Consider the following 230,686-nt stretch of genomic DNA (forward strand, 5'->3'; position numbering starts at 1 on the left):
CGTCGTTGTCGTGCTTGTGCCCGGCTTCGCAACGGGCCTTGAGATCGAGAGAGGCCAGGCGGCCCTGGTGCTCGCCGACCAGACGCAACACCTTCTCGTCCTTTGGCGTGAGGTGCTTGAGGCGGTCGCGTAACGCCACACCGGACGGGCCGACAGCAACGAACGGCGGGTCGATGGTACGGAGCTGCTTCTTGTCAGCCATCGGCAGCCGCCGCTTCCAGTGCCTTCCTGGCACGGTTCTTCGCACTGCGGCGGCCGTACAGGCGGGCACAGAACGAGGTCAGAACCTCCGCCATGTCGCGCACCAGGTCGTCTTCGACCTCGCCGTCATCCAGCACAACGAGTCGACGGCCGGTTGCAGCCAGAGCGGCCTCAACGAGTTCGACGTTCATACGGCCCAACCGGTCTTTGTGCTCCACCACCACGGTGGTCACCGCAGGGTCGGCCAGCAGGCGACGGGCCTTGGCGCGGGCGCCGTTCATGCCCGAAGCGATCTCGGATTCGACGCGCACGACCTTATGCCCGGCCTTCGCGGCCCATGCCGACAAGCGTGCGGTCTGCCGCTCCAGGTCGGCCTTCTGGCCGTGGGAGGAGACGCGGGCGTACAGGCCCACGCCACCGGTCACGGACGGTGAGGTGTTCGCGTCGATGTTCACCAGGATCGTGCGCGGCCCCACTCGCTCCGCAGGGACCGGCAGCGTGCCCTCACGGAACCAGCGGTACGCAGTACGCGGGGCGACCCCCTGCGCGCGCGCCCATTCCGTCAGGTTCATACACCAGATCATACGACACTCGTGACACCTGAAGGACACTCATGGACACTTAGTCGAGAGCAGTTCCTGACCCCCGGGACGGCTACAGGCCCTGGTGCGGTTCGCCAAGGCCGCCCGCTCCCAGGCCGTCTCCGACCTGAGAGGAGACCGGCGCCCGGCCACCCTGGTCGCGTTCGCCGCGGTCATGCCAGAACTCGCCGCGGACGAGGCGATCGAGGTCTTCGACCTGGTGATGGGCGACATCATCCGCAGCTCCGCCACCACGATGACCAAACAGCGGCTGCGGACCCTCAAGGACCTGGATGCCGCGGCGATCGAGCTGCGCACAGCATGGCTCGGGTGCTGTCACGTTGTTGGGTGTGTGCCCGGCCGAGGGGGTGCCAGGGTGTGGTGGGGCCGGTCCCGGGTCCTGGTTCAGACCGCGGCGGGCAGGCCGATGCTCTGAGTGACGTGGTCCCAGACGGTGAAGCGGACGATCATCTCGAAGCGGTGTTCGGCGGCGGTGCGGAGATGGGCTGGGCGAGGCCGTGGTCGTAGGCGAAGATCACGGCTTGGATGCGGTCGCGGGCGCCGATTTTGGCGAGGACGCGGCCGACGTGGGTCTTGACGGTGGACTCGGACAGGACGAAGCGGGTGGCGATCTCGCCGTTGGTCCAGCCCTTGCCGACGGCGACGAGGATCTCGCGTTCGCGGTCGGTGAGGGAGCCGAGTCTCGGATCCTCGGCGGAGTCTTGGCGGTGGGCAGGGACGTAGCGGGCGAACTCGTCCAGGAGGCGGCGGGTGAGGGCGGGCGCGATGACGGCGTCACCGGCGGCGACGGCGCGGATGCCGGCGAGGAGTTCTTCGGGGCGCGCGTCCTTGAGGAGGAAGCCACTGGCGCCGGCGCGGAGGGCGGCATGGACGTACTCGTCGAGGTCGAAGGTGGTGAGCACGAGGATGCGCGAGCGGTCGCCGGCGGCGACGATGCGGCGGGTGGCTTCGATGCCGTCCATGCCCGGCATGCGGATGTCCATCAGGACCACGTCCGGGCGCAGTTCGGCGGCCTTGCGGACGGCCTCGGCGCCGTGGGCGGCCTCACCGACGACGTCGGTCTCGGCGACGGAGTCCAGGAGCATGTGGAAGCCGTAGCGTTGCAGCGGCTGGTCGTCCACGATGAGCACGGTGGTCATCGGTCACCGCCTTGGGGTGTGAGGTCGAGTACGGCCTCGACGCTCCATCCTCCGCCGCCGGTCGGCCGCGCGCTGACGGTCCCGCCGTACAGAGCCGCTCTCTCCCGCATGCCCACCAGGCCGTGTCCTTCCTCGTTCGGCGGTCCGGAGGGTGTGACCGAGCCGGTGTCCTGGACCCGGATGTTCAGCCGGCTGTCCTCGACGAGGATCGCCAGGTGCACCCGGGTGCCGGTGTCGGTGTGCTTCAGGGTGTTGGTGAGGGCTTCCTGGACGATGCGATATGCCGTCAGCTGCACGCCACTGTCCAGGGCGTCTACATCGCCGGAGGTCCGGTAGACGACCTCAAGACCGGCGGCGCGCACCTTGGCGCACAACGCTTCGATGTCCGCGATGCCGGGCTGTGGGCTGAGTTCGGGTCCGCCCGGGGGACCGTCCGCCGCCTCGCGTAGCACGCCGAGCACGCGCCGCAGCTCGCCGAGGGCCTGTCGGCCGGTGTCACCGATAAGCTGGAGGGCCTCCTTGCCGCGTTCGGGGGCGATGTCGGTGGCGTAAGCGCCGGCGTCGGCGAGCGTGATGATGACGGACAGGTTGTGGCCGACGATGTCGTGCATCTCGCGGGCGACACGGGTGCGTTCGGTGGCCGCGGCCAGCCTGCTGCGCTGGTCGCGCTCGATCTCCAGCCGGGCGGCCCGTTCTCGCAGTCCGGCGAGCTGGGCCCGGCGGATGCGTACCATCAGGCCGAGCGCGAGAGCCGCGGTCGCCGTGCTCAGCAGGAAGAACAGCGCGTCCCAGACGGACACGGCCGAGGACGTGCGTACCGCGACCAGCGCGATGGCGCCTGCCATGGCCGCACAGGCCCACGGCAGGTGCCGCAGCTGCCCGTGCAGGGCCAGGCTGTACAGGGCGACGAAGAGGGCGATGTCCGCGCGCAGCGCCGCGCCCAGGGACCATTGGAGGACGAACACCGCGGCGATGACACCGAAGGCCGCCACGGGCTTGCGCCGCCGCCACAGCAGGGGCAGTACCAGTCCGGCCTGCAGTACCAGCATTCCCGCGACGGGCAGCTGGGTGAAGGCGAGCCGGAACCGGCGCGGGCCGTCGCCGTCGTCCACACCGCCGTGGAGCAGGTCGGGCAGGCAGAACATGAGGAAGACCAGGACCACGACCGCGGTGTCCAGCACCCACGGATGTGCCCGGTCGGCCTGCCTCAACCGCTGGCCGCCCCGGGACAGACGGGCGACCAGCGGTCCCATCCCGCTGATGTCATCGGTGGTCACGGACGTCACCTGTCCATGGTGCAGGCGTCAGACGTCGCTGCGCGCGAGCCGGTACGCCGCGCCCGCCAGCGCCAGTGCCGTCCAGCTGAGGAAGACCAGCAGCCCTGCGGCCGGCGACAGGGTCGTGGAGTCGTGGGTCAGCGCGAACATCGACTCTCCCGCGTTGGACGGCAGGTAGGGGCTGATGTCGTCCTGCCAGGAGCTCGGCAGCAGGGAGATCAGGCCCGGGATCAGCATCAGGGTGGCCACCAGCACCGAGATCCCGCCGGCCACCGACCGCAGCAGCGCGCCCAGCGCGGCGCCGATCACCCCGACCATGCCGAGATACAGCCCGGCGCCCAGCAGACTCCGCAGCACACCCGCGTGCGAGAGGCCCATGGCCGCGGGCGTGCCCGAGACGATCCCGCTCCCGACCAAGAAGGTGACGAACGCACCGACGGTCCCCAACGCCAGCGCGACCAGCCCGAACACGGCCGCCTTGGACCACAGCACGGGCAGCCGGCGGGGCACCGCCGCGAGCGTCGAGCGGATCATGCCGGTCGAGTACTCCCCCGCCGTGACCAGCACGCCGAGCACGCCCAGGGCCAGCTGGGCGAAGTTCGTACCGAAGAGGGACAGGCTCACGGCCGTCGAATCGGCGAAGTCCCGGTCCAGGTGGCCGGAGTTGATCCCCGACTTGTAGCGGCTCGCGGCGATCAGGCCGAAGGCCACCAGGAACAGCAGGCCCAGGCCCAAGGTGATCCAGGTCGAGCGCAGGGACCACAGCTTGGCCCATTCGGAGGAGAGCACGCGCCGTCCGGTCACCCGGTAGGCGGGGCGGGCGGGGGTGGTCCGGGGTTCCTCGACGGTTGCGGCGAGGGTGCTCATGCGGGCCTCCCGAGGGTCTCGATCCCGGTCGTGGAGCCGTGGTACTCCACGGCATCCCTGGTCAGGTCCATGAATGCCTCCTCCAGCGACACGGTCCGCGCGCTCAGCTCGAACAGCGCAATCCCGTGCTCCGCGGCCTTCAGCCCGATCTCGCGGGCGGTCAGCCCGGTCACCTGCAGCTCCTCGGAGCCGATCCGGCCGGTGACGTCGACGCCAGGCCCCGTCAGCACGTCCCGCAGCCGCGCCGGGTCCTGCGTCGCCACCTTCACTGTGTCGCCGCCCGCCTCGCGGATCAGGTCTGCCACGGTCGTGTCGGCCAGCAACTGCCCGCGCCCCACGATGATCAGGTGGTCCGCGACCAGAGCCATCTCGCTCATCAGGTGCGAGGACACGAACACCGTCCGGCCCTCGTCGGCGAGCGTCTTCAGCAGGTTGCGGATCCAGAGCACACCCTCCGGGTCCAGCCCGTTGACCGGCTCGTCCAGCATCACCGTCTGCGGATCGCCCAGCAGCGCCGCCGCGATGCCCAGCCGCTGGCCCATCCCGAGGGAGAAGGCGCCGGCCCGCTTTTTCGCCACGCTGCCCAGTCCGGCGAGGTCGATGACCTCGTCGACCCGGCGGCCCGGAATGCCGTGGGTCAGCGCGAGGGCCCTGAGGTGGTTGTACGCCGAGCGGCCTGGGTGGATCGACTTCGCCTCCAGGAGGGCACCGACCTGCTGGAGCGGCGCCTGGTGGTGGGCGTAGTGGTGGCCGTTCACGGTGACGGAGCCGCTCGTCGGGGCGTCGAGGCCGACGATCATGCGCATCGTCGTGGACTTGCCCGCGCCGTTGGGCCCCAGAAAGCCGGTCACCGTGCCCGGCCTCACGACGAAGTCCAACCCGTCGACGGCCGTCTTCTCGCCGTACCTCTTGGTCAACTGCCGTGCGTCGATCATTCGCGTTCTCCCTGTCGGGCTCCGGCGTCCGTCGCTTCCGACGTCTCACCGGCCACGCTAGGAGCCGAATCACCCCAATCCGGTGGTACCGGGAGGCTGAACTACGCCGGGCGCGTAGTACCGCGGTACTACGCGACTACCTGCGGTGCCTTCCGTGTTCGTCGGCCGCCCCCAGGGCCTGGCCTGCCTTCCAGACTCCCAGGCCAACTCGTCCACCAGGCAAACAAGGGGGTGACCTCCCAGATCTCCCTGAGAGGGCGTTCAGCTTGGGCGAATTGCCTCTTATGCCCTAGTGGGTTCCTTGCCAGGTTGGTGCGGTCACGTCCGTCATGCGCTTGGCGAGGTTGTCGATAAAGGCGACGTGGATCATGGCTTCGGAGCTGGCAGTGAACGCACTGAACCCCGCCCGCACCCTGGCCGACGCCGGCCCCGGGTACGGGCGAAAATTCAGCGGTCGCGGGGCGAGTACGTCCGGGGGCGCGGCGGGGGCGGCACGGGGCAGCGGCCCCTGTGGAGGTAGAGCGTGCAGCCTGTGCCGGACTCGCCAGGCATGTCGCGGGTCTCCGTCTCGGCCGGAGTCATTGGGCGGTCGCAGATCATCGGCCCTCCCCCGCGCGCCGCTTCGCCACCCGGTACACCCGCCGCAGTTCACTGGCATCCGCGCAGTCCACGCCTCCCGTGCGGCACTCGGTGCACGCCTGGGTGTGGCGGATGAACCCGCTGTATGCGGTCTGGACGGCGGCGTCTTCGGCCCTGCGCTCGGCCGCCATTGGGCCGGTGTTCTCAGGCACGTCATCAGCTCCCACTGCCGGTGTCCACACCCCCGGGGCCGTGCCATCGGCTGCGGAGAGGGCCTTCGCGTGACTGCAGCATAGCGTGCTACGGCATGCTCGGTATGGCATGTCTCGCGTGATGCGCTATGGCCTGCCTAGCTTGGCCGGGTGATCGAATTTGCTCCTGACCAGCCACGGTGGCGCCAGGTCGCCGAAGTGATCCGGCAACGGATCGCGGACGGCACCTACGCGCCGCGCACCCGCGTGCCGTCGGTGCTACAGCTCCAGGCCGAGTTCGGGATCGCCGCGGCGACCGGGCAGAAGGTGCACCGGGCGCTGCGCGAGGACGGACTGATCTACACGGAACCCGGGCTCGGGTCGTTCGTCGCACGCCCTCTGCCGCCGGCTGGCGGCGCATCCCAGGAGTGACTTCACTTCACCGCGGCCAGCAGCCCGAAGGATGCGGCGACAGTTACACCCAGGCGTGACTGTCGCTGCTCGGCCTACTGCACGTTCGTGACGATGTGCAGCTGGTACGCGGTCCCGCCGGCGGAGCCTGACATTGAGGCGTGCCAGATCTGCACCCCCGCAGACCGGCCTGGCTGAGGGCCGACATCCTGGCCAGGATGCGGGATCTTCCTGCCTCCCACGCCCGCCGGGGAGAAGGCATGGCGGAAAACCGCTGCCGAAACTGCAGCAACAAGCCCAGCACTGGCCACAGCCACTGCCTCGAGTGCCCGGAGCGCGCAGCCTGCGGTGCCGAGGCGACAGCTGGCGGCCCCCGGAGCTCATGACGTCGAGCGGAACTGTGGGGGCCGCCCTCCGAGCGCCCCCAACCGGGCAGTGCACGCGCAAAGGTGGCACCGCCCGCAGAGCTCGCCTTGGGGAGTGCCGTTCAGACGGCGGGGCTGGATCAGGCGTTGAGGTCCAGTACGCGGACCGGCTCGCCCTGCCACCGCTTCGGGGCAGAGCCGGAACGTGCCCGGGGCGGGCTTCCCGTCCGCAGAGCGCGGCCAGTACGTCCAACGGGCTCGGACCGTCAGACAGGTAGACGGCGCAGTCGGAGAGCAGCGCGATCGGCATCAGCGCGTCCTCACCGAACCGACCGATCCGCGGCACGATCTACTTGGCCTGCAACGGTCCCGGCGCATCGGCGATGACCTCCACGATGTCCCGGTACACATCCGGCAACACCGCCACGACCAGGCCCTCCCACCACGGCGGCACCGTCATCACCCCGATGCCATGAGGCGCCGCCGTCTCGTTCGGTTCAGCTCCGCCAACACCTGCGCGACGGTCTCCCGCGTGATCTCCAGCCGCAACAGATCCTCCCGCGCCTTCTCCAGTCGGAGGGCCAACTTCGCAGCCTCAGCCTGGAGTTCCTCTACTCGCTGCCGAGCAGCGACCTCCCGCGCCTGAAGCTCGTCGACCAACGACACCGTGAGCGCTCCCTACTCCACCGCCACGGTAGAAGGAGACAGCCCGCCGCCACACCCCAATGCGTGTTCTCCTCGCTCGGCGCCGACAAGCCGAGGGCCTTCCCAGCGGCAGGACCGCCGGGAAGGCCCCGGATACCTGCACCCGCTCGGCTCGCCGCAGCGGGCCAAGTTCATCAGCAGGACCAGGGAGAAGAAATGTCACACCTGTTGAAAGCCACACCCGATGCCTCTGGGTGGGCCAACCATACGAAGGGCTCGCCCGGTCCCGGAGAAGAACGTAGGGAAGATTGACCAACGACGTCGACTGCTCAGGTCGAGAGGCCGCGGCCAGTCTGCCTCGACGACGTCCAGTGCGACGCCCTTTGGGCGCCGTTTTGCCGGACCGGCAACAGGAGTGGCGTGACCGGGACGCGGCGGGCGACGGTGGGCCCGTGACCGACAACATCGCAGCAGGATCGCCCGCGTCCGACACCCCCTTGCCTCTCGACGGATACGTCGGAGACCCCGCGGTGCGGGCGGAGTGGGACAACCGGTACGCCGACCGACAACAACTGTGGAGCGGCCAGCCCAATGGCGCGCTCGTGGCCGAGGTCGCCGGGCTCACACCCGGGCGCGTGCTCGACGTCGGCTGTGGCGAGGGCGCGGACGCCGTCTGGCTCGCGCGCGGCGGCTGGGACGTGACCGCGCTCGAGGTCTCGGGCGTGGCGCTGGAGCGGGCGGCCGGGTACGCGCGGGACGCCGGCCTCGCCGTTCGCTGGATACACGCCGCACTCACCGAGGCCATGCTCCCGCCAGCCTCCTTCGACCTGGTCTCCGCACAGTACCCGGCCTTGCTGCACACCCCCGACGCCGCGGCCGAGCGAGCGCTGCTCGCGGCCGTCGCGCCCGGCGGCGTGCTGCTGCTCGTACACCACGCAGGGATGGACACTCAGGCGCACGAAAGCGGCTTCGACCCGGCTGACTACGTCTGGCCCTCGATGGTCGCCGATCTACTCAACGAAGACTGGGAGATAGAGGTGGACGAGCAGCGACCACGGCTGGCACCCGACGGTGGCGCCGGCGCCCACCATACCGACGACCTGGTGCTGCGCGTGCGCCGGCTGCGCTGAGCCACTCACACCGAGCACCGACGGCACCAGCCACCTCCACGAGCCGGACGAGCGGACGAACCACGCCCATCTCCCCCGCCGCCGACCTGAGTTCACGCCCTCCCATCCCGAACTAAACGATCACGTTCGGAAAGCAGATGGCGTCTTATGTCACAGCCAGGACGGGAAGGTCCTGTTCGGCCCAGATGGTCTTGCCGGGCCGGGTGTACCGGGTTCCCCAGCGCTGGGTGAGCTGGGCGACCAGAAGCAGGCCGCGTCCGCCCTCGTCGAACTCCCGGGCGCGCCGAAGGAGATCGATGTCGGCCAGGGTGCGCACCGCAGTGCGCAGCCGGCCCATGGCGGCCGACGCGTGGATGCCGTGGCCGACGACGTCCCCGATGGCCAGGGCGACCCGGGCGCCGGAAAGTGGGATGACGTCGAACCAGTCGCCGCCCACCCCTGCCTGAGCGCTGGCGGGCAGGTAACGGGAGGCGACCTCGAGTGCTGTCTGCTCGGCCAGCCGCTGGGGCAACAGGCTGTGCTGGAGGGTCACGGCGGTCGTGCGCTCGCGCGTGTAGCGGCGGGCGTTGTCAATGCAGACAGCCGTTCGGGCTGTGATCTCCTCCGCCAGCAGCAGGTCGTCTTGTTCGAAGGGCTCCGGGCGTCGATGGCGGAGGAAGACGGCCGTTCCCAGGGTGGCACCGCGGGCCCGCACTGGCACCACCATCACCGAATGGGTCCCCACGTCGCGGAGCCGGGCGGCCTGGACCGGTTCGTGATCGGCCCATCTAACGAGGGCAGGGTCGGTCATCCGGTATGCGGCCGGCCACTCGGCAGCAGGGGAGGACGCGGCATGGGTGATGGTCTCTCCCAGTCCGACCGCGGACTCAGGCACGCCCTGAAGGATGGACTGCCGGGCAGTACGGCGCATGGTGACCGGGCCCGTCACCGGGCCAGGCGGCGGCTCCCCGCCGGCATCGATACTGGTCAGCAGATCGACGCTGGCAAAATCCGCAAGCCGGGGAACGGCCAGGTCGGCCAGCTGCTGCGCGCAGACGGTCATGTCCAGGCTGGTGCCGATGCGGCTACCCGCCTCGTTGAGGAGCAACAGCCGCTGCCGGGCCTCGTACTGCTCGGTGGTGTCCTGCGCCGCGAAGCACACCGCACACAAGCGGCCGGCCGGGTCGTTCAGCGGGGCGAGATGGATCGCCCACGCATGCTGACGGCTCTCGCCCGCAACGCGCAGGTAGACCTCCAGGAACTGCCGCTCCCCCGTTGCCACCACGCGGCGCATGGCGTGCTCGATCCTCTCGCACTCCGGGTGCGGTACCGCCTCCGGCATGCGCATCCCACGCAGCTGCTCCCCGGTGAGGGCGACCGCGCGCTCCTCGTCGGCGTTCGTCCGCACAAACCGCAGATCCGTGTCGAAGATCGCCAAAATGCACGGCGACTGGTCGAAGCACCACTGCACCGGAATGCCGTCCCCCGGCAGGCGCGGCCCCCGGGCCGTGCCCCACACAAGGAGCCAGTCGCACCCGTTCTGCGCCACCCGACGATGCGCGAGCAACTCACCCTCCACACGGCGACCGTCCCGGTGCCGCACCACCACCCGTCCGCTCCAGCTCTGCCGCCCGACGAGGGACTCCCTGACAGCCTGGACATCCTCAGCCAGAAGCTCGGCAACCGGCCGCCCTACGACATCCTCAGGCCGGTAACCGAGCAAACGCCGGGCCCCCTCACTCCACCCGGTCACCATGCCCTGCTCATCGGTCGTGGCCGTGACGACATCCGCCGCATCGAAAGGACGATCAGCGGGCAGATCTTTGGAAGTGATGCCGTGTCCCGTCATGGCAACTCCTACGCAGCAGATCTTTCCCTGACAGGCATACCCGCGCCTGGGCATGAGCAGCGCAGCGCCACGGCCAACGGGATTGCGGGTGCCGATAAATCATCCGCCCAGGCCACAGCTTGATCGTCGGTGCGGCTCACACGGAGGCGTACGGGCGTGCCCCGCTGGCGGGCGGAACGCGACCGCCCCAGCGCCATCCGATGTGTGGCGGGACAGAGATAACGGTGTCGCCGATAGCGCCCTGCCCGGCGCGCGCCTCGCGCTAGGCAGGGCGTTGCGGCGGGCCACGTCCTGCGCAGCTACAAGGGGAAGCTTCAGGGTGAGTCTGTGCCACGCATGTGGCCGCCGCAACACCGGTGAGAGGTTGCGGGTGGTGGCGGAGTCGGGACGTCAGTTGCTCCGGTCCTGCGGGCCTGACCCTATGTGGCGACGCCGCACGTGCCACGCGATGAGCCCGCCCACCACGATCACCGCGACAACAATCGCGACGACTTGCCCGGCGACCGCCTCGACTCGCTGGTAGGCGGAGCCTGCGAAGTAGCCGAGCAGGGTGAAGCCGACTCCCCAAACCAGGCCCCCGAGGGCGTTGAAGAAGAGGAAACGGCGGTAGGGCATGAGGGAGATACCGGCGAGCGCGGGCATCATGGCGCGGAAGAATGCGATGAAGCGACCGAGGAATACGGCTTCGGGTCCGCGGCGGCGGATGAAGTCCTGAGCGTTCTCGATTCGTTCCTGGTGGCGGCGCAGCGGTCGGGTCGTCAAGATCTTCGGGCCGTAGTGATGACCTACCTGGTAGCCCACGGTGTCCCCGGCGATTGCGGCGAGGACTACGGTCAGCACCAGCCAGTAGACCGAGACCTGGCCTTGGCTGGCGAGTACGCCGCCCAGGACGACGGCTGTCTCACCGGGCAGGACAAAGCCGAAGAACAGCGCGTCCTCGGCGAACACGAGGGCGCCGACGACCGCGTAGACCAGGGGACCGGACAGGCCACCGAGCCAGTCGGTGATTGCGTTCACGTGTGATGTCCTCCGGGGCGTGGTCCCCGTATTCCAGTTTGAGGAACTCGGGGCAGTGGGTGTGCAGGGCGGCTGTGTACCGCGTGGCGCACGGGCGCCCCACACGCTTCAGCTGACCGTCAGGCGTTGAGAGCTCCGGTTCCCAGCAGTGCGAAGAGCAGTGCGCCGACAACGATGCGGTAGACGACGAATGCGTTGAAGGAGTGCCGGGCGACGAATTTGAGGAGCCAGGCGATGGAGGCGTAGGCGACGACAAAGGAGACGGCCGTGCCGACGACGAGGGGTGCGGCGCCGACTCCGGTACCGACGGCGTCCTTGAGTTCGTACAGGCCCGCACCCGTCAGGGCGGGGATGCCCAGGAAGAAGGAGAGGCGGGTCGCGGCGACGCGGTCCAGGTCGAGGATGAGAGCGGTGGACATGGTCGCCCCCGAGCGGGAGAAGCCGGGGAAGAGCAGCGCGAGGATCTGCGAACAGCCCACCAGCATGGCGTCCTTGAACGTGGTGTCATCCTCGCCGCGCTTGTGACGCCCCATCTGGTCGGCCGCCCACATCACCCCGCTGCCGACAATGAGCGATCCCGCCACGACCCACAGGGACGCGAGCGGCCCCTCCACCAGCGGTTTCGCCGCAAGACCGACGATCACGATCGGGATGGTGGCGTAGATGACCCACCACGCGAACTTGTAGTCGTGGTGGTAGCGCTCCTGCTTGTTGGTCAGTCCTCGGCCCCAAGCGCTCACGATGCGCACGATGTCTTTGAAGAAGTAGACGAGTACTGCGGCGATCGCGCCGACCTGGATGACGGCGGTGAAGCCGACGACGGAGGTGTCGTCGACGGGGATGCCCATCAGCCCTTCAGTGATCTTGAGGTGGCCGGTGGAGGAGACCGGGAGGAATTCGGTGACTCCTTCCACGACTCCGAGTAGGGCGGCCTGGCCGATGCTTATGACGCTCATGGGTTCCGTCTCTGGTGGGCGGCGGATGGGGCGGGTTGTTGCTCAGTGGCGCGGTGTTGGGCGCAGTCGGCGCACGGATCGGCCGATGCGGGCGCGCGACCTGCCGCTCCCGCGCTGCCAGGCGCGGGAGCGGCGGGTCGCGGTCAGTTGGGTGAACAGTGCGTCGTAGGTCGCGGCGATGGGGGTGGGGTCGAAGCGGCGTGAGGCGGCCCGTGCGGCGTCGCCCATGCGGCGGCGGGCGTCTTCGTCGTCGATCAGGTCGCGCAGCGCCGCGGCGAGCGCTTCGGCGTCGCCGATGGGGACCAGGCGGCCGTCTATGCCGTCGTGGATGATTTCGGCGGGGCCGAGTGGGCAGTCGGTGCTGACGACGGGCACTCCGCAACGCATTGCCTCGACCAGGGTCATGCCGAACGACTCTGCGTCGGATGCGCTCGTCACGATGGATGCCTGGGCGAACTCGGCCTCGATGTGTGAGGTCGCACCCATCAGGCCCGCCCGCCCGGCCAGGCCGCGGTCGTTGATGAGTTCCTGGAGTCGATCCTTGTCGGTGCCGGTGCCGTAGATGCGCAGGGACCAGTCGGGGCGCTGGGCCGCGACCTTGGTGAAGGCCTCGATCAGCAGGTCGAACCGCTTGGCACGGACCAGACGTCCGGCCGCGGCAATGACCTGGGTACTGCCGCGGGTGGGCGACACGTGGGGTTCGGGGACGCTGTTGGCAATGGTCTGGATGTGCACGCCGGGCAGGCGCATCCCGGTCCGGTAGGCGGTGGCGTCCGCTTCGGTGGTGGTGATCACAGCGTCCAGGTCGCGGTAGTGCCGGGCGATTTGGCTGCGCAGGCGTTTGCTGTGGGTGTCGTGGGCGAGGTGCTCCTGGGCGATGCGCAGCGCGTGGTGGGGTGCGAAGAGCGCCAGGTAGACATTGATCCCGGGGCGGGTGCCAATGATCACGTCGGCGTCGCAGGTGCGCAGGTACTCCTCGGCCCGCAGGTCGGTGAGGCGGCTGTACTGCTTGTAGCGCTTTTCCGCGGCAGGGAAGGCCTCGGCCGGTTGGTGCAGCCGTGGGTCGGCGGCGTCGGCGGTTTCCTTGCGCAGGTCGACGAGTGGCACCAGGGTCACCCGCTCGTCGATGGTGAACCGGGGCTGGTGCGGTGGCGCAGCATCGAGACGACCGTCACCTCGCGGTGGTCCGCGAGGGCCGAGGCGAGATTGAGCGTGGTGCGGATGGTGCCGCCGATGCCGTAGACGTTGTGGATCAGGAAGGCGATCTTCACTCGGCGGGGCCCCCTTTTCGTGTACTGAACCGTTGCGCTGCGCATGGGGACGCGTGGCACACTCGGACCACGGCAATGTTTACACGGCTGTAGACGCTCAAGATTTACACGACTGTAGAAGATGATTGAGGGAACGCAAAACCCATGGCTGCTGACGGGCGGGGACGGCTACCGAGGCGGGCCAACGGAGAGCGGGGGGCCGAGGTCCTTGCCGTGCTGCAGCAGGCGGGCGAACCGCTGATCCCCAGTGAGGTCGCCGAGCGCATCGGCGGCGAACTGGCGTACAGCACGGTGGTGACGATCCTCACGCGCATGTACGCCAAGGGTCTACTCACCCGCACCCCGCGCGGGAGGGCTTTTGCGTATGCTCCGGTCACCGACGAGGACGGATTCGCCGCCCGTCGCATGCGCGGGGTTCTCGACGAGCGACCGGACCGCGAGGCCGTTCTGAGCCGTTTCGTCGACGAGCTCACGGGCACGGACGAGGAACTGCTGCGCCAGCTCCTCGACCCCGACACCGGCCCCGGACGGTAGAGGGCACGGCGCGCATGCGTATCGCCGTCTATCTCCCGCTGCTGCTGCCCCTGCTCGCACCGCTCGGCGCGCGGCTGCTCACCGAGCGGTGCGAACCCCGCCTGGCCACCTGGCTGCTGGCCGCCGCCTCAGTGGGACTCGGCGCGGCCAGCACACTCTCACTGGCCCTGCTCGCGGCCACCGCAGCGATCCGCATCCCGCTGCTCGCCACCCTCGGGGACTGGTCGGCGAACAGCGCGCAGCGCCAGGACCCCACCGAACTGTCCGTGGCGCTGATCGCCGGGCTGCTGCTCGGCGGCGCCGTGCTCGCCGCGGCGCGGATGCTCTGGCGGCGCGCCCGCACCCTCGCAGCAGCCGCCATCGACGCGGCGTGCATGCCCGCGCGAGACGGACTGGTCGTACTCGAGGACGAGGCCCCCGACGCCTTCGCGCTGCCGGGCCTTCCCGGACGCGTCATCGTCTCCACCGGCATGCTCGACACCCTCGACCCGGCAGAGCATGCCATCCTGCTCGCCCACGAGCGGGCCCATCTGGCCGCGCACCACTACCTCTTCGTCGCCCTCGCCCAGCTGGGCGCCACCGCCAACCCACTGCTCCGCCCGCTGGCCGGCGCCGTCACCTACACCATCGAGCGCTGGGCCGACGAGAACGCGGCTGCCGCCACCGGCGACCGTACTCGCGTCGCCCGTACCGTCGGCAAGGCCGCGCTGGCCTCCCGGCACTCCCTCGCCCGCACCCCCGGCGCGGCACTCGGAATTCTCGGCCGCCGCAAGGGACCGCCGGCTGGAGCCGGCCCCGTGCCGCGCCGCGTCGCGGCCCTCCTCGCCCCGCCGCTCACCTTGCACCGTGGACTCGCCCTGGCCACCGTCGCGGTCCTCGCCATCGCCGCCTGGTCCGGCGCCGAAGCCGCCCACGACCTCCACCTCCTTCTGCGCGCCGCGGGCGCCCCATAGACGAATTGCCTCGCGCACGACTGCCCATCAGCGGGGTGTGAGCCGGGCTCGTGGGAACCCGTCGGCACTCGGTCGGACGTCTTCGCGAGATGTAGCCACGGGCAGGACTCCCGGAAGCAGCGGCTTGCGCAGAACCCTGTCCGGGTGGGTGCCAGTCAGCAGGGAATGTCGACGCTGACGGCGGAGCCCTGCCGGGTGTTCTCGGCGCGCGCGGTGCCGCCGTGAGAGGCGGCGACCGCGGCGACGAACGCCAGGCCGAGGCCTGATCCGGGGCTGGTGCGGCTCGCTTCGGCGCGCGCGAAGCGGTCGAAGGCCTTGGGTAGGAAGTCGGCTGGAAAGCCGAGCCCTTGGTCGGTGACCGCGCACTGCTGGTACCGCGAAGGCGGACCCACTTTGGCGGCCCTGACCGTGCACGGCCGTACTGGGCCCCAGGTCGCCTTCGACGGCATCGACCTGATCAGCAAGACGGTTACCACCATCGACGCGGCCCTGGTCCAGCGTGCGGAGAACGAGGAAATGGGCCTAGTCGTCGGATGCTCGGGCGATCTCGGGCCTGACGGGCTCAACATGTTCGGCCGTGGGGACCAGCGGAACAGCCAGTATCAGTGAGATTGACGGGGGTGCAGCGCATGCCCCCTCGGGCGCGGTGGGACCCCGAACAGGACCCGCACCAACGGCCCCTGCCGTACCGCTCCCTGCACTCGGCCCCTCCGACGAGGCCGCACGACGCTGCTCCGACGCCGGCACACAGGCCGACACTCCGGGCAATCAACCGGATTTCGGGCAGCGGTTGTTGCCCTTGCCGTCCGGCTGCGAGGCCGCGTGGGCGGTTCGGTCCTGCCTGCGCGGTGACACCGAGTGACCATCCCCGCCCCGGTGACTGACTTCTCGTCAATCCGCCCGCCGCGCCCCTCCGTCCATGCCGCCGGGTTACTTCTCAGTCAACCCCCCAGTAGCGAACATTGTTCGCGATCGCAACTTTTCCATCCACTCCTCTGCTTTTGATCAAGCAATTGCAAAGGGTGCTGGTCGAAGCATGGGCAGCTCGCGCCCGGTGACGACGTCGCATATGCCAAGTCGTTTCGTGTTCCATCACCATTCAACTCGCGGTCCCTGTGCGCAGCATGGCCAATCCCTATGGTCCTTGAGGCTCTTGAAGGAAAGGACCCATGGAACAACTCCTCGCAATCCGGGCTCGCGGCATCACTAAGAGTTTCGGTGACGTCGTCGCGCTCGACGGCATCGACCTCGATGTGACGCAGGGGCATATCCACGGCCTGGTCGGACCGAACGGCGCCGGGAAGACGACCTTGCTCGGTCTTCTGCTGGGGCTCGCGGTTGCCGACAGCGGTCGCCTCGAGGTCCTGGGTACACCGGTCGGGCGGGCACTCGACGCTCCCGACGGTGTCGCCGGCTTCGTGGACGGTCCCGCTCTCTACCCCTCGCTCACCCCACGGCAGAACCTCGCCGCGCTGGCCGCACTCCGCGGCCACGACGCGCGCACGGCGGGCATCGACGACGTACTCGCCGAGGTCGGCCTCACCGGCGTCGCCGACGACCGCACCCGCGGCTTCTCCCTCGGCATGCGCCAGCGGCTCGGACTCGCCGCAGCCCTGCTGACCAAGCCCCGGCTGCTCGTGCTCGACGAACCCTCCAACGGCCTTGATCCGGCGGGCAAGATGCACGTGCACGGTGTCCTCACCCGGCTCGCAGCCGACGGGACCGCCGTCGTCCTGTCGAGCCACAACATGGACGACCTCGAGGCGCTGTGCTCCGAGGTGACCATCGTCGCCACCGGACGCGTCGTCTTCTCCGGCCCCCTGAGCAAGCTGGCCGCCGACAGCCGTGAACTCGACTACCGGCTGCTCACCTCCGACCCGCAGGCCGCCCGCCGGGTGGCCGACGACGCGCCCGGGGTCCGGGTCGTCGACGACGCCGGGGTACGGCAGGACGCCGAACTGCTCGTCGTACGCGCCCTGATGCCCGCCCTCGACGACCTCGTGGTGCGGCTCGTGGAGGAGAGCGTCGCGCTGCGCGAACTCACTCCCGTGGTGTCGCCGCTCGAAGCCGCGTTCCTCGCCCTCACCGAGCAGCAGGAGGCCGGCCGATGACCGCGACCCTCACCCAGAGCCCGGAACAGGAACACGAGCCGGTGACCCGGGGCCGTCGCATCCCCGTCACCCGCGCCTGTCGCTTCGAGTTCGTCAAGCTCGTCTCCCAGTGGCGGATCCGCCTGCTGGTCCTCGCCTGCTGGATCGTTCCTGCTCTCTTCGTCGCCGGCGTGAGCCAGCAGGCCACGCTCCCCGTGGACACCCTCTTCGGGCGCTGGATGCACGCCTCCGGGTGGGCCGGCCCGCTGGTGATGCTCGGTTTCGCGGGGACCTGGGCGCTCCCGCTGCTGACCTCGGTGGTGGCCGGTGACGTGTTCGCCTCCGAGGACCGGCTCGGCACCTGGCGCCATTTGCTCGTGGCGGTCCGCTCACCTCGGCGGATCTTCGTGGCGAAGGTGGTCGCCAGCCTCACCGTCCTGCTGCTGCTCGTGGCCGGACTTGCGGTCTCCAGCACGGTCGGCGGCCTCCTTGCGGTCGGCAACCAGCCGCTGGTCGGCCTCGACGGCCACCTCCTGGCGCCGTCGGACGCCGCCGTTCAGGTCCTGCTCTCCTGGATCTGCGTCCTCGCTCCGACCCTGGCGCTCGCCGCACTCGGTTTCCTCGGGTCGGTCATGCTGGGACGGTCCCCGATGGGGCTGCTGGTGCCCGTGCTCGTCTCGCTCGCGATGGCGGTCGCCCAGATGCTGCCGCTCCCCGTGGCCGTCCGGGTCGCCCTGCCCAGCTACGCCTTCATCTCCTGGAACGGGCTGTTCACCGGCCCGCAGCAGCTCGGCCCGCTGCTGATCGGTGTCGTCGTCAGCCTCGTGTGGGCCGTGGTCGCCACGGCGCTGGCCTATGTGCTCTTCGTACGGCGCGAATTCACCAACCCGACCCACGACGGTTCGGGCCGCCGCGCCATCACCGTCGGAGTCCTGCCGCTCGTCGGGGTGGCCGCCGTGTCGTTCGCGGTCGTCGCCGCGACGACCTCGGCAACGGGCTCCGGGATCGAGCAGGACAAGGTGCAGCGTTCGGTCGCCACGGCGTTCGCGCACCTGTACCGCATGCAGACCGACGAACTCAACAGACCCGCCGTCACCGAGGCCCAGTTGAAGGCCACGGCGGCGTGCAGCAAGGGCCATGTCCAGGACCGCGCAGAGGGGCCGGGCAACGACTGGCGCTGCGTGGTCTCCTGGCATCTCCCCGGCGTCCAGACCACAGGTCAGGCCATCTACCAACTGGACGTCACCTCAGACGGGCGGTTCGTCGCCGATGGCGACGGACCCAAGGAAGTGAACGGCTACTTCCTGGTGCGGACCCCCAATGGGGACGCGCCGAACCCGATGTGGCAGTTCGACGGGAACGTCGAACTGCTCGATACCACCTCGAAGGGATAAGTCTCCATGCAGGTAATTCGGAAGCGCCAGGTCAGCCAGAAGGGCCAGTTCCACGTCCTCGGCAGACGAGTCGGGCGCCGGTCGCTCATGGTGACGGCGGGCATCGCGGTCGCCCTCGGCGTCACGGGCACGGCCGTAGCCTCCACGGCTCACTTCGGCACCCAGCAGGTCGGCCAGGTCACCGACCACGGCACCGTCGTCTCCGACGACCAGTACATCAACCCCTACGGTGACCGCACCGTCATCAACAGCGGCAAGATCATGTCGTCGGTCGTCAGCCCGGACGGCAAGCACCTGGCCGCCTCGGTCACCGACGGCGACGCCGCCCTGGTGATCATGGACCTGTCCACCGGCAAGATCGCGCAGAAGATCGGCACCAACGCGGCCGACAACCTGCGCATCAGCAGCAGCGCCGTGGGCCAGGAAGGCCCGACCTACTCGCCCGACGGCAAGTCGCTGTGGCTGGGCCAGGCCACCGGTTACACCAAGTTCACCGTCAACGCCGACGGCACCCTGGCCAACCCGGTCGCCGTGAACATCCCGACCGTGAGCGGCCACCAGGCCCTCGTGGGCGCCGCGGTGTTCTCCGCCGACGGCTCCACCGTGTACGGCGCGGTCAACGGCCAGAACAAGGTCGTCGCCATCGACGCCGCCACCGGCACCGTCAAGACGACCTGGACCACCGGCACCGCCCCGCGCGGCCTGGCCCTGGTCGGCGGCAAGCTGTATGTCTCCAACGAGGGCGGTCGCCCGGCCAAGGCCGGCGAGACCACCATCAACTCCTACGGCACCCAGGTCCCGGCGGACCGTGAGACCGGCGCCTCCACCACCGGCACGGTCAGCGTGATCAACACCGCCGACGCGTCCGCCGCCGTGGGCACCATCGATGTCGGTCTGCACCCGACCGCGGTGTACACGAAGAACGGCGTGCTGTTCGTCACCAACACCTCCGACAACAGCGTCTCCGTCATCGACAGCAAGAGCGACAAGGTCGTCCAGACCATCTCCACCAAGCCGTGGGCCGAGGCCTCGGTCGGCTACGAGCCCAACGCCGTCACCCTCACCGACGACGGCCGTCTGCTGGTGACCCTGGGCCGCGCCAACGCCGTCGCGGTCTACCGCTACTCGGGCGCGGCGCAGCCCGCCCGCTACGTCGGCCTGCTCCCGACGGACTACTTCCCGTCGGAGATCGCCTCCGTCGGTGGGAAGATCATCGTCTCCAACACCCGTGGTATAGACGCCCGTCGCTCGGCCACGGCCAAGCACGGCACCCACGACACCACGTCCAGCCTCACCACGTTCACCCTGCCGAGCGACGACGAGATCAAGTCGTACACGCCCAAGGTGTTCCAGATGAATGGCTGGCGCGGCGACTCGCTCAAGCTGTCCGAGAACAACGGCAACGTGCCCGCGGTTCCGGTCCCGGCGCGGCTCGGCGACCCCTCGACGATCAAGCACGTCTTCTACCTCGTCAAGGAGAACCGCACCTACGACCAGGTCTACGGCGACATCCCGCAGGGCAACGGCGACCCCTCGCTCACCACGTTCGGCGAGAACGTCACGCCCAACCAGCACGCGCTGGCCAAGCAGTTCGGCCTGTACGACAACTTCTACGACATGGGCACGAACTCCGCCGAGGGCCACAACTGGCTCACGCAGTCGGACAACCCGGAGTACACCGAGTCGTCCGCCGGTGAGTACACGCGCTCCTACGACACCGAGGACGACGTCCTCGGCCACCAGAAGTCCGGCTTCATCTGGACCGGTGCCAAGGCGGCCGGGAAGACCGTCAAGAACTTCGGCGAGTTCCAGACGCTGGAGCAGAAGCCGGCGGGTGCGAGCTGGCAGAACCTGTACTGCGACACCCAGGACATGGCCGCGACCGGGTCGCCGTCCAAGTACCCCATCAAGACGGGCTCGGCGATCCCCTCGCTGAACGACGCGACGGTGCAGGGCTTCCCGAAGTTCGACACCAGCGTGCCGGACGTCTACAAGGAGCAGGTCTGGGAGCAGGACTTCAAGAAGAACGGTCCCGCGAACCTGAACATGTTCTGGTACTCCAACGACCACACCGGTGGCCCGGCGAACTCCGCCGCCCAGGTCGCGGACAACGACCTCGCGGTCGGCCGCACGGTCGACGCGATCACGCACAGCAAGTACTGGAAGGACTCGGCGATCTTCATCGTCGAGGACGACTCCCAGGCCGGCCAGGACCACGTCGACGGCCACCGCGCGCCGGTCCAGATCATCAGCCCGTACGCCCAGCACGGCGTCGTCGACAGCCACTACTACTCGCAGGTCACCACGGTCCGCACCATCGAGCAGATCCTCGGGATCCACCCGATGAACCAGATGGACACCGCGGCCACCCCGATGTTCGGCGCGTTCACCAACAAGCCGGACAACACGCCGTTCACCGCCGTGCCCAACCGGACCTCGCTGACCCTCGGCGTGAACCCGGCGCCCACCTGCGGCACGGACACCCCCGCACCGCAGAACCCGGCGGCGGCCGCCGCGCCCACGACGACGGCCGTCCCGGCGGCGCAGCAGCCGCTGGCGGACGAGTGGAAGAGCTGGGCCTCCAAGCAGCGTTTCACCGGCCCGAACGCCGTGCCGGACTACGCCAACCCGGCCCAGATGGACCGCTACACCTGGTACGACACCCACAACTTCAACAAGCCCTACCCGGGTGACAAGAAGGTCTACGCGCCCAAGGACGTCCCCGGCGCCAACCTCCCGTCCGCCGAGAACGACGGCTGACGCAGTAGACCGGTCGGCATAGCCTGACCGTCGTCAGATGGCCCCTGGCCGGCATCCGCCGGTCAGGGGCCATCTGCGTTGTCGGCTTGGAGAAGGTGAGGACACCGCCGTGCTTGCGGGGCTGCCCGCCGCGCGGGGTGGAACGCCGGGGGCCTGCGTCACGGAGCATCACCCGGTCCGAGCGCAGCCGGCCGACCAGTTCGACGGGCAGGTCGGCCAGGACGTAGGCGAGGCGGGTGACGTCGTAGCCGGAGTCCATGACGACGAGGATGTCCGCGTCGCCGGGCCGCCACTGCCCGGCCCGCACGAGCCGGACGACGACGTCGCGGAGCTGGGCGGCGGTCACCGCGGTGGCGTCGTCGGCCGGGCCCAGACGGACGGCGTCCAGCACGGCGGTCCACGATGTGCGTCCCGTTTCCAGGGCGGCAACGGAAGGAGAAGGGCCAGCCGGGATGGACCGAGGCTGGCGTGTGACCGCGGCTGCACGAGGTCCTCCTGGCGGACACGGGTGATCTTGGTCGAGAACCCCTCTACCAGGAGCTTCGTCGTTCCGTGCAGCTCCTGTCTTCAACATCCTGCCGCTGCCGCCAAGTTGAAAAGGCTCAGTAGCGCAACTACTCGTCGCCTGTCGAGTGTGTGGATGCAGACTTCCTGAACCACCTCACTCCAGCGGTGATTCCTACGACGATCAGGGCGACGACCAAACCGATTGCAACCTTCGCCCCTGTGTCCATCGTTCCGTACACGGATGCTCTCCCTAATCATATTGAGCGGCAAACCATCGAGGCCCGGTGGTTAGTTTTCTGCACTTTCACCCTCACCTGTCCGAATGGTGAGGATGTCGCCGGGTTGGCACTCCAATACTTCACAGATGCGCGTGAGTGTGCTGAAGCGGATCGCTTTTGCGCGACCGTTCTTGAGTACAGACAGGTTGACATTTGTCACGCCCACCCGGGCGGCAAGTTCGGCCAACGTCATTCCACGACGCTGAAGAAGCTTGTCGAGATGAACAACGACAGCATGACCGTCGCCTTCTTCGGGGGCCATTAGACGAGTCCTTCGAGGTCTTCTCGCATCCTGGAGCCGGCACGAGTGATCCGGGCGAAAGTGAGTAGACCAAGACCAGTAAATATGGCCAGATAAGGCGCGTTCCAGGCCTGAAGCCAGGAGACGGCTGTGAGATCCACACCGCGGGCCAGTGACGCCAGGAGGGCCGCCTGCGAAACAGCAGCGATGGTCGCAGCAGCGACGCTGCCCGCGAGGAGCCACCACCCCAGCAGTCTCAGCCGGGTGGCGGTCTGAAGAGTGTGCACTCCGTCGCGTGACGCGCCGCGGAGCAGCAGGTTGAGGAGGAAGAGGCCCCCAACACTCAAGGCAAGTGACGCCAGAGGGCTGAGGCCGGCCAGGACGTTCTGCGCGGTTGTTGCGCTCTCTGCGCAGTAGCGCGGAACGGAGCCGACGCTGGCGCCCGGTTCAGGGGTGAAGTCCCGCGCCGCGTACGAGCTGTTGGAGGTCCAGTCTGTGATGCAGACACTGCCGCCACCCCAGCCGTGGACCGTGGAGAGGATGAATGCGGCGACCATCAGAGCCATGAGTAGACGCAGGGCCACCGAGACCACGGTGGCGATGGGTTCGAGCAGCTTCTGGTCCTGCATCACAGCATCCACCCCGCTTATCGATTAACGTTGTTATCGAAAAACGATACATGAGCGGGGGTGGCGAGGGAACCCCCGGATCAACGCGGTCGGGGGTGGTGCAGGCGGCGCGCACCGTCTGCACCACCCCCGGCCTGGAGACGCGGTACGGACTGCTACTTCAGGTAGCCGCCGACGAAGCCGCGGTAGTCGCCCCACACCCGCTCGCGCGCAGACCAGGAGCCGAGGCCACCCTTCCAGGTGGCCGTCCAGACGGTCTCCGACTGGGCGTTGTCGGCGGGCGGGGAGGAGATCCACTCGGACACCGCAGTGTTGGAGAACGAGGCGGCCGGGACGTAGTTGTAGTGAGAGGCGCTACCGGGGTAGACCTTGGTCGTGTCTGTGCCGTTGACCTGGTAGTTGGTGCGGACGCTGACCTTGGTGACGCGAATACCGAAAACTGTGTCGTAGACCGTGTATGAGGCCCACATGTCCCTGTAGGAGGCTGCGGCCGCCATGACAGTGCTCTTCTGGACTTGCGGTGCTAGCGGTGCGGCCTCTCCGGTCTCGGTCACGGTCTCGACCGCGTGCCCCGCGCCGAGCACCTTCGTGGACGATCCCTCTGTGGGTGGCATGTCGGCCGCCTCGTCGCCCAGCTCGCTAACCGCCTGGGTGTACGCCTGGGTCGTATTCGAGTCACTGATCACCGTGAGGAATCTGAACTGATCCATGAAATTGAGTGCCTTGAACTGCGTGGCGATGTCGGCAGCCTCGGCGTCGCCCGCAAGCGCCCTGCCCTCCAAGTAGGCGATGTAGTTCTCGGTGGTGGTGGTGGGCCCCGGAGGCTGCACGCCCCCAGCGGCGGAGGCCTGGCCCGGCAGGGCCACCAGTGCGAGGCCGGCCACCGTGGCGGCAACCACACCAGTGATGCCAGCTCGCACGGACTTCCGGTTAGAGGTCTTCAGACTAATCATTGGAGACTCCTCTTGATTGAAATGAATGACGCTTATCCGTGATGCAATTAATTCATGTAGAGATTGGGTGGCCAGGGTTCCTGACGGAATCCTCAGCGTCTGCATTTAAGGTGCATTTGGGCATCATTCAGCCCTGCTACAGAAACCTAGATTTCTGAGAACTCGATCAGAAATCCTCACCCTTGCGATTTCTTCCTTGTTCCTTCTTGCTGCCCTAAGCATTCCGTTAGGGCCACCTGTCCGGCAATTAGACTTTCGGCATAACCGGATCGGCGGTGATGCAGGAGCCGAGACGGTTCGACTCGCCCATGCCCGTAGATACGACAGCGCACGGGCACGGATTCAGATAGGAAACGGCGGTGACGGCAGCGGCTGTTCGGCTTTCCAGTCCCAGTTTCAGGAGGATGCGCCCGACATGAGCCTTAATGGTTCCCTCGGCAACGCCGAGACGTCGAGAGATCGCGTGATTCGTTCCGCCTGTTGCGAGCAGGAGGAGAACTTGGTGTTCACGCTCCGACAGCTGGGGGATTCGGCGGGCAGCCGGCCTCAGGTCAGGGAAGCCCTGTATCGGGCCTGCCTGCACATAACTGACATCTCCATACATGGCAATTCGCAATCGGTCGACGCGGATCGGTAACTGGCTTGCGCACTGGAGTGGGTCGTTGCTCTGCGGACGGAGGAAGACACGTCCGGACTCTCCTGCGGATTGCATCCCTCTGATGCCGCTGCCCTTGCCGGTGCCGGGCTGCTCGGTGCGCGTGGGGCACGAGTCAGCCGGTCATCTGCGCAGCTGTCTGCCGATGAGGCAGTGGCGGGGTGATGGCGCAAAAAGGCCGAGATCGACAGCTGTTCTGCGGGGCTAGTTACGAGTACGGGACGGGATCCCGGCGGCTGATGCCCGCCTGGGCAGCCAGCAGGGTTATCCCCAATCGAAATCGTGGGACTGTCCCGGCTTTTCGTCGCCGGCCCAGGTGCCCGCAGCGGCGGCCGGCGGGGGCGGGGTGGTCTCCGCTGTGGTGGGAATGGCGGTGATGAGGAGGGCTCCGACAACGGCGGCGGCGACCGCGGCGGCCTTGGCGAAACGGATGGCATACATGGTGAGTGACCTTTCTGGGCCATGAGCAGTAAGGGGGAGTTCACCGGCCCCAGGTCCCGCGGTGGCCTGATCTCCGGTGGTGCCGACTGAGCTTGTCGCCCTGCTGGCAACAACTACTTTCCTCGTAGGTCAGACCCCATGTAAGGGTTCTCTGGTGGACCCAACGGGCCATGGACCAATGGGGCCAGCAGCGGCGCTTCGGCCCGCACGAGCGTCCACGTGGACAACGACGGCTCCTGCCGCAGTGCGCGGTGACAGACTGCGGCTACGCGCTCTTCGGCCTGGTGCAGCGAGTCGGCCAGTACGTAGACACCGACGATGGGGTGGGGGGCGGCGCCGGGGTGGGCTGTGACGTGCTCGACCTGTTCCTGGCTCAGTGCCCATGCGTGGATGAGCTCCGCCGTTTGGTCGGTGAGCACGGCTCCCGTAGGGCCCTTGAGATGGGCATGGATGAGATACATGGTCCCAGGATTCCAACTGGGGCGAACTACTTACCACTTGATCAAGCTGGACGATTGGGGCCTTGGACTGAAGCGGCCACGTTTGCGGCTCAGCCTCTTGGCATTTACAAGATCCATGGAATTATCGCTGTCCACACCTTGAGGGGGGCCTCTTGCTGACTACGCTTGGACTCGACCAGGAGACAGAAACCCTGTATCGGGCGATGCTCACGTATCCGGCCGAGGGCGTCGCCGCGCTGTGCGAGCGACTCGGCATGCCCGAGGAATCAGTCCGTGGCGGCCTCGACCGTCTGAGCGAACTAGCTTTGGTCAGGCCCTCGCAGGAAGAGCCCGGACAGATCAGAGCGGTCAGCCCCGAAATCGGCATGGAGATGCTGCTGGCTCGCCAGCAGGCCGAGCTGGCCGCGCAGCAGCAACGTATCGAAGCCTCCCGGGCTGCCGCGGCCCGGCTCATCGCGGAGTGCGCGGACCTCAGGCCGTCTGCAGCACATCCAGGCGTTGAGCACCTGGTCGGCCTCGACCACATCCGCGACCGGCTGAACCTGCTCGAGCGCGAAGTGCGCGAGGAAGTAATGATCTTCTCGCCCCAGAACGAGCACATTGTTGCGGGACTCGAGCAGGCTCGGCCGCGCGACGAGGCGCTGCTTCGGCGGGGTGTGCGGATGCGGACCATCTATCTGGACAGTGTTCGCAACTGCCCACCCATCGTGGAGTACGCGGAATGGCTTACCTCGCTGGGCCGAGAAGCACGAACCGTCGCCGCCCTGCCCACTCGGATGATCATCATGGACCGGGCTTCCGCTGTTATTCCGGTCAACGGAGACGACACCGCGGCAGCGGCTGTCGTGCTCAGCGGCCACGGAACCCTGATCGCGCTCTGCGCGCTCTTCGAGAGCGTGTGGGCGAGCGCAACCCCACTGGGGGCAAACGCACCTCGTGATAAGCACGACCTGACCGACACGGAGTCCACGACGCTGAAGCTGCTCGCCGAGGGACACACGGATGAGGCCATCGCCAAACGCCTTGGTGTCTCACACCGGACTGCCCGCCGCATCGCCACCACCTTGATGGAGCGGCTCGGTGCTCGAAGCCGCTTCGAAGCCGGAGTGAAGGCTGTACGACTCGGCTGGCTCTAGTGATCCAGCAGGATTTCGCTGTCTGAGCTGCGGGTTTCGCTGGGCGGCTGGAGTGTAGCGGGCTGGTGGGTGGTCAGGGGCGGTCTCACGGAGACCGCCCCTCGAACGTGTGCCGCCGCCTCTGGTAGTGGCAGCGACCAGGGAAACCTCCCGGTGTGATCACCGGGCGTGCTGCCGAACACTGGAACCTCGAACTGGACGACCTCTTCCTGACCATCGGCCACCGTTTCCGCCGCGTCGAGCTCCGCCGTCGTATGCGCGACTACGTGCGCGGTCTGCTCGCCCCGGTAGCCCGGAAGAACAGCTGGCAGCCGGCCTGCTCGTCCGGCCAGGACCGCCGGGGCTCGTACTCCTCTTCCACCGCCAGGTCGCAGGAGGGCATCCTGTCCCCCGGCGGACGCACACCGTACCGGCGGCGCTGCTCGGTCCCCGTGAGCGTGGATTGCGCACGTCCTGTCCGCAGCTTCGCGCGCGAGTCGGCGCATCCGGCCCAGCCGGCCGGCGGCGGTCGGGGGCGGGAACGGTCCCCCTGGACCTTCAGCTTCCCGGGCTGGTGGTCGCGGGCTCCGCGAGCGGCGCCGCGTCGAGCAGGGCGGCCGCGGCGGCGCGGGCGGTGGTGGAGGCCGAGGGGTCGCGGTCCATCCGCGCGGAAAGTGCGGCGCCGTCGTAGAGCAGGTGCAGTTGGCGGGCCAGCCCCTCGGGGTCGGCGTAGCCGGCCTCGGTGGCCAGTTCGGTGAACAGGCCGCGCACCCAGGCCCGGTAGTCGTCAGCCGCGCGGCTGATCGAGCTGTCGTCCGGCGCCTCGGCGGTGGCCCGCACGAACGCGCAGCCGTTGTACTGGGGGGCGGTGAAAAGCTCGCCCTGTGCGTCGAAGACGCCGAGCAGGCGTTCGCGGGGGGTCCTGAAGCGGGTCAGGGTCCGCAGGATCCGGTCCTGGATGCGCGTCTTGCGGGATTCCAGGTAGGCGCAGACCAGGCTTTCCTTGTTCCCGAAGGTGTTGTAGAGGGATGCCTTGGCGACTCCGGCGTGCTCGATGATGCGGTCGATGCCAACGGTCTGCACGCCTTCGCTGTAGAAGAGCTCGTTGGCGGCCTCGAGCAGGCGCTCCCGTGCAGACGGCTTCGTTGCGGTCCTGGTTGCCATGACGATCACCCCTTCAGACAGATCGGTCTATTCTAGCCGGAGACGGTTTGCGGCACCCGTGCGGTCTGCGGTGCGGGTGCGGCCTCGGGGGTGGAGCCGGCTGCCGTCCGGAGCGCTGCCACCGGCTCCGCGCGGCGGCCGCTGAGCAGCAGGCCGGCCAGCGCAGCGGCCGTCAGCACGATGACGGCGATGCCGTACTCCCGGGCGGTCTGCAGCAGTCCGCCTCCGTGCACGACCAGCACGCCGCCGATCACCGCGGGTACGCCCAGGCCCAGGTAGGACACCACGTACAGCAGGGACAGCACACCGGCCCGCTCGTGCGGCTCCGTCTGCGGCATCACCATCCGGATGCCGCCCTGGAACCCGCTGCCGAAGCCGAAGCCGGCGATCGCGCTGCCCGCGAAGAACCCGGTCGCGGCGGCTGGGCCGCCGGTGCCCGGGCCGATGGACACCAGGGTGATCGCCACACCGGCAATCAGTGCGCCGGCGCCGAGCAGCATCACCGTGCGCGTCGAGGTACCGCGCAGCACCAGGACGGCCAGGCCTGCGGAACCGGCGAGCACGAACAGCGGCAGCCCGCCCCACACGACGGAGGTGGAGTGCACCAGGGTCCGGATGATGGCCGGGCCCAGCGCGCCGTAGAAGCCGGCCAGGGCCCACACCGCGAACAGTACGGGGGCGGCGATCGCCACCGGGGTGCGAACGGCCTTGGGCAGCTTGATCTCGGGGACCATGCCGGCCAGCGCGCCCGGCTTGCGGCTCACCGTCTCGCGCAGAGCGAGCACACCGAGCGCCTGCAGGACAAATATGCCGAGCAGTACGAAGTAGACGAGGCGGGTGGGCACGGGCAGGTACTGCACGATCAGCCCGGAGACCAGGGCGCCGCCGGCGGTGCCCACCGCGGGCGCGAAGGAGTTCAGGAACCCTCCCCTGCGCGGGTCGATGTCGAGCATGCCGGCGCCGATCGCGCCGAGCGCGGCGCCGGTGCCCACGCCCTGGACGACACGGGCGGCCAGCAGTGCGTCCACCCCGCCGGCGGTGGCGAAGACGACCATTGCCGCGGCCTGCCCGGTCAGCGCCGCCAGCAGGACCGGCCGGCGGCCGACGTGGTCGGAGATCTTGCCGAGGACCAGGAGCGAGACCAGCACAGCGAGCGCGTAGACGCCGAAGACGGTGGTGGTGGTGATCGGCGAGAAGCCCCAGCGCTGCTGGTAGATCGCGTAGAGCGGGGTCGGGGCACTGGATGCGGCCAGCAGCGACACGACGATCGAGGCGAGCAGGGCAAGGGAGGCAATGGGTCCCGGGCCCCGTCGTCGCCGGTGGGCGGCGTACGCAGGAGACCGTCGTACGGGGCTGTTCGTACGGGCGGCGTAGCGCGCAGTGGGTGTCAGGCTCATGGGTCAACCTCAGGGTTAGACAGGTCTGTCTAGTACAGGAAAAAGATTAGACAGATCTGTCTGATCCGGTCAAGCGAAAGGTTCATGCTCCAGGTCACGCGGCTCTACCGAGCGGTCTGATTGTTTTGTTCACGCAGGTTCGCGGCGGGGGCGGGCACCGGCGGCGCGGACGGGGAGCCGTCCCGGCGAACATCACGAGACGCACGTGACGCACGAGACGCACAAACCGTCATGGACACGCCCCTCTTTGCGGCCGCGGGAGGCGTCGGTGGACGGGAGGGGCCCGAGCCCCGGAGCGCACCCGGTGAGCGGGCCGCCGGGCTTGGACGACGCCACGAGACGCCGCGCGCGTGGGGCGAGACCGACGACGCCGCGAGCCCGGGCGGCGGCACACCGGCCTTTTTGCCGGGGTGTCCGGCCGGCAGCCGTCGGCACCGGTGACCGGCGCGAGTGGTCGCGACCGATGTGACTGTGCTGTCTCCGTCGTGACTCCTCCGCCCCGTGAACGGGGTGGCTTCTCGCTATGCCGGTTGGGCTTCGCGACGGACCAGCCCGGCCCGTAGGACGTTGAGAGCACCGACGGTGTCCGCGTGCGCGTTGTGGCCGCAGGCGACGCAGTGGAACGTCTCCTGTGTGGGCCGGTTCTCCTTGGCGGTGTACCCGCATACGGGGCACCGCCGGGAGGTGTTGCGGGGGTCCACGGCCATCACTTCCCGCCCGGCGCTCTCAGCCTTGGCGTTCAGGATCGCGAGGAACATTCCCCAGCCGGCATCCGATATCGAGCGGTTGAGTCCGGCCTTGGCCGCTGCCCCGTTGGGCAGGAAGCTGCCCGGCTGGTCGGGGTCGGGCTTCGGTTCGGGGGCCTTGCTCATGTTGCGGATCTTGAGGTCTTCGTGCGCGATGAGGTCGTGCTCCCGCACGAGGCCGAGGGCGGTCTTGTGGGCGTGGTCCAGGCGCTGACGGCGGACGTTGCGGTGCAGACGTGCCACCGTCTCCGCGGCCTTACGACGGCGCTTGCTGCCCCGCTTGCACCGGGCGAGGGCCTGCTGCGCGGCTTCGAGCTTCGCGGCGGCCTTCGCTCCGTGACGGGGGTTGGGCACGAACTCGCCGCCCGAGTCGGCGAGGAAGTTCGCTATGCCCAGGTCGATGCCGATCATGCTGCCGGTCGCCGGCAGCGGCTCGGGCTGTTCCTGGTCGGCGGTGAGGATGACGTACCAGCGCCGCCCTTCGCGCTTGACGCTGATCGTCTTGACCTTGCCGGCCACCGGCCGGTGCCGGTGCACCTTGACGTGCCCGACGCCCTGGAGGCGGACGCGGGTGACGGGGTCGTGCGCGGTGGCATCCCAGCGGCAGCCGTCTCCGTCCTTCGGGAAGTCCACGGTGTCGAACCGCTTGCCCGAACGAAAGCGCGGATACCCCGGCTTCTCCCCTGCCTTGACCCGACGGAAGAACGCGGAGAACGCCTTGTCCAGCCGTCGCAACGTCGCCTGCTGAGAAGAGAACGACCAACGGCCCTGACGTTCCGGGTCGAATGCCCGGATGTCCTTGAGCTGGGCGGACTGCTGCCCGTATCGGACCGTCGTCTTCGAGCTGTGCCGGTAGGCGTCACGGCGTTCTTGCAACGCGCCGTTGTAGAGCGAGCAGTGATCGCGCAGCATCTCGCGAAGGGCCTGGTCCTGCCGGGCGGTGGGTCGCAGGAGGAACTTGTACGCACGGATCATTCAGTCCACCCCCTCCGGCTCGAATCGACCTTAACCGTAGCATTGGTTCATGTCACCACGTTGGGAACCAAACCCTGACGTACGGCGCGGCCGTCACGTCGTCCACCACCTCCACGCGCATTTGGTGTTCGTCACCAGGTACCGGCGGACCGTCTTCAACGACGAGATGCTGACACGCTGCGAAGAGATCATGCGAAAAGTCTGCGAGGACTTCGAGGCAGACCTGATCGAGTTCAACGGCGGAGAAGACCACGTGCACCTGCTCGTGCATTACCCGCCGAGGGTCGCCCTGTCGAACTTGGTCAACAGTTTGAAGGGCGTGTCCTCGCGCCGGCTGAGGCAGGAGTTCACCGGCCACGTCAACCAGGCCATCATGCACGGCCGCTTCTGGTCCGGCTCCTACTTCGCGGGGTCATGCGGCGGCGCACCCCTCCACGTGGTCAAGGACTACATCGAGAACCAGAAGCGGCCCGACTGAGCGCGGCTCCGCGGGCGAGGCGTTCCGGAGCGAAACTGCGGCGCTCCGCGCCGCAGGGTTCAGGATCGGATTCCCTCCCCGCCTGAAGGCGGGGATTCCCTCCGAAGAAGAGGGATGGTTGCCGAGCTCGTCGACGGCGGTCTTGCAGGCACGGCTGTGAACACGGTGCCGGCCAAGGCTCTCGGTGCCATTCGCGGGCGGACAGCAGCCAGTGCGCAGAGTAAGGACTACTGGCAGGAGGGGGCTATTCGACCGTGCGCTGTTCCGCTCCCACCAGTAGGCCTCGATGGGCCTCGGCAGCTTGTCAGGACACCGTCGCCGGGGTGTCCCGCAGGGTGACGTTGGCGTGGCTCTCCTGGAAGCTCTGGTCCGAAACGAGGGTCAGCCGGGCCGTGGACTGGAACTCTGCCAGGGTGGCGGAACCGCAGGAGACCATCGTGGTCCTGAGCTTGGCGACGGTCAGGGCGAGCCCTTCGTTGAGGTCGCCTGCGTAGGGGACATAGCCGTCCACGCCTTCCTCGAAGACCAGCCCCTGACCGCCCTGACCGTAGCGCTGCCAGTTACGGGCACGGTTCGAGCCCTCACCCCAGTACTCCTTCACGAAGCCGTCACGGGTGGGCAGTTTCGCGCCGGCCGCCTGGTCGAATCGCGCGAAGTAACGCCCCATCATGACGAAGTCCGCCCCCATCGCCAGCGCCAGAGCCACGTGGTAGTCGTGCACCAGCCCGCCGTCGGAACAGATCGGCACATACTCGCCGGTGCGCTCGCGAAAGGCATCCCGTGCCGCCGCAACATCCAGCACAGCGCTGGCCTGGCCGCGGCCGATGCCCTTCTGGTCGCGAGTGATGCAGATGGAACCGCCGCCCACACCGACCTTGACGAAGTCCGCCCCCGCCTCGGCGAGGAAGGTGAACGCCTCGCCGTCGACCACGTTGCCACCGCCCACCGGAATCTCGGGATAATGCTTCTTCACCCAGGTCAGGGCCTGTGCTTGCCAGTCGCTGTAGCCGTCGGACGAGTCGAAGCACAACGCGTCCACGCCCGCCTCCACCAGAGCCGGAACGCGCTCCTGGTAGTCATGGGTGTTGACGCCCGCGCCCACGCGCAGGCGCTTGGCGGCGTCCACGACCTGATTCGGGAATCGCTTGTTGTCCGTGTAGTCGGATCGGAACACCAGATACTGCAGGTTGCCCTCGCCGTCCAGCACCGAGAGGCAGTCCAGCCGTTCGTCCCACAGCCGGGTGTTGGCCTCGGACAGCGTGGTGTCAGGCCCCGCATGGGGCAAGTCGGCGATGGCGGTCATCCGCCCGCTGACCGGTTCGGCCAGGTCGTGGCGTTGAGGGTGGAAATCGCGGGAGGTCACCAGGCCGAGCAGGCGGCCGGTGGCGGTCCCGTCGTGGGTGACCGCGGCGGTGCTGTGACCTGTGCGGCGCATGATGTCGACCAGGAAACCCAGGCTGTCGTCAGGCCGGACGTTCGTATCGCTGGTGACGAATCCGGCCTTGAAGTTCTTCACTTGGCAGACCGCTGCGACCTGCTCCTGGATCGACTGGTTGTGGTGCAGGAAGCTCAGACCGCCGTTGCGAGCGAGCGCGATCGCAAGTTCCGGTGTGCTGACGGCCTGCATGATCGCGGACGTGAACGGGGAGTGCAGCTCGATCGTCGACGGCTCGCCCACAATGTGCCGCACCAGCGGCGTGCGCAACTCGACCGTCGCAGGCGAGCAGTCGGTCCGGGTCCGGTTGGGCAAGAGCAGAAACTCGTTGAACGTCCGTGAGACCTCGGCGATGATCTGTGCCACTCGTTCCTCCTGGCCCGTCGGCCGGGGCCCGACTGCCCCGGCGTGAAGATCGCCCCCGGTGTCCCAGGGCCCAGGTGGGCAGGGGTCAGCACGGCAGCCGTGGAGGTGCCACAAACTTGGCAGAGCCCTGACCGGCCCGTGGATCGAACGGGGTGCGGTCGTGACCTGGCACCTTATCGATTGCCCAGCCGCTGCACGAATCGTGCCCCCTCAGCAGTAGAGGTGGCAGATCGCGCCGTCGGCGTCGACAAGCTACTCCCCGGCCTCCGGGTGCGCCTCGCGCCAGGCGGCCGCCGCCCGGTTCCAGTCGTCTCCGGTCAACGCGGTGAGCGAGGCGGGGAAGAGCCCGTCCTCCTCCTTGGCGATGTGCCGGTACAGTTCGTCCACGGCGTCGAGGAACCTCCGGCGGTCGTCCGGATCACCGAGGTCGGCCGTGGCCAGCAACTGGTCCAGTTCACGGTGTTCGCGTTCGAGGTTCGCGATGTACGCCGCGTACTCGGCGTCCTGCCGCATCACCGCGAACAGGCCGTTCTCCTCGCCGCGCCAGTGCGCCCGAAGCACTTCGGCCATGCCGCGCAGCAGCCCCTGGGCCGCGGCGGTCTCGCCTCGTGCCAGCGCCCGGACCGCGCTCCCCGCGAGGTCGGTCGCCATCTCGTGCTCGACGATGAGGTCCTTGATCAAGGAGATCTCGCGGCAGCCGCAGTAGTGACACACCCGGAAACCACCCTTGCTCAGGAGCCGATGCGCCACCACCCAGGACGCTGCGGACGCGGGCCCAGGCGTCACGGCTCGCGGCTGCGGCAGACGATGTCCGAGTGGAACGCTACTGCGGCCGGGCGCTGAACATGTGCACCAGCCGCGTGAAGGACCTGGGACGCCGGGATCGGGGAGAAGCCGGCGATCCGGCCCGGGCCATGGGTCCCGAGGGAACCCTCAGCCCCCTGGGGCGGCCAGCAAGCTCGCCCCCCCCAGGGGCTGAGGACCCGCGACCGGCCGCGTCGCTATCAGGACTGGGCCAGACGCTGGAACATGGCGTCGATCTGGGCCTGGTTGGCGATCAGGGGCAGAGTGTCGAAGTACAGCTCCCACTCGCCCGCCGGACCGAAGCGCTCCACGATCCCGAAGGGGACGTTCGTGCCCTTCGTACTGGTGACGGTGCCGTGCCACTCCACGAAGGTGTGCGTGCGGCCGAACGCGACCTGGCCCGGCTTCAGCCGGACGTCGGCGTGGTCGAAGAGCCGGCGGAGATAGGCCGCCTTGCCGTCGGCGGTCCTGAGGGGCGCGGCGAGGCCGGGCGCGGTCAGGCGGCCGGGTCCGGCGCCGCCGACGAGAGCGTCGACGTCCTCGGTGTTCCAGGCCGCGAGCCGCGCCGTGATGTCCCCGGCGCGGAAGGGGTGCGGCGCGGGGCCCCGGCCGGCGTCGGCCGCCGGGCCCATGTCCGCGTCCGGACCCGTGTCCGCGACACCCTCGAACAGGTTGCGCAGCTCCGGGGCGGCGGAGCGGAACACGGTGTACCGGTCGTAGTAGCGTCGGGCCTGGATCGTCTTGCCGTCGTCGGAGAGGACGTTGCGGGCAATCTGCGGGTAGCCGACCTTGTGGCCCTTGATGGTGACCTCGTTCCACTGGCCGAACATCACCACCGCACCGTCCGCGACGACTTCGGTGCCCCGATAGCGCAGGTCCGGTACGAGACCCAGCGAGCCGACGATGGATTTCCCGATGACGGAGTGCCCGCGCTGCGGATTGCCCCCGGCCTCCCAGAGGGTGGCCTCCGGGTCGAAGATGTCGAGATAGGCGGCGACCCGCGGGTGTTGGACCTCGCCCGGCTGCGGCGGCGTCCCGGTGGGGGTCTCGCCGAATGTGATCTGCCGCTTCATGAACGCGCAGGCGTTGGGGGTGATGGTCCCTTCCAGCGTGCCGACCTTGTCACGGACCTCCGCGCACGCGACCGAGGCCGGTGCGGCGGCGGCCGTCGCGTGCAGCGCGGCTCCCGCGTCGGTGTTCGTGTTCGTGTGTGCCGTGCCGAACGCTATCCCGGACACCATCGCGACCGTGACGGCTCCCGCACGCCCCAGCATCTGCGTACCGCGCATCTTCGACCTCTCACCCGTCGTAGGGGGAACAACCGTGACCTCAGGCCCTGGTGGTGTGCGCGTCCCGCGCTCCCCGGCCTGTGACGGCAACCCTGCCTGCGTCAGCTCCGAAGATCGATTACCTGCCAGGTAATGGGCCCCGGCCCGGGGCGGGAGGGATGACGCACGACAGGCGGTGGTGACGGGTAGGCGTGATAGGGGGTGAGTAGCTGTTTGAAGTTCCCCGTGGGGCTGGACAGCCTGATACTGGGACGGCCAGTCCCGGAGGAAGCAGTTCCCAGTAGTGAGCAAGAACAGCAACACGAGCAAGCGGTGCACGGCCGAGTTCAAGCGGGACGCGGTTGGTTTTCAGTGCGTAGGTGTGGACGGTTCCTCACCCGCCAGCAGCGCCAGTCCGAGCGGGGTCAGGCTGTGCAGGACGGACGGGCCCGTCCGGGCGGTGTCCACCAGTCCGGCGTTCCGCAGAACGGTGGCGTGCTGGCTGGCCGTTGCCAGGGAGATCCCGACACGTTCGGCGAGCACGGTTGTGGTGGCCGGGACGCGTAGAACGGCGAGCACAGCGGCCCTTGTCCGGCCCAGCAGTGGCCCCAGCACGTCGAACGAGAAGGCCGGCTCCTCGGCGAGAAGCATCGGATGGACCAGGACCGTCGGCTTCTCCGGCCGGTACATCACCAGGGCGCTCACCGCGAACCAGGACGGTACGAGCAGCAGTCCGCGGCCGCACAGTGGGATGTCGTGCCGGGATGTCGACGGGAGGGTCAGTACGGGCGCCTGCCAGCTCCATGTGGGGCTGAGCGTGGTGAGCAGGGCGTCGACCCCGCCGCGTAGCAGCATCTCGGCGCGCACCGCCCGGTCGGCCATGGCGTCGGCCCTCACCCGTGGCCACAGCGGGGCGACCGTCGAGGTGAAGTACGCCTGGAGGTCGCGCTGCAGGGCCCGCCGTGCCGCCGGTGAGCCGTTCGCGAGCTCTCGCGCCCACCGGCTCGGCTGCTCCAGGGATCCGTTCCACCCGGGTGTGTCCGCCAGGCCCAGGTCCAGGGCCAGTTGTTCGGCGGAAGTTGCGGTGACGAGGTCGAGTGCGGTGGCGAAGTCCCGGGCTGTCGGCTGTTGAAGGAAGTCCGGCAGGAATCCGTTGCGGGGAACCAGGTCGAGCAGGGCACCGGGCCGGGGGCGGGTCTCCTGCATCGCTTTGTGCCACTGGCTGAGGGCGGGGCGCGTGGGGCCCCGGGTGGCCGTCCCGCCCCGCAGACGTCGCACGCTGAGCGCCGTTTCCAGCAGGGCGTCGGGAGCCTGGGCCACCGTGACCCGGCAAAGGTCGGCGTCGGTGAAGTGTAAGCGGATCACGCCGCCTGATTATCGGCCCGGCCACGCCTTTGCGCGAGGGCCGAAAGGCGTGGCCGGATCACGTATCGGCCAGGCTCCCGTGCGGCACGCCGGTCCGTGAACTCCTGGAGGTCCCGACGATGCGCGCCACCTGACGATTCCTCTGTCATCTCCTCGCCGCCGTCTTCGGCGGTACTCCCGAGCGGGCCGTCGCCCGCCCGCTGCCTCGCACCTATGTCGTCTTTGACACCCCCGGCGTCCTGCCGGAGGGGATCGCCGTGCCGGAGGGGGCGCGGCCGCCCTGGGCAGCTCGAACCGTGGCTGGACATCCGGTCCGCGTCCGCGCAGTTCCCGGCGCAGTACTGGCTGCTCAACGGCATCGTGGCGGGCCGCACGGGCACCACGGAGACGCAGAGAACTCCGGCGCTCCGCCCCTCCGGGCCAAGGATGTGTTTCCCTCCCCGGCTGAAGCCGGGGATACCCACGCATGATCAGGGGTGGGCCTCACGCCCGTCGATCGTCGAGGACGGTGCGTGCGTCAGGGTGCTGCGCACCTGCGGCGGCTCCACCGGCTACCGTCTCCCTGCCGGCGGACAGCTGAGCGACGGTTTCGGAGGTGCCGGAGCAGACCTTGTGCCCGGGTGTTCTCGGTGCGCACCGGGAACCGTGTGAGGACGCGGGGAGTGTGGCGGTTTCGGGGCCCCCTGTCGACCGGTTGCCCGGCGGGGAGGACCGGTTGACTGGCCATGCCCGCAGCCCGGCCGGTCCGACCGTCGTCGGGCCCTCATGGCCGCCGCTCCACTGGAATGCGCTGTCGGGCGGACGGGCCTGGACCGTCGGCAACCATGTACCCCCACTGCTCGGCGAAAGCCCCCCAGAGCGTGCGCAGCCGTTTCTCCTCGCGCCCTACCTCGGCAACGACTTCGCCCGGTTCAAGGCCCAGGGCGTGCAGCGGAGCGACGTCTGCCGCGCCCCAGGTGCGTATGTCATCGGCCAGCACCTCGGGGTGGAACTGAACACCCCACACGGCCGTGCCGATCCGGTACGCCTGGTGGGTGCAGCGCTCGCTGGTGAGCAGCGGAACGGCGCCCTCGGGCAGGGTGGCCGTCTCCTCCCAGTGCCACTGCACTGCGCGCAACCAGCTGTCCTGGTCCACGAGGGGTGCGAACAGTGGGTCGGTGACGGCCGCTTGATGGGGTATCAGGTCGTTGAGTCCGACCTCGGGCAGGGCGGCGTGCCGGACCTCGCCCCCGCAGGCCACTGTCAGCAGTTCCATGCCCAGGCAGATCCCCAGTGTGGGAAGGTCCCAGGTTACGGCCTGCCGCAGCAGTTTCCGCACCTGCGGCAGCCAAGGTGCCTGCTCCTCGTCGTGCGGGCCCATGGATCCGCCGAGGACCAGCAGCCCGTCGTATGCGTCCAGGGTTCGGGGCAGTGTGTCGCCGGCCCAGGGGCGGCAGAGGTCGATCACCAGGCCCTGTTCGGCGAGGCGTTCACCGAACTGGGCCGGGCCCGTGCCGTCCTCGTGCTCCACGACGAGCACCCGCGCGCCGCTCACAGCCGCCCCGCCTCGACGATGCGGCGCAGGAAGGCGCGGGTGCGCTCCTGCTGGGGGTCGCCGAAGATCTGTTCGGGCGGCCCTTCCTCCAGCAGTACGCCCTGATGAAGAAAGCACACCTTGTTCGACACCTCCCGGGCGAAGCCCATCTCATGGGTGGCCAGCAGCATGGTCATGCCGCCCTCGGCCAGTTCGCGGACGATGGCCAGTACTTCGGCGACGAGTTCGGGGTCGAGGGCCGAGGTGATCTCGTCGAGGAGCAGTGCGCGGGGGCCGGTGGCCAGGGCGCGTACGATGGCCACCCGCTGTTGCTGACCGCCGGAGAGCCGGTCGGGCATGCTGTCGGCCTTGTCGGCCAGGCCGACGCGCGCGAGCAGGGCGCGCGCCTGCTCCTCGGCCTCGGCGCGCGGTATCCCGCGCACCTGCATCGGCGCGAGGGCGACATTGCGCACCGCGCTCATGTGCGGGAACAGGTTGAAGTGCTGGAAGACCATGCCGACATCGCGTCGCAGCCGGTCCACATCGGTGCCGCGGCCGGAGGCGACGTCACCGCCGACCCGGATCTCACCCCCGCTGATCTCCTCCAGGCCGTTGATGCAGCGCAGCAGGGTGGACTTGCCGCTGCCGGAGGCGCCGATCAGGGTCACCACCTGGTGCTGGGCCACGGTCAGGTCGATGCCGCGGAGCACGGGGGTCTGCCCGTAGCTCTTGTGTACCCCGTCGATCTCGATGAAGGCCATGTCAGGCTCCCTTGCCGCGGCGCTGCTCACGTGCCACCAGCCGGTCCACCAACCGGGCCTGCGGGATCGTGATGAGGATGAAGAGCGCCGCGACCACGGTCACTGAGGACAGGTTGAAGTGGTTGGACGCGAAGATCTTCGACTGGTTGAAGGCGTCGATGGTGCCGATGACGTTCACCAGCGCGGTGTCCTTCTGCAGGCTGATGAAGTCGTTGAGCAGTGGCGGTACGACGCGGCGGGTGGCCTGCGGCAGCACCACATGGCGCAGCGTGGCACTGTGCGAGAGGCCGAGTGAACGGGCCGCCGCGCTCTGGCCGGGTGCGATGGACTCGATGCCGGCCCGGAACACTTCGGCGACGTACGCGCCGTAGGTGAGGGTGAGCGCGAGGATCGCGAACCACACCGGGCTGAGGGAGCTGAGCACCGGCACCTCGGCGAGCGGCAGTCCGAAGCCGATCAGATAGATGACGATGATCGCCGGTACGGCGCGGAAGCCGTCGATGTACGCCGTGGCGAGCAGTCGCAGCGGGCGGCCGGTACGCCCCGGTGCCATCCGGGCGAGAGCGAGCGCCAGTCCCCAGACGAGGATCAGGATCTGCGCGGCGACGGCGATGAAGAGGTTGGTCCCGAACGCGGAGGCGGTTTCCCGCAGGCTGATCCCGATCACTTCGCCGTCGAGGAAGGTGCGTTGCACGGCACGGTCATTGGCGAACAGGAACCAGACCGCGCCGAGCAGGACGAGGGCGGCCAGGCACCAGCCCAGTACGGTCCGGGCGTCCTCACGGCCTTCGGAGGCGGCCCGCCGGGCGTCGGCCCGCCGGTCCTCGGACCAGGCCGCGGCGGCCGCGCGGCCCGAGCGCACAGCCCGCAGCGCGGGCCTCAGCAGGGTGAGCACGGCGACGGCCACGACGACTGCACCGCCGGCGACCGGCAGGCCAAAGCCGGGCAGGACCTTGCTCACGGACTGGGCAGTGGCGGCGGTCAGTGTCACGGTGACCAGGACGGCCGCCACTGCGGCGGCCGCGAGCGGCAGCGCCGGCCGGGGCGGGGTGGCCTTCGGCGGCTCGGTCCGCTCGGCCTTCAACACTGTCAACAGATCGGAGGACACGGTCATTTGGCGCTCCACACCGCGATCGTCGCCGGGTCCCCGCCGAAGGCCTCGGCCAGGTAGGTGGAGGAGAGCTTGTCGAGCGTGCCGTCCTTCTTCATCGCGTCGATGGCCCCGTCGAGGGCGGCGGAGTTCTTGCCGCCCTTGGGGTACAGCGCTCCGTACGACTCGCCGGTGTCGTACTGCCCGATCACCTTGAGCTTGCCCTTGGATTCCTGGGCCTTGCCGAGCACGATGGCGACATCGGTGAGTGCGGCGTCGATCTGGCCTGCCTGGAGCGCGGCCTGCAACTCGACATCGCCCGCGAACACTTTCGGCTGGCTCTTCGGGTGGAGGCGGTCGCGGACGAAGTCGGCGCCCGTCGTGCCCTGCTTCACGCCGAGCCGCAGGCCCCCGATGTTGTCCTTGGTCACCTTGGACCCGGACTTGACCAGCACGCCGATGTCGGAGGAGAAGTACGGCGATGAGAAGTCCACCACCTTGCGGCGGGCGTCGGTGATGGAGATCTCCGCGAGCGCCATGTCGAAGTCCTGGGCCTTGCCCGCGACGAGCGCGTCGAAGGACACATTGCGCACGGTGAGCTTGGACAGGCCGGCCCGGTAGGCGAGATTCGCGGCCATGCAGTACTCGTATCCGCTGTCGATCTGACGCACGGTGTCGCCGTTCCACCAGCCGGGGCTGGGAAGGTCACCGACCACGGTGAGAGTGCCCTTCTCGACGGTCTTGAGGTGAATCGAGCCGCGGGCGCCGGTCACCTTGCACTTGCCGTAGGCGCGGGACCCCTTGGCATCGGTGGTGTGGGTGGTGGAGTCATCGCTGCCGACCGCGGAACCGCCGCAGGACGTGAGGGCCGCGAGCAACGCGGCGGTGAGTGCGGGCAAGGCAAACGTACGGACGCTGCGCATGGAGCTCCTAGAGGAGAGGTGCCGGGAAGCAGTGGCGCCACATTGCCCAAAACGTTTTTGTACGTCAAGACCTCGAGGTCAGCGAAAGAAAAACGTTTTGGGATTCGAGGGTGCGGACAGACCGTTCTCTGGCACTCTTGAGGCCGCCGCGCGTTGGAGCTCGGTGGATGACACGGAAGGGCGACCAAAGCATGACCAGCCGGAAATCGACACGGGCCGGGGAGGTCGGCCGGCGGATCGGTATCCGCGACGTGGCGCAGGCCACCGGCCTGTCCATCACCACCGTGTCCCACGCCCTGCACGGCAAGGGCCAGATCGCCCCGGCCACCCGCGAGCGCGTCCGCCGCGCCGCCGAGGAACTCGGCTACCGCCCCGACCCCGTGGCCCGCGGACTGGTCTCCGGACGCACCGGCATCCTCGGACTGGCCGTAGGCCATATGTCGGACCGCCCGTGGGCCGGCACCTACCGCCCGTACTATGCGGCGTTCTCCGCCGGCGCCACCATGACCGCCGTCGAGCGGGACTACGCCCTCGTCGTCGTCCCGAGCGATCCGGCCTCCGGGCTGTGGGCCCGCGTCCCCATGGACGGCCTCATCATCGTCGACCCGGTACGGGAGGACCCGCTGCTCGCGGACTGCGCACGCCGCCGCATGCCGGTGGTCACCGACGGCCGCCCCATCGATCCGGGATACGAGGATGTACCCACCGTGGAGAGCGACTTGGAGCATGGCATGGCCGAAGTCCTCGACCACCTGCGGGACTCCGGCGCCAGACGGGTCGGTCTCCTTTCGGGCCCGGAACCCGACGCGTACACCCAGGACTCCGAGCGCCTCTACCGCGAGTGGTGCGCCGCGGCCAGCCGGCCGGCGCTCGTCGAGACACCGGCTGCCTCCGAGGATCCGGTGGAGGCGGCGCTACGACTTCTGTCCGGCCCCGACCGCCCGGACGCGGTCCACGGCCTCAACGAGACATACGGCCAGGCCCTGGTGATCGCGGCCCGGAGGCTGAACCTGCGCATCCCCGACGACCTGATGGTCAGCGTGATGCGCGAGAGCGACCAGTCCTGCGGCACCGAGGACTGGGATGTGCCGCTGACCGCCCTGAGCCTGGACGCGCGCCGCCTGGGCGCCGAATCCGTGACAATGCTGATCGATGTCCTGGACGGAAAAGCACCGCGCAATGTGATGGTGCCGTGCACCGTCGTGGTCCGGAGGTCCACACTCCGTACGTCAACTTCTCGGCCGTAGACGACCGAGCTTGTTGGCTCGGTCGTCTACGCCTTGTCGCGCTCCCGACTGCCCCCTACGACAGGGCGGTCACGGGTCGCATCTACCAGTCAGGGAGGTCAAGCCCTTTGTGGTACGGGTCCGTTGACGAGAACCCACGCCGAGCGTGCGCGGTTGCGCACGGTGACCCCGGCGACGTGATCGGCGGGGCCGGCGAGCCCGCACCGACGACAGGAGAAGGCGTCCCGGGTGGGACGGTTGTGTCTCGCTGTGTGTCCGCAACGCGGGCACATCTGCGAGGTGTAGCGGGCGTCCACCGCGATCACCGGCACTCCGGCCCGCCGGGCCTTGTACCGGAGATGTTCTTCGAGCTGGTGGAACGGCCAGGAGGAGAGCGTGGCCCGCCGGTCGCGGGAAGGCCGTACCCGGTCACGGATGCCGCTCAGTTCTTCGAGGGCGATCCCGCGTCCGGTGCGTTGCGCAACGGCCACGATCTCCTTGCTGATCCTGTGATTGATGTGCGCGGCGTGCCGGGACTCGCGCTTGACCCGCCGCTTGGCGCGCCGGGTGGCGGAGCGGGTCCGCTTCGCCTGGAGTTCGGCGCGCTTGCGGGCGTGCCGGCGCCGGTAACGGCCAAGACGGCGGCCCTGTGTCCATGTTCTGTGTCTGCCCAGCAGTTGTGAACCCCTTTGAGCGCTGGACATCTTCCCGAGGAGTGGGGATCGTCGATCGGTGCCAGGTCCGTCTTCCTCTCGCGAAGCCACCTCTTTGATCGCGATCGGCCCGGCCGGCGTGGGCTCGTGCTTGTCCTGCTTCCTTCTCCCCCGCATGCCGACGCTTGCCCTCATCCACCGGATCCGCGAGGAGGCCGGCCACCGTGCCTGCGTACTGTGGCCGCGGTCGGGGACGGGGTCCCGGGCGGGACACGGGTCCGGGCCGGTACGGGGCATCAGCATCAAGACCTGCGGATCGGCGGTTGCCGCGAAGGGCTCCGGCCCGCGGCCGAAATCGAGGTGCGCGTGACCTCCGGCGTTGACAAACTGCGCCGGTGAACCGTGAACAGATCTCCAGGATCGCCCATGCCGATCACCCGATAAAGTCTCCGCTCGACGACGACTCGGTGCGCCGGCTGCTGGAACGGGGGCTCCCGCGCGGCGACGAGCGTGTACTCGACCTCGGTTGCGGCGGCGGAGAGTGGCTCCTGCGCGCCCTGGCCACGCGCCCGCGCCTGCACGCCGAGGGCGTGGACATCTCCGAGGACGCCCTGGCACAGGCCCGCCGGGCCGCGAGCGACCTCGGCGTCCAAGAGCGCCTGACCCTCCATCACCAGGAGGCCGGGGACTTCGTCTCCTCGCACTCGTTCGACCTGGTGCTCAGCGTCGGGGCCACGCATGCCTTCGGCGGTCTGCTCCCCACCCTCGCGGCGGCACGCAAGCACCTGGCTCCCGGCGGCCGCGTCCTTGTCGGTGAGGGGTTCTGGGACCGTGCCCCTTCCCAGGAGGCCATCGAGATGCTCGGGGACTTCACCGACCTGGCGACCACCGTGGACCGCGTCGTCGCCGACGGGTGGGCTCCTGTCGGCGGGCACGTCAGCACACGCCGTGAGCTGGACGACTACGAATGGGCCTGCTGGGGGTCGCTGGCCTCATGGGCCCTGGACCACCCTGCCGATCCGGACAGCTCGCACGTGCTCACGACAGCCACCACCCGTCGCTCCGAATGGCTGCGCGTCTACCGGGACACCTGGGGCTTCGTCTGTCTGGTCCTGCGCCGGGCGTCCGACCGCCCGTGAACCAGCCCTGGTGCTTCAGGGCCCGTCCCGGCAGATCACACCGCTGCGACACGGCGGCCGGCCCCGCCGTCTATGGGACACTCCCACCGGATGCGGTGCCCTGCGGCGGTGCGGGGTCAGGCCGTCCCGTCCAGGGCCTGGACGGCCGCCTTGGCCGCCTTCTCCACCAGTTGGACGCCGTCCGCCATGCTGACGCTGCCCCGCGACAGCACGGCCACCAGGCGGTCGTGTCCGTCCACCCGGACGAGACCGATGCTGTTGACGTCCCAGCGGCCCGTCGCGGTCCGCTGCAGCCAGCCGTTCTTCAGGCCGGTGACGGGGCCGGCCGCCGAAACGCCCCAGTCCTGGCCTGCCGCTATGCCGCCCATGAGGCCGCGCAGATAGGCGCGGGACGCCTGGTCCAGTGGGGAGTCGGTGCCGAAGACTGCGCTCAGCAGGGCGAGCTGATCGGTCGCGGTGGTCTGGGTGAGTCCCCAGTGCCCGCCGCCGCCGCCGGTCGTGCCGGTCAGGCCGAGCCTGCGGTTGGCGGCGTCCAGGCCCGGCGCCTGGCCGATGACGCGCCACAGCGCGTCGGCGGACGCGTTGTCACTGATCCGGATCATCGACGCGGCGGACGTCTTCTCCTGCGCCGTGAGCCCGCGGTGCTGGTCCTGGGCCTTGAGCAGCAGGGCCGCCAGGATGTCGACCTTCACGATGCTCGCCGTGTCGTACGTCGTCCCCGCCTGCACGCCGTACCGTGCCGCGCGGCCGTCGGCCGGATCGAGCACCGCCACCGAGAGCGAGGCGGGGGTGGCCGCCACGACCGGCGCGAGCCGCCGGGCCAGCGCCTGGTCAGGAGCCACACCGGGAGCCACACCGGTCCCGGCGGTCCGCAGGGCCGCCACGGACACCGACGGCGAGTGCGCCACCGTGGCGGACGCGGACGGCAGCGCGAGGCTCGCGGCCGCCCGGGCGATGCCGGGCGCCGGCTCCGCCATCGGGCCCGACCGCGGGACGGCCCTGGCCCCGTCGGCCCTGGCCGCGTCGGCGAAGCCGCCCGTCGCCGCCCAGCCGGTCATGACGAGCGCGAGCGCGGCCAGGGCGTAGCGCGAAGAGTGGTGCCGGGCGAACGTGGCGACCAGCGGAGCGAACGAATGGCGAGACATGGCGCGAGGATAAAAAGACCATCCGTGAAATAGCTATGTCCCACGTAACAGCTACGTGACACAGTTCGTGATTCCGCACACACTCGCCCATAAAAGGACTCTGAGGAAGTAGCGCCCAATGAGGTCATCAGTGGACTTTTCGTGCGGGTCCAGCCGCTCACAGCGACCATGACGAGGCTCCTCTCCCACGACGGACGGGAATGACGGGAACGGCCGAGGAAGAAGCCCTTCCGCTGCTGCGGCGACTCGGTCGAGAGCGCGCGTTCGGTCGGCACGGACCGTCTCGTCCGGGCAGGACCGGATGCGCTCCTGGCCGAAGGTTCGCCGAGCGGCATGCGGCGCTGCGCACCCAGCAGGCCGGCGAGGGCGCGCCGCTCACCGGCGGAATACGAAGACGGGTCTGCCGTCGCTGGTACAACCGACGTCGAACCTCAGTCACCCGGCGGCAGGACGGACCCATGGGTTTCAGCGACAGCGGCGCGCACCAGGCCAGGGCAATCGGCCGGTACGGTCTGTGGACCACGGCTCTGCACGCCCCGGACTCGTCCCGCGATACGGAAGTCGCCGAGGCCGCCGCGGAATTGGAGGAACTCGGCTACGGCGCCCTGTGGCTCGGCGGCAGCGGCGTCGAGCACGCGGCCCCGCTGATCGAGGCGACCTCGGCCATCACCGTCGCCACTGGCATCCTCAGCATCTGGCAATACGAGGCGCAGGACACGGCCGCCCGCTGGTCCGCCCTGGAGGCCGCCCACCCCGGCCGGTTCCTGCTCGGCCTCGGAGTCAGCCACGCCGGGCTCGCCGAGCAGTACAAGCGCCCGTACGCGGCGATGAACGACTATCTGAGCGCACTGGACACGGCCGGAGTCCCGGCCGGCCGCCGGGTGCTGGCCGCCCTCGGCCCGAAGATGCTCGAGCTCGCCCGCGACCGCGCTGCGGGCGCCCACCCGTACCTGGTCACCCCGGAACACACCGCCCAGGCACGCGAGAAGCTCGGCAAGGGCCCGCTGCTCGCGCCGGAGTTCACCGTGGTCCTGGAGGCCGATCCGGACCGCGCACGGGCGACCGCCCGCCGGACGCTGGCGTTCTACCTGCTCCTGCCCAACTACACCAACAACTGGCTGCGCCTGGGGTTCACCGAGGACGACTTCGCAGGCGGCGGCAGCGACCACTTGATCGACACGCTCTTCGGCTGGGGTGACGAGCAACGGGTGCGCGAGCGGATCGATGCTTTCCTCGATGCGGGCGCCGACCACGTCGCCGTGCAGACGCTGGCCCCGGACAGCGATCAAGCCGCCCTGCCCCGGGAGCACTGGCGGCGGCTGGCTGCCGCGCTGGACCTTTGAAAGGTGCCGCAGGGGCCCGGCGGGCATTTCCAGGACCAGGCCGTGCCTTTCCCGGGAACGCTGCGGACCGTGAGCTGCGCGTCGATGCTGTGCGGGATGCCGCGGCGGGCGCTCTTCCGGGTGACCCCACGCGCGCGCGAATGAGGCGCCGCTACGTGTCGAAGTCGTAGCCGCGATCGGCGAACAGCCGCCGGGCCGGTGGCGTGGCCGGCCGCGCAAGCCCCGAAGCCATTGCAGCGACACTCAGGGCGACTGCGTCGAGGTGGCAGCCCGCCCTGCCCCACCATGATCCTCGTACAGGGGATCCGAGATCCCCCGACGGCCCCGTCGGGATCTCACCCGCGCGCCGGGCGAAGCTCGTCACATTCACGGCGTCGCGCAGCCGAGTAACTGACGAGCCATCATCATCCTTTGCGATCACGGCTGTTCACGGATCGATTACATCCTCTTGCACAGCACACCCGACATGCACATGCTAGTCATCGCGAGTTCTACTCGCAGAGATCCGCCGACGGCAACACGGTTTCATCCTGAACGCGCACCGTTCCTGGGCAGTGAGCAGGAGTGAGTCCTGGCTCACCGGCACGCCCCGAACGGTCTTGGGCGCACTGGTCCTCCGCTTTCGCGTCCCGGTCGGCGACGCATATCCCGTATGCGCTCCGTCCCGGGCGGGCGGAATCCCTACGACCTGGCCATATGGGTGTGGCCAGAGGCGACGGGGAGGCCCCGAACCATCTCGCTGGTGATACGGGGGCCCCGACTGCTGACGCCACACCCGGCGTCCCAGATCGCAATGAGTACGTTACGCACGCCCCGCCGGGCATGCCCGCAGCTCGTCGCGCCGTTCACTCCATCGTGCCCATGTTCGCCAAAACGATGTGTGTGCCCAGCAGTTGTGAACCCCCCTTCGCCGACGCCCCGCCACCACACGGGGCGCCGCACGCTCACAGGAGGAACCTTGAACAGACGTATGACGCGACGCAACGCCCTGGCGCTCACCCTGTGCGCCACGACGGTCGTCGCGCTGGCGGGCGCCGCCGCACCCGCAGCAGGCGCAGCGGCACGACCGCAGACCCCGGCGGCCGCTTCGTCGTCGACGGTGACCCGCATCGAGGACCGGACGGCAAAGGCAGTGGCCGCGTCGCTGGCGAGCGTTCAGTGGCGGGAGGAACTGCGTTCTGCGGTACTGAAGTCGAACGAGGTCGATCTACGCGCGGTGACCGCGGGCGCGGCAAGCGCGGCGGGCAAGGGGCTGGCGGGCGCGGTGGCCGGCGCCGACCGGCGGATCGTGACAGCGAAGGGGCTGGACAGCAGTGTGGGTTCACTGCTGCGGCTGCGGCTGGGCACGCAGGCGATGAAGAAGGAACTGACTGCGGGAACAAGCCCGTTGGTGGCGGTGACGACGCGGGATGACGACGCGGCGACGGTGACGGCGTACGACAGCCGGGGCCGGGCGCACACCTTGGACGCGACGAAGGCGCCGCAGCAGGCGGTGTATGTGATCGACCTGGACGTGTCCAAGGCGGTGGCGGCGGGCCTGGACCTGCTGAACAAGGAGCTGGCGAAGGACGGCCTGACCCGGCCGGCGGCCGACCGGGGGACGGCGGCGAGCGCAACGGCGGCGACCGGCGGTTTCTGGACGACCAAGGTTGACGCGGTGTACCTCAACGACGACGAGGAGCCGTGGACTTCGGGTGACGCGGAGATCTTCTCGCTGGTCAGCGGCTTCGGGCTGGACGGCAAGGTACGGGTGGACTCGGTCGACATGCCCTACCTGGACACGGACCGTCACACGTACTACCCGAACCAGATCCTGGTGAACTGGTCGAACTACAAGTACAACTTGGCCGACGTGGTGATGATGGAGGACGACGGCGACACGAACTACGCCGCGCTCACCAAGGCCATCGCCAACGCACTGCTGACGATCACCGACCAGGGCGCGTACGTGCCCCTGGTGAACGCGGTCCTGGACGCCATCCCCACGTCCTGGTACACCAACGACCTCGACTACGTGGACTCCTGGTACACACTCGCGGTCAACTCCACCGGCACCCTGCACGGAGCTCGCGGCAACGGCTGGATGCAGGTCTCCAAGTACTGGGTCCAGCAGTTCTGACGCCCCTTTCAAACCTGCGGCGCCTCCTCGCCGCCTCCAGGGCCCGGACTCTCCACCGTTCGGGCCCTGGCCCGGCTCAGGACCCACGACGCGGCGGGCGGGACGGGGCACCACTTTGTTGACGCTCTCCCTCCTGAAGGAGGGAGATTCTTACGGCTCGCGCCGTGAGACTTCCTGTTTCATCGCCGACTGCCCGCCCGGAGTTCTCCGTTGAGGTCTTACACCGGCTCCACAGGCCGACACCGCCCGTCCGGCGGCCAGCAGGTTGCGTGCGGCGTTCACGTCCCGGTCGTGGGTCGTGCCGCAGGCGCACGTCCAGGTGCGGACGTGCAGCGGCATCTTGTCCTGCAAGGTGCCGCAGACGGAGCACAGCTTGGAGGAGGGGAAGAAGCGGTCGACCGCGATCACTTCCCGCCCGTGCCACTGGGCTTTGTACTCCAGCAGGCTGCGGAACTCGGCCCATGCCGCGTCGCTGATGGCGCGGGCCACGCTCCGGTTCCTGACCATGTTTCGCACGGTCAGGTCCTCGATCACGATCGTTTGGTTTTCACGAACGAGCCGAGTGGTCAGCTTGTGCAGGCCGTCACGGCGCCGGTCGGCAATCCGGGCGTGGATCTTCGCGACCTTCAGCCGGGCCTTCCTGCGGTTGGCGCCGTCACCCCTGGCCTTGCGCGCAAGGGTGCGTTGGGCCTTCGCGAGCCGGGCACGGTCCGTGCGCTCATGCCTCGGGTTAGCGATCTTCTCACCGGTGGAGAGCGTCAGGAGGTGGTTCAGACCGACATCAACACCGACCGCCGCATCCGTGGCGGGGAGCGGCTTGACGGTGGGGTCGTCGCACAGCATGGAGACGAACCAGCGACCGGCGCTGTCCTGGGAGACCGTCACAGTGGACGGCTTCGCCCCCTTTGGGAGCGGGCGCGACCACACGATGGCCAGCGGCTCGGCCATCTTCGCCAGAGTCAGCCTGCCGTCCCGGAAGCGGAAACCGCTGGTGGTGTACTCGGCGGACTTGCGGGACTTCTTGCGGGACTTGAAGCGCGGGTACTTGGCCCGCTTGCTGAAGAAGTTGGTGAACGCGCTCTGCAAGTGCCGCAGCGTCTGCTGCAACGGCACCGACGACACGTCGTTGAGGAAGGCCAGTTCCTCAGTTTTCTTCCACGCCGTCAGCAGCGCCGAAGTCTGGTTGTAGTTGACCCGCTGCTGCCGCGTCCATGCCTCCGTGCGGGCCGCAAGCGCCAGGTTGTAGACCTTCCGCACGCATCCGAACGTGCGCGACAGCTCAGCTGCCTGCGCATCCGTCGGATAGAAGCGGTACTTGAACGCCCGCTTCACGTGGTTCGTGGTCACGCTCACAAATTAATGCGACCGCATGTAAAGATCAAACCTGCGGGTCAGAGCACTGTGATCCGCCCTGGCGGCGAATCGCAGCCCTTGCCCTGCTCCGCAGGAGTCCGTTTCCTCTCCGCCCTGAAGGGCGGAGTATCCACGGAGGAATCAGATGAAACGCTGCCCCGTCCGACCGGAATTGCTCCCGTTGCGGTGTTCGTCACCCCACCGCAGGCCCGAGACCGTTCGACGCAGTGGCTGAGGAGCTGTCCGGCGGCTTGCGCATCCCGCCGCCTTGCGCAGGTGCGAGGTCGGCCGGCTGGTGGACGTCCCGGTTCCCAGCCGGCCGAGCAGCCCCGGTCGCTCACGTGACCTGCGGAGGTGAGCCCGGCAGTCGGCCGCGGGGTGCCGGCCCGCAACCATCCGGCAAAGGCCCCCGCCGTCCCCCTACCGGCGCTCAGCCGCGCAGCCGTACCACCAGACCGGCATGATCGGACGGCCACAGTCCTGTCGGTGTGCGGTCCCGCAGTTTGTCCCCGATCACGTCGGCGAAGACCGCGGCAGTCGGCCAGGCTGGTGGAAGACATCATCGATGCGGTGGTCCAGCTGGGGCGGCACGTGGGTGAGTTCCGGGTCCTGGGCTGCGGTGAAACCGTGTTTCGTGGGGGAACCGTACGCCAGGCGTCCTTGTAGCCGCCGCCTGTGAGTCTCTGCCGGCCCCGGGGCGTGGACCCGTGATGTGCCGCTCGTCGCGGCAGTTGGGCCCTGGTGTGCGCGCCTTCGGCCTCTCGGGATGCGTACGCCTGGGCCCTGGGCCCTGGGCCCTCGGACCGGGGCCCAGCAGCATTTCCAGGGGTCAGGAGAAGCGGCGAGAACCCGGCGGCCGCCGACATACGAGAGCGGCGTGCCACCGCCCTGTGCGGGTGGTGGCACGCCGGCTCGGAAGGGCGGCACGCCGGGGTCAGAAGGTGCGCCCTTGGTCAGTGGCGGTGCAGGGGCCGGTCAGCGGCGGTAGCCCCAGGACTGGGTGTCCACGGTGCGGCCGTGGTCGTCGCGCAGGGTGGCCTTGTCGGCGTAGTTGCCCCAGATGTAGTCCCAGCTGTCCTGGTAGACATCCCGACGGGTGTCGTAGCCGTGCCCGGTGTGGACGCGGACCGTGGCGTAGCCGGGCAGGCGCAGGTCGTCGAAGCGGTAGCGGTTGCCGTCGCGGTCCGAGAGCGTCCATCCGTCCAGGTCGACCGCGCGGCGGCCGGTGTTGGTGACCTCCACCCACTCCCGGTTCAGGGACCGGTTCGACCAGTCGTCGCGGCCGGGGCTGTTGTACTGGATGTCGCCGAGGACAACCGTGGAGTACGACTGGTGACGGCCGTGCCCGTATCCGTGGCCGTACCCGTGGCCGCTGTCGGCGGATGCCGGCATCGCCGCCGCGGCGACGACGGAGCCGGCCGCCAGGGCGGTGGCGGCAATGCGGCGGACGGTACGAGAAGCAGACATTGATGTCCCCTCAAGCAAGTAAGGGCGCCCAGGGCCCGGTCAAGGGCCATGCTGCGCGGTGCGGGTCCCGGCCCCTCAGGCCGAGAACCCACAGCCTGGAGCACCTCCCCCGCCACCGGCAGCGACTCCGGTTTGCGTTACTTAATGCGGACATTTCCGTAACTCGCGGTTGTATTGTTCACACATCCTGCCCGGGCGTGCCCCTGACATCGACTGCCGGATCCACGCATCCGCCCCGCAACCGGGAGGGAGCCTTTTCCGGCCCCTCAGGTACCCCGACCGTATGGCCCGCAAGCCGCCCGTCCAGCAGCACGCCCATCGGTAACAGCCGCAATGCCGCACAATTCAGACACCCGTCGTGTGGCCGAACATCCGTCCGCGGAGTGCGGGGTTCGAGGCCGGCAGGCTCGCATGTTCGGGTGAGGAGCGGGTGGCGTTTCCGGGGCCCGATCCGGACCGGTCGTACGGATCGCCCATGTCTGAAACCGACGGTCCGCGATGACCTGCGGTTGACGGACGAGAGCGGCAATCGCCGCTCGCCGCGGACGCGTTTCGGACAGGTCAGACCAGTACGTGGGTGAGCTTGTCCGGGTCGAGGAAGGCGAAGATGCCGTGGATCCGGCCGTCTTGCCCATCGAGCGCCACCAGTTGCTCGCCGCCGTCGATGGTGGTCAGCAGCGCGGGGTGGCCGTTGGCGTCGACGAGCCTGGCCGCCCCCCATGGGCGACGGTTCGCCGAACTTCGGCATCCTCGCGGACACCCGCACGGCGACGAACGGGCCGAGTTGTAGGGAGCGGTGCGGGCGCGCGGCGATCCCGAGCGTGCAGAACCAGCGGGCGTTCACCGGGTTCCCGGCTCCGTCGTGGCGGATGCTGGACGGTGACGGGTTCTTCGTGCCGTTGCTTTGATCATCAAGCGATCTCAGCAATCCCGATGTTTCCACCGGAATGGTCCGTAACGGGTCATCGGAGCGCGAGTTGCGCGCCGGTGTCCTGTTGACGGTCTCCCGTTTCCTTCCCGGCCCGGGGGCTGTGGATCGCGCCACCTGCCCGCCCCGTCCCGGCCTTGCGGCGCGGGCGGGTGACGCGGGTCTTCCGGTCGGCTCCACGGGCTCGGGGATGGTCTGCGCGACGAGGGAGGGATTCTCCAGCGGCACCACATGGTGACGCCCGGGAGAAGAACCCGCTCGGCATGGGCGAGACGCTCGGCCGGTGCACGGTTCCGTGCACGGTGGGCACTGTCGGAGCCGGCGCCGGACACGGTCCGGGTTCCCCGGCCCGGGCCGGGCCGGGCGTGCAGGAAACCGGACAGTCCTTCTCGGCACGGCCGCAGCTGCAGCCGTCATGATCCGGCTCCGCGCATGATCGGCCGGTCAGGACCTGGAACGGCACGGACATTCTTTTCCGGGAGTTCTTCGTGCGCCCGGCCTGCCGGGTCTTCCAGAGGATCGGGAATATCCTGAACAGTAACCTCTTGTCCGGTTATGCCTATCGGGAATTCTGTTCCCTGGGACAGCCGTACGAGCCTTGGTTTCCACCAGCATGAGACCGGTCTCATGCCTCCCCCCGTCCCCTTGCCCTGCAACGGAGAGATCCATGAACACGATGCGTGTCGCCCAGGTCGGCGCCGCGGGCGGGAAGTTCGAAATCGTCGAGCGGGAACTGCCGCAGCCCGGCCCCGGCCACGTCCGGATCACCGTCGAGGCGTCGGGCATCTGTCACAGCGATGCGGGCTTCGTCTCCGCCGGCTTTCCCGGCGTGCAGTTCCCGCTGGTCACCGGCCACGAGGTCGCCGGGCGGATCGACGCCCTCGGCGAAGGGGTGACCGGATGGCAGGTCGGCGACCGTGTCGAGGTCGGCTGGTTCGGTGGCCACTGCGGCCACTGCCTGCCCTGCCGTGAAGGCGACTTCATCGACTGCCAGAACCTTCAGGTTCCCGGCTGGGCCTATCCCGGCGGCTTCGCCGACGCCATGGTGGCCCCCGATACCGCGCTCTCGCGCATTCCTGACGGATTGCCGGCCGTCCTGGCCGCGCCGCTCGGCTGCGCCGGCGTCACCACGTTCAACGCTCTGCGGCACAGCTCTGCCCGGCCTGGTGACCTCGTGGCGATCCTCGGCGTCGGCGGTCTGGGACACCTCGGAGTCCAGTACGCCAACCAGTTCGGCTTCGACACCGTCGCCATCGCCCGCGGCCGGGACAAGGAGCCACTGGCCCGGGAGCTCGGCGCCCGGCACTACATCGACAGCAGCGCCGCCAACGTCGCCGAGGCCCTCCAAGCGCTGGGGGGCGCCCGCGTCGTGCTCGCCACGGCAGCCAACTCCGACGCGATGTCCGCCACCGTCGACGGCCTGCGTCACCGTGGGCAGCTGATCGTCATCGGTGTTACCCCCGAGCCGCTGCAGATCAGCCCGCTGCAGCTGATCGGAAAAAGCCGCTCCGTCCACGGCCACCCGTCCGGCACCGCCCAGGACGTCCAGGACACTCTGGCATTCAGCGCGCAGACCGGGGTGAAGCCGATGGTGGAGACGGTGCCGCTGGAGGAAGTCGACGACGCCTTCCAGCGGATGCTCAGCGGCGCAGCCCGTTTCCGCATGGTGCTCACCACCGGCAACTGACCGCCGGCTGCAACCGGGTGCGTGGAGCGGACCGGCGAGCCCCGGCCCGCGCGGGACGGCAAACGTGGACCTCGGTGCCGGCGATGCGCAGGTCCACACCCTGGGCCCCGGCGTAGGCGAACAGGTCTTCCAGGATGCGGATGCGCAGGCCCGGGCAGTCGGGGAGACGAAGCGGCGGGCGGCGAGGATGGGGACAGGCCGCACGGGCCCAGCCGGCCCTCACAACCTGCCGAACCCGCGCGGCACTTGCTCTCTTACGGCCGCCGCGGGTCCTGCCGGGCGGTGTCCTGCCAAGGGAACGGTGCGAGGTCGGGCTCGACCCAGCCGTTCTTCGCCTGCGGGCCGGCCAGCGTTGCCGGGCGGTAGAAGCGGGTCAGCAGTCGCTTGTCGAGCAGCGCGGGGTGGTGGTCGGCGAACGCGGTGAAGTCGCTTTCGTCATGCTCGTCCGCGTGGTGCCCGACCAGTTCCACCCAGGCGCGGCTGACGGTCGCGTGGTATTTCTGGGGCGCACCCGCATATCGGGCGGTGCGCTGGATGCCGTCGCTGACCAGGCCGACCGCCGTGGGCACGCCGCACTGCCGCACGGCCAGCCACGTCAGGTGGACATGTTCGCGGTGGCCGAACCGCTCGGCGGTCGCCATCACTTCGGCCATCAACGCTTCGAAGGTGGGTGCGTCTTCGGCCTGTGTCCGGGGCTGGTGCAGGGTCATGAGGACACCTCCGTCAGGGCTTGCAGGGCAGTGCGCAGGGCGGCGACAGTGTCGGCGGGCAGGTTGCCGAGCGCGCGGCGCTCCAGGTCGGTGACGGCCTGCCGGATCGTCGTGGCGGCCAGGCGCCCGGAAGAGGTGAGCTCGATGAGCACTGCCCGGCGGTCGCCCGGGCGGGTGCCCCGGGTGATGTGGCCGCGTCGTTCCAGTCGGTCCAGCACGCTGGTCAGCGTCGTGGGGCGAGTGCCCACGGCCGCGCCCAGTTCGGACACGGTTCTCCCGCGGCCGTCAGCAAGGTTGGCCAGCGCATTGATCTCGGAGGCGGTCAGGTCCAGGTCGACAAGCTCTGCGGCAAGCACTTGCAAGGTGGCGTGGGTGGCCCGCTGGAGCGCCAGCAGGGCCGACCACTCACATGGTACGGGTTCGGATTTCACAATTTCGGACTATACGATTTCGTATAAACTGCTGCAAGTCGAGGCCCCGTCCACGACCGGCCGCCGATCGCTCCCCCGCGTCGTCGCTGATGCGGGAACGTGGCCGCGTCACGCACTGTGCGTCGCGGCACCGTCGCCGGTGAGGCGGGCGATGCCTGCGATGCCGGGCCTCCCCGACGCCGATGGCCGAGGCCACCTCCCTTTCGACATCGTCGTGGGCGGTGACGCCGGCGAGGGGCACGAAGTGCACCACGCGCTGTTGCGCGTCGCGGCTGATGACGTGCGCCAGCCGCGTCTTGCCCAGCCCGCCGGACCCGACGATGGAGACGACCCGAGAGGTGAGCAGCTCCGCCACCACCGCGATGGCGTCATCCCGCCCCACCAGCGGATTCGGCTCGTGCGGGACACCGTGCCGCACCACCGGTGCCTCGCTGTGCAACAGCTCCTGGTGCACGGCCCTGAGCCCGGCCCCCGGGTCGGTGCCCAGCTCATGACGCAGCTTGCGGCGATATGCGTCGTACCGCGTCAACGCCGCCGCCGGGCCCGTCGTCACCGCCTCGCAGCACAACAGCCGGCGCGCGTGGGTGCGAACGGGGCTGTCCGGCATGGCAAGGCCCGGGCACCGGCCGCCGCCGGGTGCTCATTTCCGTGGCGGCGGCCGGTGCCGGCTCAGCTCAGCCTGGTGGTGGCGTATGCCTCGATGGCGTCCCGCTGGTACTGGGCCAGGCCCGGCGCGATCGCCTCGTACGCCGCGCGCCACTGCTCGTTGTCCACGCAGGACCGCCCGATCGCGCGGTACTCCGCGGCGGAGACCGTTCGGAGCTCGGCCAGTGCCCGGTACTGGGCATCGATCTCGGCCTGCACCGGGCCGGCGTCGGCGGGCGTGCCGGCGGCCAGGTGCTCGGCCAGGTGGATCATCTGCGCTGTGCGCTTGCGGTGTCCGGCGTCGATCTCGGCCTGGCTCATCGTCGCGGTGTGCTGCTCGATACTCTCGGCCAGCTCCGGGAAATCACGCAGGCTCTCCGTGTACTGGGCGGGCTGGACGCCCTCGAACAGGTTCTCCGGTCGGTTGATGCCGGTCATGGGTCTGCCGTCCTTTCTGGACTGTTCCAGTTCGGTGATCGTGCGGCAGACGGTGCCGGCCAGGGCGTCAAGCCGGTCCCGCTCGGCAAGCAGTCTGCGGTGGTGGCCGCGCAGGGCGTCCAGTTCGTCGACCTGCGCGGCCAGGATCCGGCCGATCTCGGACAGTGCCAGTCCCAGCGCCCGCAGGACGAGGATCTGTTGCAGCCGCAACAGCTGGTGCGCCTCGTAGTAGCGGTGGCCGTTGGTGCCGATCCGGGCGGGTGGCAGCAGGCCGGTCTCGTCGTAGTGCCGCAGTGTCCGGGCCGTCACGCCCGGCATCCGGGCGACCTCCGCGACCGGCCAGGCCATCGCCGCCCCCTCACGAGTGCTTCACCGGGCCGGTCTCTTTGGCCCTGGTCATGGACGGTAGAAGCTGCCGCAGCGGCAGTTCCGAGCCCGGCACGCAGGATCCCTGCCCCGCCGGGCCCTTCGCGTGCGCGCACCGGCCGGCCGGCGCCGTTGGCGTCCTGTGCGGTCCGGTCTGCGTCAACCGCCCGTGGCAGCGGGGTGCGGCGGCTGGGGTGGGTGCGTCGGGAAGTGTCACCACCGGGGGCACCCACCGTGAAGTACGCCGTCTTCCTCGGGCCGGTACACCGGTCGTGAGGATGGCGCCCTCGGCGTTGCAGCGCACGTGCTGGCGCGGCCGCCGACGGCTGTGGGCACCGGCCCGCAGACGGCGGCCGCAGGCCGGGCGGTGCCGGGCGGTGTGTTCGGGCGTCCCTCGGGGCCTGCGGGTTCAGCCGAGGGCGCGGTCGAGGTTGAATGCGGCGCTGATGAGGGAGAGGTGGGTGAAGGCCTGCGGGAAGTTGCCGAGTTGTTCTCCCGTCGGTCCGATTTCCTCTGCGTACAGGCCGAGATGGTTGGAGTAGGTGAGCATTTTCTCGAAGGCCAGGCGGGCCTCCTCCAGGCGGCCGGCCCGGGTGAGGGCTTCGATGTACCAGAATGAGCAGATCGAAAAAGTGCCCTCCGTGCCCGGGAGGCCGTCCGGGCTGGCTCCCGTGTCGTAGCGGTAGACGAGCGAGTCGGCGACCAGTTTCGTGCCAAGGGCGTCCAGCGTCGCGAGCCATTTCGGGTCGACCGGGGAGACGAACTTGACCAGGGGCATCATCAGCACGGAGGCGTCCAGGACGTCGCCGTCCAGTTGCTGGACGAAGGCACCGGCCTCGGCCGACCAGCCGCGTCTCATGATCTGCCGGTAGATCGCGTCACGGCTCTGCCCCCAGCGGACCAGATCGGCCGGCAGGCCGCGCCGGGTCGCCATGCGCATGGCCCGCTCGATCGCCACCCAGCACATCAGGCGCGAGTACAAGAAGTCCCGTCGTCCCCCGCGGATCTCCCAGACGCCTTCGTCCGGCTGGTCCCAGTGGTCGCAGACCCAGTCCACCACGGCGCCGACCTCGTCCCAGCGGTGGCTGCTGATGGGCTGCCCCCACTTGTCGTACAGGTAGATGGAGTCGATGAGCGCTCCGTAGATGTCCAGCTGGAGCTGGGTCGCGGCGGCGTTTCCCACCCGCACCGGGGACGACCCCAAGTAGCCCTCGAAATGTGATAGTTCGTGCTCGGGCAGCTCGCGGCGTCCGTCGATGCCGTACATGATCTGCAGCGGTCCGGTGGTCTCGTCCTCGCACATGATGCAGGAGGACAGAAAGCCCATGAACGCTTCGGCCTCCGAGGTGAAGCCCAGCCTGAGCATGGCGTAGATGCAGAAGGCGGCGTCCCTGACCCACGTGTACCGGTAGTCCCAGTTCCGCCCGCATCCGATCTCCTCGGGCAGGCTCGTCGTCGGCGCAGCCACGATCGCGCCGGTCGGCGCGTAGACGAGCAGCTTCAGGGTCAGCGCGGAGCGGTGCACCATCTCCCGCCACCGTCCGTGGTAGCGCGAGGCGCCCAGCCAGTGCCGCCAGAAGCGGACCGTGGCCTGGAACTCGTCCTCCGCCTCGCGCCGGGCGCACCCCCGCAAAGCGACCTCTGCCCCGACCCGGTCGAGGGCGAAGACCGCGGACTCGCCTTCCAGCAGCTTGAAGTGTGACCAGACGTCCGTGCCGTCGCATTCGAGCGGCACGGTGGCCGTCAGCGCCAGGGACAGGTTCCTGGATTCGAAGTGCGCCCTGTCGCCCTCAAGGCGTGCGCTGTGCGGCTCGGTCCCGTATCCGAAGCGGGGAGCCACCCGCGCGGTGAACGGAAGCGAGCCCCGGACGCAGAGCAGGCGTCTGATCAGCCGGTGCCGGTGGGCCTCGCCCGATTCATCGCCGATGGGCATGAAGTCCTGGATCTCGCCCACCCCGTCCGGGGCGAAGAACCGTGTGATCAGCACATTGGTGTCGGGAAAGTAGAACTGGCGGGTCCGCGCGGGCACGTCGGCGGCCAGCTGAAACGATCCGCCCCGGTCCGCGTCCAGGATGGAGCCGAACACGCTGGGTGCGTCGAACCGCGGGCAGCAGTACCAGTCGATCGTGCCGTCGGTGCCCACGAGCGCGACGGTACGGAGGTCGCCGATCAGGCCGTGGTCGGCGATCGGCAGGTAGCGCGGGGAGCTTGCCCCTTGCCCGTCTCCACTGCATCCGGCACTCTCGAACGCCATGCCAGGCCTCCCTGCCACCGCGACGCCACCGCCACGAAACCGAAAATAACCCTGATAAGAGTTTAAATCGCCACGCATTTGTCCCTGGTTCTGCCGCTTCAGCCGCCACCGCCGTGTGCCGCGCCGTGACTGCGACGGCGGTTCGCCGGCCTCGCAGAGCCGGCACCATCACCGGCCGTGCGTTCATGCGGCGGGCGGCGTGGGCCGGCGCAGGTGGGCCAGATCGTCGGGTGGCGGGGTGTCGGGCCGGTGGAAGAGGGGGGTCTGGTCGACGGCGGCCGCCGGGGCGTCGGCCAGCTGGAAGCGCTCGCGCAGCCGGTGGTAGAACTCCAGCGGTGCCAGACGGGCCAGGCGCAGCCGGTACGGTGCGCGGTAGGTTGCCACCCAGTCCCCCGGCTCCAGTACTCCGCGCGTCTGCCCGTCGATGCTCACGGCCACCCGGCCGGAATGCGGCAGCACGCGAACCACCACCGCCTCGTCGGCCGCGGCTATCACGGTGCGGCCGAAGGCCATGTGCGGAGCGACCGGGGTGAAAACGATGGCGTCGGCGGCAGGGTCCAGAACCGGCCCTCCCGCGGCGAAGTTGTAGGCGGTCGAGCCGGTGGGGGTTGCCACGATCACCGCGTCGGCCGAGTAGGAGGCGAGCAGCTGCCCGGCCAGGTACACGGCCACGCTCGCCTGCCGGTCCCGGGCGAGTTTTTCCAGGACCACGTCATTGACGGCGGTGACGTCCAGAGCGACACCCCAGCCGACCGGCTGCGCCCCGGCGGGGCGCACGGCCGGGGCGGGCAGCGCGGGACCGCGCCCGTAGCACAGCACCGTGTCCAGGCCGACGGGCGTGCGAAGCGGGCGCGACGCGCGCAGGGTGAGCACCATCCGCTCCTCGATCACCGCCTGATCGCGGTGGAGAACGTCCAGAGCGTCCTCCACCTGGTCGGTGGTGATCTCGGTCAGGAAGCCGAGCCGGCCCACGTTCACACCCAGCACCGCCGCCCCGTCCTTGGCGGCGATCCGCGCCCCGCGCAAAAACGTGCCGTCACCGCCGAACGTGATGATCAGCCCGGGATGGCCCGCTGCCTCGGCCTCCTCCTGGCCTCCGTGCCGCGGTTCCCCGTCCCGCCACACGTCGATGTCGGTGCAGGCGACACCGCGCGCGGCACACCACATGCGGGCGGCCCGCGCCGCCGCGACGGCGGCGGGCCGGCCTTCGTGGACAACCAGACCCAGCCGATTCAGAGGCATCACTTCTCACCGTAGACCGCCCCCACCCGACGTGCAGATCGCAACAGATCCTCCCTGGGGGCGCACCGGCAGGAGCCGCGTGCCACCACCCGGTGCGGGTGGTGGCACGCCGGGGTCACAAGGGTGCGCCCTGGTCAGGGGCGGAGCGGGAGGGGCGGGCGCAGGAGTCCTCGCCCGCTGAGCCGGTCCGCGAGGGCGAGGCGGTACCGGTCCGCGAGGGCGGGCCGGCTCGTTGCGCACTGTGGTGCCCGCCGGGCTGCCCATGGGGGGTTCCTGCCGGACCCGGCCGGGCCGGCTTCGAGGGCTGCCGGCCGGTCCTGTGCCGGCCGTTTCGGCAAGGTCAGGCCTGCTGCCACGATGCTCATGTGCGGCCTCGCCGGCCCCGTATGAAGATCGGAATCGGGTGTACGCACGGCGGGCCACCGCCAACCGTGTTCGAGCCGCCGGTCGTGGCCGTCCCGCCGGTGCGATCCCGGTGCTCCCCGCGCCTGCGCCGTCGCCGTCCGGACCGTCCCGTTGGAGACCGCCCGCGCCCGGGGCATGATCGGTGTCGACACCAACGCCGACCACTTCGCCGCCCACCGGCTCGATGGCCACGGCAACCCCGTCGGCGACCCGCACCGCTTCGGCTACGACCTGTCCGGCTCGGCCGGCCACCGTGACGCACAGATCCGCCACGCCCTGACCCGGTTGATCAACTGGGCGGTGCGTGCCGGTGTCGCCGCGATCGGCATCGAAGACCTCGACTTCACGCCTGAGAAGACCCGCGAGAAACACGGCCGCCGCAAGCGGTTCCGGCAGCTCATCTCCGGCATCCCGACCGGCAGGCTCAAGGCCCGGCTCGTGTCCATGGCCGCCGAACAGGGCCTCGCGATCATCGCGGTAGACCCCGCCTACACCTCCCAGTGGGGTGCCCAGCACTGGCAGAAACCGCTGACCACCCCCCACCGCACCATGTCCCGTCACGATGCCGCCGGTATCGCGATCGGACGACGCGCCCTCGGACACCCGGTCCGGGATGGGGTATCCCCTGCTCGAACGCAGTTGAGAGCTTGGGGAAGGACGGCACCGCCCCCACACGACCGGAGCGATCGTGCGGGGCATCGGACCGTCCAGGCCGGACCAGGTCACCGGGGGCGTGAGGGAACCCGCCCACCCACAACGGACCGGCCCCCTGGAGGACCGTCGCCGAGCGGGACGCGAAAACGGGAACCCAGCGCATCCAACACCGTTCGGGACGCGCCCAGAACGCAACAGTGGGTCCAGGACTCACTCATGCGCACTGGTGAGGAACGGTAGGCGCGGTCCGGGGCGTTTTCTCTTCGCCGTCGGGTAGCGCCGCTGTGACACCACGGTGGCGGAACCGCTTTGCGGTCGCTCGCTGTGCGGTTTCTCGCCGTCCCCGTCAGCGAAGGCAGTGGGGACCGGCGGGTACTGCGGCCTGTGTTTCAGGCAGCCGGGCGCCAGTACGGGTCGCGTCCGACGAAGGCCAGCAGCGTGTTTGCCCGGTCGCCGCCCCGCGCCTGCTGCAGGGCCGGGGCGAAGACGCCGAAGGAATCGCGGAGCCGGTCGACGAGCTGATCCGCCGCGGCGCACAGACCCTCGGCCAACTCCTGCTCCAGGGGCAGGTCCTGGCCGGTCGCGACCGCGATGTCCCAGGCACCTCCGGCCGGGACCGGGTGTCCTGTCGCGCCGGTCCTTGACCGGTCTCACCGAAGACCGGCCGGTGCCGCGGCGTTGCGGTCGAAGCTCCCGCGCCTGCGGCCAGGAGGGGGCGGGGCCCGTCGACGTGGCGACCTGAGCCGCATGGGCCGATGCTTCCACGGCCATGTTCCAGCGCACCGGCAGGCGGATCGGCGGGCCGGAGGCCTCTTAGAGGAGCTCACAAAATGGGCGCCCGGCTCGCGACGCCTGGCACGCACGCTCGCTGCGTTGCCGAAATGCCCTGGTAGCTCCCTCCCCAAGCTCTCAGCTTCGTTCGAGCAGGGGAGACCCCATTCGAGGACCTTCCAGCGCCTTGCGATCCGCACGCACCAGACGCCGCGAGCTGATCGGACTCCCATTTTGTGAGCTCCTCTTAATGTCTGCGGGCCGGTCGACCGGGGCCACGTGTCGTTGTCCTCAGCAAGGCCGGGCCATCGCTTCAGGAGCAAAAGACTCCGATGAGACGGGACAGGCGCCATCCGCGCAGATGGGAATCGGTGCCGTGCGGGAATTCCACGCGTGCAAACGTTCAATCGCGGCGCCCACGGCTCCGAGGCGCCGGACCGAACCGGATGATCGCGACGACGGCCGCCGCCGTCGCCCCGCCCGGCGCCGCCACGGTCGTCCACCGCGCCGACAAGGGCCGGCCCGCATCCGGTCGCACGCGCTGTGACGGTCGGGGTGGTGGGGTGGGTGCCGGTGACTGGTGTTCAGGGCGGTGGGGTGAGGTTTTTCGGTGTGCGGGGCCGGGCGACATGCTGCCGACAGGGTGATCGGGCGTCATCAAGTCGCCCAGAAGGCCTAATCGTGTGCCAAATAAGCTTACTTTCACATGCATTGACGGAGTGTCATGTGCCGATCGATGGGCGGTGCGGGGCGCGCGTACACCCGGTCGGCCCCCTGGTGATACGTCCGAGATGCCAGCTAAAGGCGCCATAAGTACGTTCGTCACAGGCCGGTTGCCCGGCCGACCCTCAGAGACAAGGGAGAAGTGACATGAAGACGCGTACCGTCGCCATGACCGCTGCCGCAGTGGGCGCCGCGGTCATCGCCACTACCGGCATCACCTATGCCTCGGCCGCCGGATCCGCCCCGGCTGCTGCCCCGTCCGTTCAACAGGCCGCCCCGGCTGCTCAGCAGGCCGCCCCCGACGCGGCTCCGCTCGGTGGTGAAGGCGGTGGCAACAGCGGCAACGGCGGCAACGGCGGCAAGGGGAACGAGGGAGGCTACGGCGGCGGCTACGGTGGCGGCAACAACCGTGGCGGCAACGAGCGTGGTGGTTTCCGCCACAAGGAGGAGGGCCGGATCTTCATCAACGAGCGCTCGTACTCGGCTCGCGGTGAGGATGGCTGCATCACGGTGGTCAGCGGTCTGGGCGCCCGGAGCTTCAACGTCCGTAACGACAGCCGCCGGACCGTCGAGTTCTTCCGCGGGGCGACCTGCGACAACGGTTCCCCGGTTGCGACGGTCGGTCCCTGGAGCACCAGCAACGGTGTCTTCACCCGTCACCACGTCCGTGGCGGCGTGTTCGTCAAAAACGGTGTCGTGGGCAGCTTCCGGGTGGTCCGGGACCACTTCGACAAGGAGTGGTAAAGGGCCACTGCGACCAGTGGTAAATATCCTCCGCAGCACACGGAAACTCCGGCCCGTCGGAATCGGGCCGGGGTTTCCGGCATGCGGGGGTACCCCTCGGCACACCCCCAAACCCCCCGCACCCGCTACGCCATGCCCGCGTTCACCGAGCGCCGCGCATGTCGCCGCAGCCGGCATCCTGCGGGCCGCGGCGGATCGAACATTCCGCGGTCCCGGTTCCACCGGATCCGCGTCCGCACCGGAGGCGGCCAGGCCATCACGCCGTTCGGAGGGAATCCCTGCCTTACTGTGCGCTCGGCCGCCGGCATCAGCTCCAGTACCGCCCGCTCACCCGGGCGGCAAGGCTGCCCGCATCCGGCGCACTGCGACGTCGAACGATTGTCGGCCAGTTGGCGGATCCGCCTCCTGAGGCAGGCGGCGGGGGGCTTGAGTACGCGTACTCAAGCCCCCCGCCGCCGTGCCGCGCAAAGGTGAGGGCATGACGAAGAAGAGGACCGCCCGCTGGGTGAGGGGCACGCTCGTGTCCGCGGTGGCGGCCGTCGCCTGCTACGGGATCTGGGCGTCCCTTCGGCAATGGGCCCAGGATGTGAGCGCGGCCGATCCGGACACGATGTTCGCCGGGTCCTTCGAGCTCCTGTTGGCGGGGTTCACGGGCGTGGTGTCGATGCCGGTGCTGCTGTGGGCCGGGATGCGGGCCCTCGGGGAGCGGCGCACCCACCTGTTCGTGAGCGTCGGCTCAGTGACGTGGCCCTTCCTCGGCGGACACGTCGTCGAGGATTACGTCAGCGACGCGAGGACCGTCATGTACCTGGCTCTGTTCGCAGGGCTCTGCGGTCTGCCGGCCTTGGCCACGGCACCGGACAGACAACAGGCGCGTTGAGCCGGACCGGAGAAGTTCCGTTCCTGTCGCACGAGCCGCTGCCCGGCCGCGTCCCCCGAGTCGTCCTTGCCGTGTTCCACCCTGAGCATGCGGGGCGCAGCGGATTCCCCTCAGGGCGGGGCTCTCGACACCGGTCGTCATCTCGCAGGGGAGCCGCCTGATGCCCCGTCCGCTGATCACATGACGCGGTACCTGGCACGCAAGGAGTGTGTCCCGTCGGGCCTCACGAGCATGGTCGTCGACGTGGGGTCATGGCTGAACTGCAAGCCGATCTGCAGCGACCGTTCCTGGGCGGTGGGCAGGAGTGAGTCCTGGCTCACCGGCACGCCCCGAACGGTCTTGGGCGCACTGGTTCTCCGCTTTCGCGTCCCCGGCGGCGACGCATATCCCGTATGCGGTCCGTCCCAGGCGGGCGGAATCCCTACGACCTGGCCATACGGGTGTGGCCGGAGGCGACGGGGGAAGCCCCGAACCATCTCTCCGGTGACACGGGGGCCCCGACCGCTGACACCACACCCGGCGTCCCAGATCGCACCGAGAACGTTACCCACACCTCACCGGGCATACCCGCAGATCGTCACACCGCTCACCCCATCGTGCCCATGTTCTGTGTCTGCCCAGCAGTTGTGAACCCCTCGAACGACGGCGCACACCAGAAGATCGCGGCCCTCTGCTCCTGTGCATCGTCGAGGCCGTTCTCCGTCTCCTGCCCGTCACGCCGGCGCGGATCACGTAACAACTAGTCTGCTGTACTGATCATCGGCGCGTCGCGACGGAGTCTGATGCCCGACCAGCTGCGCGCGGTTCAAGCTCCTCCTTGACTTCGGATTTGGAGTTCCCAAAACGATCGAACCAAGGAGCACTTACATGCGTCCCGCCAACAGGACACGGGCCCAGATGAGATCTCAGCCCCGACGAGGCCGATGGGTGGCCGGCGGCACGATCGCCGCACTCACGCTGGTCCTGACTACCGGGGTGAGCAGCACGGCTGCGGCGGCAGCCCGGGCCCCTGGTGCACCCTCGATCGCCTCTGGCCCGGGGGACGGCGGAGGCGACAACTGCAAGCACAGGCCGCATGACGACAAAGGCAAGGACCGCTGTCAGAGGGGTCCGACCGGCCCCACGGGCCCCCCAGGCCCGCAGGGTGAGCCGGGTCCGGCCGGACCAGAGGGACCGCAGGGCGAGCCGGGCACACCCGGTGCACAAGGCAAGCAGGGCGAGCAGGGCGAGCCCGGTGCACAAGGCAAACAGGGCAAGCAGGGCGAGCAGGGCAAGCCCGGTGCACAAGGCAAACAGGGCAAGCAGGGCGAGCAGGGCGAGCAGGGCGAGCCCGGTGCACAAGGCAAACAGGGCAAGCAGGGCGAGCAGGGCGAGCAGGGCGAGCCCGGTGCACAAGGCAAACAGGGCAAGCAGGGCGAGCAGGGCAAGCCCGGTGCACAAGGCAAACAGGGCGAGCAGGGCGAGCCCGGACCAGAAGGACCGCAGGGCGAGCCGGGCACACCCGGTGCACAAGGCAAGCAGGGCGAGCAGGGCGAGCCCGGTGCACAAGGCAAACAGGGTGAGCCGGGTGAGCAGGGCAAGCAGGGTGAGCCGGGCCCTAGCGGTATCGCCAACCTCACCCAATGGCAGGGACCCCTCGTAAATGTGCCTGCGGGCGGGATTCATGTGGAGAGTACAGCCGTCTGCCCTGCGGGCCAGACGGCTGTCTCCGGCGGGTGGGGCTCGGGCTACGGAGTTGTTCCGGGTGCCTCTCTCCAGACCACCACCAATACCTTCGGCGACAGCTGGACTGTCGCCTTCGACAATCCCACCGACGACGTTCTTGGCGGAGTGGCGTTCGCGTACTGCGCTGCCTGATGGCGTAGCGATACGCAGCGCAGTTTCCGGTGTGCGTGCGGGCTGCAGCGAGGGCCGATCCACCTCAGTCCTCGCTGCTCCCCTTTCTCCTTGCGTGCGGTACCCCGCCAGCCGGCGGTCCCGGGCTGACATCGCCTTCACGTGGCCGGCTCCGTCGGGTCCAGCTCGAACGGTGTGCGTGCACAACCGATCCCTGGCCCGCTGATGCTCACGGTCAGACCGCCGAACTCCTGCAGGAAGGTCTCCGCGGCGTCGTGCGTGACGGGGCCGGTTCTTTCGTACGGGGATCGCCAGCGGCTCGTGTCCCTCTTGCGTCCGGGCGCCCCCGCCCCGAGCCAGGACCTCACGTGCCTGTGGCAACCAGCTGCTCATCCTGGGCCCCGGTTCCGCATCTCGGGGGAACCTCAAGGGGTGAAAACCGATCATCTCGGCGCGGCCGGCGCCGGCGGACAGTGCGTGACCGCTCCACAGAGCCAGAACCGAAACTCGTGAACAATCCGATGCCGCGTCAGCGGTGAGTGATTCCCGGACCGCTGTCGAGGTGCTGCTCGATCTCGTGGCCGGAGCCAGGTGCACCGGGCCGGCGGCTCCTCAGCCCCGGGGCTTGCGGTGGCCCCGCCGGGGCGGGTGGGCCATCGCCTGGCGGGTGCGGGGGCCGTGCCCACCCAAGACGGGAGGTGGGCCGATGCCGGCGGTGGCCCGGGCGGCCACTGACGGTGCTCGTTGGGTCCACCCGCCGCCCGGGCCGGCTTTCGGTGGTGCAGGTCCAGGCGGCGGCGCGAACAGCTGACGCAACCGCACGGGCCACCGCAGTCCCCCAGGCCCTGCGGCACACCGATATCCGCCCGCCCCCTCCCACCCGGGTTTCACAGGCCTCCCCCGGCCAAGCCCATTCACACGGCCACGCGACACCGAATCAGCCCTGTTGCAGGGGGCGGCACGCGCCGCGTGCCGCCCCCGTCATGCGTCGCCACCCGATCGGTCACACGCCGGCCGCCCGGTCAGGATTCCCCTCGGATTCGCGCCGATAATCGCCGCACCACCATCAATACAGTGCGCTTATTCGGCATTACGGTGAGCGAATACGGCGTCCTTTATATGACGCAGACCACGTGACCCACGCCACCCTTGTGCCGATTTGAGGCATTTGCCGTGTGGGGTGGGCCACGTGACGGCCGTCACTCCGAAGTCGGATAGTAGGCCCACGGAGACCCTGTCCGCAGTCTCGACGGCAACTCTCCCGATCATTTCCGGCACCCAGTACGAATCCTTTTAGTAAAAGAGGGGCATTGACCCGGGATTTGTCCTCGATTAACAATTCTTGGCATCACCCCCCGACGGAAGAGGAATTACCGGATGCAGTTCACCGCGATGTCCACGAAGTTCGCCCGCATGACCAAGACCAAGAAGATCTCGATGGGCATGCTCGCCGCCGGCGCCGCAGTCATGGCCGGCACCGTCGCAGGCGCCCCGGCCGCCTCGGCCGCCACCCCCGCCCAGTCCGGCGGCGGCAACGTCGACGCCTGGATCAACCAGTCGCTCAAGGTCATGCACGCGAAGGGCATCCCCGGCACCTACGACGGCATCAAGCGCAACCTGATGCGCGAGTCCTCCGGCAACCCCAACGCCATCAACAACTGGGACTCCAACGCCACCAAGGGCATCCCGTCCAAGGGCCTGCTCCAGGTCATCGACCCCACGTTCAACTCGTACCACGTCAGCGGCACCTCCCAGAACATCTACGACCCGGTCGCCAACATCACCGCCGCAGCCAACTACGCCGCCCACCGCTACGGCTCCATCGACAACGTCAACTCGGCCTACTGACCGAACGTGTCGGTTGCACAGCCGAACCCGGTCAGGACCTGCCCGGGCCCGGCCCTGCGGACCCGCCCCCAGTTGCCCAGCAGTCCTGGGCGGTCGGCCCTCGAAACAGGCCGACCGGGCGGACCACTGCAGGCGCAGTGTTCGTGACCGGCCTGCCGGTGGCAGCGTTCCCGCATCCACCGGCGGCACATCCTGCCCTGTGCGGCGCGCAGACGCATCGTGGCCGCGGTCGAGGCGGCCCGGCCCCGCGCCGCTTCCGGGAAGAGCTGTGCCGAAGTGCCACCGCACCCCCCACCGGGCGCTGCCCGGTGCTGTTGCGGTGGAGGCACGGATGGTGGTGTCAAAGCGCCCCACGAGCAGCCCGAGCGGCAGGCTGCGCAGGTGTGTCCGAGCCGGACGCCGAGACGTGCCGTGTGTACTGCACAGATGCCGCCCCGGCGCTTTCGCGGCCCTTCTTGACCACCGCCGCATTCACTGCGCCGGCCTTCGCCGTGACCGCACTCGCACTGCCGCCCCGCAGGAAGGCGCTCAGCGCGACCGCCTGACACACCACCAGACCAGTCGGCCCCGCCAACCGCGGAGGCCGGCTTCGCTGTTCCTCAACCGCCCCGCCCGGCCGCCCCGCCCGGTGACATGAGCCAAGAGCAGTGTGGTTCCGTCGGCTCGGATCGAAGAGGGGGTGGGCCGGTTGATTCGTGCGCACAAGTTCCTCATGCGGCCCACCGCGGGTCAGCAGGTCGCGCTCGGTGAGATGCTCCGCGATCACTGCTTGCTCTGCAATGGGGCGTTGCAGGAGCGTCGCGACGCCTGGCACCACACTTCGAAGACCGCCGCCCGGTGCGGGCAGCAGTCCGTGCAGTTCAAGGAGATCCGGGCGTTCGACCCGGAGCGTCAGAGCCGCTGGTCGTTCTCCTCTCAGCAGGCGACGCTGCGGCGGTTGGACAAGGCGTTCGCCGCGTTGTTCCGCCGGGTCAAGGCCGGTGAGAAGCCGGGCTGTCCGCGTTTTCGCACAGTGGGCCGGCTCGACACGGTGGGGGCCGGGCACATCAAGGTGCACCAGCACCGGCCGGTGGCCGGCAGGGTCAAGACGGTCTCGGTCAAGCGCGAGGGCCGTAAGTGGTTCGTCGTGCTGACCGCCGAACAGGCCGCGCCCGAGCCGCTGCCCGCGACCGGCAGTGTGGTCGGCATCGACCTGGGCACAGCCGACTTCCTCGCCGACTCACCCGGTGGGTTCGTGCCCGGCCCACGTCACGGCCGCAAAGCCGCCGCGAAGCCCGAAACCGCGCAGCAGACGCTCAGCCGGTGCAAGCGCGACAGCAAGCGCCGCCGCAAGGCCGTGGAGACAGTCGCCGCCCCGCACCGCAAGGTCCGCCGCCAGCGCCTTGGCCACGCGCACAAAACCGCGCTCGATCCTGTACGCGAACATGACGTCATCACGCACGAAGACCTCAAGATCTCCCACATGAGCCGGGCACCCGCACCGAAGCCCGGCCCTGATCAGCCGGGCAGCTTCCTGCCCGGCTGAGCCGCGGGCAAAGCCGGGCTGAACCGTTCGATCAGCGATGCCGGTCGGGGGTGTTCCTCACGATCTGGACCGCCAAGGCCGAAAGCGCCCGACGGGAAGTGACGGCCGTGGACCCCCGCAACACCTCCCGGCGGTGCCCCGCATGCCGGCACACCGCCAAGGAGAACCGGCCCACCCAGGACACGTTCCACTGCACCGTCTGCGGCCACCACGCGCACGCCGGCACAGTGGGCGCCCTTCACGTTCTACGGGCCGGGCCGGTCCGTCGCGAAACCCGACCGGCATAGCGAGAAACCACCCCCGTTCAGGGGGGAGGAGTCACGCGGCGGCTGATCTCGGCGAGTGTCTGCGGTCGCTGCCCGCGGCTATGGGCGAGCGCCCGGCAGCTGACCGCGGCTGCCCCGTCCAGCTCACGCCCAGGCCCCGTCAGCGCCGCCGGGGTCTGTCGTCGCACGTCCCCTCCATCCGTGTGCTGCAAGGGTGGTGACGGCCGTTCGGCAAAGTCCGGCGGTCTGGTCGCAGCAGGGGGCGGGCGTGGGCCACTGCTGCGAGCGGCCCACGGCCAAGGGCGTCGGGCAGCGGTTGGTGCGGTCATTGCCACCAAGCCGGGCAGGAGCTGATGTCATGACAGACGTCCTGCCGTACGAAGGAAAGGCACATGGCTGTGCGATCCATCGGAGCCCGCGCGACCCGCCGGACAGTCCTGGCCGCCCTGGCCGCCGGGGCCGGTACCGGAGCGGCTCCGGCCGCCGGAGCCGCCCCGGCCGCCGTATCCCCGCCGCCTCCCGCACCCACCGCCTTCGCCGCGCCCGGCGCGGCGGCCCACGTCACCGGGCAGTTGCGCGCCCTGGAGCGGGAGCACTCCGCCCGGCTCGGCGCGTACGCCCATGACACCGCCACAAACCGCACGGTGGTGTACCGGGCGGACGAGCGCTTCCCGATGTGCTCCCTGTTCAAGACCATCGGCGCGGCTGCGGTCCTTCGCGATCTGGACCGCAGCGGCGAGTTCCTGGCCCGCCGTATCCGCTACACCGCGCAGTACGTGAAGGCCTGCGGCCACTCGCCGGTCACCGGCACGTCCGAGAACCTCTCCCGCGGGATGACGGTCGCCGACCTGTGCAGGTACTCCATCACGCACAGCGACAACACCGCGGCCAACCTCCTGCTCCGAGAACTGGGCGGCCCCACCGCCGTCACCCGCCTGTGCCGCTTTGTCGGCGACCCGGTCACCCGCCTCGACCGGTGGGAGCCCGAGCTGAACTCTGCGGAGCCATGGCGCAAGACGGACACCACGACACCTCGCGCGATCGGGCGGACCTACGCCCGCCTCGTCCTGGGTGACGCGCTCGTCCCCCGCGACCGCCGGCTGCTGACCGGCTGGCTGCTCGCCAACACCACCAGCGGTGAACGCTTCCGCGCCGGGATTCCCGCCGGCTGGACCGTCGCCGACAAGACCGGCGGCGGCAGCTACGGCGGCAACAACGACGCCGGCGTCGCCTGGCCCCCCGGCCGGCCGCCGGTCGTCCTGGCCGTCATGACCACCAAGCCCGACCGGGACGCCCCCGCCGACAACCTGCTGGTCGCCAAGGCGGCCGGCGTTCTGGCTGCGGCCCTGAGCTGACCACCGGCAGCAACATTCGGGGGCAGGCCGGCACGATGTGCCCGAGCGATACGGTTCCCGGGCCGGCCCGCGCCCGTCAGCCGGGCGGCACGCCGTATCCGGGCCGCGGTCGTCCCGGCCGGGACGTGACCGCGCCGGTGGTCCCGGACCGTGGGCAAGGGCCGGGGGCCGGGGAGCCCTGAACGGTGGCAGGGGTGGCAGGAATCGAACCTGCGGCATCCGGTTTTGGAGACCGGCGCTCTGGCCATCTGAGCTACACCCCTTCGGTGTGCGTCAGCCTGTCATGCCCGGCGAGCCCGGCTCCACACAATTTTTCGCGGTAGGTCGCCGGGCGCGAACAGGAGAACGGTTTCGGCCGCACCGACCGCGTCGAGTGCGGGTGCGGTCCGCGGGGGCCTGCACGTCAACCTGACGCATCGCCCGGTGCCCGGCTCGCCCGCCGGAGCAATCGCAGGAGGCCGTAACCCTTTCCGCCCAGGCCAGCACGCGCAGCGCATCACACACGCATGCGGCCCGGCGCGGGACCTCGGTCCGGCACGCACCAACCAGGAAGCGGCCCCGGCATCCTGGCTCTTGAGCGCGCCCGCAGCTCCTCAGCCCCCCGCAAGGTCCGCGGAGGCAGGACAAAGCCGCGGCAAGGTAACCCCCCTATTCTTTTCTTTTCACCGGGCACCGGTGCGGCGGTGAGCGCAGATCTTTTCGCCGGGCACCGGTGCGGCGGTGAGCGCAGAAGGTGCGGGCCGGTCCGGCGGCGGCAATCACCGGGGGGACGGGCCCTGAGAGCACCGCCGGCGGTGCTCTCAGGGGCGGCGCGTGCGGTGACGGCCCGGCTGCCGGACCTCATCGGCGCTGCCCGGCCGGCCGGTCGTGCTCGCGCCCGCACCGTGCGTCGGCAGGCCATCGCAGCCCTGCGCGGCGGCCGCCGCGCACGCAGGCGGGCTGCACAACGGCGGCCCGCCCGGTCGACGTGCGAAGGGCTCCCGGGCGGGCTTCCGCTTCCATGCTGCCCCCGAGTCCTGCCGTTCGGGTGCGGCCGCGCGGCAGGCGGGGCCGAATGAGGTCGGGGCTGCCGCACAGTCGGGTGACACCGAAGGCCGTCAAGCCTCCAGTCCGGCGGTCTCGGCACTGGGCTCCAGGCGCGGCCCGGAGGAGATGGCCACCCGCTCCCCCGCGTACCGGCAGCGGCTTCCCCCAGGGGCCGGAGGAAGCCGCTGGGCGAGATCCTGGCCGGTTCCGGGCGGGGGCCGGGTCCGGCGGTGACCGCGACGGACGAGGTCGCCGCGCGGTGTTCGCAGGCGCCGGGCCGCCCGGCGCCCGGGCAGGACCCCGGCCGGCGGGAGGCGTCCTTCCTGGCGGGGGTCGTGTTCCGGGCTGCGGCGGGCCCGACTCCCCTGGCCGGGCGGACACCGCCGCGCGGCCGGGGGTGTTGGGCAGGGGCCGCAGGAAGGCCAAGGGGAGGCGGGGCTGGAGGCGGACGCGGAGGGGCCGCCGACGAGGCGGCCGGGGCGCAGGCGATCCAGAGCCGTCAGCCGGGGTCCGTCTGCTGATGTTCCTGCTTCCTGCCGCCGCCCCCGCTCGTGCCGGCGGCCTGCGTTCGCAGGCCCACGAGGGCGCCCGGCTGCCGCGAGGTGACCTGCAGGGCCTTGCGGGCCGGCAGCAAGGGGTACCGCAGGCTCTGCCGTGTGCTGGTGGCTTTTGTGCATCGGCCCGTCCCCGGGCGAAGCCAACGCCTCCGCGCGCCCCACCCGATGCCTATGGTGAGTTGTGATCAACCAGGACACGGACCGTCAGCAGAGCACTGTGCGGCCCGGATATCTGGCCGCGGCGGGTGTGTTCGCGGTCGGGATGATGGGCACGACCCTGCCGACACCGCTGTACGGGCTCTACCGTGAACAGATCGGCTTTTCCGAACTGATCGTCACCGTGGTTTTCGCCGTCTACGCCATCGGTGTGATCGCCGCCCTGCTCCTGGCCGGCGGCTTCTCCGATGTTCTCGGCCGCCGCCCGGTCCTGCTGTGCGCGCTGGGACTGGCCGCGCTGAGCGCGGTGTGCTTCTTGCTGGCGGGCGGGCTGCCGCTGCTGTTCACGGGCCGTGTCCTGTCGGGGCTGTCGGCCGGACTGCTCAGCGGCACGGGCACGGCCGCTGTGCTGGAACTGGCACCCGCCGGGCGCAGTGCCCGGGCAGGATTCGCGGCGACCGCGGCCAACATGGGCGGCCTGGGACTCGGCCCCCTGGTCGCGGGGACCCTGGCCCAGTACGCGCCATGGCCGCTGCGGCTGCCGTTCCTGACCCATCTGGCGCTCCTGACGGCCGCGGTGGCTGTCACCGCGCTGCTGCCCGAGACCGTGCACCGCAGCGGCGCCAGGCCCCCGCTGCGGCCGCAGGGCATGGTCGTCCCCGCCGAGGTACGCGGCGTGTTCGCGCCCTCCGCACTCGCCGCCTTCGCCGGATTCTCACTGCTGGGCCTGTTCACCGCGCTCACGCCGGCCTTCCTCACCCAGACCCTGGGCGTGCACGACCTGGCCGTGACCGGCGCCGTCGTCTTCTGCGTCTTCTGCGCCTCGGCCTGCGGGCAGTTGCTGATGGGCCCCGTCGGCACGCGCAACGCCCTGCCCGTCGGCTGCCTGATGCTGGTGGCCGGGCTGCTCGTAGTGGGGTCGTCGCTGCTGCTGGCGTCGCTGCCGGTCCTCCTCCTGGGTGCCGTGACCGGCGGCACCGGCCAGGGCCTGGCCTTCCGGGCGGGCCTGAGCGTGGTGAGCACAGCGGCTCCCGGCACCCACAGGGGCGCCACCATCTCAGCGTTCTTCGTCGTCGCGTACACGGGAATCTCGGTGCCCGTCATCGGGATCGGCGCACTGGCAACGGCACTGGGACTGCGCAACGCAGGCCTGGTGTTCGCCGGCTGCGTGATACTGCTGGCCGCCACAGCGGGCGGCTACCTGTCACGGCATCCACCCGCACGCACCTGAGAGCCTGTCCGGTGACCTTCGACCGGATAGCGGACGCGGTCCGGTACACGCGATTCCAAAGCGACGGAAGGTCCTCGGACGGGGACTCCCCCGCTCGAACGAAGCCGAGAGCCCGGAGAAGGAACTACCAGGATATTTCGGCAACACGGGAAGCGCGCGTGCCAGAGCATGACCGCCCGGTCAGAGATCACCCGACAGGCTCTGAACCGGCCCCCAGCGCACGACCCCCCTCACGCCGGCCCGGACCTCACCCACCCCGGCCACAGACACGAAACCAGCACCAGCACCCCAGCCACGGAACCAACACCCCGGCACCCCAGCCACGGACGCGGAACCAGCACCTGCCCCGTCTCACTCAATCAAGATATTTTCTCAACGAACCGAGTCGTTCGGGCTTCTGTCTCAGCGAACCCGGTCGCACGGCTGAGCGCACTGGGGGTACTGGATGGCTGTACCGGCACGCAACTCGAGCGAGTATTTCCTGGGGGCAGCCATGGTCGATGTTCCTCTCATGAGTCCCATCTGACCCGCTGTCACTTCTTTCCGCATCTCGGGGGAACCTCACCTGTGCCCCCCGGGGGAAAGAAGCACGGGAGCAGGGAGCTACGACGGGCGGGCCAGGGGCAGCCCCCCACCCGGACGAAGGCGGGGACGCAAGCGCTCAGCCCCGGATGACACGCAGGCGGCAAACCCCGCGGACGCGCAGCGGACGCAGCAGGCGGGGCGGACGCGCAGGCAGCGGGCGCAGCAGGCGGGACGCGCAGCGGACGCAGCAGGCGGGGCGGGCGCGCAGCGGGCGGGGCGGGCCCGCAGGCGGGCGCAGCAGGCGGGGCGGACGCGCAGGCGGCGGGCGGGCGCAGCGGGCGCAGCGGACGCGCAGCGGACGCAGCGGACGCGCAGCGGGCGCGCAGCGGGCGCAGCGGACGCGCAGCGGACGCAGCAGGCGGGGCGGACGCGCAGGCAGCGGGCGCAGCAGGCGGGACGCGCAGCGGACGCAGCAGGCGGGGCGGGCGCGCAGCGGGCGGGGCGGGCCCGCAGGCGGGCGCAGCAGGCGGGGCGGGCACGGCGAGCGCAGCGGGCGGGGCGGGCCCGCAGGCGGACGCAGCGGGCGGGGCGGACGCGCAGGCGGGGGCGGGCGCGGTTTGTGCCTCCGGGTGCCCGGGCCGTCAAGGACGGTCCGGGCACCCGGAGGCACGTCGTCGCATTGCGGGTGCCTTCGGCCGCCACGAAGAAACCAGACCGCTTCCCCCCGCGCCGGCCGGGGACCGGACGCGACCGCGGGTCCCGGCACGACGATGACCCCGGCCCCGGAGCGAGCCCGGCACGCTCACCAAAACAGTCGACACCCGGTGCCCCACCGCCCGTGCCGGATGCCCAGGAACAGACCACCAGGGCCGGTGACGCAGGTTTCGCCCCACCGCCAAAGCCCCGCAGGAAAGGGACCGCAGGTCCAGAGGAAAGGGACCGCAGGTCCAGGCCCTTGCCGCCGGGGCGATCCCCTGCGCCGGGCCCGGCTGCCCTGCTCCCGATACGCAAGGGACTGCGCGGTCCCGGCCGTGAGCACGTCCCCTGCGACCGCCCGGCCGCCGCCGGAACGACCCGGCCACAACCACCCGGCGCCTCGGCCCGCGGGCCCTGGAACAAAGTCCGCAAGGCCGTGGCCGGCCGGGCCCGCCCAGCGCGACACGCGGGGGACACGGCAAACACTTAGTATGGCGTAGCAGGTGTTATGGGGCACCGGGCGTGGGCCGCACACGTGATGCGGCCGCCCGGGACCGGGCACCCGCCGCGATGTGCCCCCCTATACCGGAAACCCCGGCCCGATTCCGACGGGCCGGGATTTCCATGCGACAAGTGGCCCTGTCACCACCTGTCGCGGTAGTTGTCGACGACCCGGAAACTACCCACGACACCGTGCTTGACCCACACGCCCCCGCGGACGAAGCGGGTGAAGACACCGTTACTGGTGCTCCAGGGACCGACCGTCGCGACCGGGGACCCGTCGTCGCAGGTGACCCCGCTGAAGACCTCAACAGTCTTCCGGCTGTCGTTACGGACGTTGAAACTCCGCGAGCCCAGACCGCTCACCACCGTGATACAGCCATCCGTATGAGCAGAGTACGTCCGCTCGTTGAACTGGATCCGCCCCTCCCTGTCGCCATAGTCATCGTCGTAGCCACCATCACGACCATCGCCACGACCGAAGCCACCGCCGTAGCCACCGCCGTCACCACGGCCATTACCACCGCCGTAGCCACCTCCGTTGTCACCGCCATTGCCGCGACCATAGTCACCGCCGTTGCCACGGCCGTTGCCACGACCGTTGCCACGACCGTAGTCACCGCCGTTGTCACCGCCGTTGCCGCGGCCCTCGTTCCCCCTGTCATTCCCGCCGCCCTCATCACCAAAGACAACCGCGGCAGGAGCGGCCTGCCGAACGAACGGGGCAGCCTGGACGGACCCGGCTGCCGAGGCATAGGTGATGCCGGTGGTGGCGAGGACCGCTGCGCCTACTGCGGCGGCGGCCACGGCCACGGTACGCGTGGTCATGTCACTACTTCCTGTCTCAAAGACGCCGTCGACCGGACAGCCGACCTGAGACGAACGTACTGACAACCCCAATAGCTGTCATATCGGAAATACCGAAGGTGTGACCCCAGGAGGCCGACCGGGTGTACACACAACACCCACCACAACCCCACCACCACCTGACAGACCACCAAAAAACAGGCCAGCAACCACACCTGGCACACCATTAGACCCACCGAGCGACACACTGACACCCACTCACCCCACCGGGGGCACCCCACCGGGGGGCACCCCACCCAACCCAACACACCAAAACCCCACCCACCCCCACCACCCCGAACCCCACCCACCCCCCACCCCGAACAACCATCACCAAACACCCAAAAGACCCCACCCTGAACAACCATCACCGAAGAACCCGTACCCGCTCCGGCCCGAATACCCCCACCACCAATAACCGACCCCACCCCGAAAAACCCCACCACCAGAACCAGACCTGAACCCCCGTCACCGGCACCGGCCATGCACCGACCTGGCCGCAACGACCCCCAGCCGCAGCCGCGCGGAAACACCATCACGGCACCAGCCTGCAGGACACCACCCACCCGAACCCCTCATGCCAGCCGTCCAGCGGCGTTCCGGAAGGGACGAAGGTATGCGCGGACGGTTCCGTATCCACCTGTGTATCCGTGCGTCTGGATTTCCTGCCAGAGGGGCCAGGCGTTCGTGCAGCCTGCCGCCCACCGTTCGGGCAAGTACGGCTTGAAGTCGTCGAGCTTCGTCTTCCGATTCTGCCACTGGCCCTGGAAGAGATCCTCCGGGATGGCTGCGTCGGCCAGACGCTGCACGGTTCGGTAGGTCATCCGGAGTTCACGGGCGACCGTGCGACGACTCAGCCCTTTGCCAAGCATCCCGTGGACGACAGCCTGCCCCTGCCCAGCGCACCGCTGGTCGTCTGCAGACGCAGGAGACCCGGGTGGATGATCTGCGCAACGAGCTTGACACGGCCCGGGAGTCGCTGCGCACGTCCGAGGGGCAGACTCGCACTGTCGAGGCGGCACTCGAAGCGCTGCGCAAACAGGGCGGCACCAAGTAGTCGCAGGAACGTCACCGGATCCGCAGCCGCGGGCCGTTACGGTGATGGCAGAGCCCCGGTACCGCTCCCCCGTAGGTACCGGGGCTCTGCCCAGGGCCCCGGAGCGCTCCCGGGATACCCGGTTTGGTCAGTGGTGCTGTGGATCGAGACAGCCGGCGGGGAATCAAACAAGTCCGTCCTGTCTCGCTGAGTCAGGGCCCGTCTGAGGCATGGCCGACAGCTCGCTTTCCCCATGCTCGCCAGGGCCACGGTAACGAACTCCTGGCTGCTGGCGACGCGAGCACACATCGCTCCCGAGCGAGCTGAAGGGCCGGCGGATGCCGGCCCGGGCCTGGCGCCAGGCCTCGAGCGTGGGGCGGATTAGTTCCCACCGTGCGTCGGACAGGTCGCTCGGGTAGGGCCGATGTGGCTGCATACTGTCCGGGTTACCGGTCGGTGATTTCCCTGGCAGTGGCGTGCGGGGAGGTGTTGGGGGCACTGGTTGCAGTCCGGGAATCTGGCGTGAACCGGAACGTGCGCAAATGAGGCGGTGCTTCCTGGAGGAAGTTCCCGCGCTGCTGTTCCGTTGCTCCGCCCAGAATTCATGTTCCGGGCATATCGGCAGCCTTCAGCTGTATTTGACGGAACCCAAAACCGTCGCTAACCATCGCAGATCAGAATCAAACGCTCACTTAGTCGTGACGAGGATTTCCCGCCCGATGTAGGTCCATCGATGGAGTGACGGGAGTAGCCATGGCACACCTGGCCCCGCGACTATCACGGGGAATTATCCCGCTCATCCGAATCTACACCGTCGTCGCGTTGCTTGTGGTGGGCGCTTTCACCGGCGTGCTACCCGCGGCGCCGGCCCGGGCCGACGCATCGCCGGTGATCGTCGTCGGTTCGACCACGCCTCAGCTTGAGCAGTACGCCGCCACAGGGAGCCAGAACATGGCGTTACCGCGATGCCTCCAGGATGCTACGGACGGTCGGCGCGTCGCAGCTCCTGGGCGGTGAGTTCTTCCGCGAGGACTGGAACCCCGACGTTGCATGCGTGGATACCGACCACGGTGGTCAGCTTCAGCACCTCGAGGATCTCGTCCCGAGTCACGCCCAGCTCCAGCGCGGCTCGTATGTGGCGACGGACCCCAGGAGAATACATATGGGTGCAGGCGGCGTCCACCGCAATGCAGAGCATTTCGATGACCTTCGGCTCGAGAATACCGTTTTCCCAGGGCGCCGTAGCTGTCTTCATGAACTGCTCAGTCCATACCGGATCCCATTCGTACAGCTGGTCCCACAGTGGATTCCAGCCGCCACGCTCACGCATCTGGTCGACTGTCGAAGAACTCGTCATGGTGTGCCGGGTATCCTTCCGTGAGGTGGATCGTCCAGGTTTGACGCCTTAGCTCTGGCAATCCGCGAGGCAGACGACCACGTCCGATGCAGTATTCCGAGTGGCCGACGCAACACTAAGCCATGAACCGTCCCTACGTTTGACGTTGGGGGACAGGTGATTTATCGCTTCGGGACGGCTCGGGTCCGAGCTCGCGAAAAAGGTTCCGTCATAGCTGCGGGCCGAGGCGCGGGAGAAGGACGAGCGCATCCGCGAGCTTTAGATGGAGCGTGATGTGTGCAAGCGATTCGTCGCCTTGTGGGTGAAGTAGCTGAGGCGGACCCGGCCGTGGCGCGGTCGAGGTGATCAGCAGCTGCAAGGCCGGGGAAGGCATACCGCATCGGGTCGCCTGTCGGGCTCTGGGGGTGTCGGAGTCGTGGTACTACAAGTGGCGCGACCGCCCGCCCACCGCGCGTGAGATGCGTCGGCAGCACCTGGCGGAGGAGATCGGGGCGGCGCGCGAGCAGGACTCGCTGACTGCCTTCTTTGCCGAGCTCGACGCCTCGTCGGGCGACGACGCCCGGTTCGGCTCCGAGGCCGCCGCGCTGCGCACCGAGCATCACGATGCCAGGACGCGGCCGACGGCGACGGCTGATGCCACGGTGCCGCCGGTGACGACGGCCCAGGCCGCGACGATCGGGACGCGGGTACTCCAGGTGCGCAGCACAGGCGAGGTCGTGGCTCGGGCGAGGAACGCGTCGCGACCGCGCAGTACCGCAAGGCCGACGCTGGTCAGGGTCAGCGCCATGCCGGCACCGAACGCCGCCACCATGGCGATCGCCGCGCCGACCTGGCCGGTCAGCAGCCCGGTGAGGAGGGCGAGGAACGCGGACGGGGAGGGGAGCAGGCCGCCGGATGTGCCGATCAGCAGGATGCCGCGCCAGGTGAGCAGGGACGTGGACGTCGGGATGTGGTGGCTGTGGCCGTGGTGGTGATCGTGGTCATGCTCGTGATCGTGGTCGTGGTGGTGGCCATGGCTGTGGCCGTGCTTGCGGTTGGTCAGGTGGCGCCGGAGCAGTCCGATGCCCACGGCGACCACGACCAGGGCTGCGATCAGCTGAAGCCAGTTCGTCACCGCTGCGACGTCCGGTGCGTGCTGGGCGGCGAGCCACCAGCCCACGGCAAGTACGGCGACCGATGCGGTGTGCATGACGGCCACGACGGCGCCGAGCCACACCGCGTCCCGCGCCCTGCCCTGGCCGCCCACGAGGTACCCGGCGGCGAGCGACTTCCCGTGGCCGGGGGCGCAGGCGTGGAAGGCGCCCACGGCTGCCGAGACGAGAAGGGCCAGGGGCAGCACGACACCGTGGTCCAGCAGTGCCGCAAGGTCTGTGGTCCACACGGTCGTCGGCCCCGTGGATGCGGTGGCGGCGGAGCTGCCGGCTCCGGCGAGGGCGAGAGTAAGGGTGGGGTCGCTCGCCGTGTGCAGGCCGCCGCCACCCTTCTTGGTCACGGAGATCGTGCGATAGGCCGGGTTGACGTCGATCAGCGCGGTGATGGTCAAGGCGACCGTGTCCACGGGTTCGGGGCAGGTGTAGTGGATCACGGCGCCCTTGCTCGCGAGCCGCGCAGTGTCCACCGCCCCGAGCCGGCATGCGCGCCCGTCCTGGAGCACGGTGATGTGCGAGCCGAGGTAGGCCGCCTCGTCCCCCCTGGCAGCCTGGTGCATGACGTCCAGGTCGTTGCGCTGGGCCGACCAGATGACCTCGACGGTGCGGCCTTCGGCCCTGACCTGGGCGACCGGCGGTGTGCCGAAGGGGTGCGCCTCGGCCGTGCCTGCGGCGCCGAGCACCGCCAATACGGCTGCCAGTCCGATCAGCACGAGACGGGCGGCGTGGGTGCGGGTGGTCCGGAGGGTGTGCACAGTGGTGGTCCCGTCGGGAGTGGAGCGCCCCGAGTTGCCTCCCCCGGCGGGGGGAGGCAACTCGCGGACGGTGGGTCAGCTGCCGTTGCCGCGCGGGTGGCGGGCAGCGAGTGCGTGGAGCGTGCCGTCGTCGGTGAGGGCGATCACCCAGTCACCGCTGACGGAGAGCGCCGAGGTCACACTGGCGCCGAGGTTGTACTCGGTCAGCCGCTTGCCGGTGACGCGGTCCAGGACGACCAGGCGGCCGTCCCGGGTGCCCGCATACACCAGGTCCTTGGTGACCAGGGCGTGCATCGCGGGCGAACCGGGACCCTCGGTGCACCCCTGGGCGACCCGCCACTTGTCGTCCATCGGGCTCCTGCCGGGCAGGTAGCCGACCTTGGTCTCCCAGAGCGGCTTGGACGGGTCGGCCGCGCTGGTGTCGTAGGCGCGGATGACGCCGTCGCGGCCCGCTATGTAGGCGATGTCTCCCCAGATGGCGGGGCTCGTCAGCGGAGCCTTGCCGGGCTCGCAGGTCCACGGGTCGTTGGCCGCGGACTGCCACAGGACGTTGCCGGTCTTGAGGTCGTGCCCGCGGGCACCGCTCGTCGTCACCGTCACCAGCTGCGGGTCCCCCTGGGCCGGGTCGGTGAGGGTCGGGGAGGAGTGGCTGTCGATGCCGCCGTCGGTGCCCTTCGCCCACAGCTGGCGGCAGCCGACGAGGTCCATGGCGACCACGGTGCTGCTGGAGTCGGTGTGCAGGTAGGCGATGTCGGAGCCGGGCTGGCGGACAGCCGTGCTGTGGAACTGACCCCAGTTCGTCGCGCCGTTGAATCCGCCGAGCAGGTTGCCGGTCTTGGCGTCACGGCACTGGATCTTGTTCCAGTCCTGGTAGACGGCGACCGTGCGCTGGGCGTCCTTCAAGTCGAAGACGGTGACCGGACCACCGGCGCGCCCATAGCGGCGGACGGTGTTGCCGTGCTGCTCCTCCTTCTCCACCGCCTGCCAGACGACGTGGCCGTCCTCGGCGTCCAGCGCGTAGATCCGGCCGACGGCGGTGGTTATGTAGACCTTGCCGTCGTGGTAGGTCGGTGCCGATTCGGCGTCACCGTCCAGATAGGTACGCCAGATCTCGCGGCCGGACTTGATGTCGTAGGCCAGCATCATGTGGTTCGGCGAGTCGAACGCCCTGGAGGAGACGATCACCTTGCCGTTCACCACGACCGACCCGTTGAGGTTGAACTGCTCGCCGGTGTTGGCCGCCCACTGCAGGTCGAGCTCGGTGCCGGGGTTGTCGCCGCTGGCGGAGCGACCCGCCTCGTCGCCGCCCTGACGCAGCCAGTCCTGACCGGTCTTCGGGGTGGCCAGCTTGTCTTCGGGCACCACCGTGAAGGTGTTGGTGATGGTGCGCCACGCCTTGCCGCGGGTGTCGACCACAGTCATCTCGGCCGTGTAGGTGTCCGGCCGGAGGCCAGGGAGGTGGTCGCTGACCCGGGTCCAGGAGGTCCGGGTCTCCGGGCAGGGCTCGGGGGTGCCGCCCGGAGGCGTGTAGCAGTTCTCGATGCCGGTCTTGCGGACTCCGCTGCCGAACTTCATACGCTCCTCGTGCCAGGCGATGTGGCCGCGCGAGTCGCGAAGGGTCAGCGAGGCCGTGGCCGGGGTGCGCCCGGCGTCCTCGGCGTACAGCTGGATCGGTATCCCGGCGCTGTTGCCGTGCACACTGCCCTGGGCGGGACTGACCAGCGCGACGGCGTTGCGGACGTCGAACTGACGGTGGGTGCCCATGACGTAGCCGGTGTCCTCATTGAGCTTTGTGCCCGGGTCGTCGTAGATGCCCTTGAAGTCGAGGATCTTGTAGTCCGGGTGGGAACCGTCGATGCCGTACTTGCCCTGGTTGTTGATCTCGACCGAGCGGTCGAAGGCGCCACGCCGGTACTCGGCCTGCTGGTTGTGGCCCGCGGCGAACATCCGCACGTCGTACTTCGACAGCTCGTCGATGGTCGGCTGCATGCCGGCCCCCGGGCCCCACTGGGTGAACAGCGACCGGTGTGCGAAGACCAGCACCTGCTTGCCAACCGCGTGGCGCTTGAGGTCCTCACGCAGCCACTCCAGCTGCGGCTTCAGGCCGCTGGAGTCGTAGTTGTCCTCAAGGACGACGATGTGCCGGCCGTTGCGGTCGAAGCTGTACCACTCCGGGCCCATGTTGCGGCGGTAGTACTCCAGGCTGCCCGCATAGCCCTGCGAGGTGGCGGTGCCGCCGATGTCGTGGTTGCCGACCACGGGGTAGAAGGGCATGCCGAGCTTGCCGTCGACCAGGCCCTTGCGCAGGAGGTTGTAGCCAACCTGCCGGCGGGGCTCCGAGGCGTAGTCGGTGACCGTCAGGTCGCCGGTCGCGATCACCATCGACGCGCCGTCGAGCTGGGACATCGCCTCGACCTGGCCGGTCCACTCCGGCAGCGTGCTGCGCGCGGCTCCGTCCGAGGTGTTGGACACCTCGCCGTCGGAGTCCATCAGCCACTTCTCGGTGGGGTTGGCGGCGTTCTTGTCCGGCACCAGGGCGAAGTCGATGCCGGTGCTCGGACCGCCCTCGGGCACCTTGTGGAAGTACTCCGGGACGTAGTCGTCGCGCAGGTGGGGGGTGTAACCGTTCGGGGAGACGATGCTGATCAGGTCGGTCTCCCGCCGGGCCGGGTCCATCTGCAGGCTGTACGAGCCGTCGGGGCCGGTCGTCGTCCAGCCGGCGCCGTCCGTGACGTCGACCCCGGGCATCGCAGCCTCGCCCGCGTCGCGCTTGCCGTTGCCGTTGGCGTCCTCGAAGACCGTGCCCGTGACAGTGACCGTGTTCGCCGCTGCCCCCTCGGCGAGCGGCGCCGCCGCTGCCACCTGGGGAGCCAGGAAGGACAGCGTCACCACGCCGACGGCGGCCAGCTTGATCCGCCCGCGGCCGGCGCGCACCCTGGCGACCAGCTGGGCGACCTGGAGGCGCCCGGTGCGGATCTGCCACACCGCGAGCAGCAGCGCGGCGGCCGCCGCGATGCCGAGCGCAACACCTGCCCACGGGAAGGTGGGAAGCGCGTGGGCACCCGAGGCGTCGACGACGGGGGTCTGCGCGTTGGCGTTGACCGTGGTGCCGTCGAACTCGGTGACGACCTGGGTCAGCCCGGCCTGCTGCAGCATTGCGCTCAGGTCGAGCTTGTCGACGTGGCAGCTCCACGCGAGCTCGACCACCACACCGCCGGGGACGCCGCCGCCGTCCCCGGCGACGCCGGAGCCGGTGGCAGGGCACGCCGCGCTCAGCAGGTGCGACGCCCAGGCACCTGCCTTCTGTGGTGACACCACGTCATGGTGGACGATCAGCCGCCCACTGGTGACGTTTTCCTTGGTCGATATGACGAGTTCGGCGTGCTCCGGTGACACATGCGCCGCAGCGGGCTGTGCACAGAAGCCCAGGATGAAGAAGAGCAGCGCAAGGCCTAGACCTGCTGCTCTGCGAAGGAATCTCATGGGCACGGACGCTAGCTTGACTGGACAACTTACCGATCAGGAAGCGGCAACCTTCATCGAACGGTCCGCCGGAATTCACGGAAGGGCGCATGAGGTCTCCCATAGCGGCGCCCCTGCTCCACTGCCGACGGTCCTGGAGGACACGCGATACTGCCCAGGGGCGGGACAGAACAGCGGCGCGCATCGTGCCAAGCCGGGTCGCTGCACACACACGGGCGCGAACGCCGTCGCCACCGCCAGCAGCAGCTGGACCAGCCCGCCGAACAGGCCCCGCCCCTCCACTCCTTGCAGCAATCAACCGCATTGCTCGGACAGTTTTCAGGACCCGGCGTGACGGTTGGGGCCCGTTGAGGCACCAAGAACCACAGGCATACCGGCAGCATCGCGCACAAGCTGCACCCCAGAACCTGGCCTGTCACCGACATCCAGGCCCGGACCCGCAAGTTCACCGCCCCCGCGACGCGCACCCGGGCCGAGCCGGGGACGACTCGTCAAGGAACCAGCAAACCCCAGCCGGCGGATCCGTCCAGCACCGCCCGGCGAAGGCGCCCCCCAGCCCCCGGCCCGAGGCCAGACCCGGAACAAGCGGTGCACCACAGCCGACGAAACTCTGGCATACGACGGCACACGCCGCGGCTCGCACCCGCTCCTCAACACACAGACCAGCGCCGCAAGAACGGCCTCGTCATCGACAGCCACGGCCCGGCCGTCTTGCGGGCCCACCCGCGCCGACGGCAGCAACGGCCCTGCAGTCTCCCGCAGTCCATCCCGGCCGGTGCGTCCCCACCGCCCACCACCCCTGACCGCCCCCACACCAGACCCACCCTCCAGATACCCGTCCCCCGCCGGAAGCGCCAACGCATCCCTGCGTTCTTGAATGTGCTCGAACTGGCGGATGATCTCGGCCACACGAGCAGGATCCTCCAAAGATCCAGCAGCAAGCCGGCCCCTCGCCTCCAGAAGTTCCCGGTACACCGCACCGTACGTACCGCACAGCCTGATCGACTCATCACCACGATCACTCAGACCCGTGGCATGAGGCACAACAACCACCAACGCAGCCAGACCCGCCAACACCGAAATGAACACCTGCGCCGTCAACTGCGACGCCCCACCGATAACCGGCCATGCCAGAAGCCCCGTGACGAGACTCAGCACCGCCGCAGCCAAAGTATAAAAACGAACCTTCCGTACCAGACGGGCCGCTTCCCGCGGCATCCTCCTCGCCCAGTAGCCGGCACATTCAATACTTTCTTCAAGCCGCCGCGACACGACCGCGTCAGCCGGGTCCTTCGACTGTCTGAAAATCCTGGGAAGCAGCTTCATGACACTCTCCACACTGGAGGGAAGTCCATGAACACTGACACCTCCACCCCACACACCCCGACACCGGCACGCATATTGTCGTTTTACTAACCCGCACAGACCAACACCAACCCCCAGCCACCACCCCGCGCACCCCGGACCCCCAGGCACCCGGCCGGGCACCCAGGCACCCAGGGCAAGCCACACGAACACCTCACCCGCCCACCAACCCACCCACACCCAGCCACCCCAACACCTCCGAACACACCCAGCCACACAGCCCCACCACGCCTTCGTCCGGCCCCCACCGGGTTTCGGATACGGGACCCAACGGGTATCCGGCAAACCAAGCAGGCACGCCACCGGAGGTCACGTCGGCAGAACGAGACACCGCGACCAGGCGCGCCTGCCCCAATCACAACCAGCCACAAACCCACACCCACACCCACAACAGATACAGATGGACCAGGCATCGAACACGCCGATAAGCGTGAAGTTTGACGGGCCAGCGGCAGTTCGTCGCTCCGGGCGTCGACCCCGCTGGGACTGGGGCGAGGGCCTGCTCACCTCGGTAGACGGGCTGGGGTTCGTGGTGCTGAAGCGGACCTTCAATGCCGGAACCTCGCCGAAGTACCACCACTTCAAGCGAGGCATCACCGGCTGAACGCCGTGAATGACCAGGTCGCCAAGACCCTTCATCTGGGTGGTGGACCCGGTCGACGACACCTATCGGCGGCAGATGAACCAGCAGTTACCGTCCAGGAGTCACGGCACAAGCTCGCCCGGGACATCTGCCACGGCAGCACGGGCAGATCATGCAGGCGTACCGCGAGGGGCGGGAGGACCTGATCGACGCGCTCGGTCTGGTCCTGAACGCCGCCGTGCTGTGGACCACCCGCTTATATCTGGACGCGGCCGTCGCCCATCTTCGGGCGCTGCCTGCCGATCAGCGGGAGCACGACGTCCTGGACGAGGACGTTGCCCGCCTGTCCTCGCTCCGCCGCACGAACCTCAACTGCCTGGGCCACTACAGCTTCCGCGCCAGCGTCCCGTCCGGCGCGGCCTGCGCCCGCTGCGCGACCCGGCCACGGCCGGTCTGGAGGAGGACGACGAGCAGCCGTGAGGCTGACCGCGCATCCTGAGCGCCGTGGGCGACGCGCGCGAGCTCACCCAGAACGAGGTGGACGACCTCCCGCCCATGCCCGGGCAGAGGCCGTCGCGCTCTCCGCCCAGGCACCTGGGCTCATGGGGTCCCGCCGGGCCCTACCAGGGCAGCGGCGTCTGCCTGGACGGTGGTGTTCGGCCCCGTGGTGGTTGCCCCGGGCCTCGTAGTGGTCCGGACTGGCATGGTGAGCACGGCAAGGCAGCCGACGACCAGGGCGATGCCGACCGATCCCAGCAGGGGCAGGCGTTCGCCGACGACGAGTACAGCTAGGACGGCCGCGACGGCGGGTTCCAAAAGGGAAAGCGTCGTCGCGGTACTTGCCGGGACGTACGCCAGGCCCCAGCCGAACAGGACGTAGCCGATGAACATGGGCACCAGAGCCATGTAGGCGCCGACCGCTGCGTTGGACCAGGAGGTAAGGAGCGGGGCGCCGGTGGCCAGCAGCACCGGCAGGAGCAGCAGCCCGCCCAGCCCGAAGACGGTACCCATGGCCGCGCCGGAGGTGACACCGTTGCTGATCAGGCGGTGGGCCGCCCAGGAGTACAGGGCGTAGGTGAAGCCGGCGACCAGGCCCAGACCCACGCCGAGCACGGTCGTCCCTGCGGATCGGGCCCCGGGGCCGGAGTGGGCTCCGGCCGCTTCGGCCGTGCACAGCAGCACCGTGCCGGACAGGCCCAGAGCGGCGCCGGTCATCCAGCGGCGCGTGAGGCGGCGCCCGTCGACGACACGCTCGATCAGGGCAGAGGCGAGTGGGGCCGAGCCGATCGACACCACGGTGCCGGCGGCGACCCCGGCCAGGTGCATGGAGGTGTAGAACGCCAGGGGGTAGGCCCCCACCGCGATCGCGCCGAGGAGCACCACACCCTTCTGCGTGCGCAGCCGAGGAGCTTCCCGGCGGATACGGGGAGCGGCAATGAGGGCCTGGAGCAGTCCGCCCAGGCCCATGGCGACGGCCCCGATCGCGAGCGGCCCCACTGCCGGGGCGAAGGTCGCGGCGGTGCCCGTGGTGCCCCACAGCACCGACGCCACCAGCACGCACACCGCCCCCACGCTCACCGAGCCGGCCACGTGTCCGACGGGCCGCGTCACAGCCGGTCCAGCAGGTTGGCCGCCATCGCCCGGGCGTGCTCCAGACGCGTACCCGCGCCCTCCAGGCCGGCGCGTGCCATCGCGCCTTCCAGCAGGAACGACAGATGCTCCGCCATCCCGCGCGCTTCCTCGGGCCGCCCGGGCAGCAGCTCCTCAAGATGCCCGACGAGCAGGGACTCGACCTCCTCCTTGTGCCGGCGCACCACAGCCCGGCCCTCGTCCCCGGCGGGCAACTCGGCGGCCGCGTTCAGCAGGCCACAGCCCCGAAAACCGTGATCGTAGGCGAAGGCGGCGTGATCGGCGTACGCGTCGAAGACGGCCAGCACACCGCCGCGACCGTCCGCGGCCTCTTCCAGCCGCCGCCGGTACAGGCCCAGCCACTCCTCATGCCGCGCATCGAGGTAGGCCATCACCAGATCGGCCTTGGAGGAGAAGTTGTTGTAGAGGCTCATCTTCGCCACGCCCGCCTCGGCGGTGATCGTGTCGATCCCTGTCGCCGCCACGCCGTCGGCGTAGAAGCGGCGCGCTGCGGCGGCGAGCAGCCGCTCGCGCGCGGCCCCCCGCCGCCTACTGGGGAGCGCTGCCGCCGTCCCGGTATCGCTCATCACATTCCTCCGTTACTAGGTAGGTCAGTCTACCTAAGCAGAGAAAAGCTGCGCGTCATCAGCCGGTAGGAGGCCCTCGCCGACGGGACCCAGGCCTGCGAGGCGTGCCGACCGGACACCGCGCTCAGGACGCAGTGAGCCCCCGCCTCCATTGCCCAGCTCGACGCCGAACGGGCCCGCTCGACCAGATCATCAACCTGAGCCTGCTGACCTTCGCTCACATCTCGGGACGAAGCTCGTAGAGCGTTCCTTGAGCGACCCTTCCCCGGACCCTTAAGAGGAGCTCATAAAATGGGAGTCCTATCAGCTCGCGGCGTCTGGTGCGTGCGATCGCAAGGCGCTGGAAGGTCCTCGGACGGGGTCTCCCCTGCTCGAACGAAGCTGAGAGCTTGGGGAAGCACGGACAAGGCCACGATGTACTCGGGCGCCGTCCGCGGGAAGCCGGTCAACATCCTGGACCTGGTGGTGTCGATCCCGGAGGGCGGCGCCCCTACCGGGATCGTGCGCAACGACACCGACAACTTCCGCTTCAGTGGTTTAGGCAGGAGTGGTGTCGCCCAGTTCCTGTTCGCGGGCGAGGACGGCGACCTCTTCGCCTGGAGCCCGGACGTGAACCTGACGAACGCCGTCCGGGTCGCGCATGAGAACAGCGACGGCGAGAACGCCGTCTTCAAGGGCCTGACCCTGATCCCGGGCAGGAAGAAGGACTGCGGGGCCCACGCGCAGCGCAGCAAGACGGCCGGCAACAACGGGCGGTCGCGGCTACTCGTCGCCAACTTCCGTGACGCCCGCATCGACGTCTTCGACAAGGACTTCGACCTCCTGCCGCCCGACAACCGGTTCCAGGACCCGAACATCCCCGACGGCTTCGCGCCGTTCGATGTGAAGAAGATCGGCTCGCGGGTCTTCGTGACCTACGCCAAGCAGGACGAGGACAAAAAGGACGACGTCCCTGGTCCGGGCAACGGCTTCATCGACACGTTCAGCACCGAGGGCAAGCTGCTGAAGCGCTTCGCGAGCGGTGGCATGCTCAACTCGCCCTGGGGCCTGGAACTCGCGCCCAAGAAGTTCGGCAAGTTCTCCGGCGACCTGCTCGTCGGAAATTTCGGGGACGGCCACATCAACGTCTTCAGCCCGAACAGCGGCAAGTTCAAGGGCACGCTGCGGAACCGCAAGGGCAACGCGATCGAGATCCCCGGCGTGTGGGGGCTGCTGCGCGGCACCGACAAGTCCGGCGGCAAGGACTCCGTGTGGTTCGCCGCCGGAATCGACGAGGAAGCCCACGGACTGCTCGGCACCTTGCGCGCCGAGCACTGACCGCCCCCTCCCGGCGCGCTACCCCACGCGCCGGGGGGCTGACAGGCTGGGGTTCCCACGGACGTCATCGGCCACCTCTCAAGGAGGCCCCCCGATGACCTGCTCGACCCCTTCCGCCTTGCGGTCGTAGCGATTCCCCGCCTGAAGGCGAGGCATGGTGGAGATGTGCTGGAAGACGTGGTCCGGCAGCCCCAACGGCCCGAGATCGTTGTCGATCCAATCCTGCAGGGGGACGTCGGTGTAACTGACCGGTCGGCCCGGAGCTGCGGAAACCTCCGCCGCCATAGCGGCGCCGTCCTCCGAGCGCGGACCGGTCAGCTCATGGATTCGGCCGATGTGCGGGGCCGGATCGGCCGGAATCTCCTCCATGACCGCGGCGACGTTCCCGGCGCCGCCACAAGTGGACGGTCTGCGGGGCGGGCGCGCAGGAAGTGGCCAGGGCGTGCGGTTGTCGACCGTCACTGTGCGCCGACTGCCGTTGACGGTCACGGAGACACTGCTGGAATGCGCCGCCGAGGCGGCTTGCGCCTCCGGGCCGGAGAGGATGCTTCCTCCGATGACGCCACCTGCGACCATGGCGCCTCCGACTGCGGTGCGGGTGGCGATGAAGGTGCGCCGGGTGGGTGCGGCGGACGAGGAAGATTCTTCGGTGGTCGCGGGCGGCGGAACAGGCGACGCAGGTTCAGTGAACAGGGCCGAGGTGAGGGTGAGGGCGTCGCCGGCGAAGCGATCGGCGTGGGGCACCGGGCTGTACTGGAGGATCTCGACAGGTCCCAGGGCTTCGGCGGCCGCCTGCAGGGCCGCGGTGAGGGAGGCGGAGTCGAGGACGTCGGCGGCGAAGCCACCGGCCTGAACGCCGTCGCCGTCCAGAGCGGCCACGAGGTCGTCGAGGTGGTTGGCGCTGCGGGAGAAGAGCGCGACGCTGTGGCCGGCGGCCCCGAAGCGTCGGGCGGTCACCAGCCCCAGGCCGGGGCCGGCGCCGACGAGAGCAAAGGTCGTCACGGTGAGTCCTTCACGGCGGAAGTGCACGGGCAGGTGCAGGGCCGGGCCGCGAGGTACCCGGCCCTGGCGGTGCGTCGGGGCGTCAGGGCTTAAGGAGCGCCTTGATGGCGCGGCGCTCGTCCATGGCCTTGTAGCCCTCGGCGACCTGGTCCAGCGGCAGGGTGAGGTCGAAGACCTTGCCCGGGTTGATCCGGCCGCTCAAGACGCCGTCGATCAGGTCGGGCAGGTAGCGGCGCACCGGGGCGGGGCCGCCGCGCAGACCGACGTGGGAGAAGAACAGCTCCTGCCCGTCGATCGCCACCTCGTGGGGGACGCCGACAAAGCCGACATTGCCGCCCGGCCGGGCCGCATGCAGGGCCTGCCGCATGGCCTGCGCGGTGCCGACGCACTCCAGCACCGCGTCGGCACCGATTCCGTCGGTGAGGTCCTTGATCCGGGCGACACCTTCCTCGCCACGCTCGGTGACGATGTCAGTGGCGCCGAACTCCAGGGCAAGCTGCTGGCGGGACTCGTGGCGGCTCATCGCGATGATCCGCTCCGCGCCCATTTCCTTCGCGGCAATCACCGCGCACAGCCCGACCGCTCCGTCGCCGACCACGACGACGGTGGAACCGGGCTTGACCTCGGCGGCGTCGGCGGCCCACCAGCCGGTGCCCATGACGTCGGAGACGGCCAGCAGGCTGGGCCAGAACTCCTCGGCGGGGTGCTCGTCGGTGGCGACCAGGGTGCCCTGGGCATGGGGGATGCGCACGTAGTCGGCCTGGCAGGTGCTCATGAACTCGCGGTTGAGGCAGTTGGACTGGAAGCCGTTGCGGCAGTTGGCGCAGGTGTTGTCCGAGGTGGCGAACGAGCCGACGACGAACTGGCCCGGCTTGACCGCGGTGACCTCGCTGCCGACCTCCTCCACGAAGCCGACGTACTCATGCCCCATCGGGTGCGCCTCGTCGGTCAAGTCCAGGCCGCGGTAGGGCCACAGGTCAGAGCCGCATACACAGGTGACGGCCGTGCGGATGATCGCGTCCGTCGGTTGGAGGATCTTCGGATCGTCAAGGGTCTCGAAGCGCACATCGCCGGGGGCGTGGATCACTGCTCCGCGCATGAGGGGTTCCTTACGTACTGAGGGGCGGGTCTCCGGTGCGGCCCGGTGGGGCCGCTTGTGCCCGCGTGCGGTTGCATACCGGGCGTACGAGAACGCACCGCTGTCACCAGCGCGCATGGGCGGGCACACCCGACGTCCGGCGCCGTAACGTCGGGGCCGGGAGTGCCATGTCATCCAGGTAACCGGCTTTCCGCGCGGGCAGCGAGTTACCAGCGAGGGGTGTACTGCCAGTACATCCCTCCCACGGCGTGCGGCACGTACGGTCGAGGGGTGGACAACCGTGAAGAGGTCCGCGAGTTCCTCACCTCGCGGCGAGCAAAGATCACCCCGGAACGGGCCGGGCTGCCCGCCGGCTCCCGGCGCCGCGTGCCGGGGCTGCGCAGGAGCGAGGTCGCGGCTCTGGCCGACGTCAGCGTCGAGTACTACGCGAAACTCGAACGCGGCAACCTCGCCGGAGTCTCACCGGCCGTCCTCGAGGCCGTCGCCCGCGCGCTCCAGCTGGACGACGCCGAGCGCTCCCATCTGCTGCACCTGGCGCAGGCCGCCGACGGCTCCGACGCCCTCACCCGCCCCTGGCGCCGGACCACCCGGCAGTGGACACCGCACCGCAGCCTGCAGTGGACCCTGGACGCGATCACCGCCGGGCCAGCGTTCGTCCGCAATGCCCGTATGGACCTGCTGGCCGCCAACCAGCTGGCCCGCGCCTTCTACTGCGATCTCTACGCCGTCCCCCACAATCAGGCGAACCTCGCCCGTTTCAACTTCCTCGACCCCGCCTCCCGGCGTTTCTACCCCGACTGGGACACCTTCGCCGACACCGCAGTGGCCATCTTGCGCACCGAGGCCGGCCGCAACCCGCACGACAAGGACCTGCACGACCTCGTCGGCGAACTCTCCACCCGCAGCGAGGAGTTCCGCACCCGCTGGGGCGCCCACAACGTGCGCCACCACGGCACCGGGGTCAAATGGTTCCACCACTCGGCCGTCGGCGAACTCACCCTGGCCTACGAGGGCCTGGAGATGGCCGCCGCACCCGGCCTCACCCTCACCATCTACACCGCCGAACCCGGGTCGCCCTCCGAGGAGCGGCTGCGCCTGCTCGCCTCCTGGGCCGCCACCCAAGAGACCCACTCGCCCACGAAACAATCCACAACAAGCTGAAGCCCTTCGACGACTGGCCCGCACGCGGGGCCATCGAGAGGGAATAGCGCTTGCTTCAGCGGCCACCGCGACCACGAACGGAAGGAGACACTTCCATGCGAGGAGCAGCCATGCACGCTGCTGGCGACGGTCGCGTCGACGAGCGGGACAGAGCGACTGTCCGAGCGCCGCTCGGCTTCGCGGCGCCCGCCCCGGCCTCGCGCGTGCGAGAGGCGGTGCGATCTTGAGTCGGATCCTGGTGACCGGTTCCGCGGACGGCCTTGGACGTGCCGCTGCAGATTCCCTGCTGTCCGCGGGACACGATGTCGTGGTGCTGAGCAACGCCGTGGATCCGGGCTGGGTGCCGACCAAGATGGGCGGACCCAACGCGCCGGACGATCTCGAGGTCGGCCACCGGACACAGGAGTGGCTCGCCTCCAGCGACGAACCCCAGGCCCTGACCACCGACGGGTACTGGTACCATCGTCAGCGGCTGCAGCCGCACCGCGCAGTCCACGACGAGGCGTTCCAAAACCGCCTCCTGCGGACGTTGGCCGAGCAGACGGGCACCGCGCTCTGACTGACCGCGGCCATGTGGTGCCTGTGCGCGGTGTGCTGCCGACTCTCCTACGGACGACCTCGCCGGCAGCTCCCTGCTGAGCGATCATTCGCCATTCCTCCCCGGAACGCTGAGACGCAGCCGCCCCCGCCGACTCCCATGTGGGCGACGGGGGTCGAAGTGCGCGACTACCAGGCGTATGCCTCCGGGGCCTCGCCACCGGGGCCGGGCCAGATCTCGTCGAGCATGCGCAGCGTGTCCTCCGACAAGATCACGTCGAGGGCGCGCTGGCTGGTGGCGAGTTGTGCTGCGGTGCGGGGACCGACGATCGTGGCGGTGACGACCGGGTTGTGCAACAGCCAGGCCAGGGCAACGTCCGCGGGCTGTTCGCCGAGCTCGGCACACAGCGCCACCTACGCCTCAGCTGGGGTCGGTACCGTTCGACGCGGGCCAGGGCCTCCGGCGTCACGCGGCGACCGCCCTCACCCTGCGCCTTCTGCAGCGCGCCGCCGAGCAGCCCGCCGCCCAGCGGGCTCCACGGGATCAGCCCGAGACCGTAGTACCGCAATGCGGGGATCACCTCGAGCTCGACGGTGCGAGCGGAAGACCGGTGATCAGGACGGCGCCGAGAAATACGCGGCCGGCCAGCAGCCGCCGGACGTCGCTCCACGCGAAGTGAAACCCATGACCAAGCAACCGCTCAGTCGGTCACTTGCTCAGCGTGGTGCGTTGGGTAGCATCCGCCATCCGTCTCTGGCCGGAGTGCGGCTCCGTCGATCCGGCCCGGGACGTGCTCATCTTGGTGACGGTATCAGCGTCCGGCTGGGAGCCTGGTTGCGAAGTCCTCGAACCAGGCCAGCATCTCGGGATGGGTGATGGCTCCCTCAGCACTCACATCAGCAGCGCGAGCTCCCTGCATGATGCGCTTGACGGGGACCTCCAGCTTCTTCCCGGTCAAGGTGCGCGGCACGGCAGCTATCGGAACGATGGCATCCGGAACATGCCGCGGCGAAAGCTCTCCCTTGATCGACACGGCGATGCTGTTCCGGAGCGCATCGTCGAGGATTGCCCCTTCGGCGAGGACGACGAAGAGCGGCATGAAGTACTGGCCATCCGGCAGTTCGGCGCCAATGACCACACTGTCCGCGATCTGAGGGAGCCGCTCGACGACGGCGTAGATGTCGGCGGACCCCATGCGCACGCCCATGCGGTTGAGTGTCGAGTCCGACCGGCCGGCCACCACGACAGACAGGTCCGGGTCGACCGTGACCCAGTCGCCGTGCCGCCAGATCCCGGGATAGACGTCGAAGTAACTCGCCAGGTAGCGCTGGTTCTCAGGGTCGTTGACAAAGTGCAAGGGCATTGAGGGAAGTGGCGCCGTCACCACCAGCTCCCCCTGCTCCCCCACGAGCGGCTGTCCCGAGAAATCCCACGCGGCGAGAGCAACACCGAGCGCGGGGCACTGGATCCGGCCGAGCCGGACCGGCAGGAGCGGAGAACCTCCGGCGAGGACCGAGCAGATGTCGGTTCCTCCGCAGATCGACTGCAGCCATACGTCGGAGGCGAGACGATCGTAGACCCAGCGCCAGGTGCTCCCGGGGAGGGCTGAGCCGGTCTGCAGGATGGATCGCACAGCGCTCAGATCGATCTCGGCTGCTGGGTGCGCGTCCGCCTTCTCCGCGGCGACCAGGTAGGCCGCTCCCATGCCAACCATCGTTGCGCGTGTCTGCTCGGCAACCTTCCAGACACCGTTGACGTCGGGGTAGGTGGGACTGCCGTCGTACAGGATGATGGTGGCTCCGTGCAGCAGGCCGCCGACCATGAAATTCCACACCATCCAGCTGGTGGAGGTGTGGAAGAAGTAGCGGTCTTCGCTCCGGAGGTCGGCACCGAGGCCGAGGGCCTTGAGCAGTTCGACGACGATGCCGCCGTGGGCCTGCACGATGCCCTTGGGTACGCCCGTCGTGCCCGATGACCACAAGATCCACAGGGGGTGGTCGGAGGGGACGTCGGCGAAGCTGAGCTCCGCCTGGTTCCGCAGCAGTACGGACCACGTGTGCTGCGCCACCTCCGTCCGCTGCGACCACGCCGATGTGGTTGAGGACGCGTAGAGGTAGTCGACCGCGATCAGGTGCCGGACTGTGGGAAGCCCGTCCATGATCTCAGCGAGCTCCGGACGTCGGTCGAACTCCTTTCCTCCGTAGTAATAGCCGTCGGCGGCGACGAGAACCGACGGCTGCGCCTGCTGCAGCCGCGCGAGCACGCTGGGCGTACCGAAATCCGGCGAGCACACCGTCCATACCGCTCCGACGGCGGCGCTGGCCAGCAACGCGATCACCGCGTGTGCCGTATTGGGCAGGTAGCCGGCAACGTGGTCACCAGGTCCCACACCCATGTCGCGAAGGGACGCAGCGACAGTCGCGACCTGGCTCCTGAGCTGCTGCCACGACGTCTCCGCGGGAGCGCCGCCCTCGGCCACGGTGATCAGGGCCGGGCGTTCGTCGGTGGCATGGGCGAAGCATTGCTCGGCGAAGTTCAGCCGCGCTCCTGGGAACCAGGACGCTCCTGGCATGGACGGGTCGGCCAGGACCTCGTCGTAGCTGCTGACGGCGTCGAGGCCGTAGAACTCCCACACCGCCGACCAGAAGGCGGGCACGTCGGTGGTGCTCCACCGCCACAGTTCCGTGTAGTCGGAGAAGGACAGTCCCCGCGTGGTGCTCAACCAGCGCATGAAGGCGGCAACGTTGGAGCTTTCGGCCGTCGAGCGGCTCGGGGACCACAACAGGTCGGTGTCGGTGTTCATGAGCGCCTCCAAGGCGGTGTCGTGCGGGTGGGGATCAGTGCAGAGGCCGGCCGACGGGGTGGAAGCGCCTACAGACTGCTGACACGTCTCTGACGATGCGCGCTCGGTGGGTGCACGGCTCCCTCCTGCCCGAGGGCGGGCAGGAGGGAGCGTGAGGGGCACCGTCGTGCGTCAGATGGACCTGTCGGACGAGGTTTGGCTGAGCTCGCGGATGATCTCCTCCGCCTGAGGCCATTCGCCATAGCCTGAGGCGGGGTTGAGGTGTCCGACTGGACCGAGGTTCTCGAGGCGACTCCCCCATGCTCGGGCGAGGTCGGTGACGCGTTCGAAACCGGCCAGGGGGTCGTTCGTGCTTGCCGCGACGATGCCGGGGAAGGGCAGAGGTGTCCGCGGGGTCGGCGTCCAGCCGTTTTCGCGCAGGTCTTCCAGGGTGGGGTAGCCCTCCGGCAGCGGGGTGTCGAAGTCCGGTGGCGCCGCCAGCAGCGCGCCCTTGACGGGGCGCCGGTGTCGTTGCGCCCAGTGCACGGTGGTCATCACCCCGGCGCTGTGGGCGACCAGTACGACCGGCCCGGAGATGTCCGACAGGACCTCGTCCAGGGCGGCGACCTGGGCGTCGCAGCTGAGCCTGTCGCGTTCCAACGGCGGAATGGTACGGGCGTCGGCGATCTTGTTGGCGAGGATGGTCTGCCAGTGGTCCGGCACGTGATCGCGCAGACCGGGGACGATCACGACGGTCGGCGGTGCAATGAGACTCACGACTGCAACTCCAGGTTCTTGAGTGACACGTCGGGCATCAGGCCCATGCGGCGCAGATCCTTCTCGTAGGAGAGCTTGCCGATGGCGAAGGCTGCGCTGGCCGCGATCGCGATGAGCGGGACCACCCTCAGTGCGCCGAGCAGGCCCATGCGGTCCGCGAGCATGCCCGTCACCGCGGGCCCCGGGGCAATCCCGAGCAGGCTGTTGGCCAGGGTGAGCGTGGCCATGGCCGTCGCCGCGATGGCCGCAGGGGTGAGGTTGGCCACCATGGCGGCCGCCGGGCCGGCCGTGCCGCAGGCCACCAGAGTGCCGGCGCCGATCAGTACGAGCTGCACCGGGCCGGTAGGAAGCCGGAAGCCGACCATCAGCAGAACGAGTGAGGCGAGACTGCAGGCGATCGCGACGGTCCACTTCCGGGCCGCCAGGTTCCGGCTGAGGCGGTCGGCGGCGATTCCGCACAGGATCATGCCGGTGCCACTGAGCAGCGCGAAGACTCCTGCGGCCAGCCCCGCTTTGGCGGGGGCCATCGAGTAGTAGCGGTTGAAGAAGCTGGGCATCCAGGCGAGCATGGCCATCGCGATGAACATCTGCAGTCCGCTGCCGATGTAGGCGCAGACCACGGAGACGGATGAGAACAACCTCGGCAGCAGGGTCCGCAAGGGGGCCCGCTCACCGGCCCTGGCGCTGTGCTTGTTGGAGGCCGTCCCCAGCCTCTTCTCGGTGACCACGAGGCCGTAGACCGTGGCCAGGAGCAGTCCGAAGATTCCCATCGCGCTGAAGGCCCAGCGCCAGCCGTGTTCCTGGGCGATGACACCGCCGGCCGACACACCCAGCACGGATCCGAAGGACCCTCCCGCGATGAACGCTGCGGAGAGCGTGGCCCGCAGGCTGATGGGGAAGATGCTGAGGACCACCGCGATACCGACGCTCCCGTAGGCCGCCTCACCGACACCCACCATGAACCGCCCCAGGAACATCTGGCCGTAGCTCGCCGACACCGCGCAGCCCAAAGTCGCCAGGCTCCACACGATCGCGGCGATCACCAGGCTCCTGACCCGACCCCAGCGGTCCGCCAGCAGTGACAGCGGGAAGGTGAGCACACCGACCATCAGAGCCACGATGCCGCTGAGAGAACCCAACTGGGCGTCCGACAGCAGCCACTCCGCCTTCAGCAGCGGAAAGACCGCGTTGAGGACCTGCCGCGACATGTAGTCAGACATCAGAAGCCCGAAACTCAGCGCAAACACCAGCCAGGCATACCTGCGGGAGACAGCCGGTATGGCGGAAGAGGTCCCCGGCACGGCCGTGCCGGCAGTGTGAAGTCCCATCGGCGTCACCTTTCTCGTCTCTGGTGGGGGCTCAGAAGGTTCTGTCGCCGACGATTCCGGCGCGCTCCATCTTGCGGAGGGCAGGCCAGTAGTCCTGGACGGCGTAGTGCTGTGTGGAGCGGTTGTCCCAGATGGCGAAGCTGTTCTTCTGCCAGCGCCAACGCACCTGGTACTCGGGGACGGCCGCCTGGCTGATCAGGTAGTTCAGGAGGTTGGCGGCGCCGGGCGCGTGGTCCTGGCCGAAGCGCACGTTCTCGGGCGTGTGGTAGTTCACGAAGTGTGTGGTGAAGGAGTTGACGAAGAGGATCTGCTCGCCGGTCTCCGGGTGGGTACGCACCACCGGGTGCTCCGCGTCCGGGTACTGCGCCTTCAGCTGATGCCGCTGCTCCATCGGCATGACGGCACCGAAGCTCGCCTCGATGCTGTGCCGTGCGCCCAGACCCGCGATCTGCGTCTTGATGTGCTCGGGCAGCCTGCGGTACGCCTCGGCCATGTTGACCCAGATCGTGTCCCCGCCCACCTCTGGCGTCTCAACGCAGCGCAGCACGGCCCCCATGGGCGGGCACTCGCGCCAGGTGCCGTCGCAGTGGAGTGCGTTCTCGTAGTGCTCGGGATTGCTGTCGAGGTCCTTGTAGATGCGGACCAGCCCAGGGTGGTCCGGGTCGCTGCCGAGCACCGGGTGGTCCTCGAGCTGACCGAAGCGCGAGGCGAAGGCGACGTGCTCGGCGCGGGTGATGTCCTGGTCCCGCAGGAACAGGACCTTGTACTGCAGCAGCAGCTGCTTGATCTCGGCGAACAGCTCGTCGTCGCGAGCGGCGTCGCCGAGGTTCACACCGGACAGTTCGGCGCCGATGGTGCAAGTCAGCGGCTCAACCTTGATGGAAGTGCGTAGAACACCCGGGCGCACGAGGACGGGCGTGTTTCCCCTCGGGTGGATGGTCTGGTCCATGGTGCTCACTCCTCTGACGTGACGTGTGGGGCGCGGTGTGCTCAGAGGACGAAGACGGAAGATCCCGTGGTCCGTCCTGCTTCGAGATCGCGGTGTGCCTGTATCGCGTCCTGAAGGGCGTAGCGCTGGTTGATCTCGATCTTGATACGTCCGGACGCGACGTGACCGAACAGCTCGCCCGACAGGGCGTCCCGCTCGACGGGTTCGGCGATGTAGTCGGCCAGCGCGGGCCGGGTCACGAACAGCGAGCCGTGGATAGCCAGTTGCATGGCGTCGAGCGGCGGCACTCCGGATGCCGTGCCGAAGCACACCAGCAAGCCGCGACGCTGCAGCGAGGCCATGGAGCCGGCGACGGTGTCCTTGCCGATGCTGTCGAAGACCACAGGGACACCCTTGCCGTCGGTCAGCTCGCGCACCCGCTGGGCCACGTCTTCGCGCCGGTAGTAGATGATGTGATCGCAGCCGTGGGCGCGGGCGATCTCGGCCTTCTCCTCGCTGGAGACCGTGCCGATCACGGTGATGCCGAGCAGCTTGGCCCACTGGGAGAAGATCAGGCCCACGCCGCCCGCCGCCGCGTGGAGCAATACGGTGTCGCCGGACTTCAGCGGGTGGATCCGGCGCAGCAGATAGGCCGAGGTGAGGCCTCGCATGGTCATCGCCGCGGCGGTCTCGCAGCTGATCTCCTCCGGCAGCTTGATCAGCGAGTCCGCGGGCATGACCCGCTCCGTGCTGTAGGCCCCCAGCGGGCTGCCGGTGTAGGTCACCCGATCGCCCTCTGCGACATGGGTGACGCCCTCGCCGACGGCCTCGATCACACCTGAGGCCTCCACACCGAGCCCCGCAGGCAGCGGAGCCGGATACAGACCGGTGCGGAAATAGGTGTCGGCGAAGTTGAGTCCGACGGCGACGTGCCGTATCCGTACCTCGCCCGGGCCCGGGTGGCCGACGGTGACCTCTTCCCACCGCATGACGTCGGTGTCACCGGTTTCGTGGAAGCGAATGGCGTGTGCCATGACGTGCTCCGTTTGCTCGTGTGTGGGGGGGGTGGGGGTCGCGGGCCGACCCCGATCGGCTGGGATGGATGCCGTGTCGGTCCCGCGACCGTCCCTCGTGGGATCGGGTCAGCTCTTGGCGTCGCGGAGCATGAAGCCGCGACGGCCGGGACGGCGGTTGGGCACCATGCCGAGCTGGGACAGGGTCTCGTCGGCGTCCGAGTACCACTCGCGGATCTTGTAGATCTCCTTGGCCTCCTGGCCCGTGGCGATCTCACGACCGAGCGCGTTGGCGATCTGGACCATCTGCTCGACCTGCTCCACGGAGGACATCCGGTCGCCCTTGCGCCGCCACAGGTTGTCCTCGTTGCCCACCCGCACGTGCGCGCCCAGGGCGATGCCGATCGCGTTCATCGGCGCGACTGCGCGCATGGAGGCCTCGATGGTGAGCACGGCGCCGTCCGGGACGCGGCGGATGAACTCGATCAGGTCGGCCGGGTGACGGCCGGCGAACCCGCCCCCGATGGCCACGTAGTTGAGCACGAGCGGGCCGCAGTAGATGCCCTTGCGGATCAGCCGCTCCACCGTCTCCAGCTGTGCCATGTTGGCGAGTTGGAAGTGCGGCTGGATGTCGTTGGTGCGGAGCCGCTTGAGGTGCTCGAGGTAGAAGTCCGGCCCGGCCTCGACCACCATGTCCCGGTAGGCCTTGTAGTACGCCGGTTTGGCGACCGACGTGCCCTCGATGTCCTCGTCGTCGAAGAGCTCGACGATGTTCATCTGGTTGGTGTTGATGGCGATCGTCACCTGGTCCGGCTTGGGGGTGATCTCGGCCAGCATGTGGCGGGTGTCGTAGCTGAGCCACTTGGCGTCGGCGCCTTCGTCCTCAGGAGCGAAGGAGATCGACCCGCCGATCTGCAGGACCATGTCCGGCACCGCCTCGCGCAGCCGGGCCATCAGCTCGTTGAACATGGAGATGCGCTTCGAGCCGTGGCCGTCCAGCTCGCGCACGTGGATGTGCAGCACCGTAGCGCCGGCGTTGTAGCAGTCGACCGCCGCCTGCACGTGCTCGTCCATGGTGAGCGGGAGGTCGTCGGCGTCACCGGGCAGCCACTCCGGCCCGTAGGGCGCGGCCTGGATGACCAGCTTCTCCTGGTTTTCCGGATACAGGGAGTCGTCGAAAAAGTGCACAGTCCATCTCCTTTGATGATGGGTCTTCACTCGCTGCACACATCGCTGCCTGCGCTGCGTGGCCTGAGGGGATCGGCGAGAAGCGGAGTGAGATGGCAGACGGGGTCCCCGGACTCGCTGGGCAGCCCGGATACGATCGATGGGTCCCGGTGGGAGATGCGGCTTCAGGCAGGGTCTCTGCTGTCCTCGTGCGGGCCGGCGGTCTCCCTTGCGGTAATGCAACGTTAATTGCCGGTTACGCCGGATGCTTAGCCGCAGGTGACATCAGACTTATCATTTGGGGACCCTCCCTCCCCGGCTGGTGCCACCCCCAACTCGGAGGATCAAGCCGTGGCGAGGTACGTGATCGCGGTCCCCGGCAGCAAGTGATCGCCGCTGGTCATTCCTCATCGGACGGCTGCTGCCTGGTCCTCCGGACGCGCCACTGCCTGGGGCTGCAACCGAACCGCTCGCTGAACCAGCGCGAGAAAGCGCTTGGTGCGGAGAATCCCAGCAGCCCGGAGATCTCCGTCAACGAGCGGCGTGGGTTCGCCACGAGCTGCTCGGCGAGCTGGGCACGCGTCGCGTTGAGGAGGGAGGAGAACGTCTCACCAGAGGCCGACAGGTGCCGATGGACGGTCCGCCGGTCGACGCCGAGGCTGCATGCGACCTGCTCGATCGAACAGCGACCGGTGGGGAGCAGGACTTCGATCAACTCGCGCACCCGGTCCGCCACGGTCGTGTCCCTCGACACTGCGAGCGACTCGAAATACTGCCGCGCGTACGTCCGGAGCTGCGGATCGGACATCGGGTTGGGAGCGTTGAGATCGCTGGCGTAGAAGACGATCCCATTGAATTCCCGGTCGAATTCCACTGCGGGTCCGAAAACGCGCCGGTGGGTTCCGGTGTCCACTGGGGCGCTGTGCGTGAAGCATACGGACACGGGCTGCCACCGGTTGCCGAGGAAACTACGAAGGATTTGATGGAAAGCGCCCACGGCCAGCTCTATGGCCTGGCGGGCCGCCATGGCCTCACCGAGCTCCAGGCTCACCTTGAGGGTGGCCAGGCCACTCGCGTCGGAGAGCCGGCCGTGCAGCATCTCGTTGTACATGTGCTCATGGCGGACGAGAAGCTCGATCGCGCTGCGGGCGTCGGGCTCCTCGCGTATGACCAAGCTGATGGGGCCGAGGTTGGAGAAGCGACGGCGCTCGGCGAGGAGCAGACCGAAGTCCTCACGATGTGAGGCCGCCGCCGAGAGCTCGAGCAGCTGGGTCACGGCCACGCCGGAGATCCATCTGTCCTGGACCGTGAGGCCGACGGGGTCCAGGCCCACGCGCTTCATCAGCGCCCGCGGGTCGATGCCGAGCGACTGGCTGAGCTCGACGTAGCTGCTCAGCACTGCATTACGGACAAGGGGCTTCATGGGCGCACTCCAGGCTCTGTCCCCAAGTGATAAGTCACGTGTCACGCCAAGTCAAGCGATGACTCAAGTCGTGACCTAGCGTTGCACCACTGCATGGAGCTCAGCGTCTGGATTCGGCGTCCCGGCCGATCGGAAATCCGACGGAGAACACCATGGCAAACAGTCCAACTGTTGACCAGCCCTGGAAAGGGATACGGAATCCCAATGCGGATCAATGGCCTCAGGTGGAATGCCTGCACCCGATCCGCGGGGTTCTTCCACGACGAAAGGAAAGGGGTCGTTCGCACGGTTTCGGGTTCCGAGCCGGCGAAGAGCCGAATGCGACTCCGGCTGGGCGGACGCACGACCCCGGGGAGGCCACCATGACGAACGTGATCAGCGTGCTGCGCCGGTCGTACACCGGGCCGGCCGCGTGGAAAGGCCCGGACCTGGCGGGCTCCGACGAGTGGGTCCTGCGGCTCTCACCGGCACAGATCGACGAGCTCGAGGCCTCCTTGCGCGCGGTGCGTGAGCGAGGCGTTCCACTGTTGAAGTTGAGCGCCGGCGACTTTCCGCTGCCGACCTTGGCCGGGGAGCTGGAGCGCATCGCCGACGTGCTGGAAAACGGACGCGGCTTCGTACTCGTCAAACGCATTCCGGTCGAGCGTTACAGCCAGGCGGGGGCAAGCACCATTTTCTGGGGACTGTGTCAGCACCTGGGTGTCCCGGTGTCACAGAACGCGGCGGGCCACATGCTCGGCCACGTCCGGGACACCGGTCACAGCATCGCCGCCCCCGCAACGCGCGGCTACCAGACCAGGGAGATGCTGCCGTTCCACACCGACGGATCCGATGTCCTCGGACTGTTGTACCTGCGGGCAGCCCGCTCCGGTGGACGTATCTCCGTGGTCAGCTCCGCGGCGGTCTACAACGCGATCCTGGCGCGACGGCCGGATCTGGTCGAAGGCCTGTACCGGACCCATTTCCTCGACCGCCGGGAGGAACACGCCCCTGGTGAGAGCCCGTACTACGCGGTTCCGCTGGCGTCCTGGTCCGGGGGCAAGCTCAGCATGCGCTACAACCGCTGTTACCTAGAGTCCGCTCAGCGCTTTCCTGACGTGTCGCGCCTGGAGCGGGCGGATATGGAGCTGTTCGACCTCATCGACGAACTGGCAGTTTCTCCAGAGCTCCGACTTGACGTCGACTTCGAGGTCGGCGACCTGCTGCTGCTCAACAACCACGCGCTTCTGCATTCCCGTACGGAATATGAGGACTTCGACGAACCCGAGCAGAAGCGCCACGTTCTGCGGCTGTGGCTGACCCTGCAGCAGGGGCGAGAACTGCCACCGGACTTCTGGGGAGACATGCACAGCAGTGACTGCGGTCCCGGTCGCGGCGGTATCACCCCCCGCGACATGATCGCGACACACAACTCCGCATCCCTCGGCGGCTCTTTCCGCCACCGGTGACTGCCACCAGCTCAGATCAAAGGGGAAACCGCATGGACAACCTCGCCACTCTGCTGGCGGAATCCGCCTGGGCCGAGGGCAACCGGGTCGCCATCCGCCAGGACGAAATCGTCCTGACATATGCCGAACTGAACGACACCAGCGCCCGGGTCGCCTCACTGTTGCAGGCCAAGGGCGTCCGGGCGGGCGACCGCGTCGCGTTGGTCATGCCCAACGTCACCTACTTCCCGATCGCGTATTACGGCATCCTCCGCGCAGGCGCCGTAGTAGTGCCGATGAATCCGCTGTTGAAAGCGCGTGAAATAGCCTTCACCCTCCGGGATTCCGGCTCCCGGATCGTGTTGGCGTTCCCGCTGTGCGCGGACGCGGTCGCGAAGGCCGCAGCAGAGGTCGGGGTCGACTGCCTGGTCACGGACCCAATGACCTTCGACACTCTGGTACGGGCAACCGAACCGATGCCCGAGGCAGTCGACCGGGCGGAGAACGACACTGCTGTGATCCTCTATACCTCGGGCACGACGGGGACCCCGAAGGGCGCCGAGCTGACTCACCGCAACCTGATGACCAACGCGGCCTCCGCTGCCGAGACACTCCTCCACCTCGGGCCGAGCGACGTACTGTTCGGGGGCCTGCCGCTGTTCCACGCCTTCGGCCAGACCTGCGCCCTGAACGCTGCCGTCGCTGCGGCCGCCACCCTGACCATGCTGCCGCGGTTCGAGCCGGCCAAGGCGCTGGAGATCATGCACCGGGACGGGGTCACCGTCTTCCTGGGCGTCCCCACGATGTTCAATGCCCTGCTCCACGCCGGGATCCCCGACAGCTACGACCTCTCGAGGCTGCATCTGGCCGTCTCCGGTGGAGCTTCCCTGCCGGTCGAGGTGCTGCACACCTTCGAGCGGGAATTCGACGTCACCGTTCTGGAGGGATACGGACTCTCGGAGACGTCACCGGTCGCCGCGTTCAACCCCCCGGACCGACCACGCAAGGCCGGTTCAATCGGCGTGCCGATCCGCGGAGTCGAACTCAAACTCGTCGCGGACGGCGGCACCACGGTAGGCCCGGGCGAAGTCGGTGAGATCGCGATCCGCGGCGAGAACGTGATGAAGGGCTACTGGAGCCGCCCGGATGCGACTGCGGAAGCCATCCGGGACGGCTGGTTCCACAGCGGTGATCTCGCCCGTGTCGACGAGGACGGCTACTACTTCATCGTCGACCGGAAGAAGGACCTCATCATCCGCGGCGGCTACAACGTCTACCCGCGCGAGATCGAGGAGGTGCTCTACGAACACCCGGCAGTAGCCGAAGCGGCCGTCGTCGGCGTCCCGCACGAGATCCACGGGGAGGAGGTGGCCGCCGTAGTGACCCTCCGGCCCGGTGCGCAGACCACGGCCGACCAGGTGCGCGACTACGTCAAACAGCGAGTGGCTGCCTACAAATACCCGCGGATCGTCACCTTCGCCGACACACTGCCCAAGGGCGCAACCGGCAAGATCCTCAAGCGTGAGATCGTCGTCACGCAGCAGGCGCCCGAGGACTGAACTGATCCGGTTTCCATGTCCGTTCTGAACTCGGCCCGATCATGATGAGCCGACCATCTCCGGTGCTCCAGGGCCTCGTTGAGCATCGCGCGTTCGAGTATCACGCGGTAACGGACGCCGCGCACAGAAGGACGTTACTGATTTCGGCAGCACGGGGTCCCGGCGAGGTATTTGATTGCCAGTACAAGGGGGGTGCCCCCTGGCGCGAGGGCGTGCCTTGCGCCAGGGGTGCGGTCGGAAGAGGTCTGCCGTCAGCGCACGGCGTAGGCCCTGATCAGGGTCTGCTCGATCTTGCTGCCGTTGGTGTCCTGTGCCGTGACGCGCAGGGACATGTAGCCCTTTGCCGGGTTGCGGACGGACACCTTGTAGTGGCCGTCGCTCTTGGTCTTCACCGTCTCGGGGCTCCAGGTGGCACCGTCGTCGGTGGACATCTCCACCTCGACCCCGTCGATGTCGGGGGTGGCGCCGGTCTGGAGCGCGAACGCCAGGTCGAAGTCGTACGTGTTGCCGCCCGGGGTGGTGCTATCCGCATCCAGGGCCAGGCCGTACTTCGGCCAGAGCATCGCCAGGTTCTCCTTGCCGCTCGCCGGCCGGACTTGGACGTCCACTCAGTGCTGGTCGCTGTGGACAGCGGGAACCACACCGGGCGCGAAGTGTCCAGGGTGACCCGGTCCCCGGCAAGCTGTCCGCTTGTCGGGTCTGCGGCGGTCTGCATCTGGACCGAGCGTGCCCTGATGATCACGGGTGGGAACAGCAGGTAGCCGGCCGGGCGGGCCGCCTGTTGCGGGAGACCGCCCGGCCGGACCATGTGGTTACCGAACGTCGTGGGCGCGGGTGATGGTCTGGGTGACCGCGTTGCCGTTGGCGTCGGTGAGGGTGGCCTTCATCATGACCTGCTTGCCGGAGGCGCCGGTGTGGTCGAGGACTGCCGTCCACTTGCCGTCCCGCTGCTCGGTCGGCGCCTGGGTCCAGGTGGTGCCGCCGTCGTAGGAGTAGGACAGCGAGGCCGCCGTGATCACGCCCGGGGTGTACCCGGCGTGGCCCTCGACCGACAGGCCGACCTTGATGCCGCTCTGCGCGGGCAGGGTGTTCAGGCCGTCCGCCGGCACGTCGTACGCCGGGAAGAGGATCGGCAGGCCGCGCGAGTAGACGTCCGGCTCCAGGTGGGAGCGGAAGCTCCAGGTGGTTTTGACAGCGCTGGAGCGCAGCCAGTTCCGGTCCGAGGTGTCGATCTTCTCCAGGTTCTGGGTGAGCTCGTACGCGGAGTCCTCAGCCGGAACCTTGAACACGTCGTACGGGTAGGCGCTGGTGGCGATCTGCTCACCGTTGCGCTTCAGCACCAGGTTGCCGAGGTCGCCGAACGATCCGCCGTAGGACCAGTGGTCGCCGGAACCGTCGAGCCAGAGCGCGTTCTGGAATCCGATCAGGTCGCCCTGTCGCTCGGCGGTCAGCATCAGCTTGCCGTCGGCGTCGCGCGGCGCGGCCGGCCGCAGGGGGCCGCCGTACCACTCCTCGGCACGCCGCTCTCCGGCCCGGTAGGTGCGCTCTTGGTCGTTCATGAACGCGGCAAACGGGAAGCTGGTCATCGCGCCGTGGTACCAGGCGTCGTCGCCGGTCGTGTAGTAGGCGGTGCGGGTACCGGGCACGTGGACGGAGCCGAACGGGCTCACGGGGACGTAGTTGCCGCTGCTACCGGTGGGGCGGATGAACATCGCGTCGATGTAGTTGGCCTCCTTGCCCATGGCGTTCCACGTTTCGGTGACCTGGGCCAGCTTGGAGTCCTCGGGCTTGTAGACCTGGTCGGACTGCAGCGGACCCTGGGTCGGGAACGACAGGTTGTAGACGTAGGGCGAGCCGTCCTCGGAGCCGGTCGTGCGCCAGGTGGGCCGGAACTCGAAGGTGCCGTTCTCGGCGCGTCCGTCGACGTCTGCGTAGAACTTCTGGACGGTGTTGCCGGCCATGAGCGATCCGGATATCTGCCAGGTGTCGTCCCACGTGCGGGCGTAGCTGAACGTGGTGTTGTTCACCGTCGAGGGGCGGTCGGTGTGCAGGCTCAGCTGGTGGGCCTTGCGGGCGTCGAGGACGACAGTGGTGTCATGGGTGATCCGCAGCTGCGGGTTCCCGAGGTAACTGATCGATTCGGGCTTGTTGTTCGCGTCGTAGCTCGCCACGAAGCTGCTGAGGGAATAGTCGCCCGGGCGCACGCTGTACGTCTGGGCGGTCGCACCCGCGTTGCTGCGGCGCTCGCCCTTGTCGGTGTCGAGGCTGACCAGGTCCAGGGAGGAGGGGCCGGTCGCGGGCTTGCCATTACGGTCGATGACCTTGACCCGGAGGGTGACCGTCTCCGGCTGGACGTAGAGCGTGACGGGCACGGAGACGTGCGCATCGCCGCCGGTGGCCAGGATCCGGCCGGTGACAGCGCCGTACTGGCCGGCCTTGAGGCGGGCGGTGGGGTCGATCCGCAGCGGCACCTGGGCGGTGGCCCCCGCGGGGACGGTCACCTTGCCCTGTTCCAGCTTGATGATGCCGGAGTTGGCGTCGCTGCCGTCGTTGCCGTGCACACCGCTGAGCTTCAGGCTCAGGGTGATGTCACTGCTGCTGGTGTTGGTGAAGGGCACCTGCACGGTGGTACGGTCCGAGGCGTCCTGCGGCCAGTTGTAGCTGCCGGCCTGGACAGCGGGCGCGGAAAGCACCTTCTGGTTCACCGCACCGAACACGTCGAGGACCCCGCCGCCGGTCTGGTCGGCGCCGGCGACCTTGCCGCCGGTGCGGGCGGAGGAGACCAGGGCGGCCTTGATCTGCTGCGCGGTCCAGTCCGGGTGGGCCTGGCGGACGACGGCCGCGGCGCCCGCGACATGCGGGGTGGCCATGGAGGTGCCGGACATCGTCTGATAGGCGTAGATGCCACGGCCGCCCGCGTTGGCCGCCGAGATACCGACGCCGGGGGCGGCGATCTCGGGCTTGAGGGTGTGCGTGACGGCCACGGGGCCGCGGCTGGAGAACCACGCAGTGGTGTCATCTCGATCGACGGCACCGACGGTCAGCACGCTGGGCACGCACCCGGGCGAGGAGACGGTCTCGGTGCTCGAGCCGGAGTTGCCGGCGGCGACGACGAACAGGGTGTGCTTGTTCTGCGAGAGCTGCTTCGTGGCCTGGGCCATCGGGTCGGTGCAGTCGCCGATCGTGGGGTTGCCCAGGCTCATGGAGACGACGTCGGCCTGCTGGTCGACGGCCCACTGCATACCCGCGATGATCCAGGAGTCCAGGCCGTAGCCTTGGTCGTTGAGGACCTTGCCGATGAGCAGGGAAGTACCGGGGGCGACGCCCTTCTTGCGGCCGTCACTGGCCGCTCCGGACCCGCCGACCGTGGAGGCGGTGTGGGTGCCGTGGCCCACCCGGTCGTCGGTGGTCTTGGAGTCCGTGAAGTTCTTGGACGCGGCGACCCGGCTCACCAGGTCCGGGTGCTCGGCGTCCACGCCCGTGTCCAGCACGGCGACTTTGGTGCGCTTGCCGTCGTAGCCGGCTTCCCAGGCCTCCGGCGCGTGCACTTGCGCGGTGGACCGGTCCAGCGTGGCCTCGACCCTGCCGTCCAGCCACAGCTTCTTCAGCGTGGAGGCAGAACGTGAACGGGTGTTGGTGATGTCCTGCCAGAAGGTGGCAGCAGTGTCCTTGCCTGCCTTGAGCGCGACACCGTCCACAGCCGGGAGGCTCAGGCCCCGCTCGGACCCGCGAGGGGCCGCGGGCGCGCTCTCGGCAACGTTCACACTGTTCCGGTAGGTGGCGATAAGCGGCAGGGTGTCGGTGTGTGTGTCGTCGTATCCCTGGCGGATGAGCCCAGTGACGTTGAACAGCTGCTCGTCGACCTTGCCCTCGGCGATCGCCTGGGAGGCGTCCTCGGGGTAGACGTAGAGGTCCTTGCCCATCTGATAGGTCTGGACTATCGGCTGTGTGCCGTCCTCGCGGGGGAGCACGGCCGCAGAGCTGTGGCCCGACGTGTCCGTGGTCACCAGCACCTTGTCGCCGGTGACGAGCGTGACCGTCGCCTGCTTGCCGCCCGTTGCTGTGGTCCCGCTGCCGATGATGGGTCTCTTCCCCGAGGCACCGTCAGGCGGCGTATCCGCCGCCCCGGAAGGCGCGACTGCGGTGACGGCCAGGGCGGCGGCGGTGGCCGCGCCCAAGGCTATACGTGTTATGGGGCGCATGAATCTCCCTACTTGACGCCGTGAACATGCCATGCTGCGGCTGCAGCCTGGCAGACATGCGGATTGCGTAGGGATGCCGCGCGTGACGGGTTTCCCGCGTGTCGGTTTTCCGTCACGCGGTCACACTTATTGGTTCGTCAGTTCGGTGGGGACTTCGGGCCTGGCAGGCGGGGGTATGCCCCGCCGGGCCGACGCTCGCCCAGATGATCTCGCCGAAGGGGGCGCACGGGCACATTCCCGCACTCCTGACCAGCAGCAGGCTCCAGCCTCCCTCGAGCTCTCTCCCCCCACGCCGATTCCCCAGGATCCGGGCGGGCTCAGATCCACCGTCGAGGAACGGGACCGGCAGCTCATGAGCGAGCTGCGGATCGGACCACACCTGGGCTGTGTCCGTCAGGAGGCCGAGGTTGCGGGCAAAGGCTCCGGTCACCAGGTCGGCAGGCAGTTCCCGGAACAAAGGCTCCGCACTTCGTCTCCGGGAGCTACTGCAGACACGGCAGGTCCTCGACGAGCAGCTCCTCGGCCGGATTGAGGTCGCCGAGGCAGATCGATCCCGGTCGGGGGTGGCCTGCTCGCCCACACCCTGCACACCGTCGAGATCACCGCTGACCGGCCGCCGGCGTCGTCAGCCACCGGACCGCCAGGGGAATCAGCTTCACCGGCGGGCTCGCCATCGTCCTGTCCCCCACGACAACCCGGGCTTCCGGCCCGGTCTGCGCGTGTGTTCGTTCAGCCTCTGCGCCGGATTCAGCTTCTCGGTTCTGTACACGGTCGAAGCCGCGGCCGCGCCGCCGACCGGACGAGCTCCGTCGGATACATCGCCGGCCTGATCGCCGGTTTCGTCATCGTGGCCGTCGCCATCGCAACGCCGTTCCTCATCCCCGAGCAGCCGAGACCCGATGGGGATTCGGTCAGGTACCTGTCGACGTGGGTGCGCGCGCCGCCGCGCCGGTAGACACCTCCAGCCCGGCTCACGGCCACGCCGGCGGTGAAGCAGGAACCCACCAGGAGTTGGCGGCCACCCTCGCACGGTGACCACCAACAGACGGAGACTCCTCGGCCCTCAGGCCGAGGAGGAAGAGGTCAGAGCCAGCCCGCACGTGCGGCGTGCCACCCGAGTTGCAGGCGCGAATCCGCTCCGGCAAGGTCCATCAGACGGCGTGTCCGTCGCTCCACGGTGCGTATGGAGAGGCCAAGTTGGGAGGCCGCCCGCCGGTCGGAGATCCCTGCGAGCAGCAGGGCGAGGACCTCCAGTTCCCCCTCGGTTGGCTGCTGATCGGCTGGAGCCTCCGCACGCACACCCGTGGTGGTGTTGTACAGCGGCCGGGCCTGGGCCCATTCCTTCTCGAAGAGATGGACCAGGGCCGTCAGCAGGCCACTGCGATGCACCACGATGGCGCTCGGCTCGCCCCCGGAGTCCGCCATGTCCAGTGGCACCATGGCACGCTCCCGGTCCGACACGACCATCTTCAGCGGCAACGAGTCGACCAGGCGGAGCTCGAGTCCCGCCATGATGGCCGCCCTCACGTCCCGCGCTACCTCGTGACCATCGAGATAGTCCTTGGCGGCCACGACCCGGAAATCGACTCCGCGGTCCAGCGCGGAACTCTCCGACATGTCGGCTTCCTCGCGCGGCACCGCGATGGGCGCGCCGACGAGGAAGACGAGCAACTCCCGCTGGGCGCCGCGCTGCAGTTGGTGGAACCGGTGTGCGACCTGCTCCACGCCGACGACCACCTCCACGACGCTGCCCGCAGGGTGTGCAGCGGTACTGCGGTACTGCTCGGTCAGCATCGAGAACGCGGTCTCGGCCCGGTGCAGCGCGTTGCGCTGCTCGACGAGGAGCGGGGCCAGGGCCACCGAGGGTGGTGTGAGCCGGTAGCGGGCGGGCTGGCGGCCGGCCCCGCAGTCAGCTGAGTCAGGTGCCCCGCTCCCGGCCTCGGTGGCGACCGCCACCAGGCCACGTGTCGCCAGGTCAAGCAGGATGCGGGTGGTCTCGGCCTTGTCGAGTCCGGTCTGCCGGGCGAGGTCCTGCGCAGAGGCTGTCGGGCGGGCCAGCAGTGCCGTGTAGATGGCCTCTTCGGCCGGGCCCAATCCCAGTGCCTGCAGCATCCAAGCTCCTCCTCGGGCGGCCATCGCGTCCGGCCCTGGTGCAGGTTGTGTGGCCCGAGCGCATTCTTCTCAGCCGAACCCTATCCCGCTGTCAGGACGTCGTCATTGACTGTCTACCCGTCCTGCACCCCACCCTGGGACGCCCCGGACGCGGCCTCCCAGGTGGGAAGCAACGGAGGATCCAACGCCTCGCACCGATGGCCGGTGAAGCGGGAATGAGTATGGTCGACCTGGCACTCGCCTGGGTCCTGTGCCGCAGCGGAGTCCCCTCCGCGATCGAAGTATTCCGCAACCACAACTGCCCTTGCCGTTCGCGCTCGCCGGCTCGGGGCGCTCCACTTGGAGCAGCGGCGGGCGGAATGCAGGCGCGCCGCGACAGCCTCCTGAAGACGAATCAGTTCGTGCATCCGCTGCAGAAGCGCCAGGATCTGAAGATCGCATGCTCCGCGGAGAGCGCGCACCGGCATCCGGTAGCGGAGCTCCTTCGGCTCGGCAGAGCCCAACTCGTCGGCCAACAACAGGGTCTGGGCCCAGGCGACCGGATCGACGGCGGTCAGGGACAGCCCCAGCCAGGCGGTGTTGAGCGTAAACGGCGGGAGGGGAAGCGGACGAAACCGGTGGCCTTGCCGCTGCGGGTGCGGTCCTCGACGCGGGCATGTGCCCGGTGGCGGACCTGCAGATGCTGCAGGCAGCCTTCGCCGTGAAGGGTGTCGGTGAGGAAGACCTGATGCCGCATGCCCTCGTCCAGATCGAACAAGGACAGCTGGGCACCGAGGTAAGGGCGCCCGCGCCGGACGATGATCCGGATGCTGTCTTCAGCGCCGGGGTCGAAGCACCATGTGATCACCGACGCGCCCGGCACCCTGCTGGCGATCAGCCTGACCGGCGGCAACGGCCGGACTCGTACCGACCGCGAAACCGCCTCAGCCGGCTGCGCATCCGAGATCGGCCAACAACCTTCCGCCATACGAAAGATCAAACAGCGGCTCGCGGTCCTGGTCGTCCGCCTCTTCCACCTCACCACAGCGGTCAGCAGCCTGGTTCTCGCGCCCAGGGACACGTTGGCTTCAGTGCCCTTCGACGTCCGCGGGGTCCGCCATCCACACCGATCCACGACCGGCATTCACCCATCGAGCGGCTCATAGTCGAACCAGTCGAAGTGGACGGTACCGGCTGAGGCGTACATTCCGATGACCCGGCCGGTGAAACCGCCGGCGACCTCCGTGGACAGGTACCGTCCATCGAGCGTCGTGAGCTCGACAAACGTGCCGTCCGGTTCCTCGATGCCGATGGAGAGGGTGTCCGGGCCGGTACGCGCGTCGCCTACGGCCTGCGTAACGGCCACCTCGATTCTGAGGACCAGAGGCCCGGCGGGTGTCTGTTGAGACGCCACCACTGTGTGCAGGGGGCCGATGCGGGCGAGCACCCGTACCTCGCCGAACGCCGCCTCGATGTCGTAGTGGTGCTGCTCGTCGAGGCGGACGGCCAGGCCACCGCGTCCTTCCGCCGGGTCGACCAGGGCGCGTATCCGGCAGGACAGGTGTTGTTGGCGCCGGCCGACGAACGTCACATCGAGATCGTCGAGTGAGCTCCCACGGGCGTGCAGCGTCAGCCAGCCTGCCCGTTCCTTCGTGGTGCAGTTCTCCGCAGGGCGCTGGCGCGGCGAGACCCAGCACGGGGCCAGCTCACTGAGGTCGAAGTCGTCCCGGACCGGCGCGACGGCGCCCGGCTGAAGCGGCCACGGGGGCGCGGGCATCACGGGCGACAGGTCGCCGACGACCGGCCAGCCGTCGACCCAGCTCACCGCCGCCAGGAACGTCTCGCGGCCGAGTACGTGCCAGCCTGGGGTGCCACCGCGCGGTCGCACCCCGAGCAGCACCATCCACCACGAACCGTCGGGTGCCTGCACCAGATCCGCGTGACCAGTGTTCTGAATGGGGTAATCGGTCCCGCGGTGCGTCAGAATCGGGTTGGCCGGGCACGGTTCGAACGGGCCGGTAGGTGTGCGGCCACGAGCGATCGAAACACCATGGCCTCGCTCGGTGCCGCCTTCGGCGATGAGCAAGTACCAGTAGTCGTCGATCCGGTACAGATGCGGCGCTTCAGGAGCTTTGGCATCGTCGGTGCCGGACCAGAGTCGGCGCGGTGGACCGAACGATTCCCCGGTGTGCGGATCGATGCGAATCTGTCCGACTCCGGCATAGGTGCACCAGCAGTTACCGTCGTCGTCCCAGGCGAGATCGGGGTCGATGCCCGGTACCCCGGGCACCCGGATCGGGTCGGACCAGGGGCCGGCCGGATCGGTGGCGGTGAACAGCAGGTTGCCGCCGTCGTGCACGTTCGTAGTGATCAGCCAGAAACGGCCGTCGTGATGGCGCAGTGTGGGCGCGTAGATCCCGCCGGAGGATGCGGCGTCAGGCGATAGACGCAGTTGGTCAGGCCGTTCCAAGGCGTTACCGATCTGAGTCCAGTGGACCAGGTCCCGGCTGTGGAATATGGGCACGCCGGGGAAGTACTCGAAGCTGGAGCACGCGAGGTAGTAGTCCGCGCCCACCCGGCAAATGCTCGGATCGGGGTGGAACCCGGGGACCACGGGGTTGCTGATGGTGTTACTCGTCTGGGGCGTGCTAGACACTCTCATCGAGTCCTTTCATCGGTGTGACCACACTGTGCCGGCGTCAACAAGCGGCCGTGCTCAACGGCCGCGATGAGGTAATTCTGGACGAGGCGCTGGTCTCGGCCCCGAAACTGGAGCCCAAGTTTCCTTGGTTGCCGCCAAATGCACGCCGGCAGCGTCGAGGATCTGCAGCGTGGGCGGTTCCGGCTGGACGTCGTAAGCGTGTCTCGCGGCCGGTGTCTCCACAGGCCGTTTCCTCAGCGTGCTGGTCCCGGCAACCGTGACGCTCTGACCGCCGACCTGTCCGACCTGCCGACCGCCGGCGGCCACGCCGTGGCCGCGCAGCTCTCCTTTCCGCCGTTGCTGCCCGAGAGCGCCCACGTCACCCGTACTCCGCGGGTGTTGCCCACTGTGATCAGCCTGTAGGAGCACCGCTCCCCCGGCGACGACGTGCTGACCGTCGAGGACCTGACGGTGGCCTGCGAGGGGCGCCACATGTACCTGGCCGTCCCCGAGCGCCGCCGCTGCGCCGAGGCCGCGCGGATGCACGCGCTGAATCTCCGCATCCGCACGCCGCCGCTGGTGCGTTTCCTCGCCGAGCTGCCCCTCGCCCAGTGTGCGCAGGTCACCGTGTTCGACTGGGGCGCCGCGGCAACGATGCCGTTCCTGTCGCGCCTGCGGTACGGGCGCACGGTGCTCGCCCCGACACGCTGGAGGATGGAAGCTTCCGAGCTGCCCAGCCGCGCCCCTCAACAGGCGGCGTAGGACGCCGAGTTCGCCTCTTGACGAGGGCGCCGCCGCCTGCCGCAGCGGGTATGCCTCGTTGAGGCTGACCGGCGCCTGGTCCTCAACGTCGATGAGGCCGGCCACCGGGCGCTGCTGCGCAAGCACCTCGACCGCGCGGGCCCGGCGGAGCTCACCGAGGCCGCCGCGCCGGAAGCATCCGGCTGGTGTGACGGCCGCGCGCACGAGGTCGTTGTGCCGCTCAAAGCCACCCGGCCCCCGGCCTGGCCACCCCTGCCCCACCCGACCCCTGCCCGGATCCTCTCCCGGCAACAGATGCAGGCCTCGGCAGTCTCGTCGGTGCTCCTGGCCACCCTCTACGGGGACCTCCGACGCCAGGACACCGTGCTCTCTCAGCACATGCCGGACCTGCTCGAACGGCTCGACCGACCGCCGTGGTCGTTCGTACGCTTCCGCGACCCCGATCAGCACCTGCGCCTCCGCATCGCCCTCCCGAACCCCTCGGCGTTCGCCGACACGGCCCGCACGGTGAGCACGTGGGCCGACGAACTACGCGACACAGGGCTGCTGGCAGACTTCCACTACCCTAAAAGCTTTCGGGAGATGGGGCGCTGGTGCGGCCGACTCGGGTGAGGTCGGTGGAGCGGGTGCCGACGGACCGAAAGTCGGCGTACAGGTGCAACTTGGCGTTGACGGTCCCGTTTGTCAGCCTCCGCGCCGGTGCGTTGGCCGGCTGGGCAGGTGCGGGTGCGCGGTCGAGGACGGCCTGGGGGCTGTGGTCGTGATGGGCCGCCGCGAGCGCTTCGAGGTCCACACCATCTGCCCGACGCCGGTCCGGCGAGGGCCTCGGGCTGCGACGATGCCGCGTACGAGCAGCAGTCCTTTGTCGAACGATATGTGCGCGCAGGACTCGTGGGAGCCCTCGAAGAAGGGAAGTCGACCAGTCCTTCGAAGGTGCCGGAGGTGACGCGCTTCCCGGACGGGATGGACGGTCTCTGGGTGGACAGCGGGACCGGCCGCCGCAACCAGGCGCGGTGCATCACGAGACGCAAGGGCATCCCCACACCAGGCGCATTCGAGCGATCCGACAGCGCAGCAAGGGTGCCGCCGTCGTCACCGTGCGCCCCCGGGGACCGCGGGACACCCCTTAGTATGGCCAGGCCGATGTACGGGAAACCGGGTGTGCGCCGCACACGCCCACCCAGCACAGGCTCCCCCAGCCGTGTGCCCCCATGCCGGAAACCCCGGCCCGATTCCGACGGGCCGGGGTTTCCATGTCATGCAGACCCTGCTCTACCACCTTTGGAGGTGGCCCCTCACCACTCCTTGTCGAAGTGGTCCCGGACCACCCGGAAGCTGCCCACGACACCGTTTTTGACGAACACGCCGCCACGGATGTGCTGACGGGTGAAGACACCGTTGCTGGTGCTCCAGGGACCGACCGTCGCAACCGGGGAACCGTTGTCGCAGGTCGCCCCACGGAAGAACTCAACGGTCCGACGACTGTCGTTACGGACGTTGAAGCTCCGTGAGCCCAGACCGCTCACCACCGTGATGCAGCCATCCTCACCGCGAGCCGAGTACGACCGCTCGTTGATGAAGATCCGGCCCTCCTCCTTGTGGCCGTAACCACCACGCTCGTTGCCACCACGGTTGTTGCCGCCACCGTAGCCGCCGCCGTAGCCGCCCTCGTTCCCCTTCCCCTCGTTCCCCTTCCCCTCGTTCCCCTTCCCGTTCCCGTTCCCGTTCCCGTTCCCGTTCCCGTTCCCGTTCCCGTTCCCGTTCCCGTTGCCGCCGTCACCACCCAGCGGAGCAACAGCCGGAGCAGCCTGATGAACTGCCGGGGCAGCCGGAGCGGACCCGGAAGCCGAGGCATACGTAATGCCGGTAGTAGCCAGAACCGCTGCGCCTGCTACGGCAGCGGTTACAGCGACTGTACGCGTCGTCATGTCACTTCTTCCTGTCTCAGAGACGCCGGCTGGGCAGCCGACCTGAGACGAACGTACTGACCACCTCATTACCTGTCATATCGGGACAGATCCACGGCGTGACCCCACAGGGCCGACCGGGTGTACGCACCCCACCCCCCACACACACCACGACCATCTGACGAGCCATCAAATAATAGGACAGTAAGCCCCCCTGGCACGCGATTAGCCCTTCCGGGCGACTTACCCCCACCCCCTCACCCTGTCGGCAGCACCCCACCCCAACCCACCACCCCCCATCACCGCCCTGAACAACCATCACTCAGCGCCCCCGCCACCCTCACCACCCAGCACCCCCACCACCCCGACCCTCTGAACAACCGTCACTCGCGCTCCCGCCGGTACTTACGTTGGGCGAGCCCGGAAGCGGTGTGTCCAAGCCCAAGGCGAGAACTGGTGCCCCACGGCGTCCCAGACCTCCCAGGAAGCGCCCAACCACCCACCACCCTGATCTGGCCCGGCTCGCAAGCTGCGACGGCATGTCGAACACGCCTACCGCGAGCCGAACCGTCCTCGGGACTCACCTGCTTCGAAGGCCGATCACCACAGGCCGGCACCGGCACGTCACCCCCGCGACCGCCCGTCCACCCTCTCCTGACCGAACGGCGGACCTGAACAGATGCCCCTGCCGGGGCCTGACCCTCTACCAGGCCCTGGACCTCATACATCGACTCCTGGCCACCTGGGCCGCCGCCTGCCTCGCCTGCCGATAACCCACCCCAGCGACAGCACCCGACAAGGACCTAGTAGGCGTCCCGGCCCGCGCGCAGGCTGCGGACGGCACGTTCGAGGTCGGCGATGCGGTCGGCGAGGCCGACTGCCTCGGCGCCTTCGGCGTCCCGTAGTTGCAGCTCGATCTGGGCGAGCCGCTCGGTGATCTCCGCCAGCTGCTGGCCACTGCCCGCAGTCGCGCTGGCACCCGCACCTGCGTCCCGTGCCCGCGACAGCCTGTCCCGGGCACCCCCCAGGGATTCTACGGATCCCGCCGGGCCTACCGGTGCGGCGGGAGTCGGCGCCCCGACCAGCAGACGACGCAGTTGCTCGGCCTGTGCGGCGAGCTGACGGTTCTTGCGGTACAGATCCAGGAAGACGTTGACCTTGGTGCGAAGCAGCCAAGGGTCGAAGGGTTTGGTCAGGAAGTCGGCGGCGCCGATCGCGTATCCCCGGTAGAGATAGTCCGTGTCGGCCTCGGTCCCGGTCAGCAAGATGATGGGCACGTCCTTGGTCTGGTCCAGACGCTTGATGTTGGCGGCGGTCTCGAAACCGTCCATGCCGGGCATCATGACATCGAGCAGCACGACCGCGAACTCCTGGCGCAGCATCGCTTTGAGGGCCTCCTCTCCGGAGCGGGCGCGTACCAGCTGCTGGTCGAGCGAGCCGAGTACGGCCTCCAGCGCAACCAGGTTCTCCTCCATGTCGTCGACGATCAGGATGCTGGCCTTCTCCGGAGTGTTAATGGTCATATCCTCCGCCTCGGAGGGTCTGTGCCGTCTTCCCCTGCCGGATGTGACTCTCCACCGGTTCCTGTCTCCGGTGCCGGAGGGGCGCCTTGCGGGTCGAGCAGGTCGCAGATGACCGTCAGCAGGCGGTCCACGTCCACTGGCTTGGGGACGTAGTCGGAGGCGCCGCTTTCGATGGCCTTCTCGCGGTCGCCCGGCATGGCCTTGGCCGTGAGCGCGATGATGGGGAGTCCGGCGAGACGGGGCGTGCGCCGGATAGTCCGGATCGTCTCGTATCCATCCATTTCGGGCATCATGATGTCCATCAGGACCAGCGACACGTCAGGAGACCGGTCGAGGACCTCGATGCCTTCGCGGCCGTTCTCGGCGTACTTCACGGTAATGCCGACGCGGCCCAGCATATGCGTGAGCGCGAAGACGTTCCGGATGTCGTCGTCGACGATGAGGATGCGGCGCCCTGCCAGCACGCGGCCGGGGCGCCCGCTCAGCCACTCCCTGAGCCGTGTCGTCTCCGGCCAGGTGTCATCTCGGCCGTCGGCGGCCCCCGGGGTTCCCCTACCGATCAGGCTGTCCGCGTTCCCGAAGACGCCGCTCGGCGCGTAGTCGGCAGCGTCCGGCGACGGTTCGGCCTGTCCAGGGAGCGCAGCGGGGACGGCCGGCGCAGCCACCGCGTCGGGCTCCGGGAAGACGCCGGGGAAGCGCGACGGAACGTAGAGAGTGAAGCAGGATCCGACGCCCAGTTCGCTCTCGGCGACGATCCGGCCGCCGAGCAGCCCGGCGATCTCGCGGCTGATGGACAGCCCGAGCCCGGTCCCTCCGTACTTGCGACTGGTGGTGCCGTCGGTCTGCTGGAACGCATCGAAGATCACCGACAGTTTTTCGGGCGGTATGCCGGTGCCGGTGTCCTTGACCGAGAACGCGATGACGGTCTCGGCGTTCCGCAGCGACCGGTCCTCGAACTTCGTTCCCGGCACGCACTCGACGCGCAGCTCCACGCCGCCGGAGGAGGTGAACTTCACGGCGTTGGACAGCAGATTACGCAGGATCTGCTGGAGGCGCTGCTCGTCCGAGACCAGCTCACTCGGCACGTTCTCGCCGACCGTGACGTCGAAGGCGAGCCCGCGGTCAAGGGTCAGCGGGCGGAACGTGGCCTGCACGTAGTCCAGCAGCTTGACCAGGGGCAATGTCCTCGGGCGGACGTCCATCCGGCCCGCCTCGATCTTCGACAGGTCGAGGATGTCGTTGATCAGCTGCAGCAGATCCGAGCCCGAGCGGTGGATGGTGGCCGCGAATTGGACCTCCTGCTCGGACAGCGTGCCATCCGGGTTGTCGGCAAGCAGGCCGGCCAGGATCAGCAGCGAGTTGAGCGGGGTGCGCAGCTCGTGCGACATGTTCGCCAGAAACTCGGACTTGTACTGCGAGGACGTGGCGAGCAGGGCTGCCTTCTCCTCCAGCGCCGCATTGGACCGCTGGAGCTCGTCCGACCGCTTGCGCAGCTCGCTGGTGAGGCGCTGGGACTCCGAGAGCAGGGACTCGGTGCGGGAGTTGGCGATGATGGTATTGATGGAGACGCCGATGGTGGTGACGAACTGGTCGATGAAGGCCAGGTGTACGTCACTGAACTTGCTGAACGAGGCCAGCTCGATCACTCCGAGGACCTGGTCCTCGAAGAGGATCGGCAGGATGACGACGCTGGCCGGAAGTGCGGCGCCGAGCCCGGAGTTGATGGTGATGTAGTCCGGTGGGACATCAGCGATGAGGATGCGCTTCTTCTCCAGAGCGGCCTGGGTGATCAGCCCGCGGCCAGGCGTCCCGGACTCGGGCAACGGGCCGCTCCCCCTGGCCGCATCGGTGCCGTAGCCGGCGATGAACTGAAGCCCCTCCCCCGGCTTGGCCGCGGCCTCGGTCAGGAAGAACGCTCCGAACTGTGCGTTCACCAATGGCGTCAGCTCGCGCAGGATCAGGTCGGCGACCTCGACGAGATCTCGGTGGCCCTGCATGAGACCGGCGATGCGAGTGAGGTTGGATTCCAGCCAGTCCTTGGCGCGGGTGGTCTCGCGGAGGTTCGCCACCATGAGGTTGACGTTGTTCTTCAGCTCGGCCACCTCGCCCTGTGCCTCGACCGAGATGGCACGGGACATGTCGCCCTGGGTAACGGCGCTGGCGACCTCGGCGATCGCGCGGACCTGGGTGGTGAGGTTCGAGGCGAGTTCATTGACGCTGGTGGTGAGCCGCTTCCACGTTCCATAGACACCCTCGACGCGGGCCTGGCCACCCAGCTGTCCCTCGCTGCCGACCTCGCGGGCGACCCGTGTCACCTCGGAGGAGAACGAGGAGAGCGTGTCGACCATCGTGTTGATGGTGGTCTTCAGCTCCAGGATCTCGCCGCGCGCGTCCACGTCGATCTTCTTCGACAGGTCGCCCTGCGCGACAGCGGTGGCGACCTGGGCGATGTTGCGGACCTGCGAGGTCAGGTTGTCCGCCATGAAGTTGACGTTGTCGGTGAGGTCCTTCCAGACACCGGAAACGCCTCGGACCTGCGCCCGCCCGCCCAGGTTCCCCTCGGTGCCGACCTCGCGGGCGACTCGCGTCACCTCATCCGCGAACGCCCGCAGTTGCTGGACCATCGTGTTGACGGTGTCCTTCAGCTCCAGGATCTCGCCGCGCGCGTCCACGTCGATCTTCTTCGACAGGTCGCCGTTGGCGACGGCCGTGGTCACCTGGGCGATGTTGCGGACCTGCGAGGTGAGGTTCAGCGCCATGGAGTTGACGTTGTCGGTGAGGTCCTTCCAGACACCGGAGACCCCGCGGACCTGCGCCTGCCCGCCCAGGTTCCCCTCGGTGCCGACCTCGCGGGCGACTCGCGTCACCTCATCCGCGAACGCCGAGAGCTGGTCGACCATCGTGTTGATCGTCGACTTCAGTTCCAGGATCTCGCCCTTTGCCTCCACCGTGATCGTCTTGCCGAGGTCACCCTCCGCGACAGCGGTGGCAACCTGGGCGATGTTGCGGACCTGCGAGGTCAGGTTGTCCGCCATGAAGTTGACGTTGTCGGTGAGGTCCTTCCACACCCCGGAGACCCCGCGGACCTGCGCCCGCCCGCCCAGGCGCCCCTCGGTGCCGACCTCGCGGGCGACTCGCGTCACCTCATCCGCGAACGCCAACAGCTGGTCGACCATCGTGTTCACGGTGCTTTTGAGCTGGAGAATTTCGCCCTGTGCGTCCACCGTGATCTTCTGGCTGAGATCGCCGTTGGCGACGGCGGTGGTCACCTGTGCAATGTTGCGGACCTGCGAGGTGAGGTTCGAGGCCATGAGGTTGACGTTGTCGGTGAGGTCCTTCCACACCCCGGAGACCCCGGGCACCTGAGCACGTCCGCCCAACTGCCCTTCCGTGCCGACCTCGCGGGCGACTCGCGTCACCTCATCCGCGAACGCCCGAAGCTGGTCCACCATGGTGTTCACGGTGAGTTTCAGTTCCAACAGCTCGCCGGTCGCCTCGACCGTCACCTGCTGGGTCAAGTCGCCGCGCGCCACCGCCGTGGTCACCACGGCAATGTCGCGCACCTGCGCCGTCAACCGCGCTGCCATGGTGTTGACGGCCTCGGTGACGTAACGCCAGTCGCCCGACAGACCCTGAACCTTGGCCCGCCCGCCGAGCCGCCCTTCTGTCCCGACCTCCCGTGCGACACGCGTGACCTCGCCCGTGAACAGGGACAGCTCGTCGACCATCCGGTTCACCACGAGCCCCAGACGCCGTAGGTCACCGCGGAGTTGACGGTTGCCGTCGTGCATATCCACCCGCTGCGTCAGATCACCGGCAGCAACCGCGTCCAGCACCCGTGTCGCTTTCGCTACCGGGGCCACCAGCGCCTCCACGAGCTGGTTCGCCGCGTCCACGCTCGTCGCCCATGCCCCTTGCCCGGGGCTCGCCGCGATCCGCTCGTCCAGTCTGCCCTGCCGCACGACCTCGCGGCGCACCCGCTGGAGTTCCGCGGCCAGATGCGCATTCCGCGCGCTGACCTGGTTGAACACCCCTGCCATCTCGGCCAGGACACCTTCGCCTGCACCCTGCACACGTACGGTGAAGTCGCCATCGCACAACGAATTCAACGCTGCGAGAAGTGGACGCAGTTCAGCCGTGCGCACCCACTGCCCGTCCGGGGTGGAGCCCGGCCGGGCCACGCGTTCCGGGGAATGGGGGGGTTCCGGGGAATGAGGGGCGGGGGAAACGGCATCGGAGGGCGGGTCGAGTGCCATGGCAGCTCACGCTCAGGCTCGGGGCATATGGGCGCTTTGTCGTAAAATACGTTACATGATTCGGTCAGTCGTCGGAAACTCCAAGGAGTCGCCCGGAGCGCCGTTGTCCTCCCACCGCGAGTTCGTCTCGCGGACGACTCTGCCTGCCGACGACTGCACGGCATCCGCCGCGCGCACCTTTGTGCGCGCGGCGCTCGGCGAATGGACCGATCCTGCGGTTCCTGGCTCACCGAAGATCACCGACCGGCTCGTCGACGACGCCATGCTCCTGGTCAGCGAACTGGTCACCAACGCCGTCATGCACGCCGGTACCACGATCGAGGTCGTCTGCCGCCTCGAGGCAGGGCACGGCTCACGCGCCGCGTCCCTCCTCAACGTGAACGGCCCCCTCGACGCGGACGGACCTGTCGACGTCGTCATCGAGGTGGCGGACCGCCACCCTTCCCGCACCGTGCTCGGCAGGAAGGACGCCCTGCACGTGTGGTACGGCCGTGGCCTCCAGCTCGTCCGTGCGCGGGCAGAGTCGTGGGGCGTGACGTACCGGCGCACTCAGAAGACGGTGTGGTTCCGGTTGGAGACCACGGCCGAGGAACCCGAGCCGGTCGACAGTCCTGTCGACGGCGCCACCGAGGGCAAACCGCGCACCACGGACAGCCTCGCGACCGCCCCGCCGCACAGCCGTCGCGACGACACCGCCGAGTGGGTCGACCGCGGAGGGCCTTCGTTCCTTGCCGAGGCAAGCGAGCTCCTCGCCGGCCAGCTCGACCAGGACATGGTCGCCGCCCTCGCCGGGCAGCTGCTCGTGCCCAGGCTTGCCGACTGGTGCGGTGTGTGGCTCAGCACCGAGAACGGCGGTCTGCGGCTCTCCCGCGTCTGGCATGCGGACGAACGGTGCATCGACGCGCTACGCCGCGTGCTGGAGAAGGACCCGCCGCCCGCCAGGCTCGCCACAACGGGTATCCCCTGGCCCTGGCCGGAGAGCGCGAACACGGGAGGCTCCGCAATCGCCTTCCCCCTCGTCACGGGCGGTCACTGCCATGGCGTGCTGCTGCTCGGCCGGGCGGGACTGCTGCAGATGACCGACGGAGTCGTGCGACTCGCGGAAGACTTGGCACGGCGTGTCGCCCAGGCGGTGGCCACGGCCCGCCAATACACCGAGCAGACGACCATCAGCCGAGCGCTCCAGCGCAGGCAACTTCCCGCTTCCCTCGCCAGCATCCCAGGCATGGACACGGCGATCGTCTACGAGCCGCGCGGTCACGGCCAGACCGTCGGCGGCGACTTCTACGACCTGTTCCCGCTGGGAGGCCACCGCTGGGGCTTCCTCCTCGGCGACGTGTGCGGCCACGACCCGGAGGCGATGTCCGTCACCGGCCTGGCACGGCACCTGGTACGGATGCTGGCACGCGAGGGCCACGGCGTCGAGTCGGTGCTCGACAGGCTGAACTGCGCGATGGCGGAGGAGAGCGCTGAGGCCGCGGCGCTCGGCGGCGAGCAGGCCCGGCCCCAGTTCCTGAGCCTGCTCTACGGGGAGCTGGAGCCCGACCCCGTGGCGGGCGGCGCGCACTGCAAGATCGCCTGCGCCGGGCACCCTCTGCCTCTGCGGCTGTCCGCCGACGGCTCGGTGACGCCGATGTCGGACCCGCAGATGCTGCTCGGGATCGACGAGGGGGCGAAGTTCCACGCCAACTCCTTCGACCTCGCACCGAGTGAGACTCTGCTGTGCGTGACCGATGGCGTGACAGAACGCCGCAGCGGGAACCGGCAGTTGGATGATGACGACGGACTTTCCGAGGTGCTGCGGCAGTGCGTGGGCCTGGGCGCCACGGCCGTCGCGGAACGCGTGCGGCAGGCGGTGCACGACTTCGACACGGGGCCGGTCGAAGACGACCTCGCGGTGCTGGTGCTAGGGGCGGTGCCGGTGCATGCGCCAGGAGTTGAACAGGTGCGGAACCGGGCGTAAGACCGAACACGAGGCTACCCCCGTGGCGCTTTGCGGGGAGACGCCTGGGACCGGTCGAGGTGCGATGGTTCCTCGCTGGTCGGCAGGCGGGCCAAGAAGCGGATGAGACGGATATACACCGCAGGGCGTCACGAGCCCATGACGAATGGTCAACTCCTGGCATAGCAGCGGCTTCATGTGGACCTCCGAAAGCGTGCCGGACTCGTGGCAACAAGCGTCGAATCCTCCGCTGCGGCATTCGGTGGCTCCGATACGACTCGCCGCGCGACAGCCTTCGCGGGTTCTTCCCCCAGGGTTTCTCATGAGGGTTGCCGGCGACCAAGGATCCGAACAGAGCGCATCCGGAAGGCGCTGCGCTTCAACGGGCAGGCCAGGATTCGGGGTTGTCCCATGCCTGTCCGAGCAGCGTTGGGTGCGTCCGACGAGTCGAGGACCTTCCGCCCCCTCTGCCCGCGCGGGGTGTCGACCGGCCGCAGCAACAGCCTCCAGCAGGAAGGAGGCGCAGCGCCCGGACCTGCCATGGTCGATCCAGGCCGCCTCCCCGCCGGGCTGAGCGGTGCTGTATCCCGCGCCGACGATCAGCAGGACATGGCGCAGGGACAGACGAAGCCCAGTGCACGGTAGAGCGGTTCACCGCCGTCGCCCGCGCTCCTCTGGCGTTCCAGGCCGGCCTCCTCAGGAAGGGGGCTGCCCCGGCATCAGATGGATCGGGCCGACCGGGGAGAGGGTGACGCGAGTTCGGCCTCGTCCTTCGCCGTCGCGTTGCGGCGCCGGATGGGCTTGGCGGCCTCGGCTTCCGACCGACTGTGTGCCTGAAATATACAGTTAAGTCATGAATGCTCGGCTGGCCCTGCTGAACAGTGTGGAACGGGGCGTCACGGAGGGCGAGGTGCTGCGGCTCGCCCTTCAGCACGCCGTCGCCGAGCTGGACGGCCTGGGCGGGACGGTGCACCTGCGTGGTCCGATGTCGGCACTACGTCTGGTTCAGTGGCCGGACTGCCTCCGGGCCTCGTCCGGCCGTGGGAGATCATCGACCAGGAGGACACCTCGGCTCCGGCCCGCGCGGTGCGCCAGGGTACCGGCGTGTGGACGCTCCATGACCCCTCGGGCACCGCCCCGCCCACGTCGACCGATGGCTGGCCCGGGACGGGCCTGGCGGCCGTACCGGTGTTCGGCAGGGAGCGCCCCATCGGCGCCCTCACCGTCGTGACAGGTGCGTCAGGAGAGCCCGCAAGGAAACAGTGGGAGTTCCTCACAGCGGTGGCCACCTGGGCGAAGGAGCGGATGATCCAGGCCCCGCCACCCACTCGCCCCGCCCGGGAGGAGCCGAGCGGCACCTTCCTGCGGCAGGCGCTCAAGGCAGTCCAGGTAGGCACCTGGGAGTGGAACATCCGCACCGGCGCACTGTCCTGGGACGCTGCGGCCATGGCCGTCTACGGCACCGAGCCCGCCGACTTCACGCCCCAGGTCGAGAGCTGGATGAAGGTGGTCCACCCCGACGACCTGCCGTGGACGCTCGCCGCCGTCGAGAGGGCCATTCGCAACCGCGGAGTATTCCAAGCCGAATATCGAGTACGACGCCCCGACGGCAGTCACGGCTGGACCCAGACGCGCGCAAGGGTGGAGCTCGATGACATGGGCGAGCCCAACCGGATGATCGGGACGGCCTGGGACAGCAACGAGTCCCGGTCCGCCCGCGACTCGCTCAGCCACGCCCTGCGCCATATGAGCGACGGCTTCCTTTCGGCGGACGACGACTGGCGGATCACCTTCGTCAACCTCGAGGCGGAGGGCATGCTGGGCTCCTCCGACGAGGAGCTGTTCGGCCGCATGCTGTGGACATTGCCGGCCGTACAGCAGGTCGCCGACATGGAGGCGCGGTGCCGCCAGGCCGCCGCCACAGCCACGCCCACGGGCTTCGACGTGCAGATGCCGGAGACAGGACGCTGTTACCACCTGCGACTCGCCCCGGTGCCCGACGGGGTCACCCTGTACTTCACCGACGTCACGGAGACGCGCCGGCACGAGGCCGAGAGGGCCGCCGCCGAGACGGCCGCCACCGAGCGTGCCTCTCGGATCACGGAGCTGACCGCGGCACTCGCCAAGGCGACGACCTCACGGGACGTGGTCGACGCGGTAGCCCAGCGGGTGCTGCCACCGTTCCGCGCCACCGGGCTGCTCGTGCAGGCCATCGAGGGCGACCGGGTCCACAACGTAGGAGCCGTCGGCTACCCCCGCACCTTCCTCGAACGCGTCGACGGCCGTTCGCGCATCGCCACAGACCCCGTCTGGGACGCGATCTCCACTCAGGGGCCGCTGTTCGTCTCCTCGGCCCAGGAGTACGCGGCGCGATATCCCGCTTTGGCCCAGAACCCGCACGGCATCGACAAGCAGGCCTGGGCGTTCCTGCCGCTGACCGCCTCCGGGCACACCTTCGGTGTCTGCGTGATCGCGTTCGACCAGCCGCGCCGCCTGGCAGACGAAGAGCGCACCTTGCTGACCGCCATCAGCGCCCTCGTCGCGCAGGCCCTGGAACGCGCGCGGCTGTACGACGCCGAGCACACCCGATCCCAGGAGCTGCAGCGCGCTCTGCTCCCCCAGAGGCTGCCCGACCTGCCGGCGTGCACCACCGCCGCCCGCTACCTGCCCGCCGGACAGGGCATGGACGTCGGCGGCGACTGGTACGACGTCATCCCACTCCCCGCCGGACGGGTCGCGCTCGTCGTCGGCGACGTGGTGGGCCACGGACTCTCCGAGGCCGTCACGATGGGACGGCTGCGCACGGCCGTCCACACCCTGGCCGGTTTCGAACTGCCACCCGACGAGATCATGAGCCACCTCAACGAGATCGTCAGCAGCCTCGGGAAGAACTCGTACGCCACCTGCCTGTATGCCCTGTACGACTCCACCACCGGAAGGTGCTCCCTCACCCGCGCCGGCCACCCACCACCGGCAGTGCTCCACCCCGACGGCACCGTGCACTTCCCGCATCCAGTCCCGGATCCGCCCCTGGGCGCGGCAGAGCCCCCGTTCGAGACGGTGGAGCTGACGATGCCCCCGGGAAGCCTCCTCGTGCTGTACACCAACGGCCTGGTCGAATCGCCCGAGCGCAAGATCGATCAGGGCATGACCGAACTGGCGAACCTCCTGCGCACCAGGGACAGCGAAGACCTGGACCGGCTCTGCGAAACCCTCATCGCCGGCCTGCTCCCCGCCGGACAGCACACCAGTGACGACGCAGCCCTCCTGGTCGCCCGTGTGCACGCGCTCAGCTCCGACCAGATGGCCTCCTGGCCACTCCCGGAGGACCCCCGGGCAGCGGGCCTGGCCCGCAGGCACGTCCGGGAACAGCTGTCCACGTGGGGGCTGGACGACATGGCGACGACCACGGAACTGCTCGCCAGCGAGCTGGTCGGAAACGTCGTACGACACGGAAGGGGACCGCTGCAACTGCGGCTGCTACGCGGCGCCGAGCTGGTCTGCGAGGTCTCCGACGGCAGTCTGACCATGCCCAGGGTCCGCCACGCGTCCGAGACGGACGAAGGCGGCCGGGGACTGCAGCTTGTCGCCGCGCTCTCCCAGCGGTGGGGCACTCGCTACACCGCGACTGGCAAGTGCATCTGGACCGCACAGCCGATGCGCGGATCCGACATCCCAGCTCCGCTCCTGCCGGAATCCTGACGCGCCTGGAAGTCAGGACGGCGGCGAGCAGAGTACTTTCCCGCCACGATCACACGGGATGTGGTGTCGGCGCCGGTTCGCCTGCCGGTTCGGCTGTCCGGCCGGGTTCGGCCACACTGGGAACGTCAGGGCCGGCGTCGCTGCTGAGGCCCTTTTGGCCGCTACCCGCCCCCTCCGACTCGTACGGCCGGCCGTGCTTCCGCAGGAATCCGCCCATGGGGTCCTCCGGGTCACCCCCGTGCGCGGTCAGCCCCACCCTGCAGGTCCGGCTCCCACCCTGCGGGCCGGGCACGACCTGACCGCGAAAGCCGCCCGGCTGCGCCACCACACAGGCTGAAAACCAGCCGACAGCGACGCCCCCGCTCGTGCCGGCCACTGCGGAGGACGGCCGATCCTTGCCGAGTCCTCCCTGCCCGATGTTTCCCGCTGTCAGCGCAGCCTCTGCCCCACCGACACCACCACAGCCGAGTGGGCCCTGCGCGAACCGCTGCCGCCGGTCCCGGCCTGCCAGCCGCCGCGAGGGCCCTCCGTGGCCCACGGATGCCACAGACACCGCACTGGCGGACGGCCGTCATTTCCCGGTCTTTGCGGGAATGATGGAGCCATGGCGAACCCGACGATCCTGACTGTCGACGACGATCCGGCAGTCTCCCGGGCGGTCGCCCGCGACATCCGGCGACAGTACGGCGACCGCTACCGAATCGTGCGCGCGCTCTCCGGCCGCGATGCCCTTGAAGCACTGCGTGAGCTCAAGCTCCGTGGCGATCAGCTGGCGCTCATGCTCGCCGACTACCGCATGCCCCAGATGAACGGCATCGAGTTCCTCGAGGAGGCCATGGATCTCTTCCCGCTCGCACGTCGCGTGTTGCTGACCGCCTACTCGGACACGGAAGCGGCCATCGACGCCATCAACGTCGTGGACCTCGACCACTACCTCCTCAAGCCCTGGAGCCCGCCGGAACAGCACCTCTATCCAGTGATCGACACACTGCTGGACCTCTGGCACGCCACACCGGATCCGGGAGACACGGAGACCCGCGTGGTCGGGCACCGTTGGTCCGCACCCTCCTTCGCCGTCCGCGACTTCCTCACCCGTAACCTCGTGCCCTATCGCTGGCTGCTGTCCGACGGGCCGGAGGGGGAGCGCCTACTGGCAGCCGCAGGACTGTCCGCGGCCGACGTACCGCTGGTCATCACCCCGGACGGAAAGCCTCTGGTCTCTCCCACCGAGCAAGAGCTCGCCACGCACGTCGGACTCAGCACCGTTCCTGCCTCGGATTTCTACGACCTGGTGGTGGTCGGTGGGGGGCCTGCCGGTCTGGGAGCTGCCGTCTACGGGGCCTCGGAGGGACTGCGTACGGTCCTGGTGGAACAGCAGGCGACCGGCGGGCAGGCCGGGCAGAGCAGCCGTATCGAGAATTATCTCGGCTTTCCCGACGGCGTCTCCGGTTCCCAGCTGACCGAGCGAGCGCGCCGCCAGGCGCTGAAATTCGGGGCGGAGATTCTCAGCGCGCAGCGGGCTGTCGCACTGGAGGTGGCGGGATCCGGCCGGGTACTGCATCTGGGGCCGGAGAACTCCATTGCCGCGCACACCATCGTCCTGGCCACCGGGGTGTCCTATCGGCGCCTGTCCGCCACCGGCCTGCAGGAGTTCACGGGGGCGGGCGTCTTCTACGGGTCTGCCGTCACCGAGGCGCCCAGCTGCTCCGGGGAGGATGTATACATCGTCGGCGGTGCCAACTCCGCGGGTCAGGCAGCGGTGTATTTCTCACGCTACGCACGGCGTGTTCACGTCCTCATCCGCCAGGGTGATCTGACCCGTTCGATGTCCAGCTATCTGGTCGACCAGATCAACGGCATCGCCAACATCCAGGTCCACCCGTGGACCGAGGTGCTCGGTGGTGCGGGCGAAGGGCACCTGCAGCAGCTGACCCTCCGCGAGAGCCGGTCCGGCGCCGTACGCACCATTGCCGCGTCGTGGCTGTTCATCTTCATCGGGGCCGAGCCGCATACGGAGTGGCTGGCGGGGGTGGTCACCCGCGATGAGCGCGGATTCGTGGTGACCGGCCCCGACCTGGTGGCCGGAGGGAAGCGTCCACCCGGGTGGCGGTTGCCGAGAGATCCGTACCACCTGGAGTCGAGCGTGCCCGGCGTCTTCGCTGCGGGAGATGTGCGTTCCTCCTCGGTCAAACGCGTCGCGTCGGCCGTCGGCGAGGGAGCCATGGCCGTCGCGCTGGTGCACCGCTATCTGGAGGCGCAGTGACCACGTCAGCACATCTGTCACCGGAGCAGTTGCGGACTCTGTTCCTGTTCGAGGAACTCAGCGACGAGCAACTCGGCTGGCTGGCAGAACGCGGCCGCGCGGAGCAACGGCCCGCCGGAAGCGTGGTGTACAAGGAGGGCGAGTCGGCCACGTGTTTCTTCGTGCTGCTCAGCGGGGTGATCGCGCTCAGCCGGGTACTGCACGGCGACGATGTGGAGGTCACCCGCACCGATCAGCGCGGTGTGTACAGCGGGGCGACTCGCTCGTACATCGGGGACCGCATCGAGCAGCGATACCCCCACACCCTGCGGGCTGTCACTGACACCGAGTTCTTCGTGTTGCCCGCCGACGATTTCGCGCACGCGGTACGCACGTGGTTCCCGATGGCACTGCACCTGCTGGAGGGCTTGTTCTTCGGTACGCGTGCGGCCAATGCCATCGTCAATGAGCGCGAGCGGCTGCTGGCCCTGGCGTCGCTGTCGGCAGGCCTCACGCATGAGCTGAACAATCCTGCGGCAGCCGCTGTACGGGCCACCGCAGCTCTGCGGGAGCGAGTGGCCGGTATGCGTCACAAGCTCGCCATGATTGCTGACGGCCGGCTGGACGGAACCGAGCTGCATCGTCTCGTGGAGCTGCAGGACGATGCGGTTCAACAAGCGGCTGCGGCTTCCGGGCTGCCAGCGCTGGCTGCTGCGGATGCGGAGGACGCCGTCGGCGACTGGCTCGAGGACCACGGGGTCACAGAGGCGTGGGATCTGGCACCGACTCTGGTCGCCGCGGACATCGGCGTGCCGTGGCTGACCTCGGTGGCCGACACCATCGGCGAGGACAATCTGGGCTCCACGGTGCGGTGGCTGGCGTACACCATCGATGCGGAACTTCTGATGGGCGAGATCGACGACGCCGTGACCCGCATCTCGGGCCTGGTCGGCGCGGCAAAGCAGTACGCGCAGCTGGACCGGGCGCCGCAACAGACCGTGGATGTGCACACGTTGCTCGATGCCACGCTGACCATGCTGCGGGCGAAGATCCCGTCCAATGTTCTGGTGGTCAAGGACTACGACCATGGACTACCGCCGATTTCGGCCTTCGGAGCCGAGCTCAACCAGGTATGGACCAACCTGATCATCAACGCCGCGGACGCCATGCCCGCAGGGGGCACACTGACTATTCGGACGTGGCGGGAGGATGCCCACCTGCTCGTGGAGGTGGCCGACACCGGCGCAGGGATTCCGTCAGACATCAGACCCCGGATCTTCGAACCGTTCTTCACCACCAAACCGGTCGGTGAGGGCACTGGACTGGGGCTGGACATCTCCTACCGCATCGTGGTCAACAAACATCATGGGGACATCCGGGTCTCCTCGCAGCCGGGCGACACTCGCTTTCAGGTATGTCTGCCGATCGACCCTCAGGACGAGGGGCCCTGAGGGTGTGACACAGAACCGCCCGGCAACCAGCGGAACCGAATCAACGCGCCCCTGAACAGCCAGGGAACGGACGCCGGAAAGAAGATCGTCGGCAGGGAACGAGGCATCCTCACCGACACGATCGGGCTCCTCCTCGCCGTGACCGTCACCGCCGCGAGCCACTCCGAAAACGCCGCGGGAATACAACTCCTCGACCAAACCAAGAAGAGCTACCCCACCACCTCCAGGAGCGGGTCGACACCGGCTTCAAGAACGCCGTCGTCGAGCACGGCGCGAGGCTCGGAATCGGCGTCGAAGTCGTCAACAGAAACCCGGAAATCCGCGGCTTCCACGTCGTCAAAAGATGCTGGGTCGTAGAACGCAGCACTGGATGGATCATGATGCACCGCCGCCTGGCCCGCGATTACGAGACCCTCACCATCAGCTCTGAAGCCGTGATCCATCTCGCCTCGATCGACTACCTCACCAAACGCATAACGGACGAGACCACACCCACCCGGCGAGGAACCTACTAGGCGATAAAGTGCATTCCGCCTACATCAAACACCCTCTCACATCTCCCTGAACCAACCCGTGTCACTTCAGGCCCGTATGCGCGAGTCCCTCCACAAACTGGCGCTGGGCGAAGACGAACACCGCGAGTACCGGCAGTGCGGTGAGGGAGGCGGCGGCCAGTTGGACGTTCCACATGGGTCCTCCGTAGGCATCGACGTACTGGGTGAGAGCCTGCGGCAGGGTGAACATCTCCGGGGTAGAGAGGTAGACGATCGGCTCCAGGTAGAGGTTCCAGCTGTGCAGGAAGGTGAAGATGGCGACCGCCGACAGGGCAGGGCGGGCCAGTGGCAGGGCGATCCGCCAGTAGATGGCGAAGCGGCCCAGGCCGTCCATCCGTGCAGCCTCCTCCAGTTCGTGGGGCAGTGCGATGAAGAACTGCCGCATGATGAACGTCGCCAGCACGCTCGGCGCGCCGAGGACCGGCACCAGGATCAGCGGCCAGTGGGTGTCGACCATCCCCCAGTCGTGGAACAACTGGAACAGCGGGACGATGGTGACCTCGCTGGGGATCAGCAGACCGGTGAGGACCACGAGGAACAGGATGTTCTGCCCGGGGAAGCGGATGCGGGCGAAGGCGTATCCGGCCAGCGACGAGACCGCGAGCGTGCCCAGGGTCACCACGATCGCGATGTACATGCTGTTGAAGTACTGCTGGCCGAACGGCTGGAGTTCGAAGACCTTGCGGTAGGCGTCGAGTTCCGGATCGTCGGGGAACAGCTTCGGGGGGAAGGCGAAGATGTCACCGGCCGGCTTCAGCGAGGACGTCGCCATCCACCAGGTGGGGAAGACGAACGGCACGCACAGCACGATCAGGACGCCGTAGAGCAGCAACTTGGCGCGAGTGGACAGCTTACGACTCATGGAACACCCACTTCTTGCGCATCTGCCACTGGATGACGGTCAGCACGAGCACGATCACGAACAGCAGGACCGAGAGTGTCGCCCCGTAGCCGAAGTGGTGGAAGTTGAACGCCTGTTGGTAGAGGTAGTAGACGAGCACGGTGGTGGAGCCGGACGGGCCGCCCTGGGTGAGGACAGCGATCTGCGCGAAGACCTGAAGCGAGCCGACGACCGTGATGATCGAGGTGAGCAGGATGGTGGGGCTGATCAGCGGCACCGTGATGCGCCAGAACTGCCGCCATCGCCCGGCGCCGTCCACGGTCGCCGCCTCGTACAGCTCGCGAGGCACTCCCTGCAGGGCGGCCAGGAAGAGCACCATGTTCAGGCCGACGTTCTTGAAGCACTGCACGACGATGGCCGACAGCATCGAAGTTCCCTCGCTGCGCAACCAGTTGGGCCCCTTGACGCCGATCAGGTCCAGGCCGGCGTTGATGCCGCCGTTCTTCTGGAGCAGGAAGCCCCACACGATGGTCCAGGCGACGAGCGAGACGACGACCGGTGAGAAGAACAGGGTGCGGAAGACGACGCTGCCGCGCAGTTTCTGATTGAGCAGCACGGCCAGCGCCAGCGCAAGGGAGAGGTTGAGGACCACCAGGCCGACGGAGAAGTAGGCGGTGGCCTGCAGCACGCCCGGCAGCTTCGGGTCGTCGAACAGCTTCTGGTAGTTGTCCGTTCCCACCGAGTGGAAGGTGCCGGCCAGCACGTTCCACTCGTGGAAGCTGTACCAGACGACCAGGACCAGCGGGATCAGTACGAAGACGACGGTGCCGACCAGCTGCGGGGCGATGAACAGGTAGCCGGCCAGCTGATCCCGGCGCCGGGAGGTCCAGAAGGGCTTCCCGGCGCGGGTGCCGTCGCCCGGCGGGCCGGCGGCCGTGGTGCGGGGTCGTTCGAGGGTCTTCATGACGCCGTCACTGCTCCAGCTGCGGCTTGATGGAGCTGCAGACCCCCGTCAGGACCTTCTGCACGTCGGCGTCCGGCTTCCACAGCGCGTCGAGGCCGGAGCGTACGGCCGAGTAGATCTCGGCCTGGCCCATGTGGACGGGCTTGACCTTGCCGCTCTTGATTCCGTCGATGACGACGCTGGACAGTTGCTCCTCGCTGAGCTTGGCGTTGCTCTTGGCGAGCGTGGCGGCGTTCAGCTGGGAGGTGCGGGCCTGCGGGAAGTAGGCGCCGAGCTTCGCGGAGTTCTCCCTGTTGGTCATGAAGGCCTGGAATTCGGCGGCGGCGTCGGCGTGCGCGCTCTTGGCGAGCACCGCGATCCCGGCCTGGCCGATCACGGCGTACTTGCCCTTGGGCCCTTCGGGCAGCGGGACGAAGTCCCACTTGAACTTGTCCGTGAGAAGGGAGGCGCGGCTCATCTGGGTGACGGTCATGGCAGCCTCGCCGGCAAAGAAGTCGGCGGCGGTGCCGGGGGCGAGCATCGCCTCGTCGTCGAAGATCGCCTTGTGCAGGCTGGTCATCGCCTCGATCATCTCCGGCTTGTCGAAGCCGCAGGTCTTGCCGTCGGCAGACCAGGCCTCGGCGCCCCAGCCGTCCCAGTAGGTGGCGAGGTTGTCCCAGGCCTTGTAGTCGAAGTCGCGGATGACCATGCCGGTCCTGCCGGTCTTGGCATGGACCGCGGCGCCCGTCTTGGTGACCTCGTCCCAGTTCCACTTGCCCTGCTTGATCAGCTCGGCGGGGCTCGGTCGGCCAGACTTCTTCAGCATGTCGAGATTGACGAAGACGCCGAAGGGCGAGGTGGAGAAGGGGTAGGCGTAGAGCTTGCCGTCCTGCTGCCAGATCCTCTTGGCGGCGGGCAGCACGTCGGGGTCGTCCTTGACCTCCTTCAGGGCGCCGGAGGAGACGAAGTCAAGGGAGGAGTTCTCGAATATCCACGCCAGGTCCGGCGCCTTGCCGCCGGCCATCCGGGTGGTGAGGGTCTCGGTGTAGTTCTCGACCGGGAGGACATCGAACTTGATCGACTTCACCTCGGGGTGGGACTTGCGGTACGCGTCGGCGATGCCGTTGAGCAGCTTCAGATGCTCCGGGGCGCCGGACCAGACCGTCATACGTAGGCTCACGGGCCCGTCGTCGGAGCCACCGCTGTCGCCGCCGCTGCCGCAGGCGGTCAGGGCGAGGAGTCCGGTGGCGGCCAGGGCGGCGAGCTTGGTCGTGCGCTGCTGTCGGTGGGAGTTCATGCGGGTGCCTCTCCTGGTCAGTAGCCACTGATGTCGGGCCAGCGCAGCTCGACGCCGTGGGCGCGGAGCAGGTGCTGGAAGGTCTCGAGCCGGTCAGGGGTGTTGCGTACGCCGCGGGGGGTGAGCTTGTGTTCGACGCAATGGGCCGCGAGCAGCCCGGCGACCTCGCCGGTGTTCCACTCGACGGGGTGCAGGCGGTAGCAGCCGTTGGTGATGTGGGTGGTGCCGAGGTTCTTGCCGGCGGGCAGCAGGTTCTCCATCCGGGTCGGTATCAGCGCGCCGAGCGGTATCTCGAACGGGCTGGAGGGGACGTCGATGTAGGTGTCGCCGCCGGTGGAGGGGTGCAGGTCGAGGCGATACATGCCGATGCCGACCGAGTCGCGGTAGTTCACGGCGCCCTTGCCGCTGCGCGCATCGAGGGAGAGATCCTGCTCGACGACGGTGTACTCGGCGCGGATACGGCGGGACTCACGGATGTAGGGCGCCTGGGCGAGGCCGTCCGCGCCGCCGGTGATGTCGCCGCGCAGCCGCAGCCCGGGGAAGCCGGTGCCGCCGTCGGCGCGGGGGGCCTCGGTCTGCATCCAGTACAGCAGGGAGTACGACAGCTCCTTCGCGGCGGCCAGATGCGCCTCGGCGTCGGGGACGTCGATGACCGGGCCCTCCCAGTAGTCGATCATCGGCCAGTTGACCAGGGTGATGTCGCTGGCGTACGCGCCGGGGACGAAGTTGTCGCGGGCGGCGATGCGGCGGAAGGTCCACAGATTCATGTCGCCCCCGCTGACCCGCTGATCGGCGACGACCTCGGCGGGATCGTCGCCGGGGTTGGGGGTGAAGCCGCGTTCGACGACTTCAAGGGTGCGCGGGTGCGGGGCGGACCAGGACAGCAGCGGGGCGCCCCAGAAGGACGGCCGGTAGGAGCGCCAGAAGTCGTAGGAGGCGGGGCGGTCGATGGTGTGGTCGCCGTCGACGTGGTCGAGGGCGAAACAGTAGGAGACGGCCTGCATGTTCAGCGGCTGGGCGGCCTCCGGGGCGGAGGGCTCGCCGGTGTCGCCCTGCGCCTCGAAGCCGGTGACGTACTCGGTGCCGGTCAGCGGCAGCAGCTCGCCGGTCTCGGTGGCGTCGAGCACATAGGCCGCGGTGGCGGTGATCTGCTCGCCGCTGTCACGGTGGGCGAGGGTCACGGCGGCCACCCGGTCGCCGTCGGTGGCTGCCGCCACGGGGCGGTAAGGCTGCAGGACGGTGAGGCGGCCGCTGCCGCGGTACGGGGCGAGCATCGCGTCGATCACGGCGACGCCCACCCGCGGTTCATGGCACAAGCGGCTCACCCAGCCCGCGCCGGGGTTGAGGTCACGGCGGGCTCGGGCCCGGGCCGTCAGAGGGTAGTGGCGCCGGTAGTAGTCGCGGATGCCGTCGCGCAGCGCCCGGTAGGAGGCGGTGGCGCCGAACTGCTCGATCCAGGTGTGCTCGTCCGGCGGCACGGCCTGGCTGGTGAGCTGACCGCCCAGCCAGTCGTACTCCTCCGTGAGGATCACACTTCGGCCGGCGCGCAGCGCGCCGAGCGCTGCCGCGACACCGCCGGTGCCGCCACCGACCACGAGGACGTCCGCGTGCATGGGTCTCCTTGCTCAAAGGGGCGTTCGGTTGTTACGGATGTTTCGGAACGGAGCGACCCTCCGCCGTGCCCTCCCGCCCGCCGGGGCGTCAGGACGCCGGCGGGCCGAGGGTCTCCCCGTGCGTCAGCTCGCAACCGAGCAGCCGCTGGGTGACGGACGTCTGTCCGTGCAACACGTCGACCAGCAGCTCCACCGCCTGCTGCCCCATCTGCGGCCGGGGGATGTGGAATCCGGTGAAGTCCAGGGACGAGTCGACCGGGATGGTCGGGTCGCCCAGGGTGACCATCGACAGGTCGCGCGGCACCGACAGGCCCTGTGACGCCGCGGCCGCCGCCAGGGCTACCGCCTCGGCCTCCACCTCCACGAACACCGCGGTGACACCCGCCTCCAGCAGCCGGGCCAGCCGCTCGGCCGGGTCCGGCGTCCCGACTGAGAGGAACGGCGCCTCGGTCCCGACCGCCCGGCGGAAGCCCGCAAGCCGGTCCGCGGAGGACTCCGCCCCCGTGCCGGGTCCCACGAAGGCGAAGCGCCGATGGCCGCAGGCACGGGCCCGGTCGACGAGCTGCGCGGTCGCGTTCACGTAGTCGGCGCCCACGTACGGCACCGGCCGACCGTCGGCGTCATCTCGGCGGCCCACGCAGACGAACGGATAGCCTTCCGCCACCAGCCGGCTGAGCTCGGCCGACGGGATCTCACGTCCCAGCAGGACGCAGCCGTCCGCGACCCGCAGTCGGTTGTTCTCGTGGAAGATCCGCCGCTGCCCGTCGCGCACCGGTGCCGAGGTGAACAGCAGCAGATCGCAGCCGCTGCGCTCCGCGCTCTCCTCGATGCCCCGCAGGAACGGGTGGTAGAAGTCGGCGCTGGTGCTGGGGAAGACCGGTTCGTAGGTGAACACGCCCAAAATCTGGTTGAGCTGCTTGAGCATCCGGCGGGCCAGCGGATCCGCCGCGTACCCGGTGTCCCGGATCACCCGCAGCACCCGGTCCCGCGTCTCGGGGGCGATCCGCGCACCGGCGTCCCCGCGGTTGTTGAGCACCAGCGAGACCGTGGTCTGGCTGACGCCCGCGAGCCGGGCGATGTCACGCTGAGTGAGCCTTCCTGGAGCCTGGCCCATGAGTGATCGCCCCTCATCGATGGTGCTAATACGCATTGCTTGTCAGGTGAACGGACCGTAGAGCGCGTGGCGCAGGACCGTCAAGAGGTTCGACCACAACAACAAACCCCTGAAGTAATTCGCATTAGCACCTTGACGACGGCTCCGGATGAGGCGACTGTGTCCGATCAGCCGAACGGTCACGCACCGTCGGCGGTCATCACCGCCTTCACTCACCGCTCATGCACTCACCGCTTCATTCACCGCCCAGGAGCCGCCTTGTGAAGTACGGAACCTCCCTGTCGCGCCGCGCCCTGCTGACGGCCGCCGGGGCCGCGGGCCTCGCGGCCGCCCTGCCCGCGCCCGGTGCCCTGGCCGCGGGCAGCCTCCCGAACCTCGCACCCCTGCCCGCGGACACACCGCACCGGCGTGCCTTCGCCGCCGAGGAACAACGCTTCGCCCCCTACCTGGTGAGCCTCGCCAAGATGGTCAACGACATCGAGGGCAACAACCCGTCGACCTTCGGTTTCATGGGCGGCGGATGGTGGCGCACGCCGTCGGCGCCGTACAACACTCGGGTACAGGAGCACGTGTACACGCTGGCCTGGTTCCTCACCAAGCCCCGCTCCTGGAACCCGTACGCGGGCGACGCGGCGCTACTGGCGGGCCTGGACGCGGCGCTCGGCCACTACCTGAGCCTCCAGCACTCCGACGGCTCGTGGTCGGAGTACAGCGCTGGCGAGCACTCCCTGCCCGCCACCGGCTTCGCGCTCGGATACCTCAGCAAGACCCATGTTCTGCTGAAGGACGCGAACCTGCTGCCAGCCCGACGCACCCAGATCGCCCAGGCGCTGCACTCCGCGATGACCTGGCTTCTCAACCCGTCCAACGGCGGCGTGTGGCAGACCCCGATCACCTTCGCGAACCAGGTCACCGCGGGCCTCGCAGGATCGGCCCTGGCGCTCAGAACCAACCCCGACGCGGGCCTGAGCTCGCAGCTGAACAGCGCCTTCGCCCGCCTGGCAGACAACGGGCAGAGCCCGGCCGGCTTCTTCTACGAGAAGGGCGGCACGGACATGAACTACAACTTCGAGGTGATGCTGCCGGAAATGGCGGACGCATGGCGCCAGTCGAACAACAGCCACCTCGTGACGATGGCAGGGAAGTACACGGACTGGCTCGGCTACAACCTGCTGCGCGAACCCGACGGCTCCGGCTGGTTCAGCAACATCGCGCCGTCCACCCGGACCAGCACCCTCGCCTACGCCAACACCCGCCCCGACCCGGAACGCACCGCTCTCAACGCCCAGTTCGTCCCCGCGGTACCGGCACTGGGAGCGTTCATGTCCGCACGCGAGGACCTCGCCGCCGCCCGCGGCGCCTGGGCCGCGGACACCTCGCCGGTGCCGGACCTGGTCAAGCAGGACACCTCCCCGCGGAGCCTCAGCCACTCGATCTACGGCGAGCGCTACCCGACCAGGCAGGCGAAGAACGCAGCCATCGCAGCCGTGCCCTACATAGCCTCGAAGAACTTCACCGAGCACCGCACCGACCGCGGCCAGGACTTCCTCTACATCCGCCGCCCCAACGTCTACCTGGGCGCCTACCTCGGCACCAGACCAACCACGTTCGCACGCACCGGCCTGGCGTTCCTCTGGCACCCGGTAGCAGGCACACTCATCCAATCCCTGAACAACAACAACTACGGCCTGTGGTCCACCGTGCTGCCCGGCCAGATCCCGGACTCCAATGGCCCGCAGACCGGCCAGTTCTTCGGCGGCAAGTCCTACGCCTTCCGCTTCTCCACCTCCAGCGGATCGGTCGTCACCGACGTGACGGTCGGCAACGGCCTGGTGGAGCGCTCGGTGCGGGCCACCTCATCCGCGACGGAGACGATGCCGCTGATCCTCAAGGAGTCCGACCGGGTGGTCTTCTCCAACGGCACCACCGTGCCGTGGGGCGGCTCGGCCTCCGCCACCGCAACCGGCATCGACCTGCACCGCGGCCCCGGCGTCGTCCACATCCGCTGGGGCGAGCCCCACGCTGCCACCATCGCGGCGGCCTCGATCAAATACCTGGGCGACACCCGAAGGATGCACATCCTGAAGGTCCCCCACGCCGGCACAATCGACGTGACCATCAGACTCGCCTACTGACAACCGGCCGTTCTGCACTCCGTGACTCAGAGGGCGATCAGCCCTGCTGCCATCCCCTTGAAACCGCAGACATCGAAGTAGATCGACCGCAAGTGTTTTGAAGTCAACATGCAGCCACTCGCATTCGGCGGCACGAGTTCCTTCAGCAGCCGTTGCAACCAGCGCAGCGCCAATCCCCTGCGAGCGGCTGCGCTGAGCGATGAGCGTGTCCAGGACGAAGGCATGAACACCGCCGTCCCAGACAACATTGACGAAGCCGATCAAGCAGTCGTCCTCCCACGCGCAGACCCAACCAAGGCTGTGACGTTGCAGTCTTGCGCGCCAATCAGTCTGCCCGGCCGGGTGAGCGAACCCTTCGGCATGCAACTCATTGAGGGCTGAGTTCTCGAAGTCACCTCGCCACTCATATGCGATCGGCATAGCGGGGACATAGTGGCCGTCCCATCCGGATGCCCAGGCGGGCCAGACACAGGAGGTATTCACGTTCAGGCGGACGGTGCAGAACACGTCCGCCAGGGTAAGCAGCGAGGTCAGCAGGGCGCAGTCCTCACCGACGGGCAGCTTCATCAGCATGCCCTGCGCCTGCGGCAGCCGCATGGCCTCCCCCTGGCCGCCGTCGACGCTCGACATGACCGCCCACGACCACGCCTCGAAGGGGACGGCCTTGAGGGCCAGTCCTCCCGCACCCGGGCCGGGAGTGCGCCCCGCAGCACGTACCGCCCACGGCAGCCCGCGCGGCCTGAACCGCCCACAGGATCTGCACCAGGGCAACAGGCCTCTCGCCGACGACGCGGTGGAGCGGATCGCACGGGCGCGGTGCCCATGGGTGGACATTCGGCCGCCGAGGACAGCACCGAGCGGCCCACGCGGCGTCTCCTTGAGCGACTTGATCAGGGACCATACGCGGCGCTTCGACCTGGTCGACCTGCGGCGCGGGACGAACAGCGGCATTCTGGTTGCATGAGCGGTGGGATGATCATCGTGGACACGCCGTCCCCCACAGGTGGGCGGATAGTGAGCGTGCACCGGACCGGCGGGGACGAGGTCCTGGGGCTGGCCCACTCCGATCGCGATGTGGTGGCGTTCCTTGAGGGTGCCGGCCTGTCGGACCCGGAAGAAGTTCTTGACGATCCTCGGTGGGTGGAGTGGCGCGGCAGCCCAGCGCACCGGTGGGCCCCCGTATAGGCGCTTCGGGCACACGGAAGTGGGTGGCAGCGGGTAGGGCATCACCGCCTTTCCGCCAAGGGTGAAACGTTCGAAGGCGGTGTGCAGGGCGCGCATCTCATGTTCTCCCTTCGAGCGGCGTTCGTCGTTCCCGTGAGTGGTCCCCACGGGCGCATCGGCTCCAGATGCCACCGGCTTCGGTGCCAGACGAGTGGTGATGACGTGGTGGTAGCCGAGAGCCTGGGTCGTCGGCCGAGCCGGAGCCAGAAGGACAAGCTGGAGTGGCCTCGGCTTCTGGTCCGGAGCCGTCGCTGCACCCACGGACAGTCGAGTCCGGGGCAGGAGCCGAGATGACAAGCGCTGGACACTCGTGCTTAACCGCGGGCGCCGGTCCCCCACCCGCCGTGCGACTCGTCCAGCCGTGACCTAGCTTGACAGAGCAAAGGCACATCCACACAAGGAGCACGCAGTGACTGGCGGAAGCGGCAAGGACAAGATCAAGGGCAAAGCCAAGGAAGCGATGGGCAAGATGACCGGCGACCGCGCCAAGGTAGCCGAAGGTAAGGCCGACCAGGCCAAGGGCCGCGCCAAGGAAGCATTGGATGATGCCCGGAAGGACATCCCTGGGAAGTCCGGCCTGAAGGACCCGCTCATCACCGACGACGAATGACCCGAGAAAGCGAGTCCCCACCTTTCAGCGGGGGACTCGACCATTCGCAGATCAGAGAATTCGGACACAGACCCGGCGTGCCGACACGTGCCCAGGCCCCTTTGAGCCCTGGGCCCTGTCGGCCCCGTGCACCAATCTCGACTTTCGCAGCTCGGGAGAAAAGCGGAATTAATTCGCTGACTTGATTTTTAACCTGCGCGGCGTGGGCGTGGCGTCGTTGGCTTCTTCTGTGTCGGTGTCGCTGTGCCTGGTTTGCGGACGGTATGCACGTCGTGGCGTGGGGTGGCGCGGGTGTTTCTGCGGCCTGGGGGCCGTCCCGGCCCGGGGCGGGAGGGTCCTGATGAACCGTCACTGGCTGCCGCGGTGGAGGCTCTGCAGGGCCGTGGGGAGCTCGGCGCCAGAGGATGCTCGTGGGGACCTGCCCTGGAGGCCGGCAGCCATGGCACGGATCGCAGGGAGTCGGGCGAAAAGAGCCTCCCCCGGGCAGTCAGTGGCATAGCCGTCGCGGTGGCCGGAAATGGCATCGAATGCGGCTGAAGTGCCCTTCGTGTAGCGGCTCTTGTCATTCGTGGACGTGAGCCGCACCTTGCTGGTGGGGTCGATGCCGCGCAAGCTGAGTTTCCAGGCGGCGAGGGCCGCGATCGCATGCTCCATGGCTGCGGGCACTGGCGTCCCTCTTCCGAAGGTGCCAATCGCCGCGATCCCCGCCGTGCCCTGGTTGAACCCGATGGTGTGGGAGCCGATGACGGGGCGGTCGGCACCGCCGGCACGGCCTTCGTAAATGGTGCCGCATTTGTCGACGAGGAAGTTGTAGCCGAGGTCTCCCCATTGCTGGTCACGGGTCTGGCCCGTATACAGATTGCGCAGGGTACGCGGGACGTCCGCGCAGGCGTAGTCGTTGGGGGTGTCGGTGTGATGGATGAAGACCGCCGCCACCCCTTCCGCGTAGTGGGCATGGGGGTCGCGCCGGGTCTCGTCGGCCCGCCATTGGGTCCGCGACACGATGGCGGGGCGAGGCGCGGAATGGGGAAATGCCACTGCCGTCGCTCCGAGGGCTGGGAACGGCCGCGTGGATTCGATAGCCGGCTCCGGGACTGCCTCGGCCCGCCACACCGAAAGAGGACCTCCTGGCATCGTCCTTCCGACGGCACCGGCCGTCGTCACCCCGGCCGGTGCCGCCATGAGAGGAACTGCCATAGGAATCGTGACCCACAGTGCTATCCGGTACAAACGCACAGGAAAAACCTTCTTTAGTCTTTCGCCGAGGGGACGGCGGGAGCGCGTATGGCCAATAGCTTTGCCATAGGAGGTTCGCTGCGCGCGCCGGGTTAGTGCAGTCAGGCGAGCAATTCGACACACCTAGCAGCTCCCCCCAAGGGGCCGAGGGTGAGCCCTTCCCAGATCAGGGTGACGTGCGGGGAGGGACAAGGCGACGGCGTCAGTTCTCGGGGCGGGTGGGGTCGCAGCCGTGCTTCAGGTAGACGGTGCCGCCCTCGGCCAGGGCGCGGGAGCAGGCGCGCAGGCGGCGGGCCAGGTGCGGGGCGAGCAGGGTGTCCCACTCGGCGGGGGTTGCCGGCCTCCATTCGGCGAGCTCGTCCAGGTGGAGTCGGTTCTCGGCCTCGTCCTGGGACATCAGACCACCGTCGAAGAGCTGGTTGACCAGCGGCGGGCGGCCATCGGCCTGCTCCGGTACCCAGACGACGACCAGCAGGCGGCCCGGCGCGAGGTCGATGCCCAGCTCTTCCTTGAGCTCGCGCCGGGCTGTGTACAGCGGGTCCTCTCCCGCGCCCAGCCCGCCGCCGGGGATCTCCCAGGTGTCATTGCGGTAGGACGGTTTGACCACCAGGATGCGGTCTGCGGCATCGTGGATGATCGCTCCGGCTCCGGCGATGTGAGTGGGCAGGGTGGCGTAGTACTCGTCGGGGGGCAGTTTCGCAGGACCCATGGAAAGCGACGCTAGCGGCGCTGCCCACCGGTTCCGTCCAGCATCGGCAGCCCGGCGCAGAATGATGACGCCACCAGTGTGATCTCCTCGGCCGCCCAGTATCGGCACCTGGCAGGAGCAGGGGCAGCTCTCCGGCACCGCGGGCGGGACAGTCGAGACGCCCAGCCGTGGTCATACGTAGGTGACTTGGAGAGCGCTCATTTCTGCGTCCTGACCAGCGCCAGGTCGCCCTTCACGGGCGATGAACTGGTCTCCTTCAACCTCCGTGGACCGCTCCCCCGCTCCCGCCGCAATCGACTCACCATTGCGGGTGCATGGCGTTCCTCCCTCGGTGTCAGGTGGTGGGCTGGGGCCAAGGGACGTCGGTCTCTACAGGCGCGGCGTAGTCGATGCCGGGAACGGCAAAGCCGTAGAGCTGCTGCACCTGGACGGTGAACCAGTCGAGGGCGGCGAGGGCCGGGATGTTCTCGGTGGTGGCGGTCTTCCAGCGTTCGGCGACGGCCTCCTGGACAACGGGGGTCAGCTCCCAGGTGTCGAGGCGGATGCGGCCCTCGTCGTCGACGTCGAGGGACGTGGTGCCGGTGAGCTGGTCCCAGAGCTGGGTGAGCTGGGCAATCGGCGGGACCATGGCGTCTTCGAGGACGCCGCGCAGCAGCCCGACATAGAGCGCGATGCCGGGAATCGCCGTGCTGGACTGCGTGACGGCAGCCCCGTTGACTGAGGTCAGGGCTCGGCCGTCGAGGTCCTTGACGAGCCGGTCGTTCAGGTCCCGCGGAACCTGTCAAAGCGATCAAGGCAGGTAGATCGTTCTAACGCTGTGCTGGGATCAGTGGGCCGTCTGGTGCCGGCTGGTTGATCCAGGCCGCTGCGGGGACCTTCGGGGGCTCTGGTGGCTTGCGGACGAAGCGTTCAGGGTGCTTCGCGTAGACCGCCTGGAGGACGTCGGCACGCATCTCGCGGAGCTGCTCGGCGAGACCGAAGTGCACGTCGTAGGGCGTGTGCAGGCCGATCCCGGAGTGCCGATGCTCCTCGTTGTACCAGGTGAAGAACTGGGTGCACCACGCCCGGGCGTCCTCGAGAGATCCGAAACGCTCGGGAAAGTCGTGCCGGTATTTCAGGGTCTTGTACTGGCTCTCGCTGTACGGGTTGGCGTGATCCGTCAACTGCAAGTGATCCCGACTCTGGAGACGGAGGTCAGGGGCGGGTGCGGGTGACGCATCCGTTCCATCCCCTGGCGGGGCTGGAGTTGGAGTTCATCGAGCGTCGGCAGTGCTGGCGTGGGGACCGGGTGTACTACTTCGACGAGGTGGGCGGCCGGTCGAAGATCCCGACGGAGTGGACGTCGGTGGCGCCGGTGGACGCGTTCGTGGTCGCCGCCGAGGGTTCGTGTCCGTTCCGGACGCAGGATCTGGTGGAGCTGGCCGGGTTGATCGACCGGCTGCGGGGTGTCGGGGAGATCACGTCGTGAGCGTCGTGGTGTTCGTGCCGTGGCTCGGGGAGCTCGCCGGTCCGGATGGGGGCGCGTTCTTCGCCGGGGTATGCGCTGGCCTGCTTCTTTCACTCCTCGTGGTATCGGCCTGGGGGTTGGCCGGGCCCGGTGGCGCCGGAATCCTGGTGACAGGCATCGGGAGAGGAGGCGGGCATGGCGACGAGAGTGGTCGATCCGGCGAAGGTGCGGGCCCTGGAGGAGTCCCGGACGCTCAACCCGCGGCCCGAGCAGGTGGTGGACGAGGCGTTCATCAACTCGCCGTTCCTGGATCCGTACGATCTGGTGCAGGTCAAGTACGAGATGGTGCGCCGGGTGCGGGTGGACAAGGTGCCCGTGGCGCGGGCGGCGCCCGCGTTCGGGTTCTGCCGGCAGTCTTTCTATGCGATCGCCGCCGCGCTGGACGCGGGCGGCCCGGCGGCTCTGGCGCCGGGCAAGCCCGGCCCGAAGGGCCCCAGCAAGCTGACCGGGCCGGTCATGGAACACCTCGAGGCCCTGCTGGAGACCAACCCCGGGCTGAAGGCGCCGGCCTTGGCGGTCGTGGTGGCCGAGTCGTTCGGGATCACCGTGCACCCGCGGTCCGTCGAGCGGGCCCTGGCCCGCAGGCGCGAGGCCCGGGCCCACGGCCAGGAGGAGAACATACGAGGCGCCGACCGCTGAGGCGGACGGCGGGACAAGGACCTCGGAGGAGTACGAGCGGCTGCGGTCCGCGGTCGTTCACGGTCACGGCGGTGGATGGCGGCACGGTTTCGCGGTGCTGGCCCGCTCGGGCATGGCCGCCTGGAGTCGCGCGATCCTCGCTCTGGTCGCCGTCCGTGACAAGCCGCCGGGGCCTGCGGCCCCGGCGGCCGGGGGCGATGTCACCGCTGATGTCGCAGCCGAACTCGTCGACGCCCTGGCCTCGCTGGTCCTGGGACGCCTCCAGCCACCCTGATCCCGTCACCGTCACCGTCACCGTCACCGTCACCGTCACCGTCACCGTCACCGTCACCGTCACCGGGAGTGTTGCGCTCGTAAGGGAGTCCGTCATGCAGGATCAGCCGTCCGGAGCGGGGAAGGTCACCGCTGATCAACTCCGGCGAGGGGCGTATCTCTATGTCCGTCAGTCCTCGCTGAAGCAGGTCGTCAACAACACCGAGTCCACCCAGCGGCAGTACGCGCTGCGGGGCCGGGCCATCGCGCTGGGTTGGGGCGAGGGCCAGATCACCGTGATCGACACCGATCAGGGACAGTCCGGGGCTTCCGCGGCGGGCCGGGACGGCTTCCAGCTGCTGGTCTCCGAGGTCTCGCTCGGGCGGGCCGGGATCGTGCTCGGCCTGGAGGTGTCCCGCCTCGCGCGGAACAACACCGACTGGCATCGGCTCCTGGAGATCTGCGCGATGACCGGGACGCTGATCCTGGACGAGGACGGTCTCTACGATCCCCGCTCGTTCAACGACCGTCTCGTCCTTGGGCTCAAAGGCACCATGTCCGAAGCGGAGTTGCACCTGCTCAAGGCGCGTCTTCGGGGCGGTCAGCTGTCCAAGGCCCGGCGCGGGGAGCTGAAGCAGTGCCTGCCGATCGGCTATGTCCATGATCCACTGGACCGGATCGTCAAGGACCCTGATGCCGCGGTCCGCGGCGCTGTCGAGCGGGTCTTCACCCTGTTCGCGGCGAGTGGCTCGGCCCGCCAGGTCGTCATCGCCTTCGCCGCCGACCAGCTGTCCTTCCCCGCCCGGATCCGCACCGGCGCCCACAAGGGTGAGCTGGTCTGGGGCCCGCTGAAGCACTGGCGGGTACTGAACATGCTGCACAACCCCTGCTATGCGGGCGCGTTCGTCTACGGACGGAAACGTTCCGGCCGCACCCCGGAGGGGAAGACCACGCTGTCCGACGTCCCGCGCGAGCAGTGGACCGCGTTGATCGAGGACCACCACGAGGGCTACCTCTCCTTCGAGCAGTGGGAGGACAACGGCCGACTGCTCCTGTCCAACGCGACCGGCCGGGGCGAGGGGAGCAAGGCCGGGCCGCCGCGGGAAGGGCCGGCGCTGCTGCAGGGGCTGGTGATCTGCGGGAAGTGCGGCCGGCGGATGACGGTCGGCTACCGCTTGCACCGCGGCGAACTCCTGCCCGACTACCGGTGCATGACCCATGCCATCCAGGACGGCGCCCGGATCTGCGAACGCCTGCCCGGCAAGGCCCTGGACGCCGCCGTCGCCCGCCTCGTCCTGGGCGCTCTCACCCCGCTGGCCATCGACGCCGCCCTGAAAGTCACCGACCAGCTCACCGCCCGCGCCGCCGAGGCCGACCAGCTCAGGGCCAGCCACGTGAAACGGGCCCAGCACCACGCCGACCTCGCCCGGCGCCGCTACCTCGCCGTCGACCCCGACAACCGCCTGGTCGCCGACGCCCTGGAAGCCGACTGGAACCGCGCCCTGCGCGAGGTCACCGAGGCCAAGGACACCTACGAACGCGCCAAGAGCGAGGCCGCCCCGCTCGAGGCAGCCGTCCGCGACCGGCTGGGCACCCTGGCCGCCGACGTCCACCGCCTGTGGGCCGATGCCGACACCCCGATGCGGGAACGCAAACGCATCGCCCGCCTCCTGATCACCGATGTCACCCTCACTCGCACCGACCAGATCACCGCGCAGATCCGGCTGTCCGCCGGGCAGCACCACACCCTGAACCTCCCCATGCCGCTGGCCGGCGGGAAGGTCTGGAAGACCCCCGCGGCCACCGTCGACCTGATCGACCAGCTCCTGGAGGACCACACCCACCGCGAGATCGCCGCGATTCTCAACGCGCGTGGTCACGCCAGCGGCAAGGGCCAGCCCTTCACCGCCCTGCTGGTCCGCAACATCCGCGACGTCTACCACCTCACCCACCGCTACGACCGTCTGCGGGCACGCGGCCTGCTCAGCTTCACCGAGTACGCCGACGCGATCGGCGTCAGCGAAACCACCGTCAAGATCTGGCGGCGCACCGGCCTCATCCACGGCATCGCCTACAACGACAAGAACTGCTACCTCTTCCACCCACCCGGCCCCGACCACCCCGCACCCGAGGTCGCCCAGGGCATCAGGCTCAGCGACCGCATCGCGGCCCAACAGGCCGCTCTGTCCGCAGAATCCCGAAGGAGCGCAGTGTGATGGCAACGGGTTGTCGTTCGACGTCTTCGGCCGCGAATGCGACTTGGTGACGCCGAGACCGGCCATCATCTGGGCGACGTTCTGCGCGACCATCGGGGACCCGCGGTCCGAGTGGATCGTCAACTGCCCGGGTTCGATGCCGTACTTGGCGATCGTCTCGGACAGGAACCGCTCGGCGAGGTCCTTGTTCTCGTGGGCGGCGATCATCCAGCCGACCGTGTAGCGGCTGAAGATGTCGATGATCGTGTAGAGGCAGTAGTAGACGCCCTTGACCGGCCCCTTCAGCTTCGTGATGTCCCAGCTCCAGACCCGGTTCGGGCCCTCGGCGACCAGCTCGGGAACGGTCCGGGGTGGGTGGACGGCCTGACGGCGGCGTTCACGGACCTCGCCATGTCGTCGCAGGAGCCGGTACATCGTCGACTCCGAGCACAGGTAGACACCCCGGTCCAGGAGGACCGCGTAGATCTCGGCGGGCGCCATGTCAGCGAACTCCGGGGAATGGAGCACATCGAGGACCCGTATCTCCTCCTCGGGTGCGAGAGCGCGGGGGTGTCGGCGCCGTTCCCGCCGCGGCTTGGCCGGGGCGGGGCTTCGGCGGTGTTGGCGGTAGTAGGTGGCACGGCTCACGCCGAGCGCGGCGCATGCCTGGACGCGTCCGACCAGCCCGGTGAGCTCTTCAAGGGCCTGGTTGCGGGCGGTGTTGAACGCCACGGCCGCGAACTGGGCCCCGGTCACTGGTTCTTCTCGCCGTTCCTGTTCGGGGCGCTGTCCGTGGCGAACTGGTCGAGCAGCGCGGAGAGTTTTCCCTGGACCTCGATGACGGTGCGGGCCTTCGCGAGGTCGGCTTCCAGGCGGGCCTTCTCCGCCTTCAGCTTCGCGATCTCCTTGTCCCTCGGGTCCGCCTTCGGCCGTCCGGCCGACGCGGCGAGCCCGTCCAGGGCGCCCTTGTCCCGCTGCTGCCGCCACGTCGTGATCAACGACGAGTACAGACCCTCCCGCCGCAGCAGAGCGCCCTTGCCCTTCTTGTCCAACGTCTCGTACTCCGCGAGGATCCTCGCCTTGTACTCCGCGGTATACCGGCGCGGACCGGTCGAACGGGCTTCTACCTGCGGATCAGGGGTCCCGTGGTCATTCGTGCTGGCCACCCGGGCACTACTCCTTCTCCGCCCTCGACTCAATGAATCATCCAGTATGCCTGACTCGATCTACTTTGACAGAGAGGGCCGGGCGGTCTGTTCCAGGTGGGCCTTGGCCGCACCGATGGTGCCCTGCCGGTAGATCGAGGCGGTCAGCGGCGACCCGATGTAGGACAGGGCGACAGTGGCGAACCCCTGTGCCAACAGGTCGCGCCCGGCGAGGTGGTCGATCCAACGGGCCCAGTCCGTGCCGCCCATGACGGCGACGGTCTGCTCAATGTCGTCACCCTCGGCCGGCCCGGTCTCGACTGTCGTGACCTCGGGTGCCCTGTCGCCGTCGAAGACGAGGGTCTTGGTGCGGTACGCCTCACCGATCGGCTTGAGCACGGACGCGTACATGACGCCGGTGTCGGGGTCGGTACGGCGGGGGGCCGCGACGGAGTAGACGAGGTAGTCGAGCTTCCCGCCGAACCGCTCGTCGAGGAGGTCGGCGACCTGGTCCTTCAGGGTGTCGGAGAAGGCGTCGCCGTTGAGGAACACGAAGTCCCGCCCGTGCTTCGCGGCCAGCTCGGCCGTTGCAGCAGTCCGATACCAGCCGGCCGTTCCGGTTCGGCGGCCGGGCGCCTTCTCGAAGGACACGCCGACGCCCCGGATACCGGCCCTGGCGAGTCCTGCGATGGTGGCGGCCAGCCCGTACCCGGCGGACGAGCCGATCACGAGCGCGACGGGTGCCTCGTCCGCGTCCGGACGACCCTCCTCCGCCGGTTCGGGGACGGCCTGCCACATGTCCTGGACGAGCCGGGTGCAGCCGGCAGGGTGTGAGTCGAGGAACAGGAATCCGCGGGAGCGGGAACTGACGATACGTTCGGTCATGAGGAGTTGTCCTTGCCGGTCGACATGTCCAGGGGCACGGCGGCCACCGGAGTGCTCACCGCGTCCTGCAAGTCTCGGACCGTATGGACCCGGACGGTCACCTCGTCGGGAACAGTAATGATGAGGCGACCTTGGAGAGTTTCCACCATTTCGAGCAGGGCGAGGCCGGCCACGCCGGTCTGCCCCGGTGGATGCCTGCGTTCGACGTTCGACGCACCTCATAACGGCGACTGCAGCGGTAGTCGCACTGCCTTCACGGTGGAAACGGAGGAAATGGTGGCTCCACCCAACCGCCGCGCGTTCCTCGTGCTCACCACGACCGCGCTCGCGCACCGCGAATCGGCACGAGCCGAGCGGGGACCGACTTCGCCTTGTTCACCGGTGTGCGGCGGGATCGAGGGGCGCCGTCCGAGCCGCACGATCCCCGGACTACGACCAGGATCTGGAATCGACTCCATCACCATATTAGATCAGATGTTCGATTTATTGGTCGACACGTGTCACTCCCTGAGGTCAAACGGCCCTGCAGGCGTATGCGGGTCAGGACTGCCGGTGGGGGTCCTGCAGGAGGACCGCGCAAGCCGATGCGGATTCCACGGTGCGCGTTCTGTCGGCAGCGCCCGTGCTGCAGAGCCTGCCGGGACGGCGGCACTCCTGGCGTCCGGCACAGTTGCCGGCCCGGCCGGCAGTACAGCACGCCGTAGGAAATGCATGCCTCCTCCCTTCCCGGACGCGCAGTCGGCACCGAAGGGGGAAAGGGGTCATCATGGAAGACAAGCCGATGTCACATACTCATATCGAGAACGACCGGCGGCCTGACCGGAATGACGCGCGAACGCGGCGGTGATCCCGCTGTCTTCCAGTTCTGGCTGTGTCCCGGCAGCGTCGCGGTCCTCCACGCATGGCATGCCTCGAAGGCGTCATGGTGACTGGACAACGCGCCCTGCTGCTTCCGTGGTGGTCCGTCGGCACCGCCCCGGGGTATCGGGGCAGAGGAGAGTTCCCGGTGAACTACATCGCTGAGCGGCTGCGCGCCTCCCCCGAACCTGCGGCCCACGTTGCGGCGCGGCCGGCAGTGTCCGCCGGCGACTGCGGTCTGCTGCTTATCAGGATCACATTCGGCCTGCTGATGGCGGGGCACGGCTCCCAGAAGCTCTTCGGCCTATTCGGTGGCGACGGCCTCACCGCCACGGGCAAGGGGTTCGCCGCGCTGGGATATCACCCTGGAAACGTCTACGCCGTCATCGGCGGTGGCTCCGAGTTCCTGGGAGGCATCGGACTGGCTCTGGGACTGTTCACGCCACTGGCAGCGGCTGCCCTGATCGGTGTGATGATCAACGCCATGGTGACCGTTACCGCATCACACGGTTTGTGGGAATACCAAGGCGGCGTGGAGTACAACGTGTGCATCGCGGTCGTTGCACTTGGCATTGCCGCCACCGGCCCCGGTCGGCTCGCCCTGGACCACCCCTTCCGCTGGGGAAAGGGCGGCTGGCGCGAAGCAGGTTTCGCTCTGTGTCTCGGTGGCATCGGCGCCGCCATCGTGCTGGGCCTCTAGCCCGGCCATTTCTTTGAGGCGGGGCCAGTCGGCCTTTGGATCTTGCTGCTCGAGCCCTTCGTTCAGGTCAGATGAGTGCGGCACGCACGTTGGCGAGCGCCTCGTCAAGGGTGGTCGCAACGTTCTCGTGGCCGCTGAAGCCGTCGTCCTCGCCCGGGTCGACGGTCCAGCCCCAGCCGCTTTCAGGATGCCCGTCGATGGTTGCGGCGTGCTTTCCCTTGGTGATGGTGATGGAGAGGTTCCCGGCCGGGAAGGTTTCGATGTCGACGTGTGCCGCCTCACCGAAGGCGTGGTGGATGGCGTCGCGGGCTTCCTGCTCGGTGGTCATGGGGCTACTCCTGGTGGACGGTGACGACGACGGTGCGGCCGCTCGGGTCGGTGAGGACAGCGGCGCACGGGGGGATCGAGGGTGCCGGCGGGCGTGGTGAGGCCGAAGGGTGGGGTGAAGCCCGAGAACGGTGCCACCCGGTGCGGGTGGCGTAGCACTCGGGGCAGATTCCGGACTGCTCTTTGGTGAAGGTGGACTTCATCAGCAGGTTATCCCCGAGCGGGAGCCCCCACTCCGGTGGCAGATACTCCCAGGCAATCGCCGTGTGCGGCACGGACAGAATCTCCTGCAACTCCGCCGATCGTTCAGACGTATGCGATCCGGGTGGCGCGTACAGCGGTCGGCCCTCGGCAGGAGCGACTCGATCACGTCCCGCAAGTCGTCGCTGCCTTTCCACCTCTTCGCCCCGCGCCATTCCAGTACCCCCCGCGACCTGATGAACCTGACACCGAGCGGGACCCCATCACTCCATTGATCATTCTGCGGGATGCTCTTGAGGAAACCCGACAACGGCTGGAGCAGCAGATTACGAGTTGGCTGACGCTATTGCTGCCGTTGGCCCTCGGTGTCAGCGTGGCGTCTTCTGCGGCGGCTGTCTCGCCACGTTCAGTGCAACCGATCATGCGTCCGTGGGCCTCTCCCCACCCATGTTGCCGGTATGAGGTGGAGGGTGAGGACGGCTTTGACCAGGCCGGTGAAGCGGGTGGTGCTGCATCGCAGCTTCGCGCGAATCACCAGGTCCTGAGAGTGGACCTGGTCTGTTCTCCACGCGCGCGGACCTTCACGTGGGACCTGATGTGGACCTACTGTCCGGCTGACAGGCTGCCTCAACGCCTGCGGGAGGGAACGCGGACCGTGCCGCCTGCACTCCGGTATCCCCCGGTCGGCCCAGCACGGGATGTCGGCGTGGTCGGCGTTGACCTGAACGTTCATCCCGTGCTTGCGTTGTTTCCCGGAAAAGTACGGCCGATCGGCGGCGATCCGGAGAATCCTCCGACTCCGCGCCCGAGCCTTCGGCACCGAGCCGAAACACGAGAGTTGATTGCGGTTCAGCGGTATCCAGTCGCGTCGGCGGGCTTGCCCGCGTCCTGAACCTCGACGATGTAACGCCAGGCATGTGGTCGGCTGCCGTCAACGTCGGTGAAACCGTAAACCTGGGCGAGCTGACCGCCGGACAACGACTGCCCGTTCCAACGGCTCACCCGGGGATCGGCGGCCAGGGCAGCGACGGCTCGCCCCACGTAGAACGGGGTCTCCGAGATGCAGAAGTGCGGCTCACGCTCCAGCGCGTCATGCCACGATTCCTCGGTCACGCCGAAGTGGTCGAGCATGATCTCCGAACGCATCCACCCGGGCGTCAGTGCCACCGCTGTGCCGCCACGTGGCCCGAGTTCGTGGCCCAGCGCAAAGGCCATGCGAAGCACCGCGGCCTTGGCGAGATCGTAGAAGAACGAGACCCGGTAAGTGTCCCGGTTGTACTCGGCGGTGCCGTCGGTCATCTCGACCACCAGTCCGCCGTCATTCCGCAGGAGGAGGGGAAGAGCGTGGTGGCTGGTGATTGCGTGGGTCTCCACCGCGAGCCGGAGCAGCCGCAGTCCCTTGTCGAGATCGTGCTCCCACACGGGGGCGTCCCATTCGAAGAGGAGTTCGCCGCCCCAGATGTCGTTGACCAGGATGTCCAGTCGGCCCTGTTCGGATGCAATGCGATCGACCAGGCCTCGGACCTGGGACGAAACCAAGTGGTCGGTCGGGACCGCGATGCCGTGACCTCCCGCCTCGGTCACGAGATCGGCGGTGTCCTCGATCGTCTCGGGGCGGTTGTACTCCGAGCGCTGCACCCGTGTGCTGCGACCGGTTACGTAGACGGTTGCCCCGGCAGCGCCGAGTTCCACCGCGATCGCCCTGCCGGCTCCCCGCGTCGCCCCTGCGACGAGAGCGACCTTTCCATCCAATGTTGCTGACATGCGCATCCTTCCGTGTCCACGTGCCGCGCTGCGCCAACGCCCGTGCCAGCGCCGACACGATGGTTGCGCAGAAACTGGACACCTTCTGTCGTGTTTTCCGAAGCGTGGCTGCTGCATCGCGTGGATCGATACGCAGGGATCGCTTGCACCGGACAGGCAGGGAGGAAGAGGTGATCTCGCGTGCGTCGCGCCCGCCACGCGCGGTGCACGACATCAAGGTGCGGCAGTTGGCGGCGGCCCGGTCTGTGCTGTTGGCGCTGCCCCCGGCCCCGTGGGCACCGTGTGTAGCCAAGCCAACACTGCGCTGCCCCGTCGAGAAGAAGCCAGGTATTGCTGCGGAACTGCAGAACGCAGGAGAGGCTCTCGGCTATGCCTCGATGTACGCCACCACTGTGATCGTCTGCAGGGCGGTGACAAAGGAAATCACCCGGACCCCGTCGATCTCGTCGACGTAATCTCGCAGAAGACTTCCCGGGATCAGGGTGCCGAGCTCGGGGTTGACGGAGATGGCCACGATCGCGCGGTCCAGACGGTGAGTCTCGCCCGCGGTCAACTTGGTGAGCTGCGTGAGCGCGGGCTCCACTGTGATGACCCGGGAGCGCCGCGGTCCGTGTTCAGGCGACACGGGCCTGCTTGTCGGCGAGGGTGGCGAGGTGCGCGTCGCGGGCGGTCTCCCACAGCACGCCCGTCTCCGGGGCCGGGTAACCGTTGGTGGCGATGTCCTCCAGGACCGAGGCAAGGGTGTCCGTCTTGGCCCGCTCGGCTGCAGCGTAGGAACGTACGGCATCGGCGGCCGGGGGCTCCAGCGGCTGGCGGGCGGCGGCCGGCTGTTCGCTCATCGAGGGCTCCAGAGGGCTGAACTGACTCGTGGCACAACGGTAGCGGGGTCTGAGGAACGCTGGTGTCCTGTCCACCGCATTTCGTCACATGGACGCCACAACCATTTCAGCAACTCCATGATTCATGGAGGTTCATACACCCCGGCGTACGCGTGAGGCTCCACGAGGCCGGTACGCCGCAGCTCTGGTCGGCCTGGCTTGGGAGCTGAGCCCATTCCCCGTTCCTGGCGCCTGCGAGCGCCTGAGCTGGGTGGTCAGACAGCCGTCACCGCTTGGCGGGTGACGATCACGGCTGCCGACACCCTACTGGCTGGTCCGTGGGCGCCGATCGAAGGAACCCATAAGTCCTCGCGCACGCTCGCCCGGGGCCTTGCCGAGGACACCCCACCACGGTCGTCGGACGTCGCGTGGCCGGTTCCATGCTCGGAACGGGGCCTTTCCGTATCTCGGCAACCCGGCGCGCAGCTGGGCCGAGAGGGGCAACGAACGCTGCGGCAACAGTGAGGTGCTGCCTCCCCTTGTTCGGCTGGGGCCGTCGCACAACTTCGGTGACACGGCCCCCTGGAGACCCAGCAAGCTGTACCGCGTCGCGCCTTCGACCTCGGTCCCCCGCACCAGTCCCGTACACATCAGGCCACTGCGGCGGCCCGGGCTCGTCCGTAGCTCCGGGATCAGAATCCGAGGTCACTCAGACTGGGATGGTCGTCCGGGCGGCGGCCCAGCGGCCAGTGGTACTTACGGTCCGCTTCCCTGATCGGCAGGTCATTGATGCAGGCGTGCCGTACGGTCATCAACCCGTTCTCGTCGAACTCCCAGTTCTCATTGCCGTACGACCGGTACCAGTTGCCGGAGTCGTCGTGCGACTCGTACGCGAACCGCACCGCGATCCGGTTGCCGTCGAAGGCCCACAGTTCCTTGATCAGCCGGTAGTCGAGCTCGCGGGTCCACTTGCGCCTCAGGAACGCGACGATCTCGTCGCGTCCTGTCACGAACTCCGCCCGGTTGCGCCATCGTGAGTCCACTGTGTAGGCCAGGGCGACCTTCTCCGGGTTACGTGTGTTCCAACCGTCTTCTCCCTGACGGACCTTCTCGATTGCGGTCTCCCGTGTGAACGGGGGAAGGGGCGGGCGCGTGATCATGACTGCTCCTTCGGGGCTGGGCACTCTGACGTCGACGCTAGGGCCGCTTGTACATGCCTGCCAGTCGTCCGGGCCCCACCGCATGGCGATTCGTGGCACGAACGTCATGCCGGCCGGTCTCGCCGGACACCACCTGGCTGTCGTCGTGCGGGCACTCGCCGATCCTGGTTGATCCCAGGACATACGCCGGTCCGGCTGTCACTTCCACTCCCGACCTCAATCCGCACTTATACAACGGTTTACGCTGTTTTCGACGCGTCGATTCTCGGTTACCGCCATGATGTCGACTCAGCATCAGGCCATGCCGATCGGAACCTGGATACTGTGCGTCCTGCAGACCTGAGCTTCGGCTGCGTTCACGAACGTCAGCGCGTGCGCGCCTGGCCAGTGCACCCCCACCGTCCGCCTCTACGCTCGATGGGTGCGAGCGGCGCCATTTGGACCGGCTCGGACATCTCAAGGCGGCGGCCACCGCCTTCCCTGCGCTGAAGGGCTCCAGCGGACAAGGTTGCGTCACCGATCCCCCCAGCCCCCTGCCTCCACTGAACGCAAGGGCGCAAGGGCGCAAGCAGCCACCGAACGCGCGGCCACCGAGAGGTTCGCCGCCAGTGGTGGAGGAAGATCCAGGCGGCAGCAGACCGACCCCATGGCCCCGTGGCATGCCCCGCCACTGACGCCGCCGTGCACCGGCCCGGTCCACGGCGGCGTCAGTGGCGGACCCCCAAGCATGTGGGACATCTTGCTGAACGAGGAGCACGGGAGTTGCGGATCATCGTCTACGACGACAAGGCCGGTAGGGACCCGGAATCGGGCATGTCGCCGCAAGCCGGAAGCGGCATGTTTCGAGTCGTCCGGCCATGCCGTTTCACGAGCCGTTCGCCATGACTACAGCCGGGCGCGCAAGGCCTGAATCGTCCAGTCGAATGCCGGCGTCAGGCTGTGCGGGGCGGTCCAGCCGTTGATCACTGCGACCAGCCGGAAATACCTGTCTCGACGCGGATCGTTCGCGGCCTCCAGCCAGGTCAGCAGCCGACGCCGTACCTCGACGTCGTCGGGTCCGGCAATGACGTACGCGTAGTGCGCCGTGATCCCCGCGATGACCGGATCCGCCCTGGGCGAGGCCGGGTCGGTGCCGTCTGCAAGCGCGGGGGCAACCTGGTCACGGACCACCGCCGCAACGTCACGGGCCAGTCGCGTAGTCCCGTCCTTCGTACGCTCTGCCACGTGGTCCTCGGCCATCCCCCGCATGCCGGCACGGAAGTCCGGATCCTGAGACAGCTCTGCCAGTTCCACCCACGCCTGGACCTGCTCCGCTTCGGGATTGTCGGGCAGTTCCGGTGTCATGGAACGAATGGCGGCTGCGCACTCGGGTCTGTCGTGCAGATCGACGAAGACAGCGTCGAGGAAATCACCGATCAGGCAACGGCGTTCGTCCTCGGAGAGTCTGGCCAGCTTGTGCATGAGTTCCATCTCCTCAAGGGTGGACCCGCGTCTGGCCACTGCCGTCAACACCGCACGACGCAGGCGCAGGGTCCTGATCTGCACTGCCAGGGCCTCGGCGTGCGCAGCCGCGACCTGCGGGAGTGACAACTCCCGATCCACTACCTTCCGGATCGTGGAAAGGTCCATTCCCAGGTCACGCAGCGTTCGTACGAAGTCGAGGCGTGCGACGGCATCGATGTCATAGTGAGGTTCCCCCGAGATGCGGAAAGAAGTGACGGCGGGTCAGATGGGACTCATGAGAGGAACATCGACCATGGCTGCCCCCAGGAAATACTCGCTCGAGTTGCGTGACCGCGCAGTGCGTATGTATCGCACCGCGGACCCCAAGCCGCAGATCAAGAAGCTCGCCATCGACCTCGGTGTCCATCCCGAGGCCCTGCGCGGCTGGATCCGGCAGGCCGAGGCGGACGCCGGCGAGCGCGACGACCGGCTGACCACCGACGAGCGAGCGGAACTCGCGGCGCTGCGCAAGGAAAACGCCCAGCTCAAGCGGGCGAACGAGGTTCTGCGGACGGCCTCGGCGTTTTTCGCGGCGCAACTCGACCCGACCCGGCCCAGGTGATCGAGCTCCTTACCGAGCATCGAGACCTGGGAGTCGAGTGCGTACTTCGGGAACTGCAATCGCCTCCTCCACCTACTACCGCTGGCGCCGCGCGGAGCGCGAGCCGTGCGAGCGCGTGCGCCGGGACGCCGAGCTGACCGAACAGATCAAGCAGATCCACACCGATTCCGGCGGGATCTACGGCTCGCCGCGCGTCCATGCGACCCTCAAGCGCGAAGGCGTGCACGTGGGCCGCAAACGGATCGAGCGCCTGATGCGCGAGGCCGACATCGCGGGCATCAGCCCGCGACGCAAGGGTTTCACGCGCCGTGATCCGGGGGCCACGCTCGCCCCGGACCTGGTCGAGCGCGACTTCACGGCGCCCGCGCCGAACCGGCCGTGGGTCACCGACCTCACGATGATCCCCACCAGCGAGGGGCCCCTGTGGCTGTCCGCGATCCGGGACGCGTTCTCCCGCCGGGTGGTGGCCTGGGAGACCTCCGCCCGCGCGGACGCCGACCTGGTGCTGTCCACGCTCGAGTACGCCCTCGCTTCCCGCGAGGTCGAGCCCGGACAGCTCATTCATCACGCGGATCACGGCTGTCAACCCGGGTTCAAGGAGTCGTCGCAACACTTCCGTTTTGTGTTGATAGTAGATGACTGTTGAGAGTCTCGGAGGGTGTCCTCCAGCCCAGGGTTTTGCGGGGGCGGCCGTTGAGGGCAGCTGCGACGGCAGCGAGATCCTCGCGGGTGTGTCTGCTGAGGTCGGTGCCCTTCGGGAAGTACTGCCGTAGCAGCCCGTTGGTGTTCTCGTTCGTGCCGCGCTGCCAGGGGCTGTGCGGGTCGGCGAAGTAGATCTCCAGGCCGGTGTCGATGCGGAGTTCGGCGTGCTGCGCCATTTCCGAACCCTGGTCCCAGGTAAGGGACTTGCGTAGTTGGGCGGGTAGGCGGGTGATCGCTTCCGTCAGGGCGTCGCGTACGGCTGCGGCTCCGTGGCCGGCCAGTGGGGGGCCGTTCTTGGCCCGTGTGCCGTCGTGGCCGGGCATGGGCGGTAGGTGCAGCAGCATCGTGAACCTGCTGGTGCGTTCGACCAGGGTGCCGATCGCGGAGCTGTTGAGGCCGATGATGAGGTCGCCCTCCCAGTGGCCGGGGACCGCCCGGTCCTCCGCCTCGGCCGGCCGCTGACTGATCAGCACGTCCTCGGTGACGAACTTCTTTCCCCGGCCGGAGGTGCGAGCCCGGGGCACCCGCAGCGCACGGCCGGTGCGCAGGCAGGCGACCAGCTCGCGCTTGAGTGCTCCGCGGCCCTGGATGTAGAGGGCCTGGTAGATCGCCTCGTGAGAGATGCGCATGGACTCATCATCGGGGAAGTCGACCTTGAGCCGGTGGGAGATCTGCTGCGGACTCCACGAGTTGACCCAACGGCGGTCCTGGCGCCTCCCCTCTCTGTCAAAGTAGATCGAGTCAGGCATACTGGATGATTCATTGAGTCGAGGGCGGAGAAGGAGTAGTGCCCGGGTGGCCAGCACGAATGACCACGGGACCCCTGATCCGCAGGTAGAAGCCCGTTCGACCGGTCCGCGCCGGTATACCGCGGAGTACAAGGCGAGGATCCTCGCGGAGTACGAGACGTTGGACAAGAAGGGCAAGGGCGCTCTGCTGCGGCGGGAGGGTCTGTACTCGTCGTTGATCACGACGTGGCGGCAGCAGCGGGACAAGGGCGCCCTGGACGGGCTCGCCGCGTCGGCCGGACGGCCGAAGGCGGACCCGAGGGACAAGGAGATCGCGAAGCTGAAGGCGGAGAAGGCCCGCCTGGAAGCCGACCTCGCGAAGGCCCGCACCGTCATCGAGGTCCAGGGAAAACTCTCCGCGCTGCTCGACCAGTTCGCCACGGACAGCGCCCCGAACAGGAACGGCGAGAAGAACCAGTGACCGGGGCCCAGTTCGCGGCCGTGGCGTTCAACACCGCCCGCAACCAGGCCCTTGAAGAGCTCACCGGGCTGGTCGGACGCGTCCAGGCATGCGCCGCGCTCGGCGTGAGCCGTGCCACCTACTACCGCCAACACCGCCGAAGCCCCGCCCCGGCCAAGCCGCGGCGGGAACGGCGCCGACACCCCCGCGCTCTCGCACCCGAGGAGGAGATACGGGTCCTCGATGTGCTCCATTCCCCGGAGTTCGCTGACATGGCGCCCGCCGAGATCTACGCGGTCCTCCTGGACCGGGGTGTCTACCTGTGCTCGGAGTCGACGATGTACCGGCTCCTGCGACGACATGGCGAGGTCCGTGAACGCCGCCGTCAGGCCGTCCACCCACCCCGGACCGTTCCCGAGCTGGTCGCCGAGGGCCCGAACCGGGTCTGGAGCTGGGACATCACGAAGCTGAAGGGGCCGGTCAAGGGCGTCTACTACTGCCTCTACACGATCATCGACATCTTCAGCCGCTACACGGTCGGCTGGATGATCGCCGCCCACGAGAACAAGGACCTCGCCGAGCGGTTCCTGTCCGAGACGATCGCCAAGTACGGCATCGAACCCGGGCAGTTGACGATCCACTCGGACCGCGGGTCCCCGATGGTCGCGCAGAACGTCGCCCAGATGATGGCCGGTCTCGGCGTCACCAAGTCGCATTCGCGGCCGAAGACGTCGAACGACAACCCGTACAGCGAGAGCCAGTACAAGACCCTGAAATACCGGCACGACTTTCCCGAGCGTTTCGGATCTCTCGAGGACGCCCGGGCGTGGTGCACCCAGTTCTTCACCTGGTACAACGAGGAGCATCGGCACTCCGGGATCGGCCTGCACACGCCCTACGACGTGCACTTCGGTCTCGCCGAGCAGCTCCGCGAGATGCGTGCCGACGTCCTCCAGGCGGTCTACGCGAAGCACCCTGAACGCTTCGTCCGCAAGCCACCAGAGCCCCCGAAGGTCCCCGCAGCGGCCTGGATCAACCAGCCGGCACCAGACGGCCCACTGATCCCAGCACAGCGTTAGAACGATCTACCTGCCTTGATCGCTTTGACAGGTTCCGCTCGGCTTGTTCCGTCCCTTCCACGGCGGTGCCGCAGGTCCCGGCGCCGGCATGCCGTCCGGGCGGTGGATCTCTCCGGCCAGGCGGTCCTGGACGTACTCGTGCAGCCGCTCGCTGCAGGCAAGTTTGGACGGCTTCGGCCGCCGCGCGGCCAGCTCGGCCTTCCACTGCGCGATCGACGCCCGGTAGGCGAGTTGTCCGCTGCGGGTGGCCGCATTGCGCCGCAGTTCCCGCGAAACAGTGGACGGGTGCCTGCCCAGCCGACGGGCGATCTCTCGGACCCCGGTGTTCTGAGCCTTCAGCACAGCGATCTCCTCGCGCTCTGCAAAGGAGAGATACCTGCCCGACACCGGGCCCAGCTCGATCGACGGCATACCGCCACGTTCCCGGAACCATCGCGAGCCGACCGGCCCCGACACGCCGCACGCGATCGCCGCGTCCTCGCTGGTCAGCCCGTCAGCGATCTTCTTCCAGAAGGCACGCTCCACATCCCGGCGGACCGGTGGCCTGCCCGGAGACCGCATCGCCGGGCGCCCCGTCACCGCCGTCGTCCACCCTGCCGGTCGCCCCATCGGACACCTCCATGATCGAGGTGTTGCGACGACCGGTTGAATCCACCCAATATACGTCGATCAAGCTCACAACTCGCCTACTACGAGCGGGGGTTCAGGCGTCCATGGGCTCGGTCGGGGACTCGTACGATAACGCCCTCGCGGAGAACCTGTGGATGATCACCAAGACGGAGTGCATCCGCGGCCGCGTCTTCGCCACCCGGGCCGAGGCGAACCTGGCGCTGTTCGAGTACATCGATGGGTTCTATAACTCCCGGCGCATCCAGAAGCGGCTCGGCTACCTCAGTCCGATCGAGTTCGAGGAGAAGTACTACGCCGACCAGGCAACGGCCGAACGAACGAACCTGAAACCCCGTCAACCCCTCCTGACCAGCTGATCAGTATCTCCCGCAGGCCGGGGGAACCTCATAGAGGCGGTAGCCCGCCGGGCTGCGATCGATCGGCGGCACGATCCCACGGTCGGAGTAGAACCGAATGGTCTTGACCGTGAGACCGGTGCGCCGGGCCAGGTCACCGATCGAGTAGAGCGTGTCGCCGTCCATGCCCCCACCTTCGCGTCTCCCCCTACTGGAGACTCAAGCCCAGCCCGGCGGCGGTAGCAAACCACACTCCCGCGCGAGCCCGGCCAGCTGCACGGACGCGTCGAGGCCTCCCGTCTGCGTACGCAAGCAGCATGCTCGGCTACGGAAATGCGCCTTGCCCGAAAGGGCCTACGCTTCCATCGCTCCATCCGATGCCCTGCTCGGCGCACCGCCGGGCCACGATCTGTCGCACCTCAGTGGACTGTGCAAGGGTGCGTTACATGGGTACGACACCGGACGGGCGCCCCAATGATCAAGGACAGGGCCAGGACGAACCACTGGCTCTACGGATCGTTCGGCAGCCAGAACGACGCACCGATGGCCGGGTGGATTCGGGGTGGAACATGGGAACAGGCTCGAAGCCACTTCAAGAAGGTCCGTGACCAGGACCATCTGAACCGGCAGTACTACAAGCAGTATCGCTGTGTGAACACAGCCGACGCCGACCTGCGCGCCGCCCAGTCCTGGTATTCGACCGTCAAGAACCGCGGATACAACGTGCACACCAACAACTGTCTTCACGCCACCATTGCGGCTTTCAAGGGCTACAGCGGGAAACTGCGGCACGACAAGCGTCTGCCGAGTGCCACGAACAAGCCGCCGAACGACTACTTCGCCAAGGTGCTGACCAGCGCGGGCTGGGAACGCAAGCACGATCTGTGACACAAGGCAGGCCGGCCCGAGGCTTCGCCCGACCATCACAACGGCGTGCCATATCGGCGCGGCGTCCGTGAGGGTAGTGACCCGGGAACACCGTCATGAGCTGCAGCTGCCTTCAGGTCCGGGTGCAGGGTGATGTACGTCGATGCCACGCACCCGGTATCCCGCTGCTCACTGATCAGTCCCAGTCAGCAGCGGGTTGTTCGACGCGGCCGCCCATGTGAAATGAGCTGATGTGGTTCTCACCTCCAGCGGGCAGCGCAGCCAGGCACGTTGTCGAGCATGCATGGACCAGGAGTGGCAGCACGTCGATGGCCACTGGCATGGAGAGCCATACCTGGTGGGTTCCACCCTGCTCGATGGGGTGCTGGCAGACGCTGCCGGTGTCCACAGCGGTAGTGCCCCAGCGGCGGGGATCCAGATCTGTGAGGTCGAGGCGGGCGACGGAGGCGGCGCAACTACCGTATGTCACCTGCTTCAGTCCCGATCAACTATGTCCGCGCTCTCGTCGGACGCCGGGGCCCGGCCGACCTTCGCAAGGAACGCGGCGCCCGAGCCGCCCTGGGCCGGGGGCAGGGAGAGAACGCAGGGCCAGCAACAGGAACGCGATGTCGTCCAGATAGACGGGGTCGGGGATCAGGTCGACAGGGCACACGGTATAGATCACCGCGGCCGACACCAACGCCTTGCTGCGCAGCGGGACACCCGCGTCCATCAGCAGCTTCCTTGCGCGGAACAGCCTGACCAGGAGTAGGCCGGCAGCCCCCATCGTGAGTAGTGCGGCGACCGCGCCGACGAGAATCCAGGCCCTGGTGTCCATGGTGCATAGTCCGTCCTCATCCGGATTTTTGAGCACGCCTGCGCGTGCGTCGCTTCAGCGCACGCCGTTCGGCCTCACCCAGCCCGCCCCATACGCCGGAGTCCTGACCGTTCTCCATGGCCCACTCCAGACACTGCTCCCGCACAGGGCATCCCCGGCACACCTCTTTCGCTTCGTCGGTCTGCACCAGCGCCGGACCTGTGCTCCCGATGGGGAAGAACAGGTCGGGGTCCTCGTCACGACAGGCCGCCTGCATACGCCAGTTCTCCATGTGTCTCACTTCCCATGGCCGGTTATCCGTATGGTTCGTGCCTTACGGGTGACCTGCATCGGATCCCTGAAACCCCATCGCGAGCTGTACACGCGGCGGATGTCCCCCGTGGAACGGTCCTGCTCTGCCGTATCGAGCAGGTGGCATGGATCCCGGCGGGCGCGGGGAAGGCCTTTCGGAGACAGTGAAACTCAGCCCCCGCCCCGGCCGGCGAGGTCCGGGGCGGGTTGACCGCTGACGGGGACGTGTGGGCCTTCGGCGCTGGCAAGAATGACATTCTGTCCGCGTCGATGCGATGCGGGTCTCGTACCGAAAGGAATCAGTCAGGCCTCGGCAATCGGGCTCGGGGCTACTCCAGCGCCCTTGCCTGAGGAGTACGCTGCGGCCGTGACCGACGACGAGGACCAGATTCTGGCGGATGCGCTGGGCGCGGCGGGAGCAAGTGGCGGCGGGGCCGGCGGTCGGCGCGGGGCAGCGTTCGCGGCGAAGCGTTTGAAGAAGAACATGCACGAGATCGACGTGACGCTGGCCGTGTCACTGGGTATCGCTGCCGATCATGTGACCGGCGTCCTTGCTCGGGCAGGACATCTGGTGGAAGCCGAAGGCGCGCGGCCCACCGATGCGGAACAGGTCATCAGGGCCATCGTCGGAGGTGGATTCGGGAACATGAATCCCGTTCTGATCACCGTCGGTCTGACCGACGGCGGTCCGGAACGCACCGTTGCGTCCGTCCGTGGCGTTGCCAAGGAGGGTTTGATCAAGCAGCGGGCAGGCGAGAAAACTGCGAAGCGCATCGTCGCACTCCTGGGCCAGCAAGAGCAGCTGGGCTGATCCAGCAGATTCTCAGGACCGCTCCGGAGACGAGAGACGAGATACGGGCGAACTCAGGAGTGTTGTCTCCGGCGGCCCCGCCAGCGGTGGCCTGTCCGGGACCGACGGGTGTGATTGCCGACGGTGAGGATCGCATCCGTGAGGTCGAAGAAGGTGCGACCGACCGCCGTGGGAACCGATCCTGCCGCGGCCCGGTGCGGTAGACAGTTACCTCAAGAGCCATCGGTTCTATTGCCCTGTGCAGGGGAAGCGTCCCGCCCTTCCATTCAGCGGATGGTCGGACACCCTCCGTTCTCGTGAACGTCGGCGTGGCAACCGAAATCGGTTTCCTCAGCGTGTATGACGTACGTGAGTCAGAACCGCACATGCAGAACATGGCCGAACTCATCGCCTCATTCTCAGTGCAGTCCTGATTCATGGGTCCACAGGCACGCACTCCGTATGTGACGCGTGCCCGACTACGTACGGAAATCCGGGCACATCACCTCGGTCGCTCACAACGCCCGGCCAAGGAAGCAGCCGAAATCGACGGTCCACGGCGAGTTGACCGAACACTGACTAGACCATTTGGGTGCCTGAGGAATCCAGTGGGGAGAGGCCGGCAGGAATCCCCCACCCTGTTTGCGAGGTCCGCCATGGCAGATATTGAGACCATTTCCTTTCCGCAGGACCGAACCTGCCCTTACCACCCGCCGACGGGGTACCGGCCTGCGCACCGGGGACCACAGGCGGTGTCGCCCGCCCGGCTCTTCGACGGCCGCACCGTGTGGCTCGTGACCGGGCATGCGGAGGCGCGTGCGTTGCTGGTCGACCCGCGGCTGTCGGCCGACCGGGAGAACCCTGCGTTTCCCGTGTTCACCGAGCGGGTGGCAGAGACCGCTTCGCGACGCGTCGAACTGATCGGTCTCGACGACCCCGAGCACAACGTCCAACGACGAATGCTGATTCCGAGCTTTACGGTCAAGCGCACAGCAGCCCTGCGGCCGCTGATCCAGGAGACCGTGGACAGACTGCTGGACGCGATCATCGAGCAGGGCCCACCGGCCGATCTGGTCAGTGCCTTCGCGCTGCCCGTTCCGTCCATGGTCATTTGTGCGCTGCTCGGGGTGCCCTACGCCGACCACGAGTTCTTCGAGTCGCAGTCGCGCAGGTTGCTGCGCGGCCCTGCAGCCAGCGATATCGATGACGCGCGGGACGCGCTCGACGAATACTTCCGAGCCCTGATCCAACGCAAACGGTCCGACCCCGGCGAAGGGTTGCTCGACGAGCTCATCGCCCAGCAGCTCGACACCGGGGCCGTCAACCACGACGAACTGGTCCGAATGGCCGAAATCCTGCTCGTGGCCGGTCACGAGACGACCGCGAACATGATCTCGCTCGGTACCTTCACTCTGCTGCAGCATCCCGACCAGTTGGCCCGGCTGCGCGCCTCCACGGACTTGATGCCTGCTGCCGTCGAGGAACTGCTCCGCTTCCTGTCCATCGCTGACGGAATGTCACGGGTGGCTACACAGGACATCGAGGTGGGCGGGGTGACAATCCGGACCGGGGACGGCGTCATTCTGTCCACGTCCGTGATCAACCGGGACGAGGCCGCATATCCCTCGCCGGACGAACTGGACCTCGGACGGAATTCTCACAACCACGTCGCCTTCGGCTTCGGTATCCATCAATGCCTCGGTCAAAATCTGGCTCGGGCCGAGATGGAGATCGCGTTGCGTACGCTCTTCGACCGTCTTCCGGGACTACGGCTGGCGGTACCCGCCGGTGATATCCCGTTCAAACCGGGTGACACCATCCAAGGCATGGTTGAACTGCCCGTGGCGTGGTGAACGAAAACCGAACGGAAAGGACCCTGTTGTGATGCGGATCAATATCGACACGGATGTGTGCATCGGCTCCGGACAGTGCGTGCTTGCCGCGCCGAAGGTCTTCACCCAGGACGACGACGGCTTCAGCGAACTACTGCCTGACCACGAGGACGGCGCCGCCGGCCCCCTGGTCGGGGAGGCAGCCCGCGCCTGCCCTGTACAAGCGATCACGATCACCTGAGGACTCTCCCGTAATCCCTGGCGAAACAGCGCGCGGTGTCAGATGCGGTGCATCGCAAGGCGGCGGAGCGTCCTCAGACTGGGCGTATTCAGCCGTTCCGACGACGCGGCGAGGTGTCGTAGCCGTCGTCGTGCGCCCGCCAGGGATGACGGGACAGCCCTTGGTCTTCAGTTCGTCGAAGGTCGTCTCGATCTCCCATCGTTGGGCATAGACCGCTGCGAGGTCCTCGGCGCCGACGTCGGCCGGGTCGAGGTTCGTGGTCAGCAGCCGGTATTCCTCGGGGTTGTCCCGGCCGTCATCGACCGTGTAGTCGATCACTCTGACTGTGAGCGGCTGCGTCGTGGCCCGGTTCGTGCCCGACGTCCCTCCCCCCTCCCCCCCCCCAGGAGCGTGTGCCAAAAGTCCGCTTCCATCGGTCTCAGATCGCCCCGGTGTCAGGTGGCCCGCAGCTGAACCGATGTCGCGAGCAATGGCAGTTCACGTACCACGGCTTCCTCGGTCCCGTCGCGGAGCACGCTCCGCTGGACCAGCGCCACACAGTCCCGATGCGACGAGACCGAGCTCGGTAAGCGGTTCGGCCGCCTGCGACCGATCGTCCGGGGTGAAGCCGGACGTCACGCATGACGCGACGAAGGGGTCCCGCCGGACCGAGTCCCGGGAGTCCTCGACCGCGCGCGCCAGGTACGGAGACGGGGGAGCACGCCGATACACATGGGTGTAGTCGCTGAGCTGCGCGGTAAGTACGGCACTCCTGAACAGGGCGAACCACGGCCGCCATGCTCATGCTCAGGGCACTGAGCAACCTGCTCCCTCCAACGTTATCGCACCGGTGGCCGGCGCACGGCCCAGGAACGGTATTGCCTCAGCCCGTGGTGATCACTAAAGTCGGTCAGATGACTGCCGGGTCGGCCATGAGCCATGCACGAGTGAGGTTCCCGGCCTCGGCGTGAGGGCGAGGCGGGCAAGATCCCCGCCCCTTTTCCGTGTCTTCCTGCCTGACGCCCGTATGTGGCGCCCGTCCCAGCGGATCCCAAGACCCGGAGACACACCTCACACATGCCGAACGATCAGAACTACCCGTACGAATCCGAACTGACGGCGACCGCCGTCCACCTGAACCACACCGCCATCTACGCCACAGACCGGCAGCTGTCGGCCGAGTTCATCGCCGCGATACTGGGGCTGAAGGTCGGCGCTCCATTCGGGCCGTTCCTCCCCGTCGACCTCGGCAACGGGGTGACGCTCGACTACTACGAAAAGCGTGACGAGCCGATCCAGTCGCAGCACTACGCGTTCCTCGTGCCTGACGAACAGTTCAACAACATGATCGCCCGTCTGGAAGCAGTTGGTGTTACCTACTACGCCGATCCCAGCCACACCGAACCCGACCAGATCAACCGTCTGTTCGGTGGTCGCGGCGCGTACTTCGGCGACCCGGACGGCCACAACATGGAGATCATGACCCGGCCCTACCTCCGCCCCTAGCGTCGAACTGCCGTCGTCGCCAGAAGGGCGGCCACGCGGCATCTGGTGCGTGCGATCGCAAGGCGCCGGCAAGTCCTCGTAGCTCCGCTACGAAGACTTGCCGACATCACAGCCGGCGTGCGCGCCGGACGCCGTGCGGCAGACGGCAGTTCGACGACAGAACTTAGGTGCTCCGGTTGCCGTCCACATGGAGGACGACCTTGCCGCGCGGGTGCTCGGTCACAAGTGCCTCGTAGGCCGCGCGGGTCTCGGTGAGTGGCACCACACGGTCCACCACCGGCATCAGCCGGCCCTTGTCGATCAGTTCGGCGATGGCCACCAGACCGACCCGGTCGGGTTCGACGATGAAGAACAGGGCGCGAACGTCGTGGGCAGCGGCCTTCTCAGGGTCCGGGGGCTGCACGATGCTGATGAGGGTTCCGCCGGGCCGCAGAGTCACCCAGGAGCGGTCCTGTGTCTCTCCGCCCACCAGGTCGAGCACCACGTCGGCGTCCCGCACCAGGTCCTCGAACCGCTCGGCCCGGTAGTCGATGACCCCCTGCGCGCCGAGCGCGGTGACGAAGTCCGTGTCACGCGCGGAGGCGGTGGCCGTCACGCGCCCGCCCAGTGTCGTAGCGATCTGCACGGCGAAGGTGCCCACACCGCCGGCGCCGCCGTGAACCAGGACGTGCTGTCCCGGTTGCAGCTCGGCATGGTCGACCAACGCCTGCCATGCGGTGAGGGCCGCGAGCGGTACAGCCGCCGTGCGGTCGTGATCCAACTGGGACGGCTTCGCGGCGAGCATGTTCGCGGGAACGGCAACGTACTCGGCTGCCGCCCCGTCCCGGGTGAACGGGATCAGCCCGTAGACCTAATGGGCAATGAAGAGATGCCCGCTCCTCGCATAACCGGCCCGCCAGACTTGGACCGAGAGAGCGGAGTCACGCTTCGACGCAGGGAAGGCAGAGGACGGTACTGGGGGAACCGCACCGTAGACCAGGGGCTCGACCCCTGAGATGAGACTCGGTCCCCCGTATCGCCGTCTGCCCCGCCCTCTCGGCCGCGGTGCCGGACGCCGACGTCGGCGCGACGCCTACCGAACACCTGGGCTCAAGCCTCGAAGAAGACCGGCGGGTGCCGACGCTCGCGGCCGGCACCGTGACCGAGCACATGATCGGACCGTTGATGCTTGTGGTCCGAGCCGCCCGCAGGGAGCACCTCTTCCGTGTTCGGGAGCCGCCGAGCTCTCGCCAAGACCGAGGACCCTGCGGGTCGCTGGGGTCACGAACGGCTAATCGGATGACGGGCCATCGAGCCCTGCCATTAGGGAGACGCGTGCCCCGCACGGCTGTGACCAGCCACGGCAAGCAATTCGACCGAGAGGACGTGAACCGCTTTGAAGGTGTCCTGCGGCATCGACTGGGCCAGCGACCATCACGACGCCGCCATAGTCGACAACACCGGATCGTTACTGGCCAAGGCCCGGATCGACGACACCGCCGAGGGACTCGCCGAGCTCCTGCAGCTCCTCGCCGAGCACGGCGACACCGCCGAGGCCCCCGTCCCGGTGGCCATCGAGACCTCCCGCGGTCTGCTGGTCGCCTGCCTGCGCGCGGCCGGCCGCCCCGTCTACGCGATCAACCCGATGGCCGCCGCCCGCTACCGCGACCGCCACGCGGTCTCCCGCAAGAAGTCCGACCACCTCGACGCCATGGTGCTGGCGAACATCCTGCGCACGGATGCCGCCGCCCACCGCCAGCTGCCCGCCGACACCGAACTCGCCCAGGCCGTCGCGGTCCTCGCCCGCGCCCAGCAGAACGCCGTGTGGGACCGCACCCAGGCCGCCAACAAGCTCACCTCGCACTTGCGCGAGTACTTCCCCGGCTTCCTCGCCGCGGTCGGCGTCCGCCGCGAGGGCGTGTGCCACCCCATCGCCCGCACCCTGCTGGCCGCCGCCCCCACCCCCGAACAGGCCGCCCGCCTCACCCGCGCCCAGCTGCGGTCCCTGTTGAAGAAGGCCGGCCGAAAGAACACCCTCGACGCCGAGGCCGACCGCCTCCATGCCGCACTCCGCCTGCCCCAGATGCGCCAACTCCCCCTGGTCGAACAGGCAATGGGACGCCAGACGCTCGCGCTGCTGCGGCAGATGGAGGCCGCCTGCACCAGCGCCGACGACCTCGCCGAGGCCGCGGTGGAGTCTTTTGAGAAACACCCGGACGCCGAGATCATCACCAGCTTCCCAGGGCTCGGCACTCTCAGCGGCGCCCGGGTGCTCGCCGAGATCGGCGACGACCGATCCCGCTTCGCCGACGCCAAGGGCCTGAAGGCCTACGCAGGGTCGGCCCCGATCACCAGGGCCTCGGGCAAGAGCGTGGCCGTCCTGGCCCGCCGGGTCAAGAACCAGCGGCTGGCCGGCGTCGGCTACATGTGGGCCTTCGCCGCTATGTCCCACTCCGACGGCGCCCGAGCCCACTACGACCGCCGCCGCGAGGCCGGAGACCGCCACACCGCCGCCCAGCGCAACCTCTTCAACCGCATGCTCGGCTGCCTCCACCACTGCCTCACCCGCCGCGTCTGCTACAGCGAGACAGTCGCCTTCCCTGCACCCTCAGACGCTCAACTCACGGAGGCCGCTTGACAGATCTTCCGTATCGGATGTCTCGTCGCCGACAGCGAGATCGGTCACCCCGGCGCCGACTTCGGCCACAACGCCGGAGACCTCGTGCGAGGGAATGGTCGGCGTTCGGTCACGCCCCGTCCCGTCAAGGCTGTCGGTCCAGCTGGCGTCCCATTCGAGTTCTCCGGCGGTGATGGAGGCGGCATACACCGCGACGAGCACTTCGCCGCCGGACGGTTCGGGGCACGGGGCCGACTCGTAGACGAATTGTTCCGGGCCGCCCCGTCGGTGGGCCCGGACGGCGTGCATCGTACTGGTCAACACCGTTGCGTTAGCGCCGTGAGCGGCTATTGAGGCCGTGGTCGAAGAACGCGACGGTGGTGCGGACGGTGTAGTTCTGGCTGGTCGTGGGGTGTTGTCCGGCGTTCGGTCCGTACTTGCTGGTGGGGTTCTTGCGGGTGCGGGCCTTCACTCGTTGCCGTCGGTGGGCGGGCAGGAGGGCGTCCAGGGCCGCGTGGCCGATCGTGCCGACCAGGTCGACGAGGGTGTTGGGGAAGATTCCATGGCCGGCGGTGACGGTGTCGGTTGCGGCGGCCAGCAGGACGGTGAAACTGATCCGTTCCATGGGTACTTCCGGCCGACCGGTCAGGGCGTCGTCGCCGGCGCGGATCAGAGCCTGGTAGGCGGTGAGCAGGGCGTAGACCTCCTGGTCGAGACCATCGATGCTGCGGGAGCGCAGGACGCGGCCGTCGAGCATCGTGGCCTTGATCGAAAAATACGTAGTTTCCGCCTGCCACCTGCGGTGATAGAGATCAACGAGCTCGGCGGCCGGATAGCGGACGGGGTCCAGCAGGTTGGTGATCAGCCGCCACTGCTCGGTGCGGACGGTGCCATCGGTCAAGGTGACGGTGAGGGTTGCCTCGATCACGCGTACCGGCAGCAGTACCCGCAGGACGCCGTAGCCGATGCGGGCGATGTAGGAGCCGTCGCCCAGGTGCTCGGCGGGGGTGGGGACACGGCGGGCCCCGGAGCGCACCAGGAACCGCGCCCCGCTCTGATGGACGGCATCAAGGAACTCGTTGCCGTCGAAGGCCGCGTCGGCCAGCAGGAGCATCGTCTTGTCCAGGGCGGCCAGAAGCCGCTTGGCATAGGGGAGTTCACCCTCGGACTCCGGTCCGAAGGCGGCGGCTATGAGCGCGCGGGTGCCGCACTCGACCAGGGTCAGCAGCCGTAGGAGCGGATAGCCGAACTCCAGACCCTCCCCGGCCCGTTTGGGGTAGCGCCAGGTGAGCGTCTCGTCGTCGGGGGTGTGCAGCAGGGTCCCGTCGACGGCCACCGTGCGCAGGCCCCGGTAGAAGGACCCGTCCTGACCGGGGCGGGCGACGGGCCCGGCCAGTGTCTCGAACAGGCGCCGCAGAGGTGCGGCCCCCACCCTGCGCCTGGCCCGCGTCAGCGAGGAGACCGCGGGACGCACCAGGGCCAGCGGGGTCAGGGCGGCGGTCAGTTTGGACCACACCGTGCGGTACGAGCGGTGCTCGAACAGTGCGAGAGCGAGCACGAAGTACACCACCACCCGCGAAGGCAGCAGTCGCAGGCGCTTCTCGCGCCGGCCGGTCTCCTCCAGCACCGCGTCCACCAGCGCAAAGTCCACGACCTGGGTCAACTCCCCCAGATGACCCGGCGCGAACACACCCCGGGCTGTCTCGATCGTGGACGTGATGACAGACTTCTCCTGCAACGGGATCCCTGACCTTGATCGACTTTCTTCGCCGATCGTTGATCTATCAGGTGGTCCCGTTGCGCTGTTCAGCAGGGCTTGACGTACAGCTCAGAGGTCAAACGCAACGGTGTTGTCGTACTGGTCATGAGGAGATCACTCCCATGATCGGACCGACCTCAGTCGGTCACACCGGCCCGTCACTCCTTGGACGGCGGCTCGCTCCTCATGGTGTCCGCACCGGACGCCCCTTCGCCTCTGCCGTCCCGCACGGCCAGGAGGAGGAAGACCGCGCCTGCTGTCTTCTTGAACGCCCTGCGCCGGTCATCGCCTGCGACCACTGGCCGAGCTGCGCCGGGGCCTTGCCCGACTCGCCCACGAGGTGCGGCCGCTGAGACAGCCCCCGGGTGTGCCGGACGCCGGTTTTGAGCCGCGGACTCCTCAGGGAGGACCCGCGCGCCCGGTCAGTACCTACTGAGGTGCGGGCCGACGTGCCCCACGCCCTGATCGGTGCCGACGGGGCAGGTGGCCCGCAACGATGACGCGACCGCGGCGGCAGGAAAGGGGGTCACAGATCGAGGATGAGATCCGCGGGTGGTTGTGAGCAGCAGATGAGCGCATTGCCCTCGGCCGGCAGGTCGATGGGGTCGGGGGAGTAGTCGACGCCGCCGGAGACGACCGCCGTTTCGCAGGTGTGACAGACACCGGTACGGCACGACCACCGCACCGGGACGTCGCATGCCTCGGCCAGTTCCAGGAGTGTGCCGTAGCCGGGGTCCCAGGGAACGGTCAGGCTGCTGCGGGCGAAAGTGACGGCGGGGCCAGTGCCCGGTCCGGGCGGATGGGCGGGCAGATGGGGAGCCGGCGCATCGGTCGGAACCACTCCGGGCGTCATCGCGGTCACGGATCCGAAGGTCTCGGTGTGGATCCGCCCAGGGGCCAGGCCGCAGTCCACCAGTGCTTGTGTCATGTCGTCCATGAACGCCACCGGACCGCAGATGTAGGCGTTGGCGTCCCCCGGGATTCCAAGGTCCTCGAGAAGCTGGGCAGTGAGTCGGCCGGTTGCGGTGTAGTCGTCGCCGAGACGGTCGTCGTCGCGCGGTCGGCTGTAGGAGACATGCCATCGGCTGGACGGCAGGCGTGACAGCAGGGTGCGCGCCTCGTCGGCGAAAGGATGCTCGGCGCCGTCCCGAGCTCCGTGCACCCACCACACCGCGCGGGGATCACGGCTGTCGGCCAGCGCATGGAGCATGGCGAGCACCGGGGTGGCCCCGACGCCGGCGGAGACCAGCACGATGGCTGCCTCATCCTTGTCGAGAGTGAACGTGCCTCGCGGGGCAGCCACATCAAGGACGTCGCCGACCGTGACGTGTCGATGCAAGTAGCTGCTGCCCACGCCATGGGGTTCCTGTTTGACGCTGATCCGGTAGTGTGCGTCCCCCGGGGGCCCGGACAGGGAGTAGCTGCGAACAACCGGTGCGCCCTGCGGGTCGGGGCGCATCCTCACTGTGACGAACTGGCCGGGCAGCGCTGGTGGAAGCCGACTGCCGTCGGTGGAGGCGAGAGTGAGGGAAAAGATGCTCCTGCTCTCGGGGGCGATGTGCGTGACCGCCAGGGGACGGAAGCCCGGCCAGGCCGGCGGCGGGCTGCTCGCGGCGGCGGTCAGGCCCGTATTGCCTCCCGTATTGCCTGTTGTCCAGCCCTTCGAGTCGTAGTCGTCCAGGAGCGACTGCATGGACGTCTTCCAGCCGGGGCTGAGCGCGGGAATGCGGAGTGCCCGCTCCACCTGGGAGCGCGAACGCCCGGGTCTGTAGAGCACGGCGTCGATCTCCGCGACGGTCATCGCTTCCGGCCCCGTGGAGACTTTGACGATCTCGTCTCCGGCCTGGACGACCCCCTCGGCCAGGACCTTCAGGTAGAAACCGGGGCGTCCATGGGCGACCAGCAGGGCGGGCATCTGCGGCTCGTCCATGCGAAGACCTACGCGGTAGCACGTCACCCGGGGCTGTGTGACTTCGAACAACGCATCTCCGATGCGGTACTGGTCGCCGATGCACACCTCGTCGTCGGGCAGGCCGTCCACGGTGAAGTTCTCACCGAACTGGCCATGAGTGAAATCGTTGCGGTGCAGGTGCTCCTGCCAGTGCCGATAGGAGTCCACCTGGTACACCAGCACTGCTCGGTACGGCCCGCCGTGACCGGCGAGGTCGCCCTGGCCGTCTCCGTCGATGTTCAGTTTCCTGACCATCCGCGGGCCCGTGACCGGCTGCTTCCAGACACCCGTATGCGTCGCTCGGCCCTTCCAGGGAACATCGCGGGGCATCCCGACATTCACCGCGACGAGCGTGGCCATGGGCGCATCTCCCTGGTCGAGCGGACCGCCCCCACCGCTGCCACGCTAATACGCCAACTGTCGATGGCACGTGCAGGACACGTGACGCAGTGCCCTGCACGGACCTCCTTTCCACACAGGTCCGTGCTGCTCATGCGCGGGCCAAGGGTGGCGGGCTCTGCAGGAGAGGCTGCGCAGCAGTCGCAAGGGTCCGGATTCGCCGAGACCTCCGAGACCGACGTCTGAAAACCATCCCGTCCTGGGCACTGCTCCCCCGCAGGATCGCGCAATCGGCGCCGCCAACACATGCTTCTTGGCAGAATGAGCCGGCTCGCACACCGTGAAGGCCCACGAACCACACGGGTGTCCCTGGCCCAGCCGGGCGCTGTCACCGACATCATCCTGCAGGCAGCGCAGGCACGGTCCGGCCAAGCGTCCTCCTCCCCGTCACCTCGCCGAGGACCTCTTCTACGCCCAGGGGATCCGGGCGGTCGGCGTAGAACGCATTCAGCGTCTCGGGGGTCGGAAGAGCCTTGTTCTACCGACACTTCGCCGGCAATCGACCTGCCGAGCGGGCCGATTCCGGCTGCCGGTGGCCCGGGACGCCATGAAGGGCCTGCCGCGTCGGACGGCGCTTCGATGCACCGGGCACGACAGGCCCTCAGGACGGTCCCGGACGATCAGGCCGTGTGCAGCGTCAGCCCGTACCTGTTCAGGATCTCGTTGATCGGCTGGTGCCAGGTTTCACCGCCGCTGCTGCAGTTGCCCCAGCCGCCGGAGGTGACGCCCTGCGCCTGGTCCCCACTGATGAACGAGCCGCCCGAGTCGCCCGGCTCGGCGCACACGCTCGTCTTGGTCATCTGATAGACGGCGCCCTGGCTGTAGTTGACGGTCTCGTTCGTGGCCAGCACGTTCCCGCAGTGCCAGTGGGATGTGGACCCGGAGCGGCAGATCGAGGCACCGATGGGGGCCACCGCCGAACCCCGGACCAGCTGGTCGGAGACCGTACCCCAGCCGAGCACCACCGGGACGGTCCACCAGCCGTTGCCCACGCTCACCCAGGCGTAGTCGTCGCCCGGGAAGGAGGATCCCTGGAAGTTGCCGATGTACGAACCGTCCCAGCCGCTCACCCCGGCCCCCGGCCGGCCGCAGTGGCCCGCGGTGACGAAGCCGCCGTACACGGAGAAGCCGATGGAACACCGCACATTGCCCGTGTAATACGGATCGCCGCCGACCATCCCCGCGGAGAAGGTCTTCGGCGCCTGGGCCGTCAGCCGCACGAGGACGGGTCCGGCCTCACGAGCCCTCTTGACGAACGCGCGGACATCGTTGTCAGCCTCCGCAGAGGCAACGACGTTCACGATGACCCGGCCGCCTTGCGGATCGACGTGCCAGCTCGCGACACCGTCGGGCGCGGAGAGTCTGTCGAGCCGCGCCTTGACCGCGTCGAGCTGCCGGGCGCTGTGGGCCACCAGCCGAACGGCCGCACCCGTCGACCGTACGGCGTCGGCCTTCTTGTCGCTGGTGACAGCCACGGTGAGCCTGCTCGTGGCCGGATCGAACCAGGAACCACCGTACGACGATCCCGCGGCCCGTCGCGCCTTTCCCTGCAGGGCTGCTGCCGTCCTCTCCGCGGCCAGACGGGCCTTGGCCTGGCTCTCGGTCAGACCGAGGTCCTTCTGCACCGCGAGGAGCAGGCCGGTCGACGCCTGTGCCCGGGAGACGGACGCATGGGCGGAAGAGGCGGAGGGAGCGTCCGCGGCGGAGGCCGGAGCGAGGCCGACGGTTGCCCAGGCACCGAGAAGGAGCAGGGCGGACAGACCGGTGCGTAACACAGTCGTACGTCTCAAGGGAGTGGGCCCTTCTGTTGTTCCGATGTGTGGGGGAGGAACAGCAGCCGCCCGAGAGGTCTCATCTGAGAGCGCTCTCAGCGTGTGCCGCAACGGACTGTAGCCCAGAGTATCGGTCAGGTCCATGCCAATAGATGAACCCGTGCCCGCCGGATACGGCGCCCGGATCGCGGCATCAGGGGTCTCCCCCGGATCCTCGGCGCGCCCTCGGCACCCTGCCCGGGTTGTCGCTCCGCCGGCAAACACGGAAGGTGGAGCCGGTGGCTGTCCACTCACAGGAAAGTGCAGGTGAAGAGCAGTGACCATCACACCGTCCTCCGCAGCCGGTATCCGTGCGCCGGACACCGGAATCGCACGGGAAGCGGACCAGCTGGTCCGGGACACCACGAGCGAACTCATCTACCACCACTCACGGCGCGTCTTCTGGTTCGGCGCCCTGCAGGGACGCCGTCGCGATCTGAGCTTCGACCCCGAACTCCTCTACATCGGCGCCCTCTTCCACGACCTCGGGCTCGGCGAAAGCTTCCACGGGAGCGGCCGGCGGTTCGAGGTGGACAGCGCGGACGAGGCCCGGCGATTCCTCCGGTCGCACCATGTGCCGGAGGACAGCATCCGGCGCGTGTGGACGGCCATCGCGCTGCACACGACGCCCGGCATCCCGCAGTTCATGGAGCCGGAAGTAGCTCTGGTGACGGCCGGGGTCGAATACGACGTGCTCGGTATCGGGTACGAGGACATCTCGGAGGCCGACCGGGCGGAGATTGTCGCCCTGCATCCGCGGCCGGACTTCAAGCGGCGCATTCTCGCTGCGTTCACCGACGGGATCCAGCCGAAACCGGAGACGACCTTCGGGAATGTGAAGGCCGATGTATTGCAGCACTATGTGCCCGGTTTCGAGCGCGGAGACTTCGTCCGTACGATCCTCGACTCCCCCTGGCCGGAGTGAGCGGGCGCAACCGATCCGCACCGGGCGGCGCCGCGGTGGCCGTTCAGCCCGCCTGGCCGATCGCACTCCGGAGCATGGCCACGGTCGTGGCGGCCGCCCGACGCTCCGTGTCGTCCTCTGTCGTACGCACACGCTCCTCCAGGAGCACAATGGCGGCCTGGAGAACCCCGATGCGCACCGGAACGCTCCGCATTCCTGCCAGTACCGCGGCCGCCTGCTCCGCCGGAGTCACGCTCGCAGCCTGCGGGATGAGGGTGGTGATGCCGCGCCCGAGCGCACGGTCGCGGGGCGGTTGAGGTGCTGTGGTCACCGTAGAAGTCTGCCGCACCGGATCCCTGGATTCGGTCAGCGACTTGGCCGTTGTCCGTCGGCTTCATGGTTGATGTGTGCGTAGACGCGCCTCAACATGTCTTCCAGCTGCGTGCGTTCGTCTTCGGTCAGCGGCGCCAGAAGGTCTTCCTGCACGTTCCGGGTGTCCGACTGGATCTCTGCGAGCACGGATCGGCTCGCCGGTGTCGGTGTGACGGTGACGCGGCGCCGATCGTCGGCGTCGCGGGCGCGGTCCACCAGGCCTGCGACCGCGAGATCGTCCACGACCTTCACGACGTCACTGCGGTCGATCGCAAGTCTGGACGCCAACTCCCTTTGCACATGCGGGCCGAAGTCGACGAGCGCGGCAAGTACAGCCATGTGCCACAGCCGCAGGTCACGCTCGGCCAGCCGCTCCGCGACCCGGTTCCTCGCCGCCTTGCCCGTCTTGGACAGCAGGTAGGGCCTGAGTTCCAGAAGGCTGGGCGGTGTCTCGTTCATCGCCCATATCGTAGGGTCGAGCCGAATAATGGGTCCACACCTATTATTTGCGCTCTGGGAGGGCCTTCCGATGGACGCGCTGCACCCCCGCCTGCTGGTCAGCAGGTTCACCGAATGCTTCCTCTTCTACGACGCAGTACTGCCCCGGCTGATCGGGGCGGTCCGGGCGAGCGGCAGCGCGTCCGGACCGTATGCCCACTGGGACGTCGACGGCCAGGGTGTGCTGGTGCTCTTCGACCGCGGGGCCATGGCGACGGTTGCCAGGACGGCAGATCTGCCCGCCACCGCACCGTCGGCGCAGGACAGCTCGATGTTCGTCTGCCGGGTCACCGATGTCGACACCGGACTGGCGCTGTGCCTGGAACACGGCGCCTCACTGGTCGCCGGTTCCTGCGACCGGCCGGACTGGGGACCGAACCTCCGCACCGCCCATGTGCGCGATCCCGAAGGGCATCTGATCGAGCTTCAGTCGTACTGATCAGATGTCACTGATCGACGTCGGGGGCGCAGCCGGACCACCGGGGGCCTCCAGCGGTTTCCCGTCAGCGCAGATCGAACACCAGGCGCCCCGCCACCTTGCCGTTCAGCACCTCGTCGATCGAGGAGTTGATGTCATCCAGACGGCGAACCTCCCGGACGACGCGGGTGCGGCCCAGCAGGTGCAGCCGGAAGACCTCGGCAAGGTCCTCGCGGGTTCCGACGATCGAGCCGACGACCTTCGTACCGTTCAGCACCGTATCGAACACGGGCAGTTCCCACGTGCCTTCCGCCGGGAGCACCACGAGGACGAGCGTGCCGCCGCGGCGCAGCGCGCCGTAGGCGGCACCGAACGATTCGTTACTCACCGCGAGGGAGATGGCCGCGTCGGCGCCTCTGAGCCGCTGCGCCTCCTCGGCAACGTTCTGGACCCGGGCGTCGATGACACATGGTCGGCGCCCAGTTCCCGGGCGAGAGCCAGCTTCTCGTCGGTGACGTCGACGGCGATGGTCTCCGCCCCGAAGATCCGCGCGTACTGCAGGGCGAGGTGACCGAGACCGCCGATGCCGGAGACGAGAGCGCGGGTGCCCGGGCGTACGCCGGACAGCTTGACCGCCTTGTACGTGGTGACGCCCGCGCAGGTCAGGGGCGCCGCATCAAGCGGGTCGATCCCGTCGGGAACGGGCACTGCATAGCTGCCGTGCGCCAGCGCGTACTCGGTGTGGCTCCCGTCGACGGAATAGCCGCTGCTCTGCTGCTGCAGGCAGAGCGTCTCCCAGCCCGAGACACAATGGTCGCAATGTCCGCACGCCTCGCCGAGCCAGGGGATGGCCACCCGGTCCCCCACCCTCAGGCGGGAGACGCGGTCACCAGCGGCCTGGACAATGCCGATGCCCTCGTGTCCGGGCACGAACGGTGGACTCGGCTTGACCGGCCAGTCGCCCTGCGCGGCATGAATGTCGGTGTGACACAGCCCGGACGTCTCCATCCGCACCAGAACCTGGTGCCCGGCCGGGGTCGGTACCGGCCGCTCCTCGATGACGAGGGGTTCGGCGAAGCTGCGGACAACAGCGGCTTTCATGGACACTCCTCCGCTTCGGACGGGCGCGTCGGGCCGACGTCACCGCGCCGAATCCGGATACGGACCATGCATCCCATGCAGTGACAAAAGCCTCGGAACAGAGTATTTCGAATCTCCGGTGTGCGCTCGTCCGACGATCGCAGCCCATCATGGGCGCGACCCGCCATTCAGCAAGCAGCGGTCACGGTCGCGCCCAGGTGCGCATGGCGGTGCGTGAAGCGAAGGCGGCCACGTCCTTGTCGTGCGGGTGGTCGGCGTACTGATGGATACGCCAGGTCGCCTTGATACGGGGATGACCGGCGGTCACGTAGTCGGCGATCCACAGACCGTCGCCGGTGTACGACGTGGCGTCGTGGTTCAGCCAGAAGTGCCGGTTGCAGTAGAGCAGAACCCGGTGGTGCGGCCTCAGACGCTTGACCTCGCGGATGAAGCGGTCCTTCTCGGCATTGCTCGCCCACGTTCCGTCGCCGGTCACTTCCCAGTCCACGGCGAGCAGATCGCCCGCCTTCTCCGGGGCCCTGCTCACGAAGTACTCTGCCTGCGCGGTGAGGTTTCCCGGCCACAGGAAGTGATAGAAGCCGACCACGCATTCTGCGTCCCTGGCTCGCTTGACCTGTGCGGACAGGTGCGGGTTGACGTACGAACGGCCCTCGGTGGCCTTGATGAAGACGAAGTCCAGTCCGTCCGTGTCGAAGGACGACTGATACGAGCTGACATCGACGCCATGCAGCATGGGCACCGCCTTCAAGTGGGCTCTGTGGTTCCGTTTCTCTTTCTGTACCTGCCCGCAGCCGCCGGTTCCCATCCGTCCCTCCCCAAGGGGAACGTTCTTCCGGCCACCCGGAATAGCTCTCTGTATCGACGAGTTGGTGAAGCGACAAGACCGCATTGCACTTCGCAGGCACCATCGGAAGGTCGGATCCATGAAGATCGGCATCATCGGAGCAGGCAACATCGGCGGCAACCTGACCCGGCGTCTCACCGCGCTCGGCCACGACGTGTCCGTCGCCAATTCCCGTGGCCCGCAGACGCTCACGGCGCTCGCCGAGGAGACCGGAGCCACCCCGGTCACCGTGGCGGACGCGGCACGAGGGGCGCGCGTCGTCGTCGTCACCATCCCGGTCAAGGCCGTTCCCGGCCTGCCCGCCGGGTTCCTCGACGGGGCGGCGGAGGGTGTGGTCGTCATCGACACCGGCAACTACTACCCGCAGCAGCGCGACGGCCGTATCGCCGCCATCGAGGACGGCCTGCCGGAGAGCAGGTGGACCGAGAAGCAGATCGGCCACCCGGTGATCAAGGCGTTCAACGGGACGTATGCGGAGGACATCCTCTCCAAGCCGCTCCCGAAGGGCAGCCCCGGCCGTCAGGCCCTGCCGGTCGCCGGTGACGACCCGGCCGCCAAGCAGACCGTGCGCAACCTCATCGACGAGCTCGGCTTCGACACGGTGGACGCAGGCGGTCTGGACGAGTCGTGGCGCCAGCAGCCGGGCACGCCCGTCTACGGCAACCAGGGCGATGCCGAGACCATCGCGAAGGCGCTGGCCGAGGCGTCCCCGGAGCGTACGGCGGAGTGGCGCGCCTGACGGATCGGCGCGCCGCTCCGTCCATCGGCGACGGGGCGGGTGGCGGTCGGACTTCCGCCCGGAGCCCGCCCCCTCGTCGGTCCCGGGGCTCACGCTCAGTTGTCGAAGCCCGTGCTGCGACTGACCTTCTCCCAGACCGCTGTCTCGACACGGGCGGTGTCGAGGGCGGCGAGGACCGCGTCGGTCGCGTCGTCGCCGAGCGGCAGCCGCAGCGGCGTCCTCTCGGCGGCCAGCGCGGTCAGGATCGCCGTGGCTGCCTTGTCGGGGTCTCCCTCCTGCTTGCCGTCCGAGCCGGGAAGGTTGGTACGGACCGGGCCGACCGACTCCGCGTACGCGGGGATGGCCGCGGTCTGGCGCAGTGCGCCTCCCCCGGCAAATCCGGTCCGGAACGATCCGGGTTCGACGATCAGGACCTTGATCCCATGCGGGGCCACCTCGGCCGCGAGTGCCTCGGAGAGACCTTCCAGGGCGAACTTGGTCGCGGAGTAGGCGCCGACGCCGGGGAACGACAGCCGGCCGCCCATGCTGCTCATCTGCACGATCGCCCCTGAACCTTGGCGGCGCATGTGCGGCAGCGCCGCGCGGACCAGGGCGGCGGGGCCGAAGAAGTGCAGGTCCATCAGATCCCTCAGTTCGCGATCGGTGGTCTCCTCGACCGCCCCGACCAGCCCGAGACCAGCGTTGTTGACGAGGACATCGATCCTCCCGTACCAGAGCACCGTGTCGGCGACGACGGCGGCAATGCGCGCCTGGTCGGTGACGTCCAGTTGGAGGGCGACCGCTCGGTCGGGGTGTGCGGCGATCAGGTCGTCGAGCGCCTCGGGCCTACGGGCTGTGGCCACGACGGTGTCTCCGGCGGCAAGGGCTGCTGCGGCGATCGACCGGCCGAAGCCGGAGGATGCTCCCGTGATCAGCCAGACACGGCCGGCGGGCTCGGTGCGGGCATCCGGCGTGGTGGCGGTCTCGGCATTCATTCATGACTCCACTTGTCCAAAGGGGTGTTGCGCGGTTCCGTTATGTCAGCCGACGCCGCTGGTGGTCCAAGACAGAGCCTCCCTCGCTCCATAAAGACGATTTATCATCGCTGGATGGAGCTGCGTCAGCTGCACTACCTCACCGTGATCGCCGACGAGGGGAATCTGGGACGGGCCGCCCAACGGCTGTACGTCAGCCAACCGGCCCTGTCCTACGCGCTGAAGAGCCTGGAATCGGAACTCGGTGTACGGCTCTTCGAACGGCACGCGGGTGGCGTGGCCGCCACCGCCGCCGGACTCGATGTCATCACGGAGGCCCGTCTCACCCTGCGTCAGTCCGAGCGGGTGACAGCCACCGCCGAACGGCACCGGCGCGGCGAGACGGGCGTCCTGCGGGTGGGGTTCGAGGCGAGCGGGGCGGGCGAGCTGACCACCCGGGCCAGGGCGGAGTTCGCGCGGCGTCACCCGGGCGTACGGGTGGCGCCGAAGCGGTACGACTGGGGCCAGGAGGCCGCTGCGCTGCGCGACGGGCTTACCGATGTCGCCTTTGTCTGGCTGCCCAATGACCTGACGGGGCTGCATGCCGAGGTCGTGCACTCCGAGCCACGGGTCGTCGGTCTGCCGTCCGGGCATCCGCTCGCCGGCCGCACCGGTGTCTCCGTACTCGATGTCCGCGACGAGCCGTTGATGTGGACGGAGCGGGCGCCTCGCGAGTGGGTGGACTGGTGGGCGGTCAACCCCAGGCCGGACGGGTCGAGCCCGCGCTGGGGCCCGACCAACGACAATGTCGAGGAGATGCTGGAGCAGGTCGCGGAGGGGTCAGCGATCTGCTTCGCACCCTCCAGCATGGCGCAGTACTACGCCCGGCCGAATCTCTCGTGGGTCCCGCTGACCGATGCGGAGCCGCTGCGGACCGTTCTCGCCTGGGTGGACGGCGCGGACAACGCCCTGGTGCGGGGCTTCGCCGAGGTCGTACGTGAACTCGTCTCCGACGCACGGGCGTTGTCCGACAAGTGACTACCGTGCATCGTCCGGTGCGGCCGGGAGGCTGTCCATGAACGAGCTGACGGAGAACACGGCGCGACCGGGTCCGGGCGGACCGTATCCGGGCGGCGAGCTGAGCCCGTACTCCTCCATCGTCGAGCGGTACGCGTCCAGCAGCCGGATGTGGTACTCCAATGGCGCACCGTCCGGATTGGTCTTTCCCAGTGGCGTGGTGGGCTCCGGGCACCAGGTGGTGAAGCGCGGGGTGATGCCGTGCGACATGAAGAACCGCAGGCCCTCGGTGGTCGAGTCGATGGCCTCGTCGACGGTCGTGAAACCGAACGGCTCGGCCATCTCCACGCCCGCCACGAAGTTGGGAATGACGTTGCGGGCGCCGAAGACCTCGGCGGAGTCCAGGATCCGGCGGTGCCACTCGTCGCGGCCCACGTAGCGCTCCTTGCCGGGGCAGTACAGCTCGAACAGCCTGCGGTCCCACACTTCGTAGTTGGGGTGGTAGATCCGGACGCCGTAGTCATGGAATCGCTGGACATCGGCTTTCGGCAGTGCCTGCGCGACAACCTTGCCGATCCAGCGGCCGGGAAAGGCGTCCTCGATCGCCTTGGCATACTGCCCGTAGAAGTCGGCTTCGTCGCGCCCGCCGATGTGGGAGGTGATGGCGCCGCCGGTCAGGGTGTAGGCGGTGGAGGTCTTCGCGGTGTCGTAGCGGTCGATGATGGCGAGTGCTTCCAGCACCTCCTCGACCGGCTTGACCCCGGTGTAGGGGCGTCCCGCCGCCTTGTGCTGGCGCCAGTTGTGGTTGATGTCGCAGTACTGGCACTCCTCCTTGGCACCGAAGTACTGGCAGACGCGGAAGACCGTCAGATAGACGAGGTAGCCCCACTGGATGGTGGGCGCGACCTCCATCACCGACTTGCCGTTGGCGAGCGTGTGCCGGTAGTAGTCCGGCATCGGCGGCAGGCCCACGTCCGAGATCCGCCTGCCGTCCAGGTACAGCCCCAGGACGCCGTCCTCGTCGGCCGCGACACGGTAGGGCGACGCAGGGTTCACCCGTACCGAAACAACCGTGCGGCGCAGCTCGTACGGGCCTCCGGTGAGCACGATCTCCTCCGGCGGGCGTCGCAGTGCGGCCGCTCCCAGCTCCGGCAGGGTGCCGTGGTCGAAGGAGAAGATGAAGTACGACTTCGGCTTGACGTCGCCGTCCTCGTTGTCACTGAGCGCGGACTCGTCAAACGCCACTCCGCCACGGAGCAGGTCCTCCTTGATGACGGCTTCCCGCGGCACGTGCGGGAACCGTTCCATGAGCCGCTCGATCAGGTGGGTGCGGCTCGTGGCAGTGCGGCTGGGGTCGTTGCGGCCGGTGTCGGTACGGCTGGACATGTACAGGGCTCCTCGGTCCGGTCGTCGAATGTTCTTCCGGGTACGCCACACTGTGCAACGAACCACGGACGTGATCCGTTCGCGACGCCCGTCCCAGCCCTGCGTTGGATCCTCTGGTGTACGGATTGCGTGGAGGGGCAAGGCCATCGAGACCCGGCACCCCGATGCGCGGAGGCCGCCGGCTCTCCCGTGCAGGCCGGATGCCGTCCGCGCGATGATGGCCATTGAATCGTTCTGGGAGGTGGCCACCGACGTGGCGAACACAGTCGACAGCATCCCGGCCCGACGGGTGCTCACCGATCCGGCCGGGCTCGTCAGGTACCAGCACGACGAGGCCGAGTGGGCTCCGTACGGAACGCCTCTGGCGGTGGTGCGGGCACAGACCACCGACGAGGTACGAGAGGTGGTGCGGCACTGTCTGACCCACCGCATTCCGCTGGTGCCGCGCGGGGCGGGCACGGGCCTGTCCGGTGGCGCGAACGCAGTCGACGGGTCGATCGTCCTGTCCTTCGAGGACATGAACCGGATCGTCCACATCGACCCGGCGGAACGACTGGCCGTCGTCCAGCCCGGCGTGGTCAATGACGACCTGCGGGCGGCCTGCGCGGAGCACGGGCTCTGGTACCCGCCTGATCCGGCGAGCTCGCCCAGGTCGACGATCGGCGGAAATGTCGCGACGAACGCCGGAGGCATGTGCTGCGTCAAGTACGGCGTGACTCGCGACTATGTGCTCGGCCTCGAAGCGGTCAACGGGCTCGGCGAGGTCGTGTCGTTGGGGCGGCGCACCGCGAAGGGAGTCGCGGGCTACGACCTGGCCGGGCTGATCGTCGGTTCCGAAGGCACGCTCGGAGTGATCACGGAGATCACGGTCCGGCTGCGTCCGGCGCGACCGCAGGAGCGGACCGTGGCCGGGTACTTCGCGTCGGTGGTCGCCGCGGGTGAGGCGGTGAGTGCCGTAACCGCCTCGGGCGTGATCCCGTCGGCGCTCGAACTGGTCGACCGTCACTGCCTCGCCGCGGTCGACGCCTGGAAGAAGATGGGGCTGTCCACCGATGCCGACGTGGTCCTGCTCGGCCGCGTCGACACCCCGGGTGCCGAGGGCGATGCCGAGGCCGAGCTCGTACGGGACTGCTTCGAGCGGGCGGGTGCCACGTGGGCCGCGGTCTCCACGGACCAGCAGGAGGCGGATGCACTCTTCCAGGCGCGGCGGCTGGCGTATCCGGCGCTGGAGCGGCTCGGTCCGGTGCTCACCGAGGACGTCTGCGTGCCGCGTGCCGCGGTGCCGGAGATGCTGGCCCGGATCGAGCGGACGGGGGTCCGGCACGACATTCTGGTGGCCAATATCGCGCATGCCGGTGACGGCAATCTGCATCCGCTGATCATCACGCCGCCCGGGGACGAAGCGGCGCGGGCGCGCGCCCAGTCCGCCTTCGAGGACATCCTCGACGACGCGATCGCCCTGGGCGGCACCGTCACGGGCGAGCACGGGGTGGGGCTGCTGAAGATGCGTGGCCTGAGCAAGGAGCTGGGGCCCGCGGTGCTCGGCATGCATCACGCGGTGAAGGCGGCGCTGGATCCGCACGGGATCCTGAATCCCGGAAAGGTCCTCGGCGCCGGGCCGGGCGTTTCGGCGTAGCTCCCGGGTGTCGTCGCCGGTCGGACGGGTGGTCCGGGGGCCTTTGTCAGTGGGGCGACGCACACTGGCAGGAGTGCGGGACGGGTAAAGGGGACGAGGATGGGCAGCGAGGACGACACCGGTTTCGAACCGGCCACCGGGGACGGCCCTTTGGCCCCGGGGCCGGCGGAGAAGCGTGCCGCGTCGGTGCAGACGGCGTGGGAGGGGCTACTGCAGATCCGGCGACTGACCAACACCGGGCGGGCGGATCCCGAGGGCGTACCGGCTCAGTGGGAGCTGCATCGGAGGCTGCGGGCGGTCGCGCTGGCGCTGGAGGCGGCCGGTGTGCCCGCATCGGCCGTTGATGCGTCCGGGCAGCGGGTCGCTACCGGGTACCGCGTGCAGGAAGGCGGGACGCCCGGCACCGTACGGGTGGAGTGGCTCGGTCCGCCCGGCAGCGGGGCTGCGCACGAGGAGGAGGCGGAACTGACCCGGTGCGCGGCCGCGCTGGGGCAGCTGGGCTGGACGGCGCTGCTGTACCGGGGGCCGCGACGCCGACGGTTCCTGGAGGTCGAGCCCTGAAAGTTCACACGTTCAAGACCTGAACGCGCGGTGGCACAGAATCCCGCAATACAAGGTCTGTACCAACTCCTTGACGCCCTCTCATGCCATCACTTAAATCAAGAAGTGAATTAAGAAGCGGTGTCGAGCCTCCTCCCGGGCATCGGTCCGCCATGCAATCTGTCATGTTCATGATTGCCCCATGAAGAGTGGTGTGATGACTGTGCGAACCCCCAGACGGCGCCGGATGGCGCTGTATGTCGTGGCTCTGCTCTGCTGCTCAGGTGCGGTGACCGCTGCCCCCGCCGACGCCACGCCCGCACCCGAGCCACGCGTTGTCGCCGCCGCGGCGACAACGTTCTCCGACGACTTCAACGGTCCGGCCGGATCGGCGGTCGACGGAAGCAAGTGGCAGACCGAGACCGGCGACAACGTCAACAACCACGAGCGCCAGTACTACACGGCGGGCAACAGCAACGCCGCCCTCGACGGCCAGGGCAATCTCGTCATCACCGCCCGCAAGGACAATCCGGGCAACTACCAGTGCTGGTACGGCCGGTGCGAGTACACCTCGGCCCGGCTGAACACGGCCGGCAAGTTCACCTCGACCTACGGGCACATCGAGACCAGGATGAAGATCCCGCGCGGTCAGGGCATGTGGCCCGCGTTCTGGATGCTCGGCGACGACATCGGCAGCGTGGGCTGGCCCAACAGCGGCGAGATCGACATCATGGAGAACGTCGGCTTCGAACCCGGCACGGTCCACGGCACCATCCACGGCCCCGGGTACTCCGGCTCCGGCGGCATCGGGGCCGGCTACGCCCTGCCCGGCGACCAGGCGTTCGCCGACGCCTTCCACACCTTCGCGGTGGACTGGGCACCCGACTCGATCACCTGGTCCGTGGACGGCACCGTCTACCAGCGGCGCACACCTGCCGATCTCGGTGGGAAGAGCTGGGTGTTCAACAAGCCGTTCTTCATCATCATGAATCTCGCGGTCGGCGGCTACTGGCCCGGCGACCCCGACGGCAGCACCACCTTCCCGCAGCACCTCGTCGTCGACTACGTGCACGTCACCACCAGTGACAGCGGATCCGACGGTACGGGCGGCACCATCACGGGGCTGGGTGGCAAGTGCGTGGACGTGGCGGGCGCCTCCGCCGCCAACGGGACAGCGGTCCAGCTCTACGACTGCAACGGAACCGCCGCCCAGAAGTGGACCGTAGGCTCCGACGGGACGATCCGCGCGCTCGGCAAGTGCCTCGACGTCAAGGACAACAGCACGGCCGACGGAGCCCAGCTCCAGCTCTGGGACTGCACCGGCGGAGGCAATCAGCGCTGGGGTGTGTCCGGTGCCCGGGACATCGTGAACGTCCAGGCCGACAAGTGCATGGACGCCACCGGCAACGCCTCCGCCAACGGCACCCGGCTCCAGATCTGGACCTGTGCCGGAACCGCCAACCAGAAGTGGACGGTGAACGCGGCATGAGCCCCCTCCCCGGCTCGCGCCGCCGCCTCGGGCCGCTCGCCCTGCCGGCAGCGCTCCTCCTCGCCGCCGGAGCCTCGCTCGTCACCCTGCCCGCCGCCGCCAGTGCCGCGACCACCGGCACCGGATCGATCACCGGGCTGGGCGGCAAGTGCGTGGACGTGGCGGGCGCCTCCGCCGCCAACGGGACAGCGGTCCAGCGGCTACTGCAACCCCCTTCCGGGCGGCCACGACCCGATCTGCCCGTGCTGCGCACCGCCGCTGATCCACGTCGGCTCGGCGTTCGCCGCGCCGCGGCGTCCGGACACGGATGCCCGGCGGACCTTTCCGTCCTACTGAATGCGGACCTCCGCTTCCACAAAGGCTGCTGCGTCGGCCCCGGCCACCGTCCACGCACCATGAGCGAGGTGTGCGTGCGGTTGGCCTACGCGCGCCACCGGGGAGCCGTTCGCCCGCGCGCTGGTCCGCCCGGAGCTGTCCTGACCTGCCGGGACCTCCGGCAGGGACCGGGCGAAGCGCAGGTCCGGTGGGGCCGCTTCGGCGGCCGGTCCGGCCGCGCGGAGCACCACGTCAAGCACCCGTTCCGGATCGCAGGCGTAACCGCCGCTCGCCCAGGCCGGGTTCGCCTCCACGGCTGCCCAACCACCGCCGTCGAGCAGGCCGACGTCCACCACGGCGGCCGAAGGCAGCGAGCCCGCGGCCTCCGTGAGCAGCGCGGTGGCGAACGCACGGACCTCGGTGTCGAACCGGTCCTCCGCCAGTGGCGCCGGATCGAGCGCGGCGCCCACTGAGTAGCGGCTGCCGGTGTGCACGGCACCGTCCAGCACGAAAAGGCGGTACTCACGGGCGAAGCAGACGATGTCGCTCACGAGCACCGGCAGGTCGTCGTCGAACGCGTCAGGGCCGGGCAGCCGGGAGCCGTCGGGGTAGATGCGGGCCGGAAAGAACTTGTCGGTCGGCGGCTTGACGAAGGCCGGTCGGCGCAGTTCCCGCGCCTCCTTCAGGGTGACCGCCTCGACCCGGCGGCCGGTCAGGCCGGTCGGCAGGCGGGCCAGCCAGTCCGCCGGAGGCTCCAGCGGGACGATGTCCAGCTCGCCGGCCACCCTGTCGGCAAGCAGCGGCCCGCCGTACAGGTGCGCCCGCTCGGCGCCCTGCGCTTCGGCTGGCAGCGCCCAGCCGTCCGCGGTCAGTACGCGCAGTCCCCGACCGGCAGCGGTCTCGGCGAGGCGGCGTCCGCTTCCGCTGGTACGCGGCGCAAGGAGTACGACACGGTCGATGGTCATGACGTCCCATGGTGCCCTCGCCCACGGTTGTTCGGGTACCGCTTTTCCTCCGCTCGCCGTTGCCCGGGCGGTGCCGCATAGGCCGACTTCCGGATAATCCGCCACGGACCGAATCGCGGTTACCCTGGCAGACATGACCGCCATGTCACCCACCCGCACCGAACCGGACCTCTCCTTCCTGCTGGACCACACCAGTCACGTCCTGCGGACTCAGATGTCGGCGGCGCTCGCCGAGATCGGACTCACGGCGCGCATGCACTGCGTCCTGGTCCACGCACTGGAGGAGGAGCGGACCCAGATCCAGCTCGCCGAGATCGGCGACATGGACAAGACCACGATGGTCGTGACGGTCGACGCCCTGGAGCAGGCCGGACTCGCCGAGCGCCGCCCCTCCAGCAAGGACCGTCGTGCCCGGATCATCGCTGTGACCGAGAAGGGCGCCAAGGTCGCCGAGCAGAGCCAGCAGATCGTCGACGGTGTGCACGAGCGGGCGCTCACCGCCCTCCCCCAGGACGAACGCGACATGCTGCTGCGCGCACTGAAACACCTGGTCGACGGGCACCTGGCCACTCCGTCCGAGAGTCCGCAGACGGTCCGGCGGGCACGCCAGCGAGGGTAACGGGTCACAGAGATAGACCCGAAAGAAATCGTCTACTACAAAACCATCTGCTAGCGTCTCTCCTGTCACCTCATTCGACAGGAGAGACCGCATGTCCGCTCCTTCTGCTCCTTCCACACCTGCTGATCGCCCGGCGCCGTCCGCGGCCCCCGCTCCCACAGCCCGCTCCCGTCGGCTGGCACTCGGGGTGATCGCCACGGGGATGCTGATGATCGTCCTCGACGGCTCCATCGTGACCGTGGCCATGCCGACCATCCAGAACGACCTGGGGTTCACGCCTGCCGGGTTGAGCTGGGTCGTCAACGCCTACCTGATCGCATTCGGCAGCCTGCTGCTTCTCGCAGGCAGGCTCGGCGATCTGCTCGGCCGCAAGCGCATGTTCCTTGCCGGCACCGCGGTGTTCACCGCCGCGTCTCTGCTGGCTGGCGCGGCCACCACGCCCGCGATGCTGATCGCTTCCCGGTTCCTGCAGGGCGTCGGCAGCGCGATGGCCTCCGCCGTCGGCCTGGGCATCCTCGTGACGCTCTTCACCGAGCCCCGCGAACGCGCCCGCGCGATAGCCGTGTTCAGCTTCACCGGTGCGGCAGGGGCGTCGATCGGCCAGGTGCTCGGCGGCGTCCTCACCGATGCGCTCAGCTGGCACTGGATCTTCTTCATCAATCTGCCGATCGGCCTCGCGGCGCTCGTCATCGCCACGCCTGTCCTGCCTGCCGACCGCGGTCTCGGCCTCCGGGCCGGGGCGGACGTCACCGGCGCGCTCCTGGTCACCGCAGGGCTGATGGTAGGCATCTACACCGTCGTCCAGGTCGAGGAGTACGGCTGGACCTCGGTGCACACGCTGGGGCTGGGCGCCCTTGCCGCCGTCCTGCTCGGCGCATTCGTCGCTCGCCAGGCCACTGCCGGAACCCCGCTCATGCCGCTGCGCATCCTGCGATCGCGTACGGTCGCGGGGGCCAATCTGGTCCAACTGCTCATGGTCGCAGCGCTGTTCTCGTTCCAGATCCTGGTCGCCCTGTACCTGCAGAAGGTCCTCGGTTACGGATCCGCGCGGACGGGACTCGCGATGCTTCCGGCAGCCGTGGTGATCGGCGCGGTGTCCCTGGGGGTCTCGGCCCGCCTCAATGCGCGCTTCGGTGAACGCTGGGTCCTGCTGACCGGGCTCGTCATGCTGATCGGGGTCCTCGGACTGCTCGCCCGCGTGCCCGTACACGCGCACTACCTCACCGATCTGCTCCCGGTGATGCTGCTCGGGGCCGGTTTCGGCCTCGCCCTCCCCGCGCTGACCACGCTCGGCATGTCCGATGCGAAGGCCGACGACGCCGGGCTCGCGTCCGGGCTGTTCAACACCACCCAGCAGATCGGTATGGCGGTGGGCGTCGCCCTGCTGTCCACGCTGGCGGCCTCCCGCACCGAGGGGCTGCTCACGAACGGAGCGAGCCGGGCCACGGCGCTGACGGGCGGCTACCACCTGGCCTTCACCGTAGGCGCGGGCTTCCTCGTCGCCGCGTTCGTCGTCGCCTACACGGTGCTGCGCCCGGTGCGGCCGAACTCCCTCCCCGCGTCGCCACGGAGCAGCACTCGAAACCTCTGAACGTCCCACCGTCACTCCCGCGAAAGGCACCCCATGTGCACGAACACGGAACGGACGAGCAAAAAGGGCGAGCAGCAGCCGGGTACCGGGCCCGCGCCCCGCACACTCACCGATGACGAGCTGTCACGGTTCCTGAGCGTGCAGCAGTGTCGGAGCGCTCTCCTTCGTCGGACGCAGCGCCGACCCGCATCTGTCCACGGCGCTGCACCCGTGGAACCCCGACGAGCGCGTCGTACGGATCTTCGCCAGCGCCCATCGCCTCACTGTGCGCCGGCCGCGGAACGCACCGCAGGCCGCCCTGCAAGCCCAGCGGCCGGACATCTCCACGTTCGCCGTCGCCGAGGGCGATGCGGAGATCTCGGAGGTGACGGCGGTACTCGGGCGCGAGCCGGTCGTGGACTTGCCATGATACCCGGGTTCGAGGATTCCGTTGAGGAGACTGCATTCCTCGAACAGATCGGGGCGGACCGGCACGTGGTGATCCGGACCCGCGTGTCGCGTCTCTACGGAACGGCCCGGGACATCCCCGTCACGGATTCCTGAATAGCGTTGTCAGACCCATGAGAGATGCTTGATGGTCCGACACCTCTGACCAGGAGATGCTGAGATGCGCAATGACGAACTCGCCGCGGCCCAGGCGTACGTCCGGCTGCTGGAGGCCACACGGGCCGCCCTCGCGGACCCGGACGAGGCGCCGCTGTACCTGCCCCTGCTCGCCTCGCCCATGGCGGAGGCCGACGGTGCGCTGCAACGTGCAGGGCTCTGCGGCAATGAGGCCCGGTTCTTCGACCTCGTGGGGAGCCTGCAGCCGAGCATGTCCAGCAGCGGTCGCTGAGCAGCACGGAACATTGCATACCGTGTAGCGTGGCGGCCCGGGCCGCGGTGCCCGCGGGCAGACTGGGGCAGCGCGGCGGAATGCCGGTGACAGGGTGGTGCCGCCGCCCCTACGGTGGCTGCCATGACTGCAGCTCCACGGACGCTCGCACTCGCCCGCCCGGTTCGGGCCGTGAAGGTGTACTCACGCCCGACGATCGGCGCCTGGGTGCCGACATTCGAAAGGGTGGAGCCGGACTTCGAGCCGCTGCCGGAGGGGTCGGTCCCGTTCTGCGAGCCGCTGCCGGAGGGGTCGGTCCCGTTCTGCGAGCTCGCCTGTACAGCAGAGCCGGAACCGGCGGCGGAGCACGAAGAGGCTCTCGTCCGGGGCGTGATGCGGGAGCCGGCCGCCGAGAAGGTCCGGACCCGGAGGCCCGCCGTGGCGATCCCGTCCATGCCCGGGTCGTGGTGCGCGCCCCTCGTGGCACTGGACCGTGAACGCCTGCTGATCGAGACAAGGTCAGACTGTTCTTCTGACCGCAGACACGACGACAAGGACGGCGGTCCGCCGATGGTTCGAAGCAGCAGGAGCGCCCGGCGTCTCGTGGTGAACGACGAGACGTTCCTCTGGTCGGTCGGTCATGACCACGATGTCGAGGAGGGCACATATCGCAACTGCCGCGAGATCCTCACGATCCGCCGCTACCACGCACGCGGGCGGCTTCTGATCGTGTTCCAGGAGGGCACCGGCCGACTGGTCCCCGACGGCTTTCTCCCTTCGGGAGCCGTCGGCACCGCGCAGGGCGGCTGGTTGAACCTGCACAAGCCCGGAACCGTCAGGGCCCTGTTCGACGAGGCGGTGTCCGGCGGGTGGCACCCGGACACCCCCTCGACCGAGCAGCTCGACGGCTGGGATCTCTTCGATGCGGTGGCCGCTCGCCGGGGCGCAGGGCCGCCCGAGCCCCCTCTCGCGTGATGAATTGTTTCAAGTCCTGAAGAAAACCGGATGTGTTGCTTGACTAGTGAACGAGTCCAAACCTCGCGCAGGATGAAACGTTTCATAAAGCTCAACGGCCAGCGGCCGCTGGACGACTCTGCTTGCGGGTTCCGTAGGGTGAGCGGGCCCCACGAGCTCCGAAGCGGAGTGAGCCGGCAGCGCACCGGGGCGCTGCCGGCTCGGCCGCTTGTGTCGGGGCGCCGCCCCGTCCGTGAATCGCGCCTGGGTCGCCGCGTGCCTCAGCGGGCGGCCGAGGCCTCGCGGGCGAGTCCGAGTTCGCTGCCGCCCAAGGGTGTGAAGAACGCTGCCACGTCAGCAGTCGTGACCTGGTCCAGCCGGGCCGGGCTCCAGTGCGGGTTGCGGTCCTTGTCGATGATCTGGGCGCGTACACCTTCCACCAGATCGGGCCGGGTGAAGGCAGCGCAGGAGACGCGGAACTCCTGGTCGAGGACCTCCTCCAAGCTGTTGAGGAGCCGGGCGCTGCGCACCGAGGCAAGGGTCGCCTTGAGTGCGGTGGGCGACTTGGCCAGAATCGTCTCGGCGGTCTCCTTCGCGGCGGGTTCGCCGCAATTCTGAAGCCGGTCGACGATCTCCTCGACCGAGTCGGCCGCATAGCAGGCGTCGATCCAGTCGCGATGCGCGGCCAGTTCGGCGACGGGCGCCTCGGCGACGTACTGCTGCGCCGCCTCCGTGATGTCGGCGGGCGTGGCGGCCCCAGCCAGGTCCCGGGTCAGTTCCAGGAGGTGCCGCGAGGGTACGAAATGGTCGGCGAGCCCGCACAGCAGGGCGTCGGCCGCTCCGACGGCGTCCCCGGTGAGCGCCAGGTGGGTGCCGAGTTCACCGGGTGCGGAGGCGAGGAGATGGGTCCCGCCCACGTCGGGCACGAAGCCGATACCGGTCTCCGGCATGGCGACGCGGGAGCGTTGCGTGACGATACGGACACTTCCGTGGGCCGAGATGCCCACCCCGCCGCCCATCACGATGCCGTCCATGAGTGCGACGTACGGCTTGGGAAAGCGGGCGATCCGGGCATTGAGCCGGTACTCGTCGCGCCAGAAGTCCGGCGATGCGGAGCCGCCCGCTCGGGCGTCCTCATATATGGCGCGGATGTCGCCGCCTGCGCAGAGGCCGCGCTCCCCCGCTCCGCTGATCAGCACCGCAGTGACCGAATCGTCGTGTTCTGCCGCGGTGAGGGCTTCGTCGACGCGGAGCACCATGGTGTGAGTCAGCGCGTTGAGGGCGCGTGGGCGGTTGAGTGTGATGTGCCGGGTGCGGCCCTCGGTGTGCAGCCGGACGGGGTCTTCGTTGTTCATCAATGCGCTCCGGTCAGCCCCTGGGTTGTACCGTCCGCCGGTCACGGACGATCTTCCGTTGCTCATTCTGCGGCGGCGGTCCGCAGGTCGGGGCAGCAGGGGTGCAGAGGACCCGCTGGGACGCGTTCGGCGGGCCGGTGGGAGCGCCGGGTCCGCTGTGGCAGTACTCGGGAACGGGTTCGACAATAAGACACGTACAAGAAACACATACAGGCCGTACTGTCCGCCAATCCCGCCGGACGATCTCCGGAGCAGGAATGACCGACCACGACCGGGACCCAGACTCCGACGATACGCCCCGCCTGCAGATCGACCGGCCGTACAGCGGCGAGACCGGGACGGAGGAGCGGCTTGCCCTGAATCGCACGGGCAGCTTCGAGTGGGACCTGGATACGCGGTCACTGGACATCGACGCGGCAGGCCTGCTCGTCTTCGGACTGGACCCGGAGGAGTTCACCCCTGACCCGGGAATTCTGGTTTCGCGGCTCGAACCGGCGGAACGGGACCGGCTGGAACTGGCGATCGACGAGGCCATCACGGGTGGTCACAGCTCGTACAGCGTCCATTTCCAGGTTCCGCGTGCGAACGGCACCCACCAGTGGACACATGTCCAGGCGCGGATTCTGCGCAGGGACGACGGGCGGGCGCACCGGGTCATCGGGGTCGTGCGGGACGCGACGCAGGAGGTCACCCATTCGGCCTTCGTGCTGGACCTGGAGAAACGCCGCCAACGACAGACCAGCATCGTTGAACGCACAACAAGCGCGATGTCGCGTGCGGTGAGCGTGAACGACGTGACCGCCACGCTCACCGGTCCCAGCAGTCTGGCCATGCTCGGCGCGGACGGGGTCGCCCTGGGTCTGGTGGAGAACACCTCCATCAATGTCATCGCAGCGAGCGGGGTCGCGCCGGAGAGCATCATCAAGTTCGGGTCCGGGAACCTCGATCCGCGGTTCCCGCTGGCCGATACGGTCCTCAGCGGTCGGCCCCGGTTCGTGACCTCGATCGCCGGCCTCCTGCGGCGGTATCCGGCCCTGGAGCCGTTCACGGACGAGCTCAAGTTCCGCGCCGCCGCCTATCTTCCACTGATCGCGCAGGCGCGATCACTGGGCGGTCTCGCGCTCTTCTACTGCGAGCGGACGGACTTCAACGCCGACGAACGCAACCTGTGTCTGGGGCTCTCGGCGATCGTGGCCCAGTCACTGCAGCGGGCGACCCTCTTCGACGAGGAGCGGGAGTTCGCCACCGGGCTGCAGTCGGCGATGCTTCCCAGGCGGATCCAGGAGATCGAGGGCGGCGAAATCGCCGTGCGCTACCACGCGGCACGGAGCGGGCGGCAGGTCGGCGGCGACTGGTACGACGTGATCGCCCTGCCCAAGAACCGCTTCGGCATCGTCGTGGGCGACGTGGAAGGCCATGACACCCATGCGGCCGCCATCATGGGCCAGCTGCGCATCGCCCTGCGCGCGTACGCGGGCGAGGGGCACCCGCCGGCGACAGTGCTGGCCCGGGCCTCACGCTTTCTCGCCGAACTGGACACGGACCGCTTCGCCACCTGTACATACGCCCAGGTCGACCTCCCCTCGGGTACCGTGCGCGCGGTCCGCGCCGGGCACTTCGGTCCGCTGATCCGGCACATGGACGGCCGGGTCGGCACTCCGCAGATACGGGGCGGTCTGCCCCTGGGGCTCTCCACCGACTTCGAGAACGAGGAGTACCCGGAGACGCGTCTCGACCTGGTGCCCGGCGAAACCCTTGTCTTGTACACCGATGGGCTGGTGGAAAAACCGGGCGCCGATATCGAATCGGGAATCTGTGCGCTGATCCACGAGGTGAGCACGGGGCCTACGAGTGCGTAGGCGCTGGCCGACCATTTGTCCGACCGGCTCTGGGAGCGCTGGGGCGCGGGGGACGATGTGGCGCTGCTGGTGCTCCGGCGCAGTCCGGACCCGGGTTCGCCGCGAGCGCCGCGCTTGCACCAGTACATCCACCAGGCGGATCCCGAAGGGCTCTCCGATGCCCGCTCCATCGTGCGTCAGGCCCTGCGGGACTGGAACATGGCCGATCTCGCCGACGATGCCGAACTGGTCACCGGTGAACTGCTGGTGAATGTGCTTCTGCACACCGAAGGCGGGGCAGTGCTCACGCTGGAGGTCCTTCGGGAGCCTGTCCGCCGGGTGCGGCTTTCGGTGCAGGACCGCTCCAGTGCCTGGCCGAGGCGCCGGACTCCCGGCGAGACAGCGACATCGGGACGCGGTCTACTGCTCCTCGACGCCATCGCCGTCCGCTGGGGCATCGAGCCGCGCGGCGAGGGGAAGGCCGTGTGGTGCGAGATCGGACCTCCCACACCACCCACCTCCGGGTCCCCGGTCGCTTCCACAGAGACCCATGAGTCCGCATCGCCTGCGGAGACCCCGAATCCGTCCGAGCTGACGGAGGAACGACGTTGAGGGAGCAGTGAGGGGCGTGCCGTCACGCGCTGCGTGATGCGGCACGCCCCTCGTCCGACGGTCCCGCGCGGTCCTGCGCTCGAACCAGTGGACTACTGAGCTACGTCAGCCCTGCGCGGTGCGACGCTTGCGCACGGACCACATGATGCCGCCACCGGCCAGCAGCACGGCGACAGCCGCACCACCGATGATGGGCGTGGCGGACGACGAACCCGTCTCGGCCAGGTCGGGCGAGCTGGGGCTCGGCGAGGCCGCGGCGGGCGCGGTCTCGGGGGAGCTCTGGCTCGGCGCGGGCGCCTCCGTCGTGGGCTTCTCGGCCGGCTTCGACTCGGATGCCGTCGGCGTGGGCGTCGGGGTGTTGTCCTCACACACCGGTGCCTGCTTGGTGTCGTCCTTCGAGAAACGGTCGCCGTCGCCGGCCTTCACGACCAGGTGGACGGTCAGTTCCTTGTCGTGCTCCGGAAGTTCGAGCGTCTTGTGGAACTCCTTCCCGAATGTCTCGGTGGGCAGGAGGTCCTTGCCGTCAACCGTGACGGTCACCGTGTTGGCGACGTCGCTGTTGTAGGCGGTCAGGTCAAGCGTCACTTCATTACAGGTCACGGCCCAGGTGGGGGTGTGAGCTGCGGCCGGACCGGCGGAAAGGACCGCGCCGGTCAGGCCGACAACCGCAGCGGCCGCGAATGTCCCCGCGGCACGCAACGGTCTCCTGGGTATGGTCATGGATTGTTCCTCCACATGTTTCATCGCCTGAATAGCGGTGGGGCGCACAGTACTGCCCCGCTCACAGGTTCGCGCAGCCGACCCATGGACCACGCGGGTTCACAACTGTCACCACATCAGCCCCGATTGGCACATGACGGACACTTCGTTCGACGTGCGGCCATGTGGACGGTGGCATGACGTAAGCGTCCGCCATCGGACCGTGTCGAGTGGCTCACGGCCTCCTTGAGCGCACCTCCCACCGCATACGGACCATCCCTGCGCGCACCCCAGCACCTGTACCCGAGCCCCCGCCCGATGGAGTCACCCGCGGAATCCGACGATGTTCCGGGCGGGAAAAGTGCTGGAGGTCGCGTTCCCCTTCAGGCATCCTGACCACATGTTGATCAGGGAAGCCAACCTGGAGGACTGGGCCGCCATCTGGCCTTTCTTCCACACCATCGTCACCGCAGGTGAGACGTTCACCTATCCGACGGATCTCGGTCAGGACCAAGGCCGTGACTGGTGGATTCTGCCATCCCCCGACCGGACCGTCGTCGCGGTGGACGACTCGGGTACGGTCCTGGGCACGGCAAAGATGAACCGCAACCACATGGGCAACGGATCACATATCGCGAGCGCCAGCTACATGGTGGACCCGGCGCACTCCGGGCAGGGCGTGGGGCGCGCGCTATGCGAATACACGATGCACTGGGCGCGCGCTGCGGGTTACCGGGCGATGCAGTTCAACGCGGTTGTGGAGACCAACGTCCACGCGGTGAACCTGTACCGGGCACTCGGCTTCGAGGTACTGGGCACGCTGCCGGAGGGCTTCCGCCACCCGAAGATGGGCTACGTCGGGCTGCACATCATGCACCGCACTCTGTGAGAAGCGCCGGGGACGCGCCCGGTGTCTGAGATTCCGGGGCGCTGCTGCCTTCAGCCGAACTCTGAGAGGAGTCCGGCATGTCCTGGGCCAACTGTGCTCCCCTCCGGCCCCCTGCTGGTCACAGGGGGCGATGATGCCGTCATGCCGGATGAACCGAAGCGCCCCCTCAGCGCACTTCGCCAAGGCGAATCCGTGCAAGCAACCATCACCAGCAGCGGTGATGCACATCGTCGCCTGCAACGACATCGATCCCGGCCACAGGCAGGACGAATGCCCGCCACGGCCCGCCGACCCCCGCGGATCCTTCCTTCACGGATTGCTGACCTTCGACAGCCTCTTCGGGGCCGGTGGACTGCGTGTCACGAACAGCGCAACAGGCACTGCGTTCCTGCCCGGCTGCTGTAATGGGCTGGAGGACTGGCGTGACTGGAGTGAGGTCGTCGACGGCAGCGGCCAGGCCTCCTTCGGCCACGACCCCAACGCGTTCGCCGAACGCCTCGGCGACACCGTCCGGTTGACCGTCGACGCGGAGCAAAGCGGCAGCCCAGTGATCGAGCTGTCCGTCACCGAACTGCGTCATCTGCTCGACAGTGCCGAGCGGGATCTGACCAACTTCCTTGGGCTGGCGCCCGACTGGGTGTCTCAGCACCTGCGCTCCACACGTGAGAAGCCCCGGACCTTCGGTCCGGGGCTTCTCACGGCCCGGCGGAGATTCGTCCTCCGCCGCTGACTATCGGCGGGAGCGCATGCCCGCCTGGGCGCCTCCAGTTACGGTCGCCGACCTGCCGACGCCACCAACAGCGGTTGCCGCCTCGGTGTTGTGCCTGAGGGCCAGGGCAGCGACGGCGACAATCGAGGCCGGATCTGTGGCCGCCGGGCGCGGGCCGACCCGGACGTCGTGATCAGACAAGGTCGAACCGGTCGAGGTTCATCACCTTGTCCCACGCCGCGACGAAGTCGTTCACGAACTTCTTCTTCGCGTCATCGCCCGCGTAGACCTCCGCGAGCGCGCGCAGCTCGGAGTTCGACCCGAAGACGAGGTCCGCGCGGCTGCCGGTCCACTTGACCTCGCCGGTGGCGGTGTCGCGACCCTCGAACGTGTTCGCGTCCTCGGACGTTGCCTTCCACGTCGTGCCCAGGTCGAGCAGATTGGCGAAGAAGTCGTTGGTCAGAGACCCAGGGGTCGTGGTGAAGACGCCGAGCGGCGACTGCTGGTAGTTTGCGCCCAGCACACGGAGACCACCGACGAGGACCGTCATCTCGGGGGCGCTCAGCGTCAGCAGGTTCGCCCGGTCGATCAGCAGGTATTCAGCCGGCAGCCGGTTGCCCTTCCCGAGGTAGTTGCGGAACCCGTCGGCGGTCGGCTCGAGCGCGGCGAACGACTCCACGTCGGTCTGCTCCTGCGACGCGTCCACGCGGCCCGGCGTGAAGGGCACCTCGACGTCGAAGCCGGCGTCCTTGGCGGCCTGTTCGACGGCCGCACCACCGGCGAGCACGATCAGATCGGCGAGCGAGACCTGCTTGCCGCCGGACTGGGCAACGTTGAAGGACCCCTGGATCCCCTCCAGGGTGTGCAGCACCGCCGCCAGTTGGTCGGGATCGTTGACCGCCCACCCGCTCTGCGGCTGGAGGCGGATGCGTGCGCCGTTGGCGCCGCCGCGCTTGTCGCTGCCACGGAAGGACGAGGCCGACGCCCACGCGGTGGACACGAGCTGGGACACGGGCAGGTCAGAGGCGAGGATCTGGCCCTTGAGGGCGGCGATGTCCTCGGCGTCGATGAGCTCGTGCGTCACCGAGGGAAGGGGGTCCTGCCACAGCAGCGTCTCGGCCGGAACCTCCGGGCCGAGGTAGCGCACGATCGGGCCCATGTCCCGGTGGGTCAGCTTGAACCACGCCCGGGCGAAGGCGTCCGCGAACTCGTCGGGGTTCTGGAGGAAGCGTCGCGAGATCTGCTCGTAGGCCGGGTCGAACCGGAGCGAGAGGTCGGTCGTCAGCATCGTCGGGGCGTGGCTCTTCGACGAGTCGTGGGCGTCGGGGACGGTGCCCGCCCCGGCGCTGTCCTTCGGCCTCCACTGGTGCGCACCGGCGGGGCTCTGGAACAGCTCCCACTCGTAGCCGAACAGGATCTCGAAGAAGCCGTTGTCCCAGGTCACCGGGGTGTTCGTCCAGATACCCTCGAGACCGCTGGTGATCGCGTCGCCGCCCTTGCCGGTGCCGAAGGAGTTCTTCCAGCCGAGGCCCTGCTCCTCGAGCGAAGCGCCCTCGGGGTCGGCGCCGACGTGCTCCGCCGGGCCCGCGCCATGGGTCTTGCCGAAGGTGTGACCGCCCGCGATCAGGGCGACCGTCTCCTCGTCGTTCATGGCCATCCGGCGGAACGTCTCCCGGATGTCGCGGGCCGCGGCGAGCGGGTCCGGGTTGCCGTTCGGGCCCTCCGGGTTGACGTAGATGAGGCCCATCTGGACCGCGCCGAGGGGGTTCTCCAGCTCGCGGTCACCTGTGTAGCGCTCGTCGCCGAGCCAGGTGGTCTCGGGACCCCAGTAGACGTCCTCGTCGGGCTCCCACACGTCCGCACGGCCGCCGGCGAAGCCGAAGGTCTTGAAGCCCATCGACTCCAGGGCGACATTGCCGGTGAGGATCATGAGGTCGGCCCACGAGATGCTCTGGCCGTACTTCTTCTTGACCGGCCACAGCAGGCGGCGGGCCTTGTCGAGGTTCCCGTTGTCCGGCCAGCTGTTGAGGGGGGCGAAGCGCTGCTGCCCGGCCCCGGCGCCGCCGCGGCCGTCGCTGATCCGGTAGGTGCCCGCGCTGTGCCACGCCATCCGGATCATGAACGGTCCGTAGTTGCCGAAGTCGGCCGGCCACCAGTCCTGCGAGTCCGTCAGCACCTCCGCGATGTCCCGCTTCACGGCCGCGAGGTCAAGGGACTTGAACGCCTCGGCGTAGTCGAACTCATCGCCCAGGGGGTTGGCCACGGCGGGGTTCTTGGCCAGGATCTTCAGGTTGAGCCGATCCGGCCACCACTGGCGGTTTCCGCCGCCCTGAGTCGGGTGCGTGGCACGCCCGTGCACGACCGGGCAACCACCTCCGCCCTCCGTTTTCGCGTCTACGACGATTGCATCATGGTTCTCGGACATGGGAATCCTTCCGGACTGGGCGGATCACGGTGTTCAGGAACTGCAGGCGGTGGAACAGTCGGGGCACGGGCTCCAGCAGATGACCTCGGCCCGTTGATCGAGCAGCCGTGGTCGTCGGACGCGGGCAGGCGGGGCGCCTCGCCGACCGCGCAGTTCGACGTCAGCGACGACACCGCACAACAGGCACACGATGTGGTGGTCGTTGTCCCCGAGGAGTCTCTCGAACCAGGCCGGACTGCCGACCGTTTCGATGCGACGTACGAGCCCCGCCACGGTAAGCGCGTGGAGGGCCTCACACACGAATCCAAGGGAGATGGGGCCCACCGGCCGCGCGCCCCGGGGGCGATCGCCTCGATGCCGAAGTGGTCACCGTCCCGGACGGTCTCGAGCAGCGCGACGCGGGCGGCCGTCACCACCCGCAGGCCGGCACCGCACATCTCCTCGGCGGTGGTCCCGTCACTCTGTCTCCTGCCGTACTGGGGTCTTCCTGTCCCTGGGCTATTGCCGAAACCGATCCTACGATGGACAGAGTCTTAGTCAAGAAGCATGCCAAACCCATATCTGATCAGGACCCGTACCTCCACTGGTAAATTCGGGTATCCCACCGCATCTGAATAGGTGAACCGATATGAGTGACCTGCTGGAGCGACTGCGAGGACGTGGCTGGCGAATGACCTCCCAGCGGCGTGTCGTTGCGGAGGTCCTCGACGGCGACCACGTGCATCTCACGGCCGACGAGGTGCACGCCCGCGCGGCGCAGCGGCTGCCCGAGATCTCCCGGGCGACCGTCTACAACACCCTGGGCGAGATGGTCTCCCTCGGTGAGGTCATAGAGGTCTCCACCGACGGTCGCGCCAAGCGCTACGACCCCAACGCACACCACCCGCACCAGCACTTGGTGTGCTCCAGCTGCGGCACCATCCGCGATGTCCACCCGACTGGCAATCCGCTGGCCGACCTCCCGGCGGTGGAACGGTTCGGCTTCACGGTGTCCGAGGCCGAGGTCACCTACCGCGGGCTGTGCCCATCCTGTGCCTGACTTCTGTTTTACCGACCGCTACTGGAGCGAGCTGAGGCCAGTCTCGGCGCGGAAGCGCCGGGTCAAGGTGCGTACGCCGAGTCCCATGCGGTCGGCGAGGGTCAGCGGACGGTGGAGGTGGGCCCCACGGACTCGCGCGTCCGTCGAGCAGATCGGTGGAGGCGAGGAGGAACAGCCCGAGGCAAGACCCTCCACCACTCACCAAACCCACCTGGCCGCCGCCTGGGAGCCGCACTCGCGGGATGAGCCGACGAACTGATGGGCCGCTACCGGCACACGAGGCACGGAGGGCCTCCCACCGCATTGCGGTGGGAGGCCCTCCGTGCCACTGGACGTCGACGGTGCGTCAGCGAGAGGGGTACTCGTCCTTCTCACTGTCGGCACGGCGTCCGGGCCTGTCCTCGGCCGCACGTCCGCCGTCCTTCAGGGACCGCTCCTGCGTGCGCCGGGCCTCCTCGTACAGCCTGCGGCGTTCCTTCGGATCGCTCGTCTGCTCGGCACGCTCGTTCAGCTCACGGACCTTGTCCTGCGTCTGCCGCGCACGGCTGGCGGACTCGTCTGCAATGCTCATCATCACTCCTGGGGAGGTGAGGGTGGGACACATCGCAGCCAACCAGCGCTCCACCACTTACGCACCCGGAACCGTCACCCTGGGCAATCGTCGCAGGCAGTATGCCTTGATGGGGTCGCGTCACTTCGGCAGCATCTGGAGCGTCGCTTCGTACAGCGCAGCGCGACCGTAGGCGTTCACGGTCAGGTCCGGGCGTCCGCCGTGTCCGTTCCGTCGATCTGCGTGGTGGAGAGCGAGGGGATGTCCATTGCCTGCCCCAGCAGGGGATTCGCGTCAAGCTCCCTGCAGAGCTCCTCGACAGCGACCTCTGCACCTCGCCCGGATCGCGGCAGCGCTCCCGTATCTCCGGTGGCACTTCAAGGGTCGCCCTCCGCTACTCACCGCTCACCGGATCTCTCCGAGGATGCCCCGGCCTTCAGGCCGTGGGGAGGATCAGAGTCCTGCGGAACAGAGCAGGGAAAGCCGAATCACCACCAACACGATTCGGCATCCACCCCGCACGGTGGTGAGGCAGCCCAGAAAGAACGAGGTTCGGGCCGGGCGATCACGAGGGTTGCGCGGGGAGCGCGTGGACGCGCGGCGCGAGGGGTGTCATGATCACGGAGGCGTCCGGCGCGGGTCCGACGCGCAAGGATGGACTATGAAGCTCTACCTCGCCGTACCTGTCGCTCTGCTGGCGTTGTTCATCGCCGCCTCCGGCGCAGCGGCGGTTTCCCGTGGCTGGGTGCTCCCCACGAACCGGCGACCGGTCCGCCGCCCGCGCCTCTACGGCTGGGGTCAGTTGATGGTTGCCTTCGCCCTGTGCTGGCAGATGGTCTTCTTGCTGGTACTCAGCGACCCCGACACACGCCAGTGGGGGACCCTGACCGGCAGCGCGCTGCTGCTGACCGGCCTCATCGTGATGATGGTGAGCCATCGCACGGGCGGCAATCGGCAGGGTAGAGGCACTCCCTGAGTTCTCAAGCGGCTTGCGCCTGGCCTGCGCCGCGCTGGGTGCGGCACAGGCCAGGCGGTGGCTGTCAGACCTGTGCCATGCCGCCGTCGACGAAGAGCTTCACGCCGGTGATGGAGCTGGAGGCATTGTTGGAGTGGAACGGGAGAAGACGTGTCGGGACCCGCGGCGAGTGTGTGGCTGTGTGAGATGCGGGACCACGGCGATGCCGTCCGTGAACTTCGTCCCACCAGGGGGGCAGCAGGGCCGGCTTGCCGAAAATCGCTTCGAGCGCCGTGAGGGTTGCCTCTACCGTGACCTGGTGACCACTCAGGTGATTGTGTTGAACGGCGGGTCCAGCTCGGGCAAGTCCGGGATCGTCCGGTGTCTGCAGGCGGTACTGCCGGATCCCTGGCTTGCCGCCGCGGTCGACTCGCTGATCGAAGCGATGCCCGCTTCCATGCAGACATCGGACGCAGGAATCGCACTCGCTGCAGATGGCGGTGTGAATGTCGGATCGGTGTTCCGGGAGCTGGAAGCAGCATGGATGGAAGGGATCGCCGCAATGGCCCGTGCAGGCGCCCGGGTCATCGTCGATGACGTCTTCCTCGGCGGAGCGACGTCCCAGGAGCGATGGCAGAAGGCTTTTGGCGGAGTGGACGTGCTGTGGGTCGGCGTCAGGTGCGAGAGTACGGTCGCCGCAGGCCGCGAGGTCGCCCGCGGGGATCGGGTCCAGGGGATGGCCGCATCGCAGGCGGAGATGGTCCACCGGGGCGTGGCCTACGACCTGGAGGTGGACACCACGCACACGGAGTCCTTGGACTGTGCGCGCGCTATCGCCGCCCAAGTCAAGTGATCGAAAACTCAGCTGTCGGCCGTCAGGGCTCGCCTGGTTGGTCAGGCTGAGGCGGGCAGGGAACGTCCGCCCGAACGGATGGCCTTCTCGCTGCGGACGCGGGCACGCTCGTGCCGCTGGGCCGCGAGGACGTCAGGGTGGCGGGCGTTGGTGTTGCGCCCGAGCAGGTAGGCGTGCAGGGCCCGGATCTGCATGGTGTGGTTGCGGTGGTTGGAGTCGGCGACGGTGAACTGCCGTTTTCGGTAAGGGGTTGCGCGACAGTGCGTGGGCGGTCATGGTTCCCTGCGACGCGCTCCCTGGACCGCCGACGCTTTCCGTGATCGCCCGGCATGCCGGCGACGCGGAGGTGTGCCACCTTGACTTCGCGGTGCGGCCCGCGAGCGGTGACGTACGGGCCTCAGGACGTCCTGGTCGACGACACCGGCACCTGGCTCGGGCCTGCTTGTCACTGGCGGGGTCTACGCGGGCTCCGAACATTGCGTGTACGCGGACGGCGAGCTCCAGCCGTGCGAGATCTTCGGCCCGCCCTGGACGGATCATTGCCGTGCACGTGGTGGTCTCCTCCTCCGGCGGGCGTCGTTTCTACCGCGTCGATTGGCCCCACGTCTTTGCTCTGGCGGTCTCCTGACGGCCTTGCGGCAGACCCTGGGACGGGACGCGAGGGCCCCGTGATGCAATGGGGGTCACACAGCAGATCACGGGGCGGAGTGGGGCGTGTTGAGCAACGGTGGGCCGGGCACGGGGAGTTTCCCGCCGCTGGAGGACGGCGATCCGCAGGTCGTGGGAGGCTACCTGCTGGTGGCGCGGCTCGGGTCCGGCGGCATGGGGCGGGTCTATCTCTCGCACACGCCGGGCGGGCGGGCCGTCGCGGTCAAGGTGATCCGTCCGGAGCTGGCCGAGAGCGCCGAGTTCCGGAAGCGGTTCCGGGCCGAGGTGGCGGCAGCCAGTCGGGTGCACGGGCTCTACACGGCTCCGGTCGTGGACAGTGACACCGAGGGTGCCATGCCGTGGTGTGCCACCGCCTATGTGCCGGGGCCGTCCCTCGCCGATGCGGTGCGTGACCACGGGCCGCTGCCCGTTGAGACCGTACTGCGGCTGATCGCCGGTGTCGCGGAGGCGCTGCAGGCGGTGCACCGCGAGGGCATCGTGCACCGGGACCTCAAACCGTCGAACGTGCTGCTCGCCTCGGACGGGCCGCGCGTCATCGACTTCGGTGTCGCGCGGGCTGCAGATGCCACGTCGGTGACGCAGAGCGGTACGGCCCTCGGCACGGTCGCCTACATGGCGCCGGAGCAGGTGCTCGGCGGGGAGGCCGCCGCTTCGGCCGATGTGTTCGCGCTGGGGCAGACCGCCGTGTTCGCAGCGACGGGCGGTGCCGCCTTCGGGGACGGGGAACCGCACGCGGTGCTCTACCGGGTGGTGCACGAGGAACCCGACTTGAGCCGCGTGCCGGCGGAGATACGGGAACTGGTGGCACGGTGTCTGCGCAAGCCCGCCGCCGAGCGGCCTTCCGTCGAAGAGGTCATACGCTCGGTTCAGACGATCCGGGCGAATCGCGGCGACGATGCGCGGTTCACGTCCGGGGCCTGGCTGCCGGGTGAGTTGGCGGCTGGGATCGCGGCTCGGGCCGAAGGGGCCGATCGGGCCGGGGCGGAGGCGGATCCGGGCGCTCACAGCCCTGGCGGTTTCGCGCCCGCGACGGGTTACACCCCCACCGAGCCGTCCCATGCCGTCCTGCCCGGGCCGTTTGTGATGGGGTCTCAGGCCGATCCCGGCGCGTACGCTCCGCATCCCGGCCCTCAGCCACGGAAACCGGCCGGTGTGGCGACCTCCCCGGTCGCCACGAACGGCAAGGGCCGCAGGGCCCGGGCCTGGATGCTGTCGGTGGCCGCCGTCGTACTCGTCGCCTGTGGGGCGACCGCCGCGCTGCTGCTCGTCCCGGGCGACGGCGACAAGAGCGACAACGGGGCACAGGAGGCGGCCGCGTCGCAGTCGGCTCCGGCCGCCGAGGCGTCGCCGTCGACGTCCGGCTCCCCTACCGCCGAAGCCTCGAAGAAGCCCAAGCCCACCAAGTCCGCGCCACAGCCCGGCCCTTCGGGGCTCACGACGCCCACGCGGGCCGCGACCTCGGCTCCCGCGACCGCCGCGTCCAGCAAGCCCGCGGCCCCGAAGGCTCCTGCCTCGGCGACGTACTCCGGGATCCGGATGACGGCGAGCCACGACTTGTATCTGGCCGACACCCCAGTGCGGTCCAAGGCGGATTCCGGGAGTGCCGACGAGGATCTCACCTATGCCGTCTACTCCTCGGGCGCGGTCCTCGCCCCGGGCACCACCTCCGGCAGCTCCCTTGCTCTGCTGCCCGTCGGTCGGCAGGGGAGCCTGGTGGCGTGCAAGGCGGCGACCGGCTACAAGAGCTACATCTGGGTCAAGGACCTCACCGTGGGCCAGCACATGTGTGTCATCAGCGGGACGGGTCACGTGGGGCTCGTGACATATCGGGGCTCGTCGGGGACTACGTACGCCAACTTGGACGTGACAGTGTGGCGTAATGCGGCCTGACTTGATCTTTGACCTCGGAGGTCGAACGGCTCCTCGTACTTGATCACTCGGACTGGCAACTGCGTTACGCGAGGGCAGCCTTCGGCTGAGTATGTGATCCGACCGAGGAACACACAAGCTCAGCACAAAGGCCGCCAGAGGGCGGGCCGGTCCTCGACAACGGCTTCCCTGATCAGCATGGGGGCCGGGATGCCGGTACGGGCGTCTCTGCGCGAGCCGTTATCCGCCGGGCCCCGCAGCCACCCCTCCTTCTTCCTCCGCCGCTCCCCCGCCCCGTGCGAGAGAACGGATGACTCGGGCCGGATTTCCCACCGCCAGGACGCCGGACGGAAGGTCCTTGGTGACGACGGATCCTGCACCGACAACAGTGTCCGCCCCGATGGTCACGCCGGGACACACGATCACAGCCCCGCCGAGCCAGACGTTGTCCCCGATCGTCACGGGGTCCGCCTTCTCCCAGCCTGCTCTGCGGCGCTCCGTGTCCAGTTCATGGCTGGGGGTCAGCAGCTGCACGTTGGGCCCGATCTGCACGTCTGCGCCGATCGTGATGGGCGCGGCATCGAGGAAGACCGCTCCGAAGTTGATGAACGTGCGCGGTCCGATGGTGATGAACGAACCGTAGTCGCAGTGGAACGGTGCCCGGATGGTGACCCCCTCACCCACCGAGCCGAGCAGCTCCTCAAGGATCTTCCGCCGTGCGGCGGGAGTTGCCCGTACTGCGGCGTTGAACGCCTCGCAGAGTTCGATACGCCGCTCGGTGTCCGCCCTCAGTTCCGGGTCGTCCGCGATGTACCAGTCGCCGGCCAGCATCCGCTGCTTGTTCTCCGCCATGACCCTCCTCGCGTGTTCCGCGTCCGTCCGCGTGATCCGTGTCCGCCCACTCGTTCAACGGGCTTCGCCCGAGCTTCGTTCCTCGGCTCCCCTGTGCAGGGCCTCGCGCCTCCGCAGGCCAAGCCGGGCGAGCAGTCCGGCTACCTGGACAGGACCGGAATCGCGCACAGGAGGAGGGGCGGGGAGAGACAGGGCCGGGGACCGAGCAGTCCGGATCGGGTCGCCGGTCGTCCCCCGGATGAGGTGCCGGACGGGTCTCGCGCGCGCTGTCCAGCTCCAGGACGAGATTGACCCGGCGCCAGAGGATCTCGTCCGGGTCGTCGGCGCGCATCAGGTGCGTCATAGTCTCACGAGCAGCGACGGATCCGGGTGGCCCGAAGACCGGACCGGGCAGGACCCTCCTGAGGTACGCACGCTCGTACGGATCGTCGACCACTTCTGCTAGCTGCACCGGATCCAGCGCGCAGGCAAGCACCGCAGCCCGCGCCCAGGGATCCTCCGTGCGGCTCAGCAGGCGCTCGATCCGGTGCGAGCGCCAGTTGCGCGTCCGCCAGTCGGTTCCTGCATCCAGACATGTCCGCATCCAGGCCGGGCTGTTCCCGGTCAGCAGCTGCGGCGCCCCGGCCGCGAACCCGACGAGCTCCTGGGCGAGATAGAGCCAGACAATCGCCCGGTAACGGTTGAGGTGGAACGCGACAGGCGTGATGCAGCCGGCCCTGGCCAGCCTGGTGAAGCGGACCGGACTGATGCCGAGGAGCCGCGCGCCTTCCGCTGTCCCCACCATCCGCACCCGTTCTCGCAGTGTGTCCGGGAACCCGTCCCCCGACCGCAGCCGGTCGATCTCCTCCCGACTCACCCTGGGCCTGCCACCAGCCTGCTCCGCCGAGATCCGCACAATGCTCAGGTGCACGGCGAGCTCGAATTCCCCGCGCTTCAGGTTCAGCTCCTGCGCCGCCCTCCCTGCGGCCACCGTCGGGCCGACTTCCGTCCGGCCGGCTTCTGTCGGATCAGCCTTCGCCGGATCGACCTTCGTCGAGTCGATGTCCGTCGGGTCGATGTCCGTCGGGTCGTTCTGCGAGCGCCGAGATCCTGCGCGCGGTGCTGCGGCGCGCGTCGCATCCGTCATGGCCATGGCCGTACTCCCCCGTATAGTTACAGTGACTCTGTGTGATCACCGTAACCGAGCAGAAAGCCTTTCGCCCGGCCTGTGGACAACTCCCACGGCCGGGCGAAAGGTGCAGTCGAGAGGGGATCCGAACCGTCAGAGCCGGTTGACTTCTCCGCTGCCGCCCTGACGCGCAGTGACCCCCAGGTGCTCTCCGACCCTGTTCACGAGCAGCGTCATCTCGTAGGCGACCTGACCGACGTCGGCCTCGGCCGCGGTCAGCACGCAGAGGCAGCTCCCGTCTCCGGCGGCTGTCACGAAGAGAAGCGCCTCGTCGAACTCCACCATCGTCTGCCTGGCTCTTCCTGCCCGGAAGTGCCGTCCCGAGCCTCGCGCGAGGCTGTGCAGCCCCGACGAGACCGCGGCGAGATGCTCCGCGTCCTCACGTGCCAGGCCCGTGCTCGCCCCCGTCACCAAGCCGTCGTTCGACAACACCAGCGCGTGCTGTATGTGCTCGACCCGGCCGGTGAGATCGTCGAGGAGCCAGTCAAGTCCCCTGTCCAGCGCCATTTCCCCGCTCCTCCCCGCTCATACGTTCCCCGTGCCCCACGTTGCGTGTAAGCCTTGCGCACAGCGCACGTCGGGGCAACCGCCCCTCCGTTTCGGGCTCGTCGTCCCGACAGGGGTCAGCCGACCGAGTCGAGGAGCCGGGCCGTGTGCATGCGGCCCGCGTACTCCACCATGCGGATGAGAACTTCCTTGCCGGAGTCGCGGTCGCGCGCATCGCACAGCACGACGGGTGTGCCCCGGTCCAGGTCGAGGGCACGGGAGACCTCCCGCTCGCCGTAGGCGCGGGCGCCCGCGAAACAGTTGACGGCAACAACGAACGGGATCCGGCGGTGTTCGAAGTAGTCGACGGCCGGGAAGCAGTCCTCCAGCCGCCGGGTGTCCGCGAGGACAACCGCTCCGAGTGCCCCCTGGGAAAGCTCGTCCCAGAGGAACCAGAAGCGGTCCTGTCCCGGTGTGCCGAACAGATAGAGCGAGAGACCGGACCGGATGGTGATGCGTCCGAAGTCCATGGCAACGGTCGTGGTGGTCTTCTGATCCACTCCGCCGGTGTCATCGACCGACTGTCCGGCCTCGCTGAGGAGTTCCTCCGTCCGCAGCGGCCGGATCTCGCTCACCGCACCGACCAGAGTCGTCTTGCCGACCCCGAATCCGCCGGCGACCAAAATCTTCAATGCGAGCGCGTCGGTCTCCACGGCCTCTCCGGCCGTTCCCTCGACGGTCTCCGCGCCCGTTCTGCCAGCGTGCTCGGAAGGCATCGATCACTTCTCTCACCCGTGAGCCTCAAGACGTAAAAACGCAGTTCAGAGCTGTCTTGACGGGCTCGGTTCGGTATCTGTGGGCAGCAGTACGGTGGACAGCATGGCAACCAGCCGTCCGTCCCGAGCAACGTGATCGGTTATTGACCTTAGTGGCCGAACAGAGATCGTTCGATGTCTGCATGAGGTCACTATTCGAGCCGAATTCGAACCAGGTTCGAGCCGGAACCGATCCAGGGGGTCGAGGCCTCGATCCTGGGGCCGACCGCGACTGCCGCCTACACTGTCGCTTCGTGGCGCGGGAAACGGTCCGGGTGGACAGGAGAGCAAGAGTGTCGACAGGTGCCGGCGGCAACTTCGTGGATCCGCCCGCGGAGGTGCTGGCGGAGGCGGCCGCCGCCTTCGGTCTGCTGGCGACGCCTGCGCGCCTGCACATCGTATGGGCACTGTCCCAGGGCGAGAGCGATGTGACCGGTCTGGCGGATCGGGTGGGCGGGACGCTGCCCTCGGTCAGCCAGCATCTGACAAAGCTGAAGCTCGCTGGTCTCGTACGCTCGCGGCGCGAAGGCCGCCGCCAGGTGTATCTGGTCGACGATCCTGATGTGGTGACGGTGGTACGACTGATGGTCGGCCAGCTCGCTGCACGGGCCGGGCACGCTCCTGCGCAGCCGGTACGCCTCCGTGAGCTCGGTGCCTGAGAGCAGCGCCGCCGCGGGGCCCGGCCACAGCGATCTCCTCGGCTCTCCCCCATCCGCCGCCGTACCGATAGCAAGCACGGCGGCCGGCCCGACAGCGGCAGGGCCGGACGGGGCCTCGCTGACGTCGTTGCAGGTGCTGCATTCTCTGGACAGCGGACCGCGCGGACTTCTGGAGACGCAGGCGGAGGAACGACTCGGGCGGCTCGGCGACAACACTCTTCCGGCCTGGCGTCCGGTCTCCTGGCCGCAGCGCTTCGTCCGCAGCCTGCGGGACCCGTTCACCTCGGTTCTGCTCTGTCTGGGTCTGGTCTCCGCCGCGGTCGGCGCGTGGGGCACCGCATCCGTGACTCTGGTGCTCGTGGTGGTCAGCTGTCTGCTGCGCTCCACGGAGGAACACCGGGCCGACGGGGCAATGGCGGCACTGCGGGAGCTGGTGGCGACGACCACGACCGTACTGCGCCGCACCGCTCCGGAGGCGGCGCCGTCGGCCCGTGAGCTGCCGGTCGCGGAGCTGGTGCCGGGCGATGTCATCCGGCTCAGCCCGGGAGATCTCGTGCCCGCTGATGTGCGGCTGCTCCGCGCGAGCGGGCTGACCGTGTATCAGTCCACTCTCACCGGGGAATCCTCGCCGGTCGAGAAGCATCCCGTCGACGCACCGCACCGGCCGGCCGCGCCCTCTGCCGGACCACGCACCGAAACCGGAGTGGCCGGACCGTTCGCCGAGCCCCAGTTGTGCTTTCAGGGCAGCAGTGTCGCGTCCGGCAGCGGTACGGCGGTCGTGGTCGCGAGCGGTGGGAACACCCGGTTCGCCGCCGCGTACGCACGTTCCCCGCGCCGTCGCGGATCGAGCGCCTTCGACCGTTCGGTTCAGGGGATCTCCTGGACGTTGGTCCGGTTCATGCTGCTCACTCCCCCGCTGGTGCTGATGGCCAACGCGGCGCTGCGCGGGCGCGGTCTGGAGACACTGCCGTTCGCCGTGGCGGTGGCGGTCGGTCTGACCCCGGAGATGCTCCCGGTCATCGTCACGACGGCGCTGGCCAGGGGCGCTTCGCTGCTCGCCCGCACCAGCGGGGTGATCGTCAAGCGGCTGCCCGCGCTGCACGATCTCGGTGCGATGGATGTGCTGTGCCTGGACAAGACGGGGACGCTGACCCAGGATCGGCCCGTCGTCGACCGGTCGGTGGACGGCGCGGGCCGGCCCGACGAGCAGGTGCTTCACTGGGCGGCGGTCAACGCCCTGTGGACGCTGCAGCTCGCCGATCTGCCGGCCCCCGACGCGCTGGACGAGGCGGTGCTGGCCGCCGCGGCGGAGCGCAGTTGGCCTGACCCGCTGTCGGCGTACGACGGTGTGGCAGCCCTGCCGTTCGATCCGGTGCGCCGCCTCGCCACCGCTGTCGTCCGCCGTCCCGGACGGCTCGGCACCCACACCCTCGTGACCAAGGGAGCGGTGGAGGCGGTGCTCGAACGGTGCGCGCTGGACGACAGCGAGCGGGGCCGGCTGGGCGCCCTGGCCGCGCGCGAGGCCGCGAACGGGCTGCGGCTGCTCGCCGTGGCCCTGACCGAGCGAACCGCCCGACTCGGTCCGTACACACCGGCCGACGAGCGGGGGCTGACTTTCCTCGGCTTCGTCGCCCTGCAGGACGCCCTCGCGCCGACCGCTGCAGAAGCACTGCATGTACTGGAGCATCGCAGTGTCGCTGTGAAGATCCTCACCGGCGACCACCCGGGGACTGCTGCCCGTGCCTGCCGCGATCTGGGCCTCGACCCGGGCGAGGTGGTGTCCGCGGACCGGATCGACGTGCTGTCCGAGGCCGAACTCGCGGCGCTCGCCGGCCGGGTCACCGTGTTCGCCCGCTGTACGCCGGAGCACAAGGCCCGGATCGTCTCGGCGCTGCGTACCACCGGACGCACCACGGGTTTCCTGGGCGACGGGGTCAACGATCTGCCCGCGCTGCACGCCGCCGATGTCGGGATCTGCCCGCGCAACGCGGTCGACGTGGCGCGGGAGACCGCCGATGTGGTGCTCGCCGAGAAAAATCTCACCGCCATCGACGACGCGATCATCGCGGGCCGGCGCAGCGGCGGCAACATCGCCACCTATCTACGGATCACACTGTCGTCGAACCTCGGCAATGTCATCGCCATGCTCGCCGCGGGTCTCCTGCTGCCGTTCCTGCCGATGCTCCCGGCGCAGGTCCTGGTCCAGAACCTGTGCTTCGATGTGGCGCAGCTCGCATTCGCCTTCGACCGTCCGGCGGCCGTGGTGCTGCGGCGGCCCGCGGTCCTGCACCACCGCGACTTCCTGCGCTTCATCACCGGATTCGGTCTGCTGAACGCGGCTGCCGACCTGGCCACATTCGCGGTGCTCGCCCTTGCCCTGCACGGATCTGCCACGTCCGGTGGTCAGGCGGCGTTCCACTCCGGGTGGTTCACCGAGAATCTGCTCACGCAGGCTCTGGTGATGCTGCTGCTCCGGACCGGCCGGCGTACCGCCGAAGGCGACGGGGGCGGCCCGCTGCGCGTGGCCGCGGCCGGTCTTGCGCTGGTCGGCCTCCTGCTGCCGCTCACTCCGCTCGGGCCGCTGCTGGGGATGAGCGCGCTGCCGCCGCTCTATTACCTGTTGCTCGCCACAGTGCTCGCGCTGTACGCCTTTGGGCTGAGGACGGCCCGTAACCGCTACCGGCGCACCTGGAGAAACTGATGCCCCTGCCGCACGTCCGTGTCCACGTACGTCGCGCCACTCCCGACGATGTGCCCGCTCTGGTGCGGATGCGCGCCCTGATGCTTTCGGACATGGGGGTGGAGACCGGTGACGCCGATGCTCCGTGGCGGGCGGCCTCGGCCCAGTGGTTCGCCGAGCGGCTGCGGCTTCCCGGCGAGTTCGCCGCGTTCCTGGTCGACGATCCGGAGCTCGGCGTCGTGGCGAGTGCGGTGGGCGCGTGCGATGCGCACGCACCCAGCCCGGCCAATCCCAGCGGGCTGCACGGGCACATCTCCAATGTGGCCACCGATCCGCGGCGTCGGCGCCGCGGGCATGCGGTGGCCTGCCTCGATGCGCTGCTGACGTGGTTCCGGGAGGAGACGCCCGTCACGGTGGTCGATCTCAACGCGACTGCGGACGGCGCGGGGCTGTACGAGTCGTTCGGCTTCGCACCGCCGCGTCACCCCGCCCTGCAGCTCCGGACGGGAGCCTGATCGCGCTCGGTCAGCCGTACGAGAGGTCCTTGCACAGGTCTTCATCGGCCGACCGCGCCCCGTCGCCGACGGTGGAAGGAACTGCGCTGGGTGTCGGCGTGGCCTCGGCAGCGGGCGACGGATTCTCTGCGTACGAGGTCCCGAGGACCACCTGGATGCCCGGGGTGCCGGACGCCATGGTCCGTGCCCCGGCGAAGAGGCGCGCGGTGGTCTCCGCATCGGCCTCCAGACCCGGCCCGTACTGGATGACGGTCGACATGCGGTCCTGGTTGCTCGCGGTGGCTGTACCGGTGACGGTGAAGCCGTGGGCGCGCAGAAGTTCGGCGGCGCGGACCGCAAGGCCGTTGACCCTGGTGCCGTTGTAGACGGCGAGGCTGATGCCCGTACCGGAGACGGGGGCAGGGGCGACGGGCGACGGTGACGCGTCGTCCGGCCTCTTGGCGCTGCGGCCGCCCTTGCCCTGACCGCTGGCGTCCTGACCGTCGATCGTCCGGTCGGCCTTGAGCGCCTCCCAGAGAGCGTGGGCCTCCGGTTCGACGATCGCGACGCGCGCGCCCTCGTAACGCCACGGGACGGTGACGAACCGGGTGTTGCGCAGATCGATGTTCTTCATCGACATGGCGAACTTCAGCAGCCGGTCGGCCGATCCGAGTCCGGGGTCCACGGTCATCGAGTCGGCCGCCGCGTCGGCGAGCGGCAGCAGGGTGGTCGGGTTCAGTCCCTGGGACTTGACCTTCTTGATGAGAGAGCCGATGAAAGCCTGCTGCCGTTTGATCCGTCCGATGTCGGATCCGTCGCCGATGCCGTGCCGGATCCGCACGTAGTCGAGTGCCCGCTGCCCGGAGACGGTCTGCGGCCCTTTGGCGAAGACCAGTGCGCCCCGCGTGGGCCGGTTCGGGCTGAGGTCCCGCTGGTAGATGTCCTGCGGCAGGCAGACCGGTACTCCGCCGACGGCGGAGGTCAGTGCGGAGAAGCCGGAGAAGTCCACGACGACGGTGTGGTCGACGCGCAGGCCGGTGAGGTGTTCCACAGTGTTCTGGGTGCAGGCCGGGTTTCCCTCGGCGGTCTCCCCCACCGAGAACGCCCCGTTGAACATGACGTGGTGCTGCGGTGCGGTCCACTCGCCGCCGGGTGTCCTGCATGCCGGGATGTCGACCATGGAGTCACGGGGGATGGACACGGCGACGGCGTGCCGGTGGTCGGCGTACACATGGAGCAGGAACGCGGTGTCGGAGCGCCCCACGGTGCCCTTGCCGCCACCCAGCTTCCTGTTGGCGCCGGAGCGTGTGTCCGATCCGATGACAAGCACGTTCTGCCCGTTCGACGAGGCGGGTGGCCGGTCGCCCGAGATCCCGTCAGCGCCGAAGGTGTCGATCTGGCCGGTCAGTTTGAGGTAGCCCCAGCCGACCCCCGCGACCAGCAGGATGAGGAACGACAGCCCCATCATGGCGGTGCGCCCGAGTCTGCCGCCCCGTCCCCCGCCCGCCGCCACCTTGCGACTGCCTGTCATTGGTCTCCTCGTCCGCTCGGTTCCGGCTTCCATGGAGGAAGACGTCCGACCCCGCCCCACGGTTGTACAGTTGCGCAATGTAGCAAGTATCGCTGCGCTAATGGATCACCAGACCTACCCACAGCGGACCGGATCCACCAATTCCGGAAGTCCGCGAAGAAGGGCGGAACCCACATGCTGCGCAACGGCCTTGAGCCCTGGCACCTGTTGATTGTCGCGGCTGTACTGATCGTGCTGTTCGGATCGAAGAAACTGCCGGACACCGCCCGCGCCCTGGGCAAATCTCTGCGGATCCTGAAGAGTGAGGCGAAGGCGATGAAGGAGACCGACCCGCAGTGAGCCGGGTGGCGGCACGGTACGGTACGCGCTCGACATTTCATGGCTTGCGCAATCAGGGAACCTTGGATGAAGGACCGCCGTTGACGCGGTAACGGCGGAGGTAGCGCCGATCGATGCATCATCGGATCACTGGACCAACGGAGGAAGTTCATGGGTGTGACCCTGGCCAAGGGTGGCAACGTCTCCCTGTCGAAGGAGGCGCCGGGGCTGACCGCAGTGACGGTCGGCCTGGGCTGGGACGTACGGACGACGACGGGCGCCGATCACGACCTGGATGCCAGTGCGCTGCTGTGCTCCGACGCCGGGAAGGTCCTCTCGGACCTGCACTTCGTTTTCTACAACAACCTCACCAGCCCGGACGGTTCGGTGCAGCACACCGGTGACAACCTGACCGGCGAGGGCGAGGGCGACGACGAGTCCATCAACGTGGACCTGGCCGGTGTACCACTGGACGTGGCAAAGATCGTCTTTCCGGTCTCCATCCATGAGGCGCAGAGCCGTGGGCAGAGCTTCGGCCAGGTCCGCAACGCGTTCATCCGCGTGGTGAACCGGGCGAACGGCGTGGAGTTGGCCCGTTACGACCTGAGCGAGGACGCCTCCACGGAGACGGCCATGGTCTTCGGCGAGTTGTACCGGCACGGTACGGAGTGGAAGTTCCGCGCGGTGGGACAGGGGTACGCGTCGGGGCTGGCCGGTATCGCGTCCGACTACGGCGTCAATGTCTGATCGCTCGAAGTCGCGCTCCTGAGCGGCGGTTTCAGAGTGCCCGCAGTCCGTTGATCACCTCGCGGAGGATCCTCTCGTCGGGTAGCTGCGCGGGCGGTACGGGGCGGCTGACCCGCACATGGCCGGCTTCGAGCAGATCTCCGAGGAGGACCCGGACGACGCCGACCGGGAGGTCGGCGTCGGCGGAGAGTTCCGCGACGGACTGGGTCTCGGAGCGGCACAATGTGAGCAGCGCGCGGTGTTCGGGGCCCAGTTGGGAATCCTCGGAGCTGTCCGGTGCGTGGTCGGCGGCGGAGACCAGTGCGATCAGGTCGAAGTGCACTCCGCCCGGGCCCGGTTCGGTCCGCCCGCCCGTCATGGCGTACGGGCGGACCAAGGGCCCTGCCTCGGCGTCGTACCACTGGCTGCCAGGCAGTTCGGGCGGGTCCGGGAAGCTCTCGATGAATCCGGGGCCCTCGCTGGTCATGTCCACTGCTGTCTCCGCCCTCTCAGCCGGCCGGGGACGGGGGTACGGAGAACCGCGGCGGGGTACGCAGGTGCTCGCCGACCCGTTTGACGAGCCGGGCCATCTCGTAGGCGACCAGTCCGATATCGGCGAAGGCCGTGCTCAGCACGGCGAGGCAGGAACCGTCCCCGGCGGCTGCGACGAAGAGGAAGCCGTCGTCCATCTCGACCATCGTCTGACGTACCTCCCCGGCCTGGAAGTGCCGTCCGGCGCCCTTCGCGAGGCTGTGGAATCCGGAGGCGACCGCGGCCAGGTGCTCGGCGTCCTCGCGGCTGAGGGCGCTGGAGGCGCCCACGGCCAGACCGTCGCTGGAGAGCACCACGGCGTGCCGGACTTCGCCGACCCGGGCCACCAGATCGTCCAGCAGCCAGTCGAGTTCGCCCGAGTGCCTGCGCACCTCGGTCCGCTCGTTCGCGATCATGCGTGGTCTCCTTCGCTGCGGGGACGGGGTTCGGTGGTGGTTCGGTGCGGCGCCGTCGTGCCTGGGGCGGCGCCGCCGCCGCGTACCCAGCCGTTGCGGTAGGCGGTCATACGGTCCCTGGCCTGTTCCGGAGTGCGCTCAGCGGGTCCGTCCATGCCGTTTCCGTCGTCGATCCGGGTCGGCTCGGGCCGGGGCTCCTCGCGCAGTTGCGGAACGAGGTGGGCCTGCCGGACCCGGCGGGGAAGTGAGCTGTCGCCCTCCCCCTCGGTCTCGTGGGATTCCCGGGCTTCCCTGCTCGCGGGGGCTTCGCGGCTCTGGCTGGATTCCGTGCTCTCCCGGATCCCGCGGGTTCCGTGCTCGGCCCCCGCCTGCTCATCGCTCCGGTCCTCGACCGCTCTGCGGGAGCGTGGGCGCAGCGCGGTGACTCCGGCCGTGGGCCCCGTGCGCGACTCCAGCGCAGGCACCGGAACCGGGGCGGGGAACGCGGTCGCCGCCTGCGAACGCACCGCACGGGGGCCGCCGAACGCCACACCATCGCTTTCCTGCTGACGCTCGACCGATGCCTTCTCCGGTACGGCCTCTTCTCCGCCCGCCGGGAGCGCGCCCTGCAGCTCTCCGCCCGCCGGGAGCGCGCCCTGCAGCAGTTCGGTCGGCAGCAGGACCACTGCTGTCGTTCCGCCGTACGGCGAAGTGCGCAGCTTGACCTTGATGTGGTGCCGGACCGAGAGCTTGCTGACCACGAAGAGGCCGAGCCGGTCGCTGTCGAAGAGGTCGAGTGCCTCCGCCTGTTCGATGCGCCGGTTGGCCTCGCCGAGGAGTTCGTCGCCCATGCCGAGTCCGCGGTCCTCGATCTCCAGGGCGTAGCCGTTGCCCACGGGTTCGCCGGTGATCCGGACCTTGGTGTGCGGTGGCGAGAACTGCGTGGCGTTCTCCACGAGTTCCGCGAGGAGGTGGGTGAGGTCGGCGACCGCCGTGCCCTTGACCGCGGCATCCGGCAGTTGTCGCACCTCCACCCGGGCGTAGTCCTCGATCTCGGAGACGGCCGCGCGTACGACATTCGTCAGCGGTACGGGCATTCGCCAGGCGCGTCCGGGGGCCGCACCGGACAGGATGATCAGACTCTCCGCGTGCCGCCGCATCCGGGTGGTGAGGTGATCGAGGCGGAACAGGTCGCTGAGTTCGCCGGGATCGTCCGCGCGGCGCTCCATGCTGTCGAGGAGGTTGAGCTGGCGGTGGACCAGCACCTGGCTGCGGCGGGCGAGGTTGACGAAGACCCCGGAGATGCCGTCGGCGAGTTCGGCGCGTTCGACGGCGGCGCCGAGAGCGACCCGGTGCACGATGCCGAGGGCCTCACCGACCTGGCCTATCTCGTCGTGCGAGGTCGGGCCGGGCGGTGCCTCGGCCTGGATGTCGAGTTCCTCGCCCGCCCGGAGGCGCTGCATCGCACGGGGCAGTTTGCGGCGGGCGATCTCGAGGGCACTGTTGCGCAGGCTGACGAGTTCGACGACGAGCTCACGACCGATGCGTACGGAGATCACGAGCGAGGCCGCGACGGCGACGCAGCCGAAGAGGACGGCCGCTCCGGACGGGCTGAACAGTCCGCGGGTGAGCGGGTCGGCGCGGTCCGCAGCGCTTTCTGCGGCTCCGGTGCCGATGGCGCGCCATTGGCTCCGTACGCTCGCCGCGGCCGGATCCCAGTCGGCGGCGGGCACCGCCCGGGCGGCTTCCGAACCGGGTCGCGCGGTGAGCACCCTGTCCTCGGCATCCTCGATCCGGTGGTAGGCGGACCGCGCGGTGACCTTCTGCCAGGCGGCGCGTTCGGTAGGAGGGAGATCGGCGCCGGCGGTCTCGGTGAGGTTCCTGCGGGTCTCCACAGCCCCGGTGAACTGGACCAGTTGGCGGCCGTCGAGGCGCTTGGTGAGGGCGGCCGTGGCGAGCAGTGCGTCCTCGCGGGCCAGCATCTCGTCGGCGCGGGCCAGTTCGAGGAGTACGCGGGCGTCGGACCCGAGCGCGTCGTCCTGGATTCCGGTGAGGGCGCCGGAGACGCCGAAGCCCGCGGTGACTACCTGGGTGTACCGGTCGTACACGGCGCTCTCGTCGCGCTCCTGGCTCCCCGTGCCCCCGTCCGCGCGCAGTTCGTGCGTACGGTCGAGGAACCGGTCGAGCCGGTCGGCGACGCCGGCCGGGAGGCGGCCGGCATCGGCGATGGTGTGGTCCTTGTCCAGTCGCAGCGCGGCGAGCGCGGTATCGGTGCGTTTGGTCTGCTGTTCCAGTGCCTTGGCGTGGGCACTGCTGGGCGCGGCGGTCTGGATCAGGGCGGCTCTGCGTTCGGCCTGGAGGGCGGTGACAGCGGTGGATATCGGCGCCCGCACTTCTTCGTCCGCGCGTTGCAGCTGCCGCAGCCGTGCCACGTCCTGGGCCGTGTTGACCGTGGCGAAGCCCCAGAGAGCCAGCAGCGAGACGACGGGCACCACCAGCAGCGAGATGATCTTCGCGCGTACGGTCCTGGGGCGCAGGGTCCGGCGTCCATGTGGCCCGGACGTCTGCTGCGTCAGCAGCAGATGTGCGTCGCGTTCGGCGCTCTCGTCGGCCGGCGGCCCCGCGTGCGCGCGGCGTCCGCGCGCCGTGGGCGCGGGACCGGGCCGGGCGCCGGTCGTCGTGCCGGGGTCCGGGGTCGTGCGGGGTGGGCGCATGGCCTCCTCGTTCCGGGTGTGGAGCTGGGCAGGGGCGAAAGGGGGCTGTGCTGTGACGTCAGGGCGTCACGGACGGAGAGACGTCGTGGCCGCGGGAGCCGCCCCGGGGCGGGAATCACGTCCGCGCTGCGCGGGGCGCGTCGAGGCCGCGTCGGCCGCCGGTTCCGTGGTGCGCTCGGCGGAGACGTAGGCGGCGCGCTCCCGGGCCGTCGGCGACAGGGCGACGAACGCCGAGGTCAGGAAGAGGTATGAGCCGAGGCCGACGGCGAGGGGAAAAATGAACTGCATCGTCGTGGCCCCGGGGAGTTCGCTGCCGGAGGAGGCGACGCTCACGCCGACGGCCATCATTCCGGTGTAGTGCATGCTGCTGACCGCCGCGCCCATGACGAGCGAGGCGAGTGCGACCGCGCGCGATGACTTGATGTTGAGGGCTGCCCACAGAGCCGCCGTCGCGGCGACGACGGCGATGACGACGGAGAGCACGACCCGCAGGGGGTCGTAATGGATCGTGCCGTGCAGCCGCAGCGCCGCCATGCCGAGGTAGTGCATGCTGGCCACGCCGAGGCCGGTGCCGAACCCCCCGACGGCCAGCGCCCGGGTGCGGTCGCGACCGTAACCGACGGCGAAGACGCCGCAGCCGACCACCAGCATGGCGCCGAGCAGACTGAGCAGGGTCAGCGGCACGTTGTAGCGGATCTCGGTGCCGGTCACGCCGAAGCCGAGCATCGCGACGAAGTGCATCGTCCAGATGCCGGTGCCGAGGGCGGAGGCGGCCGTGATCAGCCAGTTGCGGCGCGAACGGCCGCTCGTGTCCAGTGCGCGCACGGTGCAGCTCAGTCCGAGCGCCGCGCCGATCGCTGCCATCACGTACGACAGTGCAGGTGTCAGCCAGCCGAAGGTGGCGTGGTCCAGGTGTCCCATGGATCGGGGACGCTAGTCGCCATGGGGGCGCACGTTCGGGGCGCATTTCGAAAGCTGCCGGAATATGACAGAGAGATGATCCCGAACGATCGGGCCGTGCTCGAACATGGACATCACTTTCCGTCCGGTTCACTCCGTATCACTCCGGTTGCCGGTGCGCGATCATGTCCGTATGGCCGATGACCACACACACGTCCAGGACTTCTTCACCGCCCGCGCCGCGGACTGGGACACCCGTTTCCCGGACGACGGTCCGGCCTACGCCGCCGCTGTCGAAGCCCTCGGGCTGCGCCCCGGCGACGCCGTCCTCGACGCGGGCTGCGGTACGGGACGTGCGCTGCCCTCCCTGCGGGCCGCCGTCGGGCCCCACGGTACGGTCCTGGGCGCCGATCTCACACCGGCGATGTTGGACGCGGCGATACAGGCCGGACGCGACCGCAGTGGTCAGCTGCTCCTCGCCGACGTCGCCCGCCTGCCGCTGCGGTCGGGTGTGCTCGACGCGGTGTTCGGTGCCGGCCTCATCTCGCACCTGTCGCGCCCCGGGCCGGACCTGGCGGAGCTGGCCCGCGTCGTACGTCCAGGAGGGCAGCTGGCGCTGTTCCACCCCATCGGCCGGGCCGCGCTGGCCGCTCGCCACGGCCGACAGATCACGGACGACGATCTGCGGGCCGAGCCCAACCTCCGGCGGCTACTCGCACGTTCCGGCTGGCAACTGGTCTCGTACACCGATGAGGAGGCACGGTTCCTCGCACTCGGCGTGCGGACGGGCTGACCTGGGCCCGGCTCACGTAGTCACGCGCTCACTCGACCGGGGCGCCCGGCCGCCGCTTGTGCGGGATCGGGCAGCCCCCGACGCCGGGGGTCGGGAAGGTACCGAGCTCGCCGACCTCGTAACCGTCCGGATAGCCCTTGATCTCCGGGTTCTGGCGCGCATAGCGCGCGGTGGACCTGGGCGGCAGCAGTCGCACGGCCCTCGCCCGCAGCCGCAGGGCGCCCTGGGTGAGATGGCGCGCGACGGGACCCGGTCGTTCGTAACGGAACGCCCGCAGCAGCGCATCGTCGAGGAGTGCGAGGCTGGCTTTGCGTACGACGGGTGCGAGCGGGCCCGGATACCAGGAGCCCATCAGTGCCAGCGTGGCGTCGGAGACACTGCGCGCCCCTTCGTCCCAGCCGAAGTGCTCGTCCTCGTACGTGTCGAGGGTGCGCTCGAATTCCTCGAAGGTCTGTGGCACGTCCTTGATGCCCATGTGCGCGCCGAGAGTGCGGTAGTAGACGGCGAACGCCCGCAGTTCATGATCGGAGAGGTGGCGCCAGCCGTAGCTGTCGATCCAGCGCTTCGGGACCACGACGAACGTGCACAGCACATAGCGCATGTCGTCGTTGCTGATGTCGTAGCTGCGGTGCATCTGGTTGATCCGGCGGATCGCCGTGCGCCCCGGGTCGCTGTCGAAGCCGTGCTCCACCACGGTGTCGAGGAGCAGCGCGGTGTCGTCGTACCGCTTCTGCGAACGATCCGTCAGCTCAGCCGTTTCGGCGAGGAGTCGGCCGATGCTCGGAACCGCATACGTGCGGTACAGGGCCAGTTCGAGCGCACGGGTGATGTCCCAGGGGAACTCGTACGTCGCCGTGAGCCGGTAGATCTCCAGGAAGTCCCGTTCCGGATCGAGCCGCCGGATCTCCTTCAGCCGGTCGTATCGCTTCACCGCATTGCCCCCGTTCCGCAGTCGAAGGTCAAACTCTACGCGGAAGGGGAAGACCGTAAGTATGTACGACCGCACCACGCGTGCACGGCTCCCCGGAAGGCGGTCCCCCATGATCGACATGCTCAGCAGTCTGCGAAGGGCTGTGTCACCCGGCCGAAAGGGTGAGCGGCCCGCGCCGCCGCGCGAGGAACGGCAGCGCAAGCAGCACAATCTGTTCGACGCGGCCGCCACCTATGTCGCGGCTTGCGTGGACGACGACCAGGATCGGATCGACGAGGCGAGCGGCTGGGTGTCGCCCGAGGCACTCTCCTTCGGCGTGAACGAGCTGGCCTGCCGGGCGGTCACCGCGCTGGCGCGGGAGACCGGCCAGTCGCCGCAGACCGTGGCTCGCACGCTGCTCGGCCTGCCCGTCGACTGAACCGCGACGTCCGCTTGCCGCGGCTCGGTGAGTCCTGCCTTGTCAGGGCCTCGACGGCCGCATTACCCACTGGTTAAGGTGCGCCGACGGAAAACGATGAGGGACGAGGAGGGTGCTGTGGCCGGGACGGACGACACAGTCGCCGACGAAGACGCACTGTATGTGCTGACCGCGGTGCTGCTGACACCCGCGCAGTTCCCGAGCGTGCTCGGGGACGACTACCCGGCGGCCTGCGTGGCACTCGGCCTCGAACCGTACGCCGAGGGTTACGGGCTGGTCCTCGGGCAGGACGGCGGCGGGGCCCGGTGGACCGTCGTCGTCGATGACGTGTCCCTGGTTGCCGTCGCCATCGCCTCCTGGGACTGCGGTATGGAGTACGACCTCTCCCCCGACGACCGTTCGGTGGTCTGCGCACTCCCTGGCTGGCCGCTGGCGCTGGCGGTCGCCGCGCCGGGGGTGCCGGCGCCGCACGATCCGCTGCCGGACCCGGAGGCCGAGGGAACCGATCTGCCGGCGCTGACCCCTCCCGACACGGAATCGTGGGGGCCCCCGCAGCGGCGGCTGGGGGCCGACGAGATCGCGTTGCAGTGGGCGGCGTGGCGGGAGCAGATCGACGACGCCACGGCGTTCGCGGGTACGGACGTCGCGGGCAGCGCCGATGACCCAGAAGGCGACGCCGCAGACGTCGCGCACGCTTCGAACCCCACGGGCTTCGCGGACGAGCTGGGCGCGGGAGACCCCGATACCGGGAGAAACACCGACGCGGACACCTCAGCCGACACTGCCGATGCCGATGAGGAGCGCCCGGCCGACGACACCGTCTCCTCCGGCGTCCATCCCGGTGTCCGACGCGCGCTGGAAGAAGCCCATGCGTACGTGGACAGCCCGCCGCCGCCCGGACGTGTCCGCTCCTCCTTCGCCCCCGGCGACGCCCGCACGCTGCGAGCCGACGGCCCCGGCTGGTCCCTGGTGGCCAGGACCGATGACATCGCATTCATCCTGCTGGACGAGGAACCCGGCGAGGTCCTGCCGGTCGGCCGCGGGACGGAGCTGCCCGGCCTGCTGAAGGCGCTCGAGGCGCTCGCCGTGCGCCCGGCCTGAGTCGCGGCGCCCCCTACACGGCCGGGCCGAGGCCCCAGTGCCTGCTCCGTCTCGGCCTCCGCCGGATCGCGAACCGGCCTGTGGTCGAGTCGGGGGCTCCGCCGGCCACCTGCGCGGCCCGGCTGCCCTATTCCGTCGGCCTCTACACACGCTCCAGCGGTCGGTGCGGTTCGGCGGGCAGTTCGACCGTGACCGGGTCGCCGGGCCGGACCACACCGCCGGTCCTGACGACGCTCATGATCCCGGCCTTGCGCACGATGTTGCCCGCCTCGTCCCGGCCGACGACCTGCTTGAGCAGCCCTTCCTGGAAGGTGTCGATCTGCAGGCACGGGTTGCGCAGCCCGGTGACCTCGACGACGGCCTCGTCGCCGAGGTGCAGCAGCGTGCCTACGGGCAGCGCGAGGAGATCGACGCCGCGCGTGGTGACGTTCTCCCCGAGGTCACCGGGGGCGACCTCGAAGCCCTCTGCACGCAGCTCGTCGAAGAGTTCCTCGTGGATGAGATGAACCTGGCGCAGATTCGGCTGGGTGGGGTCCTGTGCGACGCGGGAGCGGTGCTTCACCGTGACTCCCGCATGCACATCTCCCTCCACTCCGAGTCCGGTCAGCAGGGTGACGGTCTGCCGGTTCGGCTTGGTGAATGAGTAAGCCCCGCTACTGCTCACCACGGTGACGGTCCCGTTCATCTACGAAGAGCCCCTTTCAGCGGCCTATTTCCTTACGGGTGATCCTGCGGAGCCTGCGCCGCTGGGAGGGATCCAGCATCAGGTAGGCCACCGTCGGCACTCCGATCAGCACCAGCAGCGACAGCCAGAATCCGATGAACGGCATCAGGATGACTGCCGCGACGACTCCCCCGATGGCAATCTTTGCGCTGTTCGACATCGTCCACGCCTCCTACGCGGCTCACGCCGCTCCTGCTGTGAGAACGCCTGTGCGTCCCCATCGGTTCCAGCCCGCAGCGGCAGGCCTCCCGCCGGGTCACCTCAGCGGTTCGCCGACCTCGTGCATGTGCTGCAGCGCCTGCCGGTAGGACTCGATGAGTCCGGTCTCCGCGTACGGCATGCCCAGCGCCTCGCAGTGGGCGCGCACCAGGGGTTGTGCCCGGCACAGATGGGGGCGGGGCATGCTCGGGAAGAGGTGGTGCTCGATCTGGTAGTTGAGCCCGCCGAGGAACCAGTCGGTGAGGACGGCGCCGCGCACATTGCGCGAGGTGAGGACCTGCCGCTGGAGATGCCCCCAGCGCTCGCCCTCGGGATCGGGCATCTCCATGCCCTTGTGATTCGGCGCGAAGGCCATGCCCAGGTGGAGCCCGAAGAGTGCATGGTGCACGAGTGCGAAGACGACGGCCTTGCCGGGAGACATGACGGTGAGAAGCAGCGTCGCGTACAACCCGAGGTGGGTGACGAGGAGGGCTGCCGAGAGGGCACGCTCACGGGCCGGCTGCTGCCGCAGGTACTGGAAGCCGGAGATCTTGAGGGCGATGCCTTCGAGGAGCAGCATCGGGAAGAACAGCCGAGCCTGGTTACGGGTCAGCCGGCGGGCGAAGCCTTCGCGCTGGGCCGCCTGCTTCTGGGTCCAGACAAGGGCGCCGACGCCGACGTCGGGGTCCTTGTCGATGTGGTTGGGGTTGGCGTGGTGGCGTACGTGTTTGTCGTTCCACCAGGCCTCGTTCATGCCGAGCAGTAGATTGGCGTGGATCAGGCCGATGATCCGGCTCGCCTGTCGGTCGCCGGTGATCTGGGCGTGTCCGGCGTCGTGGCCGAGGAACGCGGTGCGGGCCCAGAACACCGCCAGCGGCAGGGCGAGCAGCAGGGTCCACCAGGTGTCGCCAAGAAGGGCCAGGCCGGTCGTCACGGCGCCCAGGGCGAGGAGGTTGGCCGCGATGCCTGCCGCGTACCAACCGGTGCGCTGCTTCAGAAGTCCCTGAGCCTTGACGGCCCGCAGGAGAGGCGCGAAGTCGCTCCCGGCACCGCCGACGGTTCCGGCGCCTCGCTCGAATCCCGCCGGTGCGGCAGTTCCGGTGCCTGGGGCATCTTGCGCGCCTCCGGCACTGTCCGCGCTGCGGGCACGGTCGCGGGTGCGGTCCGCGATGGTGACTACGGCCTCGGGCATGGCGTCTCCGGTCTCTGGGAGGCTTGATATGTGCTCTGACCTGTTGAAACGTACGGGCAGCGGCCGCACGCCAACCATGGCGCCACCACCCGGGATTCCGGGGGGCAGCCCCCTCCCCGCAGAGGGGTGCTGGCTACACCCCGCCGCCCACAGACGCCCATGGAAGTGATGTGGATCACGACGATCGCGCCCCCGGACACCGCCGCCGTGGAGTACCCTCGGCGACCTTGGCATCCACTAGTCAAATTTGAGGAATCCGACATCGCCGTGCACAGGCTTCCCGCGCCGACCCCCGCCGAGATCTCCGCGCTCTCCCGCTGCTCCGTCGTCTTCCTGCCCTCGGACCCCGCCCGCACCGGCCGGGTCGCCTTCTGCCATCCGGACGGCAGCAGCCCGCCCGACGCCCCCGGGACGGTCGGGGAACTGACCGTCGTCGGGGCCGACGCCCGCCCGTACCGTGTTCCGGCCCTGCTGCTGCCCGTGCGCGACGCCCTGCCCGTTCTGACCCGCGCGCGGGCGGCCACGCACTCCCATCCCGCGGCGGCGTTCTGGGGCGCTGCCGCACTCCTCGCCCTCCAACTCGCCGCCCGCGGACTGCTGCTGCCGGGGCTGAGCTCCACGGACCACGACGCCTGGCGGACCGGTCCCCTGACGGCCGCCGATCTCGACCGGATCCGTGCCCTCGCGGCCTCCATGCCCCCCACCGCCCATGCGGTGCCGCTCAACGAGGACGCCGAGCCCGTACTGCTGCCGGAGCCGGAGCGGCTGCTGCGCGCATTCCTGGACGCGGTCGCGGACGGCCTGCCGCGCACGCCCGCAGCGGTGTTCGCCACCGGCAGCCCGGCATTCGCCGTCGACACGCCGCAGCGTCTGCCTGACCGTCGCGGCTGGGCCGCTGATGTCGCGGCCGGGCACGATGCGGGAGTGCGGCTCTCGCTGCGTATCGAGCTCACCGGTCCTCCCGGGGTGCACGAGGACACCGAGCCGGGCGCCGGGCCGTCCTTCCGTGCGGTCCTGCAGATCCACAGCGTCAGCGATCCGACGCTGGTCGCCGATGCCGCCGACGTCTGGGCGGGCAACGCCCCGACCGCGACGGCGTTCGGTCCTCGGGCCCGGATGGACGCCCTCCTCTCGTTGCGCCGCGCCGCCCGCGCCTGGCCGCCGCTGGCTCCGCTGCTGTCGGCCGCCGTCCCGGATTCCGTCGATCCGGCCGATGAGGAGATCACCGAACTGCTCGGCCCTGCCGCACGGGCGCTCGCCGCGACCGGGGTCA

General features: G+C 68.8%; 184 protein-coding genes, 1 tRNA gene and 36 pseudogenes (2 of these 221 cut by a window edge). 87 read left to right on the top strand and 134 right to left on the bottom strand.

Annotated features, from left to right (window positions below):
* Together OG972_RS00565 and OG972_RS00570 are read right to left on the bottom strand one after the other, a co-directional pair.
* Window positions 1-202: the beginning of an IS200/IS605 family accessory protein TnpB-related protein gene (locus OG972_RS00565; protein WP_266977729.1), read on the bottom strand. Its footprint begins 1,439 nt before the window's first position; the window shows 202 of its 1,641 coding nt (coding positions 1-202); it begins with the start codon at window positions 200-202; the stop codon falls past the left edge of the window.
* Window positions 195-773, bottom strand: coding sequence for an IS607 family transposase (locus tag OG972_RS00570; protein ID WP_266977730.1), 579 nt, complete (start codon window positions 771-773; stop codon window positions 195-197). The genes OG972_RS00565 and OG972_RS00570 overlap by 8 nt, the downstream gene beginning before the upstream one ends.
* 94 nt (window positions 774-867) lie before the next feature.
* Here OG972_RS00570 and OG972_RS00575 point away from each other — a divergent pair, with 94 nt between their 5' ends.
* Window positions 868-1,218 (top strand): hypothetical protein, encoded by a 351-nt coding sequence (locus tag OG972_RS00575; protein ID WP_266977731.1) that lies wholly within the window; start codon window positions 868-870, stop codon window positions 1,216-1,218.
* A 31-nt stretch (window positions 1,219-1,249) separates the two neighbouring features.
* Here the strand turns inward: OG972_RS00575 and OG972_RS00580 are convergent, their stop codons facing one another.
* The 6 genes and pseudogenes from OG972_RS00580 to OG972_RS00605 form a co-directional block, all read right to left on the bottom strand.
* A complete protein-coding gene (locus OG972_RS00580) occupies window positions 1,250-1,942 on the bottom strand; it encodes a response regulator transcription factor (protein ID WP_266977732.1) in 693 nt (230 codons plus the stop codon).
* Window positions 1,939-3,219 carry a sensor histidine kinase gene (locus tag OG972_RS00585; protein ID WP_266977733.1) on the bottom strand — a complete coding sequence of 427 codons (1,281 nt, stop codon included), beginning with the start codon at window positions 3,217-3,219 and terminating at the stop codon, window positions 1,939-1,941. Before OG972_RS00585 ends, OG972_RS00580 begins: the two co-directional genes overlap by 4 nt.
* A 27-nt stretch (window positions 3,220-3,246) precedes the next feature.
* Window positions 3,247-4,086 carry an ABC transporter permease gene (locus tag OG972_RS00590; RefSeq protein WP_266977734.1) on the bottom strand — a complete coding sequence of 280 codons (840 nt, stop codon included), beginning with the start codon at window positions 4,084-4,086 and terminating at the stop codon, window positions 3,247-3,249.
* The gene (locus OG972_RS00595; RefSeq protein ID WP_266977735.1) at window positions 4,083-5,021 is read right to left on the bottom strand and encodes an ATP-binding cassette domain-containing protein; all 939 of its coding nucleotides are present in this window, start codon (window positions 5,019-5,021) and stop codon (window positions 4,083-4,085) included. Before OG972_RS00595 ends, OG972_RS00590 begins: the two co-directional genes overlap by 4 nt.
* A gap of 289 nt (window positions 5,022-5,310) precedes the next feature.
* A pseudogene (locus tag OG972_RS00600) lies at window positions 5,311-5,409 on the bottom strand (IS5/IS1182 family transposase); the annotation flags it as partial.
* Between the two features lie 208 nt (window positions 5,410-5,617).
* On the bottom strand, window positions 5,618-5,812 hold the full coding sequence (locus tag OG972_RS00605; RefSeq protein WP_266977736.1) for a hypothetical protein: 195 nt from the start codon (window positions 5,810-5,812) through the stop codon (window positions 5,618-5,620).
* 150 nt (window positions 5,813-5,962) lie between these two features.
* Here OG972_RS00605 and OG972_RS00610 point away from each other — a divergent pair, with 150 nt between their 5' ends.
* The gene (locus tag OG972_RS00610; protein WP_266977737.1) at window positions 5,963-6,223 is read left to right on the top strand and encodes a GntR family transcriptional regulator; all 261 of its coding nucleotides are present in this window, start codon (window positions 5,963-5,965) and stop codon (window positions 6,221-6,223) included.
* Window positions 6,224-7,026: 803 nt separating this feature from the next.
* Here the strand turns inward: OG972_RS00610 and OG972_RS00615 are convergent.
* Window positions 7,027-7,233 carry a hypothetical protein gene (locus OG972_RS00615; RefSeq protein WP_266977738.1) on the bottom strand — a complete coding sequence of 69 codons (207 nt, stop codon included), beginning with the start codon at window positions 7,231-7,233 and terminating at the stop codon, window positions 7,027-7,029.
* A gap of 431 nt (window positions 7,234-7,664) precedes the next feature.
* On the opposite strand from OG972_RS00615, the gene OG972_RS00620 reads away from it, so the two are divergent.
* Window positions 7,665-8,342 carry a bifunctional 2-polyprenyl-6-hydroxyphenol methylase/3-demethylubiquinol 3-O-methyltransferase UbiG gene (locus OG972_RS00620; RefSeq protein ID WP_266977739.1) on the top strand — a complete coding sequence of 226 codons (678 nt, stop codon included), beginning with the start codon at window positions 7,665-7,667 and terminating at the stop codon, window positions 8,340-8,342.
* Between the two features lie 145 nt (window positions 8,343-8,487).
* Here the strand turns inward: OG972_RS00620 and OG972_RS00625 are convergent, their stop codons facing one another.
* The 6 genes and pseudogenes from OG972_RS00625 to OG972_RS49180 form a co-directional block, all read right to left on the bottom strand.
* Window positions 8,488-9,888: a PAS domain-containing protein gene (locus OG972_RS00625; RefSeq protein ID WP_266990202.1), complete on the bottom strand. Its 1,401-nt coding sequence runs from the start codon at window positions 9,886-9,888 to the stop codon at window positions 8,488-8,490.
* A 30-nt stretch (window positions 9,889-9,918) separates the two neighbouring features.
* A pseudogene (locus OG972_RS49175) lies at window positions 9,919-10,224 on the bottom strand (PAS domain-containing protein); the annotation flags it as partial.
* A 336-nt stretch (window positions 10,225-10,560) separates the two neighbouring features.
* Window positions 10,561-11,187, bottom strand: a complete 627-nt coding sequence (locus OG972_RS00635; RefSeq protein WP_266977740.1) for a DedA family protein — start codon at window positions 11,185-11,187, stop codon at window positions 10,561-10,563.
* A 119-nt stretch (window positions 11,188-11,306) separates the two neighbouring features.
* Window positions 11,307-12,143 carry an undecaprenyl-diphosphate phosphatase gene (locus tag OG972_RS00640; RefSeq protein WP_266977741.1) on the bottom strand — a complete coding sequence of 279 codons (837 nt, stop codon included), beginning with the start codon at window positions 12,141-12,143 and terminating at the stop codon, window positions 11,307-11,309.
* 42 nt (window positions 12,144-12,185) lie between these two features.
* Window positions 12,186-13,259, bottom strand: a complete 1,074-nt coding sequence (locus OG972_RS00645) for a glycosyltransferase family 4 protein (RefSeq protein WP_323135831.1) — start codon at window positions 13,257-13,259, stop codon at window positions 12,186-12,188.
* Window positions 13,256-13,414: a hypothetical protein gene (locus OG972_RS49180; protein ID WP_323135832.1), complete on the bottom strand. Its 159-nt coding sequence runs from the start codon at window positions 13,412-13,414 to the stop codon at window positions 13,256-13,258. Before OG972_RS49180 ends, OG972_RS00645 begins: the two co-directional genes overlap by 4 nt.
* Window positions 13,415-13,558: 144 nt before the next feature.
* Between OG972_RS49180 and OG972_RS00650 the strand changes: the two genes are divergently transcribed.
* Entirely contained in the window at window positions 13,559-13,948 is a 390-nt protein-coding gene (locus OG972_RS00650) for a BlaI/MecI/CopY family transcriptional regulator (RefSeq protein WP_266977742.1), read from the top strand.
* Between the two features lie 14 nt (window positions 13,949-13,962).
* Complete coding sequence (locus OG972_RS00655; RefSeq protein ID WP_266977743.1) at window positions 13,963-14,901, top strand: M56 family metallopeptidase; 939 nt, start codon at window positions 13,963-13,965, stop codon at window positions 14,899-14,901.
* A gap of 155 nt (window positions 14,902-15,056) precedes the next feature.
* Here the strand turns inward: OG972_RS00655 and OG972_RS00660 are convergent, their stop codons facing one another.
* Complete coding sequence (locus OG972_RS00660) at window positions 15,057-15,293, bottom strand: sensor histidine kinase (protein WP_323135833.1); 237 nt, start codon at window positions 15,291-15,293, stop codon at window positions 15,057-15,059.
* Window position 15,294: 1 nt separating this feature from the next.
* Here OG972_RS00660 and OG972_RS00665 point away from each other — a divergent pair, with 1 nt between their 5' ends.
* From OG972_RS00665 to OG972_RS00680, 4 genes are all read left to right on the top strand, one after another.
* Complete coding sequence (locus OG972_RS00665; RefSeq protein WP_266991033.1) at window positions 15,295-15,510, top strand: hypothetical protein; 216 nt, start codon at window positions 15,295-15,297, stop codon at window positions 15,508-15,510.
* A gap of 560 nt (window positions 15,511-16,070) precedes the next feature.
* Window positions 16,071-17,012, top strand: coding sequence for an ABC transporter ATP-binding protein (locus tag OG972_RS00670; RefSeq protein ID WP_266977744.1), 942 nt, complete (start codon window positions 16,071-16,073; stop codon window positions 17,010-17,012).
* Window positions 17,009-18,385: an ABC transporter permease gene (locus tag OG972_RS00675; protein ID WP_266977745.1), complete on the top strand. Its 1,377-nt coding sequence runs from the start codon at window positions 17,009-17,011 to the stop codon at window positions 18,383-18,385. Before OG972_RS00670 ends, OG972_RS00675 begins: the two co-directional genes overlap by 4 nt.
* A gap of 6 nt (window positions 18,386-18,391) precedes the next feature.
* Entirely contained in the window at window positions 18,392-21,145 is a 2,754-nt protein-coding gene (locus OG972_RS00680) for an alkaline phosphatase family protein (protein ID WP_266977746.1), read from the top strand.
* A 76-nt stretch (window positions 21,146-21,221) separates the two neighbouring features.
* On the opposite strand, the pseudogene OG972_RS00685 reads toward OG972_RS00680, so the two are convergent.
* The 7 genes and pseudogenes from OG972_RS00685 to OG972_RS00715 all read right to left on the bottom strand — a co-directional run.
* A pseudogene (locus tag OG972_RS00685) lies at window positions 21,222-21,597 on the bottom strand (transposase); the annotation flags it as partial.
* Between the two features lie 343 nt (window positions 21,598-21,940).
* The gene (locus tag OG972_RS00690; protein WP_266977747.1) at window positions 21,941-22,192 is read right to left on the bottom strand and encodes a helix-turn-helix transcriptional regulator; all 252 of its coding nucleotides are present in this window, start codon (window positions 22,190-22,192) and stop codon (window positions 21,941-21,943) included.
* Window positions 22,192-22,800 carry a hypothetical protein gene (locus OG972_RS00695; protein WP_266977748.1) on the bottom strand — a complete coding sequence of 203 codons (609 nt, stop codon included), beginning with the start codon at window positions 22,798-22,800 and terminating at the stop codon, window positions 22,192-22,194. Before OG972_RS00695 ends, OG972_RS00690 begins: the two co-directional genes overlap by 1 nt.
* A 155-nt stretch (window positions 22,801-22,955) precedes the next feature.
* A complete protein-coding gene (locus OG972_RS00700) occupies window positions 22,956-23,753 on the bottom strand; it encodes a hypothetical protein (protein ID WP_266977749.1) in 798 nt (265 codons plus the stop codon).
* A 247-nt stretch (window positions 23,754-24,000) separates the two neighbouring features.
* Window positions 24,001-24,465, bottom strand: a complete 465-nt coding sequence (locus OG972_RS00705; RefSeq protein ID WP_323135834.1) for a helix-turn-helix transcriptional regulator — start codon at window positions 24,463-24,465, stop codon at window positions 24,001-24,003.
* 207 nt (window positions 24,466-24,672) lie between these two features.
* Complete coding sequence (locus OG972_RS00710; RefSeq protein WP_266977751.1) at window positions 24,673-24,849, bottom strand: hypothetical protein; 177 nt, start codon at window positions 24,847-24,849, stop codon at window positions 24,673-24,675.
* Between the two features lie 113 nt (window positions 24,850-24,962).
* Window positions 24,963-25,310, bottom strand: a complete 348-nt coding sequence (locus OG972_RS00715; RefSeq protein WP_266977752.1) for a hypothetical protein — start codon at window positions 25,308-25,310, stop codon at window positions 24,963-24,965.
* A gap of 152 nt (window positions 25,311-25,462) precedes the next feature.
* On the opposite strand from OG972_RS00715, the gene OG972_RS00720 reads away from it, so the two are divergent.
* A complete protein-coding gene (locus tag OG972_RS00720; protein WP_266977753.1) occupies window positions 25,463-26,446 on the top strand; it encodes a helix-turn-helix transcriptional regulator in 984 nt (327 codons plus the stop codon).
* Between the two features lie 194 nt (window positions 26,447-26,640).
* Window positions 26,641-26,792, top strand: a pseudogene (locus OG972_RS00725) (IS701 family transposase); the annotation flags it as partial.
* A 191-nt stretch (window positions 26,793-26,983) separates the two neighbouring features.
* Here the strand turns inward: OG972_RS00725 and OG972_RS00730 are convergent.
* From OG972_RS00730 to OG972_RS00740, 3 genes are all read right to left on the bottom strand, one after another.
* On the bottom strand, window positions 26,984-27,589 hold the full coding sequence (locus tag OG972_RS00730; RefSeq protein WP_266977754.1) for a TetR/AcrR family transcriptional regulator: 606 nt from the start codon (window positions 27,587-27,589) through the stop codon (window positions 26,984-26,986).
* Window positions 27,590-27,621: 32 nt separating this feature from the next.
* The gene (locus tag OG972_RS00735; RefSeq protein ID WP_266977755.1) at window positions 27,622-28,986 is read right to left on the bottom strand and encodes an MFS transporter; all 1,365 of its coding nucleotides are present in this window, start codon (window positions 28,984-28,986) and stop codon (window positions 27,622-27,624) included.
* A 521-nt stretch (window positions 28,987-29,507) separates the two neighbouring features.
* A complete protein-coding gene (locus OG972_RS00740; protein WP_266977756.1) occupies window positions 29,508-30,707 on the bottom strand; it encodes a transposase in 1,200 nt (399 codons plus the stop codon).
* Between the two features lie 49 nt (window positions 30,708-30,756).
* On the opposite strand from OG972_RS00740, the gene tnpA reads away from it, so the two are divergent.
* Window positions 30,757-31,185, top strand: coding sequence for an IS200/IS605 family transposase (gene tnpA / locus OG972_RS00745; protein WP_266977757.1), 429 nt, complete (start codon window positions 30,757-30,759; stop codon window positions 31,183-31,185).
* Between the two features lie 304 nt (window positions 31,186-31,489).
* Here the strand turns inward: tnpA and OG972_RS00750 are convergent, their stop codons facing one another.
* The 8 genes from OG972_RS00750 to OG972_RS00785 all read right to left on the bottom strand — a co-directional run bounded on the left by OG972_RS00750 (window position 31,490) and on the right by OG972_RS00785 (window position 40,710).
* Complete coding sequence (locus tag OG972_RS00750) at window positions 31,490-32,986, bottom strand: IMP dehydrogenase (protein WP_266977758.1); 1,497 nt, start codon at window positions 32,984-32,986, stop codon at window positions 31,490-31,492.
* A 252-nt stretch (window positions 32,987-33,238) separates the two neighbouring features.
* Window positions 33,239-33,736 carry a hemerythrin domain-containing protein gene (locus OG972_RS00755; RefSeq protein ID WP_266977759.1) on the bottom strand — a complete coding sequence of 166 codons (498 nt, stop codon included), beginning with the start codon at window positions 33,734-33,736 and terminating at the stop codon, window positions 33,239-33,241.
* A gap of 254 nt (window positions 33,737-33,990) precedes the next feature.
* Window positions 33,991-35,079: a hypothetical protein gene (locus tag OG972_RS00760; protein ID WP_266977760.1), complete on the bottom strand. Its 1,089-nt coding sequence runs from the start codon at window positions 35,077-35,079 to the stop codon at window positions 33,991-33,993.
* Window positions 35,080-35,427: 348 nt separating this feature from the next.
* Complete coding sequence (locus tag OG972_RS00765) at window positions 35,428-36,423, bottom strand: helix-turn-helix transcriptional regulator (protein ID WP_266977761.1); 996 nt, start codon at window positions 36,421-36,423, stop codon at window positions 35,428-35,430.
* A 763-nt stretch (window positions 36,424-37,186) separates the two neighbouring features.
* Window positions 37,187-37,957, bottom strand: coding sequence for a type 1 glutamine amidotransferase (locus OG972_RS00770; RefSeq protein WP_266977762.1), 771 nt, complete (start codon window positions 37,955-37,957; stop codon window positions 37,187-37,189).
* On the bottom strand, window positions 37,954-38,697 hold the full coding sequence (locus tag OG972_RS00775; protein WP_266977763.1) for an amino acid ABC transporter ATP-binding protein: 744 nt from the start codon (window positions 38,695-38,697) through the stop codon (window positions 37,954-37,956). The genes OG972_RS00770 and OG972_RS00775 overlap by 4 nt, the downstream gene beginning before the upstream one ends.
* Before the next feature lies 1 nt (window position 38,698).
* Window positions 38,699-39,811 carry an amino acid ABC transporter permease gene (locus OG972_RS00780; protein WP_266977764.1) on the bottom strand — a complete coding sequence of 371 codons (1,113 nt, stop codon included), beginning with the start codon at window positions 39,809-39,811 and terminating at the stop codon, window positions 38,699-38,701.
* Window positions 39,808-40,710 carry an ABC transporter substrate-binding protein gene (locus OG972_RS00785; RefSeq protein WP_266977765.1) on the bottom strand — a complete coding sequence of 301 codons (903 nt, stop codon included), beginning with the start codon at window positions 40,708-40,710 and terminating at the stop codon, window positions 39,808-39,810. Before OG972_RS00785 ends, OG972_RS00780 begins: the two co-directional genes overlap by 4 nt.
* A 191-nt stretch (window positions 40,711-40,901) precedes the next feature.
* Between OG972_RS00785 and OG972_RS00790 the strand changes: the two genes are divergently transcribed.
* Window positions 40,902-41,957 (top strand): LacI family DNA-binding transcriptional regulator, encoded by a 1,056-nt coding sequence (locus OG972_RS00790; protein WP_266977766.1) that lies wholly within the window; start codon window positions 40,902-40,904, stop codon window positions 41,955-41,957.
* A 98-nt stretch (window positions 41,958-42,055) separates the two neighbouring features.
* On the opposite strand, the gene OG972_RS00795 is transcribed toward OG972_RS00790, so the two are convergent.
* Complete coding sequence (locus OG972_RS00795) at window positions 42,056-42,640, bottom strand: transposase (RefSeq protein WP_266977767.1); 585 nt, start codon at window positions 42,638-42,640, stop codon at window positions 42,056-42,058.
* Window positions 42,641-42,984: 344 nt separating this feature from the next.
* Here OG972_RS00795 and OG972_RS00800 point away from each other — a divergent pair, with 344 nt between their 5' ends.
* A complete protein-coding gene (locus OG972_RS00800) occupies window positions 42,985-43,728 on the top strand; it encodes a cyclopropane-fatty-acyl-phospholipid synthase family protein (protein WP_266977768.1) in 744 nt (247 codons plus the stop codon).
* 116 nt (window positions 43,729-43,844) lie between these two features.
* Here the strand turns inward: OG972_RS00800 and OG972_RS00805 are convergent, their stop codons facing one another.
* Complete coding sequence (locus OG972_RS00805) at window positions 43,845-44,873, bottom strand: serine hydrolase (RefSeq protein WP_266977769.1); 1,029 nt, start codon at window positions 44,871-44,873, stop codon at window positions 43,845-43,847.
* A gap of 458 nt (window positions 44,874-45,331) precedes the next feature.
* On the opposite strand from OG972_RS00805, the gene OG972_RS00810 reads away from it, so the two are divergent.
* Complete coding sequence (locus OG972_RS00810) at window positions 45,332-46,216, top strand: LLM class F420-dependent oxidoreductase (protein ID WP_266977770.1); 885 nt, start codon at window positions 45,332-45,334, stop codon at window positions 46,214-46,216.
* Window positions 46,217-47,186: 970 nt separating this feature from the next.
* Window positions 47,187-48,335: a DUF3103 family protein gene (locus tag OG972_RS00815; protein ID WP_266977771.1), complete on the top strand. Its 1,149-nt coding sequence runs from the start codon at window positions 47,187-47,189 to the stop codon at window positions 48,333-48,335.
* A 150-nt stretch (window positions 48,336-48,485) separates the two neighbouring features.
* Here OG972_RS00815 and OG972_RS00820 read toward each other — a convergent pair whose 3' ends face one another.
* The gene (locus tag OG972_RS00820) at window positions 48,486-49,682 is read right to left on the bottom strand and encodes an RNA-guided endonuclease TnpB family protein (RefSeq protein ID WP_266977772.1); all 1,197 of its coding nucleotides are present in this window, start codon (window positions 49,680-49,682) and stop codon (window positions 48,486-48,488) included.
* 981 nt (window positions 49,683-50,663) lie between these two features.
* Window positions 50,664-51,155 (bottom strand): lamin tail domain-containing protein, encoded by a 492-nt coding sequence (locus tag OG972_RS00825; RefSeq protein WP_266977773.1) that lies wholly within the window; start codon window positions 51,153-51,155, stop codon window positions 50,664-50,666.
* 719 nt (window positions 51,156-51,874) lie between these two features.
* Here OG972_RS00825 and OG972_RS00830 point away from each other — a divergent pair.
* Together OG972_RS00830 and OG972_RS00835 are read left to right on the top strand one after the other, a co-directional pair.
* Window positions 51,875-52,063 carry a hypothetical protein gene (locus OG972_RS00830; RefSeq protein WP_266977774.1) on the top strand — a complete coding sequence of 63 codons (189 nt, stop codon included), beginning with the start codon at window positions 51,875-51,877 and terminating at the stop codon, window positions 52,061-52,063.
* 687 nt (window positions 52,064-52,750) lie between these two features.
* Window positions 52,751-53,770 (top strand): alcohol dehydrogenase, encoded by a 1,020-nt coding sequence (locus OG972_RS00835; protein ID WP_266977775.1) that lies wholly within the window; start codon window positions 52,751-52,753, stop codon window positions 53,768-53,770.
* A 254-nt stretch (window positions 53,771-54,024) separates the two neighbouring features.
* Here the strand turns inward: OG972_RS00835 and OG972_RS00840 are convergent, their stop codons facing one another.
* The 6 genes and pseudogenes from OG972_RS00840 to OG972_RS00865 form a co-directional block, all read right to left on the bottom strand.
* A complete protein-coding gene (locus tag OG972_RS00840; RefSeq protein WP_266977776.1) occupies window positions 54,025-54,480 on the bottom strand; it encodes a hypothetical protein in 456 nt (151 codons plus the stop codon).
* Entirely contained in the window at window positions 54,477-54,911 is a 435-nt protein-coding gene (locus OG972_RS00845; protein ID WP_266977777.1) for a MarR family winged helix-turn-helix transcriptional regulator, read from the bottom strand. The genes OG972_RS00840 and OG972_RS00845 overlap by 4 nt, the downstream gene beginning before the upstream one ends.
* A 166-nt stretch (window positions 54,912-55,077) precedes the next feature.
* Window positions 55,078-55,482: pseudogene (locus OG972_RS00850) on the bottom strand (BTAD domain-containing putative transcriptional regulator); the annotation flags it as partial.
* A 98-nt stretch (window positions 55,483-55,580) separates the two neighbouring features.
* Entirely contained in the window at window positions 55,581-56,342 is a 762-nt protein-coding gene (locus OG972_RS00855; protein WP_266977778.1) for a MerR family transcriptional regulator, read from the bottom strand.
* A gap of 427 nt (window positions 56,343-56,769) precedes the next feature.
* On the bottom strand, window positions 56,770-58,614 hold the full coding sequence (locus tag OG972_RS00860; protein ID WP_266977779.1) for a glycoside hydrolase family 15 protein: 1,845 nt from the start codon (window positions 58,612-58,614) through the stop codon (window positions 56,770-56,772).
* A gap of 183 nt (window positions 58,615-58,797) precedes the next feature.
* A complete protein-coding gene (locus tag OG972_RS00865) occupies window positions 58,798-59,856 on the bottom strand; it encodes an NAD(+)/NADH kinase (protein ID WP_266977780.1) in 1,059 nt (352 codons plus the stop codon).
* A gap of 501 nt (window positions 59,857-60,357) precedes the next feature.
* Here OG972_RS00865 and OG972_RS00870 point away from each other — a divergent pair.
* Window positions 60,358-61,155 (top strand): annotated as a pseudogene (locus tag OG972_RS00870) (IS200/IS605 family accessory protein TnpB-related protein); the annotation flags it as partial.
* 149 nt (window positions 61,156-61,304) lie between these two features.
* Here OG972_RS00870 and OG972_RS00875 read toward each other — a convergent pair.
* Window positions 61,305-61,466: a hypothetical protein gene (locus tag OG972_RS00875; RefSeq protein WP_266977781.1), complete on the bottom strand. Its 162-nt coding sequence runs from the start codon at window positions 61,464-61,466 to the stop codon at window positions 61,305-61,307.
* 1,090 nt (window positions 61,467-62,556) lie between these two features.
* Here OG972_RS00875 and OG972_RS00880 point away from each other — a divergent pair.
* The 3 genes from OG972_RS00880 to OG972_RS00890 all read left to right on the top strand — a co-directional run bounded on the left by OG972_RS00880 (window position 62,557) and on the right by OG972_RS00890 (window position 65,890).
* Window positions 62,557-63,153: a hypothetical protein gene (locus OG972_RS00880; RefSeq protein ID WP_266977782.1), complete on the top strand. Its 597-nt coding sequence runs from the start codon at window positions 62,557-62,559 to the stop codon at window positions 63,151-63,153.
* Between the two features lie 478 nt (window positions 63,154-63,631).
* The gene (locus OG972_RS00885) at window positions 63,632-64,033 is read left to right on the top strand and encodes a hypothetical protein (RefSeq protein WP_266977783.1); all 402 of its coding nucleotides are present in this window, start codon (window positions 63,632-63,634) and stop codon (window positions 64,031-64,033) included.
* Window positions 64,034-64,930: 897 nt separating this feature from the next.
* The gene (locus tag OG972_RS00890) at window positions 64,931-65,890 is read left to right on the top strand and encodes a hypothetical protein (protein WP_266977784.1); all 960 of its coding nucleotides are present in this window, start codon (window positions 64,931-64,933) and stop codon (window positions 65,888-65,890) included.
* A 137-nt stretch (window positions 65,891-66,027) separates the two neighbouring features.
* Here the strand turns inward: OG972_RS00890 and OG972_RS49510 are convergent, their stop codons facing one another.
* Window positions 66,028-66,237 carry an SUKH-3 domain-containing protein gene (locus OG972_RS49510; protein ID WP_353961636.1) on the bottom strand — a complete coding sequence of 70 codons (210 nt, stop codon included), beginning with the start codon at window positions 66,235-66,237 and terminating at the stop codon, window positions 66,028-66,030.
* 1,024 nt (window positions 66,238-67,261) lie between these two features.
* Between OG972_RS49510 and OG972_RS00895 the strand changes: the two genes are divergently transcribed.
* The 3 genes and pseudogenes from OG972_RS00895 (at window position 67,262) to bla (ending at window position 70,863) form a co-directional block, all read left to right on the top strand.
* Complete coding sequence (locus tag OG972_RS00895; RefSeq protein ID WP_266990207.1) at window positions 67,262-67,717, top strand: transglycosylase SLT domain-containing protein; 456 nt, start codon at window positions 67,262-67,264, stop codon at window positions 67,715-67,717.
* A gap of 688 nt (window positions 67,718-68,405) precedes the next feature.
* Window positions 68,406-69,529 (top strand): annotated as a pseudogene (locus OG972_RS00900) (RNA-guided endonuclease InsQ/TnpB family protein).
* 371 nt (window positions 69,530-69,900) lie between these two features.
* Window positions 69,901-70,863 (top strand): class A beta-lactamase, encoded by a 963-nt coding sequence (gene bla, locus OG972_RS00905; protein WP_266977785.1) that lies wholly within the window; start codon window positions 69,901-69,903, stop codon window positions 70,861-70,863.
* A gap of 186 nt (window positions 70,864-71,049) precedes the next feature.
* Here bla and OG972_RS00910 read toward each other — a convergent pair.
* Window positions 71,050-71,126: transfer RNA gene (locus OG972_RS00910), tRNA-Trp, on the bottom strand.
* 1,501 nt (window positions 71,127-72,627) lie between these two features.
* Here OG972_RS00910 and OG972_RS00915 point away from each other — a divergent pair.
* Window positions 72,628-73,833 (top strand): MFS transporter, encoded by a 1,206-nt coding sequence (locus tag OG972_RS00915; RefSeq protein WP_323135835.1) that lies wholly within the window; start codon window positions 72,628-72,630, stop codon window positions 73,831-73,833.
* A gap of 1,863 nt (window positions 73,834-75,696) precedes the next feature.
* On the opposite strand, the gene OG972_RS00920 is transcribed toward OG972_RS00915, so the two are convergent.
* From OG972_RS00920 to OG972_RS00945, 6 genes and pseudogenes are all read right to left on the bottom strand, one after another.
* Window positions 75,697-76,383 carry a hypothetical protein gene (locus OG972_RS00920; RefSeq protein WP_266977786.1) on the bottom strand — a complete coding sequence of 229 codons (687 nt, stop codon included), beginning with the start codon at window positions 76,381-76,383 and terminating at the stop codon, window positions 75,697-75,699.
* Between the two features lie 593 nt (window positions 76,384-76,976).
* Window positions 76,977-77,225: a hypothetical protein gene (locus OG972_RS00925; protein WP_266977787.1), complete on the bottom strand. Its 249-nt coding sequence runs from the start codon at window positions 77,223-77,225 to the stop codon at window positions 76,977-76,979.
* Window positions 77,226-77,765: 540 nt separating this feature from the next.
* Window positions 77,766-77,873 (bottom strand): annotated as a pseudogene (locus OG972_RS00930) (IS5/IS1182 family transposase); the annotation flags it as partial.
* A 543-nt stretch (window positions 77,874-78,416) separates the two neighbouring features.
* Window positions 78,417-78,794 carry a carboxymuconolactone decarboxylase family protein gene (locus OG972_RS00935; protein ID WP_266977788.1) on the bottom strand — a complete coding sequence of 126 codons (378 nt, stop codon included), beginning with the start codon at window positions 78,792-78,794 and terminating at the stop codon, window positions 78,417-78,419.
* A 598-nt stretch (window positions 78,795-79,392) separates the two neighbouring features.
* Entirely contained in the window at window positions 79,393-80,697 is a 1,305-nt protein-coding gene (locus tag OG972_RS00940; RefSeq protein WP_266977789.1) for a sulfite exporter TauE/SafE family protein, read from the bottom strand.
* A 75-nt stretch (window positions 80,698-80,772) separates the two neighbouring features.
* Window positions 80,773-84,180, bottom strand: coding sequence for a PQQ-binding-like beta-propeller repeat protein (locus OG972_RS00945; RefSeq protein ID WP_266977790.1), 3,408 nt, complete (start codon window positions 84,178-84,180; stop codon window positions 80,773-80,775).
* Window positions 84,181-85,945: 1,765 nt separating this feature from the next.
* Between OG972_RS00945 and OG972_RS00950 the strand changes: the two genes are divergently transcribed.
* Window positions 85,946-86,149, top strand: coding sequence for a Tn3 family transposase (locus tag OG972_RS00950; RefSeq protein WP_266977791.1), 204 nt, complete (start codon window positions 85,946-85,948; stop codon window positions 86,147-86,149).
* Between the two features lie 14 nt (window positions 86,150-86,163).
* Window positions 86,164-86,608, top strand: a pseudogene (locus tag OG972_RS00955) (Tn3 family transposase); the annotation flags it as partial.
* 120 nt (window positions 86,609-86,728) lie between these two features.
* Here the strand turns inward: OG972_RS00955 and OG972_RS00960 are convergent.
* Complete coding sequence (locus tag OG972_RS00960) at window positions 86,729-87,685, bottom strand: DMT family transporter (protein ID WP_266990210.1); 957 nt, start codon at window positions 87,683-87,685, stop codon at window positions 86,729-86,731.
* Between the two features lie 50 nt (window positions 87,686-87,735).
* On the bottom strand, window positions 87,736-88,344 hold the full coding sequence (locus OG972_RS00965) for a TetR/AcrR family transcriptional regulator (RefSeq protein WP_266977793.1): 609 nt from the start codon (window positions 88,342-88,344) through the stop codon (window positions 87,736-87,738).
* A 291-nt stretch (window positions 88,345-88,635) separates the two neighbouring features.
* Here OG972_RS00965 and OG972_RS00970 point away from each other — a divergent pair, with 291 nt between their 5' ends.
* On the top strand, window positions 88,636-89,661 hold the full coding sequence (locus OG972_RS00970) for a TIGR03118 family protein (RefSeq protein WP_266977794.1): 1,026 nt from the start codon (window positions 88,636-88,638) through the stop codon (window positions 89,659-89,661).
* Window positions 89,662-90,390: 729 nt separating this feature from the next.
* On the opposite strand, the pseudogene OG972_RS00975 reads toward OG972_RS00970, so the two are convergent.
* Window positions 90,391-90,663 (bottom strand): annotated as a pseudogene (locus OG972_RS00975) (SDR family NAD(P)-dependent oxidoreductase); the annotation flags it as partial.
* An 82-nt stretch (window positions 90,664-90,745) separates the two neighbouring features.
* Window positions 90,746-91,762, bottom strand: a complete 1,017-nt coding sequence (locus OG972_RS00980; protein ID WP_266977795.1) for a zinc-dependent alcohol dehydrogenase family protein — start codon at window positions 91,760-91,762, stop codon at window positions 90,746-90,748.
* A gap of 270 nt (window positions 91,763-92,032) precedes the next feature.
* Between OG972_RS00980 and OG972_RS00985 the strand changes: the two genes are divergently transcribed.
* Window positions 92,033-92,923, top strand: a complete 891-nt coding sequence (locus OG972_RS00985; RefSeq protein WP_266977796.1) for a helix-turn-helix transcriptional regulator — start codon at window positions 92,033-92,035, stop codon at window positions 92,921-92,923.
* Between the two features lie 310 nt (window positions 92,924-93,233).
* A pseudogene (locus tag OG972_RS00990) lies at window positions 93,234-93,482 on the top strand (short-chain dehydrogenase); the annotation flags it as partial.
* Window positions 93,483-93,649: 167 nt separating this feature from the next.
* On the opposite strand, the gene OG972_RS00995 reads toward OG972_RS00990, so the two are convergent.
* The 8 genes from OG972_RS00995 to OG972_RS01030 all read right to left on the bottom strand — a co-directional run bounded on the left by OG972_RS00995 (window position 93,650) and on the right by OG972_RS01030 (window position 102,879).
* On the bottom strand, window positions 93,650-93,874 hold the full coding sequence (locus OG972_RS00995; protein ID WP_266977797.1) for an aldo/keto reductase: 225 nt from the start codon (window positions 93,872-93,874) through the stop codon (window positions 93,650-93,652).
* A 398-nt stretch (window positions 93,875-94,272) separates the two neighbouring features.
* The gene (locus OG972_RS01000) at window positions 94,273-96,264 is read right to left on the bottom strand and encodes an acetoacetate--CoA ligase (RefSeq protein ID WP_266977798.1); all 1,992 of its coding nucleotides are present in this window, start codon (window positions 96,262-96,264) and stop codon (window positions 94,273-94,275) included.
* A 171-nt stretch (window positions 96,265-96,435) separates the two neighbouring features.
* A complete protein-coding gene (locus tag OG972_RS01005; protein ID WP_266977799.1) occupies window positions 96,436-97,020 on the bottom strand; it encodes an alpha/beta hydrolase in 585 nt (194 codons plus the stop codon).
* On the bottom strand, window positions 97,017-98,348 hold the full coding sequence (locus OG972_RS01010) for an MFS transporter (protein ID WP_266977800.1): 1,332 nt from the start codon (window positions 98,346-98,348) through the stop codon (window positions 97,017-97,019). The genes OG972_RS01005 and OG972_RS01010 overlap by 4 nt, the downstream gene beginning before the upstream one ends.
* Window positions 98,349-98,379: 31 nt before the next feature.
* Complete coding sequence (locus OG972_RS01015; RefSeq protein ID WP_266977801.1) at window positions 98,380-99,297, bottom strand: TauD/TfdA family dioxygenase; 918 nt, start codon at window positions 99,295-99,297, stop codon at window positions 98,380-98,382.
* Window positions 99,298-99,338: 41 nt separating this feature from the next.
* A complete protein-coding gene (locus OG972_RS01020; protein ID WP_266977802.1) occupies window positions 99,339-100,310 on the bottom strand; it encodes a quinone oxidoreductase in 972 nt (323 codons plus the stop codon).
* A gap of 108 nt (window positions 100,311-100,418) precedes the next feature.
* Window positions 100,419-101,477, bottom strand: coding sequence for a 3-keto-5-aminohexanoate cleavage protein (locus tag OG972_RS01025; RefSeq protein ID WP_266977803.1), 1,059 nt, complete (start codon window positions 101,475-101,477; stop codon window positions 100,419-100,421).
* A 379-nt stretch (window positions 101,478-101,856) separates the two neighbouring features.
* Window positions 101,857-102,879 carry an AraC family transcriptional regulator gene (locus OG972_RS01030; protein ID WP_266977804.1) on the bottom strand — a complete coding sequence of 341 codons (1,023 nt, stop codon included), beginning with the start codon at window positions 102,877-102,879 and terminating at the stop codon, window positions 101,857-101,859.
* A gap of 152 nt (window positions 102,880-103,031) precedes the next feature.
* On the opposite strand from OG972_RS01030, the gene OG972_RS01035 reads away from it, so the two are divergent.
* Window positions 103,032-104,327: a TauD/TfdA family dioxygenase gene (locus OG972_RS01035; protein WP_266977805.1), complete on the top strand. Its 1,296-nt coding sequence runs from the start codon at window positions 103,032-103,034 to the stop codon at window positions 104,325-104,327.
* Between the two features lie 32 nt (window positions 104,328-104,359).
* Window positions 104,360-105,865, top strand: a complete 1,506-nt coding sequence (locus OG972_RS01040; protein ID WP_266977806.1) for a long-chain fatty acid--CoA ligase — start codon at window positions 104,360-104,362, stop codon at window positions 105,863-105,865.
* A gap of 251 nt (window positions 105,866-106,116) precedes the next feature.
* On the opposite strand, the gene OG972_RS01045 is transcribed toward OG972_RS01040, so the two are convergent.
* The 5 genes and pseudogenes from OG972_RS01045 to OG972_RS01065 all read right to left on the bottom strand — a co-directional run bounded on the left by OG972_RS01045 (window position 106,117) and on the right by OG972_RS01065 (window position 114,820).
* Window positions 106,117-106,473, bottom strand: coding sequence for a hypothetical protein (locus tag OG972_RS01045; protein ID WP_266977807.1), 357 nt, complete (start codon window positions 106,471-106,473; stop codon window positions 106,117-106,119).
* A 204-nt stretch (window positions 106,474-106,677) separates the two neighbouring features.
* Window positions 106,678-110,067 carry a S8 family serine peptidase gene (locus tag OG972_RS01050; RefSeq protein ID WP_266977808.1) on the bottom strand — a complete coding sequence of 1,130 codons (3,390 nt, stop codon included), beginning with the start codon at window positions 110,065-110,067 and terminating at the stop codon, window positions 106,678-106,680.
* A gap of 1,083 nt (window positions 110,068-111,150) precedes the next feature.
* On the bottom strand, window positions 111,151-112,179 hold the full coding sequence (locus OG972_RS01055; protein ID WP_266977809.1) for a helix-turn-helix domain-containing protein: 1,029 nt from the start codon (window positions 112,177-112,179) through the stop codon (window positions 111,151-111,153).
* 464 nt (window positions 112,180-112,643) lie between these two features.
* Window positions 112,644-112,984: pseudogene (locus OG972_RS01060) on the bottom strand (IS1380 family transposase); the annotation flags it as partial.
* A 318-nt stretch (window positions 112,985-113,302) separates the two neighbouring features.
* A complete protein-coding gene (locus OG972_RS01065; RefSeq protein ID WP_266977810.1) occupies window positions 113,303-114,820 on the bottom strand; it encodes a glycoside hydrolase family 43 protein in 1,518 nt (505 codons plus the stop codon).
* Window positions 114,821-114,958: 138 nt separating this feature from the next.
* On the opposite strand from OG972_RS01065, the pseudogene OG972_RS01070 reads away from it, so the two are divergent.
* Window positions 114,959-115,561: pseudogene (locus OG972_RS01070) on the top strand (lantibiotic dehydratase).
* Window positions 115,562-115,855: 294 nt separating this feature from the next.
* Window positions 115,856-116,173, top strand: a complete 318-nt coding sequence (locus tag OG972_RS01075; protein ID WP_266977811.1) for a thiopeptide-type bacteriocin biosynthesis protein — start codon at window positions 115,856-115,858, stop codon at window positions 116,171-116,173.
* Between the two features lie 683 nt (window positions 116,174-116,856).
* Here OG972_RS01075 and OG972_RS01085 read toward each other — a convergent pair.
* From OG972_RS01085 to OG972_RS01095, 3 genes are all read right to left on the bottom strand, one after another.
* Window positions 116,857-117,489 (bottom strand): hypothetical protein, encoded by a 633-nt coding sequence (locus tag OG972_RS01085; protein ID WP_266977812.1) that lies wholly within the window; start codon window positions 117,487-117,489, stop codon window positions 116,857-116,859.
* Window positions 117,490-118,271: 782 nt separating this feature from the next.
* Entirely contained in the window at window positions 118,272-118,991 is a 720-nt protein-coding gene (locus OG972_RS01090) for a two-component system response regulator (RefSeq protein WP_266977813.1), read from the bottom strand.
* Window positions 118,988-123,247, bottom strand: a complete 4,260-nt coding sequence (locus tag OG972_RS01095) for a HAMP domain-containing protein (protein ID WP_266977814.1) — start codon at window positions 123,245-123,247, stop codon at window positions 118,988-118,990. Before OG972_RS01095 ends, OG972_RS01090 begins: the two co-directional genes overlap by 4 nt.
* Before the next feature lie 55 nt (window positions 123,248-123,302).
* Between OG972_RS01095 and OG972_RS01100 the strand changes: the two genes are divergently transcribed.
* The 5 genes and pseudogenes from OG972_RS01100 to OG972_RS01120 all read left to right on the top strand — a co-directional run.
* Window positions 123,303-125,210 (top strand): SpoIIE family protein phosphatase, encoded by a 1,908-nt coding sequence (locus OG972_RS01100; protein ID WP_266977815.1) that lies wholly within the window; start codon window positions 123,303-123,305, stop codon window positions 125,208-125,210.
* An 832-nt stretch (window positions 125,211-126,042) separates the two neighbouring features.
* Window positions 126,043-128,891: pseudogene (locus OG972_RS01105) on the top strand (SpoIIE family protein phosphatase).
* Between the two features lie 604 nt (window positions 128,892-129,495).
* Window positions 129,496-131,154, top strand: coding sequence for an FAD-dependent oxidoreductase (locus OG972_RS01110; protein ID WP_266977816.1), 1,659 nt, complete (start codon window positions 129,496-129,498; stop codon window positions 131,152-131,154).
* Window positions 131,151-132,584, top strand: a complete 1,434-nt coding sequence (locus tag OG972_RS01115; protein ID WP_266977817.1) for an ATP-binding protein — start codon at window positions 131,151-131,153, stop codon at window positions 132,582-132,584. Before OG972_RS01110 ends, OG972_RS01115 begins: the two co-directional genes overlap by 4 nt.
* Window positions 132,585-132,626: 42 nt before the next feature.
* Window positions 132,627-133,099, top strand: a pseudogene (locus OG972_RS01120) (transposase); the annotation flags it as partial.
* A gap of 61 nt (window positions 133,100-133,160) precedes the next feature.
* Here the strand turns inward: OG972_RS01120 and OG972_RS01125 are convergent.
* The 5 genes from OG972_RS01125 to OG972_RS01145 all read right to left on the bottom strand — a co-directional run bounded on the left by OG972_RS01125 (window position 133,161) and on the right by OG972_RS01145 (window position 138,946).
* Complete coding sequence (locus OG972_RS01125; RefSeq protein ID WP_266977818.1) at window positions 133,161-134,000, bottom strand: carbohydrate ABC transporter permease; 840 nt, start codon at window positions 133,998-134,000, stop codon at window positions 133,161-133,163.
* A complete protein-coding gene (locus OG972_RS01130) occupies window positions 133,990-134,943 on the bottom strand; it encodes a carbohydrate ABC transporter permease (RefSeq protein ID WP_266977819.1) in 954 nt (317 codons plus the stop codon). The genes OG972_RS01125 and OG972_RS01130 overlap by 11 nt, the downstream gene beginning before the upstream one ends.
* 7 nt (window positions 134,944-134,950) lie before the next feature.
* A complete protein-coding gene (locus OG972_RS01135) occupies window positions 134,951-136,219 on the bottom strand; it encodes an extracellular solute-binding protein (protein ID WP_266977820.1) in 1,269 nt (422 codons plus the stop codon).
* A 17-nt stretch (window positions 136,220-136,236) separates the two neighbouring features.
* On the bottom strand, window positions 136,237-137,832 hold the full coding sequence (locus OG972_RS01140; protein WP_266977821.1) for an FAD-dependent oxidoreductase: 1,596 nt from the start codon (window positions 137,830-137,832) through the stop codon (window positions 136,237-136,239).
* Between the two features lie 88 nt (window positions 137,833-137,920).
* Complete coding sequence (locus OG972_RS01145) at window positions 137,921-138,946, bottom strand: LacI family DNA-binding transcriptional regulator (protein WP_266977822.1); 1,026 nt, start codon at window positions 138,944-138,946, stop codon at window positions 137,921-137,923.
* Between the two features lie 260 nt (window positions 138,947-139,206).
* On the opposite strand from OG972_RS01145, the gene OG972_RS01150 reads away from it, so the two are divergent.
* Complete coding sequence (locus tag OG972_RS01150) at window positions 139,207-141,081, top strand: hypothetical protein (RefSeq protein ID WP_266977823.1); 1,875 nt, start codon at window positions 139,207-139,209, stop codon at window positions 141,079-141,081.
* Window positions 141,082-141,107: 26 nt separating this feature from the next.
* Here OG972_RS01150 and OG972_RS01155 read toward each other — a convergent pair.
* Both OG972_RS01155 and OG972_RS01160 read right to left on the bottom strand, forming a co-directional pair.
* Window positions 141,108-141,501 (bottom strand): annotated as a pseudogene (locus tag OG972_RS01155) (GNAT family N-acetyltransferase).
* Between the two features lie 75 nt (window positions 141,502-141,576).
* Window positions 141,577-141,702 (bottom strand): annotated as a pseudogene (locus OG972_RS01160) (IMP dehydrogenase); the annotation flags it as partial.
* Window positions 141,703-142,041: 339 nt separating this feature from the next.
* Here OG972_RS01160 and OG972_RS01165 point away from each other — a divergent pair.
* The gene (locus tag OG972_RS01165; RefSeq protein ID WP_266977824.1) at window positions 142,042-142,266 is read left to right on the top strand and encodes a hypothetical protein; all 225 of its coding nucleotides are present in this window, start codon (window positions 142,042-142,044) and stop codon (window positions 142,264-142,266) included.
* 448 nt (window positions 142,267-142,714) lie between these two features.
* A complete protein-coding gene (locus tag OG972_RS01170) occupies window positions 142,715-142,915 on the top strand; it encodes a CsbD family protein (protein ID WP_266977825.1) in 201 nt (66 codons plus the stop codon).
* Between the two features lie 348 nt (window positions 142,916-143,263).
* Here OG972_RS01170 and OG972_RS01175 read toward each other — a convergent pair whose 3' ends face one another.
* The 4 genes and pseudogenes from OG972_RS01175 to OG972_RS01190 form a co-directional block, all read right to left on the bottom strand.
* Window positions 143,264-143,917, bottom strand: a complete 654-nt coding sequence (locus OG972_RS01175; RefSeq protein ID WP_323135836.1) for a peptidoglycan recognition protein — start codon at window positions 143,915-143,917, stop codon at window positions 143,264-143,266.
* Between the two features lie 436 nt (window positions 143,918-144,353).
* Window positions 144,354-144,860 (bottom strand): NUDIX hydrolase, encoded by a 507-nt coding sequence (locus OG972_RS01180; protein ID WP_266977826.1) that lies wholly within the window; start codon window positions 144,858-144,860, stop codon window positions 144,354-144,356.
* 334 nt (window positions 144,861-145,194) lie between these two features.
* A pseudogene (locus tag OG972_RS01185) lies at window positions 145,195-145,632 on the bottom strand (enoyl-[acyl-carrier-protein] reductase FabV); the annotation flags it as partial.
* 37 nt (window positions 145,633-145,669) lie between these two features.
* A pseudogene (locus OG972_RS01190) lies at window positions 145,670-146,008 on the bottom strand (integrase core domain-containing protein); the annotation flags it as partial.
* A gap of 62 nt (window positions 146,009-146,070) precedes the next feature.
* On the opposite strand from OG972_RS01190, the gene OG972_RS01195 reads away from it, so the two are divergent.
* From OG972_RS01195 to OG972_RS01210, 4 genes are all read left to right on the top strand, one after another.
* On the top strand, window positions 146,071-146,328 hold the full coding sequence (locus OG972_RS01195) for a DUF5372 family protein (RefSeq protein ID WP_266977827.1): 258 nt from the start codon (window positions 146,071-146,073) through the stop codon (window positions 146,326-146,328).
* 174 nt (window positions 146,329-146,502) lie between these two features.
* Window positions 146,503-147,006 carry a helix-turn-helix domain-containing protein gene (locus OG972_RS01200; RefSeq protein ID WP_266977828.1) on the top strand — a complete coding sequence of 168 codons (504 nt, stop codon included), beginning with the start codon at window positions 146,503-146,505 and terminating at the stop codon, window positions 147,004-147,006.
* Window positions 147,007-147,100: 94 nt separating this feature from the next.
* Complete coding sequence (locus tag OG972_RS01205; RefSeq protein WP_266977829.1) at window positions 147,101-147,280, top strand: hypothetical protein; 180 nt, start codon at window positions 147,101-147,103, stop codon at window positions 147,278-147,280.
* Window positions 147,216-149,474, top strand: a complete 2,259-nt coding sequence (locus tag OG972_RS01210; protein ID WP_266977830.1) for a recombinase family protein — start codon at window positions 147,216-147,218, stop codon at window positions 149,472-149,474. The genes OG972_RS01205 and OG972_RS01210 overlap by 65 nt, the downstream gene beginning before the upstream one ends.
* 6 nt (window positions 149,475-149,480) lie before the next feature.
* On the opposite strand, the pseudogene OG972_RS01215 reads toward OG972_RS01210, so the two are convergent.
* From OG972_RS01215 to OG972_RS01230, 4 genes and pseudogenes are all read right to left on the bottom strand, one after another.
* Window positions 149,481-150,119 (bottom strand): annotated as a pseudogene (locus tag OG972_RS01215) (transposase); the annotation flags it as partial.
* An 86-nt stretch (window positions 150,120-150,205) separates the two neighbouring features.
* Window positions 150,206-150,619, bottom strand: coding sequence for a transposase (locus OG972_RS01220; protein ID WP_266977831.1), 414 nt, complete (start codon window positions 150,617-150,619; stop codon window positions 150,206-150,208).
* A 78-nt stretch (window positions 150,620-150,697) separates the two neighbouring features.
* Window positions 150,698-151,483 (bottom strand): annotated as a pseudogene (locus OG972_RS01225) (enoyl-[acyl-carrier-protein] reductase FabV); the annotation flags it as partial.
* Window positions 151,480-151,656: a hypothetical protein gene (locus OG972_RS01230; protein ID WP_266977832.1), complete on the bottom strand. Its 177-nt coding sequence runs from the start codon at window positions 151,654-151,656 to the stop codon at window positions 151,480-151,482. The gene OG972_RS01230 and the pseudogene OG972_RS01225, both read right to left, overlap by 4 nt.
* Window positions 151,657-152,510: 854 nt before the next feature.
* Between OG972_RS01230 and OG972_RS01235 the strand changes: the two genes are divergently transcribed.
* Window positions 152,511-153,041: a DoxX family protein gene (locus OG972_RS01235; protein WP_266990211.1), complete on the top strand. Its 531-nt coding sequence runs from the start codon at window positions 152,511-152,513 to the stop codon at window positions 153,039-153,041.
* A 67-nt stretch (window positions 153,042-153,108) separates the two neighbouring features.
* On the opposite strand, the gene OG972_RS01240 is transcribed toward OG972_RS01235, so the two are convergent.
* The 8 genes and pseudogenes from OG972_RS01240 to OG972_RS01275 form a co-directional block, all read right to left on the bottom strand.
* Window positions 153,109-153,369: a hypothetical protein gene (locus OG972_RS01240; RefSeq protein WP_266977833.1), complete on the bottom strand. Its 261-nt coding sequence runs from the start codon at window positions 153,367-153,369 to the stop codon at window positions 153,109-153,111.
* 4 nt (window positions 153,370-153,373) lie between these two features.
* A complete protein-coding gene (locus OG972_RS01245) occupies window positions 153,374-153,661 on the bottom strand; it encodes a hypothetical protein (RefSeq protein WP_266977834.1) in 288 nt (95 codons plus the stop codon).
* 314 nt (window positions 153,662-153,975) lie between these two features.
* A pseudogene (locus tag OG972_RS01250) lies at window positions 153,976-154,359 on the bottom strand (hypothetical protein); the annotation flags it as partial.
* Between the two features lie 59 nt (window positions 154,360-154,418).
* Window positions 154,419-155,333 carry an SDR family oxidoreductase gene (locus OG972_RS01255; RefSeq protein WP_266977835.1) on the bottom strand — a complete coding sequence of 305 codons (915 nt, stop codon included), beginning with the start codon at window positions 155,331-155,333 and terminating at the stop codon, window positions 154,419-154,421.
* A 367-nt stretch (window positions 155,334-155,700) separates the two neighbouring features.
* Window positions 155,701-155,958, bottom strand: coding sequence for a hypothetical protein (locus tag OG972_RS01260; protein ID WP_266977836.1), 258 nt, complete (start codon window positions 155,956-155,958; stop codon window positions 155,701-155,703).
* Window positions 155,948-156,172 (bottom strand): hypothetical protein, encoded by a 225-nt coding sequence (locus tag OG972_RS01265; RefSeq protein ID WP_266977837.1) that lies wholly within the window; start codon window positions 156,170-156,172, stop codon window positions 155,948-155,950. Before OG972_RS01265 ends, OG972_RS01260 begins: the two co-directional genes overlap by 11 nt.
* Before the next feature lie 671 nt (window positions 156,173-156,843).
* Window positions 156,844-157,311 carry a nuclear transport factor 2 family protein gene (locus OG972_RS01270; RefSeq protein ID WP_266977838.1) on the bottom strand — a complete coding sequence of 156 codons (468 nt, stop codon included), beginning with the start codon at window positions 157,309-157,311 and terminating at the stop codon, window positions 156,844-156,846.
* A gap of 885 nt (window positions 157,312-158,196) precedes the next feature.
* Window positions 158,197-158,991 (bottom strand): annotated as a pseudogene (locus OG972_RS01275) (MerR family transcriptional regulator); the annotation flags it as partial.
* 76 nt (window positions 158,992-159,067) lie between these two features.
* Here OG972_RS01275 and OG972_RS01280 point away from each other — a divergent pair.
* The gene (locus OG972_RS01280) at window positions 159,068-159,376 is read left to right on the top strand and encodes a transposase (protein WP_266366366.1); all 309 of its coding nucleotides are present in this window, start codon (window positions 159,068-159,070) and stop codon (window positions 159,374-159,376) included.
* A gap of 37 nt (window positions 159,377-159,413) precedes the next feature.
* A complete protein-coding gene (locus tag OG972_RS01285) occupies window positions 159,414-160,022 on the top strand; it encodes an IS3 family transposase (RefSeq protein ID WP_266977839.1) in 609 nt (202 codons plus the stop codon).
* On the opposite strand, the pseudogene OG972_RS01290 reads toward OG972_RS01285, so the two are convergent.
* Window positions 159,970-160,785 (bottom strand): annotated as a pseudogene (locus OG972_RS01290) (IS30 family transposase); the annotation flags it as partial. The gene OG972_RS01285 and the pseudogene OG972_RS01290 sit on opposite strands and share 53 nt — an antisense overlap.
* Window positions 160,786-160,873: 88 nt before the next feature.
* Here OG972_RS01290 and OG972_RS01295 point away from each other — a divergent pair.
* Window positions 160,874-162,345: pseudogene (locus tag OG972_RS01295) on the top strand (IS3 family transposase).
* 39 nt (window positions 162,346-162,384) lie between these two features.
* On the opposite strand, the pseudogene OG972_RS01300 reads toward OG972_RS01295, so the two are convergent.
* Window positions 162,385-162,954: pseudogene (locus OG972_RS01300) on the bottom strand (transposase); the annotation flags it as partial.
* 11 nt (window positions 162,955-162,965) lie between these two features.
* Between OG972_RS01300 and OG972_RS01305 the strand changes: the two are divergent.
* The gene (locus OG972_RS01305) at window positions 162,966-163,331 is read left to right on the top strand and encodes an IS3 family transposase (RefSeq protein ID WP_266977840.1); all 366 of its coding nucleotides are present in this window, start codon (window positions 162,966-162,968) and stop codon (window positions 163,329-163,331) included.
* Window positions 163,332-163,355: 24 nt separating this feature from the next.
* On the opposite strand, the pseudogene OG972_RS01310 reads toward OG972_RS01305, so the two are convergent.
* Window positions 163,356-163,496, bottom strand: a pseudogene (locus OG972_RS01310) (MerR family DNA-binding transcriptional regulator); the annotation flags it as partial.
* Between the two features lie 288 nt (window positions 163,497-163,784).
* Here OG972_RS01310 and OG972_RS01315 point away from each other — a divergent pair.
* Window positions 163,785-164,198 (top strand): hypothetical protein, encoded by a 414-nt coding sequence (locus tag OG972_RS01315; RefSeq protein ID WP_266977841.1) that lies wholly within the window; start codon window positions 163,785-163,787, stop codon window positions 164,196-164,198.
* A gap of 484 nt (window positions 164,199-164,682) precedes the next feature.
* On the opposite strand, the gene OG972_RS01320 is transcribed toward OG972_RS01315, so the two are convergent.
* The gene (locus OG972_RS01320; RefSeq protein ID WP_266977842.1) at window positions 164,683-165,015 is read right to left on the bottom strand and encodes a YkvA family protein; all 333 of its coding nucleotides are present in this window, start codon (window positions 165,013-165,015) and stop codon (window positions 164,683-164,685) included.
* 16 nt (window positions 165,016-165,031) lie between these two features.
* On the bottom strand, window positions 165,032-165,286 hold the full coding sequence (locus tag OG972_RS01325) for a WhiB family transcriptional regulator (RefSeq protein ID WP_266977843.1): 255 nt from the start codon (window positions 165,284-165,286) through the stop codon (window positions 165,032-165,034).
* Window positions 165,287-165,673: 387 nt separating this feature from the next.
* On the opposite strand from OG972_RS01325, the gene OG972_RS01330 reads away from it, so the two are divergent.
* From OG972_RS01330 to OG972_RS01340, 3 genes are all read left to right on the top strand, one after another.
* Window positions 165,674-166,117, top strand: a complete 444-nt coding sequence (locus OG972_RS01330) for a hypothetical protein (protein WP_266977844.1) — start codon at window positions 165,674-165,676, stop codon at window positions 166,115-166,117.
* Window positions 166,118-166,752: 635 nt separating this feature from the next.
* The gene (locus OG972_RS01335) at window positions 166,753-167,949 is read left to right on the top strand and encodes a cytochrome P450 (RefSeq protein WP_266990213.1); all 1,197 of its coding nucleotides are present in this window, start codon (window positions 166,753-166,755) and stop codon (window positions 167,947-167,949) included.
* Between the two features lie 31 nt (window positions 167,950-167,980).
* Window positions 167,981-168,169: a ferredoxin gene (locus OG972_RS01340; protein ID WP_266990215.1), complete on the top strand. Its 189-nt coding sequence runs from the start codon at window positions 167,981-167,983 to the stop codon at window positions 168,167-168,169.
* A 144-nt stretch (window positions 168,170-168,313) separates the two neighbouring features.
* Here the strand turns inward: OG972_RS01340 and OG972_RS01345 are convergent.
* Window positions 168,314-168,505, bottom strand: a pseudogene (locus tag OG972_RS01345) (transposase); the annotation flags it as partial.
* Between the two features lie 720 nt (window positions 168,506-169,225).
* On the opposite strand from OG972_RS01345, the gene OG972_RS01350 reads away from it, so the two are divergent.
* Entirely contained in the window at window positions 169,226-169,654 is a 429-nt protein-coding gene (locus OG972_RS01350) for a VOC family protein (RefSeq protein WP_266977845.1), read from the top strand.
* A gap of 163 nt (window positions 169,655-169,817) precedes the next feature.
* Here OG972_RS01350 and OG972_RS01355 read toward each other — a convergent pair whose 3' ends face one another.
* On the bottom strand, window positions 169,818-170,438 hold the full coding sequence (locus OG972_RS01355; protein ID WP_266977846.1) for an NADP-dependent oxidoreductase: 621 nt from the start codon (window positions 170,436-170,438) through the stop codon (window positions 169,818-169,820).
* Window positions 170,439-171,029: 591 nt separating this feature from the next.
* Between OG972_RS01355 and OG972_RS01360 the strand changes: the two genes are divergently transcribed.
* The gene (locus tag OG972_RS01360; protein WP_266977847.1) at window positions 171,030-172,271 is read left to right on the top strand and encodes an IS110 family transposase; all 1,242 of its coding nucleotides are present in this window, start codon (window positions 171,030-171,032) and stop codon (window positions 172,269-172,271) included.
* Here the strand turns inward: OG972_RS01360 and OG972_RS01365 are convergent.
* From OG972_RS01365 to OG972_RS01380, 4 genes are all read right to left on the bottom strand, one after another.
* Window positions 172,242-172,472 (bottom strand): alcohol dehydrogenase catalytic domain-containing protein, encoded by a 231-nt coding sequence (locus OG972_RS01365; protein WP_266977848.1) that lies wholly within the window; start codon window positions 172,470-172,472, stop codon window positions 172,242-172,244. The genes OG972_RS01360 and OG972_RS01365 overlap by 30 nt on opposite strands.
* Window positions 172,473-172,581: 109 nt before the next feature.
* Window positions 172,582-173,988, bottom strand: a complete 1,407-nt coding sequence (locus OG972_RS01370) for an IS4 family transposase (RefSeq protein ID WP_266977849.1) — start codon at window positions 173,986-173,988, stop codon at window positions 172,582-172,584.
* 547 nt (window positions 173,989-174,535) lie between these two features.
* Complete coding sequence (locus OG972_RS01375; RefSeq protein ID WP_266977850.1) at window positions 174,536-176,320, bottom strand: MOSC and FAD-binding oxidoreductase domain-containing protein; 1,785 nt, start codon at window positions 176,318-176,320, stop codon at window positions 174,536-174,538.
* 659 nt (window positions 176,321-176,979) lie between these two features.
* Window positions 176,980-178,149 carry a S1 family peptidase gene (locus tag OG972_RS01380; protein WP_266977851.1) on the bottom strand — a complete coding sequence of 390 codons (1,170 nt, stop codon included), beginning with the start codon at window positions 178,147-178,149 and terminating at the stop codon, window positions 176,980-176,982.
* Between the two features lie 298 nt (window positions 178,150-178,447).
* Between OG972_RS01380 and OG972_RS01385 the strand changes: the two genes are divergently transcribed.
* Window positions 178,448-179,095 carry an HD domain-containing protein gene (locus OG972_RS01385; RefSeq protein ID WP_266977852.1) on the top strand — a complete coding sequence of 216 codons (648 nt, stop codon included), beginning with the start codon at window positions 178,448-178,450 and terminating at the stop codon, window positions 179,093-179,095.
* Window positions 179,096-179,138: 43 nt separating this feature from the next.
* Here OG972_RS01385 and OG972_RS01390 read toward each other — a convergent pair whose 3' ends face one another.
* Window positions 179,139-179,405 (bottom strand): hypothetical protein, encoded by a 267-nt coding sequence (locus OG972_RS01390; RefSeq protein ID WP_266977853.1) that lies wholly within the window; start codon window positions 179,403-179,405, stop codon window positions 179,139-179,141.
* 35 nt (window positions 179,406-179,440) lie between these two features.
* The gene (locus OG972_RS01395) at window positions 179,441-179,905 is read right to left on the bottom strand and encodes a MarR family winged helix-turn-helix transcriptional regulator (protein WP_266977854.1); all 465 of its coding nucleotides are present in this window, start codon (window positions 179,903-179,905) and stop codon (window positions 179,441-179,443) included.
* Between the two features lie 70 nt (window positions 179,906-179,975).
* Between OG972_RS01395 and OG972_RS01400 the strand changes: the two genes are divergently transcribed.
* The gene (locus OG972_RS01400; RefSeq protein ID WP_266977855.1) at window positions 179,976-180,383 is read left to right on the top strand and encodes a glyoxalase/bleomycin resistance/extradiol dioxygenase family protein; all 408 of its coding nucleotides are present in this window, start codon (window positions 179,976-179,978) and stop codon (window positions 180,381-180,383) included.
* Window positions 180,384-180,447: 64 nt separating this feature from the next.
* On the opposite strand, the pseudogene adhP reads toward OG972_RS01400, so the two are convergent.
* Window positions 180,448-181,463: pseudogene (gene adhP, locus OG972_RS01405) on the bottom strand (alcohol dehydrogenase AdhP).
* A 181-nt stretch (window positions 181,464-181,644) separates the two neighbouring features.
* Entirely contained in the window at window positions 181,645-182,196 is a 552-nt protein-coding gene (locus tag OG972_RS01410) for a glycoside hydrolase family 25 protein (protein ID WP_266977856.1), read from the bottom strand.
* Between OG972_RS01410 and OG972_RS01415 the strand changes: the two genes are divergently transcribed.
* Window positions 182,195-183,046: an NADPH-dependent F420 reductase gene (locus OG972_RS01415; protein ID WP_266977857.1), complete on the top strand. Its 852-nt coding sequence runs from the start codon at window positions 182,195-182,197 to the stop codon at window positions 183,044-183,046. The two genes, OG972_RS01410 and OG972_RS01415, sit on opposite strands and share 2 nt — an antisense overlap.
* 95 nt (window positions 183,047-183,141) lie before the next feature.
* Here the strand turns inward: OG972_RS01415 and OG972_RS01420 are convergent, their stop codons facing one another.
* Complete coding sequence (locus OG972_RS01420) at window positions 183,142-184,020, bottom strand: oxidoreductase (protein WP_266977858.1); 879 nt, start codon at window positions 184,018-184,020, stop codon at window positions 183,142-183,144.
* A 114-nt stretch (window positions 184,021-184,134) separates the two neighbouring features.
* Here OG972_RS01420 and OG972_RS01425 point away from each other — a divergent pair, with 114 nt between their 5' ends.
* Entirely contained in the window at window positions 184,135-185,037 is a 903-nt protein-coding gene (locus OG972_RS01425; protein WP_266977859.1) for a LysR family transcriptional regulator, read from the top strand.
* Here the strand turns inward: OG972_RS01425 and OG972_RS01430 are convergent, their stop codons facing one another.
* The gene (locus OG972_RS01430; RefSeq protein ID WP_266977860.1) at window positions 185,038-186,402 is read right to left on the bottom strand and encodes a radical SAM protein; all 1,365 of its coding nucleotides are present in this window, start codon (window positions 186,400-186,402) and stop codon (window positions 185,038-185,040) included. It abuts the gene before it with no gap.
* A 253-nt stretch (window positions 186,403-186,655) separates the two neighbouring features.
* Between OG972_RS01430 and OG972_RS01435 the strand changes: the two genes are divergently transcribed.
* From OG972_RS01435 to OG972_RS01450, 4 genes and pseudogenes are all read left to right on the top strand, one after another.
* Window positions 186,656-188,038, top strand: coding sequence for an FAD-binding oxidoreductase (locus OG972_RS01435; RefSeq protein WP_266990217.1), 1,383 nt, complete (start codon window positions 186,656-186,658; stop codon window positions 188,036-188,038).
* Window positions 188,039-188,137: 99 nt separating this feature from the next.
* Window positions 188,138-188,599: a hypothetical protein gene (locus OG972_RS01440; RefSeq protein WP_266977861.1), complete on the top strand. Its 462-nt coding sequence runs from the start codon at window positions 188,138-188,140 to the stop codon at window positions 188,597-188,599.
* A gap of 196 nt (window positions 188,600-188,795) precedes the next feature.
* On the top strand, window positions 188,796-190,067 hold the full coding sequence (locus OG972_RS01445; protein ID WP_266977862.1) for a family 16 glycosylhydrolase: 1,272 nt from the start codon (window positions 188,796-188,798) through the stop codon (window positions 190,065-190,067).
* A 234-nt stretch (window positions 190,068-190,301) separates the two neighbouring features.
* Window positions 190,302-190,547, top strand: a pseudogene (locus tag OG972_RS01450) (deoxyxylulose-5-phosphate synthase); the annotation flags it as partial.
* A gap of 95 nt (window positions 190,548-190,642) precedes the next feature.
* Here OG972_RS01450 and OG972_RS01455 read toward each other — a convergent pair.
* Window positions 190,643-191,491, bottom strand: a pseudogene (locus OG972_RS01455) (ATP-grasp domain-containing protein); the annotation flags it as partial.
* Between OG972_RS01455 and OG972_RS01460 the strand changes: the two are divergent.
* The 5 genes from OG972_RS01460 (at window position 191,481) to OG972_RS01480 (ending at window position 195,346) form a co-directional block, all read left to right on the top strand.
* Window positions 191,481-191,966: a MarR family winged helix-turn-helix transcriptional regulator gene (locus OG972_RS01460; RefSeq protein WP_266977863.1), complete on the top strand. Its 486-nt coding sequence runs from the start codon at window positions 191,481-191,483 to the stop codon at window positions 191,964-191,966. The pseudogene OG972_RS01455 and the gene OG972_RS01460 sit on opposite strands and share 11 nt — an antisense overlap.
* 91 nt (window positions 191,967-192,057) lie before the next feature.
* Complete coding sequence (locus OG972_RS01465) at window positions 192,058-193,557, top strand: MFS transporter (RefSeq protein ID WP_266977864.1); 1,500 nt, start codon at window positions 192,058-192,060, stop codon at window positions 193,555-193,557.
* Between the two features lie 265 nt (window positions 193,558-193,822).
* Window positions 193,823-193,966: a hypothetical protein gene (locus OG972_RS49185; RefSeq protein WP_323135837.1), complete on the top strand. Its 144-nt coding sequence runs from the start codon at window positions 193,823-193,825 to the stop codon at window positions 193,964-193,966.
* Window positions 193,967-194,164: 198 nt separating this feature from the next.
* Complete coding sequence (locus tag OG972_RS01475; protein ID WP_266977865.1) at window positions 194,165-194,392, top strand: hypothetical protein; 228 nt, start codon at window positions 194,165-194,167, stop codon at window positions 194,390-194,392.
* A 123-nt stretch (window positions 194,393-194,515) separates the two neighbouring features.
* Window positions 194,516-195,346 carry a hypothetical protein gene (locus tag OG972_RS01480; protein WP_266977866.1) on the top strand — a complete coding sequence of 277 codons (831 nt, stop codon included), beginning with the start codon at window positions 194,516-194,518 and terminating at the stop codon, window positions 195,344-195,346.
* A 260-nt stretch (window positions 195,347-195,606) separates the two neighbouring features.
* On the opposite strand, the gene OG972_RS01485 is transcribed toward OG972_RS01480, so the two are convergent.
* Entirely contained in the window at window positions 195,607-196,680 is a 1,074-nt protein-coding gene (locus tag OG972_RS01485) for an enoyl-CoA hydratase/isomerase family protein (protein WP_266977867.1), read from the bottom strand.
* Window positions 196,681-196,937: 257 nt separating this feature from the next.
* On the opposite strand from OG972_RS01485, the pseudogene OG972_RS01490 reads away from it, so the two are divergent.
* Window positions 196,938-199,130: pseudogene (locus OG972_RS01490) on the top strand (SpoIIE family protein phosphatase).
* Window positions 199,131-199,235: 105 nt separating this feature from the next.
* Here the strand turns inward: OG972_RS01490 and OG972_RS01495 are convergent.
* Window positions 199,236-199,850: an LAETG motif-containing sortase-dependent surface protein gene (locus tag OG972_RS01495; protein ID WP_266977868.1), complete on the bottom strand. Its 615-nt coding sequence runs from the start codon at window positions 199,848-199,850 to the stop codon at window positions 199,236-199,238.
* Window positions 199,851-200,229: 379 nt separating this feature from the next.
* On the opposite strand from OG972_RS01495, the gene OG972_RS01500 reads away from it, so the two are divergent.
* Both OG972_RS01500 and OG972_RS01505 read left to right on the top strand, forming a co-directional pair.
* The gene (locus tag OG972_RS01500) at window positions 200,230-200,718 is read left to right on the top strand and encodes a GNAT family N-acetyltransferase (RefSeq protein ID WP_266977869.1); all 489 of its coding nucleotides are present in this window, start codon (window positions 200,230-200,232) and stop codon (window positions 200,716-200,718) included.
* Window positions 200,719-200,938: 220 nt separating this feature from the next.
* Entirely contained in the window at window positions 200,939-201,448 is a 510-nt protein-coding gene (locus OG972_RS01505; protein ID WP_266977870.1) for a hypothetical protein, read from the top strand.
* 172 nt (window positions 201,449-201,620) lie between these two features.
* Here OG972_RS01505 and katG read toward each other — a convergent pair whose 3' ends face one another.
* Window positions 201,621-203,852: a catalase/peroxidase HPI gene (gene katG, locus OG972_RS01510; RefSeq protein ID WP_266977871.1), complete on the bottom strand. Its 2,232-nt coding sequence runs from the start codon at window positions 203,850-203,852 to the stop codon at window positions 201,621-201,623.
* 33 nt (window positions 203,853-203,885) lie between these two features.
* A pseudogene (locus tag OG972_RS01515) lies at window positions 203,886-204,289 on the bottom strand (Fur family transcriptional regulator).
* 191 nt (window positions 204,290-204,480) lie between these two features.
* On the opposite strand from OG972_RS01515, the gene OG972_RS01520 reads away from it, so the two are divergent.
* Entirely contained in the window at window positions 204,481-204,891 is a 411-nt protein-coding gene (locus OG972_RS01520) for a Fur family transcriptional regulator (protein WP_266977872.1), read from the top strand.
* Window positions 204,892-204,912: 21 nt separating this feature from the next.
* Here the strand turns inward: OG972_RS01520 and OG972_RS01525 are convergent.
* Together OG972_RS01525 and OG972_RS01530 are read right to left on the bottom strand one after the other, a co-directional pair.
* A pseudogene (locus OG972_RS01525) lies at window positions 204,913-205,014 on the bottom strand (AraC family transcriptional regulator); the annotation flags it as partial.
* A gap of 223 nt (window positions 205,015-205,237) precedes the next feature.
* Complete coding sequence (locus OG972_RS01530) at window positions 205,238-205,465, bottom strand: DUF6381 family protein (protein WP_266977873.1); 228 nt, start codon at window positions 205,463-205,465, stop codon at window positions 205,238-205,240.
* 637 nt (window positions 205,466-206,102) lie between these two features.
* Between OG972_RS01530 and OG972_RS01535 the strand changes: the two genes are divergently transcribed.
* Both OG972_RS01535 and cpt read left to right on the top strand, forming a co-directional pair.
* Complete coding sequence (locus OG972_RS01535; RefSeq protein ID WP_266977874.1) at window positions 206,103-206,417, top strand: hypothetical protein; 315 nt, start codon at window positions 206,103-206,105, stop codon at window positions 206,415-206,417.
* Window positions 206,418-206,715: 298 nt separating this feature from the next.
* Window positions 206,716-207,249 carry a chloramphenicol phosphotransferase CPT gene (gene cpt / locus OG972_RS01540; protein ID WP_266977875.1) on the top strand — a complete coding sequence of 178 codons (534 nt, stop codon included), beginning with the start codon at window positions 206,716-206,718 and terminating at the stop codon, window positions 207,247-207,249.
* A 41-nt stretch (window positions 207,250-207,290) separates the two neighbouring features.
* On the opposite strand, the pseudogene OG972_RS01545 reads toward cpt, so the two are convergent.
* Window positions 207,291-207,485, bottom strand: a pseudogene (locus tag OG972_RS01545) (IS630 family transposase); the annotation flags it as partial.
* A 478-nt stretch (window positions 207,486-207,963) separates the two neighbouring features.
* Here OG972_RS01545 and OG972_RS01550 point away from each other — a divergent pair.
* The gene (locus OG972_RS01550; protein WP_266977876.1) at window positions 207,964-209,808 is read left to right on the top strand and encodes a serine/threonine-protein kinase; all 1,845 of its coding nucleotides are present in this window, start codon (window positions 207,964-207,966) and stop codon (window positions 209,806-209,808) included.
* A 219-nt stretch (window positions 209,809-210,027) separates the two neighbouring features.
* On the opposite strand, the gene OG972_RS01555 is transcribed toward OG972_RS01550, so the two are convergent.
* The 4 genes and pseudogenes from OG972_RS01555 to OG972_RS01570 form a co-directional block, all read right to left on the bottom strand.
* Complete coding sequence (locus OG972_RS01555) at window positions 210,028-210,639, bottom strand: sugar O-acetyltransferase (protein ID WP_266977877.1); 612 nt, start codon at window positions 210,637-210,639, stop codon at window positions 210,028-210,030.
* Between the two features lie 226 nt (window positions 210,640-210,865).
* Window positions 210,866-211,771, bottom strand: a pseudogene (locus tag OG972_RS01560) (DUF6397 family protein); the annotation flags it as partial.
* 129 nt (window positions 211,772-211,900) lie between these two features.
* Window positions 211,901-212,314 (bottom strand): roadblock/LC7 domain-containing protein, encoded by a 414-nt coding sequence (locus OG972_RS01565; protein WP_266977878.1) that lies wholly within the window; start codon window positions 212,312-212,314, stop codon window positions 211,901-211,903.
* A gap of 116 nt (window positions 212,315-212,430) precedes the next feature.
* Window positions 212,431-213,069: an ATP/GTP-binding protein gene (locus OG972_RS01570; RefSeq protein ID WP_266977879.1), complete on the bottom strand. Its 639-nt coding sequence runs from the start codon at window positions 213,067-213,069 to the stop codon at window positions 212,431-212,433.
* Window positions 213,070-213,401: 332 nt separating this feature from the next.
* Here OG972_RS01570 and OG972_RS01575 point away from each other — a divergent pair, with 332 nt between their 5' ends.
* Genes OG972_RS01575 through OG972_RS01585 form a run of 3 tightly spaced genes read left to right on the top strand, consistent with a single transcriptional unit; the run spans window position 213,402 to window position 216,962 of the window.
* Window positions 213,402-213,767 carry a metalloregulator ArsR/SmtB family transcription factor gene (locus OG972_RS01575; RefSeq protein WP_266977880.1) on the top strand — a complete coding sequence of 122 codons (366 nt, stop codon included), beginning with the start codon at window positions 213,402-213,404 and terminating at the stop codon, window positions 213,765-213,767.
* On the top strand, window positions 213,751-216,468 hold the full coding sequence (gene mgtA / locus OG972_RS01580; protein ID WP_266977881.1) for a magnesium-translocating P-type ATPase: 2,718 nt from the start codon (window positions 213,751-213,753) through the stop codon (window positions 216,466-216,468). The genes OG972_RS01575 and mgtA overlap by 17 nt, the downstream gene beginning before the upstream one ends.
* Window positions 216,468-216,962, top strand: coding sequence for an N-acetyltransferase (locus OG972_RS01585; RefSeq protein ID WP_266977882.1), 495 nt, complete (start codon window positions 216,468-216,470; stop codon window positions 216,960-216,962). Before mgtA ends, OG972_RS01585 begins: the two co-directional genes overlap by 1 nt.
* A gap of 10 nt (window positions 216,963-216,972) precedes the next feature.
* Here the strand turns inward: OG972_RS01585 and OG972_RS01590 are convergent, their stop codons facing one another.
* Window positions 216,973-218,409, bottom strand: a complete 1,437-nt coding sequence (locus OG972_RS01590; protein ID WP_323135942.1) for an LCP family protein — start codon at window positions 218,407-218,409, stop codon at window positions 216,973-216,975.
* A 237-nt stretch (window positions 218,410-218,646) separates the two neighbouring features.
* On the opposite strand from OG972_RS01590, the gene tatA reads away from it, so the two are divergent.
* Window positions 218,647-218,811, top strand: coding sequence for a Sec-independent protein translocase subunit TatA (gene tatA, locus OG972_RS01595; RefSeq protein ID WP_266977884.1), 165 nt, complete (start codon window positions 218,647-218,649; stop codon window positions 218,809-218,811).
* Between the two features lie 150 nt (window positions 218,812-218,961).
* Window positions 218,962-219,537 (top strand): TerD family protein, encoded by a 576-nt coding sequence (locus OG972_RS01600; RefSeq protein ID WP_266977885.1) that lies wholly within the window; start codon window positions 218,962-218,964, stop codon window positions 219,535-219,537.
* Between the two features lie 31 nt (window positions 219,538-219,568).
* On the opposite strand, the gene OG972_RS01605 is transcribed toward OG972_RS01600, so the two are convergent.
* The 4 genes from OG972_RS01605 to OG972_RS01620 form a co-directional block, all read right to left on the bottom strand.
* Window positions 219,569-220,003 (bottom strand): DUF742 domain-containing protein, encoded by a 435-nt coding sequence (locus OG972_RS01605; RefSeq protein ID WP_266977886.1) that lies wholly within the window; start codon window positions 220,001-220,003, stop codon window positions 219,569-219,571.
* Between the two features lie 22 nt (window positions 220,004-220,025).
* Window positions 220,026-220,463 (bottom strand): roadblock/LC7 domain-containing protein, encoded by a 438-nt coding sequence (locus OG972_RS01610; protein WP_266977887.1) that lies wholly within the window; start codon window positions 220,461-220,463, stop codon window positions 220,026-220,028.
* Window positions 220,460-223,156: a nitrate- and nitrite sensing domain-containing protein gene (locus tag OG972_RS01615; RefSeq protein ID WP_266977888.1), complete on the bottom strand. Its 2,697-nt coding sequence runs from the start codon at window positions 223,154-223,156 to the stop codon at window positions 220,460-220,462. The genes OG972_RS01610 and OG972_RS01615 overlap by 4 nt, the downstream gene beginning before the upstream one ends.
* A gap of 66 nt (window positions 223,157-223,222) precedes the next feature.
* Entirely contained in the window at window positions 223,223-224,077 is an 855-nt protein-coding gene (locus OG972_RS01620; RefSeq protein ID WP_266977889.1) for an MHYT domain-containing protein, read from the bottom strand.
* A 172-nt stretch (window positions 224,078-224,249) separates the two neighbouring features.
* On the opposite strand from OG972_RS01620, the gene OG972_RS01625 reads away from it, so the two are divergent.
* Entirely contained in the window at window positions 224,250-224,849 is a 600-nt protein-coding gene (locus OG972_RS01625; protein ID WP_266977890.1) for a class I SAM-dependent methyltransferase, read from the top strand.
* Window positions 224,850-224,877: 28 nt separating this feature from the next.
* Here the strand turns inward: OG972_RS01625 and OG972_RS01630 are convergent, their stop codons facing one another.
* Window positions 224,878-225,780 (bottom strand): oxygenase MpaB family protein, encoded by a 903-nt coding sequence (locus OG972_RS01630; RefSeq protein WP_266977891.1) that lies wholly within the window; start codon window positions 225,778-225,780, stop codon window positions 224,878-224,880.
* Window positions 225,781-225,889: 109 nt separating this feature from the next.
* On the opposite strand from OG972_RS01630, the gene OG972_RS01635 reads away from it, so the two are divergent.
* Window positions 225,890-226,198, top strand: a complete 309-nt coding sequence (locus OG972_RS01635; protein WP_266977892.1) for a hypothetical protein — start codon at window positions 225,890-225,892, stop codon at window positions 226,196-226,198.
* 117 nt (window positions 226,199-226,315) lie between these two features.
* Complete coding sequence (locus OG972_RS01640) at window positions 226,316-227,299, top strand: hypothetical protein (protein ID WP_266977893.1); 984 nt, start codon at window positions 226,316-226,318, stop codon at window positions 227,297-227,299.
* 142 nt (window positions 227,300-227,441) lie between these two features.
* Here OG972_RS01640 and OG972_RS01645 read toward each other — a convergent pair whose 3' ends face one another.
* The 3 genes from OG972_RS01645 to OG972_RS01655 form a co-directional block, all read right to left on the bottom strand.
* Window positions 227,442-227,984 (bottom strand): MOSC domain-containing protein, encoded by a 543-nt coding sequence (locus OG972_RS01645; protein ID WP_266977894.1) that lies wholly within the window; start codon window positions 227,982-227,984, stop codon window positions 227,442-227,444.
* 16 nt (window positions 227,985-228,000) lie between these two features.
* Entirely contained in the window at window positions 228,001-228,183 is a 183-nt protein-coding gene (locus OG972_RS01650) for a hypothetical protein (protein WP_266977895.1), read from the bottom strand.
* Between the two features lie 96 nt (window positions 228,184-228,279).
* Entirely contained in the window at window positions 228,280-229,413 is a 1,134-nt protein-coding gene (locus tag OG972_RS01655) for an acyl-CoA desaturase (protein ID WP_266977896.1), read from the bottom strand.
* 267 nt (window positions 229,414-229,680) lie between these two features.
* Between OG972_RS01655 and OG972_RS01660 the strand changes: the two genes are divergently transcribed.
* Window positions 229,681-230,686, top strand: the start of a protein-coding gene (locus OG972_RS01660; protein ID WP_266977897.1) for a DEAD/DEAH box helicase. The gene runs 1,883 nt beyond the window's last position; the window shows 1,006 of its 2,889 coding nt (coding positions 1-1,006); the start codon lies at window positions 229,681-229,683; the stop codon falls past the right edge of the window.

The sequence above is a fragment of the Streptomyces sp. NBC_01669 genome (genome assembly GCF_026339735.1).
In the GTDB taxonomy this organism is placed as follows: Bacteria; Actinomycetota; Actinomycetes; order Streptomycetales; family Streptomycetaceae; genus Streptomyces; species Streptomyces yanii.

Excerpts from the sequence above, each read along its gene's own strand:
- OG972_RS00570 (WP_266977730.1), bottom strand. The coding sequence starts at position 773 with ATGAACCTGACGGAATGGGCGCGCGCGCAGGGGGTCGCCCCGCGTACT.
- OG972_RS00580 (WP_266977732.1), bottom strand. The coding sequence starts at position 1,942 with ATGACCACCGTGCTCATCGTGGACGACCAGCCGCTGCAACGCTACGGC.
- OG972_RS00590 (WP_266977734.1), bottom strand. The coding sequence starts at position 4,086 with ATGAGCACCCTCGCCGCAACCGTCGAGGAACCCCGGACCACCCCCGCC.
- OG972_RS00595 (WP_266977735.1), bottom strand. The coding sequence starts at position 5,021 with ATGATCGACGCACGGCAGTTGACCAAGAGGTACGGCGAGAAGACGGCC.
- OG972_RS00640 (WP_266977741.1), bottom strand. The coding sequence starts at position 12,143 with ATGAGCGTCATAAGCATCGGCCAGGCCGCCCTACTCGGAGTCGTGGAA.
- OG972_RS00650 (WP_266977742.1), top strand. The coding sequence starts at position 13,559 with ATGGCTGCTGACGGGCGGGGACGGCTACCGAGGCGGGCCAACGGAGAG.
- OG972_RS00655 (WP_266977743.1), top strand. The coding sequence starts at position 13,963 with ATGCGTATCGCCGTCTATCTCCCGCTGCTGCTGCCCCTGCTCGCACCG.
- OG972_RS00670 (WP_266977744.1), top strand. The coding sequence starts at position 16,071 with ATGGAACAACTCCTCGCAATCCGGGCTCGCGGCATCACTAAGAGTTTC.
- OG972_RS00675 (WP_266977745.1), top strand. The coding sequence starts at position 17,009 with ATGACCGCGACCCTCACCCAGAGCCCGGAACAGGAACACGAGCCGGTG.
- OG972_RS00680 (WP_266977746.1), top strand. The coding sequence starts at position 18,392 with ATGCAGGTAATTCGGAAGCGCCAGGTCAGCCAGAAGGGCCAGTTCCAC.
- OG972_RS00690 (WP_266977747.1), bottom strand. The coding sequence starts at position 22,192 with ATGGCCCCCGAAGAAGGCGACGGTCATGCTGTCGTTGTTCATCTCGAC.
- OG972_RS00695 (WP_266977748.1), bottom strand. The coding sequence starts at position 22,800 with ATGCAGGACCAGAAGCTGCTCGAACCCATCGCCACCGTGGTCTCGGTG.
- OG972_RS00700 (WP_266977749.1), bottom strand. The coding sequence starts at position 23,753 with ATGATTAGTCTGAAGACCTCTAACCGGAAGTCCGTGCGAGCTGGCATC.
- OG972_RS00705 (WP_323135834.1), bottom strand. The coding sequence starts at position 24,465 with ATGCAATCCGCAGGAGAGTCCGGACGTGTCTTCCTCCGTCCGCAGAGC.
- OG972_RS00710 (WP_266977751.1), bottom strand. The coding sequence starts at position 24,849 with ATGTATGCCATCCGTTTCGCCAAGGCCGCCGCGGTCGCCGCCGCCGTT.
- OG972_RS00715 (WP_266977752.1), bottom strand. The coding sequence starts at position 25,310 with ATGTATCTCATCCATGCCCATCTCAAGGGCCCTACGGGAGCCGTGCTC.
- OG972_RS00730 (WP_266977754.1), bottom strand. The coding sequence starts at position 27,589 with ATGGCAACCAGGACCGCAACGAAGCCGTCTGCACGGGAGCGCCTGCTC.
- OG972_RS00735 (WP_266977755.1), bottom strand. The coding sequence starts at position 28,986 with ATGAGCCTGACACCCACTGCGCGCTACGCCGCCCGTACGAACAGCCCC.
- OG972_RS00740 (WP_266977756.1), bottom strand. The coding sequence starts at position 30,707 with ATGATCCGTGCGTACAAGTTCCTCCTGCGACCCACCGCCCGGCAGGAC.
- tnpA (WP_266977757.1), top strand. The coding sequence starts at position 30,757 with ATGTCACCACGTTGGGAACCAAACCCTGACGTACGGCGCGGCCGTCAC.
- OG972_RS00760 (WP_266977760.1), bottom strand. The coding sequence starts at position 35,079 with ATGCGCGGTACGCAGATGCTGGGGCGTGCGGGAGCCGTCACGGTCGCG.
- OG972_RS00775 (WP_266977763.1), bottom strand. The coding sequence starts at position 38,697 with ATGGCCTTCATCGAGATCGACGGGGTACACAAGAGCTACGGGCAGACC.
- OG972_RS00780 (WP_266977764.1), bottom strand. The coding sequence starts at position 39,811 with ATGACCGTGTCCTCCGATCTGTTGACAGTGTTGAAGGCCGAGCGGACC.
- OG972_RS00785 (WP_266977765.1), bottom strand. The coding sequence starts at position 40,710 with ATGCGCAGCGTCCGTACGTTTGCCTTGCCCGCACTCACCGCCGCGTTG.
- OG972_RS00790 (WP_266977766.1), top strand. The coding sequence starts at position 40,902 with ATGACCAGCCGGAAATCGACACGGGCCGGGGAGGTCGGCCGGCGGATC.
- OG972_RS00795 (WP_266977767.1), bottom strand. The coding sequence starts at position 42,640 with ATGTCCAGCGCTCAAAGGGGTTCACAACTGCTGGGCAGACACAGAACA.
- OG972_RS00805 (WP_266977769.1), bottom strand. The coding sequence starts at position 44,873 with ATGTCTCGCCATTCGTTCGCTCCGCTGGTCGCCACGTTCGCCCGGCAC.
- OG972_RS00810 (WP_266977770.1), top strand. The coding sequence starts at position 45,332 with ATGGGTTTCAGCGACAGCGGCGCGCACCAGGCCAGGGCAATCGGCCGG.
- OG972_RS00815 (WP_266977771.1), top strand. The coding sequence starts at position 47,187 with ATGACGCGACGCAACGCCCTGGCGCTCACCCTGTGCGCCACGACGGTC.
- OG972_RS00825 (WP_266977773.1), bottom strand. The coding sequence starts at position 51,155 with ATGTCTGCTTCTCGTACCGTCCGCCGCATTGCCGCCACCGCCCTGGCG.
- OG972_RS00830 (WP_266977774.1), top strand. The coding sequence starts at position 51,875 with ATGGGCGACGGTTCGCCGAACTTCGGCATCCTCGCGGACACCCGCACG.
- OG972_RS00835 (WP_266977775.1), top strand. The coding sequence starts at position 52,751 with ATGAACACGATGCGTGTCGCCCAGGTCGGCGCCGCGGGCGGGAAGTTC.
- OG972_RS00840 (WP_266977776.1), bottom strand. The coding sequence starts at position 54,480 with ATGACCCTGCACCAGCCCCGGACACAGGCCGAAGACGCACCCACCTTC.
- OG972_RS00855 (WP_266977778.1), bottom strand. The coding sequence starts at position 56,342 with ATGGCCTGGCCGGTCGCGGAGGTCGCCCGGATGCCGGGCGTGACGGCC.
- OG972_RS00860 (WP_266977779.1), bottom strand. The coding sequence starts at position 58,614 with ATGGCGTTCGAGAGTGCCGGATGCAGTGGAGACGGGCAAGGGGCAAGC.
- OG972_RS00865 (WP_266977780.1), bottom strand. The coding sequence starts at position 59,856 with ATGCCTCTGAATCGGCTGGGTCTGGTTGTCCACGAAGGCCGGCCCGCC.
- OG972_RS00880 (WP_266977782.1), top strand. The coding sequence starts at position 62,557 with ATGAAGACGCGTACCGTCGCCATGACCGCTGCCGCAGTGGGCGCCGCG.
- OG972_RS00885 (WP_266977783.1), top strand. The coding sequence starts at position 63,632 with ATGACGAAGAAGAGGACCGCCCGCTGGGTGAGGGGCACGCTCGTGTCC.
- OG972_RS00890 (WP_266977784.1), top strand. The coding sequence starts at position 64,931 with ATGAGATCTCAGCCCCGACGAGGCCGATGGGTGGCCGGCGGCACGATC.
- OG972_RS00895 (WP_266990207.1), top strand. The coding sequence starts at position 67,262 with ATGTCCACGAAGTTCGCCCGCATGACCAAGACCAAGAAGATCTCGATG.
- bla (WP_266977785.1), top strand. The coding sequence starts at position 69,901 with ATGGCTGTGCGATCCATCGGAGCCCGCGCGACCCGCCGGACAGTCCTG.
- OG972_RS00920 (WP_266977786.1), bottom strand. The coding sequence starts at position 76,383 with ATGACCACGCGTACCGTGGCCGTGGCCGCCGCCGCAGTAGGCGCAGCG.
- OG972_RS00925 (WP_266977787.1), bottom strand. The coding sequence starts at position 77,225 with ATGACCTACCGAACCGTGCAGCGTCTGGCCGACGCAGCCATCCCGGAG.
- OG972_RS00935 (WP_266977788.1), bottom strand. The coding sequence starts at position 78,794 with ATGACGAGTTCTTCGACAGTCGACCAGATGCGTGAGCGTGGCGGCTGG.
- OG972_RS00945 (WP_266977790.1), bottom strand. The coding sequence starts at position 84,180 with ATGAGATTCCTTCGCAGAGCAGCAGGTCTAGGCCTTGCGCTGCTCTTC.
- OG972_RS00950 (WP_266977791.1), top strand. The coding sequence starts at position 85,946 with ATGGACCAGGCATCGAACACGCCGATAAGCGTGAAGTTTGACGGGCCA.
- OG972_RS00965 (WP_266977793.1), bottom strand. The coding sequence starts at position 88,344 with ATGAGCGATACCGGGACGGCGGCAGCGCTCCCCAGTAGGCGGCGGGGG.
- OG972_RS00970 (WP_266977794.1), top strand. The coding sequence starts at position 88,636 with ATGGGAGTCCTATCAGCTCGCGGCGTCTGGTGCGTGCGATCGCAAGGC.
- OG972_RS00980 (WP_266977795.1), bottom strand. The coding sequence starts at position 91,762 with ATGCGCGGAGCAGTGATCCACGCCCCCGGCGATGTGCGCTTCGAGACC.
- OG972_RS01000 (WP_266977798.1), bottom strand. The coding sequence starts at position 96,264 with ATGAACACCGACACCGACCTGTTGTGGTCCCCGAGCCGCTCGACGGCC.
- OG972_RS01010 (WP_266977800.1), bottom strand. The coding sequence starts at position 98,348 with ATGGGACTTCACACTGCCGGCACGGCCGTGCCGGGGACCTCTTCCGCC.
- OG972_RS01015 (WP_266977801.1), bottom strand. The coding sequence starts at position 99,297 with ATGGACCAGACCATCCACCCGAGGGGAAACACGCCCGTCCTCGTGCGC.
- OG972_RS01020 (WP_266977802.1), bottom strand. The coding sequence starts at position 100,310 with ATGGCACACGCCATTCGCTTCCACGAAACCGGTGACACCGACGTCATG.
- OG972_RS01030 (WP_266977804.1), bottom strand. The coding sequence starts at position 102,879 with ATGAAGCCCCTTGTCCGTAATGCAGTGCTGAGCAGCTACGTCGAGCTC.
- OG972_RS01035 (WP_266977805.1), top strand. The coding sequence starts at position 103,032 with ATGGCAAACAGTCCAACTGTTGACCAGCCCTGGAAAGGGATACGGAAT.
- OG972_RS01040 (WP_266977806.1), top strand. The coding sequence starts at position 104,360 with ATGGACAACCTCGCCACTCTGCTGGCGGAATCCGCCTGGGCCGAGGGC.
- OG972_RS01050 (WP_266977808.1), bottom strand. The coding sequence starts at position 110,067 with ATGCGCCCCATAACACGTATAGCCTTGGGCGCGGCCACCGCCGCCGCC.
- OG972_RS01055 (WP_266977809.1), bottom strand. The coding sequence starts at position 112,179 with ATGCTGCAGGCACTGGGATTGGGCCCGGCCGAAGAGGCCATCTACACG.
- OG972_RS01065 (WP_266977810.1), bottom strand. The coding sequence starts at position 114,820 with ATGAGAGTGTCTAGCACGCCCCAGACGAGTAACACCATCAGCAACCCC.
- OG972_RS01075 (WP_266977811.1), top strand. The coding sequence starts at position 115,856 with ATGCAGGCCTCGGCAGTCTCGTCGGTGCTCCTGGCCACCCTCTACGGG.
- OG972_RS01085 (WP_266977812.1), bottom strand. The coding sequence starts at position 117,489 with ATGACGACGCGTACAGTCGCTGTAACCGCTGCCGTAGCAGGCGCAGCG.
- OG972_RS01090 (WP_266977813.1), bottom strand. The coding sequence starts at position 118,991 with ATGACCATTAACACTCCGGAGAAGGCCAGCATCCTGATCGTCGACGAC.
- OG972_RS01095 (WP_266977814.1), bottom strand. The coding sequence starts at position 123,247 with ATGGCACTCGACCCGCCCTCCGATGCCGTTTCCCCCGCCCCTCATTCC.
- OG972_RS01100 (WP_266977815.1), top strand. The coding sequence starts at position 123,303 with ATGATTCGGTCAGTCGTCGGAAACTCCAAGGAGTCGCCCGGAGCGCCG.
- OG972_RS01110 (WP_266977816.1), top strand. The coding sequence starts at position 129,496 with ATGGCGAACCCGACGATCCTGACTGTCGACGACGATCCGGCAGTCTCC.
- OG972_RS01125 (WP_266977818.1), bottom strand. The coding sequence starts at position 134,000 with ATGAGTCGTAAGCTGTCCACTCGCGCCAAGTTGCTGCTCTACGGCGTC.
- OG972_RS01130 (WP_266977819.1), bottom strand. The coding sequence starts at position 134,943 with ATGAAGACCCTCGAACGACCCCGCACCACGGCCGCCGGCCCGCCGGGC.
- OG972_RS01135 (WP_266977820.1), bottom strand. The coding sequence starts at position 136,219 with ATGAACTCCCACCGACAGCAGCGCACGACCAAGCTCGCCGCCCTGGCC.
- OG972_RS01140 (WP_266977821.1), bottom strand. The coding sequence starts at position 137,832 with ATGCACGCGGACGTCCTCGTGGTCGGTGGCGGCACCGGCGGTGTCGCG.
- OG972_RS01145 (WP_266977822.1), bottom strand. The coding sequence starts at position 138,946 with ATGGGCCAGGCTCCAGGAAGGCTCACTCAGCGTGACATCGCCCGGCTC.
- OG972_RS01165 (WP_266977824.1), top strand. The coding sequence starts at position 142,042 with ATGAGCGGTGGGATGATCATCGTGGACACGCCGTCCCCCACAGGTGGG.
- OG972_RS01180 (WP_266977826.1), bottom strand. The coding sequence starts at position 144,860 with ATGGGTCCTGCGAAACTGCCCCCCGACGAGTACTACGCCACCCTGCCC.
- OG972_RS01200 (WP_266977828.1), top strand. The coding sequence starts at position 146,503 with ATGGCGACGAGAGTGGTCGATCCGGCGAAGGTGCGGGCCCTGGAGGAG.
- OG972_RS01210 (WP_266977830.1), top strand. The coding sequence starts at position 147,216 with ATGTCGCAGCCGAACTCGTCGACGCCCTGGCCTCGCTGGTCCTGGGAC.
- OG972_RS01240 (WP_266977833.1), bottom strand. The coding sequence starts at position 153,369 with ATGACCACCGAGCAGGAAGCCCGCGACGCCATCCACCACGCCTTCGGT.
- OG972_RS01255 (WP_266977835.1), bottom strand. The coding sequence starts at position 155,333 with ATGTCAGCAACATTGGATGGAAAGGTCGCTCTCGTCGCAGGGGCGACG.
- OG972_RS01265 (WP_266977837.1), bottom strand. The coding sequence starts at position 156,172 with ATGAGCGAACAGCCGGCCGCCGCCCGCCAGCCGCTGGAGCCCCCGGCC.
- OG972_RS01270 (WP_266977838.1), bottom strand. The coding sequence starts at position 157,311 with ATGATCACGCGCCCGCCCCTTCCCCCGTTCACACGGGAGACCGCAATC.
- OG972_RS01280 (WP_266366366.1), top strand. The coding sequence starts at position 159,068 with ATGGCTGCCCCCAGGAAATACTCGCTCGAGTTGCGTGACCGCGCAGTG.
- OG972_RS01305 (WP_266977840.1), top strand. The coding sequence starts at position 162,966 with ATGATCGAGGTGTTGCGACGACCGGTTGAATCCACCCAATATACGTCG.
- OG972_RS01315 (WP_266977841.1), top strand. The coding sequence starts at position 163,785 with ATGATCAAGGACAGGGCCAGGACGAACCACTGGCTCTACGGATCGTTC.
- OG972_RS01320 (WP_266977842.1), bottom strand. The coding sequence starts at position 165,015 with ATGGACACCAGGGCCTGGATTCTCGTCGGCGCGGTCGCCGCACTACTC.
- OG972_RS01325 (WP_266977843.1), bottom strand. The coding sequence starts at position 165,286 with ATGGAGAACTGGCGTATGCAGGCGGCCTGTCGTGACGAGGACCCCGAC.
- OG972_RS01335 (WP_266990213.1), top strand. The coding sequence starts at position 166,753 with ATGGCAGATATTGAGACCATTTCCTTTCCGCAGGACCGAACCTGCCCT.
- OG972_RS01340 (WP_266990215.1), top strand. The coding sequence starts at position 167,981 with ATGCGGATCAATATCGACACGGATGTGTGCATCGGCTCCGGACAGTGC.
- OG972_RS01350 (WP_266977845.1), top strand. The coding sequence starts at position 169,226 with ATGCCGAACGATCAGAACTACCCGTACGAATCCGAACTGACGGCGACC.
- OG972_RS01355 (WP_266977846.1), bottom strand. The coding sequence starts at position 170,438 with ATGCTCGCCGCGAAGCCGTCCCAGTTGGATCACGACCGCACGGCGGCT.
- OG972_RS01375 (WP_266977850.1), bottom strand. The coding sequence starts at position 176,320 with ATGGCCACGCTCGTCGCGGTGAATGTCGGGATGCCCCGCGATGTTCCC.
- OG972_RS01395 (WP_266977854.1), bottom strand. The coding sequence starts at position 179,905 with ATGAACGAGACACCGCCCAGCCTTCTGGAACTCAGGCCCTACCTGCTG.
- OG972_RS01400 (WP_266977855.1), top strand. The coding sequence starts at position 179,976 with ATGGACGCGCTGCACCCCCGCCTGCTGGTCAGCAGGTTCACCGAATGC.
- OG972_RS01415 (WP_266977857.1), top strand. The coding sequence starts at position 182,195 with ATGGGCACCGCCTTCAAGTGGGCTCTGTGGTTCCGTTTCTCTTTCTGT.
- OG972_RS01410 (WP_266977856.1), bottom strand. The coding sequence starts at position 182,196 with ATGCTGCATGGCGTCGATGTCAGCTCGTATCAGTCGTCCTTCGACACG.
- OG972_RS01420 (WP_266977858.1), bottom strand. The coding sequence starts at position 184,020 with ATGAATGCCGAGACCGCCACCACGCCGGATGCCCGCACCGAGCCCGCC.
- OG972_RS01425 (WP_266977859.1), top strand. The coding sequence starts at position 184,135 with ATGGAGCTGCGTCAGCTGCACTACCTCACCGTGATCGCCGACGAGGGG.
- OG972_RS01430 (WP_266977860.1), bottom strand. The coding sequence starts at position 186,402 with ATGTCCAGCCGTACCGACACCGGCCGCAACGACCCCAGCCGCACTGCC.
- OG972_RS01440 (WP_266977861.1), top strand. The coding sequence starts at position 188,138 with ATGGGCAGCGAGGACGACACCGGTTTCGAACCGGCCACCGGGGACGGC.
- OG972_RS01445 (WP_266977862.1), top strand. The coding sequence starts at position 188,796 with ATGACTGTGCGAACCCCCAGACGGCGCCGGATGGCGCTGTATGTCGTG.
- OG972_RS01460 (WP_266977863.1), top strand. The coding sequence starts at position 191,481 with ATGACCGCCATGTCACCCACCCGCACCGAACCGGACCTCTCCTTCCTG.
- OG972_RS01465 (WP_266977864.1), top strand. The coding sequence starts at position 192,058 with ATGTCCGCTCCTTCTGCTCCTTCCACACCTGCTGATCGCCCGGCGCCG.
- OG972_RS01475 (WP_266977865.1), top strand. The coding sequence starts at position 194,165 with ATGCGCAATGACGAACTCGCCGCGGCCCAGGCGTACGTCCGGCTGCTG.
- OG972_RS01480 (WP_266977866.1), top strand. The coding sequence starts at position 194,516 with ATGACTGCAGCTCCACGGACGCTCGCACTCGCCCGCCCGGTTCGGGCC.
- OG972_RS01485 (WP_266977867.1), bottom strand. The coding sequence starts at position 196,680 with ATGAACAACGAAGACCCCGTCCGGCTGCACACCGAGGGCCGCACCCGG.
- OG972_RS01495 (WP_266977868.1), bottom strand. The coding sequence starts at position 199,850 with ATGACCATACCCAGGAGACCGTTGCGTGCCGCGGGGACATTCGCGGCC.
- OG972_RS01500 (WP_266977869.1), top strand. The coding sequence starts at position 200,230 with ATGTTGATCAGGGAAGCCAACCTGGAGGACTGGGCCGCCATCTGGCCT.
- OG972_RS01505 (WP_266977870.1), top strand. The coding sequence starts at position 200,939 with ATGCACATCGTCGCCTGCAACGACATCGATCCCGGCCACAGGCAGGAC.
- katG (WP_266977871.1), bottom strand. The coding sequence starts at position 203,852 with ATGTCCGAGAACCATGATGCAATCGTCGTAGACGCGAAAACGGAGGGC.
- OG972_RS01520 (WP_266977872.1), top strand. The coding sequence starts at position 204,481 with ATGAGTGACCTGCTGGAGCGACTGCGAGGACGTGGCTGGCGAATGACC.
- OG972_RS01530 (WP_266977873.1), bottom strand. The coding sequence starts at position 205,465 with ATGATGAGCATTGCAGACGAGTCCGCCAGCCGTGCGCGGCAGACGCAG.
- OG972_RS01535 (WP_266977874.1), top strand. The coding sequence starts at position 206,103 with ATGAAGCTCTACCTCGCCGTACCTGTCGCTCTGCTGGCGTTGTTCATC.
- OG972_RS01555 (WP_266977877.1), bottom strand. The coding sequence starts at position 210,639 with ATGGCGGAGAACAAGCAGCGGATGCTGGCCGGCGACTGGTACATCGCG.
- OG972_RS01565 (WP_266977878.1), bottom strand. The coding sequence starts at position 212,314 with ATGGCGCTGGACAGGGGACTTGACTGGCTCCTCGACGATCTCACCGGC.
- OG972_RS01570 (WP_266977879.1), bottom strand. The coding sequence starts at position 213,069 with ATGCCTTCCGAGCACGCTGGCAGAACGGGCGCGGAGACCGTCGAGGGA.
- OG972_RS01585 (WP_266977882.1), top strand. The coding sequence starts at position 216,468 with ATGCCCCTGCCGCACGTCCGTGTCCACGTACGTCGCGCCACTCCCGAC.
- OG972_RS01590 (WP_323135942.1), bottom strand. The coding sequence starts at position 218,409 with ATGATGGGGCTGTCGTTCCTCATCCTGCTGGTCGCGGGGGTCGGCTGG.
- tatA (WP_266977884.1), top strand. The coding sequence starts at position 218,647 with ATGCTGCGCAACGGCCTTGAGCCCTGGCACCTGTTGATTGTCGCGGCT.
- OG972_RS01600 (WP_266977885.1), top strand. The coding sequence starts at position 218,962 with ATGGGTGTGACCCTGGCCAAGGGTGGCAACGTCTCCCTGTCGAAGGAG.
- OG972_RS01605 (WP_266977886.1), bottom strand. The coding sequence starts at position 220,003 with ATGACCAGCGAGGGCCCCGGATTCATCGAGAGCTTCCCGGACCCGCCC.
- OG972_RS01610 (WP_266977887.1), bottom strand. The coding sequence starts at position 220,463 with ATGATCGCGAACGAGCGGACCGAGGTGCGCAGGCACTCGGGCGAACTC.
- OG972_RS01615 (WP_266977888.1), bottom strand. The coding sequence starts at position 223,156 with ATGCGCCCACCCCGCACGACCCCGGACCCCGGCACGACGACCGGCGCC.
- OG972_RS01620 (WP_266977889.1), bottom strand. The coding sequence starts at position 224,077 with ATGGGACACCTGGACCACGCCACCTTCGGCTGGCTGACACCTGCACTG.
- OG972_RS01625 (WP_266977890.1), top strand. The coding sequence starts at position 224,250 with ATGGCCGATGACCACACACACGTCCAGGACTTCTTCACCGCCCGCGCC.
- OG972_RS01635 (WP_266977892.1), top strand. The coding sequence starts at position 225,890 with ATGATCGACATGCTCAGCAGTCTGCGAAGGGCTGTGTCACCCGGCCGA.
- OG972_RS01645 (WP_266977894.1), bottom strand. The coding sequence starts at position 227,984 with ATGAACGGGACCGTCACCGTGGTGAGCAGTAGCGGGGCTTACTCATTC.
- OG972_RS01650 (WP_266977895.1), bottom strand. The coding sequence starts at position 228,183 with ATGTCGAACAGCGCAAAGATTGCCATCGGGGGAGTCGTCGCGGCAGTC.
- OG972_RS01655 (WP_266977896.1), bottom strand. The coding sequence starts at position 229,413 with ATGCCCGAGGCCGTAGTCACCATCGCGGACCGCACCCGCGACCGTGCC.